185 protein-coding genes and 3 tRNA genes (1 of these 188 cut by a window edge) are annotated in these 202007 nt (G+C 65.3%); 84 read left to right on the top strand and 104 right to left on the bottom strand.

From position 1 onward, the window contains the following. The first annotated feature begins 304 nt into the window (after positions 1-304). Positions 305-1216 carry a toll/interleukin-1 receptor domain-containing protein gene (locus tag AWB66_RS04670; RefSeq protein WP_087629095.1) on the top strand — a complete coding sequence of 304 codons (912 nt, stop codon included), beginning with the start codon at positions 305-307 and terminating at the stop codon, positions 1214-1216. A 90-nt stretch (positions 1217-1306) separates the two neighbouring features. Here the strand turns inward: AWB66_RS04670 and AWB66_RS04665 are convergent, their stop codons facing one another. From AWB66_RS04665 to pepN, 5 genes are all read right to left on the bottom strand, one after another. Continuing rightward, positions 1307-1912, bottom strand: coding sequence for a HEPN domain-containing protein (locus tag AWB66_RS04665; RefSeq protein ID WP_087629094.1), 606 nt, complete (start codon positions 1910-1912; stop codon positions 1307-1309). Between the two features lie 72 nt (positions 1913-1984). Next, positions 1985-3376 carry a tyrosine-type recombinase/integrase gene (locus AWB66_RS04660; RefSeq protein WP_159462873.1) on the bottom strand — a complete coding sequence of 464 codons (1392 nt, stop codon included), beginning with the start codon at positions 3374-3376 and terminating at the stop codon, positions 1985-1987. 119 nt (positions 3377-3495) lie between these two features. Continuing rightward, positions 3496-3571, bottom strand: a tRNA-Thr gene (locus AWB66_RS04655). 52 nt (positions 3572-3623) lie between these two features. Next, a complete protein-coding gene (locus AWB66_RS04650; RefSeq protein WP_087629092.1) occupies positions 3624-4640 on the bottom strand; it encodes a class 1 fructose-bisphosphatase in 1017 nt (338 codons plus the stop codon). A gap of 152 nt (positions 4641-4792) precedes the next feature. Further along, positions 4793-7537 carry an aminopeptidase N gene (gene pepN / locus AWB66_RS04645; RefSeq protein WP_087629091.1) on the bottom strand — a complete coding sequence of 915 codons (2745 nt, stop codon included), beginning with the start codon at positions 7535-7537 and terminating at the stop codon, positions 4793-4795. A 226-nt stretch (positions 7538-7763) separates the two neighbouring features. Between pepN and AWB66_RS04640 the strand changes: the two genes are divergently transcribed. From AWB66_RS04640 to aepY, 7 genes are all read left to right on the top strand, one after another. Further along, positions 7764-8489 carry a DUF4136 domain-containing protein gene (locus AWB66_RS04640; RefSeq protein WP_087629090.1) on the top strand — a complete coding sequence of 242 codons (726 nt, stop codon included), beginning with the start codon at positions 7764-7766 and terminating at the stop codon, positions 8487-8489. Positions 8490-8680: 191 nt separating this feature from the next. Continuing rightward, entirely contained in the window at positions 8681-9388 is a 708-nt protein-coding gene (locus AWB66_RS04635; protein ID WP_087629089.1) for a CDP-alcohol phosphatidyltransferase family protein, read from the top strand. After that, entirely contained in the window at positions 9385-10209 is an 825-nt protein-coding gene (locus AWB66_RS04630) for a HalD/BesD family halogenase (RefSeq protein WP_087629088.1), read from the top strand. The genes AWB66_RS04635 and AWB66_RS04630 overlap by 4 nt, the downstream gene beginning before the upstream one ends. Next, complete coding sequence (locus AWB66_RS04625; RefSeq protein ID WP_087629087.1) at positions 10206-11210, top strand: flippase-like domain-containing protein; 1005 nt, start codon at positions 10206-10208, stop codon at positions 11208-11210. The genes AWB66_RS04630 and AWB66_RS04625 overlap by 4 nt, the downstream gene beginning before the upstream one ends. A gap of 24 nt (positions 11211-11234) precedes the next feature. Then, positions 11235-12005 (top strand): phosphocholine cytidylyltransferase family protein, encoded by a 771-nt coding sequence (locus tag AWB66_RS04620; RefSeq protein WP_087629086.1) that lies wholly within the window; start codon positions 11235-11237, stop codon positions 12003-12005. Then, the gene (aepX, locus tag AWB66_RS04615) at positions 12002-13720 is read left to right on the top strand and encodes a phosphoenolpyruvate mutase (RefSeq protein WP_087629085.1); all 1719 of its coding nucleotides are present in this window, start codon (positions 12002-12004) and stop codon (positions 13718-13720) included. Before AWB66_RS04620 ends, aepX begins: the two co-directional genes overlap by 4 nt. Continuing rightward, positions 13713-14876 carry a phosphonopyruvate decarboxylase gene (aepY, locus tag AWB66_RS04610; protein ID WP_087629084.1) on the top strand — a complete coding sequence of 388 codons (1164 nt, stop codon included), beginning with the start codon at positions 13713-13715 and terminating at the stop codon, positions 14874-14876. Before aepX ends, aepY begins: the two co-directional genes overlap by 8 nt. On the opposite strand, the gene AWB66_RS04605 is transcribed toward aepY, so the two are convergent. The 10 genes from AWB66_RS04605 to hemN form a co-directional block, all read right to left on the bottom strand. Continuing rightward, positions 14873-15313, bottom strand: a complete 441-nt coding sequence (locus AWB66_RS04605) for a hypothetical protein (protein WP_087629083.1) — start codon at positions 15311-15313, stop codon at positions 14873-14875. The genes aepY and AWB66_RS04605 overlap by 4 nt on opposite strands. A 131-nt stretch (positions 15314-15444) precedes the next feature. Next, entirely contained in the window at positions 15445-16773 is a 1329-nt protein-coding gene (gene guaD / locus AWB66_RS04600) for a guanine deaminase (RefSeq protein ID WP_087629082.1), read from the bottom strand. Between the two features lie 35 nt (positions 16774-16808). Continuing rightward, the gene (locus AWB66_RS04595) at positions 16809-18179 is read right to left on the bottom strand and encodes an NCS2 family permease (RefSeq protein WP_087629118.1); all 1371 of its coding nucleotides are present in this window, start codon (positions 18177-18179) and stop codon (positions 16809-16811) included. A 10-nt stretch (positions 18180-18189) separates the two neighbouring features. Then, positions 18190-19218, bottom strand: coding sequence for an adenosine deaminase (locus tag AWB66_RS04590; RefSeq protein ID WP_087629081.1), 1029 nt, complete (start codon positions 19216-19218; stop codon positions 18190-18192). Positions 19219-19257: 39 nt separating this feature from the next. Continuing rightward, on the bottom strand, positions 19258-20268 hold the full coding sequence (gene xdhC / locus AWB66_RS04585) for a xanthine dehydrogenase accessory protein XdhC (protein WP_087629080.1): 1011 nt from the start codon (positions 20266-20268) through the stop codon (positions 19258-19260). A gap of 31 nt (positions 20269-20299) precedes the next feature. Next, a complete protein-coding gene (gene xdhB, locus AWB66_RS04580; protein WP_087629079.1) occupies positions 20300-22690 on the bottom strand; it encodes a xanthine dehydrogenase molybdopterin binding subunit in 2391 nt (796 codons plus the stop codon). Next, the gene (xdhA, locus tag AWB66_RS04575; protein WP_200818924.1) at positions 22687-24192 is read right to left on the bottom strand and encodes a xanthine dehydrogenase small subunit; all 1506 of its coding nucleotides are present in this window, start codon (positions 24190-24192) and stop codon (positions 22687-22689) included. The genes xdhB and xdhA overlap by 4 nt, the downstream gene beginning before the upstream one ends. 292 nt (positions 24193-24484) lie before the next feature. Further along, on the bottom strand, positions 24485-25003 hold the full coding sequence (locus tag AWB66_RS04570) for a disulfide bond formation protein B (RefSeq protein ID WP_087629117.1): 519 nt from the start codon (positions 25001-25003) through the stop codon (positions 24485-24487). A 109-nt stretch (positions 25004-25112) separates the two neighbouring features. Next, positions 25113-26492 carry an amidase gene (locus AWB66_RS04565; protein WP_087629077.1) on the bottom strand — a complete coding sequence of 460 codons (1380 nt, stop codon included), beginning with the start codon at positions 26490-26492 and terminating at the stop codon, positions 25113-25115. Between the two features lie 151 nt (positions 26493-26643). Next, on the bottom strand, positions 26644-28065 hold the full coding sequence (hemN, locus tag AWB66_RS04560) for an oxygen-independent coproporphyrinogen III oxidase (protein ID WP_087629076.1): 1422 nt from the start codon (positions 28063-28065) through the stop codon (positions 26644-26646). Positions 28066-28184: 119 nt separating this feature from the next. Here hemN and AWB66_RS04555 point away from each other — a divergent pair, with 119 nt between their 5' ends. The 3 genes from AWB66_RS04555 to AWB66_RS04545 all read left to right on the top strand — a co-directional run bounded on the left by AWB66_RS04555 (position 28185) and on the right by AWB66_RS04545 (position 30034). Then, complete coding sequence (locus AWB66_RS04555; protein ID WP_087629075.1) at positions 28185-28487, top strand: YkgJ family cysteine cluster protein; 303 nt, start codon at positions 28185-28187, stop codon at positions 28485-28487. 66 nt (positions 28488-28553) lie between these two features. Beyond that, on the top strand, positions 28554-29141 hold the full coding sequence (locus AWB66_RS04550) for a DUF1439 domain-containing protein (protein ID WP_087629074.1): 588 nt from the start codon (positions 28554-28556) through the stop codon (positions 29139-29141). A 59-nt stretch (positions 29142-29200) separates the two neighbouring features. Beyond that, entirely contained in the window at positions 29201-30034 is an 834-nt protein-coding gene (locus AWB66_RS04545) for an undecaprenyl-diphosphate phosphatase (protein WP_087629073.1), read from the top strand. Positions 30035-30109: 75 nt separating this feature from the next. Here AWB66_RS04545 and trmB read toward each other — a convergent pair whose 3' ends face one another. From trmB to AWB66_RS04520, 5 genes are all read right to left on the bottom strand, one after another. Then, a complete protein-coding gene (gene trmB, locus AWB66_RS04540; RefSeq protein WP_087629072.1) occupies positions 30110-30853 on the bottom strand; it encodes a tRNA (guanosine(46)-N7)-methyltransferase TrmB in 744 nt (247 codons plus the stop codon). Between the two features lie 105 nt (positions 30854-30958). Next, positions 30959-31033 (bottom strand) — tRNA-Gly (locus tag AWB66_RS04535). 60 nt (positions 31034-31093) lie between these two features. Continuing rightward, positions 31094-31654 (bottom strand): YggT family protein, encoded by a 561-nt coding sequence (locus AWB66_RS04530; protein ID WP_087629071.1) that lies wholly within the window; start codon positions 31652-31654, stop codon positions 31094-31096. A 103-nt stretch (positions 31655-31757) separates the two neighbouring features. Continuing rightward, on the bottom strand, positions 31758-32078 hold the full coding sequence (locus tag AWB66_RS04525) for an EthD family reductase (protein ID WP_087629070.1): 321 nt from the start codon (positions 32076-32078) through the stop codon (positions 31758-31760). Between the two features lie 201 nt (positions 32079-32279). Continuing rightward, on the bottom strand, positions 32280-33224 hold the full coding sequence (locus tag AWB66_RS04520) for a Rossmann-like and DUF2520 domain-containing protein (protein WP_087629069.1): 945 nt from the start codon (positions 33222-33224) through the stop codon (positions 32280-32282). Between the two features lie 247 nt (positions 33225-33471). Here AWB66_RS04520 and AWB66_RS33965 point away from each other — a divergent pair, with 247 nt between their 5' ends. The 3 genes from AWB66_RS33965 (at position 33472) to AWB66_RS04510 (ending at position 35470) form a co-directional block, all read left to right on the top strand. Then, positions 33472-33633: a hypothetical protein gene (locus AWB66_RS33965; protein ID WP_165829948.1), complete on the top strand. Its 162-nt coding sequence runs from the start codon at positions 33472-33474 to the stop codon at positions 33631-33633. A gap of 374 nt (positions 33634-34007) precedes the next feature. Further along, a complete protein-coding gene (locus AWB66_RS04515) occupies positions 34008-34322 on the top strand; it encodes a hypothetical protein (protein WP_087629068.1) in 315 nt (104 codons plus the stop codon). A 182-nt stretch (positions 34323-34504) separates the two neighbouring features. Next, positions 34505-35470: a threo-3-hydroxy-L-aspartate ammonia-lyase gene (locus AWB66_RS04510; RefSeq protein ID WP_087629067.1), complete on the top strand. Its 966-nt coding sequence runs from the start codon at positions 34505-34507 to the stop codon at positions 35468-35470. 13 nt (positions 35471-35483) lie between these two features. On the opposite strand, the gene AWB66_RS04505 is transcribed toward AWB66_RS04510, so the two are convergent. Genes AWB66_RS04505 through AWB66_RS04495 form a run of 3 tightly spaced genes read right to left on the bottom strand, consistent with a single transcriptional unit; the run spans position 35484 to position 38775 of the window. Further along, positions 35484-36152: a LysE family translocator gene (locus AWB66_RS04505; protein WP_087629066.1), complete on the bottom strand. Its 669-nt coding sequence runs from the start codon at positions 36150-36152 to the stop codon at positions 35484-35486. 20 nt (positions 36153-36172) lie between these two features. Further along, complete coding sequence (locus tag AWB66_RS04500) at positions 36173-37177, bottom strand: asparaginase (RefSeq protein WP_087629065.1); 1005 nt, start codon at positions 37175-37177, stop codon at positions 36173-36175. Beyond that, positions 37174-38775, bottom strand: a complete 1602-nt coding sequence (locus tag AWB66_RS04495) for a UbiD family decarboxylase (protein ID WP_087629064.1) — start codon at positions 38773-38775, stop codon at positions 37174-37176. Before AWB66_RS04495 ends, AWB66_RS04500 begins: the two co-directional genes overlap by 4 nt. A gap of 553 nt (positions 38776-39328) precedes the next feature. On the opposite strand from AWB66_RS04495, the gene AWB66_RS04490 reads away from it, so the two are divergent. Then, positions 39329-40537, top strand: coding sequence for a lytic transglycosylase domain-containing protein (locus AWB66_RS04490; protein ID WP_087629063.1), 1209 nt, complete (start codon positions 39329-39331; stop codon positions 40535-40537). Between the two features lie 76 nt (positions 40538-40613). Here AWB66_RS04490 and AWB66_RS04485 read toward each other — a convergent pair whose 3' ends face one another. From AWB66_RS04485 to AWB66_RS04450, 8 genes are all read right to left on the bottom strand, one after another. After that, positions 40614-41807: a pyridoxal phosphate-dependent aminotransferase gene (locus tag AWB66_RS04485; protein ID WP_087629062.1), complete on the bottom strand. Its 1194-nt coding sequence runs from the start codon at positions 41805-41807 to the stop codon at positions 40614-40616. 60 nt (positions 41808-41867) lie between these two features. Further along, on the bottom strand, positions 41868-42302 hold the full coding sequence (gene nusB / locus AWB66_RS04480; protein WP_087629061.1) for a transcription antitermination factor NusB: 435 nt from the start codon (positions 42300-42302) through the stop codon (positions 41868-41870). After that, complete coding sequence (gene ribH, locus AWB66_RS04475) at positions 42299-42802, bottom strand: 6,7-dimethyl-8-ribityllumazine synthase (protein WP_087629060.1); 504 nt, start codon at positions 42800-42802, stop codon at positions 42299-42301. Before ribH ends, nusB begins: the two co-directional genes overlap by 4 nt. A 47-nt stretch (positions 42803-42849) precedes the next feature. After that, the gene (ribBA, locus tag AWB66_RS04470; RefSeq protein ID WP_087629059.1) at positions 42850-44007 is read right to left on the bottom strand and encodes a bifunctional 3,4-dihydroxy-2-butanone-4-phosphate synthase/GTP cyclohydrolase II; all 1158 of its coding nucleotides are present in this window, start codon (positions 44005-44007) and stop codon (positions 42850-42852) included. A gap of 149 nt (positions 44008-44156) precedes the next feature. Further along, complete coding sequence (locus tag AWB66_RS04465) at positions 44157-44786, bottom strand: riboflavin synthase (RefSeq protein WP_087629058.1); 630 nt, start codon at positions 44784-44786, stop codon at positions 44157-44159. A 23-nt stretch (positions 44787-44809) separates the two neighbouring features. Beyond that, positions 44810-45922 carry a bifunctional diaminohydroxyphosphoribosylaminopyrimidine deaminase/5-amino-6-(5-phosphoribosylamino)uracil reductase RibD gene (ribD, locus tag AWB66_RS04460; protein ID WP_087629057.1) on the bottom strand — a complete coding sequence of 371 codons (1113 nt, stop codon included), beginning with the start codon at positions 45920-45922 and terminating at the stop codon, positions 44810-44812. A gap of 19 nt (positions 45923-45941) precedes the next feature. Beyond that, complete coding sequence (hemL, locus tag AWB66_RS04455; protein WP_087629056.1) at positions 45942-47225, bottom strand: glutamate-1-semialdehyde 2,1-aminomutase; 1284 nt, start codon at positions 47223-47225, stop codon at positions 45942-45944. A 110-nt stretch (positions 47226-47335) separates the two neighbouring features. Then, complete coding sequence (locus AWB66_RS04450) at positions 47336-47851, bottom strand: hypothetical protein (protein WP_087629055.1); 516 nt, start codon at positions 47849-47851, stop codon at positions 47336-47338. Positions 47852-48024: 173 nt separating this feature from the next. Between AWB66_RS04450 and AWB66_RS04445 the strand changes: the two genes are divergently transcribed. Continuing rightward, a complete protein-coding gene (locus AWB66_RS04445) occupies positions 48025-49239 on the top strand; it encodes a Bcr/CflA family multidrug efflux MFS transporter (RefSeq protein WP_087629054.1) in 1215 nt (404 codons plus the stop codon). Between the two features lie 9 nt (positions 49240-49248). Here the strand turns inward: AWB66_RS04445 and AWB66_RS04440 are convergent, their stop codons facing one another. The 5 genes from AWB66_RS04440 to AWB66_RS04420 all read right to left on the bottom strand — a co-directional run bounded on the left by AWB66_RS04440 (position 49249) and on the right by AWB66_RS04420 (position 55913). Beyond that, complete coding sequence (locus AWB66_RS04440; RefSeq protein ID WP_087629053.1) at positions 49249-51363, bottom strand: prolyl oligopeptidase family serine peptidase; 2115 nt, start codon at positions 51361-51363, stop codon at positions 49249-49251. Positions 51364-51504: 141 nt separating this feature from the next. Beyond that, on the bottom strand, positions 51505-52623 hold the full coding sequence (locus AWB66_RS04435; RefSeq protein WP_087629052.1) for an ABC transporter ATP-binding protein: 1119 nt from the start codon (positions 52621-52623) through the stop codon (positions 51505-51507). 79 nt (positions 52624-52702) lie between these two features. Further along, positions 52703-53548 (bottom strand): carbohydrate ABC transporter permease, encoded by an 846-nt coding sequence (locus AWB66_RS04430; RefSeq protein ID WP_087629051.1) that lies wholly within the window; start codon positions 53546-53548, stop codon positions 52703-52705. Position 53549: 1 nt separating this feature from the next. Then, positions 53550-54401, bottom strand: a complete 852-nt coding sequence (locus tag AWB66_RS04425) for a carbohydrate ABC transporter permease (protein WP_087629116.1) — start codon at positions 54399-54401, stop codon at positions 53550-53552. Positions 54402-54662: 261 nt separating this feature from the next. After that, positions 54663-55913: an ABC transporter substrate-binding protein gene (locus tag AWB66_RS04420; protein WP_087629050.1), complete on the bottom strand. Its 1251-nt coding sequence runs from the start codon at positions 55911-55913 to the stop codon at positions 54663-54665. A 535-nt stretch (positions 55914-56448) separates the two neighbouring features. Here AWB66_RS04420 and zwf point away from each other — a divergent pair. The 3 genes from zwf (at position 56449) to AWB66_RS04405 (ending at position 60753) form a co-directional block, all read left to right on the top strand. Further along, positions 56449-57918, top strand: coding sequence for a glucose-6-phosphate dehydrogenase (gene zwf, locus AWB66_RS04415; protein WP_087629049.1), 1470 nt, complete (start codon positions 56449-56451; stop codon positions 57916-57918). 230 nt (positions 57919-58148) lie between these two features. Further along, positions 58149-58850: a 6-phosphogluconolactonase gene (gene pgl / locus AWB66_RS04410; RefSeq protein WP_087629048.1), complete on the top strand. Its 702-nt coding sequence runs from the start codon at positions 58149-58151 to the stop codon at positions 58848-58850. Further along, complete coding sequence (locus tag AWB66_RS04405) at positions 58831-60753, top strand: bifunctional transcriptional regulator/glucokinase (RefSeq protein WP_087629047.1); 1923 nt, start codon at positions 58831-58833, stop codon at positions 60751-60753. Before pgl ends, AWB66_RS04405 begins: the two co-directional genes overlap by 20 nt. A 62-nt stretch (positions 60754-60815) precedes the next feature. Here the strand turns inward: AWB66_RS04405 and AWB66_RS04400 are convergent, their stop codons facing one another. From AWB66_RS04400 to AWB66_RS04380, 5 genes are all read right to left on the bottom strand, one after another. Continuing rightward, on the bottom strand, positions 60816-61808 hold the full coding sequence (locus AWB66_RS04400) for an alpha/beta hydrolase (protein WP_087629046.1): 993 nt from the start codon (positions 61806-61808) through the stop codon (positions 60816-60818). A 273-nt stretch (positions 61809-62081) separates the two neighbouring features. Beyond that, complete coding sequence (locus AWB66_RS04395; RefSeq protein ID WP_087629115.1) at positions 62082-63257, bottom strand: porin; 1176 nt, start codon at positions 63255-63257, stop codon at positions 62082-62084. 568 nt (positions 63258-63825) lie between these two features. Next, a complete protein-coding gene (locus AWB66_RS04390; protein ID WP_087629045.1) occupies positions 63826-64605 on the bottom strand; it encodes an ABC transporter ATP-binding protein in 780 nt (259 codons plus the stop codon). A gap of 16 nt (positions 64606-64621) precedes the next feature. Continuing rightward, complete coding sequence (locus tag AWB66_RS04385; RefSeq protein ID WP_087629044.1) at positions 64622-65335, bottom strand: ABC transporter permease; 714 nt, start codon at positions 65333-65335, stop codon at positions 64622-64624. 15 nt (positions 65336-65350) lie between these two features. After that, positions 65351-66037 (bottom strand): ABC transporter permease, encoded by a 687-nt coding sequence (locus AWB66_RS04380; RefSeq protein WP_087629043.1) that lies wholly within the window; start codon positions 66035-66037, stop codon positions 65351-65353. A gap of 413 nt (positions 66038-66450) precedes the next feature. Here AWB66_RS04380 and AWB66_RS04375 point away from each other — a divergent pair, with 413 nt between their 5' ends. Continuing rightward, positions 66451-67149 carry a pirin family protein gene (locus tag AWB66_RS04375; protein WP_087629042.1) on the top strand — a complete coding sequence of 233 codons (699 nt, stop codon included), beginning with the start codon at positions 66451-66453 and terminating at the stop codon, positions 67147-67149. Positions 67150-67235: 86 nt separating this feature from the next. Here AWB66_RS04375 and AWB66_RS04370 read toward each other — a convergent pair whose 3' ends face one another. Continuing rightward, a complete protein-coding gene (locus AWB66_RS04370) occupies positions 67236-67826 on the bottom strand; it encodes a Spy/CpxP family protein refolding chaperone (RefSeq protein ID WP_087629041.1) in 591 nt (196 codons plus the stop codon). Between the two features lie 233 nt (positions 67827-68059). Between AWB66_RS04370 and AWB66_RS04365 the strand changes: the two genes are divergently transcribed. Continuing rightward, positions 68060-68782: a response regulator gene (locus tag AWB66_RS04365; RefSeq protein WP_087629040.1), complete on the top strand. Its 723-nt coding sequence runs from the start codon at positions 68060-68062 to the stop codon at positions 68780-68782. Continuing rightward, the gene (locus tag AWB66_RS04360) at positions 68766-70133 is read left to right on the top strand and encodes an ATP-binding protein (protein WP_087629039.1); all 1368 of its coding nucleotides are present in this window, start codon (positions 68766-68768) and stop codon (positions 70131-70133) included. Before AWB66_RS04365 ends, AWB66_RS04360 begins: the two co-directional genes overlap by 17 nt. A gap of 28 nt (positions 70134-70161) precedes the next feature. Here AWB66_RS04360 and AWB66_RS04355 read toward each other — a convergent pair whose 3' ends face one another. Both AWB66_RS04355 and AWB66_RS04350 read right to left on the bottom strand, forming a co-directional pair. Then, positions 70162-70425, bottom strand: coding sequence for a double-stranded DNA-specific endonuclease (locus AWB66_RS04355; protein ID WP_087629038.1), 264 nt, complete (start codon positions 70423-70425; stop codon positions 70162-70164). A gap of 129 nt (positions 70426-70554) precedes the next feature. Continuing rightward, positions 70555-72240: a sensor domain-containing diguanylate cyclase gene (locus AWB66_RS04350; RefSeq protein WP_087629037.1), complete on the bottom strand. Its 1686-nt coding sequence runs from the start codon at positions 72238-72240 to the stop codon at positions 70555-70557. Positions 72241-72877: 637 nt separating this feature from the next. Between AWB66_RS04350 and AWB66_RS04345 the strand changes: the two genes are divergently transcribed. Then, positions 72878-74629: an ABC transporter permease gene (locus AWB66_RS04345; RefSeq protein WP_087629036.1), complete on the top strand. Its 1752-nt coding sequence runs from the start codon at positions 72878-72880 to the stop codon at positions 74627-74629. A gap of 30 nt (positions 74630-74659) precedes the next feature. Continuing rightward, a complete protein-coding gene (locus AWB66_RS04340; RefSeq protein ID WP_087629114.1) occupies positions 74660-76003 on the top strand; it encodes an ABC transporter ATP-binding protein in 1344 nt (447 codons plus the stop codon). A 65-nt stretch (positions 76004-76068) separates the two neighbouring features. Here AWB66_RS04340 and AWB66_RS04335 read toward each other — a convergent pair whose 3' ends face one another. The 3 genes from AWB66_RS04335 to AWB66_RS04325 all read right to left on the bottom strand — a co-directional run bounded on the left by AWB66_RS04335 (position 76069) and on the right by AWB66_RS04325 (position 78459). Then, complete coding sequence (locus AWB66_RS04335) at positions 76069-76578, bottom strand: hypothetical protein (protein ID WP_087629035.1); 510 nt, start codon at positions 76576-76578, stop codon at positions 76069-76071. Beyond that, positions 76575-77129, bottom strand: a complete 555-nt coding sequence (locus AWB66_RS04330; protein ID WP_087629034.1) for a hypothetical protein — start codon at positions 77127-77129, stop codon at positions 76575-76577. Before AWB66_RS04330 ends, AWB66_RS04335 begins: the two co-directional genes overlap by 4 nt. Positions 77130-77391: 262 nt before the next feature. Then, on the bottom strand, positions 77392-78459 hold the full coding sequence (locus AWB66_RS04325) for a sigma-54 interaction domain-containing protein (RefSeq protein ID WP_087629033.1): 1068 nt from the start codon (positions 78457-78459) through the stop codon (positions 77392-77394). Between the two features lie 586 nt (positions 78460-79045). Between AWB66_RS04325 and AWB66_RS04320 the strand changes: the two genes are divergently transcribed. From AWB66_RS04320 to AWB66_RS04310, 3 genes are all read left to right on the top strand, one after another. Further along, entirely contained in the window at positions 79046-79390 is a 345-nt protein-coding gene (locus tag AWB66_RS04320) for a hypothetical protein (RefSeq protein WP_087629032.1), read from the top strand. 48 nt (positions 79391-79438) lie between these two features. Next, positions 79439-79756: an ElaB/YgaM/YqjD family protein gene (locus AWB66_RS04315; RefSeq protein WP_087629031.1), complete on the top strand. Its 318-nt coding sequence runs from the start codon at positions 79439-79441 to the stop codon at positions 79754-79756. Between the two features lie 75 nt (positions 79757-79831). Continuing rightward, entirely contained in the window at positions 79832-80071 is a 240-nt protein-coding gene (locus AWB66_RS04310; protein WP_087629030.1) for a hypothetical protein, read from the top strand. A 55-nt stretch (positions 80072-80126) separates the two neighbouring features. On the opposite strand, the gene AWB66_RS32795 is transcribed toward AWB66_RS04310, so the two are convergent. Continuing rightward, a complete protein-coding gene (locus tag AWB66_RS32795) occupies positions 80127-80387 on the bottom strand; it encodes a hypothetical protein (RefSeq protein ID WP_125469657.1) in 261 nt (86 codons plus the stop codon). Between AWB66_RS32795 and AWB66_RS04305 the strand changes: the two genes are divergently transcribed. From AWB66_RS04305 to AWB66_RS04280, 6 genes are all read left to right on the top strand, one after another. Further along, entirely contained in the window at positions 80379-81782 is a 1404-nt protein-coding gene (locus AWB66_RS04305) for a sigma-54-dependent transcriptional regulator (protein WP_087629029.1), read from the top strand. The genes AWB66_RS32795 and AWB66_RS04305 overlap by 9 nt on opposite strands. 253 nt (positions 81783-82035) lie before the next feature. Continuing rightward, positions 82036-82242, top strand: a complete 207-nt coding sequence (locus AWB66_RS04300) for a hypothetical protein (protein ID WP_087629028.1) — start codon at positions 82036-82038, stop codon at positions 82240-82242. A 252-nt stretch (positions 82243-82494) separates the two neighbouring features. Further along, entirely contained in the window at positions 82495-82731 is a 237-nt protein-coding gene (locus AWB66_RS04295; RefSeq protein ID WP_087629027.1) for a hypothetical protein, read from the top strand. 190 nt (positions 82732-82921) lie between these two features. Beyond that, positions 82922-84403, top strand: coding sequence for an alpha,alpha-trehalose-phosphate synthase (UDP-forming) (gene otsA / locus AWB66_RS04290; RefSeq protein ID WP_235020981.1), 1482 nt, complete (start codon positions 82922-82924; stop codon positions 84401-84403). 122 nt (positions 84404-84525) lie between these two features. Further along, complete coding sequence (locus AWB66_RS04285; protein ID WP_087629026.1) at positions 84526-84876, top strand: chemotaxis protein; 351 nt, start codon at positions 84526-84528, stop codon at positions 84874-84876. Between the two features lie 120 nt (positions 84877-84996). Then, positions 84997-85908: a YihY/virulence factor BrkB family protein gene (locus AWB66_RS04280; protein ID WP_087629025.1), complete on the top strand. Its 912-nt coding sequence runs from the start codon at positions 84997-84999 to the stop codon at positions 85906-85908. 60 nt (positions 85909-85968) lie between these two features. On the opposite strand, the gene AWB66_RS04275 is transcribed toward AWB66_RS04280, so the two are convergent. Beyond that, the gene (locus tag AWB66_RS04275) at positions 85969-87456 is read right to left on the bottom strand and encodes an RNA polymerase factor sigma-54 (RefSeq protein ID WP_087629024.1); all 1488 of its coding nucleotides are present in this window, start codon (positions 87454-87456) and stop codon (positions 85969-85971) included. 490 nt (positions 87457-87946) lie between these two features. Here AWB66_RS04275 and AWB66_RS04270 point away from each other — a divergent pair, with 490 nt between their 5' ends. Then, positions 87947-88282, top strand: coding sequence for a BON domain-containing protein (locus AWB66_RS04270; RefSeq protein WP_087629023.1), 336 nt, complete (start codon positions 87947-87949; stop codon positions 88280-88282). Between the two features lie 176 nt (positions 88283-88458). Continuing rightward, positions 88459-88734 (top strand): hypothetical protein, encoded by a 276-nt coding sequence (locus AWB66_RS04265; RefSeq protein ID WP_087629113.1) that lies wholly within the window; start codon positions 88459-88461, stop codon positions 88732-88734. Between the two features lie 185 nt (positions 88735-88919). Here AWB66_RS04265 and AWB66_RS04260 read toward each other — a convergent pair whose 3' ends face one another. Continuing rightward, the gene (locus tag AWB66_RS04260; RefSeq protein ID WP_062634643.1) at positions 88920-89372 is read right to left on the bottom strand and encodes a PA2169 family four-helix-bundle protein; all 453 of its coding nucleotides are present in this window, start codon (positions 89370-89372) and stop codon (positions 88920-88922) included. Positions 89373-89600: 228 nt separating this feature from the next. On the opposite strand from AWB66_RS04260, the gene AWB66_RS04255 reads away from it, so the two are divergent. Then, entirely contained in the window at positions 89601-89870 is a 270-nt protein-coding gene (locus AWB66_RS04255) for a hypothetical protein (RefSeq protein WP_087629022.1), read from the top strand. A gap of 45 nt (positions 89871-89915) precedes the next feature. On the opposite strand, the gene AWB66_RS04250 is transcribed toward AWB66_RS04255, so the two are convergent. The 6 genes from AWB66_RS04250 to AWB66_RS04225 all read right to left on the bottom strand — a co-directional run bounded on the left by AWB66_RS04250 (position 89916) and on the right by AWB66_RS04225 (position 94164). Next, positions 89916-90500 (bottom strand): hypothetical protein, encoded by a 585-nt coding sequence (locus tag AWB66_RS04250; protein WP_087629021.1) that lies wholly within the window; start codon positions 90498-90500, stop codon positions 89916-89918. Positions 90501-90543: 43 nt separating this feature from the next. Further along, on the bottom strand, positions 90544-90831 hold the full coding sequence (locus AWB66_RS04245) for a DUF1488 family protein (protein WP_087629020.1): 288 nt from the start codon (positions 90829-90831) through the stop codon (positions 90544-90546). 47 nt (positions 90832-90878) lie between these two features. Next, entirely contained in the window at positions 90879-91412 is a 534-nt protein-coding gene (locus tag AWB66_RS04240; RefSeq protein WP_087629112.1) for a DUF4142 domain-containing protein, read from the bottom strand. Positions 91413-91501: 89 nt separating this feature from the next. After that, positions 91502-92056 carry a type 1 glutamine amidotransferase domain-containing protein gene (locus AWB66_RS04235; protein WP_087629019.1) on the bottom strand — a complete coding sequence of 185 codons (555 nt, stop codon included), beginning with the start codon at positions 92054-92056 and terminating at the stop codon, positions 91502-91504. 144 nt (positions 92057-92200) lie between these two features. After that, positions 92201-93568 (bottom strand): MFS transporter, encoded by a 1368-nt coding sequence (locus AWB66_RS04230; protein ID WP_087629018.1) that lies wholly within the window; start codon positions 93566-93568, stop codon positions 92201-92203. A gap of 92 nt (positions 93569-93660) precedes the next feature. Next, the gene (locus AWB66_RS04225) at positions 93661-94164 is read right to left on the bottom strand and encodes a YbhB/YbcL family Raf kinase inhibitor-like protein (protein WP_087629017.1); all 504 of its coding nucleotides are present in this window, start codon (positions 94162-94164) and stop codon (positions 93661-93663) included. 359 nt (positions 94165-94523) lie between these two features. Here AWB66_RS04225 and AWB66_RS04220 point away from each other — a divergent pair, with 359 nt between their 5' ends. Further along, the gene (locus AWB66_RS04220) at positions 94524-95990 is read left to right on the top strand and encodes a sensor domain-containing diguanylate cyclase (protein ID WP_087629016.1); all 1467 of its coding nucleotides are present in this window, start codon (positions 94524-94526) and stop codon (positions 95988-95990) included. A 15-nt stretch (positions 95991-96005) separates the two neighbouring features. Here AWB66_RS04220 and AWB66_RS04215 read toward each other — a convergent pair whose 3' ends face one another. Next, positions 96006-96425, bottom strand: a complete 420-nt coding sequence (locus AWB66_RS04215; RefSeq protein WP_235020980.1) for a hypothetical protein — start codon at positions 96423-96425, stop codon at positions 96006-96008. A gap of 164 nt (positions 96426-96589) precedes the next feature. On the opposite strand from AWB66_RS04215, the gene AWB66_RS04210 reads away from it, so the two are divergent. The 3 genes from AWB66_RS04210 (at position 96590) to AWB66_RS04200 (ending at position 99686) form a co-directional block, all read left to right on the top strand. Next, the gene (locus AWB66_RS04210; protein WP_087629015.1) at positions 96590-97270 is read left to right on the top strand and encodes a TetR/AcrR family transcriptional regulator; all 681 of its coding nucleotides are present in this window, start codon (positions 96590-96592) and stop codon (positions 97268-97270) included. Between the two features lie 281 nt (positions 97271-97551). Next, a complete protein-coding gene (locus AWB66_RS04205) occupies positions 97552-99444 on the top strand; it encodes a bifunctional sugar phosphate isomerase/epimerase/4-hydroxyphenylpyruvate dioxygenase family protein (RefSeq protein WP_087629110.1) in 1893 nt (630 codons plus the stop codon). Positions 99445-99482: 38 nt separating this feature from the next. Further along, positions 99483-99686: a hypothetical protein gene (locus tag AWB66_RS04200; protein ID WP_087629014.1), complete on the top strand. Its 204-nt coding sequence runs from the start codon at positions 99483-99485 to the stop codon at positions 99684-99686. Between the two features lie 22 nt (positions 99687-99708). Here AWB66_RS04200 and AWB66_RS04195 read toward each other — a convergent pair whose 3' ends face one another. After that, complete coding sequence (locus AWB66_RS04195) at positions 99709-100041, bottom strand: hypothetical protein (RefSeq protein ID WP_235020979.1); 333 nt, start codon at positions 100039-100041, stop codon at positions 99709-99711. 211 nt (positions 100042-100252) lie between these two features. Here AWB66_RS04195 and AWB66_RS04190 point away from each other — a divergent pair. The 3 genes from AWB66_RS04190 (at position 100253) to AWB66_RS04180 (ending at position 102019) form a co-directional block, all read left to right on the top strand. Beyond that, a tRNA-Arg gene (locus AWB66_RS04190) sits at positions 100253-100327 on the top strand. 128 nt (positions 100328-100455) lie between these two features. Continuing rightward, positions 100456-101256, top strand: coding sequence for a bestrophin-like domain (locus AWB66_RS04185; RefSeq protein WP_087629013.1), 801 nt, complete (start codon positions 100456-100458; stop codon positions 101254-101256). 10 nt (positions 101257-101266) lie between these two features. Next, positions 101267-102019, top strand: a complete 753-nt coding sequence (locus AWB66_RS04180; protein WP_327353628.1) for a class I SAM-dependent methyltransferase — start codon at positions 101267-101269, stop codon at positions 102017-102019. Between the two features lie 10 nt (positions 102020-102029). Here AWB66_RS04180 and AWB66_RS04175 read toward each other — a convergent pair whose 3' ends face one another. Further along, the gene (locus tag AWB66_RS04175; protein ID WP_062634664.1) at positions 102030-102212 is read right to left on the bottom strand and encodes a rubredoxin; all 183 of its coding nucleotides are present in this window, start codon (positions 102210-102212) and stop codon (positions 102030-102032) included. A gap of 267 nt (positions 102213-102479) precedes the next feature. On the opposite strand from AWB66_RS04175, the gene AWB66_RS04170 reads away from it, so the two are divergent. The 5 genes from AWB66_RS04170 (at position 102480) to AWB66_RS04150 (ending at position 110223) form a co-directional block, all read left to right on the top strand. Beyond that, on the top strand, positions 102480-102872 hold the full coding sequence (locus AWB66_RS04170; protein ID WP_407642265.1) for a DUF4399 domain-containing protein: 393 nt from the start codon (positions 102480-102482) through the stop codon (positions 102870-102872). A gap of 156 nt (positions 102873-103028) precedes the next feature. After that, positions 103029-104963, top strand: coding sequence for an ATP-binding cassette domain-containing protein (locus tag AWB66_RS04165; protein ID WP_087629011.1), 1935 nt, complete (start codon positions 103029-103031; stop codon positions 104961-104963). 225 nt (positions 104964-105188) lie between these two features. Beyond that, positions 105189-107189: a DNA topoisomerase IV subunit B gene (locus AWB66_RS04160; protein ID WP_087629010.1), complete on the top strand. Its 2001-nt coding sequence runs from the start codon at positions 105189-105191 to the stop codon at positions 107187-107189. A 118-nt stretch (positions 107190-107307) separates the two neighbouring features. Next, on the top strand, positions 107308-109629 hold the full coding sequence (parC, locus tag AWB66_RS04155) for a DNA topoisomerase IV subunit A (protein WP_087629009.1): 2322 nt from the start codon (positions 107308-107310) through the stop codon (positions 109627-109629). Between the two features lie 135 nt (positions 109630-109764). Next, positions 109765-110223 (top strand): CopD family protein, encoded by a 459-nt coding sequence (locus AWB66_RS04150; protein ID WP_087629008.1) that lies wholly within the window; start codon positions 109765-109767, stop codon positions 110221-110223. Between the two features lie 3 nt (positions 110224-110226). Here AWB66_RS04150 and AWB66_RS04145 read toward each other — a convergent pair whose 3' ends face one another. Then, a complete protein-coding gene (locus AWB66_RS04145) occupies positions 110227-111195 on the bottom strand; it encodes a LysR family transcriptional regulator (RefSeq protein ID WP_087629007.1) in 969 nt (322 codons plus the stop codon). A gap of 64 nt (positions 111196-111259) precedes the next feature. Between AWB66_RS04145 and AWB66_RS04140 the strand changes: the two genes are divergently transcribed. From AWB66_RS04140 to AWB66_RS04130, 3 genes are read left to right on the top strand one after another with little or no spacing between them, the layout of a single operon-like run. Further along, positions 111260-112642, top strand: coding sequence for an MFS transporter (locus AWB66_RS04140; protein WP_087629006.1), 1383 nt, complete (start codon positions 111260-111262; stop codon positions 112640-112642). A 23-nt stretch (positions 112643-112665) separates the two neighbouring features. Then, positions 112666-113922: a Zn-dependent hydrolase gene (locus tag AWB66_RS04135; protein WP_087629005.1), complete on the top strand. Its 1257-nt coding sequence runs from the start codon at positions 112666-112668 to the stop codon at positions 113920-113922. A 19-nt stretch (positions 113923-113941) separates the two neighbouring features. Continuing rightward, on the top strand, positions 113942-114976 hold the full coding sequence (locus tag AWB66_RS04130; protein WP_087629004.1) for a histone deacetylase family protein: 1035 nt from the start codon (positions 113942-113944) through the stop codon (positions 114974-114976). A 62-nt stretch (positions 114977-115038) separates the two neighbouring features. Here AWB66_RS04130 and AWB66_RS04125 read toward each other — a convergent pair whose 3' ends face one another. From AWB66_RS04125 to AWB66_RS04100, 6 genes are all read right to left on the bottom strand, one after another. Then, positions 115039-117477 carry an EAL domain-containing protein gene (locus tag AWB66_RS04125; protein ID WP_087629003.1) on the bottom strand — a complete coding sequence of 813 codons (2439 nt, stop codon included), beginning with the start codon at positions 117475-117477 and terminating at the stop codon, positions 115039-115041. Between the two features lie 449 nt (positions 117478-117926). After that, a complete protein-coding gene (locus tag AWB66_RS04120; protein WP_087629002.1) occupies positions 117927-118823 on the bottom strand; it encodes a PhzF family phenazine biosynthesis protein in 897 nt (298 codons plus the stop codon). Positions 118824-118924: 101 nt separating this feature from the next. Next, on the bottom strand, positions 118925-119389 hold the full coding sequence (locus AWB66_RS04115; protein WP_087629001.1) for a RidA family protein: 465 nt from the start codon (positions 119387-119389) through the stop codon (positions 118925-118927). Positions 119390-119411: 22 nt separating this feature from the next. Beyond that, on the bottom strand, positions 119412-120608 hold the full coding sequence (locus AWB66_RS04110) for an aminotransferase-like domain-containing protein (protein WP_087629000.1): 1197 nt from the start codon (positions 120606-120608) through the stop codon (positions 119412-119414). A gap of 126 nt (positions 120609-120734) precedes the next feature. Then, positions 120735-121700, bottom strand: coding sequence for a DMT family transporter (locus tag AWB66_RS04105; RefSeq protein ID WP_087628999.1), 966 nt, complete (start codon positions 121698-121700; stop codon positions 120735-120737). Positions 121701-121752: 52 nt separating this feature from the next. Next, a complete protein-coding gene (locus AWB66_RS04100) occupies positions 121753-122655 on the bottom strand; it encodes a VOC family protein (protein ID WP_087628998.1) in 903 nt (300 codons plus the stop codon). 203 nt (positions 122656-122858) lie between these two features. Between AWB66_RS04100 and AWB66_RS04095 the strand changes: the two genes are divergently transcribed. After that, positions 122859-124307, top strand: coding sequence for an aminotransferase-like domain-containing protein (locus AWB66_RS04095; protein WP_087628997.1), 1449 nt, complete (start codon positions 122859-122861; stop codon positions 124305-124307). 17 nt (positions 124308-124324) lie between these two features. Here the strand turns inward: AWB66_RS04095 and AWB66_RS04090 are convergent, their stop codons facing one another. After that, positions 124325-124960: a Rhs element Vgr protein gene (locus AWB66_RS04090; protein ID WP_235020977.1), complete on the bottom strand. Its 636-nt coding sequence runs from the start codon at positions 124958-124960 to the stop codon at positions 124325-124327. A 158-nt stretch (positions 124961-125118) separates the two neighbouring features. On the opposite strand from AWB66_RS04090, the gene htpG reads away from it, so the two are divergent. Next, positions 125119-127023 (top strand): molecular chaperone HtpG, encoded by a 1905-nt coding sequence (gene htpG, locus AWB66_RS04085; RefSeq protein ID WP_087628995.1) that lies wholly within the window; start codon positions 125119-125121, stop codon positions 127021-127023. A 58-nt stretch (positions 127024-127081) separates the two neighbouring features. Here the strand turns inward: htpG and AWB66_RS04080 are convergent, their stop codons facing one another. Beyond that, positions 127082-127342, bottom strand: coding sequence for a hypothetical protein (locus tag AWB66_RS04080; RefSeq protein WP_087628994.1), 261 nt, complete (start codon positions 127340-127342; stop codon positions 127082-127084). A 149-nt stretch (positions 127343-127491) separates the two neighbouring features. On the opposite strand from AWB66_RS04080, the gene AWB66_RS04075 reads away from it, so the two are divergent. The 6 genes from AWB66_RS04075 (at position 127492) to AWB66_RS04050 (ending at position 132804) form a co-directional block, all read left to right on the top strand. Continuing rightward, positions 127492-128136 (top strand): chorismate--pyruvate lyase family protein, encoded by a 645-nt coding sequence (locus AWB66_RS04075; protein ID WP_087628993.1) that lies wholly within the window; start codon positions 127492-127494, stop codon positions 128134-128136. After that, positions 128136-128612: a DNA-deoxyinosine glycosylase gene (locus AWB66_RS04070; RefSeq protein ID WP_200818923.1), complete on the top strand. Its 477-nt coding sequence runs from the start codon at positions 128136-128138 to the stop codon at positions 128610-128612. Before AWB66_RS04075 ends, AWB66_RS04070 begins: the two co-directional genes overlap by 1 nt. Beyond that, a complete protein-coding gene (locus AWB66_RS04065) occupies positions 128609-129523 on the top strand; it encodes a class I SAM-dependent methyltransferase (protein ID WP_087628991.1) in 915 nt (304 codons plus the stop codon). Before AWB66_RS04070 ends, AWB66_RS04065 begins: the two co-directional genes overlap by 4 nt. A 268-nt stretch (positions 129524-129791) precedes the next feature. Beyond that, positions 129792-130037, top strand: a complete 246-nt coding sequence (locus AWB66_RS04060; protein WP_087628990.1) for a DUF3311 domain-containing protein — start codon at positions 129792-129794, stop codon at positions 130035-130037. Then, positions 130037-131587: a monocarboxylate uptake permease MctP gene (gene mctP / locus AWB66_RS04055; RefSeq protein WP_087629108.1), complete on the top strand. Its 1551-nt coding sequence runs from the start codon at positions 130037-130039 to the stop codon at positions 131585-131587. The genes AWB66_RS04060 and mctP overlap by 1 nt, the downstream gene beginning before the upstream one ends. Positions 131588-131700: 113 nt before the next feature. Further along, positions 131701-132804 carry an FUSC family protein gene (locus AWB66_RS04050; protein WP_087628989.1) on the top strand — a complete coding sequence of 368 codons (1104 nt, stop codon included), beginning with the start codon at positions 131701-131703 and terminating at the stop codon, positions 132802-132804. Between the two features lie 112 nt (positions 132805-132916). On the opposite strand, the gene tal is transcribed toward AWB66_RS04050, so the two are convergent. The 5 genes from tal to AWB66_RS04025 form a co-directional block, all read right to left on the bottom strand. Further along, positions 132917-133870: a transaldolase gene (tal, locus tag AWB66_RS04045; RefSeq protein ID WP_087628988.1), complete on the bottom strand. Its 954-nt coding sequence runs from the start codon at positions 133868-133870 to the stop codon at positions 132917-132919. A gap of 315 nt (positions 133871-134185) precedes the next feature. After that, positions 134186-135391, bottom strand: a complete 1206-nt coding sequence (locus tag AWB66_RS04040) for a benzoate/H(+) symporter BenE family transporter (protein ID WP_087628987.1) — start codon at positions 135389-135391, stop codon at positions 134186-134188. A gap of 71 nt (positions 135392-135462) precedes the next feature. Beyond that, a complete protein-coding gene (locus AWB66_RS04035; protein WP_087628986.1) occupies positions 135463-136638 on the bottom strand; it encodes a vWA domain-containing protein in 1176 nt (391 codons plus the stop codon). Between the two features lie 17 nt (positions 136639-136655). Next, positions 136656-137243: a GNAT family N-acetyltransferase gene (locus AWB66_RS04030; protein ID WP_087628985.1), complete on the bottom strand. Its 588-nt coding sequence runs from the start codon at positions 137241-137243 to the stop codon at positions 136656-136658. A 36-nt stretch (positions 137244-137279) separates the two neighbouring features. Continuing rightward, entirely contained in the window at positions 137280-138122 is an 843-nt protein-coding gene (locus AWB66_RS04025; RefSeq protein WP_087628984.1) for an AAA family ATPase, read from the bottom strand. 333 nt (positions 138123-138455) lie between these two features. Between AWB66_RS04025 and AWB66_RS04020 the strand changes: the two genes are divergently transcribed. Further along, entirely contained in the window at positions 138456-138821 is a 366-nt protein-coding gene (locus AWB66_RS04020; RefSeq protein ID WP_087628983.1) for a c-type cytochrome, read from the top strand. A gap of 58 nt (positions 138822-138879) precedes the next feature. After that, the gene (locus tag AWB66_RS04015; RefSeq protein WP_087628982.1) at positions 138880-139257 is read left to right on the top strand and encodes a c-type cytochrome; all 378 of its coding nucleotides are present in this window, start codon (positions 138880-138882) and stop codon (positions 139255-139257) included. 77 nt (positions 139258-139334) lie between these two features. On the opposite strand, the gene AWB66_RS04010 is transcribed toward AWB66_RS04015, so the two are convergent. From AWB66_RS04010 to rsxB, 3 genes are read right to left on the bottom strand one after another with little or no spacing between them, the layout of a single operon-like run. Continuing rightward, positions 139335-139766, bottom strand: a complete 432-nt coding sequence (locus tag AWB66_RS04010) for a DUF1841 family protein (RefSeq protein ID WP_087628981.1) — start codon at positions 139764-139766, stop codon at positions 139335-139337. Positions 139767-139823: 57 nt separating this feature from the next. Continuing rightward, positions 139824-140468: an endonuclease III gene (gene nth / locus AWB66_RS04005; protein ID WP_087628980.1), complete on the bottom strand. Its 645-nt coding sequence runs from the start codon at positions 140466-140468 to the stop codon at positions 139824-139826. An 11-nt stretch (positions 140469-140479) separates the two neighbouring features. Then, a complete protein-coding gene (gene rsxB, locus AWB66_RS04000; RefSeq protein WP_087628979.1) occupies positions 140480-141355 on the bottom strand; it encodes an electron transport complex subunit RsxB in 876 nt (291 codons plus the stop codon). A 333-nt stretch (positions 141356-141688) separates the two neighbouring features. On the opposite strand from rsxB, the gene AWB66_RS03995 reads away from it, so the two are divergent. Further along, positions 141689-142321, top strand: a complete 633-nt coding sequence (locus AWB66_RS03995; protein ID WP_087628978.1) for a TetR/AcrR family transcriptional regulator — start codon at positions 141689-141691, stop codon at positions 142319-142321. Positions 142322-142396: 75 nt separating this feature from the next. On the opposite strand, the gene AWB66_RS03990 is transcribed toward AWB66_RS03995, so the two are convergent. The 3 genes from AWB66_RS03990 to AWB66_RS32790 form a co-directional block, all read right to left on the bottom strand. Further along, positions 142397-143668 (bottom strand): polyhydroxyalkanoate depolymerase, encoded by a 1272-nt coding sequence (locus AWB66_RS03990; RefSeq protein WP_087628977.1) that lies wholly within the window; start codon positions 143666-143668, stop codon positions 142397-142399. Positions 143669-143967: 299 nt separating this feature from the next. Next, positions 143968-145842 carry a glycoside hydrolase family 15 protein gene (locus AWB66_RS03985; RefSeq protein ID WP_087628976.1) on the bottom strand — a complete coding sequence of 625 codons (1875 nt, stop codon included), beginning with the start codon at positions 145840-145842 and terminating at the stop codon, positions 143968-143970. Continuing rightward, on the bottom strand, positions 145826-146155 hold the full coding sequence (locus AWB66_RS32790) for a hypothetical protein (protein WP_125469656.1): 330 nt from the start codon (positions 146153-146155) through the stop codon (positions 145826-145828). The genes AWB66_RS03985 and AWB66_RS32790 overlap by 17 nt, the downstream gene beginning before the upstream one ends. A gap of 135 nt (positions 146156-146290) precedes the next feature. On the opposite strand from AWB66_RS32790, the gene AWB66_RS03980 reads away from it, so the two are divergent. Continuing rightward, positions 146291-146539 carry a hypothetical protein gene (locus AWB66_RS03980; RefSeq protein ID WP_087629107.1) on the top strand — a complete coding sequence of 83 codons (249 nt, stop codon included), beginning with the start codon at positions 146291-146293 and terminating at the stop codon, positions 146537-146539. 229 nt (positions 146540-146768) lie between these two features. Here AWB66_RS03980 and AWB66_RS03975 read toward each other — a convergent pair whose 3' ends face one another. Next, positions 146769-146921, bottom strand: a complete 153-nt coding sequence (locus tag AWB66_RS03975; protein ID WP_087135003.1) for a DUF3096 domain-containing protein — start codon at positions 146919-146921, stop codon at positions 146769-146771. A gap of 184 nt (positions 146922-147105) precedes the next feature. Here AWB66_RS03975 and AWB66_RS03970 point away from each other — a divergent pair, with 184 nt between their 5' ends. The 3 genes from AWB66_RS03970 to AWB66_RS03960 all read left to right on the top strand — a co-directional run bounded on the left by AWB66_RS03970 (position 147106) and on the right by AWB66_RS03960 (position 150263). Next, complete coding sequence (locus AWB66_RS03970; RefSeq protein ID WP_087628975.1) at positions 147106-148413, top strand: lactonase family protein; 1308 nt, start codon at positions 147106-147108, stop codon at positions 148411-148413. 157 nt (positions 148414-148570) lie between these two features. Next, positions 148571-149137, top strand: coding sequence for an antimicrobial peptide resistance and lipid A acylation PagP (locus tag AWB66_RS03965; protein ID WP_087629106.1), 567 nt, complete (start codon positions 148571-148573; stop codon positions 149135-149137). 37 nt (positions 149138-149174) lie between these two features. Further along, positions 149175-150263, top strand: a complete 1089-nt coding sequence (locus tag AWB66_RS03960; RefSeq protein WP_235020976.1) for a transporter — start codon at positions 149175-149177, stop codon at positions 150261-150263. A gap of 13 nt (positions 150264-150276) precedes the next feature. Here the strand turns inward: AWB66_RS03960 and AWB66_RS03955 are convergent, their stop codons facing one another. Together AWB66_RS03955 and AWB66_RS03950 are read right to left on the bottom strand one after the other, a co-directional pair. Beyond that, positions 150277-153549 carry a DNA translocase FtsK gene (locus AWB66_RS03955; protein ID WP_087628974.1) on the bottom strand — a complete coding sequence of 1091 codons (3273 nt, stop codon included), beginning with the start codon at positions 153547-153549 and terminating at the stop codon, positions 150277-150279. 136 nt (positions 153550-153685) lie between these two features. Next, positions 153686-154249, bottom strand: a complete 564-nt coding sequence (locus AWB66_RS03950; protein WP_087629104.1) for an META domain-containing protein — start codon at positions 154247-154249, stop codon at positions 153686-153688. Positions 154250-154462: 213 nt separating this feature from the next. On the opposite strand from AWB66_RS03950, the gene purT reads away from it, so the two are divergent. The 6 genes from purT (at position 154463) to AWB66_RS03925 (ending at position 161602) form a co-directional block, all read left to right on the top strand. After that, positions 154463-155713, top strand: a complete 1251-nt coding sequence (gene purT / locus AWB66_RS03945; protein WP_087628973.1) for a formate-dependent phosphoribosylglycinamide formyltransferase — start codon at positions 154463-154465, stop codon at positions 155711-155713. 52 nt (positions 155714-155765) lie between these two features. After that, positions 155766-155936 carry a DUF6726 family protein gene (locus AWB66_RS33960; RefSeq protein WP_200818922.1) on the top strand — a complete coding sequence of 57 codons (171 nt, stop codon included), beginning with the start codon at positions 155766-155768 and terminating at the stop codon, positions 155934-155936. 17 nt (positions 155937-155953) lie between these two features. After that, positions 155954-156310, top strand: coding sequence for an MliC family protein (locus AWB66_RS03940; RefSeq protein ID WP_087628972.1), 357 nt, complete (start codon positions 155954-155956; stop codon positions 156308-156310). Positions 156311-156530: 220 nt separating this feature from the next. Next, positions 156531-158183: an acetolactate synthase large subunit gene (locus AWB66_RS03935; RefSeq protein WP_087628971.1), complete on the top strand. Its 1653-nt coding sequence runs from the start codon at positions 156531-156533 to the stop codon at positions 158181-158183. A gap of 12 nt (positions 158184-158195) precedes the next feature. After that, positions 158196-159641, top strand: coding sequence for an aldehyde dehydrogenase family protein (locus AWB66_RS03930; protein WP_087628970.1), 1446 nt, complete (start codon positions 158196-158198; stop codon positions 159639-159641). Positions 159642-160090: 449 nt separating this feature from the next. After that, positions 160091-161602 (top strand): DEAD/DEAH box helicase, encoded by a 1512-nt coding sequence (locus AWB66_RS03925; RefSeq protein WP_087628969.1) that lies wholly within the window; start codon positions 160091-160093, stop codon positions 161600-161602. A gap of 58 nt (positions 161603-161660) precedes the next feature. On the opposite strand, the gene gluQRS is transcribed toward AWB66_RS03925, so the two are convergent. Together gluQRS and AWB66_RS03915 are read right to left on the bottom strand one after the other, a co-directional pair. Next, a complete protein-coding gene (gluQRS, locus tag AWB66_RS03920) occupies positions 161661-162539 on the bottom strand; it encodes a tRNA glutamyl-Q(34) synthetase GluQRS (protein ID WP_087628968.1) in 879 nt (292 codons plus the stop codon). After that, the gene (locus AWB66_RS03915; protein ID WP_087628967.1) at positions 162536-163402 is read right to left on the bottom strand and encodes a sulfurtransferase; all 867 of its coding nucleotides are present in this window, start codon (positions 163400-163402) and stop codon (positions 162536-162538) included. Before AWB66_RS03915 ends, gluQRS begins: the two co-directional genes overlap by 4 nt. A 207-nt stretch (positions 163403-163609) precedes the next feature. On the opposite strand from AWB66_RS03915, the gene dnaE reads away from it, so the two are divergent. Beyond that, positions 163610-167155 (top strand): DNA polymerase III subunit alpha, encoded by a 3546-nt coding sequence (gene dnaE, locus AWB66_RS03910; protein WP_200818926.1) that lies wholly within the window; start codon positions 163610-163612, stop codon positions 167153-167155. Between the two features lie 12 nt (positions 167156-167167). Here dnaE and AWB66_RS03905 read toward each other — a convergent pair whose 3' ends face one another. Beyond that, a complete protein-coding gene (locus AWB66_RS03905; protein ID WP_087628965.1) occupies positions 167168-167929 on the bottom strand; it encodes a glycosyltransferase family 2 protein in 762 nt (253 codons plus the stop codon). Positions 167930-168164: 235 nt separating this feature from the next. Here AWB66_RS03905 and msbA point away from each other — a divergent pair, with 235 nt between their 5' ends. From msbA to AWB66_RS03880, 6 genes are all read left to right on the top strand, one after another. After that, positions 168165-169949, top strand: coding sequence for a lipid A export permease/ATP-binding protein MsbA (gene msbA, locus AWB66_RS03900; protein WP_087628964.1), 1785 nt, complete (start codon positions 168165-168167; stop codon positions 169947-169949). Between the two features lie 67 nt (positions 169950-170016). Next, positions 170017-170985 (top strand): lipopolysaccharide heptosyltransferase I, encoded by a 969-nt coding sequence (gene waaC / locus AWB66_RS03895; RefSeq protein WP_087628963.1) that lies wholly within the window; start codon positions 170017-170019, stop codon positions 170983-170985. After that, a complete protein-coding gene (locus tag AWB66_RS34235) occupies positions 170982-171251 on the top strand; it encodes a hypothetical protein (protein ID WP_235020975.1) in 270 nt (89 codons plus the stop codon). The genes waaC and AWB66_RS34235 overlap by 4 nt, the downstream gene beginning before the upstream one ends. Before the next feature lie 139 nt (positions 171252-171390). Continuing rightward, positions 171391-171588 (top strand): glycosyltransferase, encoded by a 198-nt coding sequence (locus AWB66_RS34230; RefSeq protein ID WP_235020974.1) that lies wholly within the window; start codon positions 171391-171393, stop codon positions 171586-171588. A gap of 55 nt (positions 171589-171643) precedes the next feature. Then, positions 171644-172684 carry a glycosyltransferase family 4 protein gene (locus tag AWB66_RS03885; RefSeq protein ID WP_087628962.1) on the top strand — a complete coding sequence of 347 codons (1041 nt, stop codon included), beginning with the start codon at positions 171644-171646 and terminating at the stop codon, positions 172682-172684. A 134-nt stretch (positions 172685-172818) separates the two neighbouring features. Continuing rightward, positions 172819-174060, top strand: coding sequence for an O-antigen ligase family protein (locus tag AWB66_RS03880; protein WP_235020973.1), 1242 nt, complete (start codon positions 172819-172821; stop codon positions 174058-174060). Positions 174061-174079: 19 nt separating this feature from the next. On the opposite strand, the gene rng is transcribed toward AWB66_RS03880, so the two are convergent. The 9 genes from rng to upp form a co-directional block, all read right to left on the bottom strand. Next, on the bottom strand, positions 174080-175549 hold the full coding sequence (gene rng, locus AWB66_RS03875; RefSeq protein ID WP_087628960.1) for a ribonuclease G: 1470 nt from the start codon (positions 175547-175549) through the stop codon (positions 174080-174082). A gap of 7 nt (positions 175550-175556) precedes the next feature. Continuing rightward, positions 175557-176171 carry a Maf family protein gene (locus tag AWB66_RS03870; RefSeq protein ID WP_087628959.1) on the bottom strand — a complete coding sequence of 205 codons (615 nt, stop codon included), beginning with the start codon at positions 176169-176171 and terminating at the stop codon, positions 175557-175559. Between the two features lie 54 nt (positions 176172-176225). Beyond that, entirely contained in the window at positions 176226-176696 is a 471-nt protein-coding gene (gene rlmH / locus AWB66_RS03865) for a 23S rRNA (pseudouridine(1915)-N(3))-methyltransferase RlmH (RefSeq protein WP_087628958.1), read from the bottom strand. Positions 176697-176728: 32 nt separating this feature from the next. Further along, positions 176729-177172 carry a ribosome silencing factor gene (rsfS, locus tag AWB66_RS03860; protein ID WP_087628957.1) on the bottom strand — a complete coding sequence of 148 codons (444 nt, stop codon included), beginning with the start codon at positions 177170-177172 and terminating at the stop codon, positions 176729-176731. Between the two features lie 2 nt (positions 177173-177174). After that, a complete protein-coding gene (locus AWB66_RS03855; protein ID WP_087628956.1) occupies positions 177175-177936 on the bottom strand; it encodes a nicotinate-nucleotide adenylyltransferase in 762 nt (253 codons plus the stop codon). Beyond that, a complete protein-coding gene (gene hemF, locus AWB66_RS03850) occupies positions 177927-178850 on the bottom strand; it encodes an oxygen-dependent coproporphyrinogen oxidase (protein WP_087628955.1) in 924 nt (307 codons plus the stop codon). The genes AWB66_RS03855 and hemF overlap by 10 nt, the downstream gene beginning before the upstream one ends. Before the next feature lie 115 nt (positions 178851-178965). Then, on the bottom strand, positions 178966-180255 hold the full coding sequence (purD, locus tag AWB66_RS03845) for a phosphoribosylamine--glycine ligase (protein WP_087629103.1): 1290 nt from the start codon (positions 180253-180255) through the stop codon (positions 178966-178968). 266 nt (positions 180256-180521) lie between these two features. Then, positions 180522-181250: a YebC/PmpR family DNA-binding transcriptional regulator gene (locus tag AWB66_RS03840; RefSeq protein ID WP_087628954.1), complete on the bottom strand. Its 729-nt coding sequence runs from the start codon at positions 181248-181250 to the stop codon at positions 180522-180524. 407 nt (positions 181251-181657) lie between these two features. Then, a complete protein-coding gene (gene upp, locus AWB66_RS03835; protein WP_087628953.1) occupies positions 181658-182311 on the bottom strand; it encodes a uracil phosphoribosyltransferase in 654 nt (217 codons plus the stop codon). 408 nt (positions 182312-182719) lie between these two features. On the opposite strand from upp, the gene AWB66_RS03830 reads away from it, so the two are divergent. From AWB66_RS03830 to kdpE, 5 genes are all read left to right on the top strand, one after another. Beyond that, entirely contained in the window at positions 182720-183499 is a 780-nt protein-coding gene (locus AWB66_RS03830; RefSeq protein WP_087628952.1) for an SDR family oxidoreductase, read from the top strand. A gap of 49 nt (positions 183500-183548) precedes the next feature. After that, positions 183549-183941, top strand: a complete 393-nt coding sequence (locus AWB66_RS03825) for a methylglyoxal synthase (protein WP_087628951.1) — start codon at positions 183549-183551, stop codon at positions 183939-183941. Positions 183942-183963: 22 nt separating this feature from the next. Then, positions 183964-184938, top strand: a complete 975-nt coding sequence (locus AWB66_RS03820; protein ID WP_087628950.1) for a quinone oxidoreductase family protein — start codon at positions 183964-183966, stop codon at positions 184936-184938. A 120-nt stretch (positions 184939-185058) separates the two neighbouring features. Then, positions 185059-187863: a DUF4118 domain-containing protein gene (locus AWB66_RS03815; protein ID WP_087628949.1), complete on the top strand. Its 2805-nt coding sequence runs from the start codon at positions 185059-185061 to the stop codon at positions 187861-187863. Then, positions 187860-188558, top strand: a complete 699-nt coding sequence (gene kdpE / locus AWB66_RS03810; protein ID WP_087628948.1) for a two-component system response regulator KdpE — start codon at positions 187860-187862, stop codon at positions 188556-188558. The genes AWB66_RS03815 and kdpE overlap by 4 nt, the downstream gene beginning before the upstream one ends. A 47-nt stretch (positions 188559-188605) precedes the next feature. Here the strand turns inward: kdpE and AWB66_RS03805 are convergent, their stop codons facing one another. The 10 genes from AWB66_RS03805 to AWB66_RS03760 form a co-directional block, all read right to left on the bottom strand. Next, entirely contained in the window at positions 188606-188899 is a 294-nt protein-coding gene (locus tag AWB66_RS03805; RefSeq protein WP_087628947.1) for a hypothetical protein, read from the bottom strand. After that, positions 188896-189819, bottom strand: a complete 924-nt coding sequence (locus tag AWB66_RS03800; protein WP_087628946.1) for a hypothetical protein — start codon at positions 189817-189819, stop codon at positions 188896-188898. The genes AWB66_RS03805 and AWB66_RS03800 overlap by 4 nt, the downstream gene beginning before the upstream one ends. A 170-nt stretch (positions 189820-189989) precedes the next feature. Next, a complete protein-coding gene (locus AWB66_RS03795; protein WP_087628945.1) occupies positions 189990-190658 on the bottom strand; it encodes an SDR family oxidoreductase in 669 nt (222 codons plus the stop codon). A gap of 84 nt (positions 190659-190742) precedes the next feature. After that, positions 190743-194048: an efflux RND transporter permease subunit gene (locus AWB66_RS03790; RefSeq protein ID WP_087628944.1), complete on the bottom strand. Its 3306-nt coding sequence runs from the start codon at positions 194046-194048 to the stop codon at positions 190743-190745. Between the two features lie 4 nt (positions 194049-194052). Then, positions 194053-197181, bottom strand: a complete 3129-nt coding sequence (locus AWB66_RS03785) for an MdtB/MuxB family multidrug efflux RND transporter permease subunit (RefSeq protein WP_087628943.1) — start codon at positions 197179-197181, stop codon at positions 194053-194055. A gap of 19 nt (positions 197182-197200) precedes the next feature. Further along, positions 197201-198571 carry an MdtA/MuxA family multidrug efflux RND transporter periplasmic adaptor subunit gene (locus tag AWB66_RS03780; protein WP_087628942.1) on the bottom strand — a complete coding sequence of 457 codons (1371 nt, stop codon included), beginning with the start codon at positions 198569-198571 and terminating at the stop codon, positions 197201-197203. A 354-nt stretch (positions 198572-198925) separates the two neighbouring features. Next, positions 198926-199756: an IclR family transcriptional regulator gene (locus tag AWB66_RS03775; protein ID WP_087628941.1), complete on the bottom strand. Its 831-nt coding sequence runs from the start codon at positions 199754-199756 to the stop codon at positions 198926-198928. A gap of 432 nt (positions 199757-200188) precedes the next feature. Continuing rightward, on the bottom strand, positions 200189-200989 hold the full coding sequence (locus tag AWB66_RS03770) for an ATP-binding cassette domain-containing protein (protein WP_087628940.1): 801 nt from the start codon (positions 200987-200989) through the stop codon (positions 200189-200191). Further along, complete coding sequence (locus AWB66_RS03765) at positions 200989-201909, bottom strand: ABC transporter permease (protein ID WP_407642264.1); 921 nt, start codon at positions 201907-201909, stop codon at positions 200989-200991. The genes AWB66_RS03770 and AWB66_RS03765 overlap by 1 nt, the downstream gene beginning before the upstream one ends. Positions 201910-201995: 86 nt before the next feature. Then, positions 201996-202007: the 3' portion of a sugar ABC transporter substrate-binding protein gene (locus AWB66_RS03760; protein ID WP_407642263.1), read on the bottom strand. Its footprint extends 1020 nt past the window's final position; only the last 12 of its 1032 coding nucleotides appear in the window; its start codon lies beyond the right edge, outside the window; its stop codon occupies positions 201996-201998.

Raw genomic sequence — 202007 nt, 5'->3', positions numbered from 1 at the left:
TCCGCTGACCCGCATTGCTGACACACATCACGCGCTCTCCACCTTACTCCGAGGGGCGTCGTTCGTGGATCGCATACGTTCGATCTTGTGGCCCATGGGTACCTGAAAGACCTGTCAGCAGCACTTTGTGCAGGGTTTTGACTTCAGGCCCAACGATGCACCGTGCCAGTTCTTTCGCACGATTCTCGATTGATTGAGAGGAACTGCCAAGGTAATATGAATGTGCGATTTGACTGCGCTCTTATTATGATGAGAAACGATAACTATTGCGGCTCGTTTACTGTGGTGCCGCCCAAACCTTGCCATGGCCACGATTAGACAGTATTTTGAAACCGATTTTGATTATTGCCTCCGGGTGAAAGTGAAATACGACTTTGCCGGCGAATCATTTGAGGGGGCTGTTCTATACGACGCGAGCGCAAAGTCCGCCTTTGTTGCTTTTTATTTTCCTGGCACTGTACGCACTTGCGAATACTTTCTCGAATTTCTCTCATCGCTCAACTACGGGCAAACCGGCCTCAATCTCGATGGTGGAATAATTCTCCCTAGCGCCAAACAGTTTCCAGGCCAACTTCAAGTGAAGAACGTCGACCCTTTTTCGATACACTATCGCTTGTTTGGCGATCCATCCTGGAGAGACCTGTTTTCAATACATACGAATAAGCGAGTGTTCTTATACTCCGAGGCCAACTTGTCCCAATCCAATATTGAAAAGCTGCAAGCTGAATCAAACACCATAGCCCATGACTTACAGTTCCGCTCTAGCGAGTACGCTTCCGGTCGTAGCCAGTTTGAGAAACCGCACGCATTCATCAGCCACGACTCACGAGACAAAGAGTCAATTGCAAGACCAATTGCTTTGAACCTGCAAAGAAAGTTGTGCCCCGTTTGGTACGACGAATTTTCGCTCAAGCTTGGTGAAAACTTGCGGCAGAGCATTGAAAAAGGTTTAAAGGAGTGCAAGAAGTGCATTCTGATCTTGAGCCCGCAATTCTTCGCCAATAGCGGATGGGGAAAGAAGGAGTTCGAATCCATCTTCACTCGGGAGATTCTTGAAGAGACGCAACTCGTACTACCTATTTGGTGCGGCGTCACGAAGCATCAGGTTTATGAATACAGTCCGAGTCTCTTAAACGTCAAGGGAGTTGATTGGAATTCCTTGGGGGAGGATGAAGTGTGCAGGCAGATTTATCTCGCCGTCACCTCCTCACCATAATCCATTAGGAACCAAGGAGACAACCAACGAGGAACTTAACGACCGGTTGATTCAACTCGGGAGGTTCAGTCGCTGCTTTGGAGATTGGCTTCAAGGGATTGCATGAGGATGTAGAGCGGCGGCATTGCGCCAGCGTTCGACAATGGCAGGAAGCGGGCGGCCGGTCAGCAATCGCATCGCCGCTGCGTTTCCGTGCAACATCCATTTACCGTCAGGCATATTAGACACGCCAAGGTGAGCCATGTACAGGTGCGGGAAAACGCCGATGCTCCACTTGCGGTCACCAGCAAGCGGCGCTTGGTCGGCAAGGTGCATATAAAGGCGGTCTACGTTGTGTAACTCGGCCGTCGCGCGTGGCATGGGGTCCGCAGCGGAGTCGGGATACCGACCGTCATAACAAGCTTGCAAAAGCTGGATGGTTGGCTCGAAGCCATCGAGCGAGATTGCCGGATACTTTTCGATAAGGCGGGCGCAGAAGGCGGCAAGGTTATGGCCCTGCCCCTTCTTTGGCTTGAACGTAGGATCGGCCGTCAACAGGAACGCTTTGATAAGCTTCTCGACTGCCTGTTCGGCCATGACGAAGCCGGGGAACAGGCCATGGAGTAGACAACAGCGGGCAGCGCCGTAGTCCTCAGCGGACTGTTTGAAAAAGTAGCCCGCCATGCGGTGGATGCCGTGCGGCTCAAACTCAGTCATGTGGTAGCCCTTGGTCTAGGTTGTATTTGCATCCCGCTCCGAATGTCAGCGGACCGCATCTGATTGACCGCCTTAGCGAGCAACATTCGTAGCCTTCACCAACCACCCCGCCAACTGATCGAGAGGGTAACCTCTGCCGTAACGTGCGCCCATTCCCGGGGTCTGGTGACCAATGATCTGGTCTGCAGCCTCCGAGGGACACCCAGTGGCCCGGAGTAGGTCTCTCATCGTATGCCGCATGGAATGGTTACCGAGCTTCGTTCCTTGTAGACCCTCGCGACCTCGTATCCACTTGGTTAAGGAAGCAGAGACCGTATCGGCCTTGTTACCCTCAGCGGTGGTGTAGTGAGGGAAGAGGAAAGGGGAGCCTTCGGAAAGCCTATGAGCTTCCTTCAGAGCGACCATCGCCCGAGGAGTAATGGGAACCTTGCGGACACTACTTTTGTCGTTCTTCAGGGTACGCCAAGGGTGCTCTTTGATGTCGATGTAGGCGACCGCAGCATGGGAGTGGACGTCAGTAGTGGCGAGGCCGACCACCTCAGCCAGCCGTGCCCCTGTCTCTGCGATGATAGTTACGATGCAGCGAAGTTGGTCCCACCCCTTATCGGAAACCCTTTGGTCTATGGCACGGTGTAACGCTCGTAGTTGGTCGACCGTGAAGGATTCGCGCTCCCGTACGTCCTTTCCTTTGCCCCTTATCTCTACCTTGGCGAAGACGTTACCAATACCCAGAGAGTTTTCGAGGATGGCACGAGTGAAGGCAGCTTTCAGGGTGTTTAGGTAGCGGGTGACCGTACCAGTGCTGACCTTGCGCCCTTGTTCGTTATGTCGACCATCGAGGAGGTACTGGACAAATTCATTGACCTCTGATCGTTCGATCTTCCCAAGGTCTCGATCTTTCCCGAGGTAACCCCTCAGATACCCGAAGGCCAGCTTGGCTGTCTTTTCGGTCGAAGGACGGGCTTGGACGTACTGGTCGAGACAATCCTGCAGGGTGAATTCTTTGCGGTTCTGGAGTATCTGGAGGACGGCCCGGTGGACTGGAGAGAGATGCCGGTCTAGTTGGTTACCGTGCTGAATGGTCTCGTCTTCCCTGACGGACTGGGGCAGATGGTCGTCCAGGTGGTCATGGAGCGCCCACAGAGCGCCTTCCTCGGTTTCCTGAGGGGCCTTGGGGTCTATCCCGGCTTGCTGCAGTAGTTGCCGAGCCTGACGCAAAACGCCTTCCCTTGTCGGGTTTCGTAACTGTTCCCACTCCTCGTTGGTCTGCTGAAGGAGCTTGGTTATCTTCGGAGCAGCAACCCGAGGGTCTGAGGTCTGGAGGGAGACCACGTAGTGAGCTTTGCCAGCCAGAGGGGAACCAGAGGCAGCGAGGAGGGCTTTGATGTCGTCAGGGATGCGACGGTAAAAGAACAGTAGGGAGCTACCCGGCTTCTTCCGACTGTAGGCGAGCTTGACTGACATGATGGGGGAGATACGTAGCAGAGGCATCGTAGGACCGCGTGTAGTACCTATTGTAGTATCCACACACGGCCTTGCAACGCTTGCCAGTCAAGCCAGAGAAGGCTTTGAGAGGTGTCTAGTGGTGCCGGAAAGAGGAATCGAACCCCCGACCTTCGCATTACGAATGCGCTGCTCTACCGTCTGAGCTATTCCGGCATCAGAGAAACGAGATTATAGAGACTCTTTTCCGGTTTTGGCAATACCCCGATCAGATTTTCTTTTCGAGATGATATCGGGTTACCCGATCCACTTCGCTTTTCGATCCGAGGAACACCGGCACGCGTTCATGCAGGCTCTGCGGCTGGATGTCGAGGATGCGCTTTTCGCCGTTCGTCGCCGCTCCGCCCGCCTGTTCGACGATGAACGCCATCGGATTCGCCTCGTACATCAGGCGCAGTTTGCCCGGCCGATCCGGCGTGCGCTTGTCAGCGGGATACATGAAGATGCCGCCGCGGTTCAGGATCCGATGCACGTCGGCGACCATCGACGCAATCCAGCGCATGTTGAAATCGTCCTTGCGCGGACCATCCTTGCCTTGATTCAGTTCGTCGATGTACTGCTGCACCGGCGGATACCAGTGACGGCTGTTCGACGCATTGATCGCGTATTCGCGCGTTTCGACCGGAATCCGCATGTCGCTTTGCGTGAGCACCCACGAGCCCAGTTCGCGATCGAGCGTGAAGCAGTTCACGCCATTGCCCGTCGTCAGCACCAGCACCGTTTGCGGACCGTACACCGCGTAACCCGCCGCGACCTGCGCGGAGCCGGGCTGCAGGAACGCCTGTTCCGTCGGTTCGGTGTCGTCGGGACAGCGCAGCACGGAGAAGATCGTGCCGATCGACACGTTGACGTCGATGTTCGACGAGCCGTCGAGCGGGTCGAACGTCAGCAGATAATTGCCCTTCGGATAGCGGTTCGGAATCGGGAAGATCTTTTCCATCTCCTCCGATGCCATCGCGGCCAGGTTGCCGCCCCACTCGTTGGCGTCGAGCAGAATCTCGTTCGAGAGAATGTCGAGCTTCTTCTGGACTTCGCCCTGCACGTTTTCGCTGCCGGCGCTGCCGAGCGCATCGCCCAGCGCACCCTTGCTCACCTGATAGCTGATCTGCTTGCAGGCCCGCGCGACGACTTCGATCAGAAGACGCAGATCGGCGGGAAGATTCTGGTGTTCGCGCTGCTGCTCGATCAGATACTTGGTCAGCGTAGTGCGACGAGATATGGACATGCTTGGCTCCACGAGCGTTTGACGAATTCCCCGATTCTACCCGCTCGGGACTTCAGCCCCGTGTCACGGAGGAAACGTCCGCGCCGACGCCATGCGCGCCGCTTCACCGCCTGCACAAACCGGCAGTTCGCGCAAGCGCGTGAAGCGCCGGATCAGGCGAGCGCCTTTTCCACGATCTCCCGCACGTCGCGCGACTTCACTTTCGACGCGACCTCGGTCAATGCGCCGTGCATCTTCTCGCGCAACGCCGGCGTGAAGCGGCGCCACAGTTCGAGCCCGCGAGCGAGGCGAGCCGCGACCTGCGGATTGAGCGAATCGAGCGCGATGATCTGTTCCGCCCAGAACGCGTAGCCGGAGCCGTCGGCGGCGTGGAACTGAGCCGGATTGCCGCTGCAGAAGCTGAAAATCAGCGATCGCGCGCGGTTCGGATTCTTCAGCGTGAACGCCGGATGCTGCATCAGCTTGCGCACGATCTCGATCACCTTGCGGTTCGGGCCGCCGCGCTGGGTCGCCTGCAGCGCAAACCATTTGTCGATCACGAGGGCCTCGTCGTCGAAGCGCTGGTAGAAATCGGCGAGCGAGGCGTCGGCGGCCGACGCCTCGCCGTTCGGCGACGCGCTCGCCATCAGAAGCGCCGAGAGCGCCGCGGAGCGGTCCGTCATGTTGTCCGCGCCGTCGTATTGGGCGCGTGCGAGGCGCACCGCGTCGGTGGGATCGTCGAGCTGGCCGAGGTAGGCGAGGGCGAGGTTCTTGAGGCCGCGCTTGCCGGCGTCTTCCGGTGTCGGACGGTATTCGCCCGGTGTGCGGTTCGCTTCGTAGATCGCGAGCCACTTGTCGCGCAGGGCCGTCGCGAGCCGGCGGCTGACGAATACGCGCGCCGTGTGGACCGCCGCAGGATCGGAGACGGGCATCTGCTCGGCGAGATAGCTTTCCGACGGCAGCATCAGCGCCAGTTCGCGAAACGCGGGCGACAGCGACGGGTCGTCGAGCACCTGTTCGAAGGCCGCGACGACCTGATCGTCCAACGTAAGCGTCTCGCCCTTGGCGGCACGGGCGGCGAGCGCGAGCAATTCGCGCGTCGCGAGCCGCTGGCCGGCTTCCCAGCGGTTGAAGGGATCGCTGTCGTTCGCGAGCAGGAAGGCCAGTTGCTCGTTCGTGTAGTCGTATTCGACGATCACCGGCGCTGAAAAATTGCGCAGCAGCGACGGCAACGGCTTCTCGGCGACGTCGACGAACGTAAAGGACTGTTCGCGCTCGGTCAGTTCCAGCACGCGCGTCGTGCCTTGCGGCTCTTTTTCGCCGTCGAGCCGGAGCGGCAGGTCGGAACCCTTGCCGCCGATCAGTCCGATCGCGAACGGAATCAGGAGCGGCCCCTGTTGCGTAGCGCGCGCCGCTTCGGACGCCTCGCCGTAACCTTGCGCGAGTGTCACGGTGTAGCGCTTCGCGGCGGCGTCGTAGGCGGTGCGCACGGTCACGCGCGGCGTGCCCGCCTGGCTGTACCAGCGCTCGTATTGCGCGAGATCGCGGTTGTTCGCGTCGGCCATGGCGTGGCGGAAGTCGTCGCAGGTCACGGCCTGGCCGTCGTGCCGCTCGAAATACAGGTCCATCCCGCGCCGGAAGCCATCGCGTCCGAAAAGCGTCTGATACATCCGCACGACTTCCGATCCTTTCTCATAGACGGTCATCGTGTAGAAATTGTTGATCTCGACGTAACTTTCCGGCCGGACCGGATGCGCCATCGGGCCGGCATCCTCGGCGAACTGCATCTGGCGCAGCACGCGCACGTCCTCGATGCGTCGCGTCGCGCGCGCCGCTTCGCTCGCGGCGCCGGGCGAGTCGCCAGCGGCCATGTCGGCGGAGAATTCCTGGTCGCGGAAAACCGTCAGGCCTTCTTTCAGGCTCAGCTGGAACCAGTCGCGGCAGGTGACGCGGTTGCCCGTCCAGTTATGGAAATATTCGTGGCCGACCACCGATTCGATGTTGAAAAAGTCGGTATCCGTTGCGGTTTCGGGGTTCGCCAACACGTATTTCGTGTTGAAGATGTTGAGCCCCTTGTTCTCCATCGCGCCCATGTTGAAGTCGCTCACCGCGACGATCATGAAACGGTCGAGGTCCAGTTCCAGGCCGAAGCGCTGCTCGTCCCAACGGATCGAATGGATCAGCGAATCCATGGCGTGACGCGTCTTGTCGAGATCGTGCGGCTCGACCCACACTTGCAGCAGCTTGTCCTTGCCCGAACCGCTCGTGATCCGCTCCTCGAGCGCGACCAGCTTGCCCGCGACGAGCGCGAACAGATAGCTCGGCTTCTTGAACGGGTCTTCCCATTTCGCGAAGTGGCGGCCGTCGGGCAGGTCGCCTTCCTCGATCAGGTTGCCGTTCGAGAGCAGCACGGGATACGCCGCCTTGTCCGCGCGCAGCGTCACCGTGTAGGTGGACATCACGTCCGGCCGGTCGAGGAAGTATGTGATGCGGCGAAAGCCTTCCGCCTCGCACTGCGTGAAGAAGTTGCCGCTCGATACGTAAAGTCCCGACAGCGTGGTGTTCGCGGCCGGATTGCAGATATTTTCGATTTCGAGCGCGAATTCGTCGGGAATAGAGCCGATCGACAGTTCGTTATCACCAGTGCGAACGTCTTCGTGCGGGCGGCCGTCCACCGACGCGCGCACGAATTCGAGCTGCTCGCCCGTCAGGACGAGGCGCGGCGCGGGATGGCCGCCCGCGAGCGCCTCCGCGTTGCGGCGCACGCGCAGCGTGCTCTTGACGAGCGTGCGCTCGGGCACGAGGTCGAACTCGAGCGCGACGGAATCGATGAGGAACGCAGGCGGCGCGTAGTCTGCGCGGCGTATCACGGCAGGGGCGGTCGCGGATGCAGTCGCGGATTCGGTCGAATGGGACATGGCGGCTCTGTAAAAGTGGATGGCGGCGCCTGTTGGCGACTTTGGTTCGGACCATTGTACAAAGCCTCGGCCAATCATGGGTCCGGCCGGGGATCGGCCGAACGGCCAACGAAGAACTTTCGGGGACGGAGCGTGGTCTGTATCTTCAGCAGAACGCTCGGCGGCGTGCGGGACGTCGCAACACTTCCTATAACTAAAGAACGCGGACATCGAAATGAGGACGACCATGAGGTTCGATCGCTGGACGAGTGTCGTTCGCGCCGCGCTGGCGCTTTGCGCGCTCTGCCTCGCCGGCTGCACGACCTATGTCCAGACGCAGGTCACGGCCTTCTCGGACTGGACGGGCAGCGACACAACCCGTACCTATGCGTTCGCGCGCTCGCCCGAGCAGCAGAACAGCATCGAGCAGTCGACGTACGAAGCCCAGGTAGCCAGCGAGCTGTCGAAGTATTCGTTCCGTGCCGTGCCCGAGGCGAGCGCGCGCTACAAGGTGGAACTCGCCTATTCGATCCGCGGCGACCTCATGACGGTGCGCCAGCCCGTCTATTACGATCCGTGGCCGATGTACGGCCCTTACGGGCGGCCGTATTGGGGACCGTGGGGAGGCTGGGGACCTTACGGGCCGTGGGGGCCGGGCCCGGCGAGCTACGTCGATCAAATCTATCCGATCTACGTGCACGCGTTGCAGATCCGCATGACCGATCGCGCGAGCGGACGCGAGGTCTATAAGGTGACGGCGATGAACTCGGGCGGCGAAGCGTCGCTGATTCGCGCGATGCCTTATCTGATCCAGAGCGCGCTCGCCGATTTCCCGCTCGGCAACGGCACCGTGCGCACAGTGAGGATTCCGATCGACGGAAGCGGCGGCGCGACGAACGAAGCCGTGGCCGGCGACAACGAACGCACGGTCGCGCCCGGCAGCGGTGCGCCCGCGCCGAAAGCGGTCGAGTAAGGGCGCGAGCGAGCGTGCAAGCGTCCTAGCCGTAATTTTTGCCGCCGAGCAAGGACGCGGCGCCGTCTAACTGCCATAATCCCAGCCTCCATTCGAAGCCCGGCGCGAGCGCTTCCGGCACGTGGCGAAGCGCGTCCACCATGCCCTTTGCGAATATGCACGCCCGCCGGAATCGGGATATATTCGCGTTCATGACAAAATCAAGTCCGACCCAGCCCCGAGCCGTCCCGGCGCCCGCTACATGGGACGCGCGGCTTGCCCGCCGCCTAGTCACTCCGCTCGTCGGCACCCCGGTTACACCGAACCATCTCACCACGCTGCGTCTTCTGATCGGCGTGGCCGGAGCCTATTACCTGTCGCTCGGCCAGTTCTGGCTCTGCACGCTCGGCGCACTGCTGATCGCGCTGTCCAATTTCGTCGACCACACCGATGGCGAACTCGCGCGCATCAGCGGACAGTCGAGCAAGATCGGTCATTTCTACGATCTCGCCTGCGACGCGCTCGTGACCGTGCTGCTCTTCCTCGGCCTCGGTTTCTACGTCGGCGTGCATCATCCGTCGATGATCGTGCCGGCGCAATGGCTCGGCGGCATCGCGGGCATTGCCGTCGCGCTGATCTTCTATTTGCGCATGCGCATCGAGTCGATGGTCGGCAAGGACGGCACGAAACAGGCGTCGATGGCCGGCTTCGAAACCGAAGACGTGCTTTATCTTCTTCCCCTCATCACCGTCGTGAACGGCATGACGCCGTTCCTGATCGCCGCTTCGATCGGCGCGCCGCTCTTCGCCGCGTGGGTCGCAGTCGATCATCAGCGCGTGATGCGTCGGGCGGCCCTTCGCACGAAGGGCGCGGCGCACGCGAAGGACACCGACGGCAAGGACTTTCAGACAGCACGATGAATCAGGCAGCCAATCCGCCGACGCCAACCCTGGATCGAAGCGCCGCGCGCACGCCCGTGGCACGAGTCGCGATACCCTCCGCGCGTGAAATCGATGCGACGCTCGATGCGCGCCTGCGTGAACTTCAAACCGCGCAACTGCACGACTCCTTCGACAAGCAGGGCAGCTTTCTCTATCTGGAAGACTTCCTGCCGCGCGATTACACCGAGCGGCTGATCGACGCCGTCCACGCCTTGACGCCGGCCGTGAACCGCAATTACCTTCCGGGCCACAAGCAGGGCGGCAGCGTCAGCCGCCACGCCATCGACCGGCTCGCGCCGTTCATCGCCGATCTGTACCGCTCCGAAGCGCTCATCAAGTGGCTGGAAACGATCAGCGGCGACAAGCTGCAAGTCTCGCCCGCCGACGATCCGCACGCCTACGCGCTCTACTTCTACACGCGCCCGGGCGACCATATCGGCTGGCACTACGACACGTCCTATTACGAAGGGCGCCGCTACACGATGCTGCTCGGCGTAATCGACGATTCGTCCTGCCGGCTCGACTACGAACTGCACACGCGCAATCCCGAAATGCCCGACGAACCGGGCTCCGTGCAATATCCGCCGGGCGCGCTCGTCTTCTTCGACGGCGACAAGCTGCGTCATCGCATCACGCCGCTTAGCGCGAACGAAATGCGCGTCTCGCTCACGTTCGAATACGTGACGAATCCGCACATGCGGCCGTGGCAGCGCTTCATCTCGAACATGAAGGATTCGATCGCCTATTTCGGCTTCGGGCAGGTCTTTCGCCGCAAAGCCGGCAAGAACGGAAGCGCATGAGCCGCGCCGGCACCGTCCTGCTGTCGATCGGCGTGGTGTTGTTCATCGCGCTGATCGGCTGGCAAGGGTTCGGCTCGGTGGCGTCGACGCTCGCGGCGGCCGGCTGGGGCCTCGTCGCGGTGGCGGCGTTTCACCTTCTGCCGGTCGTGCTCGACGCGGGCGCGATCAGCGTCCTGTTCGGCCAGCGCGATCGCGACGTGACATTGCGCGACGCCGTACTCGCGCGCTGGAGCGGCGAGTCGGTCAACAGCTTGATGCCCGCCGGACAGATCGGCGGCCCGATGCTGATGGTCCGCTATCTCGCGCAGCGCGGCATGCGCGCGCGCGATGCCGCCGCCGTCATCACCGTCAGCACGACGATGCAGACCCTCGCGCAACTGCTGTTCGCGCTGGTCGGCGTCGCGCTCCTCGGCAGCGGGTCGGGCACGGGCGTGCGCAATGCCGTGCTGATCGTGATCGTCGTGATCGGCGCGATGATCTTCGGCTTTTATCTCGCGCAGCGGCGCGGTCTCTTCGGCCGCGCGATGCGTTTTGCGTCCTCGGTCGCCGCGCGCTTCTCCGCGAAGCGCGACTGGTCGTCGCTCGTCACGCGTGCCGAAGCGGTGGATGCCGCCGTCCACGAGATGTATCGCGAGCGCGGCAAGGTCGCGGCGAGCTTTGCGCTGAGCTTCCTCGGCTGGATCGTCGGCACAGGGGAAGTGTGGCTCGCGTTGCGTCTCATCGGCCATCCGGTCGACTGGACCGACGCGCTGATCCTCGAAAGCCTCGGCCAGGCGATCCGCGGCGCGGCCTTCGCGATTCCCGGTTCGCTCGGCGTGCAGGAGGGCGGCTACCTTTTGCTCGCGCGGCTCGTCGGCCTGCCGCCGGAAGCAGCGCTCGCGCTCTCGCTCGCGAAACGCGCGCGCGAGTTGCTGCTCGGCGTGCCGGGCATCGTCTATCTGCATTTCGTTGAAAAGGGCTGGCAGCGTCGGCGTCTTGCGCGCGTGCCGGAGATCGACTGAATCATCCTCGAAAGGATAAGAACAATGCGCGCAATTATTCTTGCGGCCGGGATGGGCTTGCGCCTCGTCCAGCCGGAGGGTCAGCAAAAGCCGAAATGCCTGTTGCGTTTCGGCGATGTGTCGCTGCTCGAACGCCATCTGCAATTGCTGAAGGCGGCGGGCGTTGGCGAAATCGTGTTCGTGCTCGGTTTCAAGCATGAGATGGTCGAGGCCGAACTGGATTCGATCGACTGGAAGCCTTCGACCGAAGTCGTCGTGAACAGCGAGTTTTCGCTCGGCAGCGTGCTGTCCGTGCACACCGCGGCCGAAGCGCTCACGCGCGGCGGCGACGTGCTCCTGATGGACGCTGACGTGCTCTACGACGAACGCGTGCTCGATCCGCTCGTGGCGAACCCGCAGGCGCACATCAACCGCTTGCTGATCGACCGCGACTTCGAAGCGGGCGACGAGCCCGTGAAGCTGTGCATCGACAACGGCGTGCCCGTCGAACTGCGCAAGCAGGTCGTGGCGGGCCTCAAGTTCGACACGATCGGCGAATCGGTCGGCTTCTTCCGTTTCGACGAGCGCGCGGCGCGGCGTCTTGCGGAAATCGTCGCGGATTACGTGGCGACCGGCCGCGCGAACCTGCCGCACGAAGAAGCGGTGCGCGACCTGCTGCAGGAACGCAGTCAGACCTTCGACATTGCCGACGTGACCGGCGCGCCGTGGATCGAAATCGACTTCCAGAACGACGTGAAGCGCGCAGCCGACGAAGTGTTGCCGCAATTGAATCAGCTAGCCGGAGTATTGCGATGAACGCACCAGGACACCTTCCCGCCGGATTCTCGCGCACGATGCGCCTGCGCGAGATGTTGCAAAGCAATCGCCTCGAATTCATGATGGAGGCGCACAACGGCTTGTCGGCGCGCATCGTGAAGGAAGCGGGCTTCAAGGCGATCTGGGGCTCGGGCCTCGCGATCTCCGCGCAATTCGGCGTGCGCGACAACAACGAAGCGAGCTGGACGCAGGTCGTCGACATGCTCGAATTCATGGCCGACGCGAGCGACCTGCCGATCCTGCTCGACGGCGACACCGGCTACGGCAACTTCAACAACGTGCGTCGGCTCGTGAGGAAACTGGAGCAGCGCGGGATCGCGGGCGTCTGCATCGAGGACAAGCAGTTCCCGAAGACCAATAGCTTCATCAACGGCGAAGCGCAGCCGCTCGCCGACATCGACGAATTCTGCGGCAAGATCAAGGCTGGCAAGGATTCGCAGAGCGATCCGAATTTTTCGATCGTCGCGCGCGTCGAGGCGCTGATCGCGGGCTGGGGCATGGAAGAGGCGCTGCGTCGCGCGGAAGCCTATCGCCAGGCGGGCGCCGACGCGATCCTGATCCACAGCAAGCTCTCGAAGCCCGACGAAATCCTCACCTTCGCGCGCGAATGGGCGGGCCGCGGGCCGCTCGTCATCGTGCCGACGAAGTACTACAGCACGCCGACCGACGCCTTCCGGCAAGCGGGCATCAGCACCGTGATCTGGGCGAATCACCTTATTCGCGGCGCGACCTCGGCGATGCAGGCGATCGCGAAGGAGATCCACGAAAGCGAGACGCTCGTGAACGTGGAAGACCGCATCGCGGCGGTCAACGAAATCTTCCGTCTGCAAGACGCCGACGAATATTCGGCGGCCGAGAGCGTGTATCTGTCGGCGTCGAGTACGGCGCGAAGCGCGGTCGTGCTCGCGGCGAGCCGCGGCGCGGGGCTCGAAGCCGTCACCGCCGACCGTCCGAAGGTCATGCTGCCGGTCGCGGGCAAGCCGCTCCTGCGCCATCTCGTCGAGGCGTTCAAGAAGGAAGGCATCAACGACATCACCGTGGTCGGCGGCTACCGCGCGGACGCGATCGATACGTCGGGCATCCGGCTCGTCGTCAACGAAGCGCACGACAAGACGGGCGAACTCGCGTCGCTCGCCTGCGCCGCCGCATCGAACAAAAGCGCGCTGACGGGCGACACCGTGATCTCCTACGGGGATTTGCTGTTTCGCAGCTACATCCTGCGCGATCTCGTGGAATCGGACAGCGACTTCTGCGTCGTGGTCGATTCGTCGCAGTCGCCGCAGGCAGGCGCATCCGCTACGGACTTCGCGTATTGCTCCACCGCCGACGACCGCGCGCTCTTCGGCCAGAAAGTGTGGCTCGAAAGCGTGACGAGCGCGGCAGGCGAAGCGCGCGGCACGGGCGTGCCGCAAGGCCGGTGGATGGGCCTGTTGAACGTGCGCGGCGAAGCACGGGAGCGTCTGCTTGCGACGCTCGCCCGGCTCCAGCAACGCGACGACTTCGGCAAGCTCGACATGGCCGCCTTGCTCAACGCGCTCGTCGAAGCGGGCGAAAAGATCGAAGTGCAGTACGTGCACGGGCACTGGCGCGGCGTCAACGATCTCGACGATTTCCGCCGCGCGGGCGACTTCGCGCACGCGCAGTCGCCGTACGGTACGGGCGGCGCGGCACCGGCGGAGGGCGCGCGTGATTGAGGCTGCCCAGTTCGTCGAAGCGGCGCGTGAGCGCGGCTTCGACTGGTATGCCGGCGTGCCGTGTTCGTTTCTCACGCCGTTCATCAACTACGTGCTGCAGGACGAGACGCTGCACTACGTGTCGGCGGCGAACGAGGGCGATGCCGTCGCGCTGATCGCGGGCGTCGCGCTCGGCGCGTCGGGCGAACATAAGGGCCGGCGCGGCATCGCGATGATGCAGAACTCCGGTCTCGGCAACGCGGTGAGTCCGCTGACGTCGCTCACCTGGACGTTTCGTCTGCCGCAATTGCTGATCGTGACGTGGCGCGGCCAGCCGGGCGTCGCCGACGAGCCGCAGCACGCGCTGATGGGCCCTGTCACGCCGGCCATGCTCGACACGATGGAGATTGCCTGGGAGCTGTTCCCGACAGAAGCCGACGCGATCGGTCCGGCGCTCGAGCGCGCGACGGCGCACATGGACCGCACGGGTCGTCCTTACGCGCTCGTGATGCAGAAGGGCAGCGTCGCGCCGTATGCGTTGAAAAAGACCGGCCTCGCGGGCGTGCATGAACGTGCGGAGCGTGCGCAAGTCGGGCGCTTCGAAGGCGAGCGCGTCACGCGTCATGACGCCTTGCAGCGCGTGATCGCGCAGACGCCGCTCGACTCCACCGTCGTGCTCGCGTCGACGGGCTTTTGCGGGCGCGAACTCTACGCCATCGACGATCGCGAGAACCAGTTGTATCTCGTCGGCTCGATGGGGTGCGTCACGCCGATCGCGCTCGGCCTGGCGCTGTCGCGGCCGGACCTGCGCGTGGTCGCGCTCGACGGCGACGGCGCCGCGCTCATGCGCATGGGCGTCTTCGCGACGCTCGGCGCATACGGTCCCGCGAACCTTGTTCATCTGCTGCTGGACAACGGCGCGCACGAATCGACGGGCGGGCAGGCGACGGTATCGCGCGGCGTCGATTTCGCGTCGATCGCCTCGGCGTGCGGCTACGCGCTCGCGCTCGACGGCGACGACATCGGCGTGATCGACCGTCTATTCGAAGCGAAGGACGTCGACGGTGTGCGGTTCGCGCGGCTCTCGATCAAGACCGGGACGCCCGGCGACCTGCCGCGCCCGTCGATCTCGCCGGAAGACGTGCGCGCGCGGCTGCAGGCGCATCTTTCGCGCTAGTCCTGCTTGCAGAAGATCGCGGTGATGAAGGGCGCGACGTGATGCACCACGGCGTCGCTGCCCGCCGCGCGCACTTTTGCTTCCACGGCGCTGTCGAGTCCGACCACGACCGCGCCATACGCCGAGTCCGCAATGGGCTCGCCGGTTCCCTGCGTGAAGATCGGATCGTCCTTCTGATAGCCGAGCACCGCATAGACGCGAAAGTCGTACGCGCTCAGTTCGGTGCCCTTCGCCGGTCGAAACGCATTGACCGAGTTCTTTTCGACGCGCATCGGTTTTTCTTCGATCAGATGCTGTTGCAGTAGCGGCGCGATGAACGCATGCGCGTTCGATTTGCAGTCGAGCTGGGCGTCGAGGGCAAGCGCGTGCGAGAGCGCGGGCAAGGTGGCGATGAGCGTCGACGCTAGCAGGCGAACGGATCGTGCGGGTTGCTTCATGACGCGCGGAGGCTGGCGGAAAACTCGACTTTAGCGGTAAGCTGAAAAGCGTGCTGAAGTGATGGTCTCAACGAAAAACGCCCTGTTGCCAGGGCGTTTTTCCATTCTCCGCGACGCGAGGTTCAGGCTGCTTACGCCGCAAGCTCCAGCGCGGAAGCCCGTCGCGCATCGCGCCGATGCACGCAATTCCCGGCCGCATACGTTTCGAACACCGCGCGATCGTCGCCGAGCAAGGCGAACGCGAACAGCAACTCTTCGAGCGACTCCGCGCGCGACGTGCGGCGCGCGAGCAGCGGCGTGCCGGCCGGATCGAGCACCGCGAAGTCCGCCTCGCTGCCCGGCGCGAGCGTACCGATACGGTCGTCGAGATCGAGCACCTTCGCCGCGCCCGTCGTCGAGAGCCAGAACATGCGCGTCGCGGTGAGGTGATGGCCCGTGAGGCGCGCGACCTTGTGCGCTTCGTTCATCGTCTGCAGCATCGAGAACGACGTGCCGCCGCCGACGTCCGTCGCGAGCGCAACCGGCATGTTCGCCGCGCCCGCCTTGTCGAAGTCGAAAAGGCCGCTGCCGAGAAACAGATTCGACGTCGGGCAGTGCGACGCCACCGCGCCCGTTTCGGCCATGCGCTGGCGGTCGGCGTCGTCGAGATAGATGCAATGGCCGTACACCGCGCGACGCCGCAAGAGGCTGTAGTGATCGTAGATGTCGAGATAGCTGCGGTGGCCCGGAAAAAGGCTTTCGACCCACTTGATCTCGTCGGTATTCTCCGCGACGTGACTCTGGATGAACACATCCTCGTGCGCGCGCGCGAGCACGCCGCATGCTTCGAGCTGCGCCTCGGTCGAGGTCGGCGCGAAGCGCGGCGTCAGCGCGTACTGCTGGCGTCCGCGGTTGTGCCAGCGCGCGATCAGCTCGGCGCTGTCGTCGTAGCCGGATTGCGCCGTGTCGCGCAGGAACTCGGGGCAGTTGCGGTCCATCAGCACCTTGCCCGCGACCATGCGCAGGTTGCGCGACTCGCTCTCGGCGAAGAACGCGTCGGCGGATTCCTTGTGCACCGTGCAGTAGACGAGCGCGGTCGTCGTGCCGCACGAGAGCAGTTCGTCGAGGAAGAAGCGCGCCGTCTGCCGCGCGTGCGCCGGATCGGCGAACGCGCGCTCGGTCGGGAACGTGTACGTGTTGAGCCACGGCAGAAGACCCGGCGCCGGCGACGCGATCATGTCCGTCTGCGGATAGTGGATGTGCGAATCGATAAAGCCCGGCACGATCAGCTTGTCGCGCATCGTCTTCACGGTCGCATCGGCTGAAAGGCGCGTCTTCAACGCCGAATAGGCGCCTGCCGCGACCACGCGGCCGTCCTCGACGATCAGGAGGCCGTCTTCATCGAAGACCGCGCCGTCGGCGGCGTGCGCGGGGTCGTCGCGGAAGGTCAGAAGCTGGGCGCGGTAGGCGGTTTGAGTCATGGTGCAACGTCTCCGGATACTGTATGTAGTCGTGGTTAAAGCTGGGTCAGAAGCAAGAGCGAGAGCGCGGCGACGACCCACATCGCCGGCTTGATGGCCTTCATCTGGCCGGTGAACGCCTTGATCACGACGAACGCGAGAAAGCCGTACGCGATGCCGTCGGTGATCGAATAGGTCAGCGGAATCAGGATCATCGCGAGGAACGCGGGGATCGCTTCGTCGAAACGATGCCATTCGATCTGCTTGATCGACTCCATCATGAACACGCCGACCAGCACGAGCGCGGGCGCGGTCGCGATGGCGGGCACGAGCGAGAGCAGCGGCGAGAGAAACAGGAACGGCAGGAAGCACAGGCCCGCGACGACCGCGACGAGCCCCGTGCGCCCGCCCGCCGAAATGCCCGCCGCCGATTCGATGTAAGCGTTCGCCGGACTCGTGCCGAGCGGCGCGGACACGAGCGCGGAGAAGGCATCGACCATCATCGACTGACGGATGTTGCGCGGATTGCCGTCCTTATCGAACAGCTTGCCGGCTTCGGAGATCGCCATGAAAGTGGAGAGCGCGTCGAAGAACGACGTGAACAGCATCACGAAGATGAACGGCCAGTAGATCACCTTCAGCGAGCCGATCAGATCGAGCTGGCCGATGCCCGAGAAGTCCGGCGCGGAGAAGAGGCCGTTCCAGTTGACGAGCGTCTTTGTCGCGATCGCGGCGGGCCAGTACGCGGTGCCGTCGCCCCAGAAGCGGCCGATCGGGATCGCGATGATCGTCGTGAACACGATGCCGAGCATCAGCGCGCCGGTCACGCGCCGCGCAACGAGAATGGTCGTGACGGCAAGACCGATCAGGAATGTGACGACGACCGGATTGAGCGTCGCCGAATGCACGACGGTGACCGGATCGCCGACGACGAACTTCGCGTTCACGAGCCCGATCAGGCTGATGAACAAGCCGATACCGCACGACACCGCATGGCGCAGGTTCGCGGGAATTGCATCGACGACGAGCTTGCGCGCGTTGAACGCCGCGAGCACGGCGAAGATCACGCCGGACCAGAACACGCAGCCGAGCGCGGTCTGCCACGGCATCTTGCCGCCGTGGACCATCACGAACGCGAAGAGCGCGTTCATGCCCATGCCCGGCGCGACGAGCACCGGATTGCGCGCATAGAGACCCATCGCGCAGCTGCCGAGAAAGCTGATGATGACGGTCGCCGTGAGCGCTGCGGGGAAGGGCACGCCCGCCTGCGAAAGAATGCCCGGATTGACGACGATGATGTACATCGCCGTGAGAAACGTCGTGATGCCCGCGACGACTTCGGTCTTCACGCGCGAGCCCGCCGCGCGAATGCCGAAGAAGCGTTCGAGCGTGGTGGTGTCGCGTTCGATTGGTGCTGTGGTTTCCATCTTCATTTTCTTATGCGGCGGCTTGCCAGTATGCGTCGAGTTTGGCGACCATCGCGTCGCGTTCTTGCGGCGTCACGAAGGACGCTTCCAGGCTGTTCTTGAGCAGCGTGTAGACCTCGTCGTCCGAGAGCTTCAGCGCATCGACGATCGCGAAGTAATTGGCGTTCACGTAGCCGCCGAAATACGCGGGATCGTCGGAATTCACCATCACGGCGACGCCGCGGTCGAGCAGGTCCTTCAGCGTGTGCTTCGTCATGTCGTCGAAGACGCAGAGCTTCAGGTTCGAGAGCGGACACACCGTCAGCGCGATGCGCGCATCGGCGAGACGCGCGACCAACGCCGGGTCTTCGATGCTGCGCACGCCGTGATCCACGCGATCCACCTTCAGTAAATCGAGCGCTTCGTAGACGTAAGCGGGCGGCCCTTCCTCGCCCGCGTGCGCGACGAGTTTCAGACCCTTCTCGCGCGCCTTCGCGAACACACGCTCGAACTTCGAAGGCGGATGGCCTTGCTCCGACGAATCGAGCCCGACGCCGATCAGGCGATGCTTGTACTGATCGAAGAGCGGCAACGCGGAGTCGAACGTGGCGAGCGCGTCTTCTTCGGAAAGATGGCGCAGGAAGCAGAGAATCAGCTTGCTCGTCATGCCGCGCTTCTCGCCGTCGGCAAGCGCGCGCTCGATGCCCGCGACCACCGTTTGGATCGGCACGCCGCGCTCGGTGTGCGTCTGCGGATCGAAGAAGATTTCGGCATGCGCGACGTGATCGGCGAGCGCGCGCTCGACGTAGGCCATCGTCATGTCGTAGAAGTCCTGCTCGTGAAGCAGCACGCTCGCGCCTGCGTAGTAGATGTCGAGGAACGATTGCAGGTCGGTGAACGCGTAGGCCGCGCGCAGCGCATCGATCGAGTCGTAGGCGAGCTTCACGCCGTTTCTCTGCGCGAGTTGGAAGATCAGCTCGGGTTCGAGCGAACCTTCGATGTGAATGTGCAATTCGGCCTTGGGCGCGCGTGCGATCTTGTCGGCGAGTGTGGGGTTCATGCGTGTTTTCTTGGGCTTTGGAGTGAGGCTAAAAGGGTGTTACGCCATCTGCTGCGATGACGCATGGGTATGGGCTTCGACCGCCTGCAGCAGTTGGGCTGCCGCTGCAACGGCGATCACTTCCGGCGCCTTGTCGACGATGCCGGACACGCCGATCGGGCACACCATGCGCGCGATGCGCACAGGATCGATCCCGCGCGACGCGAGCCGGTGCTCGAACTGCTTGCGTTTCGTATGCGAGCCGATCATGCCGAAGAACGCGAAGTCGCCCCGTTGCAGGATGCGTTCGGCAAGCAGCAGATCGAGCGGATGGTTGTGCGTCATCACGATGAAGTACGTGTTCGGCGGCGCGGCGTCGACGGCAGAATCGGGCGCGTCGTTCGGCTCGATCGTCACGTTGTCCGGCACGAACTGCGGCGCGGGAAACGCGGCGTCGCGCTCGTCGACCCAGGTCACGTGGCACGGCAGCGTCGCGAGCACGCGCGTGAGCGCCACGCCGACATGGCCCGCGCCGAACAGCACGACTTCGAATTCGCGCGGTGCGATGGTCTCGGTGAGGAGCGCGCCGCTGTCGTCGAAGCCGGCGCCGTCCCACAAGAGACAGTCCGCGCCCGCGACGCCCGGCTCGGGGTCCGAGATCATCACGGCGTCGGGCGCGGCACTGAACGACACGCTGCGCACGGTCGACAAGCCCTGCGCCGTGCGCTTCGCGAGCGAGGTGACCCAGCCGAGATCGGAGACATCGAGCCGCTCGAACGCGAGCACGACGGCGCCGCCGCAACACTGCCCGAGGCTCGGTCCAAGCGCGAAGCGTTCGAGGCGGCGCATGCGCGGGCTGCGCATGCCGTCCTTCAGCACTTGCCGCGCGGTCTCGATCGCTTTCCATTCGAGATGGCCGCCGCCGATCGTGTAGCGCGCGTCCTCGCGCGTGACGATCATCTTCGTGCCGGGCTCGCGCGGCGCCGAGCCTTCGACGCGCGCGACCGTCACGAGCACGAGCGCGTCGCCGTGCGCGAGCAGTTGTTGCAGGTCGTGCAGCCATGCTTGCATCGATCGGGCTCCTGGAAATGGGCGAAAGGCGTTAGTTTACCGGCGCTGCCTGCGCGGCGTGCGCAGCGGGTGCTTCCGTCGAACGCGCGCGGCAATCGTCGATCGCGTCCAGGATCGCTTCGGGCGTCGCGGGCGCGCGCAGCTTCGGGGCGTCGGCGGAACCGGGCGCCACCGACGCGATCGCCGCGCGGATCGCGAGCAGCACCGAAAACGACAGCAACAGCGGCGGCTCGCCGACCGCCTTCGAGCGGAACACGGTCGGCTCGGCGTTGTCGTTGCGATAGAGCGCGACGTTGAAGGCCGCGGGCGTGTCGCTGACAGCGGGGATCTTGTAAGTGGACGGCGCGTGCGTCATCAGGCGACCGTCGCGGTTCCACCAGAGTTCTTCGGTCGTGAGCCAGCCCATGCCCTGAATGAAGCCGCCTTCGATCTGACCGATATCGATCGCCGGATTGATCGACTGCCCGGCGTCGTGCAGCAGATCGGCGCGCAGGAGTTTCCATTCGCCCGTGAGCGTATCGACGACCACTTCCGACACCGCCGCGCCATACGCGAAGTAGTAGAACGGATGGCCTTGCAGCGTCTTCGCGTCCCAATGGACCTTGGGCGTCGCGTAGAAGCCGTCGGACCAGAGCTGCACGCGCGCGAGATACGCGGCTGCGACCAACTGGCTGAAGGGCATCTCGCCGCCGTTCGAATCGACGACGCCGTTGTGAAAGCGCACGTCTTCCGCGCGTCCGCCGAGTTGCTTGGCGGCGAGGTCGGCGAGGCGCGCGCGGATCGTCAGCGCGGCGGCTTCGGCGGCCTTTCCGTTCAGATCGCTGCCCGTGGATGCCGCCGTCGCCGACGTGTTCGCGATCTTCGAGGTGTCGGTCGCGCTTACGCGCACGTGCGAGAGCGCGACGCCGAGCGCGTTCGCCACGACCTGCGCGACCTTCGTGTTGAGTCCCTGGCCCATTTCGGTGCCGCCGTGATTCACGAGCACCGAGCCGTCCTTGTAGACATGCACGAGCGCGCCGGCCTGGTTCAGGAACGGCACGTTGAACGAGATGCCGAACTTGACCGGCGTGTACGCGATGCCGCGCCTGAGCACCGGGCTCGTCGCGTTGAATGCGTCGATCGTGGCGCGCCGCGCGAGATAGTCGCTCGATGCGATCAGTTCGTCGGTGAGCGGCGCGATCACGTTGTCTTCGACTCTCTGGCCGTAGGGCGTTGTATCGCGCTCGCCGATGCCGTAGAAGTTCGCACGCCGCACGTCGAGCGGGTCGCGCTTTAGCCGGTGCGCGACTTCGTCGAGCAGCACTTCCATCACGAGCGCGCCCTGCGGTCCGCCGAAGCCGCGAAACGCCGTGTTCGACTGCGTGTTCGTGCGGCAGGCCATCGCCACGATGTCGACGTCGCCGAGAAAGTACGCGTTGTCGAAGTGGCAGACGGCGCGCGTCGCCACCGCGCCCGACAAGTCCGCCGAATAGCCGGCGCGCAACGCGATCTCGACGCGCGCGCCCGCGAGGCGGCCTTCGTCGTCGAAGCCGGCTTCGTAGGTGTAGACCGCGTCGTGGCGCTTGCCGGTAATCATGAAGTCGTCGTCGCGATCGGCGCGCAGCTTGACCGCCCGATGCAGCTTGTGCGCCGCGAGCGCCGCGACGCATGCGAACACCGCCGACTGCGATTCCTTGCCGCCAAAGCCGCCGCCCATGCGCCGGCATTCGCATTGCACGCTGTGCGCCGGCCAGCCGAGCATGTGCGCGACGACTTGCTGCATCTCGCTCGGATGCTGCGTCGAACTGTGGACGAGCATGCCGTCGAGTTCCTTCGGAATCGCATACGCGACCTGGCCTTCGAGATAGAACTGCTCCTGCCCGCCGACTTCGAACTCGCCCGCGATGCGGTGCTTCGCCGCCGCGATTGTCGCGTCAGGATCGCCGCGCCGCAGATGCAACGGCGGCAGCACGAACTGCTTCTTTTCCTTCGCCTCGCGCGGCGTGAGCACGGCGTCGAGCAACTCGTAGCGCACGACGTCCTCGCTTTTTGCGAGCGCCGCCGCGCGCCGCGCGAGATCGTGCGTCTCGGCGATCACCGCGAACACCGGCTGGCCGAGATAGAGCACCTCGCTCGCGGCCAGGATCGGGTCGTCGTGCAGCACCGGGCCGCAATTGTTCTCGCCGGGAATGTCGGCCGCCGTCAGCACCGCGACGACGCCCGGCGCCCGTCGCACCGCGTCGAGATCGAGCGCGACGATGCGCGCATGCGCGTGTCGCGACAGCCCGAGCGCCGCGTGCAGCGTGCCGCGCACTTCGGGAATGTCGTCGATGTAGGTTGCTTCGCCGCTCACGTGCAGCGTCGCGGATTCGTGCGGCAGACCGACGCCGATCGCCGGCGCCGCAAGCGTGCCGGCTGCGGGCGGTTCGCTCAGCTTGTTCATGGCAACTCCGTAAGGGAGCCGTTCTCCCGTGCTTCGAACGCGAACGCGTTCACGTCGAAGAGGGCGAGCGGGGCGTCGCCGCGCGTTTCCAGATAGAAGCGCCACAGCACGTTGCGCGCGACCTTGCTGCGATATGCGCTCGACGCGCGCATGTCGGTGAGCGGCTGGAAGTCGGCGTCGAGCGCGGCCATCGCTTCGCGCACGGACGCTTCGCCCCATTCGCGGTCGATCAGCGCGGCTTCGGCGGCTGGCGCGCGTTTGGGCGTCGCCGCCATGCCGCCGAACGCGATGCGCGCGCCTGTCACGCGCGAGCCCGAGAGCCTGACGGCGAACGCGGCGCAGACGGCGGAAATGTCCTGGTCGTAGCGCTTCGAGACTTTGTAAGTGCGAAAACGCAGATCCGCCGACGGCCGCGGCACGCGGATCGCCGCGACGAATTCGCCGGCGGCGAGCGCGGTCTTCTGGTAGCCGAGATAGAACGCATCGAGCGGCAGCGTGCGGGTTTTATCGGCGTGTTGCAGGACGACTTGCGCATCGAGCGCGATCAGCGCGGGCATCGAATCGCCGATCGGCGAGCCGTTCGCGACATTGCCGCCGAGCGTGCCCGCATTGCGGATCGGCAGCGAGGCGAAGCGCGTCCAGAGTTCGGCGAGTTCCGGGTAGTCGGCGGCGAGCGCGGCGTAGGCGTCTTCGAGCGATGCCGCCGCGCCGATCGTCAGGGATTGCGCGTCGTGCGCGATCGTCTTCAGTTCGTCGACGTTGCCGATGAAGAGGACGTCGCCGAGATCGCGGAACTGCTTCGTGACCCACAGCCCGAGGTCCGTGCTGCCCGCGAGAATGCGCGCGTTCGGATGCGCCGCGCGCAGGCGGGCGAATTCGGCGAGCGTCGCCGGGGCGTGGAACGTGGCGCCCAACGCGCCGTACTTGAAACCTTCCGTGCGACGGATGCCTTGCAGCGACGCCTTCAGCGCTTCGCGATCGAACGCCGCGCGCGGATAGTCGAACATTTTCTGCGCGGCGTCGACGATCGGCCGGTAGCCCGTGCATCGGCAGAGATTGCCGGACAGCGCCGTGTTGATTTCATCGCGCGTCGGCAGGCCGGCATCCGCTGGCTGGTTCTCGTAGAGCGCCCACATCGACATCACGAAGCCCGGCGTGCAAAAGCCGCACTGCGAGCCGTGACAATCGACCATCGCCTGTTGCACGGGGTGCAGCCCGCCATCGGCGGCGCGCAGGTCTTCGACGGTGAAGAGCGCGCGGCCGTCGAGGGTCGGCAGGAACTGGATGCACGCGTTGACGGCCTTTAGCGCGACCTGGCCGCGTGCATCGAGTTCGCCGACGACGACCGTGCACGCGCCGCAATCGCCTTCGGCGCAGCCTTCCTTCGTGCCGGTGCACTGCTGCGTCTCGCGCAGATGCTGAAGCACCGTGCGCGTGACGGGCGCATCGCCGACCTCGCGGACGACGCCATGCTGCAGAAATCGGATGGTTTGCGTTGTCATCAGGGAATCCAGGACATTGCGGATCAGGCGCGCGTTACGCGTTCCGGGCTCGCACATGAGCCGGACTGAGCGCACGTAGATCGCCATCCATACCCGAAGGTAACACCGCAATATCCCAAAAATATTGCGGCTCGCATATCAAGATTATGCGGATGCGCTGATAGGGGAAAGGGGCGAAGCGAAAAGACGCCCGTGGAGGGCGGAGCGGAAAGGACGCCGGTGCGCGCCCGCCGCTGCGGTCGCAGCGGCGCGTGCGGGCGTGGAGCAGGCCGCCGCGTGCGCGGCCCGGACATCACATCGTCGACGCCCGCAGTCTGCGCTTGCTCCGCAGGCTCGTCACGACGGCGAGAAAAATGACCGCGAACGCCACGAGCGACCATTGCGGCAGCGACAGTCCCAAAATGGGCGGATAAGGCGTTTCGCACAGCCCCGCCACCTTGAACACCTGCGGCAGCCAGCGCGCGGGCGGCAGGCTGTCGACGACCGGCTGCAGCGTGTCGAACCCGCAACTGAACCCGGGCCGCGCCTGCACGTAGACGTGCCGGGCCGCCGCCACGATGCCGCCGAGCGCGGAAAGCGCGACGAGCGACTCCAGCAGCGCGACGCCGCGCCAGCCGTTCAATCCCGCGCCGAGAAACGCGAACACGGCGATCAGCACGAAGAAATAGCGCTGGATGATGCAGAGCGGACAGGGGTCCTCGCCGTGATAGAACTGCAGGTAGAGCGCCCCGCCGACGAGCGCGACGCAGACGAAACCGAGCAGCACCAGAAGCCGGCGTTCGCGACGCAGGACGCGGTCTTCTTCGTGCATCGTGAAATGGTGTAGAGAGTTGTTCATGTATTGCAACGATTCGAGGATAAAGCACTACAGAGTGCGCGCGGATGATGAGGATTCTAGCGCGAACCTCATCCCGAAAAAGTCAGCGGGTCGGGGCGAGCACCGCTTCGACGGCGCGTCCGATCGACAGCAGCGCGTCGTCGTTCATCGGCGCGCCCGAGAGCATCAGGCCGACCGGCGCCTCGCCGCGCGGATGGCACGGCAGAGAAAGCCCGCAGGTGTCGAGAAAATTGAACGCGCTCGGATTGCGCAGGATGAGCGCGTTGGTCTTGCCGAAGGCGTCGTCGTCGTGTTCGAGATCGGCGATGCGCGGTGGCACCACCGGCACCGTCGGGCAGAGAATCGCATCGAAACGCTGCCAGAGCGTCGTGCGCGCCGCCTCGATCATCGCGGCGCGCGCGTGCAGCAGGTCGATGTAGTCGGCGGCGCTCGCGGGCTGCCCCTTCAGGATGCGCACGAGCACGCGCGGATCGTAGGCGGCGGCGTGATCGGCGAGGAGCGGCCGGTGCCACGCGTACGCCTCGATCGGCGCGAAGCCGAAACGGTTGATCTCCGGCAGGCGGTCGAGCGGCGCGAAGCGCACGTCCTCGACGAGCGCACCCGCCGCCGACAGATGCTTGATCGCGGTCGATACCGCGCTCGCGACCGTTTCGTCGACGCCGTCCGTCACATAGTTCGTCAGCACGCCGAGGCGCACGCCGTCTAGCGGACGCGTCGCGGGCACCTCGGGTTCGCGGCCGGCGAGAATCCGGTCGACGAGCGCGCAGCACGCCACCGACGTGCCGATCGGCCCGAACGAATCGAGCGTGCTGGAGAGCGGCACGCCGCCTTGCGTCGGGATGCGGCTCGCGGTCGGCTTGAAGCCGGTCAGTCCGCAGAGCGCCGACGGAATGCGGATCGAGCCGCCGGTGTCGGTGCCGAGCGCGATTGCCGCCATGCCGTCGGCGACCGATGCTCCCGCGCCCGACGACGATCCGCCCGCGATGCGTTCGTCGCCTTTCACGTCGGCGCGCCACGGCGAGCGCGGCGTGCCGTAGTGCGGGTTGAGGCCGAGCCCGGAGAACGCGAATTCGCTCATGTTCGTGCGCCCGACGATCACCGCGCCGGCGCGGCGCAGACGGGCGACCGTGAGCGCGTCGGCCTTCGCGGGCGGCGCGTCGGCGAGCACGCGCGAGCCGGCGCGCGTCACCTGGCCTTCGATGTCGAACAGATCCTTCACCGACACCGGAATGCCCGCGAGCGGCGAGAGCACGGTGCCAGCGCGGCGCAGCGCGTCGTGGGCGTCGGCGGCGGCGCGGGCGGCGTCGGCATCGACCTGCAGGAACACGGTGGAACCCTGGCCGGACGTGTCTTCGATGCGCTCCAGCGCACGTTCGACGAGCGCGCGGCTCGTCGTGCGCTGGATGCGCAGGTCGGCGGCCAGCTGGGCGAGCGGGGGAAACTGGACGGAAGTGGTCGGCATGGTGTCGGAGTGGTGAGCGCTCGGCGCGGGCTGCACGCGCCGACCGGCGGCTTGCGATGCGGGCGACACGACCGCTCGCCCGGAGTGGCTGTCATTCTATGCCACCGCAGTAATAAATACTGCATGCGCCCGCGATCGACGCCGCGCCCGCTCAGATCGTCCGCGAGAAGCGTTCGAGCGTCGACTGCCCGAGGTAGCGGTCGAACAGCATCGCGACGTTGCGCACCAGCATGCGTCCGGCGGGCAGCACGCGGATCGCGTCGGCGTCGATGGCGACCAGGCCGTCGCGCTCCATTGGCGCGAGCCGCGCCAGTTCGTCGGCGAAGGTGCTCGCGAAGTCGATGCCGTGCGCGGCTTCGAGCGCATCGAAGTGCAGTTCTGACCGGCACATCACCTGCGCGATGATGTCGCGGCGCAGGCGGTCGTCGGCGGAGAGGCGCACGCCGCGGGCGATCGCGAGACGCCCGCTGTCGATCGCCTCGGCGTAAGCCGGGAGATCGCGCGCGTTCTGCGCGTACACGTCGCCGACCTTGCCGATCGACGACACCCCGAAGCCGATCAGGTCGCAATCCGCGCGCGTGCTGTAGCCCTGGAAATTGCGATGCAGCGTGCCGGCCTTTTGCGCCAGCGCGAGTTCGTCGTTAGGCAGCGCGAAATGGTCCATGCCGATGTAGACGTAGCCCGCGGCCGTCAGTGTCCGGATCACGCGTTCGAGGATCGCGAGCCGCGCGGCGGGCGAGGGCAGCGCGGCTTCGTCGATCTGGCGCTGCATCTTGAAAAGAGATGGCATGTGCGCGTAGCCGAACACCGAGAGCCGGTCGGGCGCGAGTTCGACGATCGCGTCGAGCGTGCGGCTGAAGCTCTCGACGCTTTGATGCGGCAGGCCGTAGATCAGGTCGACGCTCACCGACTTGAAGCCTGCGTCGCGCGCCGCGGCGAGCATGGTCTCGGTCATCTCGCGCGGCTGGATGCGGTTGATCGCGTGCTGGACGCGCGGATCAAAGTCCTGCACGCCGAGCGAGAGCCGGTTGAAGCCGAGTTCGCGCAGGAGGCGGATGGTGCGCGGCGATGCCTCGCGCGGATCGATTTCGATCGAGTATTCGGCTTTGTCGTCGGGCAGCAGGTTGAAGTGCTCGCGGGTCGCTTCCATCAACTCGGCCATCTCGTCGTGCGACAGGAACGTCGGCGTGCCGCCGCCCCAGTGCAGTTGCGAGACCGGGCGCGTCGTATCGAAAAGCTCGGCCTGCAGCGCGAGTTCGCGTTTCAACCGGTCGAGATATGGGCGCGCATGCGCGCGGTTCTTCGTCGCGACCTTGTTGCAGCCGCAGTAGAAGCAGACCGTGTCGCAAAACGGGATGTGGAAATAGAGCGATAGGTCGCCCGAGCCTTGCGCGGCCGCGCGCCGGTAATGGGCCGGATCGAACGATTCGGTGAACTGGACGGCGGTCGGGTAAGACGTGTAGCGCGGACCGTTCGCGCTGTATTTGTCGAGGAGATCGGGACGGAAAAGGGTGTCGGCGTGAGGGGTGCTGGCGTGAAGGGTGTTGGCGTGAAGGGTGTTGGCGTGAGTCATCGCGGGGCCTTGGACGGATCCGTCGAGTTTATCGAGACAGCGGCGCGCGTCCTTGCGTGATATCGCCGCAGCGGTGCCGTGGGACAATAGCCGGTTGCCGTATCGTCTTCGGAACCGTCATGTCTGAACCCGCCACCCGAGCGCCCCACGCCTGCCGCGAAGGCTGCGGCGCGTGCTGCATCGCGCCTTCCATTTCCAGCCCGATTCCGGGCATGCCCGGCGGCAAGCCGGCCGGCGTGCGCTGCGTCCAGCTCGGCGACGACCTGCGCTGTATGATCTTCGGCGATCCGCGCAGGCCGGCCTGCTGCGCGGGCCTGAAGCCCTCGTCGCAGATGTGCGGCGACGCTTTCGATCCTCGCGACGCGCGCGCATACGCGCTCGCCTGGCTCACGCAACTCGAAGTCGAAACGCAACCGGATTGAGCGGGCGCGGTCGAAGACGCGTTGCGCGTTGCATTGCTCAAGATCATCGTTTCTGGAGGATTTCGCATGACTCAAACCGTCGCGCCGACGCGGCGCCGGTTGCTGTTCGCGGCGCTCGCGAGCGCCGTCACGCTTGGCTGGGCGCCGCTCGTCCACGCGGCGTCGATTTTTCCGTTCATCCCCGATCACTACACGTTCACGCAGCAGCAGGTGCAGGAAGCGGTTGCCCGCAAGTTCCCGCTGCAACGCACGGCCTCGCAGATTTTCGATGTCGTACTGAGCAATCCGCTCGTCGGCCTCGCGCCGGATCGCAATCGCGTGACCGTGCGGCTCGACGCGCGTCTTTCGACGCCGTTCATGCCGAATCCCGTGAACGGCGTGTTCACGCTGTCGAGCCAGCTCGCCTACGACGCCGCGAGCCATTCAGTGATCCTGATGTCTCCGACCGTCGACGACGCGCAGGTCACGGGCCAGGCCGCGCAGTACAGGCAGCAGATCAACGCGGCGGGCGCGCTCATCGCGACGCAACTGCTCGACCGCTACCCGATCTACACGTTCAAACCCGAGCAACTGCAGTTCGCCGGCGTGAATTATGAACCCGGTACAATCACGGTCCTTACAAACGGTATACGTGTGCAGATTCTCGAGAAGTAAGCTGAAACCTGCGCCCGCATTCCGTGATTAGCGACCAATAAAAGCGGAAGGGCAGACGGATGGACTGGATTCTGATGTGCAAGGCGCTGATTCTGGGCGTCGTGGAGGGCTTGACCGAATTTCTGCCGGTATCAAGCACAGGGCATCTGATCGTCGCCGGCAGCTTGCTGAACTACACCAATGCACAGTCGAAAGTATTCGACGTCGTGATCCAGTTCGGCGCAATCCTTGCCATTTGCTGGGAATATCGCCGCAAGATCGGCACCATAATCAGCGGATTGCCGACGCGGCCCGACGCGCGGCGTCTCGCCGTGAACGTCGTCATCGCCACAATCCCGGCCATCGTGCTCGGCCTGCTCTTCGAGAAAGCGATCAAGTCGGTGCTGTTTTCGCCGGTGCCGGTGTCGGTGGCGTTGATCGTCGGCGGGATCGTGATCTTGTGGGCCGAGGCGCGCCAGCGTGATCGGGGCGTCGCGCCGACTGTGACCTCGGTCGACGATCTTTCCTACGCCGACGCTCTCAAGGTCGGTCTCGCGCAATGTTTCGCGCTGATCCCGGGCACGTCGCGCTCAGGGGCGACAATTATCGGCGGCATGCTGTTCGGCCTCGAACGGCGCGTGGCGACCGAATTTTCCTTCTTTCTTGCGATCCCGATCATCTTCGGCGCGACGCTCTACGAGCTGGCGAAATATTGGCGCACGTTGTCGGTGAACGATCTGGGGTTGTTCGCTGTGGGGCTCGTTGCGGCGTTCGCCAGTGCGTTCGTCTGCGTGCGCTGGTTGCTGCGCTATGTCGCGACGCACGATTTCACCGCGTTTGCGTGGTATCGGATCGGGTTTGGGCTGTTGATTCTGATCGTGGGGTATAGCGGGGGGTTGAGTTGGGCGGAGTGAGTTTTCTGGTTTTGTTGCCCAGAACAAAAAAAACGCCACGGCATGCCGTGGCGTTTTCGCCTCTGCCCGCCCCGATCACCGCCGTTTGAACACCAGATCCCACACACCGTGCCCGAGCTTGATGCCACGCCGCTCGAATTTCGTCACGGGACGATAGTCGGGACGAGGCGCATACCCATCCGCGGTATTCTCAAGCGCCGTTTCTGCCGCCAACACTTCCAGCATCTGCTCGGCATAGTTCTGCCAATCAGTCGCGAGATGGATATACCCGCCCGGCTTCAGGCGCGAGACGAGGTGCGCGACGAACTTCGGCTGGATCAGGCGGCGCTTGTGATGGCGCGCCTTGTGCCACGGATCGGGGAAATAGATGTGCACGCCGTCGAGGCTCTCCGGCGCGATCATGTGTTCGAGCACTTCCACGGCGTCGTGCTGGACGATGCGGATATTCGTGAGTCCTTCCTCGCCGATCAGCTTCAGAAGCGCGCCGACGCCCGGCTCGTGCACTTCGACGCCGAGAAAGTCGTCGCCGGCACGCGTGGCCGCGATTTCCGCCGTCGTCGCGCCCATGCCGAAGCCGATCTCCAGCACGCGCGGCGCACGCCGGCCGAAGACGGCGTCCCAGTCGAGCGTGTCGGCCGCGTAGGGGATGACGAAACGCGGTCCGAACTCGTCGAGCGCGCGGCGCTGGCCCGTCGAGACGCGGCCGGCGCGCGTCACGAAACTGCGGATGCGGCGGTGGCGCAGCGGATTGGTGTCGTCGGCGGGAGATGCGTCTTGAGCGCCTTCATCGGCGGCTTCATCGCGGGGATCGTGCGTCATCGTAGGGTAATGGGCTTGATAAAGGCGCTGGCAGGGGAACGCGCAGCGCCGAAAACCAAAAAGCCGCCTTCGATAAGTCGAAGAGGCGGCTTTTTGTTCGATGTCTGGAGCGGGCGATGGGAATCGAACCCACGTCTGTAGCTTGGGAAGCTACGGTAATGGCCATTATACGACGCCCGCGTGAGCCCGATATTGTAAGCGCAAGGCGTCGAAACACGCAATTGGCGCGGCCAGCCAGGCTCAGATGCCGAACAGCGTCATCGAAACGGCTACCCGCGTGACCACCATCAGCAGCACCTGAACGATCACGAACAGCAAAATCGGCGAAAGGTCGATGCCGCCCAGACGCGGCAGGATGCGCCGCAGCGGATCGAGGAACGGCGCGGTGATCTGGTAGAGCAGCGGCATCGCGGGCGACTGCGGATTGAGCCACGAGAGGAGCGCCATCAGGATCGTCATCCAGATGATCAGGTTCAGCGCCCACTTGACGACGGTCAGCACGGCGACGAGCAGCAGCATCGGCGCCATCAGCATCGGGTCGACGCCCGCGAGCACGACCATCAACACCACATACACGAGCGACGCGATGAACGCCGCAAGAATGCTCGCCCAGTCGATCTTGCCGCCCGGCAGGATCTTGCGCAGCGGCAGCACGATCCAGTTGGTCGCCTGCATCACGGCATTGGACACCGGGTTGTAGGGCGGCATGCGGACGACCTGCATCCAGGCGCGCAGCAGCAGCGCCGCGCCGAACAGCGTGAAAACGGTATTGAGCAGAAAACGGGCGATATCGCCGAACATCTCGGGTCCTTTTTTATGCGTGCGCAGTGTGAGGCTGCGTCGGGTTCACGGGTTACGGATTGACAGCGGAACTGAACGAACGAGAAAAGCCGCCGATGTCGCTTCAACGGCTCACGCGGATTTCGCTGATCGAAAGCGTGGGGCCGGGGCCGTCGGAATAGTTCGCCAGATCGGCCTGAAGTTCGCGGGCGACGGGCGCAAGCGCCGTGCGAAACGCCTCGACCGAGTCGAACAGCACATGCCCGACGACCGCGTGCGGCGGCGCCGATCCGGGCGCCGCGCCGGAAATACCGACATCGACCGACCAGCCCTTCACCGCATCGCCGAGACGCGCGGCCGCGAGCGGCATGTGCTGGTTGCAGTAATAGTCCACGTCGAAACGGCCGTTCTCGCGATACGGATACAGGAAACTGACCTTGATCATTGTCGATTCTCTTGGCTGTTTGTCATGGCAGCGCCGATCCGGCTCGCCGGCGGCCTGCCTGACATCGTCCGCCCGGGTGCCGCTTTTTTCATGCACGGCGGCCCGGCTCCCCGCCCACCGTCCATGCACGGTGGGGCGCCGGTCGTCACCTTATCATGGCTTCAGCGCCGCTTGCGCGTGTTGTCTAACGGATTGAAAGCGTCACTGCGCGACGCCCTGATGGGGCCGCACGTTCGCCGCCGTCCGCGACGCATCGAGGATCCTTTCGACCGACCGTTCCATCGCCGCGAGCGCATTCGGCGATGGCGGAACCGGACGCCGCCGCGCCAGTTCGATCGCGCGTCGCGTCATCAGCGCGTAGAGCGTCGCGTGGTCGCCGCCTAGGCCGTCGAGGAGCGCCAGCTGTTTCTCGACGATACCCGCGTCGCCGCGCGACACCGGTCCCGCGAGCGCGCCGGCCAGGCCTTTCTCGCGCGCGGTCTCGATCGTGCCGGCGAGCATCGGCAGGACGGCGCGCAGCGCGTCGTCTTCGGAAAACCCTAATTGTTGCCAAAGTGAGACGGTCTCGGAAAGCGCGGCGAGCGCAAAGCTGGCAGCATAGTGAGCAGCGGCGTGGTACAGCATGCGGCCGCCGGGCGGGATCGAAAGCGGATGGCAACCGAGCGCACGGGCAAGCCCGTTAAGGGCTTCAAGGAGTTCAGACGGCGCTTCGATCGTCACCGAGCAGCCCTGGATGCGCGTCAGGTCGCCGTCGACGCCGCCGAACAGATACAACGGATGAAAGCCGCCGATGTCGCCGCCCCGGGCGCGAACCGGCGCAAGAACATCGACTGGCGTGGCGCCGCTGCAATGCACGACGGCGCGCGCGCCGTCCCCGGATGGTTCGATGCGCAGTGCGTTCGCCGCCGCACCGATTTCGTCATCGGGAACTGTCAAAAAGACGATATCGGCGCGCGCCGCGACCGCTTGTGGATCTTCGGCGACGAGGCAACCGGGCAACTGGTCCGCGAGCGCGCGGGCGGAGCCCAGCGAACGGCTCGCGATGGCCGTAACGGGATAGCCCGCGCGCGACCAGGCACGCGAGACGCAGCGTGCGAGCCGCCCGGCGCCGACGAATCCGAGTCGTGGCGTCGCTGAATATGGCATGTTTCGTGCTCCTTGTCTGAGGAATGAGAATGAAGCATGAGGCATAAGACAGAACGAGGCGCCCCCGGGCGCCGTGATGAAGGGTATCGCGCCGAAAGTACCGCGCGAATGCCCTGCGCAACGAGCGCTCGCCACGTGGCTTGCAGCGCTCGGCCGGCAGCACGATTAGAACGAAAGACCGGTTTTTCTGTGCGATGAGTTGCTGGTTCCCCTTTGTGGTTGTCATTCGCTACGTTCGGAGGTCGCCATGAGCATTTTTGCTTACCGGAAGCATCTGCGGTTTCTCAGTCAGGCCCAACGCCGCCGCTGGTGGGATCAGAAGAAGCGCCTCACGCCGCGGGTCGTGATCGGCGCCGCGTATGTGCCACCCAACGTGACGCGTGAATTCGCGTATGTGAAGGTGGGCTGAAAAGCTCGGCCAACGGAAAATCGAGCGTCGATACGACACGCAGCGCAGCTGCATCTGGCCGGGCATCCCGGCCGAAAAGCCCCGCCGGACGTTGCGTCCCGCGGGGCTTTTTAACTCATTTGTAAATAAAAATTACCGTGCCTTTCGATGTCCGTGCGCGCGACCTCGCGGTTGACCGTCAGTCGATCGTCATCTGCGTGTGCCTGCGCGGTCGTGGCGCCATGCGTCGATTCTTACGCCCGCCGGGCGCTGTAAGACGAATTGCAATTTGCTACAAATGGAAGCAACGCCTTTCACGATTTTTCGCTAAATTCGATTCATACCGTCGCGAAGTCTCGGACATGTGTACCGAAGAGCGGCGAGGAGAAGAGAAAGTGAGAAAAATCGTTCCATTCATCGTAGCTGCTTCGCTCGGCGCCGGGTTCGTCGGCGCGGCGCAAGCGCATGTGTCGGTTGGCATCGGCATCGGGGTGCCGGCTTATCCGGCTTATCCGGTTTATGCCGCTCCGGGGCCCGTCTATCTGGCGCCCCCGCCGCCGCCGGTCGTCTATCAGCCGCCTGTGGTTTATGCGCCGCCGCCCGTCGTGGTCGGCGGGTATTACGGGCAGCCTTACTGGAACCGCGGCTATTACGGTCACGGTTACTACGGCCGCGGTTATTACGGTCATGGCCGCGGACACTGGCACTAAGCGCTAGTCTCATCCCTGTGACGACGAACGGCGCAACGCCGGCATCACGCCGGGTTGCGCCGTTTCGCATTTAACATGCGACGAGGCCGCAGCTCGAACAGGCTTAAGGGACGGCAGCGTCTCTCCGTGGCACATTGGAAACTGGGAGAATGACAGTTCCTCAACTCACGCCACTGCCTCCGATGTCCACTCTTTCCGCCCCGACTTACGCCGATGTCGTCGATGCCGCCGGGCGCATCGCCGGCGCGGCCCATCGCACGCCTGTCCTGACTTCGCGCACCGCCGACGAGCGCGCGGGCGCGTCGCTCTTCTTCAAGTGCGAAAACTTCCAGCGCATGGGCGCGTTCAAGTTTCGCGGCGCTTATAACGCCATCTCGCATTTCGACGAGCGCCAGCGCGCGGGCGGCGTGCTGACCTATTCATCGGGCAATCATGCACAGGCAATCGCGTTGTCGGCGAAGCTCGCCGGCATCCGCGCGACCATCGTCATGCCGGAAGACGCGCCCGCCGCCAAGATGGCCGCGACGCGCGGCTACGGCGGCGAAGTGATCACCTACGACCGCTACACGCAGAATCGCGAGGAAATCGGCCGCACGCTCGCCGAGGAGCGCGGCATGACGCTGATTCCGCCTTATGACCATCCGCACGTGATCGCGGGGCAGGGCACGTCGGCGAAGGAACTGATCGAGGAGACAGGCCCGCTCGACTACCTGTTCGTGTGTCTCGGCGGCGGCGGGCTGATCGGCGGCTGCGCGCTCGCGGCGGCGGCGCTGAGCCCGTCGTGCAAGGTGATCGGCGTCGAACCCGAGGCGGGCAACGACGCGCAGCAGTCGCTCGCGCGCGGCGAAATCGTGCATATCGACGTGCCGCGCACGATCGCCGATGGCGCCGCGTCCACGCATGTCGGCGAGTACAACTTCGAGATCATCCGGCGGCACGTCGACCAGATCGTGACCGTCAGCGACACTCAGCTGATCGACACGATGCGCTTCTTTGCCGAGCGCATGAAGATGGTTGTCGAGCCGACCGGGTGCCTCGCGGCCGCGGCCGTCCTGAACAAGGTGATTCCGGTGGAAGGTAAGCGCGTCGGCGTGCTGGTGAGCGGCGGCAACGTCGATCTCGCGCGTTTCGCGCAGTTCGTCGGCTGATCGTGCGCGCGGCTCAGGAAGCCGCGTGGACGATCAGGTCGCGATAACCGTTGACGATCACGCTATACGAGAAATACGCGAACAGCAGCGCCGAGAATACGTGGCACGCACGCAGGAGCGTCGTGCCGGCGCGCTTGCGGCCGTGGCTCGCGAGCACGCAGATGAAGACGGTCCAGCCGAGGCCGCCGACGAAGAAGCCCGTGAGAAAAACCGATGCGCTCACCGGACTCGTCGCGCCGGCCTTCGCGATCAACGCGCCGCCCACGGCCGCGAACCACAAGATCGCGCTCGGCGACGACACCGCGAGCAACGCGCCGCGCAGGAAACTCTTCAGATGACTCTGGCGCGGCGTGACGGGATCGGCCTTGCCTTCGACGGGCGGCGCCGATGCCGGATAAAGCGCCTCGCGCGCCATCTTCCAGGTGAGAAAGAGCAGCACGATCGCGCCGCCGATCCACACGACCCAGCGCACCGCGCTGAATTGCAGCAGCGCCGACATGCCCGCGAGCGCGAGCGCCGCATAGAACAGGTCGCCCGCGCAGGTGCCGAGTCCGAGCACGAAGCCCGGCTTGAATCCGTGCGACAGCACGAGCGAAATGATGGCGACGTTCGCGATCCCGATATCGAGACACAGCGACAGCGACAGAAAAAACCCGTCCGACAACAACGACCACGAATGCATCCTGCGTACTTCCCTTCTTGTCAGTGTTGTTCGAGCCGCAGCGATACGTCGAGCCGGCTGGTCACGATGCCCATCGTGTTGCGCATCGGCGGATGACGGAAGGCGTCGAGGCGGCGACGCTCGTCTTCGGCGCCGACGCCGAGTTGCGCGAGCACCTCGGCGACGATCGCGTAAAGCGCCGTCATGTTGCCGTCTTCCACCTTCACCGCGATGCCGAGCGCGCCTTGCGGCCGCCGCACGCCGATCGCATAGCTCGCGTCCGCGCCGAGCTTGCCGACGAGCGCGCCGCCGAACGCCTGCATCAGCAGCGTGCAGAAGCGCCCTTCGCCCGCGACGAGTTCGGGATAGGCCGTCATCGCGCGATAGATGCGCGCGAGCGGCGCGCCGTCCGTGGTGTCCGGCTTCGCATCGGCGAGCTTCATGTAGAGACGCGCGAGACGATCGAGCGGGAAGGCGGGCGTCGGCAGATTGCAGCCGTCGATGGCCCATTGCACTTGGTCGTCGGCGAGATCGAGCACGCGCGCGACCGTGTGCTTCACGCGCACCTGCAACGGATGCTCGGCCAGGTGATAGTCGGCGATGGGCGCGTCGATTGCCCGCGCGCCCGCGAGCATGCCCGCGTGCTTGCCCGAGCAGTTGCTGCACACGGGCGTTGGCGTGAAGTCGCGGCGGATCCAGTTGCGGTAGACCGCGTCCGAGATCGGCGGATGGCCGCCGCAGCGCAGGTCCGCTTCGCTCGCGTGCGCCTTGCCGAGCATCGCGCGCGCTCGTTCGATATGCCGCTCCTCGCTGCTGTGCGACGCGCACATCAGCGCGAGGTCGGCGTCGTCGAAGGCGAAGCGTTCGAGCGCACCGGTTTCCAGCACCGCGAGCGCCTGCGCCGGTTTCGCCGCCGAGCGCGCGAGCGTCATCCGATGCGGATCGCCGAACGAATACAGCAGTCGGCCTTCGGCATCGACGACCGCGACCTGCGCGTCGTGCGTGTTTTCGATCGCGTCGCCGCGATACACGGTGGCTGCTTTCATGGGCGCTTCCCGAGTCCGATTTCATCCCACAAGGTATCGACGCGCCGTTTCACCGCTTCGTCCATCTGAATCGGCCGGCCCCATTCGCGGTTCGTCTCGCCGGGCCATTTGTTGGTCGCGTCGAGCCCCATCTTCGAGCCGAGCCCCGCCACCGGCGAAGCGAAATCGAGATAGTCGATCGGCGTATTGTCGACGAGCACGGTATCGCGCGTCGGATCGATGCGCGTCGTGATTGCCCAGATGACTTCCTTCCAGTCGCGGATGTTCACGTCGTCGTCCACCACGACGATGAACTTCGTGTACATGAACTGGCGCAGGAAGCTCCAGACACCGAACATCACGCGCTTCGCGTGTCCCGGATAGCTCTTTTTGATCTGCACGATCGCCATCCGGTAGCTGCATCCTTCCGGCGGCAGATAGAAGTCGGTGATCTCGGCGAACTGCTTCTGCAACAGCGGCACGAACACTTCGTTCAGCGCGACACCGAGCACGGCGGGTTCGTCGGGCGGCTTGCCGGTGTAGGTGGAGTGGTAGATCGCGTCGCGGCGCATCGTGATCTTCTCGACGGTGAAGACGGGAAACCACTCCTGCTCGTTGTAATAGCCGGTGTGATCGCCATACGGGCCTTCGAGCGCGTGTTCGTATTTCGCCGACGCACCCTTCGACGGCCGCGGCGGCGCGCCTGCCGGTGCCGCGTCGGGTGCGCTTTCTTGCGGATAAATGAAGCCTTCGAGCACGATTTCCGCACGCGCGGGCACCTGAAGCGTGTCGACGCCCGGCGTCAGGCACTTCGCGAGTTCGGTTCGCGCGCCGCGCAGCAAACCGGCGAACTGATATTCCGACAGCGTGTCCGGCACCGGCGTCACCGCGCCGAGGATCGTGGCCGGATCGGCGCCGAGCACGACGGCCACCGGGTACGGCTTGCCCGGATTGGCGAGCGCGAATTCGCGAAAGTCGAGCGCGCCGCCGCGATGCGCGAGCCAGCGCATGATGAGCTTGTTGCGCCCGATCAGTTGTTGCCGGTAGATGCCGAGGTTCTGGCGCGTTTTGTTCGGCCCGCGCGTGACGGTGAGCCCCCACGTGACGAGCGGACCGGCATCGCCTGGCCAGCAGGTCTGGATGGGCAGCCTCGCCAGATCGACCTCGTCGCCTTCCCACACGATTTCCTGGCAAGGCGGCGAACTCACGGTTTTCGGCGCCATGTCCCACACGGCCTTCGCGAGCGACAGCAGCTTGCCGGCGTCCTTGAGTCCCTTCGGCGGCTCGGGTTCTTTCAGCGCCGAGAGCAGCCGCCCGACATCGCGCAACGATTCGAGCGCGGCGGTGTCGGAGAGCAGGCTCGGATCGCCGCCCGTTGCCGCGTCCGTTTCGATGCCCATGCCGAGCGCGACGCGCCGCGGCGTGCCGAACAGATTAGCGAGCACGGGAACCGTGTGACCGGTCGGCGATTCGAAGAGCAGGGCGGGGCCGCCCGAGCGCAAGACGCGGTCGGACAGTTCGGTCATTTCCAGCACGGGGGAAACAGGCTGCCTGATACGGCGCAGTTCGCCGAGGCCTTCGAGGCGGGCGGTGAAGTCGCGCAGGTCTTTATATTTCATCGAGGATCGGGGAGGAGTGCGCTGCGCGCGAATCGATTGTCGATTTTACCTGCGATGCTGTAAGTGCGTTTGCGGACATTCAGTAATTTCCTACGGAAATGCTCGCAAAAACGGTTGTCTGACCTACTAAACGCCGTTCATTATAACTGTAAGTAATTGAAACAGCCGTCTATAGCATTGACGGATCATGTAACCCTGCCTAGAATCGCTCAACATCACAAGTTGCCTTTGCAACTTTTTACCTTTCCTCAGAACTTTTTTGAGGTGCAAGGAATCGGCGACACCCAAAAGGCGTGTTGCGATTCGTAGCTGATTGTTCTTGCCGGCGCTCTTCTTCGCCGGTTTTTCGCGTGGAAGCCTTCTGCGCCCCGGCATGCGGTTCGTGCCGTTCGCACCCGGAAACGAAATGTTCCGGACCGGCTTCCCAGACGGCGCATGCCGTTTTCCCGATGCCGCTCCTGCTTGCCAAGAGGCGAGCGGTGTCTGATTTGCGCTTTTGAATGCCGTTCTATTGGTATTAATCAGCGGAAATCAATGCAACATGGGAGCACCAATGAACGCTTGGTTGTCGTGGCGTCCCGACACACGCATCGCGCAGAGACTGCGCGTCGCCGTGCGTCGCGGGACCCGCATGAGTCACTATCTATTCAGTCTGGTCGGTTGCGCGGCCGTGTTGACCGCGCTCGCCCTCTGGCTCCTTCCCTCGTGGCGCGGAACCTTCGCGGCACGGATCATGCCGATGGTGTCCGCCGCCGTGCAGGCCGGCCCGGCGCGTTTGCTCGCGGGCCAGCCGCTGCCGCCGTTCGCGGGCGGACGACGTCCCGAACTGGAAGCCGCCCAAGCCGCCCGAGTGGCGCAAGCCGCACAGGCTCAGGCGCTGCCGTCGTCGCTTGCCATGGCTTCGCCGTCAATGGCCGCCGCGCCTTCGCTCGGCGCCGCAGTAACGGACGACGACAGCACCCGCCAGCTCACGGGCGGCATCAGCCTCGCCGTGTCGCCGAACGGGCTCGATCCGCGCACCTTGCCGAGCGTCGCGATGCTCGCGAACGCGATCCCGGCGCAGCGCGTCGTCGCCGATGCGCGCGATGATCGCGTGCTGATCTCGACGCGCGAGCAAAAGCTCGTCGCAACCTTCATCGCGCGGCGGTATCGCGTGGCGCAGGAGCCGGTCAGCGAGCTCGTGCGCGCGGCGTTCGATACCGGTCGCGAAGTCGGTCTCGATCCGCTCCTGCTGCTGTCGGTGATGGCGATCGAATCCGGCTTCAATCCGTATGCGGAAAGCGGCGTCGGCGCGCAGGGCCTGATGCAGGTGATGTCGAAGGTCCACTCCGACAAGTTCGAATATTTCGGCGGCTCGAACGCGGCGCTCGACCCGCTCGCGAACATCAAGGTCGGCGCGCTGGTGTTGAAGGACTGCATCGCGCGCGGCGGCTCGGTGGCGGGCGGCTTGCGCTACTACGTCGGCTCGACAACGCAGGACGACGGCGGCTACGGCGCCAAGGTGCTGGCCGAGCGTACGCGTCTGCGCGATGTCGCGCGCGGCCGCAGTGTGCCGATCAACGCGCCGCAGGCGCCGGCGCAGAAGCAGGTGCTGGCTTCAGCGTCGACTTCGCCTTCGACCGACGCGAACAAGCGCGTGCACGCGACGCTCGACGGCGCGAAGCCGATCACGGCGCCGAAGTCGGACGCGTCGTCGCACGATCAGGACGACGCCGACAGCGATGCGCCGAAGCATGTGGCATCGGCGGAGTTCGGCGCTTGAGTTGAAGAGAACGTTGGCTGGAATGCAAAAAGGCACCGCGAGGTGCCTTTTCTCTTTTCCGGAGACGATAAACGCTTCAGTGCCTGAACAGCTTCGCCAGTCGCTCGACCGCTTCTTCGAGCTTCGAATACGCCGTCGCATAGGAAAGCCGCAGATACTGGTTCGGCGCGTGAAAGCCGAAGTCCGCGCCCGGTACGAGCACGACGCCCGCGTCGTGCAGCATCGAGCGGGTGAGGGCGTCACTGTCGCCGGCGGCCGGGTGCGCGACGCCGCGCGTGTCGGCGTAGACGTAGAACGCGCCGTCCGGCACGACCGGCACGCCGAAGCCGAGCGAACCCAGCGCGGGCACGATGAAGTCGCGGCGGCGCTTGAATTCCAGGCGCCGCGCTTCGTAGATCGCGAGCGTTTCCGGTTCGAAGCACGCGAGCGCAGCATATTGCGCGAGCGCCGACGGGCAGATGAAGAGATTCTGCGAGAGCTTTTCCATGGCGCCGATCATCGTGGTCGGCACGACGAGCCAGCCGAGCCGCCAGCCGGTCATGCTGAAGTATTTCGAAAAGCTGTTGACGGTGACGACGTCGTCGCCGAACGAAAGCGCGGACACCGGCTTCGCGTCGTAGCTCAAGCCCTGATAGATCTCGTCGACGATCGTAAAGCCGCCCTTCGCGCGCACCGACTCGACGATGCGCCGCAGTTCCGCAGGCTCGATCGACGTGCCGGTCGGGTTCGACGGCGACGCGAGCAGCACACCGCGCGTGCGCTCGCCCCAGTGTGCATCGACGTGTTCGGCGGTCAGCTGGAAGCGCTCGGCCGGACCGCTCGGGATGAGGACGGGCTTGCCATCGGCGGCCGCGACGAAATGGCGGTTGCACGGATAGCACGGGTCGGGCATCAGCACTTCGTCGCCGTGATCGACGAGCGCCATGCACGCGAGCAAAAGCGCCGCCGACGCGCCCGCCGTCACCACGATCCGCGCCGGGTCGATGTCGAGCCCGAACGCATCGCGATAATGCCGCGCGATCGCCTCACGCAGCGGCGCGATGCCGAGCGCGTTCGTATACTGCGTGACGCCGCGCGCGAGCGCATCGGAAGCGGCGCGGATCACCGGTTCGGGTGCCGTGAAATCCGGCTCGCCGATGCCCATGTGGATGATGTCGCGCCCGAGGCTTTCCAGCACCTGCGCTTCCTTCATCAGTTCCATCACGTAGAACGGCTCGATCGCGTCGACGCGCGCGGCCAGCCGAACGAGCGGTTCGGAAAGGGTATTCATCTTCGGAGATCCAGTCGGGACGGGCGGCGCGCGGTTGTCTTCATGCGCCGCCCTTTGCGTTCAGCCGCGGCCGCGGCCCTGCGCTTCGGCCGGGCGCAGTTGCACGGCGAGCTTGTCGAGTACGCCGTTCACGTACTTGTAGCCGTCGGAGCCGCCGAACGTCTTCGTCAGTTCGACCGCCTCGTTGATGACCACGCGATACGGAATGTCGACGTGATGCTTGAATTCGAACGCGGCGACGAGCAGCACCGCGCGCTCCACCGGCGAAAGCTGCTCGACCGGCCGGTCGAGGCACGGCTGCAATTGCGCCGACAACGCGTCGGCTTCCTTGATCACGCCGTGCAGGATCGCGTCGAGGTGATCGTGATCGGCCTTGTCGAAGCCTTGCGCGTTGCGCAACTGCGCGTCGATCTCGCCGGCGGGCGCACCCGACAGCAGCCACTGGTAAAGCCCTTGCGTCGCGAGTTCACGCGAGCGGCGTCGAGCGCTCTTCATGCGCGGTCCTCGTCTTCTTCGTCTTCGTCGTCGCCGCCGAGCTGTTCCAGCGCGATCGACAGGTTCGCCATTTCCACCGCGACGCGTGCCGCGTCACGGCCTTTTTCCGTCATGCGCGCGACGGCCTGCTCGTCGTTCTCGGTCGTGAGGACGGCGTTCGCGACCGGCGTGCCGAAATCGAGCGCGATGCGCGAAATGCCCGCGCCGCTTTCGTTCGACACGAGTTCGAAGTGATACGTCTCGCCGCGCACGACGGCGCCGAGCGCGATCAGCGCGTCGAACTGGCCGGATTCCGCGAGCTTTTGCAGCGCGAGCGGAATTTCGAGCGCGCCCGGCACGGTGACGAGCAGCACGTCCTGACCGATCACGCCGAGACGCTCCAGCTCTTCGATGCACGCGTCGGCGAGGCCGTTGCACACCGGTTCGTTGAAGCGCGACTGCACGATGCCGATGCGCAGGCCGTCACCGTCGAGGTTCGGCTGATATTGTCCGATTTCCATTGATTGATTCCGTTCTTTGAGTGTGTGGTGGTTGTGCCGCGGACGTCTCAGGCCGAGCGCAGGTGAGTAACACCGGCATCGGACGGCGTGGCGGGGCAGCCCGGCATCGGAATGAAGCCGGTCACTTCGAGCCCGTAGCCGGACATGCTGCCGAGCTTGCGCGGATTCGACAGCACCTGCATCTTCCCGACGCCCAGTTCGCGCAGGATTTGCGCGCCGATGCCGTAGGTCTTGAAATCGACCGGGCGGCGCTTTAACTGATCCGCTTTGTCCTTGCGGTCGAACGCCTGGAACACGTCGATCAGATGCTCCTTCGAGTCGTGACAGTTCAGGAGCACGATCGCGCCCAGATCGCGCGTGGCGATTTCCTTCATCGCGGCGTCGAGCGTCCAGGAGTGCGTGGACGAATCGATTTCCAGCAAGTCGAGCACCGAGAGCGGTTCGTGCACGCGCACCGGCGTTTCACGGTCCGGCGTCGGCATGCCGCGCACGAGCGCGATATGCGGCGAACCGCTCGGCTGGTCGCGATACAGCACCGCACGGAAGGCACCGTGAGCCGTCTGCATCGTGCGCTCGGCAACGCGCTCGACGATCGATTCGGTGCGGCTGCGATAGTGGATCAGATCGGCGATCGTGCCGATCTTCAGACCGTGCTGCGCGGCGAACTCGATCAGGTCGGGCAGACGCGCCATTTCGCCGTCGTCCTTGATGATTTCGCAGATCACCGCGGCCGGCGTGAGGCCGGCGAGCGCGGTGAAGTCGCAGCCCGCTTCCGTGTGCCCGGCGCGCATGAGCACGCCGCCCGGCTGCGCCTGGATCGGAAACACGTGGCCCGGCTGGACGATGTGCTCGGCGCGCGCGTCGTGCGCGACGGCGGCGGCGATCGTGCGGGCGCGGTCGCTGGCGGAAATGCCGGTGGTCACGCCTTCGGCGGCCTCGATGCTGACCGTGAACGCCGTGCCGTACTGCGTGCCGTTGCGATGGGTCATCGGCGGCAGGTTCAGCAGGCGGCAGCGTTCCTGCGTGAGCGTGAGGCAGATCAGGCCGCGGCCGTAGCGCGCCATGAAATTGATCGCCTCGGGCGTGACGAATTCGGCGGCGATGACGAGGTCGCCCTCGTTCTCGCGGTCTTCTTCGTCGACGAGGATCACCATACGGCCGGCTTTCAGTTCAGCGATGATCTCGAGGGTAGAGGCGAGCGACATGGTGACGTCCGATGCGGGAAAGGCCGTATTTTACGCCACCGCCGATGGACGGGCGGCAATGGATTTGCAAGGCGTGTGCTGCGGGCGTATGTCTTCTGGACGAATGGCGCGTCGAACGATGCCGGCCGAAACTGAAAGCCTTGCAAGGCTCAAGCGGGGCCGGCCGTCCCCGACACGCTCAGGATGCGCTCCACATACCGCGCGATCAGATCGATCTCCAGGTTCACCTTCGATCCCGCCGCGAGCGCGTTGAGCGTCGTCACTTCGACGGTGTGCGGGATCAGGTTGATCGAGAACTCGCAGCCGTCCGGGCGATCCGTCACCGAGTTGACCGTCAGGCTCACCCCGTTCACGGTGACCGAACCCTTGTAAGCCAGGTACTTGCCGATGTCGCGCGAAGCGAGCACGCGCAGTTCGTGCGATTCGCCGACGCGCTCGAAACGCGTGACTTCGCCGAGCCCGTCGACGTGGCCCGATACCAGATGTCCGCCCAGCCGGTCGTGCGCGCGCAGCGCCTTCTCCAGATTGACGTCGCCGGGGGCGCCGAGACCCGCCGTCTTGTTCAGGCTTTCGCGCGAGACGTCGACGTCGAACGAATCCGCCGACTTCTCGATCACCGTCATGCACGCGCCCTGGATCGCGATGCTGTCGCCGAGCTCGACGTCCGCGAGATCGAGCCCGCCCGCGGCGACCGTCAGCCGCACGCCGGCTTCGGGTTCCGTGCCGAGCGGCGTGATCTTTTCGATGCGGCCGACCGCCGCGACAATTCCGGTGAACATCGAGCTTCCTCGCGTATGTCGATTCAGAGTGAGGCGTGCGCTTCGACGAAGCGCGCCAGGATGCGCAGATCGTCGCCGAGACGATCGATGCGATGAAATTTCAGATGCGGCCGCGCGTCGAGCGTGGAGGGCGGCGCGAAATCGAACATGCCGGGCGCGTTGCCGAGCAGGCTCGGCGCGAGATAGACGAGCAGTTCGTCGACGCAGCCTTCGCGCAGCAGCGAGCCGTTGAGCTTGTGCCCCGCCTCGACATGCAGTTCGTTGATGCCGCGATCGGCGAGCACGGTCAGCATGGCGGGCAAATCGACCTTGCCATGCTCGTTCGTCAGTTCGACGAGATCGGCGCCACGCTCGCGCAGCAAGGCCGCGCGCGACGGCTCGGTGTCGTGGCCGTGAAACACCCAGAGCGGCGCGCCTTCCAGAATCTTCGCGGTGAGCGGCACGTCGAGCCGGCTGTCGATCAGAACGCGCTGCGGCTGGCGCGGCGTATCGACGGCGCGCACGGTCAGTTGCGGATCGTCTTCGCGCACCGTGCCGATGCCGGTCAGGATCGCACAGGCGCGCGCACGCCACGCGTGGCCGTCGGCGCGCGCGTCTTCGCCCGTGATCCACTGGCTCTCGCCCGAGGGCAGGCCGGTGCGCCCGTCGAGCGTCGCCGCGACTTTCATGCGAACCCACGGCCGGCGGCGCGTCATGCGTGAGACGAACCCGATGTTCATCTCATACGCTTCGTTCGACAACAGCCCGCAGCGCACGTCGATGCCCGCGTCGCGCAGCATCGTGAGGCCGCGTCCGGAGACGGAAGGATTCGGGTCCTCCATCGCGGCGATCACTTTCTCGACGTGCGCGTCGACGAGCGCCTGCGCGCATGGCGGCGTGCGGCCGAAGTGGCTGCACGGCTCCAGCGTGACGTAAGCGGTCGCGCCGCGCGGGTCGTTGCCGCGCGCGCGGGCGTCCTTCAGCGCGCGGACTTCGGCGTGATCCTGGCCGGCCGGCTGCGTGAAGCCCGTGCCGATCACCTCGCCGTTCTTGACCAGCACGCAGCCGACGCGCGGGTTCGGCGTCGTCGTGTACATGCCGCGCGCGGCGAGCGCCAGCGCGCGTTCCATGTAAGTGAAATCGGTTTGGGAGAACATCGTCCGGGCGGCCTTCGCGTCAGGCCGCGAGCGCGGCGAACACGCGGCGCGCGGCGTCGAGCGTCGCGTCGATCACGGCGTCGTCGTGGGCGCTGGAGACGAAGCCCGCTTCATAGGCCGACGGCGCGAAATACACGCCTTCGTCGAGCATCGCGTGGAAGAACGCGTTGAAGCGCTTCGTGTCGCCTTGCGTGACTTCGGCGAAGCTCGCCGGCACCGTTTCCGCGAAGTAGAGGCCGAACATGCCGCCGAGCGCATCGGCTGCGAACGGCACTTTCGCTTCGCGCGCGGCGGCGGTGAGGCCGTCGGTCAGGCGCTGCGTTTGCTTTGCCAGCTGCGCGTGGAAGCCCGGTTTCTGGATCAACTGCAGCGTCTTGAGGCCGGCGGCGACCGCGATCGGATTGCCGGACAGCGTGCCCGCCTGATAGACGCCGCCCGTCGGCGCGAGATGCGCCATGATGTCGCGACGTCCGCCGAACGCGGCCGCCGGCATGCCGCCGCCGATCACCTTGCCGAGGCACGTCAGATCCGGCTTGATGCCGTACAACTCCTGCGCGCCGCCGAGGGCCACGCGAAAACCGCACATCACTTCGTCGAAGATCAGGACCGCGCCGTATTCGTTGCAGCGCGCCGAGAGCGCCTGCAGGAATTCGGGCGTCGCGCGCACGAGGTTCATGTTGCCCGCGACCGGCTCGACGATCACCGACGCGATTTCATTGCCGAACGCGGCGAACGCCTCGTTGAGTTGCTCGACGTTGTTGTATTCGAGGACGGTCGTGTGCTTCGCGATGTCGGCCGGCACGCCCGCCGAGGTCGGATTGCCGAACGTGAGGAGCCCCGAGCCCGCCTTGACGAGCAGGCTGTCCGCGTGGCCGTGATAGCAGCCTTCGAACTTGACGATGCGGCTTCGGCCCGTGAAGCCGCGCGCGAGACGCAGCGCGCTCATCGTGGCCTCGGTGCCGCTCGACACCATGCGCACCTGTTCGATCGACGGCACCAGCTTGCAGATTTCCTCGGCGATCTCGATTTCGGCTTCGGTCGGCGCGCCGAACGAGAAACCGTTGCCGAGCACGCGCTGGACGGCGTCCAGCACTTCCGGATGGACGTGGCCGAGGATCATCGGGCCCCACGAGCCGATGTAGTCGATATAGCGCTGGCCGTCGGCGTCCCAGAAATACGGGCCCTGTGCGCGCTCGATGAAACGCGGCGTTCCGCCGACCGAGCGGAACGCCCGCACCGGCGAATTGACGCCGCCGGGGATGGTCTGCTGGGCGCGATCGAAGAGAGCTTGATTCTTGGACATGGATGAAGGCCTGCGCTGAAAGTGAATGCTGAAGCCTGTGAGCCGGGCACGACGCGAGCTGTCGCGAATGCGGTCGGCGAAGGGCCGGATGGCGGGCTCGACGGCGGAAATCAGGATGAAATTGTACCGGAGTCGTCCGGATCGGGCGGGGACGACCGCGCCGTCGCGACCGAAGACGGCGGCCGCGAGCGTCGGCCCGTGCGCTCCGTCCAGCGCTTTTCGAGCGCGCCTTCGGCCATCGGCTTGATGACCGTGCCCGAACTCTGTGCGTCCCACGTCTGCACGGAGAACGGATGGGCGCGCAACTCGTCGCGCGTGACAACCACGCGCTCGTGCGCATCGACGAGAAAGTCGTACACGAAGTCGATACACAGCCGGTAGCCGCGCTTCGTCGACGCGTCGGGCACTTCGTAAGGCGCGCGCGTCACGTAGCCCGACGCGAACACGCCCTTCGGCTCCGCGGCGACGCGATGCACGAACACGCGGTCGCCCGGCAAGAGGCTGCGCGACGTTCCGCAGCCCCACGCGTCGGTCACGGCTTCGCCCAGCGCGACGCGCCGCGCGAGCGCGGGCAACTCGGGCCAGGGCCATTTCTTGGGGCTCCAGATCAGCAGAAAGGCGGTCATGCGCGCGCGTCGTCGTGAAAGGGGAACGCAAAAGCTTACCGGATGACGGGGACGGAAAGCGCACAAGGCCTCGCGTACAATGGGCTTTCGCCGGCCGGCCCGCGTTGCGTCGCGTCCTCTGTCTGGACCGGCGGCGCCGGCTCGCTGTTCCGCCACATTCCCCGTCGATTTCCATGTCCCACACCACGCGGCGCCGTCCCGACGCGCGTCTGATCCTGTTGCTCGGCGCGCTCGCCGCGTGCGGCCCGTTGTCGATCGACATGTATCTGCCGAGCCTGCCCTCGCTCGCGGCCGCCTTCGGAACCAGCGCGGCCGCCGCGCAAAGCACGCTGACGAGCTTCATGGCCGGCTTCTCGGTCGGCATGCTGCTGTACGGGCCGCTCTCCGACGCATACGGCCGCCGGCCGGTCCTGCTCGGCGGCATCGCGCTCTACACGGTCGCGAGCATCGCGTGCGTGGCGGCGTTCTCCATCGATGCCCTGATTTTCGTGCGCTTCCTGCAGGCGCTCGGCGCGGGCGCGGCGTCGGTGCTCGCGCGCGCCATCGCCCGCGATGCGCACGAGCCCACCGACGCCGCGCGCGTCCTCTCGATGCTCTCCATCGTCACGTCGATCGGGCCGCTGCTCGCGCCGCTGATCGGCGGGCAGTTGCTGCTGCTCGGCGGCTGGCGTGTCGTCTTCGTCGCGCTGACGCTCTTCGGCGCCGTGTGCGCCGTGACCGCGTTCCTGCGCGTGCCGGAAACCTGGCCGCGCGAGAAGCGGGCGAGTTCGGCGGTCGGGCGCTCGTTCGCCGCCTACGGGCATCTGCTCGCCGATCCGGTCACCTGGGGCCACATGCTGTGCGGCGGCATGGCGTTCGCGTCGATGTTCGCGTACATCACCGCGACGCCGTTTGTCTATATCGACTACTTCCATGTCAAGCCGCAGCACTACGGGCTGCTGTTCGGACTGAACATCGTCGGGATCATCGCGGGCAACGTGCTCAATACGCGGCTCGTCGGCCGGCTCGGGTCGCTGAAGATGATTTCCGCCGCGGCGTTCGTCAGCGTGGTCGCGGCGCTCGCGGTCGCGCTCGTGTGCCTGACGGGGTGGGGCGGCCTATGGTCGATTGTCGTGTGTCTCTTCTTCGTGGTCGGCGTGGTGGGGCTTTTGTCCGCGAACTGCACGACCGATCTCATGCACCGCTACCCGCACAACGCGGGCGCGGCGGCGGCGCTCTTCGGCGCCGTGCAGCTCGCGCTCGGTGCGCTCGCGAGTCTCGCGGTCGGGCTCTTTCACGACGGCACGCCGAACGGCATGGGCATCGTGATCGGCGTCTCGGGTCTCCTCACTTTCGCCGGACGCACGCTCGTCCTGCGCTGGCATGGAAAGCCGGCGCGGACGATCTGACACGCGCCGTCAGGCCGACGCCGCTCCGATCGTCGACTTCAGGAAAGTGAACGCGGTCGCCTCGACGCGCGCGACGGCTTCCGGCTCGACGCCCGCGCCGTGACCGCCGTCGCGGTTCTCCAGATACCACACGCGCTCATGGCCCTGCGCCTGCATCCGCGCCGTCATCTTGCGGGCGTGGCCGGGATGCACGCGGTCGTCCGTCGTCGATGATGTGAAGAGCGCCGGCGGATAGTGCGCCTCGGCCTTCACATTCTGATACGGCGAATAGGTCAACAGGAAGCGCCGGTCAGCGTCGTCGTCGGGATCGCCGTATTCGTCGATCCACGATGCGCCCTGCAACAGCAGATGAAAACGCGACATGTCGAGGAGCGGCACTTCCGAGAGCACCGCGCCGAACAGTTCGGGCCGCTGGATCATGCATACGCCCGTGAGCAGCCCGCCGTTGCTTCCGCCGCGGATCGCGAGTTGCGCGGCGCTCGTCACGCCCGAGTCGATCAGCGCCTCGGCCACCGCGATGAAATCGTCGAAGGAGACCTGGCGCTTCTCGCGCTGCGCCGCCTGATGCCAGAGCGGCCCGAACTCGCCGCCGCCTCGGATGTTGGCGATCGCGAGCACGCCGCCTTCTTCGAGCCACGCCATGCCGGTGGTGGCGTCGTAGTGCGGATCGAGCGCGACTTCAAAGCCGCCATAGCCGTAGAGCAGGCACGGCGCCGCTTCGCCCGTGAGATTCCTGTCGCGGCCGATCAGCCAGTAGGGAATCTCGACGCCGTCGCGCGCGATCGCGTGACGGCGCACGGCGGTGAGCCCGCTTGCGTCGAATTGGGCGGGAAGCCGCGCGAGCAACGTCCACGGTTCGTCGCGGGCGAGATCGGCGTAGAAGAGCGACGGCGGCGTGAGAAAGTGCTCGACGTGGATGAGCACGGTGTCGTCGCGTTCGGAATCGATCGAATCGACATACGACTGGCTCGCGGCCGGCAACGCGAAATCGCGCTTTTGCCACGACGCGGCGTGATCCGCGGGCGGCTGCCACAGCGTGACGCGCGGCGCGCCGTCGTCCATCTGCGAGGCGATCAGCCAGTGCTTCGTGAAGTCGATATCGGCGAGCACGCTGCGTCCCGACGGCTCGAACAGCGTCGTGAAATCTCGTGCGCCCGCGAGAAACGCGTCGCGCCGGATCACGAGCAGCGAGCCGCTCGCGAAACGCGCGCGGCCCACGCGCCAGTCCTCGCGCGGCGTGACGAAGAACCAGCCGTTCCAATGCTCGATTTCCGCGTCGAGCGGCACGTCGTACTGGCGCCATTCGTTCGCCGTTTCGTCGAGCCAGAAATGCATCGTTTCGTAGAACGTCACCGCGCGCGACGCGAGATGCAGCTTTTCGAGCGCATCGTAGTCCGCGCCCGCCGACACATCGCGGCGCTTGCCTTCGAACACGACGGGCGCCTCGGCGAGCGGCGTGCCGCGCGACCAGCGGCGCGCCTCGCGCGGAAAACCGGAGGTGGTGAGCGCGGGCTTCTTGCTGTGCGCGCTGTCGTCCCAGCCGACGTACACGCTGTCGCGGTCGATCCACGAGATACCGTGCTTGCCGACGTCGGCCAACTCGAAGCCGCCTTCGACGAAGCTGCGCGATTCGACATCGAACTCGCGCACGATGCACGCGTCCGAGCCGCCCGGCGACAGGCTGACGAGCGCGCGATCCCAGGTGGGATAGAGCATGTCGAAGTCGTGGAGGGCCCAGCGGGTGTCGTCGTCGGTGCGGGTGTTGAGGTCGAGCGCATCGACGTCGAGCACCGTCTGCCAGTCCGGCTTACCGGCGAGCCACGCGCTCCACGGCGTGCGGCGCACGATGCCGAGCGGATGCTCGTCGTCCTGCCAGGTGTTGTAGCCCCAGTCGCCGTAGCGCGAGCAGGCGACGATGCGGTCCTTCGACGTGTACGCCTTCGCGAGCCGTTCGGTCAGCGCGTCGGCGGCGGGGGTGCTGCCGAACGCTTTGGTCGTGCGCGCGTTCTGCGCGCCGACCCAGGCGTCGACTGGCGGGCTGTCGAGCGCTTCGAGCGCGAGGAAGGGATCGGCGTCGTTGGACGGCGTGAAGACCAGCTCGGGATGCGAGGACAGAAAACTCATTTCGACGGAGAACCTTGTGAAGCGCCGCGCGGATGTGGGGCGGCAATCCGTCGATTATGCCCGGTGCGAGGAAACGCTCAAGGCAAGAAAAAGCCGCGTCGATGCGCGGCTTCGTGTGCGACGGATGAATCCCGGCAACCCTCAGGCCAGCCGCTCTTCCGTCTTCGGATCGAACAACACCGCCTTGGACACATCGAACAACAGCGTCGTGTTCGTGAGCGGCTGCGGGTTCGACGCCGGGTGCACGCGGCTCACGATGCGCTTGCCGTTCACCTGCGCGAACACGAGCGTGTCGGGCCCGGTTGGCTCGATCACATCCACGCGCACTTCCACCGGCTGCAGCCGCGCATCGTCGACATCGTGCGCGCTGCGCGCATCCGTGATGCGCTCCGGACGCAGCCCGAGCACGACTTCCTGCCCGACCTTGCCGCGCAGCTTCGCCGCGTCGAACGGCAGGTTCAGCACCTTGCGGCCGAGACCCGTATCGAGTTCCAGACCGACGCCCGCGCCCGCATCGACGAGCTTGCCCGCGATGAAGTTCATCGGCGGCGCGCCGATGAAGCCCGCGACGAACAGGTTCGACGGCGAATCGTAGATGTCCTGCGGCGCGCCGAACTGCTGCACGACGCCGTCCTTCATCACCGCGATGCGGTCGCCGAGCGTCATCGCTTCGATCTGGTCGTGCGTCACGTAGACGATCGTCGTGCCGAGGCGCTGATGCAGCAGCTTGATCTCCGAACGCATTTCGATGCGCAGCTTCGCGTCGAGGTTCGACAGCGGTTCGTCGAACAGGAACATCACCGGATCGCGGGCGAGCGCGCGGCCCATCGCGACGCGCTGGCGCTGGCCGCCCGAGAGCTGGCCCGGCTTGCGGTCGAGCAGATGCTGGATCTGCAGCGTGTCCGACACGCGGTCGACGATCTTCTTCTGCTCGTCCTTCGGCACCTTGCGTATGTTCAGGCCGAACGAGATGTTCTCGCGCACGCTCATCGAAGGGTAGAGCGCGTAGGACTGGAACACCATCGCGATGTCGCGGTCTTTCGGCGAGAGGTTGTTCACCGTCTGGCCGCCGATCATGATGTCGCCCCTCGTGACGGTTTCCAGACCGGCGATCATGTTGAGCAGCGTGGACTTGCCGCAGCCCGAGCCGCCGACGAGGATCAGGAACTGACCGTCCTCGATGTCGATGTTGACGCCCTTGAGAACCGGCACCCCGTTCGGGTAGGTCTTGTACACGTCACGGATGGAAAGGCTTGCCATTGTGAATCCTCTGTTGTCTCTTGCTGCTCGTTTGTCTTTGCCGCGGGCGCGCCACGAAAGGCGCCGCCCGCCTGAATAATCAGCCCTTCACCGCGCCCGCCGTCAGGCCGCGCACGAAATAGCGGCCGGCGATCATGTAGACGAGCAGGGTGGGAAGCGCCGCGATGATCGCGCCCGCCATGTCGACGTTGTATTCCTTCACGCCCGTCGACGTATTCACGAGGTTGTTCAGGGCGACGGTGATCGGCATCGAATCGACGCCGGAGAACACGATCCCGAACAGGAAGTCGTTCCAGATCTGCGTGAATTGCCAGATCAGGCAGACCATGAAGATCGGCAGCGACACGGGCAGCAAAATCTTCGTGAAGATCGTGAAGAAACCCGCGCCGTCGATGCGCGCCGCCTTCACCAGTTCAGCCGGAATGCTCACGTAGAAGTTGCGGAAGAACATCGTCGTGAACGCGATGCCGTACACGACGTGCACGAGCACGAGCCCCGTCACCGTGTTCGACAGGCCGAAGATGCCCTGCAAGCGCGCCATCGGCAGCAGGATGGCCTGGAACGGGATGAAGCAGCCGACCAGCATCATCGTGAAGAGCGCGTCCGCGCCGCGAAAGCGCCAGTGCGTGAGCACGTAGCCGTTGAACGCGCCGATGATCGACGAGAGCAGCACGGCCGGGATCACCATCTTCACCGAGTTCATGAAGAACGGCTGCATGCCGTCGCAGCGCACGCCGGTGCACGCTTCCTGCCACGCCTTCACCCACGGCGCGAAGGTCCAGTGCGTGGGCGGCGTGAGCAGGTTGCCGGTGCGCAACTGGTCGAGGTCCTTGAACGACGTCGACACCATCACGTAGATCGGGAACAGGAAGTAGAGCGCGAAGAGGATCAGCGCCGCGTAAATGACGGCGCGGCTTATCGTCATGTTAGGCATTGCGGGTGCTCCTCGATTCGAGATACATCAGCGGCACGAGCACCGCGACCACAGTCGCGAGCATCATCATCGACGACGCGGCGCCGACCCCGAGTTGCCCGCGGTTGAACGAAAACGTGTACATGAACATCGCCGGCAGCGAGGACGACGTGCCCGGACCGCCCGCCGTCAGCGCGACGACGAGGTCGAACGTCTTGATCGTGATGTGGCAGAGGATCAAAAGCACGGAGAAGAACACCGGCCGCATGCTCGGAATCACGATCTTGCGGTAGATGGTGGGCAGCCCCGCGCCGTCCATCTGCGCGGCCTTGAAGATTTCCGCGTCCACGCCGCGCAGGCCGGCGAGGAAGAGCGCCATCACGAAGCCGGTCGATTGCCACACCGCCGCGATCACGACGCAGAAGATCGCCTTGTCGGGATTGCCGAGCCAGTCGAACGAGAAGCTCGTCCAGCCCCAGTCGTGCAGCACTTTCTCGAGGCCGAGGCTCGGGTTCAGGATCCATTGCCACGCGGTGCCGGTCACGATGAACGAGAGCGCCATCGGATACAGGAAGATCGCGCGCAGCGCGCCCTCGTTGCGGATCCTCTGGTCGAGCAGGATGGCGAGGAAGAGGCCGAGGCCGACGCAGACCGCGATGAACGGAACGCCGAACCAGCCGAGGTTCGCGGCGGAAGTCCACCAGACGTCGTTGTCGAACAGCTGGCGATAGCGGTCGAGGCCGGAGAATTCATAGCGCGGCATCAGTCGCGAATTCGTGAGCGACAGATAACCGGTAATCATGATGAAGCCGTACACGAAGACGAGCGCGATCAGCACGCTCGGCGCGAGGACGAGCTTCGGAATCCATTTATCGGCAAGCGCCGCCGACGCGGACGCGCGGCGGGGCGGGTTTTGCGGGTTTTTGTCCGCGGTACCGCTGAGGGAGGCAGCCACAACTCGACTCCTGGAAAACGGGCCGGCGTTCTAGCCGTGAGCGCGGCCAAGCGGCCGCCACGCGGTGTCACGCCAGCACATGATGCGACGATTTTGTTGCTACTTTCAAAGCAGGCGCCACCGGTCGAAACCGCACGGCGCCCGCTCTGCGTTACGTCGAGACGCTCGCGATTACTTCGTCTTCGCTGCGTTCGCGAGCGCTTGCACCGCGCTCTTCGAATCCTGCGTCGAGTTCATGAACTTCGTCACGACGTCGGTGATCGCGCCAGCCGTGGCATCGCCCTGAGCCATGCCGTGCGCGAGCGACGGCACATAGCCGCCCGACTTGAGCGAGGTCTGTTCGTCCGAGTAAGCCTTCTTCGCGCAGTCGTCGAACTTGTCCATGTTCACGCCGAGACGCACCGGAATCGAACCCTTGTTCAGGCTGAACTGCTCCTGGAACTCCGGCGTCATGATGGTCTTGGCAAGCGCGAGCTGGCCCGGCGTCGGGGCCTTCTGGCCCTTCTGCTGGAAGAACACGAACGAGTCGACGTTGAACGTGAAGGACTTTTCCGTGCCCGGAACAGCCGCGCACACGTAGTCGCTGCCCGCCTTCTTGTTCGCGCCGGCGAATTCGCCCTTCGCCCAGTCGCCCATGAACTGCATGCCGGCCTTGCCGTTGATGACCATCGCGGTGGCGAGGTTCCAGTCGCGGCCGGTGCGGCCGTTATCGAAGTACGACTGGATCTTGCGGACCGTGTCGAACACCTGGACCATCTTGTCGGAGGTCAGCGTCTTCTGGTCGAGATCGACGATCGCCTTCTTGTAGAAGTCCGCGCCCTGCGACAGCACGACGTCTTCCCACAGCGTCAGGTCCTGCCACGGCTGGCCGCCCGCGGCCACCGCGACGATGCCCGCGGCCTTCATCTTGTCGGCGACCTGGAAGAACTCGGCCCAGGTGGTCGGCACCTTGCCGCCGGCCTTGTCGAGCGCGGCTTTGTTGATGTAGAGCCAGTTCACGCGGTGCACCGAGAAGGGCGCGGCGACGTAATGGCCGTCGGCGTGAACGATCTTGTCGATTTCGGGCGGCAGGTTCTTCTTCCAGTCGCCGGCGACCGAGTCGATCGGCACGAGCACGCCCTGTTCGGCCCATTCCTGGATCAGCGGGCCCTTGATCTGGGCCGCGGTCGGCGCGTTGCCCGAGATCACCTGCGTCTTCAGCGCGGTCATCGCGGCGGCGCCCGCACCGCCTGCGACGGCGAAGTCCTTCCACGTGTAGCCCTGCTTGGTCATGTCGTCCTTGAGCACGCCAATCGCCTTCGACTCACCGCCGGACGTCCACCAGTGCAGCACCGATACGGCTTCGGCCGCCTGCACCGACGCCGACGCGCCACACAAGAGACCAGCGGCGCAAAGCGCGCCCATGAGCTTACGGACTTTCATTGTTTATCTCCTCCGAAACACCTGAACAAAAAACGATTGGCCCCTGATTCAGCAGGAAGCGGTGGTGGGAAAAACGGGTGATACACGGGTGGCCGGGGTCCGGCGGTGTCGGCGGGACAGAGTGCAACGTGAGACGGCGCCATGCGCGCGACGCACGTGCGTAGCCGGCAGACCGAAACGCGGCCGAACGGCTCTCAAGAGATGAGTGGTTTGAATCGCAACGGTTGTCTCCTCTTTTGATTCTGCTTGAGCCCCGGGCCGCCGATGAACGCACGGCGCTCTGACGGCGCGAAGGCGCGAGGTGCCGGAAGCGGCGCGCGGCTGACGTTGCGCGAAAAGCGCCCAATCGACCGCTCCGCTAACATTCGAAACGCCACTCCGGGAAAACGCTCATCTTCTGATTGACATAAGCTTTTTGTTCCGGGATGACATTACCTCTTGATTTGAATTGTAGTTAAACTACAATTCAGTGTCAAAAATATTTTTATCGGACTACGGTCCCGAACAAAGTCCCTGAGCGGGAAGACGGAGACACATGCAAACCGACTCGAATTTCATCTTCGTGCTCTTCGGCGGAACGGGCGATCTCTCGATGCGCAAGATCCTGCCGGCGCTCTTCGAAGCGCACCGCGCGGGGATGCTCGCGCCGGCCGGCAAGATCCTCGCCGTCGCACGCGGCGTCGAAACGCGCGCGGCCTATCTCGAATGGGTCGAGGAGCATGTGAAGCCGCACGTCGCGAAAAACGGCGCGGGCAGCGTGGATGACGCGGTGTGGTCGGGCTTTCTCGCGCGCGTCGAGTACGTGCACATCGACCTCGGCAAGCCGGAAGACTTTCTGATCCTGCGCGACGCGGTCGCGGCGCACGACGGCATTCGCGTCTTCTATCTTGCGACGGGGCCGTCGCTCTTCGTGCCGATCTGCCGCGCGCTCGCCGATGTCGGCCTGAACCAGAACGCGCGCATCGTGCTCGAAAAGCCGCTCGGCTACGACCTGGAATCGTCGAATGCGATCAACGACGCGGTCGGCGAGATCTTCCAGGAAGAGCAGATCTACCGGATCGACCACTATCTCGGCAAGGAGCCGGTGCAGAACCTGCTCGCGCTGCGCTTCGGCAATGCGCTTTTCGAGCCGCTCTGGCGCCGCGAATGGGTGGAGAGCATCCAGATCACGATCGCGGAAGAGCTCGGCGTGGAAGCACGCGGCGATTTCTACGACAACACCGGCGCCTTGCGCGACATGGTGCAGAACCATTTGCTGCAACTGCTCTCCATCGTGACGATGGAGCCGCCGCACTCGATGGATTCCGACTCCGTGCGCGACGAAAAGCTGCGCGTGCTGCGCGCGCTGAAGCCGATCGATCCGCGCGACATCAGCCGGGTCGCGGTGCGCGGGCAGTATCACGCGGGCGTCATCAAGGGCGCCTCGGTGCCGGCCTACGCGACCGAAAAGGGCGTGCGTCCCGACAGCCGCACGGAAACGTTCGTCGCGCTGAAGGTGGAAATCGAGAACTGGCGCTGGGCGGGCGTGCCGTTCTTCCTGCGCACGGGCAAGCGGCTCGCGGACCGCGTCGCGGAGATCGTCGTGAATTTCCGGCCGGTGCCGCACTCGGCGCTCGGCGCGAACGCGTTGCGCGCGGGCGCGAACCGTCTCGTGATCCGCCTGCAGCCGAACGAGACCATTCGCCTTTACTGCCTCGCCAAGCAGCCGGGCGAAGGCATGAACCTCGCAAGCGTCCACCTCGACCTCGCGTTCGACCAGTTCTTCCGCGAAGGGCAGATGGAGGCCTACCAGCGCCTCTTGCTCGACGTGATCCGCGGGCGCCTCGCGCTCTTCGTGCGGCGCGACGAGCAGGAAGCCGCGTGGCGATGGGTCGAGCCGATCCTGAACGAGTGGGAAGTGTCGCCGAAGCCGCCGAAGCCTTACGCGGCGGGCACGTGGGGACCGGCGGCGTCGAGCGCGATGCTGGCGCAACACGGTACGTGCTGGCTGGAAGAAGAGAACTGACGGAGCACCAAAGCCGCGGGTTTTGAAACACGGTGAAGCTTGCGAATCGAGACGACAATAGCAACAGAGCGATGACGACGCGCTGACGGCAACACGACGACAGCGCACCGAAGACGGCAAATAGACGACGGCATGCGCCGACAAGCGCGCGAGACCCGAGCCGGGCCATGACCCGCCGCCGCACCACGCGGCGGGCTGATCAAACGAAAACAAAGCAGGATGGAGGAGCAGTGATCGAGCTTCACACTTTCGACGACCCGCGCGCCCAGTCGGACGCGCTGGCGAAAGCCGTGGGCGACGCGTTAACGGCGTCGCTGGCGGCTCGCGGTGCCGCGTCGGCCGACGCCGCTTATCACGCGACGCTCGCCGTGTCCGGCGGCACGAGCCCGCGTCCCTTTTTAGAGACGCTGTCGGGCGAACCGCTCGACTGGGCGCACATCGACGTGACGCTCGTCGACGACCGCTGGGTGCCGGAAACGGATGCCGCGAGCAACGCGCGCCTCGTGCGCGAGACGCTGTTGCAAAACGCGGCGAGCGCGGCGTATTTCTGGCCGCTCGTCGACACCTCGGATTCGCTCGAAACGCATATCGCCGACCTGAACGGCGACGCGCAGCGCCGCCTGCCCGATGTCGCCGTGCTCGGCATGGGCGAGGACGGCCACACGGCGTCGATCTTCGCGGACGCGCCGGAGTGGGACGTCGCGATCACCACCGCCGACCGCTTCGTCTCGGTTCACCCGGCCAGCGCGCCACACGCGCGCGTAAGCCTGTCGATGTCGGCGCTGAAGCACATCGGCCAGCTTTATCTGCTGATCGCGGGCCAGAAGAAGCTCGACGTGTTGAACGCGGCGCTCGCCGCACCACAAAAAAACGCCATCTCGACGTTGGTCAATGCTCAGGGAGTCAAGCTCGATGTCTACTGGTGTGCATAGCAAGGCCGCGCCGGCCGGCAGCCAGCATGCCGACGGACCGAGACTCCTCGCCGACGTGGGCGGCACCAACGCGCGCTTCGCGCTCGAAACGGCGCCGGGCGAAATCGGGCAGATCCGCGTGTACCCGGCCGCCGACTATCCGGGCATCGCGGAGGTCATGCAGCAGTATCTGAAGGACACCAAGGTCGGCCGCGTCAATCACGCGGCGGTCGCGATCGCGAATCCGGTCGACGGCGATCAGGTCGCGATGACCAACCACGACTGGAGCTTCTCGATCGAAGCGACGCGCCGCGCGCTCGGCTTCGATACACTGCTCGTCGTCAACGACTTCACCGCGCTCGCGATGGCGCTGCCCGGCCTGACCGACGCCCAGCGCGTGCAGGTCGGCGGTGGTTCGCGGCGGCAGAATAGCGTGATCGGCCTGCTTGGCCCGGGCACGGGCCTCGGCGTATCGGGGCTGATTCCCGCCGACGACCGCTGGATCGCGCTCGGCAGCGAGGGCGGCCACGCGAGCTTCGCGCCGTCGAATGAAGACGAAGACCTGGTGCTGCGCCATGCGCGTACCAAGTGGCCGCATGTGTCGTTCGAGCGCGTCGCGGCGGGGCCGGGGCTGGAACTGATCTACCGCGCGTTCGCGGAGCGCGACGGCATCGCGGTGGCGGAATCGGTGAACAGCGCCGACGTCACCAAGCGCGCCCACGACGGCGAGGCGCTCGCGCTCGCAGCGGTGAACTGCTTCTGCGGCATCCTCGGCACGTTCTCGGGGAATATCGCGGTGACGCTCGGTTCGCTCGGCGGCATCTATATCGGCGGCGGCGTCGTGCTCAAACTCGGCGAACTGTTCTACAAGTCGCCGTTTCGCGAGCGTTTCGAGGCGAAAGGGCGCTTCCAGCAGTATCTGTCGGGCGTGCCGACCTATGTCATCACCGCCGAATATCCTGCGTTCCTCGGCGTTTCCGCGATCCTTGCCGAGCAGTTGTCGAATCGCGCGAACAGCGGCTCGTCGGCGGTGTTCGAGCGCATCCGCCAGATGCGCGACGCGCTCACGCCCGCCGAGCGGCGCGTTGCCGATCTCGCGCTGAACCATCCGCGCTCGATCATCAACGATCCGATCATCGACATCGCGAGGAAGGCCGACGTCAGCCAGCCGACCGTGATCCGCTTTTGCCGCTCGCTCGGCTGCACGGGGCTCTCCGACTTCAAGCTGAAGCTCGCGACCGGGCTCACGGGCACGATTCCGGTGAGCCACAGCCAGGTGCATCTCGGCGACACGGCCACCGATTTCGGCGCGAAAGTGCTCGACAACACCGTCTCGGCGATCCTGCAGCTGCGCGAGCACCTGAATTTCGACAATGTCGAGCGCGCGATCGACATCCTGAACGGCGCGCGGCGCATCGAGTTCTACGGCCTTGGGAATTCGAACATCGTCGCGCAGGACGCGCACTACAAGTTCTTCCGCTTCGGCATTCCGACGATCGCTTACGGCGATCTCTACATGCAGGCGGCGTCCGCTGCGCTGCTCGGCCGTGGCGACGTGATCGTGGCGGTGTCGAAGTCGGGCCGCGCGCCGGAATTGCTGCGCGTGCTCGAAGTCGCGATGCAGCAGGGCGCGACGGTCGTGGCGATCACGTCGAGCAACACGCCGCTCGCCAAGCGCGCCACGGTGGCGCTCGAGACGGATCACATCGAGATTCGCGAATCGCAGTTGTCGATGATTTCGCGCATCCTGCATCTCGTCATCATCGACATTCTCGCGGTCGGCGTCGCGATCCGTCGCGCGGCGCCGAAGCCCGGCGCGAAGCTCAACGAGACGGTCGCAACGATGCGCGACGCAGACGACGACGAAACGGGCGCGGTCCTCGACTGGCTGAGCCACGGCGCGTCGGGCGCGGCGCGGGAGTAAGTCGTCCAGCCGTCGCGATGGGGCAAAAACAAAGGCCGCCGGTGAAAACCGGCGGCCTTTTGTCATGAAGCGACCCGCGCAGATGGCTCCTCCATCCGCTGGCGAGTGATCGATAACTCCTTCGCCTCGTCGGCCATCGGCCGGCCGGCCGGCGCCGGATCGAGCCCGAGGAACCGCAGCACGTGCGTCGCGACGAGCAGCCGATCGTTGTCGACGCAAATCAGGTGATAGCTGTTCTCCAGCACGACCAGTTCCGAACGCTTCACCGCGCCGCGCAAAAAATACGCCGACTTCAGGCTCGTCAGGTCGTCGTGGCGCGCGTGCATGACGAGCGTCTCGCAGGCGAGCGCGGCAGCGGCGCGCCTCGCGAGCCGTCTTAGCCGATCCACCTCGCGGATGCACGCAAGCGGCACCCAGCCATAGTGGAAGGCGTCGCCGCGCGCGAATTTCGCCTTCACGATCGAACGCAGTTCCGCGTTCTTGATACCGTACGGCTCGCTTTCATCGACGCGCACGCGCTTCGGCACGAACGGTAGCCAGTACGCCGCGTGACGCAGCACGCGATACCAGGGCGTCGCCCAGCCGTCGATGTAGATCGGCGGCGCCAGCGCGACGAGCCGCCCGCGCGCGTGGCCTTCCCGCGCGCAAAGGGCGAGTGCGAGCAGCGCGCCCATGCACATGCCGATCACATGGACGGTGTCGTAGTCGCGTGCGATCTCGCGATACGCCGTCGTGACCGCGTCGAGCCACGCTTCCGCGCGCACGCTCGCCAGGTCGTGCGGCGTGGTTCCGTGGCCGGGCAGGGTGATCGAATGCGGCTCGATGCCCGCGCGCCGCAGCGCCTTGTGGATCGACCCGAGGTCGAATTGCGTGCCGCCGAGACCGTGGATCAGAAGCGCGGCGGTGCGTCCGGCCTTTCCGCCGCGTCGAGCGCGGCATTCCGCGGCGCTCGCTTCGAGTTCTTCGGTTCGATCGACGGAAGTCGCCGAATGTCCGGCGGCGGAGGAATCGGCAAGTGCCCAGAACGAGCCGTGGAGTTGAGGGCGCTGGCGCATGAAAGCCTCGTCGTTGGTGGATCGGCGAGGCTAGATGGCGGGCGCACCCACGACTAGCGGAGAATTCCTAAATCAGAGGCGCAAAGCGGACGTTTCTGCATGGAGCACGGCGGCGCTGCATCCGAGCGCTCATTTCGCGCGAACGGCCCGCATTCGCACCTTTCGAAGCGCCAATAAAAAACGGTGCGATACCCTTTCGGGCACCGCACCGATACGCGCCTCTCGCAGCAGCGTGAAAACTCTCTTGAAGCCTTTTTCTGTCAGACCCGTCGATTAGAACGAGTGCTGGATACCTGCATACACGCCCGACTGGCTGTGGCCTGGCAACGGGTTGTCGGTCGCAGCCGACGTGCCGAAGTTGTTGGCGTTCAGGCCGTAGTTAGCCGACTTGCTGTTCTGCACCGTCGCCACCTGGATGTCGAGCAGCGTGCGCTTCGACAGGTTGTACGAGCCGCCGACCGTGTACAGCGTCGCATTGCCCGCGCCGTTGTTGGCGTTCGAGTGGTAGACAGCCGCAATCAGCGCCGCTGCCGGCGTTGCTTGCCACGTCACGCCGCCCCATTCGTGGTCGATCGTCGTCGGCTGGCCGGGCAGCACGTTCGTCATGCCCGAACTGCGAATTGCCTGATAGGCACCCTGGATCTTGAACTGGCCCAGGAACACGTTGAACGCCGCCGTGTATTCGCGCGAGTAGCCGTACACGCCGTTGCCGCCACCATTATTGGGATTGCCGCCGAGGGCGTTGCCACCGTTGAGCGGATCGTAGACGCCGCCGAGCGAGCCGTTCGCCGGGTTGCGGATTTCGTCGTACATGCCGCGGATCTGGAAGAGCGCGGACGTGTATGTCAGTTGCAGACCGCCTTCACGGCCTTGCGGCGTGCTGCCGTTACCGTTCCAGTTCGTCGCGTTCGACAGCGCGTACTGGCCGTACACGTCAAAGCCGTACCACTTCGGCGACTGGTACGAAATGTTATTGCTCGATTGCGGCCAGTTGCGGCCACGCACCAGCGACGCCGACGACCAGTTCGACTGACCGAACGGATCGAAGTCCCACACGCCGTTGGCGATGAAGAGTTCGCGGCCCAACAGCAGCGTACCGAAGCTGTTGTTGGCGATACCGACCGTCGCCCAGCGATTGAAGATGCCGTTATTGCCCGGGCCCTGACCCGTCATGGTGTTGAAGCTGCCTTCCAACTGGAACACGGCCTTGTAGCCGCCGCCCAGGTCTTCGACGCCCTTCAAGCCCCAGAGACTCGTGCCCCAGTCGCCGCTTTCAGCGCGGAAACGGTGCGTGCTGCCGGTGGCCTGACCGGCCGCGCCGACGCCTTGCGGCACGCCGGTCATGTATTCGAGTCCCGCGTCCAGGCGACCATACAGCGTCACGCTGCTCTGAGCGTGGGCCGCAACGCCGAACGTCAGCAGCGATGCCGCGAGCAAAGCTTTTTTCATCATCTCCTCCAACCCTGTCAAAAAAGGAACCCAAGTGCTGCCGTGTGGCGCGATGCGGGAGCATCGAACCGGAAATCGTTTTCAGAGGGACACGCGGGCAGGTGCGCCCTGGTTGATCCGCGCGCTGGCCTGGACGCGGACGCGACTGCCGACCGTTGGGTTCGGTGTCTCCTCAGTTCTTTTTGAAGTAAAACTACTTTTTGTGAACTTCGTTTTGGTACTTTGATTACTAATTTATCAAAATACGTTTTGGGCGCCAAAGAAATTTGCGGTTTCCCACCCATGTGTCTCGAAAATGCAATGCCGGTGTGCCTGCGAAGCCACGTCCGATCGGTCGAAATCCGTCCAAAGCCTTACCGCGTAAGGCCTTTATGAAACTGAAAGCTTTAGGTCAAGGAATGACTCTATTGACTGGCGTCCGATAGGGGGCTAGGCCGTGAAAGTGCTCTCCAGCGGGGCTTCAGGGCCGCGCGCGGACATGAAAAAAGCGCCTTTCGGCGCTTTTTTCTCGGGTCTGCCAACGCGCATGGCGGCGCGTGCGACTACAGGAACTACAGAATTAGCGGCATCACTTGAGACTGCCGGACAGGAACTGCCTGAGCCGTTCGCTTTTAGGCGCGCCGAACACCTCCTGCGGATGACCTTCTTCCTCGATGCGCCCCTGGTGCAGGAACACGACATGGTTCGACACGTTGCGCGCGAACGCCATCTCGTGCGTGACGACGATCATCGTGCGGCCTTCCTCAGCGAGCGTCTGCATCACCTTCAGCACTTCGCCGACGAGTTCCGGGTCGAGCGCCGAGGTCGGTTCGTCGAAGAGCATGACGTCCGGATGCATCGCGAGGGCGCGGGCGATCGCGACGCGCTGCTGCTGCCCGCCCGACAAGTGCGACGGATACTGCTTTTCCACGCGCGGCGCGAGTCCGACCTTCTCCAGGTAGGTGCGCGCGCGCTCCTCGGCTTCCTTCTTCGGTAGCCCGAGCACGTTGACGGGCGCCTCCATCACGTTCTCCAGCACGTTCATGTGCGACCACAGGTTGAAGTGCTGGAACACCATCGAGAGCTTCGAGCGCACTTCGCGCAACTGCTTCTGGTCGGCGACCTTCAGCGCGCCGGTCTTGTCCTTCAGCGTGCGCACTTCGACGCCATCCACGAAGATGCGCCCCCGGTTGGGCTGCTCGAGGAAATTGATACAGCGCAGCATCGTGCTCTTGCCCGAACCGGACGAGCCGATGATGCTGATCACGTCGCCGGCTTTCGCCTTCAGCGACACGCCCTTGAGCACTTCGTTTTCGCCGTACTGCTTGTGGAGGTCGTCGACGAAGAGCTTTTGCTTCTGTTCATTCATGTGCGGTCCTTGCGGCTTATTTACCCTGCGGCCGCAGGTACGCGAGCCAGCGATGCTCGGCGCGGCGGAACAGCCACACGAGCGCGAACGAGATGACGAGATAGAGGAGCGCGGCGATGCCGAACGCCTCGAACGACTTGTACGTCGCGGAATTGACGTCGCGGGCGATTTTCAGGATGTCGGGCACGGTGGCGGTGAAGGCGACCGTCGTCGCGTGCAGCATCAGGATCACTTCGTTGCTGTAATACGGCAGGGCGCGCCTGAGCGCCGACGGCAGGATCACGCGCCGGTAAAGCGTGAACGACGACATCCCGTACGCGCGCGCCGCCTCGATTTCGCCGTAGGGCGTCGCCTTGATCGCGCCGGCGAAGATTTCGGTGGTGTACGCGCAGGTGTTGAGCGTGAACGCCAGCAGCGTGCAGTTCATGCCGTTGCGGAAGAATTCGTTGAGCAGCATGTGGTCGCGCACGACCTGCAGGCTGTAGAGCCCGGTATAGCAGAGCAGCAGCTGCACATAGAGCGGCGTGCCGCGAAACACATAGGTATACAGCCACACGCCGCGCGAGAGCAGCTTGTTCTTCGAGACGCGCGCGACCGCCAGCGGAATCGACAGACAAAAACCGAGCGCGATCGATACGACGAGGAGCCACATCGTGATGGCGAGGCCGGTGATGCGGTAGCCGTCGGTGAAGAGATAGTTCTTCCAGTATTCCTGGATGATTTCGAGCATGAGGTCCGCCGCTTTTTATAGGTCTGCCTTGCGCACGCCGATCGAGTAACGGCGTTCCAGCCAGATCAGCACGAGATTCGACACGGTCGTGATCACGAGGTAGATCGCGCCCGCGAGCAGCGTGAAGAAGAAGAACCGCAGCGTGCCCTTGCCGGCGTCCTGCGCGGCTTTCACGACATCGGCGAGGCCGATGATCGAGACGAGCGCCGTCGCCTTGACCATCACCTGCCAGTTGTTGCCGATGCCGGGCAGCGCGAAACGCATCATCTGCGGGAACATGATGCGCGAGAAGGTCTGCCACGGCGTCATGCCGTAGGCCGCGCCCGCTTCGAGCTGGCCGCGCGGCACGGAAAGAAACGCGCCGCGGAAGGTTTCGGTGAAATACGCGCCGTAGATGAAGCCGAGCACGAGAATGCCGGCGAGGAACGGGTCGATGTCGATCTGATCCCAGCCGAGCAGGTCGGTGAGATTGTTCAGCCAGATCTGGATGCTGTAGAAGAGCAGCAGCATCAGCACGAGGTCGGGCACGCCGCGGATCAGCGTCGTGTACAGCGTGCCGATTCCCGACGAGATGCGGTTCCTCGACAGTTTCGCCGCCGCGCCGATCAATCCGATCACGAAAGCGAACGCGAGCGACAGCACCGCCAGTTTGACGGTCTGCCAGGTGCCCGAGAGAATCAGCGGCCCGTAGCCTTGAAGCATGGTGATTCCTTGATGACGTGCGGTTGGTCCGCGGTTTTTCGCATGGCTGAAGGCCGCTTCGGCCGTCTTGCAGCGATCGTTCGGCGCCGTGGTCGAGTCGCGTGCGCCAGCTCGGCCGCAGCCTGCGAGCGTCGGTATTCTAGGCGTCCAAAATTGGGGTACGGCGTTTTTGCACCGCGCCACGGCACGCCAGCGGCCTTCCCGACCCACGTCGCGCCTCGTGCGCCGGTCCGCAAAAAGAGCGCCCGCGACGAAAAGCGCAGCATTTTACCCGAAGCCGCCCGCCGCGCGAGCGAAGCCGGATTCGGCCGATTACCCGCATTTTCAGGACGGTGTAGTGCCGCCGCGCCCGTTGTTCGGCGGCTGGCCCGCCCTTACATTGGATGCATCGCAAAACCAACCGGAGAAACGGGATGTTCGAGATTCGTCGCGGCAATGAACGGGGTCATGCCAACCACGGCTGGCTCGATTCGTATCACACGTTTTCCTTCGCGGATTACTACGATCCGGAACACATGCATTTCGGCGCGCTGCGCGTGATCAACGAGGATCGCGTCGCGGGCGGCAAGGGCTTCGGCACGCACGGCCATCGCGACATGGAGATCATCAGCTACGTGCTGGAAGGCGCGCTCGCGCACCGCGACAGCATGGGCAACGGCTCCACGATCCGCCCGGGCGACGTACAGCGCATGAGCGCGGGCACCGGCGTGCGTCACAGCGAATTCAACGGCTCGCACGACGAGACCGCGCACTTCCTGCAAATCTGGATCATCCCGGATGCGCCGGGCGGCGCGCCGGGCTACGAGGAAAAGCGCTTCGACGACGCCGAGAAACGCGGACGCCTGCGCGTGATCGCATCGCCTTCCGGGCGCGACGGCGCGGTGACGCTCGGTGCGGACGCCGAGATCCACGCGGGTCTTTTCGACGGCGGCGAACGCGCCGAGTTCGACGTGCCTGCCGGGCGGCGCGTGTATGTGCACGTGGCGCGCGGGGCGGTGTCGGTGAACGGCGAAAAGCTGCAAGCCGGCGATGCGGCGCGCATCGAGGACGTGTCGAAGGTCACGCTCGAGGACGGCGAGAAGGCCGAAGTGCTGCTGTTCGATCTGGCCTGACGCGTACGGTAAGGCCAACGGAAGAAGCCGCGGGAACGAGTCTGAACTCGATCCCGCGGCTTTTTCATGCGCGGAAGATTCGCGCGTTACGGCTTGGTGGTGGCCGCCGCGCCGCTCGCCGCGCCTTCGCCCGGCGCGCCGCGATGCTTGCCCCAGCGCTCATGCATCCTTTCCTGATGCTCGTGCATCTTCGCGAAGTGCTGCTTGAGCGCCGAGCTGACGGTCGTCTTCTGCTGGTCGTTCAGTGCGTTGTAGAAGTTGAGCCACGCGGTGGCCGTCTGCTCGCGCAACTGCGCGTTCTGCTCGTCGATCTTCTGATGCGCGGCGTGCATCGCGTTCAGGTCGAGAATAGGCTGCTGCGCCATCGACTTGAACTGGTCGCGCATCTGCTTGTGGCTTTCGCGCATGGCCGTGTGGTTCTGCTTCATCGTGTCGAGCGCGTTCTGCCACAGCTTTTCCTGGTCGGCGTTAAGCTTCAGTTGGCCGTGCAGTTCGTTCAACTGCTTCTGCATGCGCATTTCCATGCGATGTCCGCCGGGACCGCCAGGACCACCCATCGCCATGCCGGGGCCGCCGGGCGGCGGCGCGTCGGGGGCGGGCGTGGCCGCATTGGCGGCGCCGATCGTCATGGCGAGCGCGGCGGCGGCGACAGCGAGGATTCGGGATTGCTTCAGCATCGTGGACTCCTTTTTTGATGATCGAGGCCGAGTCGGCGAAGCTTGAGTAGCGAAGTGAACAAGACTCACGCCTTCGGTGAGACACAGCGTAGAGTTTCCTCACAACGGCCGTGTTACGGCGAGCGTCGTGCTTGTTACGCCGGTTTACGAGCCGCTTTCGCCGTAACACCCGGTAACCCTTTGCGGCGCGTTCGCCGCCAATCTGCCCAAGGCCGCGCGTTAAACTTGCCTCCATGACTACTCAAATCCTTGTCGTCGATGACGACGCTGAACTGCGCGATCTCCTGCGCGACTATCTGGTCCGGCAGGGCATCGAAGTGTCCGTGCTGCACGACGCCGGCTCGCTCGAGCGGCGCATCGAGCGCGAACGCCCGGATCTCATCGTGCTCGACCTGATGATGCCGGGCGTAGACGGCCTGACCGCGCTCAGGAAACTGCGCGCGTCCGGCGACGACATCCCGGTCATCATGCTGACCGCGCGCGCCGACGACGTGGACCGCATCGTCGGGCTGGAACTCGGCGCGGACGACTACCTCGGCAAGCCGTTCAATCCGCGCGAACTGCTCGCGCGCGTGCAGGCGGTGCTCAGGCGCCGCCGCACGATTCCGTCGGCGGCGCCGGAGCAGCGCGAGCCGTTCTCGTTCGGGCGCTTCAGGCTCGACTTCCAGTCGCGCACGCTGCAACAGGACGACAAGCCGATCACGCTCTCGGGCAGCGAATTCGCGCTGTTGAAGATCTTCGTCAACAATCCGATGCGCACGCTCACCCGCGAACGCCTGCTCGAACTGCTGCACGGCCCGGAATACGACGGCACCGACCGCGGCATCGACGTGCAGGTGTGGCGTCTGCGGCGCATCCTGGAAACCGATCCGTCCGCGCCGCGCTTCATCCAGACCGTGCGCGGACGCGGCTACGTGTTCGTGCCCGACGGCGAGCAAAATGCGCCGGCCCATTGATTCGCTGTTCGGCCGGCTGGTCCTGCTAGTCATCGGCGTGCTGGTCTTGTCGCATGTAGCGTGGTTCGCGGTCATTCGCGTCGAGCGCGACAACAACCAGACGCGCTACGCGGTCGAAGAGGCCACGTTCCTCGTCGATGCCGTGCGCCAGCACATCGCCAATTCGCCGAACCAGCCGCTGCCGTCGCGCGTGCGAGTCGTCGCGTCGGACAGTCCCGACGTGCCGAAGCCGGCGCCCGCGTCGGGCGACCAGGACGTCCCGCCGCCGATGGGCCGCTTTCTCGAAGACCTGCGCGACCGTCTGCCGGACGGCACCGAGGTGCGTCTCGGCGAGCCGGGCGCGCCGCCGAGCATCTGGGTGAAGGGCATCAAGGACACGGACTGGATCGTCGTGCCGGTGCAGCCGCTGCGCCCGCCGCGCTCGCGCGACCGCATGCTCGTGTGGCTCGCGATCATCTTTTCGACCGCCGTGATGGCGGCGCTGCTTGCCGCGTGGCAGTTGCAGCAGCCGCTGCGCTCGCTCGCGCAGGCGGTCGCGCGCTTCGGGCGCGGCCAGCCGACGCCGCCCGTGCCCGAACGCGGCCCGCGCGAACTGCGGCAGCTCACGCACGGTTTCAACCAGATGGTGCGCGAGGTCTCGCAGACCGAAAACGACCGCGCCGTGATGCTGGCGGGCGTCGCGCACGATCTGAAGACGCCGCTTGCGCGTCTGCGGCTGCGCGCGGAGATGATGGAAGAGGCGAAGCTGCGCGACGGCGTAGTGCGCGACGTCGATTCGATGGCGCATATCGTCGACCAGTTTCTGGTGTTCGCGCACGACCGCGCGGACGGCAGCGAGCCGATCGAAGTGGATCAGCAATGCGAGAAGATCGCGCGCACCTATCGCGCGGTGGCGCCGGGCGCGCAGCCGGTTCAGACGCGGCTCGAAGCGGGTCCTGACTTCGTGTTGCCCGCCGCGACGCTCGACCGTGTCCTGTCGAATCTGCTCGACAACGCCCATGCCTACGGCGCGCCGCCCGTCGTGATCGAGACCTGGCGCGGGGCGAACGGCTGGAAATTGCGGGTGGCGGACCATGGCGGCGGCATCGCGCCGGACGATCTCATCAAGGCGAGCCGGCCGTTCGTGCGCCTCGATCCGGCGCGCGGCGGCAGCGGTCACAGCGGACTAGGGCTGGCGATCGTCGAGCGGTTGGCGCGGCGCGCGGGCGGCGAATGCGAGATCGGCAATTACGACAGCGGCAATCACGACAGCGGCGGTCTGCAGGTGTTGATGACGTTCCCGTTCGATGTCGCGACGCGTCCCGTCGCCGAGCGGCGGGTAGGCGCGCATCGCGAGGAGCGGGCCATCTGAACGGGTTGAGTCGAAACGCGCCGCACGCTCAGTCGAAGAGCGTTTCCAGCGCGGAGGCGGCTTCGCTGTCGACCGTGTTGTAGGTGACGGTGGACGCCTCGAAGATGTAATGCGTCGTGTACTTGCCGACCCGCGCGAGAATCTCTTCCTGAATGACTTCCGGCGCGACGTCGATCTTCAGGAACCAGGCGGTCGAGGAAAGCCGGGTCTGGAACGAGCCATACTCGGCGAGCAGGTGGTCGAATGCTTCAGCGTCCTGATCGCGGCAGACGATGACCAGATTTCCCTTCATGCAAAACCTCCGGAGGACAGCGGCGTCGGATATCGAACGTCGATGATACCTGCTGCGCGTCGAGCGCGTCGGAGGCGTCGGAGGCGGATTTCGGGCGCGATGAAGGGTTCTTTTCCGCCTGCGCGGCGCTCATTTGCCGGTGAGCGAGTTTTCCGGCCGACGCGCGGGCGGCATGGAATCGGCCGGGCGGACTTCGCTGCGGTCGCGGCCGCGCGACTTGGCTTCGTAGAGCGCGAGGTCCGCGCGGCTCAGGATCCATTCGGTGGCGTCGCCCTCGGCCAGTTCCGTGATGCCGATGCTCACCGAAAGCGCGGCTTCGTCGGGCAGATGCGCGCAATGCTCGTGGTGAAAGCGCTTTCTCAGGCGTTCGAGCACGGCCTGCGCGTCCGCGAGCGATGTCTGCGGCAGCAGCAGCCCGAATTCCTCGCCGCCCAGCCGCCCGATCGCATCGCTCGGACGAAGCTGCGCGCGGCACACTTCCACGAAATGTTCGAGCGCCCGGTCGCCGGAAGCGTGTCCGAAGCGGTCGTTGATCTGCTTGAAGTAGTCGAGATCGGCAATCGCCACCGACAGCGGCGTGCCCGCTGCACGCGCCAGCTCCACTTCGTGACGCAGCGTGTCGAGGAAATAGCGGCGGGAGAGGGCGCCCGTGAGCGCGTCGTGGCGCGCTTCCGCGGAAAGCAGCGTATTGGCGGCCTGCAACTGCTCGGCCAGATCGCGCGTCGCGCGGTGCAGGCGCCGCTCGCGCGAGTACGACGTCGCGATCACGATCGCGAGCGCGACGATCCCGAGCATCGTCAGGAACACGAGGATGCGGTCGCGGCTGTGATTGCGCGTGAGTTCCGGCCAGCTCGTGAGTGGATGCACGATATGCGCCGAGAGCCCTGAGTTCAGGCCCGTGCGTTCGTCGTAGAGGGCGGGCGTCGAACTGCCGTTCGCGGAATAGAACGAATTCGCAACCGCGCTCGGCAGCCACTTCTCGGTCGCGCGGATCTGCTCGCCGACGCGCGCGACATGCAGTTGTGGAAACGCTTCACGGCGATAGTGATCGACGCGTTCCTCGACCGTCATCTTCGTGACGGGCGCATCGGGCAGCGCTTCGTATTCGAGCCGGCCGTCGTGCGCCATCACGACGACGCCGTTCTCGTCCGTGACGAACGTACCCGCGCGCGACACCCAGTGCCGCAGCCGGTCGATGCTCACCTTCGCGATCAGCGCGCCGACCAGAAAGCCGTCGGCGTAGACGGGCGCCGCGATGAAGATGCCCGGCTCGCCCGACAGCCGTCCGACGCCGTACATCTCGACGAAGCCGCCGAGCAGCGCGCGCGCCACATAGCCGCGCTCGCTCATGTCGAAGCCGATGAAGCTGTTGTCGTCGGTGGCGTTGCTCGACGCGACGCACAGCCCCTGATCGTTGACGAGCCAGACCGAATCCAGCCCGGAAAAGCCCTGCGCGTCGTGCAGGAAGTTGTTGACCTTGGCGAGTTCGGGGCGCCCCATCCAGGCGGCGCGGCGCTCCGATTCCGTCGCGGGAGGCTTCGAGGCATAATGCCGCGACTCGACGAGCGCGTGCTGCATCAGGTCCATCTGGGCGAGCGTGGCGGGAATTGCGCGCGACATCGCGAGGTCGCTTGCGATGATCTGCGCCATGTTGTCGACGATCGATGCCGCCATCTGGCGCTCCGCGCGCACCGTGGCGGACATTTCTTGTTGTACCATTCGGTCCGACAGCGCGCCGGCCGCGACCCAGCACGCGCATGCGAGCAACGCGAGGGCGAGCGTCGCGGTCACACGGTGCAAGGTTGTCTTGTTCATCGATCCTCTAGTCGCGAAGGGCGCATCGGCCGGACAATTCTTCTTTTAGCAGACAAGCCACGATTGGACGATGTTTTTGTCCGCCTATCAAGCGTCTTGTCGGTCCGGGCGGAAGGAGAACGGCAAAAAAGCCCGGTTTACCGCTGCCGCAAGCCCGTTTCGACGATTCCGGCGCGCCGCGTGCCGACCGCTCGTGCGCGCAGGTCCGCTTGCGAACGAACGCACGCTGGAAGCGCAGGGACACGTTCCTCGCCGGGGGTTCGTCTTGTTCCGGCACGGGCCTCATTTTTGCCTTGCATGTGCCGATGAGCAACAGTCGCCGTGCCCGGGCGCCGCGGTTGTGCCTGTCACGAAGGTTGGTGTAGTGTCGATCGGTTTGAAACCAGCAAGACGCGCCGCCGGCTTTTCGGAATGGGACGCGACTAGTTTGCGGCACGAATAGCGCAAAAAGCGCAGAAGGGCGCAGAAGGGCGCGGAAGAGCGCGAAGGGCGCAAAGGGGCGAGACCCGCACTTGTCACTGCCGCGTTTCGCGCGAAGCGGCTTTTCATGGACGGGGCGGCAGGCGCCGCCCGAGCACTTGAGCAACATCCCGCGCCGCGCGCGGGCAGCAATACAAGCCTCACGGGGAGGGCCCTGATGGATTTTGGTTTCAATCTGAATCGCATGGCGAACGCGTCGGCGTGGCGGCTCCTGCCCAATCGCTGGGACTTCGTCGCGTTCCCGATGATCATCTGCATTATCGCGCTCGCGGCGGTCGGATTCCACGAGACGATGGCGCCGATCTCGACCCTGCAGAGTCAGGCGATTTCGCTCGATCCGTCGAACCTGCCGGAATATGCGCTGCGCACCACGCTGCGCATGCTGGCGGCGATGGTCGCCTCGCTCGTGTTCACGCTCGTCTACGGCACGCTCGCGGCGAAGAGCCGGCGCGCGTCGCTCGTGCTCGTGCCGGTGCTCGACATCCTCCAGTCGGTGCCGGTGCTCGGCTACATTTCGTTTACCGTCACCTTCTTCCTCGCACTGTTTCCGGGACGCGTGATCGGCGCCGAGTGCGCCGCGATCTTCGCGATCTTCACGAGCCAGGCGTGGAACATGACGTTCAGCTTCTATCAGTCGCTGCGCACGGTGCCGCGCGACCTCGACGAAGTCTCGCGCGGCTTTCATCTCACCAACTGGCAGCGCTTCTGGAAGCTCGAAGTGCCGTTCTCGATGCCGGGCCTCATCTGGAACATGATGATGTCGATGTCGGGCGGCTGGTTTTTCGTGGTCGCCTCCGAGGCGATCACGGTCGGCAATCGCACCATCGTGCTGCCGGGCATCGGCGCGTATCTCGCGACGGCCATCGGCGAGCGCAATCTGGGCGCAATCGGCTGGGTGATCCTGACGATGACCGTCGTGATCCTCGCCTACGACCAGCTGATGTTCCGGCCGCTTGTCGCGTGGGCCGACAAGTTCCGCATGGAGACGACAAGTTCGGGCAACGCGCCGGCGTCGTGGCTGCTCGACCTGATCCGCCGCACGCGGCTGATTCACCGGCTGCTCGTGCCGGCCGGCTGGCTGTTGGCGAAAGCCGCGCGCGTGCCGCTCAAGCTGCCTTCGCTTCAGGGCGTGCGTTTGTCGTTGCCAAAGGCCGCGTCCTCGACGCGCGCCGGCGACATCGCGTGGGCCGCGGTCGTGCTGCTGGTGACGGCGATCGCCGTGTGGAAGGTGACGGCCTTCGTGATGACGGGTGTCACGTGGCATGAAGTCGGGCGCGTGTTCGTGCTCGGGCTGATCACGCTGTTGCGCGTGGTCGTGCTGATCGCCATCGCTTCGGTGATCTGGGTGCCCGTGGGCGTGCTGATCGGGCTGCGTCCCGCGCTCGCGGAGAAGATCCAGCCGGTCGCGCAGTTCCTTGCGGCCTTTCCGGCGAATCTGCTGTTTCCGGTGTTCGTCGTCGTGATCGTGAAGTTCGGCCTGAACCCGGACATCTGGCTCTCGCCGCTGATCGTGCTCGGAACGCAGTGGTATATCCTCTTCAACGTGATCGCGGGGGCGACGTCCTATCCGAACGACTATCGGGAGGCCGCGGCCAACTTCCAGATCAAGGGCTGGCAGTGGTGGCGCCAGGCGATGCTGCCGGGCATCTTCCCGTACTACGTCACCGGCGCGATCACGGCGTCGGGCGGCGCGTGGAATGCGAGCATCGTCGCCGAAGCGGTTTCGTGGGGGCAGACGAAGCTCGTCGCGCATGGTCTCGGCGCCTATATCGCCGAGACGACCGCCGCCGGCGACTACCCGAAGATCATTCTCGGCATCGCCGTGATGTCGCTTTTTGTCACGCTGTTCAACCGACTGCTGTGGCGCCCGATGTACGCGTACGCCGAAGCGAAGCTCCGGCTGGATTGAGGACGAGTTCCGATGCAGAACGTGAAGAACATGCAAACGCCCGCACAGCACAACACCGCGACGTCCACGGCCGCGCCGGCGGGGCCGCGCCTCGGCAGCGAAATCCTGCGCGTCGACAACGTGAGCCGCGGCTTCAACAAGACGCAAGGCGAACTGCTCGTCCTCGAAGACGCGAACTTGTCGCTGCGCGAAGGCGAGATCGTCGGCCTGCTTGGGCGCTCGGGGTCGGGCAAGTCCACCTTGCTGCGGATCATCGCCGGGCTGATCGAACCGACGGCGGGCGAAGTCACCTACCTGAACGAGCCGTTGCGCGGGCCGGCGAAAGGCGTCGCGATGGTGTTCCAGACCTTCGCGCTGTTCCCGTGGCTTACCGTGTTGCAGAACGTGGAAGCGGGACTCGAAGCGCAAGGCGTGGGCGCGCGCGAGCGGCGCGAGCGCGCGCTCGCCGCGATCGACCTGATCGGCCTCGACGGCTTCGAGAACGCGTATCCGCGCGAGCTGTCGGGCGGCATGCGCCAGCGCGTGGGATTCGCGCGCGCGCTCGTCGTCGATCCCACTTTGCTCTTGATGGACGAGCCGTTTTCCGCGCTCGACGTGCTGACCGCCGAGAACCTGCGTACCGATCTGCTCGATTTGTGGACGCAAGGGCGCATGCCGATCAAGTCGGTGCTGATCGTCACGCACAACATCGAGGAGGCCGTGTTCATGTGCGACCGGATTCTCGTGCTGTCGTCGAATCCGGGGCGCGTGATGGCCGAGATCAAGGTGCCGTTCAAGCATCCGCGCAACCGGCTCGACCCGGCGTTCCGCCGGCTCGTCGACGACATCTACGCCAAGATGACCGCCCGCAAGCTCGGCGAGGCGACGAAGAAGGGGCTCGAACTCGGAAGCTGGCTGCCGAACGTGTCGACGAACCTGATGGCGGGTCTGATCGAAACGCTCGCCGCCGACCCGTACCACGGCCGCGCCGACATGCCGGAGATCGCGCGTTCGCTGCATCTGGAAGTGGACGACCTGTTTCCGGTTGCCGAAGTGCTGCAGCATCTCGGTTTCGCGGACGTGCGCGAGGGCGACATCTTCCTCACGCCGCCCGCGCGCGTGTTCGCGGAGTTCGGCACGCAGGAGCGCAAGATGATGTTCGCGGAGCATCTCTTGCGGCACATTCCGCTTGCCGCGCGAATCCGCAAGGTGCTGAACGAACGCCCGGGGCATCGCGCGCCGCGCGTGCGCTTCGAGCAGGAACTGGAGGACTTTCTCTCCGACAAGGCCGCCGAGGAGACGCTCGACGCGGTCATCACGTGGGGTCGCTATGGCGAGATTTTTTCGTATAACGACCAGACGGAGATGTTGAGTCTGGAAGACGTGGAGTCGTGATTCGCGGCTTCGTCGATCAAAAAGGCAGTTCATGTGAACTGCCTTTTTCTATGGGCGAACCGAATCTACTGCAAATTCCCCCACCGCTCCACGGCCGGTTCCGCCGACGCCCACTTCCAGCCGCCCGGGTCCTTGCAGGTCGTCGCGAGGAACCAGCTTTGCGGCGCACCGGCCTCGTCGCCATCGACCACTGAAAACGCGAACTCGCGGCACGTCGCGAGCGCGCTGTTGAACTCGCGCAGCACGCGCACGTCGCCGTGGCCGTTTTCGACCGGCAGCGTGTGCTTCATGTGCCACGGCCGCGTCTCGCCGATCGTCAGACCGCCCGCCGTCACCGCGATCGCTTCCTGCTGATCCTTGTGCAGCGACTTCATCACGCGCTTCACGGCTTCGTCGGTCGCGGCCTGCACGACAATGCCGACGCCGATGCCGACCGCCGGATTGCTCGTCACCACGCCAGTTGCAAGACCCGCCGCCGCTCCGCTCGCCGCGCCGATCGACGACGACGCGCAGCCGCTCACGAACGCGCAACTCGCGGCGGCGGCCGCGAATGCCAGGACGAGGCGCCCGGTCATTGCAGGGCGCCCCAGCGCGGCGTCGCGGGTTCAGCCGACGCCCACTTCCACTTGTTGCCGTCGCGGCAGACCGAGGCGACGTAGAAAGCGGTGTCGGCGGCACGGTTCTCGGTGGCGTCGCGATCGACGGAGAACACGATTTCCTTGCAGTCGAGCGTGCCGCTGCTGATCGTGCGGCTCACGGTGACGCGGCCTTTCTCGTCTTCCTCGATCGGCACCGAATGCACCGCCTTCCACGGCGCGACGGCGCCGACCGCGAGCGGCCCGGCCACGTTCGCGATGCTGTCCTGGGTATGGGTGTGAACGACGCGCTGCGAGTACTGCACGCCCGCGCGGGCCGCGGCGACGGCGCCCAGCCCGATACCGGTCGCGACCGCTGCGTTGTTGGTGATCGACCCTGCGATCGCGGCGCCCGCGATACCGGCCCCGGCGGTGGCGCCTTCGCTATAGAGCGAGTTGCAGCCTGTGAGTCCGGAGCACGCGATGGCGCCCGTGAGGATCGCGGCCAGCGCGACGGCGCTCGAACGGCGCCGTTGAACCGATGTCTGCATCTTGCTTTTTCCTTCGTCTGCCTGTCTTTATTCTTTCGATGTGGCGGCGCATCTGCCCCGGTCCCTCCGATAAAGCTCGGAACCCTAAGCAATCCGTTTGCCGGGGCATTTTGAAGCAAGCGATGAATAGCGCAAAAAGGAAAATTGCAAGAAATTGCAAATGGAGAAAGCGGCGTGCGCGGCTTCGCGCCAGTGCGTATGAAGAAAAACGGCCAGCGAGCGCTGGCCGTGGCATGTCGTCACACCGGGCGCGATGTGCCGGTCAGCTCTCGGTCGATGGCCCTTGCGTATCCGAATCGCCGCCTTCGTTCTCGTACGCGCCGAGCCGGTTGTACAGCGTCTTAAGGCTCACGCCGAGCGCCTTCGCCGCGCGTCGCTTGTCGCCGCCGCAGTGCTTGAGCGTGCCGAGGATGATCTGCTTCTGCGCATCGGCGAGCGGCGTGCCGACCCACACGTTCATCGCGTCGCCCTGGGTGACGGGCTTCTTCACGCGCGACGCAAGATGCGGATGCGCGATCTCGACCGTCTTCTCCGCGAGAATGAACGCGCGATACACGGTGTTCTTCAGCTCGCGCACGTTGCCCGGCCACGAGTACGTGCGCAGCATGTCGAGCGCGCGCTTGCTGAACGCCTTGTTCGTGCCTTCCTGCGCATTCATCTCCGAGAGGAAATGCTGCGCGAGAAATTCGCGATCCGACTCGCGTTCGCGCAAGGGCGGCGCGCGTAGCGGAAATACCGCGAGACGATACATCAGGTCTTCGCGCAAGCCGTTTTCCTTGACGGCGGCGACGGGATCGCGATTGGTCGCGGCGATCACGCGTACATCGGAATGAATCAGGTCGTTGCCGCCGACGCGAAAGAACGTGCCCGTCTCCAGCGCGCGCAGGAGCTTCACTTGCCGCACGGGCGACATCTCGGTGACTTCGTCGAGGAAGAGCGTGCCGCCGTTCGCATGCTCGAAATAGCCGATACGCCCCTGCACCGCGCCCGTAAAGCTGCCTTTCTCGTGGCCGAAGAGTTCGGCTTCGATCAGGTTGTCCGGAATCGCGCCGCAGTTCACGGCGATGAACGGGGCGTCGCGCCGCCCGCTGTGATCGTGGATCGTGCGCGCGATCAGTTCCTTGCCGGTGCCGGATTCGCCGATGATGAGCGCGGTGGCGTCGGTTGCGGCCACGCGTTCGATCTGCGAATACAACTCCAGCATCACCGGGGACGAGCCGTACAAAAGTCCATAAGACTTCAGGCCCGGCACTTCTCCCGCGCTGCGTTTTTTGTGCGTCGGCGTATCGCCCGGGGCGACGGCCGGCGGGTCCAGTTCGGTTGACGCCATGTGTCTTGTGTCCTGCAAATGTTGGTCGGGCTCTTGACGACGCACGATGGCCGGCATGGCAAGAGAAGCGTGCCGGCTGGCGTCCAAAGCGCTCTCGCGGAGCGTGGCAGATGGGGTCGTCGGAGACCTTCGCGGCGAGCCGGGGCCGCACTCTCCATCAGCCGGACGGCCGATGGACTGCGTGCTCAACCATGATTCCCCGTTGATTCCGCCTGCCGGCTGCATCCGCGGTTTTCGCGGTCCGGTGCCCGATGCCCGCGTTTTTCCATGCGGGCTGCATGCGGCAGCCATGGACGCGAAGGGCGCGCGACTTATCTCAATATCGCTATTTAACCATTCGCAGCGTCGTTGCGGCAATGAGCATCGGTCCACCCCTCTCAAAATTAGACAAACGAGACCCATACCGGAAGCTTCGCCGCAGGCGGCCGGAAGTTACACGGCGACGGCGTAATTGTTACCCATGCCGATCAGCGAACGATCGTCAGGAGGGCGCCCGAGCTCCGGAAAAGGCCCGAGTGGAAAGCTGGCACGAATGCTGCGGAGGATGGCTACCTGCAATCGAAGACGCCGTTTCCGGCAAATCGCCATGGAAGATTCCCTGAATTTCGACATTTCCGCACCCGCCCGCGAACGTGCGCCCAAGCGCGCCCGCACGGGCCGCGCGGGCCGGCCGAGCACGGCGAAAGTCGACCGGCCGGAACTCCAGACCGGCGAGCCGATCGACATCTATCACTGGGCGGCCGTCGCGCTCGTGACGTCGCTGATGTGCGCGGTGCTCGCGTACGCGGCCGGGACGCCGACGCTTTCGCGCGCGTCGAACGTGACGAGCATCGTGTTCGGTGCGATGGGAAGCGTGCTCCTCCTCGCCGGGATCGTGCGCGGATTGCGTTCGCGCCTGGGCGGCGCAGCGGTGGCCGAACAGCCGCAGTGAGCCAGCCGGCAAACCACGTCAACATCAACTACAGCGAGGGCCCCCGACATGAACCAGACGACTGTCCAGCTTGCCTTGGGCAAGCAAAAGATCATCGAAGACATCAAGGTGCTGCTGAACGACTCGGAAGAGTTGCTGCGCCTCTCGGCGTCGCTGCCGAGCGAGGGCGTCGAGGCGCTGCGCGCGCGTCTGCGCGACCACGTCGACACGGCGCGCGGCGCGCTGGAAGACGCGCAGGCGAATGCGCAATCGCGCTACCGCGCGGGCGTCGACTGCACGGAAAAATACGTCCGCGACAATCCGTGGCAATCGCTTGGTATTGCGGCCGGCATCGGATTTTTCTTTGGTATTCTGATTTCGCGCTGATTTCAGTTCCGCTCGACGCGGCTCGCAATACCGGATTTCTTTGATGCAGATTTCAAGCGATAAGGGAGAAACATAATGGCTCGACCAAAAATCGGAATCTTCAGTGCGCTCTTTGCCGTCGGGAGTGTGCTCGCGTGGAAATGGGTGCAGTCGCAGGACAGCGCAAAAAAGCGTGCGACACGCGACCTGAATCGCTGGGAAGACGAAGGCGGCAAGGTCGTGACGCCGTCCAGCGCGGCGCCGCTGGCCGGGCACACCAACGGCAGCGGCGTGATCGGCGGAACGCCTGAAGCGTGGCATTTCCCGCGCAGCTAATCCGCGCAATTCCCTTTTATGTCGGCTCAGGCGCACGTCCTCATGGGCGTGCGCTTTATCTTGATAAAGCCTTATAATCAAAGAACGTTCCGCCATTGGTTCGTTGTATGGCAATTTTTGCCAATTCAATGCGCATCGCCATTTGGTCGTGCGAACGATCGGCAAGTTTTTCATTTTCAGCGGGTTTCGGCGGGTAGTTTAAGGACGCCGATCCGCGCTCGGCCTGGCCGTCGCGACGACTGCCCAGAGAAGCCCGCGCCGCCCAAAGCGGTGCGTGACCTGACAACGCTTTAAACACTCCAGACGCATGCCACATGTATTGATTGTCGATGACGATCCCAGTACCCGCGAGGCACTAGCCGCGATCATCGGCGAAGACGGACTGACGACTGCCACGGCCGGCGACCTGCGCGAGGCGCGCATCCAGCTCGTGCGGCAGACGCCCGATGTCGTTTTCACCGACCTGAAGCTGCCGGACGGCTCCGGTGTCGACCTCTTCGAAGACCTCGATCCGCGTTCCGGCGTCGAGGTCATCGTGATCACCGGCCACGCGACGGTCGAATCGGCGGTGAGCGCGCTCAAGATGGGCGCGACCGATTACCTCGTCAAGCCGATCAACATGCAGCGCGTGAAGGCGATCCTGTCGCGCCTGCCGCGCCCCGGCGACCTGAAGGCGGAAATCGGCACGTTGCGCGGCGAACTGCGCCGCATGGGGCGTTTCGGCCTCATGCTCGGCAATTCGCCCGCGATGCAGACCGTCTACGACCAGGTCGGCCGCGTCGCGCCGACGGCCGCTTCCGTGCTGCTGATCGGCGAATCGGGTACGGGCAAGGAAGTCGCCGCGCAGACGCTGCATGAGCTGAGCTTGCGCCGCAAGCATTCGTTCATCGCGGTGAACTGCGGCGCGATTTCGCCGAACCTGATCGAATCCGAAATGTTCGGGCACGAGCGCGGGTCGTTCACCGGCGCGGATCGCCAGCACAAGGGCTATTTCGAGCGCGCGAACGGCGGCACGCTGTTCCTCGACGAAATCACCGAAATGCCGATCGAGCTTCAGGTGAAACTCCTGCGCGTGCTGGAAACCGGCATGTTCATGCGCGTCGGCACGACGAAGGAACTCGAAACCGACGTGCGCCTGATCGCCGCGACCAACCGTGATCCGGAGCAGGCGGTGCTCGAAGGCAAGTTGCGCCTCGACCTGTATCACCGGCTGAACGTGTTCCCGATCAACCTGCCACCGTTGCGCGAGCGCGGCAAGGACGTCGAATTGCTCGCGCAGGCGTTCCTCGACGAACTCAATTCGCGCTACAACACGAAGAAGACCTTTCCTTCGGCCGTACGCGAAATGCTGGCGTCGTACCCGTGGCCGGGCAACGTGCGCGAACTGAAGAACTACGTGCAGCGCGCGTACATCATGTCGGGCGCCGAATCGGACAGCACGGCCACGGTGCCGCTGCAGATTTCGCTCTCGAAGCCTTCGGCCGGAACCGCGGTGACGATCGCGTTCGGCACGTCGCTCGCGGAAGCCGACCGCCAGCTCATCCTCGCGACGCTCGAACAGTGCGGCGGCGTGAAGACGCGCGCGGCCGAGATCCTCGGCATCAGTCTGAAGACGCTCTATAACCGGCTCGTCGAGTACGGTGAGGACGCGAACAAGGCTGCGGTCGGCGAGGCGAGCGAACTCGGCGATGCAGGTTCGGGAAGCGCCTAGCGCGCTCAATCGGCAGACCAAAACCGCCCGCAGAACCGACGCCCGCGCATGCAGATGCGCGGGCGTTTTCTTTGGCAGTCCGGCGTTTCACCGCCGATAATGAGATGAGGACGCGACGTCGGCTGCGGTGCTTTCGGCAGCGCGGATGTTGAAGGGCATGCCCCTTGCTGTTGCAGTAGTCAGGCTCGCTCGATGGGCCATGATGCCCTCGACGCAACGAGTCCGACCATCACTACAACAACCAGGAGCCGCCATGTCCGATCCCGCTTTCGATCGCACGATTCACGCGCAGACGCCGCAGGTGCCCGACCCGCCCGTGACGCCGCCCGACGAGCCGACTCCGCCGCCGCAGGTCCCGCCCGATACGAATCCGGACCCGACGCGCGAGCCGCCGACGCCGCCGGTACAACCGATAGGCGATCCGCCGCCCGGACCGAACGAGGCGCCGCACGTTCGCTAAACATGGCGGCATCGCATTGAACGACGCGATAAACAGCGCGCGATAAACACGACGCATCGCCTGATATAACGGAAAAAAAGGGCGCATTCCCCTAAAAAGTGCAAGTGTTGAAGAAATTTCCAAGGATGCTGTAGGCATTACAACGAAAGACGTAACAATGACCGGCACGCGCGAGCGGCGCCGGTCGTTTTTTCGCCAGAACACGGGTCGCCGCCGACCCTTCCTACGACGGCCTTCGCCCTGGAGGCACCCATGAGGCACCCCGCACTCCGACGCTCCGCACGTCATTCGTCCAAGCGTGAAGCCCGCGCCGACGCCACCAAGGAAACGCCCGCGCCCGCGCCATCCACCGACGCGCCGCCGCACGATCCGGCCGGTCAGAACCGCCCCGCGCCTGACGCGCCGCCCGATGGCGAGCACAATCAGGGCGGCGTGCGCCGCGAAGGAATCGACTATCAGCGCGACCTCGGCTCGGAGCAGGACGCCTGATCGGGCGACCGTGTCCACGGCCGGACCGATGCAAATTTTTCTCCGCGACGCGGAATCGTCGCGTGTTTTCGTTCGTCGGTAACATCCAAATACAAATTTTATTTCGCCCATCTTAAAAATCGGCATGGGTTTTGCATACCTTCTTTCGCCAATTAGAGCATGCAACGACAACTGATGAGGTGACGCTGTAATGAGCAGATTGATCGTGGTATCGAATCGCGTCGCGCCGATCCAGGAAGGCAAGCCCGCCGCCGGCGGCTTGGCGATCGGAGTTCTGGACGCGCTCAAGGAGACAGGCGGCGTCTGGTTCGGGTGGAGCGGAGAAATCGTCGGCGAGGCGTCGGCGCCCGTGATCGAAAAGCGCGGCAACGTGACCTACGCGACGGTCGGGCTGACGCGCCGCGACTACGACCAGTACTACCGCGGCTTTTCCAACGCCACGCTGTGGCCGACGTTCCACTATCGCAACGACCTCTCGCGCTTCGACCGCGAGGAATATGCCGGGTACGCGCGCGTGAACGCGAGCCTCGCCGCAAAGCTCAAGGCGCTCATCGAGCCCGACGACATCATCTGGGTGCACGACTATCACCTGCTGCCGTTCGCGCAGGAATGCCGTGCGCTCGGCATCGCGAACCCGATCGGATTCTTCCTGCACATTCCGTTTCCCGTGCCCGAAGTGATGCGCACGGTGCCGCCGCACGAGGAACTGATCCAGGCGATGTGCAGCTACGACATCGTCGGGTTCCAGACGCAGGCCGATCAGCAGTCGTTCGTCGACTATATCGAGCGCGGCAAGTTCGGCCATGCGACCGACGACGGCATGGTGCAGGCCTTCGGCCGCATGCTGAAAGTGGGCGCGTATCCGATCGGCATATATCCGGACGCGATCGCCAAGGCCGCCGAGCAGTTCTCGAATCGGAAGCCCGTCAAGAGCCTGCGCGACGCCTTGCGCGGCCGCAAGCTCATCATGAGCGTCGACCGGCTCGATTATTCGAAAGGGCTCGCCGAGCGCTTTCAGGCGTTCGAGCGTCTCTTGCTGAACGCGCCCGGCTGGCATGGCCGCGTGTCGCTCGTGCAGATCGCCCCGCCGACGCGCTCCGACGTGCAGACCTACCAGCGTATCCGCCAGAACCTGGAAGGCGAGGCGGGGCGCATCAACGGCCGCTTCGCGCAGCTCGACTGGACGCCGATCCAGTATCTCAACCGCAAATACGACCGCAATCTGCTGATGGCGCTCTTCCGGCTGTCGCAGGTGGGCTACGTGACGCCGCTGCGCGACGGCATGAATCTGGTCGCGAAGGAATACGTGGCGTCGCAGGACCCGGCCGATCCGGGCGCGCTCGTGCTGTCGCAATTCGCGGGCGCCGCGGACCAGTTACCGGGCGCGCTGGTCGTCAATCCGTTCGACCTCTCGCAGATGTCCGAGGCGCTGGAGCGGGCGCTGTCGATGCCGCTCGCCGAGCGACAGGCGCGTCACGCCGACATGATGGCGCCGTTGCGCGAGAACAATCTCTCCGTGTGGCGCGACTCGTTCCTGAGCGATCTGAGGAGCGTCGCGACGGCCGCGTCGATGACGCAAAAGACCGTGAAGCAGGTCGCCGGCGTCAAACCCGAGTCGAAGTCCGGCGCGAACTCCGGCGTGAAAGCGCGTCCGGCGAAGGTTTCCGGCTGACTGTCGGCCTTCGTTGCAAAAAGCCCCGCGCCCGGCGATCCGGCGCGGGGCTTTTTCGTTCTTGAGGCGACCCGTGCGGCACGCCCCTTGCGATCCAGATGTCGGACGATCAACGGAGGTCAATGATGAGCGGAAGCACACTGAACCCGCCCGACGAGGGCGGCGTGGAAATCGGCAAGGGACACGGCACCGGTGCGCTCGGACCGAGCGATTCTTCCGACAGCGGCTCGGACGTGCAGGGCGAGAAGCGCTATCCGGGCGACATCGAAGACGAACTCGACGCGCACGCGCTCGGCCAGTCGCAGGCGGAGCTGGCAAGCGATACCGACCGCTACGGCACGGGCGAGGCGGCATCGGCGGATGGCGACAACAACCTCGAAACCGACGCCGACATCCTGCCCGACGAAGTGAAGGACGAAACGCGCGGCATCGGCGACGAAACCGCCGATCCGGAGGACGACGAGAACGTCTGATTCCGGGCGCGCGCGGAGCCGGGCGGCGTCGTTCCTCGCGGATCGACGCCGCTTTTTATTGAAGTGGCGTTAGGATCGGCGTTTCGAGTAAAGCCGCGCACATCGCGCCGACGCCCACGCATGAACGACGACACATCGCCGAAATCCTCACCCGTCGCAGTGGGCAGCACGTCGAAATGGCGGGGCTGGCTTGCGTGGGCCGTCGATCCGATCGTGCACTGGTCGCAGGACCACTGCCTGATGTTCTCGGCGTCGATCTCGTTCTTCGCCGCGTTTTCGCTCGCGCCGACGCTCGTCATCGTGATCGCGGTCGCGAGCATCTTCTTCGGCGCCGACGCCGTCCAGGGGCGCCTCTTCGACGAAATCAGCGGCGTCGTCGGCGCGGACGCGGCGCGCGCGCTCGAAGCGATCGTCGCGAACGCGTGGCACGCCGACATCGCCCGCAGCACGGCGCTGCTCTCGGGCGCGGGCGTGCTCGTCGGCGCATCGGCGACGTTTTCATCGCTGCACAGCGCGCTCAACGTCATCTGGCCGACGCCCGCCGTCAGCACGCGGGACAGCATCGTCGGGCTGCTGCGCGTGCGGGTGATGTCGTTCGGGCTCGTGGTCGGCGCCGGGCTGATGGTCGTCGCGCTGCTCGTGCTCGATGCGTCCGTCGAACTGGTCGGGCATCTCGTCTTCGGCGACGGCAGTCCGTTTCTCGTGCTCGCCGGCGCGACGCAGCGCGCCATTTCGCTCGCGATGCTGACACTCGCGTTCACGGTGCTGCTCAAGTTCCTGCCGACCGCGCGCATGAAGTGGCGCGACGCGCTCTTGGGGGCGGTCGCGGCGGCGCTGATGTTCGAAGGCGGCAAGCGGCTTTTTGCGTTCTACCTGAGCCACGCGGGGACGGCGAACATGTTCGGCGCGGCCGGATCGCTCGCGGTCATCCTGATGTGGCTGTATTACTCGGCGGCGGTGTTCCTGCTCGGCGCCGAACTGTCGGCGACGGCAGCGAGAAAGCGCACGCATCGCGAGGCGGGCTGGCGATAAAAATATGCCTTCGAGTGCGACCTCGAAGGCATATTCAGCATCACGCGATGAAGCGAACGATCACGCCTGCCGGCGCAACTCCGCGGGCGGCACCTTCATCAGATGCCGGTACTTCGCGACGGTCCGTCGCGCGACGATCACGCCCTGATCCGCGAGCATCTTCGCGAGGCTCACATCCGAGAGCGGATCGGCCGCGTTTTCCTTCGCGATCATTTCCTTCAGGAGCGCGCGCACGGCCGCGGCCGAGCACGTGCCGCCGCTCTCGGTGCTGAGTTCGCGCGGGAAGAAGTGCTTGAACTCGAAGATGCCGCGCGGCGTCGCCATGTACTTGTTGCCCGTCGCGCGCGAGATCGTCGATTCGTGCAGTTCCAGCTCGTCGGCGACATCGCGCAGCACGAGCGGCTTCAGCGCGATCTCGCCGTAATCGAAGAACGCCTTCTGATGCGACACGATGCATTCCGCGACGCGCTGAATCGTCGTGAAACGTTGCTGCGCATTGCGAATCAGCCAGCGCGCTTCCTGCAACTGCTGCGCGAGTGGCGAACGGCTCGCGCCCGCCGACTGCGCGAAGAGTTCCGCGTACATCCGGTGGATGCGCGCGCGCGGCAGCACCGCCGGATTGATCGTCACGACCCAGCTTTTCTTCACCTGACGCACGATCACGTCCGGGACCACGTAGTTGTCCTCGGCCTGGCCGTAGTTCTCGCCCGGCTTGGGATCGAGCTTGCGCACGAGCGCGCAGGCGATGCGCAGTTCGTCCGCGCTGCAGCCGATCTTCTTCTGCAGTTCGGCCTGCTCGCGCCGTGCAAGGCGCTCCAGGTGATGATTGACGATTTCGAGCGCGACCGAGCGCCCCGGCGTGTCGGACGGCATCGCTTCGAGTTGCAGCGACAGGCATTCCGACAGGTTGCGCGCACCGACGCCCGGCTTGTCGAGCGACTGGACGAGCTTGAGCGCGATCGTCAGCTCGTCTTCGGTGAGTTCGGGCTCGATATCGACGAGCGCCGCGAGTTCCGACAGGTCTTGCCGCAGATAGCCGTCGTCGTCGAGCGCTTCGATGATCAACTGGGCCGTCGCGCGATCGCGGTCGTTCAGCGGGTAAAGGCGCAGCGAATCGTGCAGCGTGTCGTGCAGAGACGGCTCGATGCGGACCCAGTCGGCCGGATCGGAGCCTTCGCCGTCGCCGCTCGTGCGCGACGCCGTCGTGCGGCCGAACGGGTCGGAAGAGAACTCGCTGCCCGCATCGTCGTGGGACGAGGAATCGCTGCTGTCGACCGAATCGGCTGCATTGTCGGCGGCCAGCGGCGCTTCGGCCGTTTCGCTCGACGCGGCGGGCGTCGTTTCGCTCATCGAACTGCCGTTGTCGTTGCTAAGAGCGTTGTCCTCGGTCTGCGACTCGTCGTATTCGAGGAACGGGTTGGTGTCGAGGGCATTGCGCAGTTCCTGCTGAAACTCGAGCGACGAAAGCTGCAGCAGGCGAACCGACTGTTGAAGACGCGGTGTGAGCGCAAGGCTTTGCTTGGTGCGAAGTTCTAGGGAAGGCGGCATTGCGTGGTAGTCCTCGTTTGTTCTTGAACAGAATCGGCTTTCGTGACGCCCTATTAAGCAACGGTCGTGCCATGTTGTGTCAAAGCCGTATGGCGCCGGGCTTTTGCGGTGCGTGCACGCGGATTGCGCGGGGCTTCGAGGGTCGCTTCCACGCAGTTTTTACACAGCGTCCGACAAAACCGCAGCGCATGGGCGAGTCGTCCGGGCAGGTACCCACATGTTGAAAAATGCACGGGGCGAAACTATCTCGGCTACCTGCAAAACCGCGTCGCGACAGGGAGTCGAGCGCTTTGCCCGCGGCCGCGCGCGGCGCGTTTCATGGGGCCCGGCACGCAAGTTGCGGTAGTCGTTGCACGATCGCGTCGCTACGGGGCGTGACGTACACGAAGTAACGACAGGCAGTGCCAATGAAACGGTCCCCCGCGCGCTCAAGCGGTAAGGCAGTCAGGGCGAGACCGTACTTTTAAAACTGAAAAGAAGGAGAGTTTCCATGAAAACGACCCAATTCCTGAAGGCAGCCGGCGGTATCGCAGCAGTTGTGTTTGCTCTCAACGCAACCGCTCAGACGACGGCAGCATCGGACTCGACGGGCACGTCCGTCGGCCAGAAGGTCGACGACAGCGCCGTCACCACCAAGGTCAAGGCTGAACTGCTCGGCGCGAAGAACGTCAAGTCGACGCATGTTCACGTCAAGACGGTGAAGGGCGTCGTTTCGCTGACGGGCACCGTGCCGTCGGCTGAGGACCGGACGGCGGCGGAAGACGTGGTCTCGAAGGTCTCGGGCGTGACCCACGTGAAGAACCATCTCAAGATCGCAGCCGAATAAGCGGGAAGGCCGCGGCGCCGGTTCCGGCCGGTGCCGCGGCTCGACGATGCAAGCGCCTTAAGCAGCAACGATGCACAACGATGTACGATCTCGAAGCACGTTGAACAGGGACGTCACTCATCGCGGTTCGCCACGGCATGTCGCCGATGCAACGGCCGCAATACAAGGAGATTCCGATGAAGAACACGAAGAAGTTTGCCTTGATCGGTGCGCTCGCGATGGCTTGCGCGGCGCCGGCGTTCGCGCAGAATGCGGGCGGCGCGGCGGGCGGCGGTCAGTCGAACGGCACGTCGGCGGGCGCCGATTCGATGAACATGGCATCGGGCGCGATGACGAAGCCATCGAAGGGCACGACGCTGCATCAGCAAAACAAGGCGCATAAGCTGAAGGGCGCGTCGGCTGCTGCGGCGGCATCGTCGCTCGGCACGAACGACAAGGGCCAGCCGCAGTAAGCTGCGCGAGTCTCCGACGGAACACCAAGCCCGGCCGCGCAAGCGGCCGGGCTTTTTTGCGTCATGCGCCCGCAGCCGATAAAAAGCCGCCGCTCGCGTCAGCGAGCGGCGGCCCTGAGAAACAATCAGCCGGACTACCGAGCGACCGTCGATGACGGCCGCTCAAGCCCATCTTCACCGGCGCATTACGACTTCGCAGCGGCGTACTGATCGCGCAGATCGCGGATGCGATCATGATTCTGGATGACGCCCTGATACTGGCGCTCCACGACTGCGCGCACGTCGGCCGGGAGATCCTTGTCGAGCGCATCGCGATAGTTCTTCTTCGCGACGTCCTCGCCGCGCTCGCATTCGGCGAGAATCGCGTGATCGTCGCGGCCCGTCACCGCCGACTTCACGTCGACCCAGCCGCGATGCAGCGCGCCTGCGACCGTGCCGCCGGTTTCGGGCTTGCCGCCCAGGCGCTGCACGACGTCCTGCAGTTCGCGCGCGCCACGCTGGCAGTCCTCCGCGCGATTCTGGAACAGGAGCTTCAGGCTCGGGTCACGCGTGTCTTCGGCTGCCTTGAGAAAGCCCTTTTCACCGTCCTTCGACGTTTCTACGAGATCATTGAGTACCGATACGATATTCGTGCTCATGTAATACCTCCTTGTTGATCGAAGTTTCCCGCAGTGAAATCCCCGTGCGGGATGCGGTCCCTTGGGCTAACGCATGCAGCGTGCCTGGTGCGGGGTTGTGCCGCCGACATCGCTTGCGCGCGATGCGTGCCGCGCGGCACGTCGCTTGCTTTTACCGTCGTTCGACGAAACATCCAACAGCGCGCGGCATCGACCGCGACGCGCATAACGACGACTTGGGAGAATCACATGAGCATCAACTATCGCGAGCTGCTCGTCTTCGTGGCGATCGTCACGGCGGCGCTCGTCATGCAGGTCCGACAACATACGATGGACGTGCGAGATTCGCCCGGCGAAGCGCAATCCACACGACCGGTCGAGCGCGAGACCTGCGATTCCGCCGACGAGCGCCACTCGACGCGCCTGCTGCGCGCAACCTGCGCCATGCCGCGTGAGGAACAGCCGGTCGACGAGCTGAGCACGATGCCCCGCGCGCGGCGCGATCCGCTTTTCGTCTAGCACCGCCGCACAAAAAACAAGGCCGCCCTCGGGCGGCCTTCGTCTTCATGCGCGTCGCTGCGCATACTCGCCGACAGGATGCGGCGGCTGCAACGGATCGAAGTCGCTCCAGCGGCCCTGCTTCCAGCGACCCGACGCGCGTTCGATGTCCATGCCGCCGGCCTCGCGCAGGATCGACGCCGCGTCGTCCTGCGACTCCGGCGACACATGCACGGCAACCAGCACGCCCGCGTGCCGCGCGTTTTCCTCGTTGGCCGTGGAGGTCGTCGACCCCGGCTTCGACTTGCGCGTATGGGACATCGCGCCCGCGAGCGAGCCGATATACGCGCCGACGCCCGCCGCCACCGCCGACACGAGCAACGGCGCCTTGAAGACCGCGAACACCGCCGCGCCGATGACCGCCCCGATCACCGCGCCGATCGTCACGCCGCGACCGGCGCCCTTCGGCGCGGCCTGTGCGCCCGCATCGGTGCCGACGTCGCCGCCGATCGGATGCCGGGCGTGCTGCCCGCTCGGATTGACGAAAAAGAGCGTGACGTCTTCCTCGACGAAGCCGCGAGCGAAAAGCCGTTGCGCGGCGGACTCGGCGGCCGGAAATGTCTGGAAACGGCCCGCGATGATGAGCGACATGGTGCCTCCGTTTTCGAGTGGGTCAGGTAGGAAAGCGGTGCGCCTACTTCGGCTCCATGCCGGCGACGCGAAAGAGGCCGCTGCGCAGCACGACCGGCTGTCCGCCGTTCTCGTCGAGCGCTTCGGCGCAGACTGCGCGGATGCGCGGCCGGCCCTGTTCGTAGGCGGGCATCAGGTCCTCCTCGCGCGCGGAGGCCGCGGCGAAATGGTCCTCCAGCGCCTCGGCGGAAATCGAGCAGACGACCGACTGGCCGTCGACGAGTGCGGTGAAGTTGATCACCAGGTCGACGCCGTCGAAAACGGGCGGATCTTCCGCGAAGGTGATGTGCATGGTCGAGTCCTCATAGGCCGGACGATGGGGAAAAGCGGGAAGGGCGCTCATGCGCGGGCCTTCGCGAGCTGCTGCGCCATCTGGTAGTGGTGCTCGATGATCGGCAGCGCCTTGGCCGCGGCGCCTTTCAATTGCGCGTCGTTGCCGTTTTCGCTTTCCTGCTTGAAGAGCTCGACGGCCTTCTGATGGCCGCCGACCGCCACCTTTTCAATATATGCCTTGTCGAAGTCGGCGCCTTGAAGATTTTGCAGGCTGCCGACCACCGACGAATCCGCGCTCGCCGGCGCGGTGATGCCGTGGCGCTTCGCGACGACGTCGAGATTGCGCGCGAGTTTGGTGTGGTCCGCGATCATGCGCTCGGCGAAGCGCTTGACCTGCGCATCGCTCGATTTCGAGAGCGCGAGCTTGCTCGCGGCGATTTCGGTGGCGCCGGCCGTGCCGGCGTCCTGCACGAACTGCTGATCGGTCGCCGACAGTTTCTCCGATGCCGCGCTTGCCGGTGCATTCTGCGCAGGGGCGAGCGGCACGAAGCCGGCGGCGAGGGCGAGCGCCGCGACGCTCTTTTTCACCCAGATGCGCATCGACGGCTGCGCCGTGGAAGGTGTTTCACGTCGGCGGTTGAAAGCGAAATGGTTCGGCATGCATCCTCCTGTTCCTGCGGTTCTCGCGCTCACGCGGCCTGTTTCCCCTTCGCGAGCGCGTCGATCAGCGCCTTGTTGAAGGCGGGCAGGTCGTCGGGCTTGCGGCTCGTGATCAGATTGCCGTCGATCTGCACTTCCTGGTCGACCCAGGTTCCGCCCGCATTGCGGATGTCGTCCTGCAGGCTCGGCCAGCTCGTCATCGTGCGGCCCGAGACGATGCCCGCCGAGATCGGCAGCCAGCCGCCGTGGCAGATCACCGCAATCGGCTTTTTCGCCTGATTGATGGCTTTGACGAAGCCCTGCGCCTGCGCGTCGAGACGGATCGCATCGCCGTTCACGACGCCGCCCGGCAGCACGAGCGCGTCGTAATCCGACGCCTTGACCTGATCGAACGTGGCATCGACCGCGACGCTGTCGCCTTTGTCGACGTGCTTGAATCCCTGGATCTGTCCCGGCTTTTGCGAGATCACGTGGACCTCGACGCCGGCTTCCTTCAGCGCGCGCTGCGGCTCGACGAGTTCGGCCTGTTCGAAGCCGTCGACCGCCAGAATCGCGACCTTGCAATCATTGAGTGAAGTAGCCATGAAAACACTCTCCTTATTGCTGGATAAGCCTGTGGGATGGGTTCCGGGTGTGCGGAACCCTCGACTCGACGGCAGCAAGGGGTGTGCCCAGCGGAGCGGGCAGTCGGCGCGGGGGAGCGTGGAGTGCGTGGGATGCGCGCGGGCTCAGACGGCTTCCGCGCGGCGTTTGCCTGCGAGCCGCATGAGGCTCACGATCGCGGCGGCGGCCGCGAACGCCGCCGCCGCGTACAGCGTGATGACCGCGCCGTGCTGCGGTGCGACGCCGAAGATCAGCGCGACGAGTGCGGCGCCGAGCGTCTGTCCGGAAAGGCGCGCCGTGCCGAGCATGCCGCTCGCGCCGCCGCTGCGGTGACGCGGCGCGGCAGACAGCATCTGCCTGTTGTTCGGCGACTGGAAGAGCCCGAAGCCGAGTCCGCAGACGGCCATCCGCCAGGCGATGTCGACGGGCGCCGGATGCATGCCGGTGGTCGCGAGCAGCACGAGACCGCCGGTCAGGATCGCGAGCCCGATGCCGCCGAGGATGCCCGCCGAGTAGCGATCCGCGAGCACGCCCGCGAGCGGCGCGACGAACACGATGACGAGCGGCCACGGCGTCATCAGGAAGCCGGTCTGGACCTGCGTCATGCCGAAACCGTCCTGCAGCAGGAACGGCAGCGAGACGAAAGCCAGCATCTGCGCGGCGAACGAGCAGAACGACGTCGCGACGGAGAGCGCGAACACCGGAATGCGCATCAGGTCGACGGGTAGAAGCGGCGCGCGCTGCGTCAACTGGCGGCGCACGAAGAAATAGCCGATCACGCCCGCCACCAGAAATTCGGCGATCACATACGGGCGATGCTCGCCGTGACCGAGGCCGTCGACGGCCGTGATCGCGAAGCCGAAGAAGAGCGCGTTCATCAGCGCACTCACGTAGTCGTACGGTTCGCGATGGCCCGGCGTGCGCGGCAGCGCGTGCGTGCAGATCGCGAGCGCGGCGAGTCCGATCGGCACGTTGATCGCGAAGAGCCACGGCCACGGCGCGACGGCGAGCACGCCCGACGCGACGGTCGGCCCGATCACCGAGGAAATCGCGACCACCGTCGCGTTGATGGAGACGCCGCGGCCGAGCTGGTCCGGCGGATAGATCATGCGCACGAGCGCCGTGTTGACGCTCATGATGCCGGCCGCGCCGAAGCCCTGGATCACGCGCGCGAAGGTCAGCGTCAGGAGCGAGTTCGACAGCGCGCAGCCGAACGACGCGAGCGTGAAGAGCGCGAGCCCGGTCATGTAGATGCGCCGGTAGCCGATGCGGTCGCCGAGCGAGGCGAGCGGCAAGAGCGAGATGGTGATCGTGAGCTGGTAGGCGTTGACGACCCAGATCGAATCGGCGGGCGCCGCGTTCAGCGTGCGGGCGATGGTCGGCAGCGCGACGTTGGCAATGGCGCCGTCGAGCACCGCGAGCGTGATGCCGAGTGCGATGACGAGGATCGCCCAGAAGCGTTGCGGATACGGCAGGCCTTGTTCTGCTTCCATCGATCGGGGAGTCGGGCGGCGTGGAGCGTGGATGAAGCGCGCGGCAAGCCTCGCGGGCCGCCGCGTGTCGCGGATCGCGCTAATTCATCGCGTCACTTCAGTTCGTACAGGCCCGTGTAGGTCGCCGAATCGATTTCGTTCAGATGCACCATGAAGCGCGCGACCGCGTTGGTCGCACCGGCGTCGAGCGCGAGGTTGCCCGCCTGCAAGGCGTGGATGCGGAAGATATAGCGATGCGTCTTGTCGCCGCGCGGCGGCGCTGCTCCGCCGAAGCCGACCGTGCCGTAGTCGTTCCTCAACTGCAGCGCGCCCGCGGGCAAGAGGCTGCCGTCCGCCTTGCCGGCATTGCGCGGCAGCGACCCGACATCGGCCGGAATATTGACGATCACCCAGTGCCAGAAGCCGCTGCCGGTGGGCGCGTCGGGATCGTAGACGGTGAGCGCGAAGCTCTGCGTGTCGGCGGGCGGGTCTTCCCACTGCAACGCGGGCGAGATGTTCTCGCCCGCTCCGCCGAAGGCTTGCTGATCGAATTCCTGCGACTTCGTCATGAAGCCGTTCGCGGGAAACTCGGCGGACCAGATGCGGAAATCAGCCATGAGAATCTTGCCTCCATTCAACAGGTTGAAATAAGCGGCGCATGGCGCCCGCCCGGATGTTTCGCGCCCTGCCGCAGCAAACATGCCCGCCGCGGCGCAACTGAAGCAAGGCCGCATAGGGGCAAAGGGCTCGTCGAGTGTAGCATCCGGCCCCGCTTAACGACGCGTCGCGCGACGCACGGCGGACCTGCGGCGGCCACGGAACCGGCGCTGAAAAATGGCGGGCTAGAATATTGAGACGAGCACGTTGAGATCAATACGTCGAGATAAATACGGAACCGGCGCGAGCCGGAACAACACCCATGCCTAATGACGAGCGGCGCGCCGCCCGCGCAGCCATCCAGCCGTCCGAGCGGCCCATGACCGGCGAGAGCGCCCCCGCCGACGACGCCGACATGTTCGATCTCGCGCCCGTGTCGCTCTGGCTCGAGGACTTCAGCGCCGTGCGCGAGCTGTTCGAAAGCTGGCGCGAGGCCGGCGTCACCGACCTGCGCGCGCACCTCGCCGAAGACCCGGCGCGCATCACCGCGTGTTCGTCGCGCATCCGCGTGATCAAGGTGAACCGGCGCACGCTCTCGCTCTTCGGCGCGAAGGACGTCGATCATCTCGTGCAGAACCTCGCGAGCGTGTTTCGCGACGACATGCTCGCGACGCACGTCGACGAGCTCGAACAATTGTGGGCGGGCGAGCCGCGGTTCGTGAGCCAGACGGTGAATTACGCGCTCGACGGCCGGCGGCTCGACGTGCTGCTCAAGGCGGTGATTCTGCCGGGACACGAGTCGCGCTGGGACCGCGTGCTGGTCACGATCGAGGACATCACCGAACTCGAAGACGTGCGGCGCCGTGCGGCCGAGAGCGAACGCTACGCGCGCGGGCTCTTCGAGCATTCGCCGGTGTCGCTGTGGGTGGAGGATTTCAGTTCCGTGAAGGCGCTGCTCGACGACGTACGCGAGCGCGGCATCGTCGATTTCCGGACGTTCACGAACGTGCACCCGGAGTTTGTCGAGCGTTGCATGCAGGAGATTCACGTGCTCGACGTGAACCAGCACACGCTCAGGATGTTCGCCGCGCCCGACAAGCCGACGCTCTTCGCGAACCTTCAGACCATCTTTCGCGACGACATGCAGCATCATTTCCGGGAACAGTTGATCGAGCTGTGGGATCACAAGCTGTTTCACCAGCGCGAAGTGATGAACTATTCGATCGACGGCGCCGAACTGCACGTGCACCTGCAGTTTTCGGTGTTTCCGGGCCACGAGCGCGACTGGGACCTCGTGCTCGTCGCGCTCACCGACATCACCGCGCGCAAGAAGGCGGAGGCGTACCTCGAATTCCTCGGCAAGCACGACGTGCTGACGAAGCTGAAGAACCGTTCGTTCTGCATCGACGAGATCAACCGGCTGGAGCGCAAGGGCCCGTTCCCGGTGACGGCGATCGCGGTCGACGTGAACGGACTGAAGAGCGTGAACGACCAGTTGGGCCACGCCGCCGGCGACGCACTGCTGCGCCGCGCGGGCGAGGTGCTCGGCAAGGCGCTTGAAAAGCCGTTCCAGGCGGCGCGTATCGGTGGCGACGAATTCGTCGTGCTGCTGCCGGGCACCGACGAGCGCGGCGGCGAGGCGGTCATGGACAGCATTCGCCAGCTCGTGGAGGTGAACAACCAGTTCTACTCCGGCATGCCGCTCAGTTTCGCGATGGGCGCGGCCACCGCGCAGGAGGGCGAGCGGCTGGAAGCGATGCTGCATCGCGCCGACACGGTCATGTACGCCGAAAAGCGCGCCCACTACGACAATCCGCTGAACGAACGGCGCGCCGAGCGGGACTAGCCGGGCGCGCGTTCGCTATTTGCCGTTCGTCACTTCGTCGATGCCGCGGTTGAGCGCCGGGCAGGCTTCGTGGATTTCTTTCGCGTATTCGGCGGGATCGGTCGACTTGAGGCGCGCGAAGCGATCGACGGCCGATTGCGCTTCCGTGTAGCCGAGCTTCCAGGCGCCGTCGAAGTCGGGCGCGGCGGCGAAGTTCTGCCGGGCCGCCGTCCTGAAGCGCTCGATTTTCGCGGCATCGATATGGCAGACGTCCGCGGCGCCGCGCGCGATATTGCCGCAGGTGCGCGCGCCTTCCATCGCGAGGCTCTCGGGCGAGGGCGCCTGCCGTTGCGCCTGGTGCTGCACGCGTTCATGCGCTTCTGCGCGGGCCGCGAGCGGCGCGGCGAAGGCGCTGGCGGCGACGATCGCGCCGGTCAGAACGGTCTTGAGCGTCATGCGATTCCTTGTGGTTTGCCGCGCGAATTATAGGCGAACGGCGGGGCGGGCGAGGGCGTCTCCATGGCGGGAAAGGGCGGCTGAAATCACGGCCGGACGTGCGTTTTCACCGTGCTAGAATCGTTTTCCACATGCCGCTTTCAGCTAAAAATTTGGCCAGAACAATGAAAAAAGCAAGTAAGGCCGCAACGCCCGGCAGTGCTGTGCCTTCGCCCGAGACGCGGCGCAAGTACGATCCGGAGGAGACCAAGCGCAATATCCTCGAAATCGCCAAGCAGGAGTTCTCGGCGATGGGGCTGGCAGGCGCGCGCGTCGACGCTATTGCCGAGCGCACCAACACCACCAAGCGGATGCTGTATTACTACTTCGGCAGCAAGGAAGGGTTGTACGAAGCCGTGCTGGAGCAGGTCTACGGCGACATCCGCGCGCTCGAGCAGGAACTGCAGCTGGGCGAGATGGAGCCCGAGGCGGCGCTGCGCCATTTTGTCGAATTCGCGTTCGATTACCACGACAAGCATCGCGATTTCGTGCGCCTCGTCACGATCGAAAACGTGCACGCGGCGAAGTACATCGAACAATCGAAAACCTTCAAGAACCGCAATTCCAGCGTCGTGCGCACGATCGAAGACCTGATCGCGCGCGGCGTCGCGGCAGGGCAATTCCGCGACGACGTCGATCCGATCGACCTGCATCTGATGATCAGTTCCTTCTGCTTTCACCGCGTCGCGAACCGGCATACCTGGGGCGCGGCGTTCGGGCGCGATCCTTCCGGGCCGCGCTCGCGCGTGCGGCATCGCGAGATGATCGTCGATGCGGTGTTGCGGTTCATGCGCCGCAACGGCTGAAACGAGCGCAGAAAACGGCGGCTTCGGCCGCCGTTCTGCTTTTTGCGCGCGTCGATGGAAAACGCTGCTGCGCTGCGACAGAAACGCGTGTCGGTGTTTGTCCGTATTTGTACGATCTAGTTAGTTTGTTATACCATCGCCGGGCAGGATCGAGCCTATCGAATGCGAACGCCGTGGCCGCTTCGCGCGTCCTGTGGGATTGGCCTACACTGGACGGGTCTTGCAGGCCTGCTCGTCACGCATTTCCACTGCATTACAAGGAGGCAGCGATGCTGCGTTCCATCCGGACTTCCATCGCGACGGTCTCGATCAGCGGCACGCTGGTCGAGAAGCTGAACGCGATCCGCGCGGCAGGTTTCGACGGCGTCGAGATCTTCGAGAACGATCTGCTTTATTTCGACGGCACGCCCGCCGACGTGCGGCGCATCTGCGCGGACCTGGGTCTGGCCATCTACCTGTTCCAGCCGTTTCGCGACTTCGAGGGCGTTTCGCCCGAGCGCCTCGCGCGCAATGTCGAGCGCGCGAAGCGCAAGTTCGAGCTGATGCACGCACTCGGCACGGACCGCATGCTGGCGTGCAGCAACGTGTCGCCGGAGACGATCGCCGACGATGCGCTGATCGCCGACCAGCTCGGCGTGCTCGCGCGCGCGGCCGAAGAGGCGGGCGTGATCGTCGGCTACGAGGCGCTCGCGTGGGGCCGGCACGTGAATTCGTACAAGCACGCGTGGCGGCTCGTCGATGCCGTGAATCATCCGAACCTGGGCCTCGTGCTCGACAGCTTTCACACGCTGTCGATCCGCGATTCCGTCGACGAAATCGCGTCGATTCCGGGCGAGAAGATCGCGTTCGTGCAGATCGCCGACGCGCCCGTGCTCGCGATGGACGTGCTCGAATGGAGCCGCCACTACCGCTGCTTCCCGGGCCAGGGCGCGTTCGACGTCGCGACCTTCACGGCGCGCGTGCTCGAAGCGGGCTATACGGGGCCGCTGTCGCTCGAAATCTTCAACGACGGCTTTCGCGCCGCGCCGACCAACGTCACCGCCGCCGACGGCCACCGGTCGCTCCGCTTTCTCGAAGAACAGACGCGCGCGGTGCTCGGCGACAAGGCACCGGACATCCTCTTCGATCCGCCCGCGCCGCCCGCGCACGTCGGCTTCCAGTTCCTCGAATTCGCCGTCGACGACGCAACGCGCGGCGAAGTCGCCGGCTGGCTCGGCAAGCTGGGATTTCGGCTCGCGGGCCGGCATCGCTCGAAGGATGTCACGCTGTATCGGCACGGGTCCGGCTCGATCGTGCTGAACGCCGAGATGGATTCGTTCGCGAGCGCGTTTTTCCAGCAGCACGGGTTGTCGCTGTGCGCATCGGCGTTTCGCGTCGACGACGCCAAATGCGCGTTCGAGCGCGCCGCGGCCTACGGCTACACGCCGTTTTCGGGGCGCGTCGGCCCGAACGAGCGCGTGCTGCCCGGCGTGCAGGCGCCCGATGGCAGCCTCGAATATTTCGTCGACGAAGCGCCCGGCGCGCCGACGCTGTGGGAATCGGATTTCATCCTGACCGACATCGACGGGCCGTATGAGGTCGGGCCGCTCGAACGCATCGATCACGTGTGTTTGTCGCTGCCGGCCGACGCGCTCGACACTTGGGTGCTGTTCTTTCGCACCGCGTTCGGCTTCGAGACCGAGCCCAGCGTGCTCGTGCCCGATCCCTACGGGCTCGTGCGCAGCCGCGCCGTGCGAAGCCGCGACGGTTCGGTGCGCATTGCGCTGAACGCGTCGGTGGACCGCTACACGGCGGTGGTGGAATCGCTCGCGACGTATCGTGGCTCCGGCCTTAACCACGTCGCGTTCAGCACGCCCGACATCTTCGATGCGATTCCGCGACTCGCCGCCGACGGCGTCCAGTTCCTGCGCATTCCGCGCAATTACTACGACGATCTGGCGGCGCGCTATTCGCTGCCCGACGAACAGATCGACGCCATGCGCGAGCACAATATCCTCTACGACCGCGACGAGCGCGGCGGCGAGTTCTTCCACGCTTATACGGAACAGCTCGATCAGCGGTTCTTCCTGGAGATCATCGAGCGGCGCGGCGGCTACGACGGCTACGGCGCGGCGAACGCGGCGGTTCGGCTCGCGGCGCACGCGCAGTTGCAGAAGGCGCGGCGCGGGGCCTGAGGCGTTTGAAGGCGGTTCCGGCGGCGGCATTCTGACCGATGATGAAAGCATGGCTGCAATCGGACGAGGAGGGCTCCATGCAGGACTTCTCCAACCTGCTGGTCGGGCTTGCCGGGCTGCTGGCCGTGGCGATCGTCGCATTTGCGCACGACTGGCGCGACGAACACCGCCGGTGCATGCTGATGCGGCCCGCGACGCACCTTCATTCCATGCGCGACGGGTGGATACGGCACCGGCGTTAGAGCGCTGGCTTGTCGACTGCGCTCAGGCGCTGCGTGGCTTCCTGACGCGGCCGGCATCGGCGATCGGCGCGGCCGCATTCGCCGCGCGCGAGCGTTCTTCGTCCCGTTGCCGCTCGGCGGTTTCGAAGGCGTCGATCCGCAGATAGAGGCGGTGGACCGTCTGGATCTGCGTGTGCGACAGGTGCGACGCGCGCGTGACCTCCGCGAGCCGCTCGCGCCAGTAGCCCGGCGGCAGGATCGGACCGCCGAAATCGCATTCGAGCGAGCGCGCCAGCACCAGTTCGAGGTGCGTGAGATCCTGGTCTGCCAACAGCGCCGAAAACGCGCCTTGAGGCCTGGTATCGGGGTGGTCCATCACTGTCTATCGGCGGCGATGGCGCGTGCTTGATCAGTACTTTCCCTTAAACCGATTGTTTTCTCGCAAGCCAGATGGCGCGTGACGGTGTTTGTTATACTCTGCGCTCGCTGGCGATGCCCCGTCGGAGCCAGCGCCGGCGCTTCGTTTAGGAAGAAGCATCGAAGCCGGATGCACACATTGATCCCGCGCCGCTCGCGCAACCGGATCGCTCCCCGTAGTTCAATGGATAGAACGAGTGCCTCCTAAGCGCTAGATGCAGGTTCGATTCCTGCCGGGGGGACCAGCAGTCCTCATCGCCTCGTCCCGCAGCCCCCTCTCTCCGCGAAACGCCCGTTACACGCACGCCTGCCCGCATCCCCGCCGATCATGCGACACTCCGCCCGTCGCCCTTCGATCCGTCCGTGAATCGCCATGACCGAAATCGAATCCGCCGCGCTCGTTTTCGTCCTGCTTCTCGCCAGCACCGCCGTCGGTGCCATCGTCCGGCCGCTCTTGCCCGAAGAGCACAAGGCGCAGGAGACCGTGCAACTCGTGCAGCTCGTCGTAGGCATGCTGGTGACGTTCGCGGCGCTGGTGCTCGGGCTGCTGACGGCATCGGCGAAATCCGTCTTCGATACGACCGACAACGACATCCGCACCTACGCCTCCTCGCTGATCCAGCTGGATCACGCGTTGCGCGAATACGGCCCGGACGCCGATGGCGCCCGCACGCTGCTGCGCAGCTACACCGCCGCCGCGATCGCGAGCACCTGGCCGAACGAGACGCCGCCGCCGGGCGACTATCCGAAAATCGCCGGCAGTGAGCCGCGCACCGACAATCTCGACAGCCCCACACTCGGCGCGATGCTCGAACGCGGTCAGTTGCTCGTGCGGCAGCTTGAACCGCGCGACTCGTTTCACGTCAAACTGGCCGCCGAGAATCTCGCGCGTTTCGAGCGCCTCATCACGCAGCGCTGGAAGCTGATCGAAGAGGCGCACGGCTCGATTTCGTATCCGTTCGACCGGATCCTGATCGGCTGGCTGATGATCATCTTCCTGTGTTTCGGGCTGATCGCGCCGCGCAATGCGCTTTCGCTCGTGACGATCACGCTCGGCGCGCTCTCGATCGCGCTCACCGTGCTCGTGATCTTCGACCTCGACACGCCGTTCTCCGGCCCGATCATGATCGCGAGCCAGCCAATGCGCGATGCGCTCGCGTACCTGAGCCGCTAGGCACACGCCGATGTCGCAGATGCTCTACACCGACCCGCGCCTCGTCGCCCTCTACGACGCGCTCAATCCCGCCGGCCCCGACACGGCGTTCTACCTTCAGCTCGCGCAAGGCGCTGCGCGCATCGCCGATCTCGGCTGCGGGACCGGGCTGCTCGCGTGCGCGCTCGCGCAGCAGGGACATCGCGTGACGGGCATCGATCCGTCGCCTGAAATGCTGCGGGTCGCGCGCAAACGATCGCACGCTGACGAAGTAACCTGGATCGAAGGCGATGCCAAGGCGCTCGCGTTCACCGGCCCGATGGATCTCGTACTGATGACGCGCCACGTCGCGCAGGTTTTCCTCGACGACGACGCGTTGCTCGAGACGCTCCGCGCCGCGCGCTACGCGTTGCGCAACGGCGGGCGGATCGCGTTCGACAGCCGCGATCCGGCGGCGCAGGCGTGGGAGCGATGGACGAAGGCGGAATCGGCGCGGCGCATCGACGTGGCGGGCGTCGGCGGCGTGGACGTCTGGCACGAGCGCGACGCCACGCCAGATCCGCAGGACGCGTCATCGGGCGGCCGCGTGCGTTTCGACACGCACTACCGGTTCGAATCGACGGGGGAAACGCTGGTCGCGGCGAGCGAACTGCGCTTTCGCGATCAGGACGAACTCGCGGACCTGCTGACGAAGGCCGGCTTCGGAACGGTTGAACGGTACGGCGACTGGGACCGCTCGGGCGTCAGCGCGGCAAGCCGCGAACTGATCGCGGTGGCCTCTTAAGCGGCGGAAATCAGAACTCGACGGCCGCGAAATCTTCCTTGCCCACGTCGCAGAGCGGGCAGCGCCAGCTGGCGGGAATATCGGCGAAGCGGGTCCCCGGCGCGATGCCTTCGTCCGGCAGGCCGTCTTCTTCGTTGTAGATCCAGCCGCAAATCAGGCAGACCCAGCTTTTGTATTCCAGAACTTCACTCACGACAGACTCTTTTGTTTCGTTTTGCGGATTGCAACGGGCGCCTGGACGGCGCGGCGAAAAATGCAGCCAGCCGGCATCTTACCGGAATCGTGAAAATGCTTCCCCGCAGGCGCCCGCGCCGCGCGCACCCGGCGTTCGACCCAATTTGCCCGATTGCAAGCCCGGTGTATGCTCGGTCGAACAGCGTCGCGATGCGCGCGTTGCGTCCGGCCGGCGAAAGGCGCGCTTCGGCCGCTTTCTTCCAAGGAGAAAATGATGTTGAAAAAAATGGTGGGGACCGTGCTCTCGGCAAGCTTCCTGTTCGCGCTGACGGCAGAAGCGCAGACGCCCGCGCGCGTCTATTTCATCGAACCGAAGGACGGCGCGAGCGTGTCGAGCCCGGTGCATGTGAAATTCGGCATCGAAGGGATGCAGGTCGCGCCCGCCGGCACGATGGGCGACAATTCCGGTCATCATCATCTCCTGATCGACGGCGGCCCGGTGCAGAAGGGCCTCGTGATCCCCGCCGACGACAAGTCGATCCACTTCGGCAAGGGCCAGACCGAAACCGACGTGAAACTGCCGCCCGGCGACCACACGCTGACGATGCAGTTCGCCGACGGCGCGCATCGCTCCTACGGCCCGGAAATGAGCCAGACGATCAAGGTGCACGTGAAGTAGCTTGCCTGCGTGCGTATCTCGAAAAACGCGGTTCCGGCCGCGTTTTTCACGTCCGGGGACGCCGGCGCCTTGTCCGAATGGCCGACGCCACGGGCCGCGACGGGTAACACCGGTACAATGGCCGCTTCCTGTTTTTGCACTTTTCCGGCTGCCCTCATGTCGCTTTATTCCATCTCCGACGCGCAACTCGCGTTCGGCCACGTCGCGCTGCTCGATCACGCGGATTTCTCGCTCGAAGCGGGGGAGCGCGTCGGACTGATCGGGCGCAACGGTGCGGGCAAGTCCTCGCTGCTCAAGATCGTCGCCGGCCTCACGAAGCCCGACGACGGCCTCGTCACGCGCCAGAGCGAACTCAGCACGGTCTACGTCCCGCAGGAACCCGAATTCGAGCTGGACGCGTCGGTGTTCGACGTCGTCGCGTCGGGCCTGACCGAAGCCCGCGCGCATCTCGACGAATACGACGAAGTCGCGCACAAGCTCGCCGACACGTCCGAAGGCGCCGAACACGATGCGCTGCTCGCGCGCATGAACGCACTGCAATCATCGCTGGATCTGCACGACGCCTGGAACTGGCGCACGCGCGTCGCGACGACGCTGGATCAGATCGGCCTCGACGGCGACGCGCGCGTCGGCGCGCTTTCCGGCGGCATGCGAAAGCGCGTCGCGCTGGCGCGGGCGCTCGTCGTGCAGCCGGACGTGCTGTTGCTCGACGAACCGACCAACCATCTCGACTTCGACGGCATCCGCTGGCTCGAAGACCTGCTCGTCACGCTGCGCACGGGCCTGCTCTTCATCACCCACGACCGCGCGTTTCTGGACCGGGTGGCGACGCGCATCGTCGAACTGGATCGCGGGCGGCTGCTTTCGTATCCGGGCAATTTCAGCGCGTATCAGACGAGAAAGGCGCAGCAGCTCGAAGTCGAGCAGGTGGAAGCCGCGAAGTTCGACAAGCTGCTCGCGCAGGAAGAAGTGTGGATTCGCAAGGGCGTGGAGGCGCGGCGCACACGCAGCGTCGGACGCATTGCGCGGCTCGTCGAGATGCGTAACGAGCGCGCCGAGCGGCGCAACGTGCAGGGCAACGTGAAGCTCGATGTCGGGCAGGGCGAGAAGTCGGGCAAGATCGTCGCGGAGTTGACCGATGTGACGAAGCGCTACGGCGAACGCACAATCGTCGACAATTTCACGGCCACCGTGATGCGCGGCGACAAGATCGGTCTCGTCGGTCCGAACGGCGCCGGCAAGACGACGCTGCTCAAGCTGATCCTGGGCGAAATCCAGCCGGACGCCGGCCGCGTGCGCATCGGCACGAACCTGCAGGTCGCGTACTTCGACCAGATGCGCGCGCAGCTCGATCTCGACAAGACGCTCGCGGACACCATCAGCCCGGGCAGCGAATGGGTCGAAGTGAACGGCGTGAAGAAGCACGTGATGAGCTATCTCGGCGACTTCCTGTTCGCGCCCGAACGCGCGCGCTCGCCGGTGCAGTCGCTCTCGGGCGGCGAGCGCAACCGTCTCTTGCTCGCGCGTCTTTTCGCGCGGCCGGCGAACGTGCTCGTACTCGACGAGCCGACCAACGACCTCGACATCCCCACGCTCGAACTGCTCGAAGAACTGCTGACCGATTACGACGGCACCGTGCTGCTCGTGAGCCACGACCGCGCGTTTCTGGACAACGTCGTGACGTCCGTGTTCGCGTCGGAGGGCGGCGGCAAGTGGCGCGAGTATGTCGGCGGCTTTTCCGACTGGCAGATCCAGCGCGAACGTTCGGAACAGATCGCGCAGGACGCCGCGCGCCAGAACGCGAAGGACACGCCGAAGGAAGACGCGCCGAAGGAAAGCGCCGCGGGCCGCAACGCGCAGCGCACCGTAAAGCTGTCGTTCAAGGAGCAGCGCGAACTGGACGCGCTGCCCGGGAAGATCGCCGCGCTGGAAGCGGAGCAGAAGGCGGTCGGCGCGCAACTCGAAGACGGCTCGATCTTCGCGAAGGACGCGAAGGAAGGCGCGCGGCTGAGCGAACGGCACGCGGCCATCGACGAGGAACTGCTCGCCGTGCTCGAACGCTGGGAAGAACTCGAAGCCAAGCGCAAATAAGGCCGCCGTCACCGCGCCGTCATTGCCGGCCATATCGAAAACAGTAAAATACGTCGCGTTTTCCGGATGCCCGCGTTTGACGGGCACCGCATTGCAGCGATTCTCCAGGCAGCCCGGCGCGTTCGGCCGGGCGAGCCCGATGTGTTCACGCATTCGCCGGTGCCCCGGCCGCCTTTCGCGCAGCGACGCCGGAAGGACCGACGGACACCGGACCAACGTTCAGTCATGTCCACGAAAAAACCCGACAGCGGCAAAAGCAGCGGATACAGCGAAGCATCGATCAAGGTGCTGAAGGGCCTCGAGCCGGTCAAGCAGCGGCCCGGCATGTACACGCGTACCGAAAACCCGCTGCACATCATTCAGGAAGTCATCGACAACGCCTCCGACGAAGCGCTCGGCGGCTACGGCAAGCAGATCACCGTCACGCTGCACACCGACAACTCGATCTCCGTCGAAGACGACGGCCGCGGCATTCCGTTCGGCCTGCATCCGGAAGAAGGCGTGCCGGTCGTCGAAATCGTGTTCACGCGCCTGCACGCGGGCGGCAAGTTCGACAAGGCCGCGGGCGGCGCCTACACGTTCTCGGGCGGCCTGCACGGCGTGGGCGTCTCGGTGACGAACGCGCTGTCGACGCGGCTCGATGTCACCGTCTGGCGCGACGGCAAGGTCGCCGAGATCGGCTTCTCGAACGGCGATGTCATCGCGCCGCTCACGACGCGTCCCGCCGAGCGCGGCGCCGCGAAGAAAACCGGCACGCGCGTGCATGCGTGGGCCAACCCGAAATACTTCGATTCGCCCAATCTGCCGACAGGCGAACTCCAGCGGCTCTTGCGCTCGAAGGCGGTGTTGCTGCCGGGCGTCGAAGTGGTGCTCGTCATCGAGAAAACCGGCGAACGGCAGGTCTGGAAATACGAAGACGGCCTGCGCGGTTACTTGCTCGAAGGCATGGGCGGCAGCGATCTTCTGATACCGCTCTTCGAAGGCGAGCGTTACGCCGAAAGCTCGCGCTCCAACGAGGAAACTTTCGCGGAAGGCGAAGGCGCGTCGTGGGTCGTCGCGTGGAGCGAGGAAGGGCCGCTGTTGCGCGAATCCTATGTCAACCTGATTCCGACGCCCGCCGGCGGCACGCACGAATCCGGCTTGCGGGACGGTCTCTTTCAGGCGGTGAAGAGCTTCGTCGAGTTGCACAACTTGCAGCCGAAGGGCGTGAAGCTGCTCGCCGAGGACGTGTTCGCGCGGGTGTCGTTCGTCTTGTCGGCGAAGGTGCTCGATCCGCAGTTTCAAGGGCAGATCAAGGAGCGGCTGAATAGCCGCGACGCGGTGAAGCTCGTGTCGTCGTTCACGCGGCCGGGGCTCGAACTGTGGCTGAACCAGCACGTCGAGTATGGCAAGAAGCTCGCCGAACTCGTGATCCGTCAGGCGCAGGCGCGCACGCGCGCGGGGCAGAAGGTCGAGAAGCGCAAGAGTTCGGGCGTGGCCGTGCTGCCAGGCAAGCTGACCGATTGCGAATCGACCGACATCGCGCGCAACGAGCTTTTTCTCGTCGAGGGCGATTCGGCGGGCGGTTCCGCGAAGATGGGCCGCGACAAGGAATTCCAGGCGATCCTGCCGTTGCGCGGCAAGGTGTTGAACACGTGGGAAACGGAGCGCGACCGGCTCTTCGCGAACAACGAAGTGCATGACATCGCGGTGGCGATCGGCGTCGATCCGCACGGCCCGGACGAGCAAATCGATCTGTCGAACCTGCGCTACGGCAAGATCTGCATCCTGTCGGACGCGGACGTCGACGGTGCGCACATTCAGGTTCTGCTGCTGACGCTCTTCTTCAAGCACTTCCCGCAACTGATCGAGCGCGGGCATGTGTGCGTCGCGCGTCCGCCGCTCTTTCGCGTCGATGCGCCCGCGCGCGGCAAGAAGCCCGCGCAGAAGCTCTACGCGCTCGACGAAGGCGAACTCGAAGCGATCCTCGACAAGCTGCGCAAGGACGGCGTGCGCGACACGCAATGGACGATCAGCCGGTTCAAGGGCCTGGGCGAAATGAGCGCTGAACAGCTCTGGGACACCACGATGAACCCCGACACGCGGCGGCTGTTGCCGGTCGGTCTCGGCGATCTCGGTTTCGACCTGACGGTGACGCGCATGACGATGCTGATGGGCAAGGGCGAAGCGGCATCGCGGCGCAGTTGGCTCGAAGAGAAGGGCAACGAGGTCGAAGCGGACATTTGATTGTGCTGGCGCTTTTTGGAACACCGTTTGATGTTGCTGCGCTTCCACAGAAGCACAAGCTCATCAAGCGGTGTTGGAAGCCCCTTTCGCAGACCAACGCAAAAATTACGGAAACCCGATGGGAATCACAGACGATCTCTTCGCCGAACAGGAAGCCGCGCCGGAAGGCGAGAAACTGACCCTCGGCGACTACGCGGAGCGCGCCTACCTCGACTACGCGGTGAGCGTGGTGAAGGGCCGCGCGCTGCCCGACGTGTCGGACGGGCAAAAGCCCGTGCAGCGCCGCATCCTGTTCGCGATGAACGAAATGGGCCTCGCCAACACGGCGAAGCCGGTGAAGTCGGCGCGCGTCGTCGGCGACGTGCTCGGCAAGTATCACCCGCACGGCGACCAGTCCGCGTACGACGCGCTCGTGCGCCTCGCGCAGGACTTCTCGATGCGCTATCCGCTGATCGACGGCCAGGGCAACTTCGGCTCGCGCGACGGCGACGGCGCGGCGGCGATGCGCTACACCGAAGCGCGCCTGACGCCGATCGCAAAACTGCTGCTCGACGAAATCGACCAGGGCACGGTCGATTTCATGCCCAACTACGACGGCTCGTTCGAAGAGCCGAAGCTCCTGCCCGCGCGCCTGCCGTTCCTGCTGCTCAACGGCGCGTCGGGAATCGCGGTCGGGCTGGCGACGGAGATTCCGTCGCATAACCTGCGCGAAGTCGCGTCGGCGGCGGTCGCGATGATCCGCGATCCGAAGATCGGCCACGGCGGCGTGATGGAGAAGATCCCCGGGCCGGACTTTCCGGGCGGCGGCCAGATCATCTCGTCGCAGGCGGAAATCTCGGCGGCGTATGAAACCGGGCGCGGCAGCCTGAAGGTGCGCGCACGCTGGAAAATCGAAGACCTCGCGCGCGGCCAGTGGCAGCTCGTCATCACCGAATTGCCGCCGAACACGTCGGGACAGAAGGTGCTCGAGGAAATCGAGGAACTGACCAACCCGAAGATCAAGCTCGGCAAGAAGGCGCTCACGCCCGACCAGTTGCAGACGAAGCAGACGCTCCTCGCGCTGCTCGACACCGTGCGCGACGAGTCCGGCAAGGACGCGCCCGTGCGGCTCGTGTTCGAGCCGAAGTCGAGCCGCATCGACCAGACCGAGTTCGTCCATTCGCTGCTCGCGCATACGAGCCTCGAATCGAACGCGGCGATCAATCTCGTGATGATCGGCGCCGACGGCCGGCCGCGCCAGAAGGGCATCGTCGAAATCCTGCACGAGTGGGTCGGGTTCCGCTTCACCACTGTCACGCGGCGCACGCAGCATCGCCTGGGCAAGGTCGACGACCGCATCCATATTCTCGAAGGGCGGATGATCGTCTTCCTGAATATCGATGAAGTGATCCGCATCATCCGCGAGGCCGACGAGCCGAAACAGGCGCTGATCGACCGCTTCGGGCTCTCGGAGCGTCAGGCCGACGACATCCTCGACATCCGTCTGAGGCAGCTCGCGCGGATGGAATCGATCAAGATCGAGCAGGAATTGAAGGAACTGCGCGCAGAGAAAGAGAAGCTCGAAGAACTGCTCAACAGCGACGCCGCGATGAAGCGCCTGCTCATCAAGGAAATCGAAGCCGATGCGAAGCAATACGGCGACGACCGCCGCACGCTGATCCAGCAGGAAAAGCGCGCGACGTTCGAAGCGCGCGTCGTCGACGAACCGGTGACGGTGGTCGTCTCGCAGCGCGGCTGGGTGCGCGCGCTGAAGGGTCACGGCCTCGATCCGGCGGGCTTCCAGTTCAAGGCCGGCGATAGCATCTACGCCGCGTTCCAGGCGCGCACGCCGGACATGCTGATCGCGTGGGGCAGCAACGGGCGCGTGTATTCGGTGCCCGTCGCGATGCTGCCGGGCGGGCGCGGCGACGGCGTGCCGGTCACTTCCCTCATCGAACTCGAATCGGGCTCGCATCTGCTGCATTACTACGCGGCGTCGGTAGACCAGCCGCTCCTGCTCGCGTCGAACAACGGCTTTGGCTTCATCGCGAAACTCGGCGACATGGTGAGCCGCGTGAAGGCGGGCAAGTCGTTCATGACCATCGACGACGGCGCCGCGCCCCTCGCGCCGATGCCGGTCGTGCCGAACGCGTCGCATGTGGCATGTCTGTCGTCGGGCGGGCGGCTGCTCGTCTTCGGCATGGACGAGATGAAGACGCTCTCGGGCGGCGGCCGCGGCGTCACGCTGATGGCGCTCGATCCGAAGGAAACGCTCAAGCAGGCGTTGGCAATCGACGCGAAGGGCGTGCTGCTGATCGGCACGGGACGCGGCGGCAAGGCGCGCGAGGAGAAGCTCGGCGGCGCGGCGCTGGAAGCGCATGTCGGCAAGCGTGCGCGCAAGGGCCGTGCGCCGGATTCGTCGCTGAAGGTGAGCGAGCTGCGGCCCGTCTTCGAAGGCTGATTGTCGTTCGCTCTGCCGCGCGCCCCGTTACGCAAAAGCGTAACGGGGCGTTTCTTTATCTCAAAATGCCGGAACTGGTTCGACGGCCTTCAGTCGAAAGCCCAAGCCGCATTCGACAACCCTTCCGGAAACACAATGACCAAAGCCATCGAAGTGGCGCTCTTTCTGCATCTGCTCGGCGTGGCCGTGTGGATTGGCGGAATGGTGTTCGCGAACTTCTGCCTGCGCCCCGCGCTCGGCGACCTCACGCCGCAATTGCGCCTGCCGTTGCTCGAAGGCGTCTTCGCGCGGTTCTTCAACTGGGTGGCGGCGTCGGTGCTCGTCATCCTGCTGACGGGCGGCTTCCTGCTGACGCAATACGGCGGCGCGCACGCGGCGTGGCCGCTGCATGCGATGGCCGGTCTCGGCATCGTGATGATGCTGATCTTCGGTCATATCCGCTTTGCTGTTTTTCCGCGCATTCGTCGCGCGGTGCAGGCGCAGAACTGGCCCGATGGCGCGCGTGCGGTCGGCACGGTGCGCCGGCTCGTCGTCATCAATCTCGTGCTCGGCGTCGTGACGGTCGGCACGGCGGTGCTGTCGCGCGGGTTCTGACCTTCAGCGCGGCGCGAGGCGATCCGGCAGCGAATAGCGCTGCATCGTCCTTTCCATCGCGTCGAGAAACGCCTGCTCCGCCGCGTTCATCTTGCGGGCGCGATGCCAGAGCAGGTGAATATCGACGTCGGCCAGTCCTTCTTCCGGCGGCAGCCGCCACAGACGCTGCTGCGCGATGTCGTCGCGCACGATGTGCTCCGGCAAACAGCCGATCCCGAATCCCGCGAAAATCAGCCGGCGCACTTCGTCGAGACTCGGCGACGCCGCCACGATCCTCCCCGTAAAGCCGCGCTGATCGCGAAACACGGTGAGCGGCGAGAGGCTGTCGCCGATCTGGTCGCTCGTGAACGACACGAAATTCTCCGCGAGCAGATCGTCCATCGTGAGGGCCTGCCGCCCGAACAAGCGGTGATGCCGCCCGCAGAAGATCGCATAGCGCTGACGCAGGAAACAGCGCTGCTCCAGCTTGTCCACCGGCGTGCGGCAGAGGCCGAGACCCGCCGTCGCGGTCTTCTGCAACAGCGACGAAATGATGTCGGACGAGCGCATGATCTCGATATGCAGATCGATGCGCGGATACGTTCGATGAAACTCCGCGAGAAACTCGTCGTACACGGCCGATTCGATCCGGCTTACCGTCAAGAGGCGAATGGAACCGGTGATGTCGTCGGTGCGGTCGTCGAGTTCGGTTTCGAGCCGCGACATGTGGCCGTAGATGTCGCTCGCGATCCGGTACACCTCTTCGCCCGCGCGAGTCGGCTCGAAATGTGGTCCGCGCCGCTGGATCAGGTTGCGCCCGAGCGTGTCTTCCAGGCGCTTCAATGCCTGGCTGACGGCGGGCTGCGTCACATGCAGCCGCGCGGCGGCGCGGCTCACGCTGCGCTCCTGCATGATGACGAGGAACGTGCGCAGCAGGTTCCAGTCGAGCCGGTCGTTCAGGAAGCGCGCGACGTCGGCGCGAAGCAGGGTCATGTTTGTCCTAGGTATAAGCCAAATTTATACGCAAGATAATAAGGCGAAATTTGACTAATGTTTTATGGCTGGCGATAAAACGTTCACTCCGCGCGGTCGCAACGCAGGCGCGGACCGGCCAACCAAGGAGACCCCGGTGATTGCAACCCAGCACACAACCCGCCAGCCGGTGCGCGCCGCCGCCGCGGCGTTCATCGGCACGATGATCGAGTGGTACGACTTCTACATCTACGCGACCGCCGCCGCGCTCGTGTTCGGCGAACTGTACTTTCCGTCGCACGATCCGTTCGTGAGCACGATGGCATCGTTCGCGACCTTCGCGGTCGGCTTCTTTGCGCGGCCGCTCGGCGGCATCGTATTCGGCCATCTCGGCGACAAGATCGGCCGCAAGAAAGCGCTAATGACCACGCTGATGATGATGGGCGTCGCGACGGTCTGCGTCGGGCTGCTGCCGAGCTACACGAAGGTCGGCCTGCTCGCGCCGGTGCTGCTCGTGCTGCTGCGCGTGGTGCAGGGCATCGCAGTGGGCGGCGAGTGGGGCGGCGCCGTGCTGATGGCGGGCGAACATGCGCCCGAAGGCCGCCGCACGTTCTTCGCGTCGTTCGCGCAGCTCGGCAGCCCGGCCGGGCTGATTCTTTCGCTCGTCGCGTTCCGCGCGGTGACGTCGATGGATCACGCCGACTTCATCGCGTGGGGCTGGCGCCTGCCGTTTCTCGTGAGCGCGGTGCTGCTCGTTGTCGGCATCTTTATCCGGATCGGCGTGAACGAGTCGCCGGAGTTCCAGCGGGAGAAGGACAAGAAGCGCACCGTCGAGCTGCCGATCGCCGAAGTGTTCCGTTCGTCGGGCGCGCTCGTGGCGCTGTGCATCGGCGCGAACACGATCGGCATCGCGGGCGTCTACTTCACCAACACGTTCATGATCTCGTACACGACGCAATACGTCGGCGTCACGAAATCGCTGATCCTCGACTGCCTCTTCGCGGTCGCGATCATCCAGTTCCTCACGCAGCCGCTCGCCGCGTATCTCGCCGAGAAGCTCGGCGGCGCGCGCTTTCTCAAGCTCGCGGCGCTTTGCGCGATGGTCTCGCCGTACCCGATGTTCACCCTCGTGCAGAGCGGCGACAAGCTGTCGATGATCGTTGGCATCGCGCTCGCGGTGATCTGCATGGCGAGCTTCTATTCGGTGATCGCGGGCTTCGTGTCCGGCGTCTTTCCGACCCGCGTGCGCTACTCCGCGATCTCGCTGTCGTACCAGGTGTGCGGCGCGATCGCGGGCGGCCTGACGCCGCTCGTCGGCACCTGGCTCGCGCACAAGTTCGTCGGACAGTGGTGGCCGCTCGCCGTGTTCTATACGTGTCTCGCGGGGCTGTCGCTCGTGTGCATCGTCGCGCTCGACGCGCTCAAGCACCGCCGCGCCGATGCGCTCGACGCCGTGCCGTCGCATTGAATCGCCAGGAGGAATTTGAAGCCATGTTGCAAGTCAACGGCCCGCGACTGTGGGCAAGCCTGATGGAGATGGCGCAGGTCGGCGCCACGGCGAAGGGCGGCGTGCGCCGCCTCGCGCTCACCGATGACGATAAGCGCGGCCGCGATCGCTTCGCGACGTGGTGCCGCGAGGCGGGCATGACGGTCGAAGTCGATGAAGTCGGCAACCTGTTCGCGCGGCGCGAAGGCGCGGATGCGTCGCTCGCGCCCGTCGTGATCGGCAGCCATCTCGACACGCAGCCCGAAGGCGGGCGCTTCGACGGCGTGTACGGCGTACTCGCCGCGCTCGAACTCGTGCGCACGTTCAACGATGCCGGCATCGTCACGGAAAAGCCGATCGAGATCGTGTCGTGGACCAACGAGGAAGGCGCGCGCTTCACGCCGGCGATGCTCGGCTCGGCGGTGTTCGTCGGCGCGACGCCGCTTGCCGCCGCGCTCGACACGCAGGACGCGGACGGCATCCGCCTGCGCGATGCGCTCGCGCACTGCGGCTACGCGGGCAAGCGCCGCGCGACGGGCCAGCCGGTCGATTCGTACTTCGAGGCGCATATCGAGCAGGGGCCGGTGCTGGAGAGCCACGGCAATCCGATCGGCGTGGTGACGGGCGGGCAGGCGATCCGCTGGCTCGACGTGAGCGTGGCCGGCGTCGCGGCGCATGCGGGCACGACGCCGATGCCCTATCGCAAGGACGCGTTGTTCGCGAGCGCCGCGATGGCGCTGCAACTCGAAGCGATCGCGGAGCGTTTTGCGCCGCTGGGCCTCGTCACGATCGGTCAGGTCGCGATTCCGAATTCGTCGCGCAATACGATTGCCGGACGCGTCGCGTTCACGGTCGATCTGCGTCATCCCGACGACAAGCAGATCGACGCGATGGAGCGCGACGTGCGCGAGGCGTTCGGCAAGATCGCGCAGGCGCGCGGCCTCGAAGTCATGATCGACACGTACTGGAAAAGTCCCGCGACGCCGTTCGACGCCGAGTGCGTCGCGCTCGTGCAGGACGCCGTGACGCAGCTCGGCTACGCGCACGAGCGGATCGTGAGCGGCGCCGGACACGACGCGATCCATCTCGCGCGCCACGTGCCGACGGCGATGGTGTTCATCCCGTGCGTCGGCGGCCTGTCGCACAACGAGGCCGAGGACGCGCTGCCCGAGGACGTCACCTGCGGCGCGAACGTGCTCGTGAACGCGGTGCTCGCGCGGGCCGTCGCGCACGCCCACGTACACGCACACGCACACGCATGATTCAACAGGAACGAACCCGATGCTGACTTACTTTCATCCCGAGCAACTGAAACACCATCCGCGCAGCTATCTGTCGCGCGGCCAGATGCGCACGCCGCAGGAAGTGCCGGAGCGCGCGCTCGCGCTCGTCGAGGCGGCGAAATCGCTTGGCTTCGACGTGCGCGAGCCGGCCGATTTCGGCACGGCGCCGCTTGCGGCCGTGCACGGCATGAACTATCTGCGCTTTCTCGAAGAGGCGCACGCCGAGTGGAAGAAGGTTCCGCAGGACTGGGGCGACGAAGTGATGTCGAACATCTACGTGCGCGAGGGCAATCCGCTGCGCGGCGTGCTGGCGCAGGCGGCGCGCTATCTCGCCGATGGCAGTTGCCCGGTCGGGCCGGATACCTACCGGTCCGCGTACTGGTCGGCGCAATGCGCGGCGGCGGGCGCGGCGGCCATCGCAGACGGCGCGCGCGAAGCGTACGCCGTGTGCCGGCCGCCGGGTCATCATGCGCGCGCCGAGGCGGCGGGCGGTTTCTGTTATCTGAACAACGCGGCGATCGCGGCTGAGGCGTTGCGCGGGCGGTTTGGCCGCGTCGCGATTCTCGATACCGACATGCACCACGGTCAGGGCGTGCAGGAGATTTTCTACGGACGCGACGACGTGCTGTACGTCTCCGTTCATGGCGACCCGACGAATTTCTATCCGGTCGTTGCGGGCTACGAGGACGAGCGCGGCGCGGGCGCGGGCGACGGCTACAACGTCAATCTGCCGATGCCGCACGGGTCGAGCGAGGCGGTGTTTTTCGAGCAGGTCGATGCCGCGTTGCGCGCGCTCGGGCGCTTTCAGCCGGACGCGCTTGTGCTGGCGCTGGGTTTCGACATCTACAAGGACGATCCGCAGGCGATGGTCGCGGTGACGACCGAAGGCTTCGGACGGCTGGGCCGCGCGCTCGGCGCGCTCGGATTGCCGACGCTCATCGTGCAGGAAGGCGGATACCACATCGAGAGTCTCGGCGATAACGCGCGAGCGTTCTTTGGCGGCTTCATGGAGCCGCGCGGCGCGGGCCGCTAAAGCGCGCGGGGCGAGCTCAGAAGTCGAACGATGTTCGACGACCGGCGCTATAGCGCCATCGATTACCGTCCGCCGCGCTCGTCGGTGAGCGCCGTCGGGAAAGGCTCGTTCCCATGCCCGGTGAGGCGCTTCGGCGCTTTTCCCTTCGGCCATCCGCACACGCCGAACCGGTCGAGCAGCGCCTGCACGCCGTCGGCGGGCACCGGGCGCGAAAACAGGAAGCCCTGCGCTTCGATCGGCCCGAGCGCCGCGAGCCACGCGATCTGCTCTTCCTTTTCCGTCCCTTCGACGACGACCTTCAATCCGAGCGAACGCGCCAGATTGATGATGGCCGAGACCATCACGCATACGCTGCGGTCCTCGGGAATCGCCTGGATGAAGGAGCGGTCGACCTTCAGCGTATCGACGGAAAAACGGTTCAGATACGACAGCGACGAATACCCCGTGCCGAAATCGTCCAGCGCGATCCGCACGCCGAGGCGCTTGAGCGCTGCGATCTTCTCCTGCACCAGTTCCGGATATTCCACCATCACCGTCTCGGTGATTTCGAGTTCGAGCTTGTCGGCGGGAATGCCGCTTTCGGTGATCGCGCGCTCCACCGTCTCCAGCAGGTCGCCGCGCCAGAACTGCACCGCCGAAATGTTCACGGCGAGCGACAGCCCCGTGTAACCGTCGCGCTGCCACTGGGCAAGCTGCATGCAGGCGGTGTGAATCACAAAATCGCCGACGGGCACGATCAGCCCCGTCGATTCCGCCACCGGAATGAACTCGTTGGCCGGAATCAGTCCGTGCTGCGGATGGTTCCAGCGCACGAGCGCCTCGAAGCCGGTGATGCAGCGCCGCGTGAGATCGATCTTCGGCTGATACGCGAGGAACAACTGCCGCTCGGTGAGCGCGACGCGCAGTTGCTGCTCCCACTTCATCAGGTGATCCGCGCGATGCGACAGGTGCGGCGAATAGAACTGATAGCAGTTGCGGCCCGCGTCCTTCGCGCTGTACATCGCGAGGTCGGCCTTCTTGAGCAGGTCGATCTCGCTCTCGTTCGACACCGAAAAGAGCGCAATGCCGATGCTCGCATGCAGCACGAATGCGCTGCCGCGCACGTCGAACGGCGTCGCGAACATCGCCGAGATCGCTTCGGCGAGTTCCACCGCGCGCCGCTCGACCTCGTCGCCCTTCACCACGACCACGAACTCGTCGCCGCCGATCCGCGACAGCCGGCCGTTCTCTCCGACCGTCTCCGCAAGCCGCGACGCCGTCATCTGCAACACGATGTCGCCGGCGTTGTGGCCGAGTGTGTCGTTCACCGTCTTGAAGTTGTCGAGGTCGATGAAGAGCAACGCGAGGCGCCCGAGATTGTCCGCCTGCGCGACGTCGTGGCGCAGCGCCTGCAAGGTCGAATAACGGTTGCGCAGGCCCGTCAGCAGATCGAATTCGACGAGATGCGTCATCTCGCGCTCGCGCCCGAGCAGCTTGCCGATAAGCCCGGTCGCCACGCCGAAGAACCCGAGCATCGCAAGCGAGATGAACGTCGCCATCAAAAGATAAACGTTGCGCGTGTGGTTGTAGTCGATGAACTCTTCCTTCTCCGACAAACCGACCAGCACGCCGAGCGGATAGCCGTCGATGTGCCGGTACGACACGATGCGCTTCACGTTGTCGATCGGATCGACGTAGATGCCCGACGCGTGGTCGGAGGTCGGGTACACGCCGCTCGCGGTGAAGTCGCCGCGGGCTCGTTCTGCGGCGCTCCTCGCGTCGTTCTTGCTCGCGACGGAGGTCCTCGTGCCGGTGCCCTCGGACGCGCCCGCGCCGGTGTTGCGCGCGAGCACCGAGCCGTTGTCGGAGACGACGGCGATCACGCCCTCGCGCCCGATCGAGGCGACGTTGTAGAAGTCGCTCGTGAAATAGGTCGGGTCTTCCGACACGACGACCACGCCCGCGAACGAGCCGTCCGGATGATTCAGGCGCCGGGTGATTTGCAGCGTCCAGAGGCCCGACACGCGGCCGCGCACCGGACGGCTGATGTAGAGCAGATCGTCGTTGGAATGCGCGTGGACCTTGAAGTGCTCGCGGTCGGAGAGGTCGATCGGCTTCGGATGCGGGTCGGCGGTGTTCGCGACGAGCGTGCCGTATTCGTCGATGAGCGACACCTGCACGAGCGTGTCGCTCTGGACGACGCCCTTTTCGACGGTCGAGATGAGGTTGAAGTTTTCCGGCGACTTCTCGTACTCGTACTTGACGAAGCGCGTCACCTGGTCGACCTGATGGATCGCCTTGATCGTGTGCTGTTCGAGCGCCGACGACAGGATCGCGGCGGAGGCCATCGACTCGTGCGTGGTGGCTTCGCGCTCGACCGCGAGCCGCGCGAAGATCACCGTCCACAAGAGGACGAGCACGAGTGTCCCGAGCACGGGGATGACGAAGAGCGCTCGCCGGCGGGGGGGCGGCAAACCGCTGTGCTGGCCGTCGCGTGACACTTTTGGCCGGGTTCGATTCATGTGCTCGCTGATATCCGTGGGCAATTCAGCGCGGCGTGCCTGACGCTCGACTGCGCTACTGGGTAAAGCCGATCAGGCCGGAGAAGAACCGGGCCAGCGACAGGAGTGTGCCCGATCGTGTGCGCCGACGCATGCGGAACGGCTGCCGGGGACGCTCTTTCGGGCAACGCGCCAGGCACGCTGCCCGAATCCTGCTGACATCCGACATCCATTGTTGCCCCACTGGACGGCCGCCACCGGCCGGCAAGCATACGTTTGCGCCCTGGCGCTCACGCACGCTCCCTCATTCCGGGATCGGCCAGACCGGCCGTTTGGCTGCCCCGTGCGTCTTGTCTATTAATCCGGTCACTGATTGTTCAGATATTACTTAAGCCTTCAAGATTAAGGAAGCACAGTCGCTGCGGGTATACACGTCCCCGAGCCGGACCAAAACAAGCACTGGCGGTGCATCAAAGGCGGAACGTCCCCTCGACGACCGTCACCGTATGACCGCCGATCCACGCGCGCGCATCGGCGCCATCGTGATCGTAATCGATGAAAATCCGGCCGTCGCGTCCGATTACGGTCCCTTGTCGAACTGTAAACGAGCGGCCCGGCTGCCGGTTCTGCGCGCTGAGCAGGCAGGCGAGCGCCGCATTCGCGCTGCCCGTGACGGGGTCTTCGGCGTTCTCGGCCCCGTACAGCAAGGCGCGCAGCTCGAACGTGGCGGCCGCGGCCGAGTCCTCTTGCGCACCGGCATGCGGACCATAGGCCGCGAGGCCGAGCGTCGCGGTATCGGCGACGAGGGCGGTCATGGCATCGCGATCCGGCGCGAGCGCGAGCACGTCGGCGGCGGTGTTCAGGCGCACGAGGAGCCACGGCACGCCATTGTCCACCGCGCACGACGGCGCATTGAAATCGATTACGCCTTGCCCGAGAGCCGCGTCGAGGCGTTGTAGCTGCGCATCGCCGAGCGGTTCGATGCGCGCGGGCGGCGCGGCGAACGCCCACGCGCCGGTGTCGCGTTCGACGATCGGCACCAGTCCGACGCCGCATTGCTGCACGAGCCGCCCCGGCTGCTTCGGCGTGTGGCCGCTTTCGAGCAGTGCGTGCGCGGTGCCGAGCGTCGGGTGCCCGGCGAACGGTAATTCCCTCGACGTCGTGAAGATGCGCACGCGATAGTCGGCGGCGGGGTCGGTGGGACGCAGCAGGAACGTCGTCTCGGAGAGATTGGTCCAGCGCGCGATCGCCTGCATCGCGTCGGTCGACAGATCGTCGGCATCGAAGACGACGGCAAGCGGATTGCCCTTGAAGGCCACGGACGTGAAGACGTCGACCTGTCGGAAACGGACCGTTCGTGCGGGCATGGGAAGTGAACCGTAAGAAGCGAGAAGGGAAAGCGCCGAAACGACGGCGCGCAAAAAAGCCCGGGACCTCGCGGTGCCGGGCTTCGGTCGACCTGCGCCGTTCAGGCCACTTCGGCGATCAGTTCGATCTCGACGCACGCGCCCATCGGAATCTGCGCGACGCCGAATGCCGAGCGCGCATGCTTGCCGCGCTCGCCGAAGACTTCGGCGATCAGTTCCGACGCGCCGTTCGTCACGACGTGCTGCTCGGTGAAGTCGGGCGTGGAGTTGACGAGGCTCATCACCTTGACGATGCGCTGCACGCGGTTCAGGTCGCCGACGTGCGCATGCAGGGTGGCGATCAGGTCGATCGCGACGGAGCGCGCGGCGGCACGGCCTTCCTCGGTGGCGAGCGTGTCGCCGAGCTTGCCGGTGTGGACCTTGCCGTCCTTCTTCGCGATATGGCCCGACAGATACACCGTGTTGCCGCTCTGCGCGCTCATCACGTAGGCTGCGGCGGGCGCGCCCGCGCTGGGCAGCTCGATGCCGAGTTCCTTCAGCTTGTCGTACACATTCGTTTCGGCCATCAAAGACTCCTGGTTCAGTTGATCAGAGGCGCGCGCGGATCAGCGCGCCGAGCTTCGCGACGCCTTCGTCGATCTTCGCCGGCGGCACGGTCACGAACGACAGCCGCAGCGTATTGTGCTCGGCCTCGTTCGCGAAGAACGGGCCGCCCGGCACGAACGCGACATGCTGCTCGATCGCCGCTTCGAGCAGCTTCATCGTGTCGATGTGCTTCGGCAGCGTCACCCACACGAACATGCCGCCCTCCGGCCGGTTCCATTCGACTCCGGCGGGCATGTGATGTTCCAGCGCCGCGAGCATCGCCGCGCACTGGTCGCGATAGAGCGCGCGGATCGTCGGCACGTGCTGGTCGAGGAAGCCGTCCTTCACGACTTCGTGGACGATGCGCTGCGTGAGGCTCGGCGTGTGCAGGTCGGTGGCCTGCTTCGCCTGCACCAGTTTGAAGTGCAGTTCCTCGGGCGCGATGATGTAGCCGACCCGCAGTCCCGGCGCCAGCACCTTCGAGAACGAGCCGAGATGCACGATGTGGTCCGGCGCCATCGAGAGCATCGTGGGCAGCGGGGCGCCCGCGTAGTCGAGCGCGCCGTAGGGATCGTCCTCGATGATCGGGAACGCGGCGCGCTGCGCGAACTCGGCAAGCGCCCGGCGCCGTTCGAGCGGCAGGCGTCGGCCGGTCGGGTTCTGGAAGTTCGGCTGGGCATACAACAGGCGCGCGCCCGCGGTCAGCGCGGCGTCGAGCCGCTCGGGGATCAGGCCGTGCTCGTCGGTCGGCACCTGCACGTAGTCCGGCTCGAAGAGCGAGAACGACTGCAACGCGCCGAGGTAGGTCGGCGTCTCGACGAGCACGCGGCTCGCCGGATCGATCAGCACCTTGCCGAGCAGATCGAGCGCCTGCTGCGACCCCGTCGTGATCAGCACCTGCGATGCGCGGATGTGCGCGCCGCCGACCGAATAGCGCGCCGCGACCCACTCGCGCAGCGGCATGAAGCCTTCGGTCGCGCTGTATTGCAGGGCGGCGGACGGCTGGTCGCGCAGGATGTGCTCCGATGCGCGGCGCATCTGCTCGACCGGGAAGGTCGCCGGCGAGGGCAGGCCGCCCGCGAACGAAATGACTTCGGGCCGCTCCGTGACTTTCAGGATCTCGCGGATCGCCGAGCTGGTCAGCTTGCGGGCGCGTTCGGAAAGTTGCCAGTGCGTGGCGCGAAGGTCGGCTTGATTCATGGGGTCCTCGGTCGTCTCGATTGCAGCGGGGCTGCGTTTTTTCAATGGGCCTGGTCGGCGGGATTCGGGGCGTTCAACTATGGGCGTCGCGGGCGGCGCCAGGGATCCGATTATCGCTCGCTCGTGTCATCTTGAGTTCGTCGTGCGCACCGTGGGGCGGGCGGAAGTCGCGCCCGGCGCCGTCGAGGACGGCCCGAGCGGCGGCGGCGCCGTGCGCACGGCAGCCTTGCGGCCGAGCACGACGGTCGCGATCACGGCGGCGGCGTAGATCCACGTCGACGCCTCGACGTGCTCGCCGAAGAAGAGCGCCGAGAACGCCATCGTGAAGAAGATTTGCAGGAGCTGAACCTGTCCGACGCGCGCGATGCCGCCCATCGCGAGCCCCGCGTACCACGCGAAGAAGCCGATGAACTGCGAGAACAGCGTGACGTAGCCGAACGCGAGCCAGGTGCGCCACGCGAGCGGTTCCGGATGCGCCGCCTGATGCGCCCACCAGAGCGCGCCGACCGGCAGCAGCAGAAACGGCGCCGACAGCACGAGCGCCCAGCAGATCACCTGCCAGCCGCCCATCTGGCGCGCGAGGCGCGCGCCTTCCGCATAGCCGAGCGCGCCGATGCCGACTGCGACGAGCATCAGCAGGTCGCCGGCCTGCACGCCGCCGCCGCCCGCTTGCAGCGCGAACGCGACGACGATCGCGCTGCCCGCAAGCGCGCTCGCCCAGAACGCTTTCGACGGCCGCTCGTGCGAGAGCCACGCCGCGTAAATCGCGACGCACAGCGGCTGCAATCCGTTGACGACCGCGCCGTGCGACGCCGGCACGGTCTTCATCGCCCAGGCGGAAAAAACCGGAAACGCGATGATCACGCCGAGCGAGACCACCGCGAGGCTCTTGACCTGCGGCCAGGTCGGCCGGCGTTCGCGGCGCCACACGAGGAGCGCTGCGGCCGGGATCGCGGCGACGAGCGCGCGGCCGAGGCCGTTCAGGAGCGGATGGACTTCCTGCACGACGATGCGCGTCATCGGCAGCGTCAGGCTGAAAATGATCACGCCGATCAGGCCGAGCAGCATGCCCTCGGTTTCGCGGGTCTTCATCGGGACGAATCTCCTGTTGTGTGGGGCGGCGGGATGAAGACCCGGCGACCGGTTATTCGGGTTGTCGCGAAAGTGCGTGTGCCGGGTCTTGCGCGGTGCCGGGCGCTTCGTCCGGCGCATGCGCCTCTCTTTCGTCGTCCGGCTTTTTGCTCTTCGCGCGCCGGCGCGATTTTTTTGCTTCGTCCGCTTCGGCCACGGCGCGCCGCGCCGCCTCGCGCGATTGCGCCGCTTCCGCCGATTCCGCTGATTCCCCGAGCGTCACGATCGAACCGTCCGGCAGTTCGAATTCCGCAACGATTCCCGGCGCGCCGGAAGTCGGCTCGATGCGCATCAGATGCGCCGCGCCGAGCCACGCGAGGTGTTCCGCGATTGCCTCGGCGCGCGGGTGGTGGCCCGTCAGCGAGCGCAGCGCGATGCCCGTCTCGGGCAACGCGGCGGACGGATGCTGGGTCGTGTCCCACTGGATCAGCGAGGGCACGACGCCGTCGCCCGCGCCTTGCCACGCGGGAAACGCGCCGTCGTCCGGCACGGTCAGGCTCCAGGTGCTCGCGCCGCGCGACATCGGCACGACGGGTGCGATGCGTTCCGGGTACTGCGCCTGCCAGCGCGCGAGCAGCCGCGGACGGTCGACGCGCACGGCCCAGTGCACGAGCTGCGGCCCGCTTTCGATGCGCGCCTGCATCGCCGGAGAGTCGAGCGCGAAAAGACGCGCGCGGGGCGCTTCGGCGGCCGGCGCGTCGGGGACGATCGCGATCACTTCCAGATACGCGCCGCCCCACAGGTTCAGGAGCCGGTTGTGAGTGCGCATCAGCGGATGCGCGCCGCCGCCGGCCGTCCCCACGCCGAACTTGCCGGCGATGAACCGTTCGCCCTCTTCAAGCGTGCGCGCGGCGACCACGAGGTGATCCAGCTTCAGGGTGCGTTGAAACGCGGGTGCGGGCGTGTGAACGGTCATGACGATTCAGGCAAGGGAAACCAGGGCCGACAGCATAACCGTTCGACTCTGCGCCGGTGGCCGCGCCATGTCGAGCACATTCCCGGAAGGACGAATGTAGCGTCTATCACCTGCACAGTAACGGTACAATCGGACCCATACTATTCGGTACAGTTTTTCGCCGAACCAACGCGCCGAATTAACGCGCCAAACCGGAGCCGCCGATGTCCGTGCCTCTCGACCTGATTCCCGCGCCGCACGATGCGCCGCAACTAACGCTCGTCGACCAGCTCGTCCAGTGGGGGCGGCGGCGCATCGACGAACGCGTGTTCCGCCCGGGCATGCGCATGCCGTCGATCCGCAAGCTCGCGCTCGACAAGGGCGTGTCGCGTTTTACCGTCGTCGAGGCGTACGAGCGGCTCGTCGCGCACGGTTATCTCGATTCGCGGCGCGGCTCCGGCTTCTATGTCCGCGACCGCGCGGCCGCGACGCCGGTCGCGAGCCCGCTCGCCAGCGCCGAGCGCGAGCCGGTACGGAGCACGATCGACGTCGTCTGGCTGTTGCGCAACATGCTCCAGACGTCGAGCCCGGTAAAGGGGCCGGGGCTCGGCTATCTGCCGACCCAGTGGCTCGACGGCGAGCTGATCACGAGCGCGCTGCGTTCGATGAGCCGCCAGAGCGGCGCGCAACTGCTCGGTTTCGGCACGCCGCAGGGTTTCCTGCCGCTGCGCCAGCAATTGCAGACGCGGCTCGCGGAACTGGAAATCGGCGCATCGACGCAGCAGATCGTGACGGTCTCCGGCATCACCCAGGCGATCGACCTGATCGCGCGCCTTTACGTGCAGCCGGGCGATACGGTGATCGTCGGCGATCCGGCGTGGTTCCAGATGTTCGGGCGCTTTGCGTCGCAGGGCGCGCGGCTCGTCGGGATGCCGTACACGCCCGACGGCCCCGATCTCGACGCGCTGGAGACGATGGTCCAGACCTGGCGTCCGAAGATGCTCGTCGTCAATTCGGTGCTGCAAAACCCGACGGGCACGTCGCTGACCGCGGCGCAGGCGTTCCGCATCCTGCAACTGGCCGAAGCCTACGATTTCATCGTCGTCGAGGACGACGTCTACGGCGACCTCGCGCCGCCCGGCTACTCCGCGACGCGCCTCGCGAGCCTCGATCAGTTGAAACGCGTGATCTTCCTCGGCAGCTTTTCGAAGACGCTCGCGGCGAACCTCCGCGTGGGTTACGTGGCGGCCTCGGCGGAGGTGGCGAAGGCGCTGGCCGACCAGAAGATGCTCGTCGGCATGACGAGCCCGGAACTGAACGAGCGCGTGCTCTACAAGGTGCTGACGGAGGGCCATTACCGGCGCCACGTCGAACGGCTGCGCGGGCGACTCGACGGCGTGCGCGAAAAGACCGCGCGAATGCTGGAATCGACCGGTTTCCGGCTCTTTTCGCAGCCGTTGGCGGGGATGTTCTTCTGGGCGGACACGGGCGTCGATTCCGAAGCGCTCGCGGCCGCGGGCCACGAAGCCGGTTTCCTGCTGACGCCCGGGAGCCTGTTTTCGCCGCATCAGTCGCCAACGACGTGGATGCGCTTCAACATCGCCAATTGCGGCGATCCGGCGCTGCCCGCGCTCTTCGCGAGTCATCTCGACAAGGCCGGACGGCGGGTTTAGGCGGCGCGCGCGTCGGATCAGGTCGTGCGGATCAGCGCGCTGCGCGGCAGATTTCGTCGGTTGGACGGATCGGCGATGAAGTCGGCGAGCACCGTCTCGAAGAGCGCGAGCGCCCCGGGATCGCTCCGGTACTTGTGCTCGTAGAGATGGCGCCGTCCTTCGACGCCCCGATGCGCGAGCGCGAAATAATCGGCGATCAGGTTGCCCTGCGCCTCCATGTTGTAATCGCGAAGGTGTCTGCCCGGCGCGAGCGTGTAGCCGTAGCGAAGGCCGATCCGCACCGCGCCGCGCAGCCTCACCCAGTAGCCCAGCTGATGCTGCCAGACGTGCGTCATCTCGTGGATGAACCACATCTGCGAGGCGAGGTCGGTCGAGAAATCGTCGCGGAAACAGGCTTTCGGAAAATACAGCTGGCCGTTCGGCGCCATCGCCGTGTGCGCGCTCTGCAGACCGAACGGCAGATAGCCCCTGTCGTGAACGCGGACGGTCGAATAGTCGATCGCATCGGCGAAGACGAGCCGCGCGATCGTGATCTCGCCCCGCGTCAGCGGGCGCGCGTCGCGCGGGCGGCCGAGCACGCGCAAGCAGGCGGCGCGCAGCGCGACGGACATTTTCACCGGCGGGCTCCAGTCGGGGTTATCGGCAAGGGTCATCGGCGGAATTGTTCCACACGGCGGGCGGTGAGGGAAAATACGCTTTCGGCTCTTGAAATTGCCTAGAGACGCCCTATCTGACGCCAATTCGCTCGTGGCGATGGCGCTTCCCGGCGCGGTCGCCGACATCATCGAAAACCCAACTAGAGGACCCGACCATGGCGCAAGAAACCATGAGCTTTCAGGCAGAAGTGAAGCAGCTTCTGCATCTGATGATCCATTCGCTGTACAGCAACAAGGAAATTTTCCTGCGCGAGCTGATTTCGAACGCGTCCGACGCCGCCGACAAGCTGCGCTTCGAGGCCATCGAAAACAGCGCGCTGTACGAAAACGACTCCGACCTGCGCATCCGCGTGTCCTACGACAAAACCGCGCGCACCGTCACCATCGACGACAACGGCATCGGCATGAGCCGCGACGAAGCGATCTCGCACCTCGGCACGATCGCGCGCTCGGGCACCAAGGAATTCTTCTCGAAGCTCTCCGGCGACCAGCAGAAGGACGCCGCGCTGATCGGCCAGTTCGGCGTGGGCTTCTACTCGGGTTTCATCGTCGCGGACAAGATCACGGTCGAAACGCGCCGCGCCGGATTGCCGGCGAGCGCGGGCGTGCGCTGGACGAGCGCGGGCGAGGGCGATTTCGAAGTCGAGGACATCGAGCGCGCGCAACGCGGCACGACCATCACGCTGCACCTGCGCGCCGATGAAGACGAGTTGTTGTCGACCCACAAGCTCAAGTCGATCATCCAGAAGTACTCGGACCACGTCGCGCTGCCGATCCTGATGAAGAAGGAAGAGTGGGACGCGGAAAAGGGCGAGATGGTCGAGAAGGACGAGGACGAGACCGTCAACCAGGCGAGCGCGCTCTGGACGCGCGGAAAGAACGACATCACCGAAGAGCAGTACACGCAGTTTTACCAGCACCTTTCGCACGATCACGACGATCCGCTCGCGTGGACGCATAACCGCGTCGAAGGCCGCAGCGAGTACACGCAACTGCTGTATGTGCCGAAGCACGCGCCGTTCGACCTCTGGAACCGCGATCACAAGAGCGGCCTGAAGCTCTACGTGAAGCGCGTGTTCATCATGGACGACGCCGAGCAACTGCTGCCGCAGTATCTGCGCTTCGTGAAGGGCGTGGTCGATTCGGCCGATCTGCCTTTGAACGTCTCGCGCGAAATCCTCCAGGAAAGCCGCGATGTGAAGGCGATCCGCGAAGGCGTGACCAAGCGCGTGTTGTCGATGCTGGAGGATCTGGCATCGTCGTCGGCGGAAGCCACCGAAGACGCCGAGAAGCAAAAGTACCCGACCTTCTGGAAGGAATTCGGCCAGGTGTTCAAGGAAGGCGTCGGCGAGGACTTCGGCAATCGCGAGCGTATCGCGAAGCTCGTGCGTTTCGCCTCGACGCACAACGACACCGACGAGCAGAACGTATCGCTCGCCGAGTACGTCGCGCGCATGAAGCCCGAGCAGACGAAGATCTACTACGTCACCGCCGACAGCTGGCAGGCCGCGAAGAACAGTCCGCATCTCGAAGTGTTCCGCAAGAAGGGCGTGGAAGTGCTGCTGCTGACGGAACGCGTCGATGAATGGATGCTCTCGTTCCTCAACGAATTCGACGGCAAGCCGTTGCAAAGCGTTGCGCGCGGCGATCTCGACCTCGGTGCGCTGAACGACGAGGAAAAGCAGCAGCAGGAAAAGGTCGGCGAGGAAATGAAGCCGCTCGTCGAGAAGATGAAGGAAGTGCTCGAAGGCAAGGCGAAGGACGTGCGCCTCACGTTCCGTCTTACCGATTCGCCGTCGTGCCTCGTCGCCGACGAAGGCGACATGAGCGGCTACCTGCAACGCATGCTGAAGGCGGCCGGCCAGCAGGCGCCGCAGATGCAGCCGATCCTCGAAGTGAACCCGGAGCATCCGCTGGTGAAGGGGCTGAACGCCGAGAACGCCAGTTTCGGCGACTGGTGTCACCTGCTCTTCGATCAGGCGTTGCTCGCGGAAGGCGGATCGCTGGAAGATCCGGCGAGCTTCGTGAAGCGCACGAACGCGTTGCTGCTGACGCGCTGAGCGGTTTCACTTCGTGATGCAAGGCGCGCTGCCGGCTGTTGCCGGCAGCGCGCTTTTTTTATTTCTTGAGCGTGCGTTCCTTGTTGGCCTGCGCGAGCACCGACGCGGCGAGCGTCTTCGTGTCTTTCGCATACTTGTCGCTGTGAAGCACTTCGCTTGCCTTGTGTTCCATTTCGGCGCTCGTCTGCTTGTTCGAGTGCGTCTGCGACAGGGCGGAGGCCGCGAGGCTCTTCGCGATCGCCGATGCCTTCGGATCGTTCAGCGTTTCCGCCGCGAGATGGGCGACCGGCTTCGACGTTTGTTTCTTGTTTTCCGACATTGCACTTCCTCTCAGAGTTAGGTGGCTCGCGTCAGCACAGGCCGCGAGTCCGGCCATATGTCCCATGACCGGCCCAGCAGTTTTCATCGCCGATATCCGCATTTCCACACGATTCGTCCTAACCCGATGACGGTTTTATAATCACCGCCATGCCGATTCCCCATGATCCCGCCGATGCCCACTGGCGCGTCGCACCGCGCGCCACCTTCACCCGCGATCAGAAAGACTGGGCGACGCGCGGTGGCTCGCTCACCGCGCATCTGCGCACGCTCGGGGCGGTGAGCGTGACGGTCGCGCGCGAAGCCGTCGACGTGCCGTTCGCCGACGAGTCTCGCGCACTGTGCATCGGAGCGCGCACGCCGTGCTGGGTGCGCGAAGTCGTGCTGAACGTGGACGGCGTGCCGTTCGTCGCCGCGCACAGCATCGTGCCGCTCGCCGAAAGCGCCGGCGTCTGGCAGGCGATGCGTTCCCTGCGCACCCGTCCGCTCGCGGAACTTCTCTACAGCGACAGCAGCGTCGCGCGTTCGGCGCTCGTGAGTCGCAGGGTGACTGCGCGGCATCCGCTGTACCGGCTCGCGCGCGGATTATTCGACGAAACCGCCGTGCACGCGCTTGTTGCGCGCCGCTCCGTGTTCGAGCGATATCGCGCGCCGCTCATGGTCACCGAATGCATGTTGCCGGCGCTGTGGTCGCGCTTGTCGTCTTCATTGCACGAATCGCATCGCGAACATTCGCGGCCGCTCGAACATCTGATTTCGCATGTGAGGCGTCCCGCGCGCCATGAGGCGAAGTGATGCTCCAGGGCTTCCCGCCGATCGCCGACGAAGCGACCCACACGCTGATTCTCGGCAGCTTTCCCGGCGTCGCGTCGCTCGCGGCGACGCAGTATTACGCGCATCCGCGCAACCAGTTCTGGCGGCTCGTCGGCGCGGTGACCGGCGAGGCGCTGCACGAACTTCCATACGATGAGCGCGTCGCGCGCCTATTGGCCCACGGCATCGGCCTGTGGGACGTGCTCGCCGCCTGCGAGCGCGAAGGCAGCCTCGATGCCGCGATCCGGCACGCGAACCCGAACGACTTCGCGTCGTTTCGCGTGCACGTGCCGCTTCTCAGGAAAGTCTGCTTCAACGGCAAGACCTCGGGCCGCTTCGAGCCGGTGATCCGCGCGGCGGGTTACGAGACGCTCGTGCTGCCGTCGTCGAGTCCGGCGAATGCTATTCTCTCGTTCGACCAAAAATTGCGCTTCTGGCGCGAGATCCTCACGACATGACGAAACTCATCAAGCGCGCGTCCGCCGAAGCGCGCGCGTTCAGCGGCAAAGATCGCGACGACAAGCATTCCAAACGCTCGAAGCGCGAACGCGAAGACGACCTCGACGACGCCCCGCGCATCGAAACGCCGCGCAAGCCGCGCTTTGCGCCCGTGACGTTCTCGGAAGAGGGCGGCGTGCGCTTCCTGCATTTCGGCACCGAATGGGTTCAGGGCGCGATGCGCCTGAAGAAGCCGAATCACATCGAACTCGAATACGCGCAGCAGATGATGTCGTGGCTGCTCTTCATCGAGACGCCGAAGCGCATCGTGCAACTCGGCCTCGGCGCCGCGGCGCTGACGAAGTTCTGCCACGCGTTTCTGAAGCGCGCGAAGGTCGAGGCGGTCGAACTGAATCCGGCGGTCGTGATCGCCGCGCGCACGATGTTCGAACTGCCCTCCGACGACGCGCGTCTCACCGTCAACGAACAGGACGCATGGGAGTTCGTGAACGATCGCGCGAATCACGGCACGATCGGCGCGCTGCAAATCGACATCTACGACGCGACCGCGCGCGGTCCCGTGCTCGACAGCGTGTCGTTCTATCGCGCCTGCCGCGCGTGCCTGACGCCGGAAGCGGGTGTCGCGACGATCAACCTGTTCGGCGACCATCCGAGCTTCGTGCGCAACATGAAGCGCCTGTCGGAGGCGTTCGACGGGCGCGTGATCGCGCTGCCCGAAGTCCACGACGGCAATCGCGTCGCGCTCGCGTTTTCGGGGCCCGCCCTCGACCTGCCATTCGCGGCGCTCGAAAAGCGGGCGAAGCTGATCGACAAGGAATTGAAGTTGCCCGCGCGCGAGTGGGTCCGGGCGCTCGCGATCAGCGAGCATGAGCGCACGGGCGAAAGCGCGCCGGAACGCTTCGTCATTTGAGCACCGAAGCCGCGCACCCAGGCGCGCCGCCGTCGCGCGCCTGATTACGGAACACTTTCACATCAGCGGAATCCCTCGGGTTCGCCCTGCTTGACCCTGTTTTAGGCGTCCATATACTCCTCGTGTTATTTTCGAGATGCTTTCCACGCGCTCCGTCTCTATCCGACGACCGGACGCGCGGCCAGCCCATTCAAAGAACAACGACCATCTTGCATGGGACCAGAGGAAGGCGCGCAAACGCCGACTCGGGTCGACAGAGGAGACCGTCATGGCTCACGAAGCTGCGACTGGCACGGGGCAACCCCGCAACAAACATTGGCTGTGGCTCCTGATCCTGCCGTGGATCGGAGTCGTCTGGGTGCCGTTCTACAACAAGCTCGAACCGATGCTCTGGGGCTTTCCGTTTTTCTACTGGTACCAGTTGCTGTGGGTACTGATCAGCGCGGTCATCACCGCCGTCGTCTATAAAAAGACCAAAGCCATCGGTACGAAGGGCAAGGGGACCGCGCGATGATGAATTCCACTGCAACTTTTGTCTTCGTGCTGTTTTTCGTCGGCGTGACGATTCTCGGCTTCATCGCCGCGCACTGGCGCAAAGGCGATCTCGCCCAGCTCGACGAATGGGGCCTCGGCGGCCGCCGCTTCGGCACGATCGTCACCTGGTTCCTGCTCGGCGGCGACCTCTATACCGCGTACACCTTCATTGCCGTGCCCGCGCTCGTGTTCGGCGCGGGCGCGACCGGCTTCTTCGCGCTGCCGTACACGATCCTGATCTATCCGTTCGCGTTCGTCGTGTTCCCGAAGCTCTGGAGCATCGCGAAGCGCCACGGCTACGTGACCGCCGCCGACTTCGTCCATGCCCGCTACAACAGCCGCATGCTCGCGCTCGCGGTCGCCGTGACGGGCATCGTCGCGACGATGCCGTACATCGCGCTGCAACTGGTCGGCATCGAAGTGGTGATCGGCGCGCTCGGCTTCGATACGAAGGGCTTCGTCGGCGATTTGCCGCTCATCATCGCGTTCGCGATTCTCGCGGCGTACACGTACACCTCGGGCCTGCGCGCGCCGGCGATGATCGCGGTCGTGAAGGACGTGCTGATCTACGTGACGATCATCGCGGCGATGATCGTGATTCCGGCGCAACTGGGCGGATTCGGGCACATCTTCGGCGTGGTCGAGCCGGCGAAGCTGCTGCTGAAGGCACCGGATGCCGCGAGCCTGAACGGCTACAGCGCCTATGCGACGCTCGCGGTCGGCTCGGCGCTCGCGCTCTTCCTGTACCCGCACTCGGTGACGGCGATTCTGTCGTCGAACTCGGGCAACACGATCCGCCGCAACATGGCGCTCTTGCCGGCGTACTCGCTGGTGCTGGGCCTCCTCGCGCTGCTCGGCTACATGGCGCTCGCGTCGGGCGTGCGCGACATGCCGGAATACGCGCCGTACTTCAAGGCCTACGGCTCGAACTTCGCGGTGCCGGCGCTCTTTTTGCACTACTTCCCGTCGTGGTTCGTCGGCGTGGCGTTCGCGGCGATCGGCATCGGCGCGCTGGTGCCCGCGGCGATCATGTCGATCGCGGCGGCGAACCTCTACACGCGCAACGTGCATCGCGAGTTCGTGAACCGCAGCATGACGCCAGAGCAGGAAACCAACGTCGCGAAGATGGTGTCGCTCTTGGTGAAGGTCGGCGCGGTCGTGTTCATTCTCGCGCTGCCGCTCACCTACGCGATCCAGCTGCAACTGCTCGGCGGGATCTGGATCATCCAGACGCTGCCCGCGCTCGTGCTCGGCCTCTATACGCGCGTGCTCGACCATCGCGGCCTGTTGCTCGGCTGGGCGGTCGGCATCGGCGTCGGAACGTGGATGGCGTTGTCGCTCAAGCTCGCCGGCTCGATCTATCCGATCCATCTCTTCGGCTACACCATCCCGGGCTATGCCGCGGTGTGGGCGCTGATCGCGAACCTGGTGGTGTCGATCGTCGTGAGCGTGCTGGTGCGCGTGATCGGCCTGAAGCGCTCGGACGACCGCACGCGGCCCGAGGATTATCTCGATGTCGTCGAAGGCTGACCGGCCGTCGCCACGCTGATCGATGTACAAAACGCCCGCAACGGAAGTTGCGGGCGTTTTGCTTTGGGCGGCCTTAGAATCGACGGCACACCAGGCCCGACCTCACCGACGCCATGCCCTCACTCGACACGCCCACGTCCCGCCGCAGTCGCGCAAGGCGCATGCTGCACGTGCTGGCGTCGCCTTATTTCCGCTACCGGCACGCGAAGCTGCTGCACGCGCTGCGCGTCTCGCTCGCGATGCTCGCGTCGATCGCGCTTACGTCGGGCATCGACATTCCGCATGGCGTGTGGGCGTCGGTGACGCTGCTCGTCGTGATCGGCGGGCTTCAGCATCACGGCAATATCCGCAAGAAAGCGGCCGAACGCGCGCTCGGCACGCTGCTCGGCGCGAGCTTCGGCCTCACGCTCATCATCGTGCAGAGCGTGTTGGGGTCGCTCATGCTGACCTTCCTGCTGATGTCGGCCATCGCGGGCGCGTGCGCGTATTACGCGATCGGCAAGGCGGGCTACGTCGCGCTCCTGACCGCGATCACGATGGTGATCGTCGCGGGCCACGGCGACCTGCCGATCGACGTCGGCCTGTGGCGCACGGCGAACGTGCTGATCGGCATCGTGATCGCGCTCGGTTTTTCGTTCGTGCTGCCGCTCTACGCGACGTACTCGTGGCGCTACCGGCTCGCGGACAACATGCGCGAGTGCGCGCGCCTCTACGCCGCGATCATCGAAGGCCGGCCGATCGACCCCGACGAACTGACGCAGCGCTTTCTCGTGATGAGCCGGCGCCTCGTGCAGTCGCGCTCGCTGATGGAGTCGGTGGCAAAGGAAATCGACGTGCCGGTCGCGGCGCTCGATGAAATCCAGCGCCTGCACCGGTCGATCCTCGCGGCGCTGGAAATGCTGGCGAGCTCGGGTCCGCTCGACGCGCACATGGCACCCGACGAGCAAGCCGCCTGCACGGCGGAAGAGCGCGCGGTACGGCAGACCTTGCTGCTGATGGCGCGAGCGCTGCGTTTCGGCCGCGTCGGGCTGCTGCACGCCGCCGCCTACACGCTGGACGTGAAACCCGGCATGGATGCCGCGCATACGGACCCGGACGCGCACGGCATGCACTGGCTCGCGATGCGGCTCGCGGAACAGGTGAACCGTCTGCGCCTGCGGCTGATCGAGATCGAGCGGCACTGGAATATCGAAGGCGCGCAGCCGTTTTTCCGCTGAGCGTCTGAGGCGGGCCACCGCGCGTTGCCGGTTCGCCAAACGGGCCCCGATGCGGCGATGCATCGGGGCCCGTTTGATGGACGGCAGCAGGGCGGGACGCCCCGCGAAAACCTTACTGCAGCGCCGCGATCACCTTTTCGAGCTTGATCGCATCGGCGGCGAAGTTGCGGATGCCTTCCGCGAGCTTTTCGGTCGCCATTGCGTCGTCGTTGAGGGCGAAGCGGAAGCTCGGTTCATCGACGGCGATCTTTTCGATCGGGTCGTTCTTCACCGCTTCCGGCGAGAGCTTGCGCTCGATCTTGTCGTTGCTCTCGGCGAGCTTCTTCAAGAGGTCGGGGCTGATCGTGAGCAGGTCGCAGCCGGCGAGTTCGGTGATCTGGCTGACCGTGCGGAAGCTCGCGCCCATCACTTCCGTGTTGTAGCCGAACTTCTTGTAGTACGCATAGATCTTGCGCACCGACTGCACGCCCGGATCGTTCGCGCCGCCGTTTTTCACCTCGTCCCATTCGGCGCCCGCCGACTTCTTGTACCAGTCGTAGATGCGGCCGACGAACGGCGAAATCAGCTTCGCGCCGGCGTCGGCGGCGGCGACTGCCTGCGCGGGGGCGAACAGCAGCGTCATGTTGCAGTTGATGCCTTCCTTTTGCAGTACTTCCGCCGCGCGCACGCCTTCCCAAGTGGAGGCGAGCTTGATCAGCACGCGCTCGCGCTTGATGCCGGCGTCTTCGTAGAGCTTGATGAGTTCGTGGCCCTTGTCGATCGACGCCTTCGTGTCGAACGAGAGGCGCGCATCGACTTCGGTCGACACGCGGCCCGGGATGATCTTGAGGATTTCCGTGCCGAACGCGATCAGCAGACGGTCGATGATCTGGCCGACCGGCTTGCCCGCGTGTTCCTTGACGGTCTTCTCGAGCAGCGGCTTGTAGTCGTCCTTCTGCACGGCCTTCAGGATCAGCGACGGGTTGGTCGTCGCGTCGCGCGGCTTGAACTGTTCGAGTTGCTGGAAGTCGCCCGTATCGGCGACGACGGTGGTGTATTGCTTGAGCTGGTCGAGAGCGGTAGTCATATCGGGTCGTCGGCGCTAGCGCCTTGTCAAAGTTGCGGATGCCCGCGCAGCGTGCGCGCGTTCAGCGTGTGTCCGCGTTGAACATCATCTGCGATGCCGCCCGCGCCCTGCGGGCCGGCGGCTCGCCCCTCGGTGTCCTTCTGTCACTTCACCTGTCACCTTTCGTCACTCATTCTAGACCCGCGCGCACCGTTCGCGCAGAGACCCTGCGGAGCACGCCCGTTCGACACGTCCTCGCAATAGGCGTTCAACGTGTGAGGATTTCGGGGCGGAACAGGATTTCGGAGCGTTCCGAGGGTGCGGCGCGCGGGAAAATCAGCGCCGCGCGTTCAGTACGACCTGCGTGACGACGCCCGCGACCAGTCCCCAGAACGCCGGACCGATCGAAGCCAGCGTCAGGCCCGAGGCCGTCACCATGAACGTGACGAGCGCCGCTTCCCGCTGTCGCGCGTCGTGCATCGCGTTGGCGAGGCCGCTCATGATCGAGCCGAAGAGCGCGAGCGCGGCCACCGAGACGACCAGCGCCTTCGGAAACGCCGCGAACAGCGCGGCGATCGTTGCGCCGAATAGGCCCGCGAGCAGATAGAAAATGCCGCACCAGACGGCCGCCATGTAGCGCCGGTCACGGTCCTCGTGGGCTTCGGGGCCGGTGCAGATCGCCGCCGTGATCGCCGCGAGATTCACGCCGTGCGAGCCGAACGGCGCGAGCACGAGCGACGCGAGGCCGGTCGTCGCGATCAGCGGGGCGGCGGGCGTCGAATAACCGTCGGCGCGCAGCACGGCGACGCCCGGCACGTTCTGCGACGCCATCGCGACGACGAAAAGCGGAATGCCGATGCTGATCGTGGCCCCGAGCGAAAAGGACGGCATCGTGAAGACGGGATGCGCGAGCGCGACGTGGAAACGGCTGAAATCGAGCAGTCCGAGCGCGCCCGCGACCGAGATGCCGGCGACGAGCGTCGCGGGAATCGCATAGCGCGGCGCGAGGCGTTTCGCGAGCAAGTAGGCGAAGAACATCGCGAGGACGAGCGCCGTCTGGAACTGCGCCGCGCGGAAAATCTCGATGCCGATCTCGAACAGGATGCCCGCGAGCAGCGCCGAGGCGATGCCGGCGGGAATTCTCCTCATCAGCGTGTCGAAGAGGCCGGAGAAGCCGGCGACCGTCAGCAGCACCGCGCAGACGACGAAGGCGCCGATCGCCTCGGAATACGTGACGTTCGGCAGCGACGTGACGAGCAGCGCCGCGCCGGGCGTCGACCATGCGATCACGATGGGCGCGCGAAACCGCAGCGACAGGCCGATCGTGCAGAGCGCCATGCCGATCGAAAGCGCCCAGATCCACGAGGAAATCTGGGCGTCGGTGAGATGCGCGGCGCGGCCCGCCTGGAACATCAGCACGAGCGAACTGGTGTAGCCCGTCATCATCGCGACGAAACCGGCGACGAACGCGGAAAGCGAACTATCGGAGAAAGGGCGCAGCGGTTGCGGCGCGAGGGCAGGGGCGTTCGGCGGCGGATTCATGCGTCGGGATCGATGCGAAGCGGCGAAAGCGCGATGTTACGCGTTCGCGGCGCGCGCCGGCAACGTCCGGTCTACTTCGACAGCGCCCGCATCGCGGCTTCGAGGCCGGCCATGGTGAGGCCGTACATCCGGTTGCCGAGGACCTGCCGGATCACGGAAATCGACTGGCGGTATTCCCAGAGCCGCTCCGGCTCGGGATTGAGCCACGCGTGACGCGGGAACTGGTCCGCGAGACGCCTCAGCCACACCGCGCCGGCTTCCGCGTTGTTGTATTCCACTGATCCGCCCGGCTGCAGCACTTCGTAGGGGCTCATCGTCGCGTCGCCGACGAAGATCAGCTTGTAGTCCGCCGTGAACTTGTGCAGCACGTCGAAGGTCGGCGTGCGCTCGCCGTGACGCCGACGGTTGTTCTTCCACAGGTAGTCGTAGACGCAGTTGTGGAAATAGAAGAACTCCAGATGCTTGAACTCGGCCTTCGCCGCCGAGAACAGTTCCTCGACGCGCTTGATGTGATCGTCCATCGAGCCGCCGACATCGAGCAGCATCAGCACCTTCACGTTGTTGTGCCGCTCGGGCACCATCTTGAGATCGAGCCAGCCGGCGTTCGCGGCGGTGCTGCGGATCGTGTCGGGCAGGTCGAGCTCCTCGGCCGCGCCCTCGCGCGCGAAACGGCGCAGGCGCCGGAGCGCGATCTTGATGTTGCGCGTGCCGATTTCGACCTGGTCGTCGTAATCGCGATACGCACGCTCGTCCCACACTTTCACCGCCGTGCGATTGCCCGACGTTTCCCCGCCGATGCGGATGCCTTCCGGGTTGTAGCCGCCGTGCCCGAACGGCGACGTGCCGCCCGTGCCGATCCACTTGCTGCCGCCTTCGTGACGCTCCTGTTGCTCCTCGAACAGCTCCTTCAGGCGCTCCATCAGCTTGTCGAGGCCGCCGAGCGCCTCGATTTTCTTCTTCTCCTCGGGCGTGAAGTCGCGCTCGAGACGCTTTTTCAGCCAGTCGAGCGGCACGTCGAACGCGGCTTCGTCGATCTTCGTCACGCCGTGGAAGTACGCGCCGAACGCCTGATCGAACTTGTCGAAGTACTTTTCGTCCTTCACGAGCGTCATGCGCGCGAGGAAATAGAACTCGTCGAGCGACGGCGCGATCACCTGCGCCTTCAGCGCTTCGAGCAGCGTCAGGTATTCCTTCACCGACACCGGCAGCTTCGCGCCGCGCAACGAGTAGAAGAAGTCGATCAGCATGGCGTGAACCTCGCGGGTTAGCCTTCGAGCCGGTACTTGAGGTGCGTGCGCACCGCAGGCCATTCCGACTGGATGATCGAGAACACGACCGTATCGCGAAACACGCCATCCTTGACCTGGTGATTGCGCAGGATGCCGTCCTGTTTCGCGCCGAGCCGCGCGATGGCGGCGCGTGACTGATGGTTCATGAAATGTGTCCGGAATTCCACGGCGATCGCGTTCAGCTTTTCGAACGCGTGCGTGAGCAGGAGCAGCTTGGCTTCGGTGTTGAGCGCCGTGCGCTGCACGCGTTTCGCGTACCACGTATGGCCGATTTCGAGCCGGCGGTTCGTTTCATCGACATTGAAATAGCGCGTCGAACCGACGACGTCGCCCGTCTTCGCGTCGATCACGGCGAACGGATGCGCGCCCTGCGTGTCGCGCATCGCGAGCGCGGCGTCGATCCACGCGCGCGTCCTCGCAGGCTCCGGCACGCTCGTGTACCACAGCTTCCACAGCTCGCCGTCGGCGGCAGCGGCGGCAAGCGCCTCTTCGTGCTCGACCGACATCGGAACGAGCTTGACGTGTTCTCCGGACAGCGTGACGGGTTCGATCCAGCGGCTCATGCGTTCAAACTCTCTCAGGAAGTAAAAGGAAGGCGCTCAGCGGTTATTGCGGTTCATGTACAGGAGCCGCTCGAAGAGATGCAGGTCCTGTTCGTTCTTCAGCAGCGCGCCATGCAGCGGCGGCACGACCTGCTTCTGGTCGGTCGAGCGCAGCGCGTCCGGCGGGATGTCCTCGGCAAGCAAAAGCTTGAGCCAGTCGAGCAGTTCGGAGGTCGACGGCTTCTTTTTCAGCCCCGACACGTTGCGCAATTCGAAGAAGCTCTGCATCGCGGCGGCGAGCAGGTCCTGCTTGATGCCCGGAAAATGCACCTCGACGATCTCCTTCATCGTCGTCGCTTCCGGGAACTTGATGTAGTGGAAGAAGCAGCGGCGCAGGAACGCGTCGGGCAATTCCTTTTCGTTGTTCGACGTGATGATGACGAGCGGCCGATGCAACGCCTTCACGAGCTGATGCGTCTCGTAGACGTAGAACTCCATGCGGTCGAGTTCGCGCAGAAGGTCGTTCGGGAATTCGATGTCGGCCTTGTCGATCTCGTCGATCAGCAGCACCGACTTCTCTTCGGCCTCGAACGCCTGCCACAGCACGCCCTTCACGATGTAATTGCGGATCTCCTTCACGCGCTCGTCGCCGAGTTGCGAGTCGCGCAGGCGCGAGACCGCATCGTATTCGTAGAGACCCTGCTGCGCTTTCGTCGTCGACTTGATGTGCCATTGCAGAAGCGGCATGCCGAGCGCGGCCGCCACTTCCTCGGCGAGCATCGTCTTGCCGGTTCCGGGCTCGCCCTTGATGAGCAGCGGGCGTTGAAGCGTCATCGCGGCGTTGACCGCGAGCTTGAGGTCGTCGGTGGCGACGTATTGCGATGAGCCTTCGAAACGCATGGCAAAGAGTCCGGTGGAAGAAAAAAACCCAGTATAAGTCAGATGGGGTGTTGCCATTGACAGCCGCCGCTTATCCTGTGAGCCGCCGTCCGGGACGCTCGCGGGCCGCTTTCGGTGCGTCGCCGCGGGCGGTGGCTCGAGCACGCGTGTACGCCCGTTCTGTGGACGGAGGATAGGTCGCGCGGTACAATTAGCGCGATTTTTTTGGTCTAGATCAAGGCCTGGAAACAAACAACAGTCCCGAGAAGGTTGTGATGAACTCGGCGTGGGTCGTGGGCCTCGGGTCGGACGGCGGGCGCGTCGAATTTCCCCTCATGCTAGGTTAGAGAAGCTATGAACAAATTCATCGGCAAATGTGCCGTGATCGCAGCGCTGTCGGGCCTCGCCGGCTTCGCGACCCAGGCATCGGCCGATGTCGTCGGCAACGCGAAGGCGGCCGAGGGCAAGGTGGCGATGTGCATCGGTTGCCACGGCATTCCGGGTTACCGCACGGCGTATCCCGAGGTCTACAACGTTCCGATGCTGGGCGGCCAGAACGCCAGGTACATCGAGAACGCGCTGCATGCGTACAAGAAGGGCGACCGCCACTTCGACACCATGCGCGCCATCGCCACGACGCTGACCGATCAGGACATCGCCGACATCGCCGCGTATTACGCCGCGCAAACCCCCTCTTCGAAGAACAATCCCGACAAGTGATCCGCGCACCTCAGGCGCCAGTCACTCGGCAATCCAATTTCGCGGGATAGGAGAATTCATGAAGCCATCCAAGGCACTTCAGGCAGTGTTCAAGGCAGCGTGCGCGGCGGCGCTCTTCGGCATTGCATCGATGAACGCGGCGCACGCCGCCGATGCAGCCAACGGCAAGGCGCTGTCCGACAGCCACAATTGCGCGGCCTGCCACGGCCCGAACCTCAATCAGCCGGTGAGCGGCGAATATCCGAAGCTCGCGGGCCAGCATGCGACCTATGTCTACTGGGCGCTGCGTCAGTACCAGATGGGCAACGGCAATCCGAACTTCGGCCGCAGCAACGCGATCATGGCCGCACAGGTACAGAACCTGTCGCAAAGCGACCTGAAAGACCTCGCGGCCTACATCGAATCGCTGAACGGCAGCCTCGTGCTGAAGAAGTAAGCGCGTCTTTCCCCGGCTGCAGACGACGACACCCCGCATCGCGGGGTGTCGTCGTTTACGGCGCCGGCGTGTGAACCTCAGTCGCGCGAAGCGCGCCGCTCGATCAGCGCGAGATAGGCGTCGGTGTCGGGCGGCGTGCCGGTGCGCTGCGCATCCCAGATGATCTGGCCGAGGCATTCCATGATCGCGTGCTGCGCGTCGTGCGTCGAGCCGACCCGCGCGACGAGTTTCTCGTGCGCGCGCCGGATGCCCGGCGGCTGGTCGATCGACAACTGTTCGCTGATCGCGAGATGCATCGACAGATGCAGGAACGGATTCGTCTGGCCGCGTTCGGGCGAATAGTCGGCTTGGCTCGCGTCGGGATCGGCGAGTTCCTGCTGGTATTCGGGATGCTCGACGATCCAGTCGGCGGCGATGCTTTCCAGCGGCGTCAGGATTTCGCCCGCGCGCTGCTTGCGCCAGGTCTCGGTGAAGAATTGACGGACTTCGTCGCGGCTGGGATTGAACATGCGGCAGGGGTTTTAAGGTTTCAGACCGCCATTTTAAGGCGCGTCGCTAGTCTTCGCTCAGAGCACCGGCGCGGGCGTCTTCGGACGGAATTCACACAGCGGCTCGATCGCGCAATGCCAGCATTCGGGCGTGCGCGCCTTGCAGACATAGCGGCCGTGCAGGATCAGCCAGTGATGGGCGTCGTGCAAATACTCCTTCGGCACGAACTTTTCGAGCGCCGTTTCGACCGCGCGCACGTCCTTGCCGGGCGCGAGTCCGGTGCGGTTCGCGACGCGGAAGATATGCGTGTCGACGGCGATCGTCGGATGGCCGAACGCCGTGTTCAGGATCACGTTGGCGGTCTTGCGGCCGACGCCCGGCAGCGATTCGAGCGCCTCGCGGTCGTCGGGCACCTCGCCGCCGTACTGGTCGATGAGAATGCGGCACGTCGCGATCACGTTCTTCGCCTTCGTGCGATAGAGGCCGATCGTGCGAATGTAGTCGGCGACGCCTTCCTCGCCGAGCGCGAGCACCTTCGCCGGCGTGTTCGCGACGGGAAACATCCGGCGCATCGCCTTGTTCACCGAGACGTCGGTGGCTTGCGCCGACAAGAGGACCGCGATCAGCAGTTCGAACGGCGAACTGTATTCCAGCTCGGTCGTCGGATGCGGGTTGAGACTCCTGAGCGTCTCGAAGATGGCACGGCGCTTGTTCGCGTTCATCGCACGCCCGGTCAGTGGTCGGATTCGTTCTTCTCGCTGACGCCGCCGAGACCGAGGCGCCGCCGGCGTTCTTCGGCGGCATCGATCTGCGCCTGCACGTCGGCGCTCACGCGCTCGGTATTCTTGGGCCCGGCGCCGAGCGTCGCGAGTTCTTCCTTCTTCTTGCGCGCCCGTTCGAGCGCGGCCTGGATGATCGCGCGTTTCTTGGCTTCGGGGTCGTCGGCGACGGCGGGCGCGGCGGCCGGCGCCGTCTGCGCATCGTCTGGCGCGTGCGATGCGGGGCGCTCGGCATGCCGTTGCGCCTGCCGAGCGGCGGCGCGAGCAACGGCTGCCTCGCGCTCGCGCGCCTGACGCGCGAGACGCCGGTCGTGACGCTCGCGCGCGGCGTCGGCCTGATCCTGCGTCCATGCATCCCAGCCCGTTGCATCGAGGGTGACGGGGATCATCGCGATGCAGTCGACAGGGCAGGGCGGCACGCACAGGTCGCAACCGGTACAGAGCGCCTCGATGACCGTGTGCATTTGCTTGGCCGCGCCGACGATCGCATCGACGGGACACGCCTGCATGCACAGCGTGCAACCGATGCACACGTTCTCGTCGATCACGGCAAGCGGCCGCGGCCGCTCGACGCCGTTCTCCGGGTTCAGCGCGATCACCGGCTTGCCGAGCAGGTGCGCGAGCCGCGCGACGCCTTCGATTCCGCCCGGCGGGCACTGGTTATAGTTCGCATCGCCCGCCGCAATGGCTTCGGCATACGGCCGGCACGCGGGATACCCGCACTTGGTGCATTGCGTCTGGGGCAGCAGATCCTCGATGCGGTCTGCGAGCGTCTCTCGGGCGGTTACGGTCACGTTCACGTTGGGGGCGGTCGCCAGGCGCACGCGCATGGGCGCATCTGGAACAAAAGGGCATCGACATGCATTGCCGCGATCGACGCGTATCGACTTGCATCGGCGCGCAAGCTTCGCGTTCGTGTTGACACTGCGGGGAGCGGCGCGGGCTCTTGCTCCCGCGCTCGGGCTAAAGGCGCCATTATCTACCAATTCCCTTTCAATCCCAATTGCCAATAGGCAATCGATGTGCGCATAATCGAAGCGCTTTTCCGATTGACCGCAGGACGGTGTTCCCCAATAACCTTGGCGCGCCCGTTCACGTCATGTCTCCCTCGACACGGGCCGCGTGACGCTATTCGGATAACGCGGCTCTCGAATCATGCCACCATGAATCAGCCGAAAATCAAAAGAGATCCTGAAGGCACCCGCCGCCGCATATTGCTGGCAGCCGCGGACGAGTTCGCAGCCGGAGGTCTGTTCGGCGCACGCGTCGATCAGATAGCCCGCCGCGCCGAAACCAACGAGCGGATGCTCTACTACTACTTCGGCAGCAAGGAGCAACTGTTCACGGCCGTGCTTGAGCACGCGTTCGGCGCGCTCATGGACACGGAGCGCACGCTCGACCTCGACGGCATCGCACCCGTCGAAGCGATGACGCGGCTCGCGCATTTCGTCTGGGATTACTATCGCGATCACCCGGAACTGCTGCGCCTGATCAACAACGAAAACCTGCACGAAGCGAGATATATCAAGGGGTCGACGCGCATCCGCGAATTGATCTCGCCGCTTGTCGCAACGCTCGCGGGCATTCTGGAACGCGGCGCAAAGGCCGGCTTGTTCAGGACCGACGTCGATCCGCTCAAGTTCTACGTGACGCTGTCAGGTCTCGGCTATTACATCGTGTCGAACCGCTTCACGCTCGAAGCGACTTTCGGCCTCGACTTCAGCCAGCAGGAACAGCGCGACGAAGTCGTGAAGATGAACACGGAGCTTTTGCTCGCGTACCTGATGCGGCGGTAAAGCGCTCGCGGGCTCAAAAAACAAACGCCGCGCTGGGGAACAGCGCGGCGTTTGTCTTATACAGGCTTCGCGCAATTACGCGAGAACCGGTTCGCGCTTCGGCGCCTTGTCGTGTTCGAGGATGAACTCGCGCAACTGCGGATACACCATCGTCCGCCAGCGGCGTCCCGAGAAAATGCCGTAGTGACCGGCTTTTTCGGCGGTGAAGTGCTTCTTGTTCTTCGCCGGAATGCCCGTGCACAGGTCGTGCGCCGCGCGCGTCTGGCCGCAACCGGAGATGTCGTCGAGTTCGCCTTCGATCGTGAAAAGCGCCGTCGTCTTGATGTCCTGCGGGCGCACCAGTTCGCCGTTCACATCCCACGTGCCTTCCGCCAGGCGGAATTCCTGGAACACGATGCGGATAGTTTCGAGGTAATACTCAGCGGCCATGTCGAGCACGGCGTTGTATTCGTCGTAGAAGCGGCGATGTTGCTCGGCATCGTCGTCGTCGCCGCGGATCAGGTTCTGATAGAAGTCCCAGTGCGCCGTCAGATGGCGCTCCGGATTCATCGCGACAAACCCGGCATGCTGCAGGAAACCCGGATAAACCTTGCGTCCGACCCCTGGATAATTTGCCGGTACCGTGTAAATCACGTTGTTCTCGAACCACTCGTAGGAGTGCTCGTTCGCCAGCGAATTCACGGACGTCGGGCTGCGGCGCGCGTCGATCGGACCGCCCATCATCGTCATTGTGCGCGGCGTGTCTTCGCCGCGCGACGCCATCAGCGAAATGGCGGCGAGCACCGGCACGGTCGGCTGGCACACCGAAATCACGTGCAGATCGTTCGCGCCGATATGTCGAATGAATTCCTGGATGTACTCGACGTAGTCGTCGAGATGGAACGCGCCGTCCTCGAACGGCACCATGCGCGCGTCGATCCAGTCGGTGATGTAGACCTTGTGATCCTGCAGGAGCGTCTTGACCGTGTCGCGCAGGAGCGTCGAGTGGTGGCCGGAGAGCGGCGCGCAGACGAGCACGACCGGCTCGTCCTTCATGCTTTTCACGGCCATGCTGTCGTCCGCGTAGCGCTTGAAGCGCAACAGGCGGCAAAACGGCTTCTCGACGACCGTCTGCTCGACGATCGGAATCTTGTGGCCGTCCTTCTCGATCTGATGGATCTCGAACTCGGGTTTCTCGTAGTCCTTGCCGAGCCGGTAGAGCAGCTCGTAGCCGGCGGCGAGGCGGCTGGAGCCCGGCACGTACGCTAGCGGACTGGCCGGATTGAGAAACGACTTCGACGCGGCTTGAGCCCATGCCGTCAGGGGATACAGCATGGCTCGCTGGAATTCGTGAAATTGATAGAGCATGTTTGCCCCGTGTAAAACCGGTGACGCCCGTGTTACCCGCTCATCGCGGTATGCGCCCGGCGATTAGCCTCTTACGGCAGTCAATGATGCAGCGGTAGCTTACGAACTACAGGTCCAACTCGACTCCTGGTTATCGGCAGTACGGCTCAAGACTTGCGAAGTCGGAAATATTGACTTCATTCGCGTCTTCAACTATACGCCCGGTCGGAACTTATTCCGCATTATCAACTAGGGCAGTGTCATTGTGCAATGCAACAAACCGTTGCACAACTGGCGATTTCCCGATCCTGTGATTAGTCTTACAACCTGCTTTCGAGCGACGCCGCCGATTCGCCGGCTTCGGCCGGATGATCGTGCTGGCCGGCTGGCTGACCGGTCGCGCGGGCGATCTCCTGCTCTTGGCGCATGAGATTCATGCCAGTGTGAACGAGCGCAACATGGGAAAACGCCTGTGGGAAATTGCCGACAAGGCGTTTCGCCACCGTGTCGTATTCCTCGGATAAAAGCCCCACGTCGTTCGACAGCCCGACGAGGCGCTCGAACATCGCGTGCGCTTCGTCGAAGCGGCCCTGCAGCGCCAGATTGTCGACCAGCCAGAAGCTACAAGCCAGAAACGTGCCTTCACCGGGCGGCAGGCCATCGTCGACTTCGGTCGTGTGGTAGCGCTTGACCAGTCCATCATGGGTGAGATCGGTTTCGATCGCGTGTACGGTGCCGATCACACGGGGATCATCCGGCGGCAGAAAGCTGAGCAGCGGAATCAGGAGCAGGCTCGCGTCGAGGGCGTCGCCGTGATAGGCCTGCACGAACGAGTTCATCGATGCGTTCCAGCTTTTCTCGCAGACATCCGCGTGAATCTGCGCCCGCAACGCGCGCCAGTGGTCGAGCGGGCCGGGCAGGTCGAACATTTCGGCCGACTTGATCGCGCGGTCGTACGCGACCCACGCCATCACCTTCGAGAACGTGAAGTGCTGGCTTCCGCCGCGCACTTCCCAGATGCCTTCGTCGGGTTGCTGCCAGACGGTTTCGAGGTGCTTGAGCATCGCGCACTGGATCGACCACGCGGTTTCGTCGCTCTGCAGGCCGCCGACGCGCGCGAGATGCAGCGCGTTCATCACTTCGCCGTAGACGTCGAGTTGCAACTGGTTGACCGCGCCGTTGCCGATGCGCACCGGCGCCGCGCCTTCGTAGCCCGGCAGCCAGTCGACGATCCATTCCGGCAGACGCCGCTCGCCCGCGATGCCGTACATGATCTGCACCTGCTCGGGTGAGCCCGCCATCACGCGGCCGAGCCACGCGCGCCACGCGCGCGCTTCGTCGTAATAGCCGCCGCGCATCATCGCAAGCAGCGTGATGGTCGCGTCGCGCAGCCAGCAATAGCGATAGTCCCAGTTGCGCGTGCCGCCGAGCTGCTCGGGCAGCGAAGTCGTCGGCGCGGCGACGATGCCGCCGGTCGGTTCATACGCGAGCGCCTTCAGCGTGATCAGCGAGCGGCGGATCGCGCCCGCCCATTTGCCTTTCAAGTCGCTTTGCGCGGACCACTCGCGCCAGTGGTTCTCGGTGCGCGCGAGTTGCGTGTGTGGATCGTGCGCGGGCGGCAGCCGCAGATGCGATTGCGAATAACAGAGCGAGAACGGCACGCGCTCGCCTTTCGCGACGGTAAAGCGCGCGACGGTCTTCATGTTCTCGCCGACGAGATCCACGGGCGTGCGCAGGACCGCGAGGTCCGGGCCGGCGATCGCCTTGATCCCGCTCTCATGCGTGAGGCGGCTCACCCACGGCACCGACGAACCGTAGTCGAAGCGCAGGACCAGTTCGGTTTTCATCGGCACGACGCCGCGCCGGCCGATCACGATCCGCACGAGTTCCGAATGCCCGTTTCTCGCCGGCATGAAATCGACGATCGTCACGGCGCCGTCCGGCGTTTCGAAATCGGTTTCGAGGATCAGCGTGTCGCCGCGATAACGGCGCCTGATGACGGGGTCGGGCGCATCGGGCGGCAGGTCCGGCGCGATCAGCCAGCGGCCGTGCTCAGGCGTGCCGAGGAGCGCGGCGAAGCAGGCGCCGGAATCAAAACGCGGCCAGCAGAGCCAGTCGACGGAACCGTTGCGGGAGATCAGGGCGGCCGTGTGGCCGTCGCCGACCATGGCGTAGTCTTCAATCGGTGAGGGCATGGCGATACGAGCTCTCTTCTTCTTGCGGCGATACGCAGACAAAGCGCGGCGCCACGAATTGTTCGACGCGCCGGCGAAGCGAGCCGACGCGCATGAAACGCCTTTCGAGCCGCATTCTGCCGCAATAGTTCGGAGTCGGCTGCAAACCCGCGCGAACCGTGCGTGACGAAGCGTCACGAATCTGACGCACAAGTGCTTGGAAAATAATTGGACAGCACTTTAGAATGAAGATTGGCAAGGACGTTTTGCGCGCGCGCTTTCTGCTCGCCTCCCGCACGCTTTTTAGCTTTTCGCGCGCTCCGGGCCGCTTCATATACCGCGTCACCTACCGCTTTTCATGCGCATGCCTTTTCGAAGCATCGAAAATTCCTGGCGGCGCATCGCTGGTCTTCAAATCGTCGTTTGGACAATCCGTCTTCAGCGTACCGTTTTCGAGGAACAGAAAGCCATGCTCAACCCGTCGAAATCCGACTGCATCGCGATACTTTCCGCAGCGAGCCGCGTCTCCGACGCCGACCCGCTGCTTCCGCTCGATTACACGAACCTGGGTCTTTCCCGCAACGCCATGCAAACGGCGGCGGCCTTTCTGACCGAGCGCGGGTGCTTCACGCGCTATACCTATGACGTCGGCGGCATTGCTGTCGGCTGCCTTTCGCTGCAGGGACGCCTGCGGCTCGATCAGCTCGCCAACGGCTGATCGCGGCGCCACCGAACGTTTCATCGCAGGACGACGCATGCAGAACCCGCGCGACGCCGAAAGGCGCCGCGCGGGTTCTGCTCGTCCGCGCTTTCGTCCGCGCTTTAGCTCTCGCCGCGCACGCCGGCGTCTTCCCGACATTCCCCCGACGCTTCCTTACACGCGGAACCCGGCCGCCGAATCGGCGTCAGAGCAGGGCGTGCGCGAGGGCGTGCGCGTCTCCGTGCGCTCAGAAATGCGACGCGCCGAGCCCGAACAAACCAATGAGGCCGATCACGATCAGGTAGATCGCGACGATGAAGTTGAGCAGCCGCGGCATGATCAGGATGAGAATGCCGGCGATGAGTGAAACGAGCGGGCCCAGGCTGACGTGAATGTTCATCGCGATTCCTTTGTTGGTATGACTGCTTTGGCTGAAGTAAGGTCGGGTTGGCGGGGTTGCTCGCAGAGGAACCCGCGCGGCTGATCGGTGATACGGTTGCGGCGTACCGCGGCGCTCGCCGACAGCGACAACATAACCTGAAAAATCTGAAAACAAGCCGCAAAACAAACGATCAGGAGGTCACATGTATTCCGTCCCGCCGTCGATCACCGTCGATAAACCGCGTACCAGGACCTCGCGCTCATCGGCTGGCATCGCAGTTAGGCCCGTTGCATGGGCAAAAGGTTTCGCGACGATCGTTTCGATTGTCGCAGCGCAGGCCTTTTCTGCTTCAGCCGCCCTGGCGCAGACGTCACCGGCTTCGTCCGCGAGCGCATCGGTCTCGGCCGACGGCGTCTACGATCTCCTGATCGGCACCTACACGGGCAGCGGCAAGAGCGAAGGCATCTACGTCTATCGGTTCGATACGAAGAGCGGCGAACTCACGCGCATCTCGTCGGCGCAGGCGGTGAACCCGTCGTATCTCGTCGTGAGCCGCGACCGGCGCTTCGTCTACGCGGTCAACGAACTGCCCGGCGACAACGGTCCGGCCTCGCAGCGCGGCAGCGTGAGCGCGTTTCGTTTCGACGCGCAAAGCGGCCAGCTCACGTTTCTCGACAAGGTCTCGGCGGACGGCAACGATCCCTGCTACCTCGCGATCTCGCCCGACGGGCAGTATCTGCTGACGGCCAACTACTCCGTCGCGGCGAATCCGGGCGGCAGCTTCGCCGTTTTCCCGCTGCAGGCGGACGGCCAGGTCGGCAAGTCGGTGCTGACGGTGCATCACGAAGGCGGCGGCCCGGTCAAAGGCCGGCAGGACAACTCGCACGTCCACTCGACGGTCTTTTCGCCCGACGGACGCTATCTCTTCGCGCAGGATCTCGGCGCCGACAAGGTCTATTCGTACCGCTACACGCCCGACGGCAGCCGCGGCCTGCTCGGCCCGACCGATACGCGCTACACGACGATTAAGCCCGGCGCCGGCCCGCGCCACCTGATCTTCGACGCGAGCGGCAAGCACGCCTACCTGACGACGGAGATGAACGCATCGGTCGTCGTCTTCGACTATCGCGACGGCAAGCTCACGCAGGTGCAAAGCCTGCCGATGACCGCGCCGGGCTTCAAGGGCAAGATCGGCGGCGGCGCGATCCACCTCTCGCCGGACGGGCGCTTTCTCTACGCGACCAATCGTGGCGACGCGAACGAACTCGTCGCGTTCGCCGTCGATCCGGCGAGCGGCCAGCTGAAGCTCACCGGACGCACGTCGACGCTCGGCAAGACGCCGCGCGAATTCACGATCGATCCGGGCGGGCGCTGGCTCATCGTCGGCAATCAGGAAAGCGACAGCGTCTATTTCTTCCGACGCGATCCGCAGACGGGCGAACTCGCGTCGGACCCGCAGCGCCTCGACATCGGTTCGCCGGTCGATTTCAAGCTGGTGTCGCCTTCGTAGAAGCCGGCGGAAAGCCGCCCGGCAATCATTCGGTAACGATGCGGCGCGGGATTTGCTGGCGAGTCGACGGGCAGGTGCACGATAACCCGCAACGATCGCCAACCAACGACCACGACCGGCGCGCAGCGTGTGGACGACGCCGGGCGCAACAAGAATGATGAGCAAGAGTCTCCTCGGCACGGCACTGGTCGTCGCGGCAACGGCGCAGGTGGAATTCGCGGGCACGGCGCACGCCGCGTGCGACTATTCGTGGAACTGGGTGGCGTCCGCGTGTCAGCGCGTGAGCCGAGTGGCGAACGAAGGCACCTGGGACGGCTATCTGACCGGCTACGGCTGGCATATCGACGGCTACGATGACCGCAGCCAGCTCAACGCGAAGTCGTGGGGCGGCGGCGCGGGCAAGCACTGGACCGACGCCCGCGGCAACGAGGATATTCTGTTTGCGATGGCGTTCCTGGATTCGCACGATCATGTCCAGCCCATCGGCGGGTTCGCCCGGCAGTGGTACACCAATCCGGTGGCGGGCGGTCTGTCGATCGGCGGCGGCTATTTCGTCGGCATCACCGCGCGCAACGACATCGCGCATTACGTGCCGATACCGATCGCGTTGCCGATCGCGTCGGTGCGCTACCGCAAGGCGTCGGTCATGGCGACGTTCATTCCGCGCGTTCCCGGTCTGAACGACGGCGACGTCGCGTTTTTCTGGGGGCGCTACGAGTTCTGATTCCCAGGGTTCCAGCAGTGTGAAAGGAAGTGAAACGTTGAACAGCATCAACTCCGATATCGACAGCAACAAGGCGCAATCCGCGCGTCAGGCAGACGCTCCGCCGGCGCGCGGCGGGCCGGTGCCCGCCGGGTTTATCAGCGCGTTTCGCTTTGCGGGCGCCGAGGCGATCCGCCTCTCGTGGGACGAAGCGCGCAAGGAAATCGCCGGCGACGGCCCGACCTGGCTGCACCTGAGCGCGAACGACGACACCGTCGAGAACTGGCTGACCGGCGTCACGTCGATGCCCGACGTCGCGCGAGAATTCTTGAACGGCGAGGACAAGCGGCCGCGCGTGCACATGGGGTCCAACTTCGTGTACGGCGTAGTGGCCGATGTGGAGCGCGCGGCGGTGTCGCCAGCGGGCAGCAGCGAAGCCGATCCGGCGGCGCGCGCGTCGCGGCGCGCGACGGGCGCGCTGCGCTTTTACGTCGACAGCCACCGGATGATCACGGTGCGCGCGCAGCCGCTGCAGTCCACGGACCGCCTGCGCCACGCGGTGCTCGAAGGCGCGCTCTTTCGCGATACCGTCGATCTCTTCGCGGGCCTGATCCGCGCGCTGAACCAGACCTTCGCGGACCGCATCGACGAACTGGGCGACCGCCTCGACGACGTGGAAGAGGGCGTGATCGACGGGACGCATCCGAATTCGCGCGTCGAACTGGGCGAGGTGCGGCGGCGGCTCGTCGAGGTGAAGCGCTTCATCGATCCGGAGCGCAACGCGCTCACGCAGCTCGTCACGCGGCGGCTCGACTGGGCCGAACCGCGCTCGATGGAGGCGCTGATCCAGGCGATCCAGGTGCTCAACGGCCTGGCCGCCGGGCTCGAAGGGCTCTATGAACGCGCAAAACTGCTGCAGGACGAAATCGCCGCCCAGCTTTCCGAGGAGATCAACGGCAAACTGCTGTGGCTCGCGGTGATGTCGGCGTTGCTGATGCCGGCGACGCTCATCTCGGGCATTTTCGGGATGAACGTCGCGGGGCTGCCCGGGACGCACGGACCGCATTCGTTCTGGGTCGTGATCGGCGTGATGGTGGTGTGCGCGGCCGGCACGCTGGGCTATCTGCGGAAGCTCCGCCTCTGGTGAGGCACGAGCGGTCCTATTCCGGCTGCGCCGGCGCGAGCACTTCGCGGTTGCCGTTGTTGCCCATCGGCGAGACGAGACCCGCCGCTTCCATCTGCTCGACGAGCCGCGCTGCGCGGTTATAGCCGATCCGCAACTGCCGCTGTACCGACGAAATCGACGCCCGCCGCGTGCGCAGCACGAACGACACGGCTTCGTCGTACAGCGGATCGGCTTCCGCATCGGGCGCATCGCCGAACAGGTCCTGCGAGCCGCCTTCCGCCGCCGGCCCCGACAAGATGCCTTCCTCGTATTCCGGCTCGCCGAACTGCTTCAGATATTCGACGACGCGATGCACTTCGTCGTCGGCCACGAACGCGCCGTGCACGCGTTGCGGATAGCCCGTGCCCGGCGGCAGGAACAGCATGTCGCCCGCGCCGAGGAGCGACTCGGCGCCCATCTGGTCGAGAATCGTGCGCGAATCGATCTTCGACGACACCTGGAACGCCACGCGCGTCGGAATGTTCGCCTTGATGAGGCCGGTGATCACGTCGACCGAAGGGCGCTGCGTCGCGAGAATCAAATGGATGCCGGCGGCGCGCGCCTTCTGCGCGAGCCGCGCGATCAGTTGCTCGATCTGTTTGCCGGCCACCATCATGAGATCGGCGAGCTCGTCGATGACGACGACGATCATCGGCAGCGTCGAGAGCGGCTCGGGCGCGTCGGGCGTGAGCGAGAACGGGTTCGTGAGCTTTTTGCCGGCGGCGTCGGCGTTGCGCACCTTCTGATTGAAGCCCTGCAGATTGCGCACGCCGACCGCCGACATCAGCCGGTAGCGCTTCTCCATCTCGCCGACGCACCAGTTGAGCGCGTTCGCCGCGAGCTTCATGTCGGTGACGACGGGCGCGAGCAGATGCGGAATGCCTTCGTAGACGGAAAGCTCCAGCATCTTCGGGTCGATCATGATGAGGCGCACGTCCTCGGGCTTCGACTTGTAGAGCAGCGACAGGATCATCGCGTTGACCGCCACCGATTTGCCCGAACCCGTCGTGCCCGCGACCAGCATGTGCGGCGCGCGCGCGAGATCGGTCACGACCGGGTTGCCGACGATGTCCTTGCCCATCGCGATCGTCAGGTTCGACTTGGAGTGGCGATAGACGTCGGCTTCGAGGATTTCCGACAGGCGGATCATCTGGCGCTTCGCGTTCGGCAATTCGAGACCCATGCAGGTCTTGCCGGGAATCGTTTCGACGACGCGGATCGAGGTGAGGCCGAGTCCGCGCGAGAGGTCCTTCATCAGCCCGACGATCTGGCTGCCGCGCACGCCGAGCGCGGGCTCGACTTCGAAGCGCGTGATGACCGGCCCCGCCGACGCGCCGACGACCGTCACCGGCACCTTGAATTCCTGCAGACGCTGTTCGATGAGTTGGCCGGTTTCCGACAGATGTTCCTCGGAGACCGGCTCGACTTCGTCGGAAGCGCGTTCGAGGAGGTCGAAGCCGGGCAGTTCGACCGCCGAAGCCGCCGGCGCGTGGAACTCGAATTCCGTCGGGTCGAAGCCGCGCACGGGCGGGCGCGCGTCCGGCGCCGGCGCGGCTGCGGGCTGCGCCGGCGGCGCGGCGCTCGCCGTGCCGGGGAAGCGCACGACGTTCGACGGCACCGGTTCTTCTTCGATTACAGGCGGCGGGGCAGGGCGGTCGATTTCGGGCGGCGGCGCTGCGAACGTCGCCGGGGGCGGCGCGGCGACTTGCGTGAATTCGGGCGTGTCGAACGTTTCCGGCGGAGTGTCGGGCACGTCTTCGGACGGAGCGGAGGCGCTGCGCAAAGGCGTTACTTCGGGCGCAGCAGCGGCTTCGGAAGGAGCGATTGCTGTCGACGGCATCGCAGCTTGCGGCGACGCGATTGCATCGGACGGATTTGCCGCCCGCGGTGTGGCAATTTCATCGGCGTCGGGCGTTGCGGCGACCGGCCGGTCCGCTTGGGTTTCTTTCGAAGCGAGCACATCGCGCATCGGGAAACTTTCGGTCGCGCGCGGCGACTGCGGCGACGCGACGTACATCGCATCATCGTCCGCTCGCGCCGGCACGGGGTTCGACTCGGCCGAATTCGCCCGCATCGCCTGCGATTCATGCCGACGCGCGAGGCTCGCGCCAGCGAGCGACGTCCACAGCGCGGCGTTCTCTTCGATCGAGCGCAGCGTCGCCTGAATGGTGGAAGGGGCCGGCGGCGGACCGGCGGGCTCGGCCGGACGCGAATACGCCGGCGGGCGCTGCGCCTGCTGTCGCGCACCCGACGGCGCTGTTGCGCTTCCCGGCGTCGATCCCGGCCGACTTCCGCCTGACGAGCGCGGCACTTGCGCGTGACGGTCCGTGCTTGCGGAAACCGTCGAGCGCGACGCCGCGCTGGTCGTCGCCGCGGCGGATCGCGTCGCGTTGTTCGCGCGACTGGAGGTGTGCGGCCAAGCGCCGGACATCGCCCGCGATGCAGCTTGATCCATCGGTACGCCGGACGCGGCGCGCGTCGGCACGCCTGCGTCGCTGCGCGAACGCGTCCGTGCGTCCAGACCCTCGCCAGGCCAGCCCGCAGGCGCAACTGGTTCGACGAAGTCGCGTCGCATCGTCGCCGCATCGGCTCGCGCGAACTTGCTCGCGAACGCATCGGCTGCCGGCGCGCGCGTCGCGGTGTTCGGCTTGGAATCGCCGCGACGAATCGCGGGCGGCCGCCACACGGTCGGCCGTGGATAGCGTCCGCCTTCGCGATTCGTGGCGGCGGGCAGTCCGAGCGTCGGCGTGTCGTGCGAGGCGAGGCCCGCAATGCCGCCCGCGCGATAGGTTTCCGCCGGCGCGCTTCGTTCGCGACCCGGCTTCGTGCGCGGCGCCCGTTCGCGCGGCCTGGGTTCGCGCGCCTCTTTCTCGCGCGGCGCGAACCACGCGGAATTCAACCCGAGCCCGAATGCGGCGTTCGCCCAGCCCATCGCCGAGCGCCACTGGAAATCGCAGAGCCAGGGCAGGCTCACGAACAGCGCGACGGCCGCGATCGCTCCCGTGCCGGGCGTGCCGGCCAACGCCGCGAGCGCGCCGGCGAGCGCGTGCCCGCAGCGATTGATGCCCGACGCCGCTTCGAACGAACCGAGGAGCGCCGCTTCGAGCGTCGCACTCGCAAGGATCACGCAGACGAAGCCGAGCCACAGCCGGATCGTGCCGGGGCCGCGCACGCCGCCGCCGGGGAGCATCGACTTGACGAGCCGCCACAAGAGAGGAAGAAACCAGACGACTGACCCGCCGAACCAGCCGAGGACTACCGTGTGCATGCTAGTAACCAACTATTGAGGGATGCGGCGAAGACCGGGCCGTCGAGTTTAACCGCTGACGCAAGCGAAGGAGGAGGCGCAGCGCCAACCGGCTGCGCGCCGGCCTGCGCGGCGCTGTCGAAGGCGATTCGCCGCGTCACTTCGAGCGGCTTGCAAAAGCGAGCACCTGCCCGTCGTCGAGCGTCAACAGGAGTTCCTTCGGCGGCTTCATCTGCACGCCCGATTTCGCGATGTGCGTGAGTCCGCTCAGATACGGCTGCTCGAGCGCCGCGCCCGCGCCCGACGCGCACGCCATGCGCGTGCCGGCGAGCGGCCCGAACGCGAGCTTGCCGTCCTTCACGTCGTAGCTGCCCATGTAGCGATTGCAGCCCGAGAAACCGCTCACGCGCCGCTTGCCGCCTTCCGTGGACAGATTCAGCGTGATCGGCTCGCCGTTGTCGCCGTGGGGAACCGTGCGCGGCTGGCCGGATGCATCGCTCCAGCGCGTGAGTTCCCATTGCGTGTCGTCGAGCAGTTGCGTGGCCGCGGGATTGTAGGGATCGGTCGGCGGCGCCGACGCATCCGGATGAGTCGGCAGCGCGCACGCTGCGAGCGTGGCGGTCAGCGCGAACGCGGCGCCGATCGAAGCGAAGCGCGCGGCGCTCCGCTCGTTCGAGCGAGCACGCGACGGGGAACGGGAAGGCTGCGGGGGAAGCTGCATGAGCATCGAGGGTCCTCAAGCTGGCGAAACCGTAAGGGTATCGCACTCGTCCTACGATTTGTCCAGCGGCGATGTGCAACACGATGTCGCCGCGTCGTGACGAGCGTCTGCGCCGCATGCCACGCGCCTGTCAATATGCCGACCGGACGAGGCTTCGTGCGCGAACGCGCGTGTTAACATCGCCGACTGTTCGGATCAAACCAGGAGCACCCCATGCAGAACGCCAGTCAGGGAGCGCGTCCCATCGAGACGGGCGCCGCGCGCCGCATCGGCACGCCGGGCTCGGCGAACGCCACGCGCGTGATGCTGCTCGGCGCGGGCGAGCTCGGCAAGGAAGTGATCATCGCGCTGCAGCGGCTCGGCGTGGAGACCATCGCCGTGGACCGTTACGCCGACGCGCCGGGCCATCAGGTCGCGCATCGCTCGCACGTGATCGACATGACCGACGGCGCCGCGTTGCGCGCGCTCGTCGAACAGGAAAAACCGCATCTGATCGTGCCCGAGATCGAGGCGATCGCGACCGACATGCTCGCCGAAATCGAAGCGGCGGGCCTCGCGGTCGTGATTCCGACCGCGCGCGCGACGCAGCTCACGATGAACCGCGAAGGCATCCGGCGTCTTGCCGCCGAAACGCTCGGCCTGCCCACTTCGCCTTATGCGTTCGCGCAATCGCTAGATGAGATGAAGGCCGCCATCGCGACAATCGGCTTTCCGTGCGTCGTGAAGCCGGTGATGTCGTCGTCGGGTAAGGGGCAGTCGGTGCTCCGAAGCGACGCCGACATCGAACCCGCCTGGACTTACGCGATGGCGGGCGGGCGCGTGAACCGCGGGCGGGTGATCGTCGAGGGCTTTATCGACTTCGACTACGAGATCACGCAACTGACCGTGCGCGCCGCGAACCCGCAAACGGGCGCGACCGAAACCTATTTTTGCGAACCGATCGGCCATTTGCAGGTCGCAGGAGATTACGTCGAATCGTGGCAGCCGCAGCCGATGAGCGCGACCGCGCTCGACCGTGCGCGCGACGTCTCGGCGAAAGTGACGGCGGCGCTCGGCGGGCGCGGTCTCTTCGGCGTGGAGCTGTTCGTGCGCGGCGACGATGTCTGGTTCTCCGAAGTGAGCCCGCGTCCGCACGATACCGGCCTTGTCACGCTCGCCACGCAGCGCTTCTCGGAATTCGACCTGCATGCGCGCGCGATTCTCGGTTTGCCGGTCGATACGTCGCTGCGCGCGCCGGGCGCGTCGGCGGTGATCTACGGCGGGCTCGACGAAGCGGCCATCGCGTTCGAAGGCGTCGCGGAGGCGCTCGCGGTGCCGGATTCGGACCTGCGTCTCTTCGGCAAGCCGGAAAGTTTCAAAAAGCGCCGTATGGGCGTGGCAGTGGCGACGGGGCGCGACATCGACGAGGCGCGCGAACGGGCGAAGCTCGCGGCATCGAAGGTGCGGCCTGTTTCAACGAAATGATGTCTGGCGGATCGGCGCGCTTTGCGCAGAACGCCGCGCAAGGAGTGGCTGGATGAAATCGAGTTTGCTGGCGGCGCTTTGCGCGGCCTGTTTGGGATTGAGCGGTTGCGGTCTCGCGGCGGCGCCGTGCCGGGTCACCTCGGCGGTGATCAAGGTCGTGCCGTTGGTCGGACACGTCGCGGCGTTACCGACCGATGCGTGCGCGGAAGTCATCGATCCATGATCGAACGAGGATCAACGATGAAAACCATTCTGGCGGCGTTCGCGGCATCGGCGCTCGCGCATGCCGCATGGGCGATGCCGCTGACCGTGCCGCAGGTGCAGGAAGCCTCGTCGCAGACCGTCAAATACGATTGCGATGGCGACAAGACCCTGTCGGTCCGTTACGTCAACACGAAGAACAATCAGAGCTTCGCGCTCTTGACGGTCGACGGGCGCAAGCTGCTGTTCGTCAACGTGATGTCGGGTTCCGGCGCGCGCTATGTCGCGGAACAGTACACCTGGTGGAGCAAGGGACAGGAAGGCAATCTCTACACCGGCATGGGCGAAGCCAACGCGCCGCCCGTCATCGGCAACTGCAAGGCACGCGGCAAATAAGCGCCGCGCGCGGGTCCAGAAGACAGAAGACAAAAAACCGTTCCGAAGCGATTCGGAACGGTTTTTTTATGCGCCGCGAGGACGCGCGATTCGCCGACGCTCCCTGCACGCGTCATGCATCCGGAGTAATGTTCCAGACGCAACGTCGACACGCGGCCCGACGCGCGCCGCGCCATGCCTGACCCGACCTGACCTGACCGTCAACCAGCCGAGACCGTCCATGAAAGCATCGGATCTGTTCGTGAAAGCCCTCGAAGCCGAGCAAGTCGAATACGTGTTCGGCATTCCCGGCGAGGAAAATCTCGATCTGCTCGAATCGCTGCGGCGCTCGAAAATCCGGCTCGTCCTCACGCGCCACGAGCAGGCCGCCGGCTTCATGGCCGCCACCTACGGGCGCCTCACCGGCAAGACCGGCGTCTGTCTCGCGACGCTCGGCCCCGGCGCGACCAATTTCGTGACCGCCGCCGCCTATGCGCAGCTCGGCGGCATGCCGATGCTGATGATCACCGGTCAGAAGCCGATCAAGTCGAGCAAGCAGGGCAGCTTCCAGATCGTCGACGTCGTGCGCATGATGGAGCCGCTCACCAAGTACACGCGCTCGATGGTGTCGATCGGCAATATTCCGGCGTCGGTGCGCGAGGCGTTCCGGCGCGCCGAGGAGGAGCGCCCGGGCGCGGTGCATCTGGAGCTGCCGGAAGACGTCGCGCACGAAGATGGCGACGGCAAGCCGATTCCGAAGAGTTTCAGCCGGCGGCCGGTGGCGGAGGAGAAGGCCGTCGCGCGCGCCGTCGAGGCGATCACGGGCGCGCGCCATCCGCTTCTGATGATCGGCGCGGGCGGCAACCGCAAGACGACGTGCACGATGTTGCGCGAATTCGTCGACCAGATCGGCATTCCGTTTTTCACGACGCAGATGGGCAAGGGCGTGATCGACGAGTCGCATCCGATGTGGCTCGGCAACGCGACCTTGTCCGACGGCGATTTCGTGCACCGTGCGATCGATCACGCCGATTGCATCATCAACGTCGGCCACGACGTGATCGAGAAGCCGCCCTTTTTCATGCGCAGCGGCGAGGCGGGCGAGAAGACCGTGATTCATGTGAATTTTCTCGGCGCGCAGGTCGATCCGGTGTATTTCCCGCAGATCGAGGTCGTCGGCGACATCGCGAACGCGGTCTGGCAGATGAAGGAAGCGTTGCGCGAGCGCCAGGAACACTGGGATTTCGCGCGCTTCAAGGAGATCAAGCAGCACTTCGAGGAGCAGCTCGCGAAGGGCCAGAACGACCCGCGCTTTCCGCTTTATCCGGTGCGCGTCGTGAAGGACGTGTACGACACGACACCCGTCGACGGCATCCTCTGCCTCGATAACGGCATGTACAAAATCTGGTTCGCGCGCTACTACCGCGCGCACCAGCCGAACTCGCTGTTGCTCGACAACGCGCTGGCATCGATGGGAGCGGGCCTGCCGTCTGCTATCGCCACGAAGATCGTCCATCCGGACCGCAAGGTGATGGCCGTGTGCGGCGACGGCGGCTTCATGATGAATTCGCAGGAACTGGAGACGGCCGTGCGGCTGAAACTCGACCTCGTCGTCTTGATCCTGCGCGACGACGCGTTCGGCATGATCCGCTGGAAGCAGGAGAACATGAATTTTCCGGATTACGGGATGACGCTGAAAAACCCCGATTTCGTCGACTACGCCGAGAGTTACGGCGCGAAGGGGCACCGGGTCGAATCGGCCGAGGCGTTCGCGCCGCTCTTGCGCGCGTGCTACGCGAGCCCGGGCGTGCATGTGATCGACGTGCCCATCGACTATTCGGACAACGAGCGCGTGCTCAACCGCGAGATCAAGCGGCTCGCGGCGCAGCTTTGAAGGAGCGATGCCATGTTGCAGGAGACTTATCCCTACTACCTCGCGAACGAGCCGGTCGCGGCGAACACCGATCTGGAAGTGATCGACAAGTTCAGCGGCGAAGTCGCGACGCGCGTCGCGATGGCGGACGCGAAGGCGATCGACGCGGCCATCGGCCACGCGGTCAACGCCCAGGCCGCGCTGCGCGCGTTCGCGCCGTTCAAGCGCCAGGCGGTGCTCGAACATTGCGTGAAGCACTTTCGCGAACGTTACGACGAACTCGCGATGGCGCTGTGCATCGAGGCGGGCAAGCCGATCAACGATTCGAAAGGCGAGGTGACGCGCCTCATCGACACGTTCAAGGTGGCGGCCGAGGAGTCCGTGCGCATCGACGGCGGGATGATCAACCTGGAGATTTCCCCGCGCGCGGCGGGCTATCACGGCTACTACAAGCGCGTGCCGATCGGGCCGTGCTCGTTCATCTCGCCGTTCAATTTTCCGCTCAACCTGACCGCGCACAAGGTCGCGCCCGCGATCGCGGCGGGCTGTCCGTTCGTGCTGAAGCCGGCGAGCCGGACGCCGGTCGGCGCGCTCATCATGGCCGAGATCCTCGCCGAGACCGATTTGCCGAAGGGCGCGTTTTCCGTGCTGCCCGCGCATCGCGACGGCGCCGATCTCTTCACCACCGACGAGCGCTTTCGCCTGCTTTCGTTCACCGGGTCGCCCGCCGTCGGCTGGGAGCTGAAGAAGAAAGCGGGCAAGAAGAAGGTGATCCTCGAACTGGGCGGCAACGCGGCGGCGATCGTCGACGGCGATCAGGCCGGCCGGCTCGACTACGTCGTCGACCGGCTCGCGTTCGGCGCGTTCTATCAGTCGGGGCAGAGCTGCATCGGCGTGCAGCGGATTCTCGCGCACGAAAGCCTGTACGACGCGCTGCGCGAAAAGCTGATCGCGAAAACGAAGTCGCTCGGGATGGGCGATCCGAAGGACGAAAACACCTTTGTCGGGCCGATGATCTCGGAATCGGAGGCGAAGCGCCTCGCTGGCTGGATGGATGCGGCCGTGAAGAACGGCGCGGCGATCATCGCGGGCGGCAAGGTCGAGGGCGCGATGTTCGAGGCGACGTTGCTCGAAAACGTGAAGCGCGATCAGGATTTGTACCGAAAGGAAGCGTTCGGGCCGGTCGCCATCCTGGAAAAATTCACCGATTTCGAGGAAGCGCTGGCGACCGTCAACGACAGCGATTTCGGCCTGCAGGCGGGCGTCTTCACCGACAGCCTCGCACACACGAACCGCGCGTGGGACGCGCTGGAAGTGGGCGGCGTGGTGATCAACGACGTGCCGTCGTTTCGCCTCGACAACATGCCCTACGGCGGCGTGAAGGACTCCGGGCTCGGGCGCGAGGGCGTCAGGTACGCGATCGAGGACATGACCGAACTGCGGCTCCTGGTCGTGAAGGATGTGCCGCAGCGGGACTGAATCGCGGCCGGGCCCCGCGTGCCGGCCCGTAGGAAAAGCCCGGGCGGAAGGCGCGCCCGCCGCGGACGGAGTGCTACAATGTGCGGTTTTCGGCGCTCGGATTTGCTGCCGGACCCGGGCCGGGCCGATGTGCCACGAGTCGCTGCCACCAATCGCGGCTACGAAGCTCGCGATCACGCGCATCCTAAGAAGCCCGTCGTGCAAACCGGGCAGCAGCGCCGGGCAGCAGCGCGTGCCGGAGCGCAGTGCGGGGCACGAACGACGTCCGCGGCGCGTGTTGCGTATGCATCCAGCCCGAGCATCCCCGGCGCCAGAGCGCGAAATCCGCGCCGGAGCGTTCCAGCGCCCTTTGCCGCGCGCCGAACCGCCGCGCAGCCACAGATTTCACGCATATTCACCGCTTCACGCGCCGCCTCCGGCGCATTTTTAGCGAAAGCCAGATAGTCACCATGTCCGATTCCGTCGTCACGAACACGTCCGCCGCCGCGCCCGAAGCCTCCGGAAAGCCGGAGAGCGCCACGGCGCCCACGTTCGACCAGTTCGGTCTCGCCGCCGACATCCTGAAGGCGGTGACCGAGTCCGGCTACACGACGCCCACGCCGATCCAGGCGCAGGCGATCCCCGTGGTGCTCGCCGGGCGCGACGTGATGGGCGCGGCCCAGACCGGCACCGGCAAGACCGCGAGCTTCTCGCTGCCGATCATCCAGCGCCTTTTGCCGCAGGCGAACACGAGCGCATCGCCCGCGCGCCATCCGGTGCGTGCGCTGATCCTCACGCCGACGCGCGAACTCGCCGACCAGGTCGCCGCGAACGTGCAGGCCTATTCGAAGCACACGCCGCTGCGCAGCACCGTCGTGTTCGGCGGCGTCGACATGAATCCGCAGACCGAGGCGTTGCGACGCGGCGTCGAAGTGCTGATCGCGACACCGGGGCGGCTCCTCGACCACGTCCAGCAAAAGACGCTCAATCTCGGCCAGGTGCAGATGCTCGTCCTCGACGAAGCGGACCGCATGCTCGACATGGGCTTCCTGCCGGACCTGCAGCGCATCCTGAACCTGCTGCCGAAGGAGCGTCAGACGCTGCTCTTCTCCGCCACGTTCTCCGGTGAAATCAAGAAACTCGCGGCCACGTACCTGCGCAATCCGCAGACGATCGAAGTGGCGCGCAGCAATTCGACCGCCACGAACGTGCGCCAGATCGTGTTCGACGTGCACGAAAGCGACAAGTCGAGCGCGGTGGCGCAACTCATCCGCGAGCGCAGCCTCAAGCAGGTGCTCGTGTTCTGCAACAGCAAGATCGGCGCGAGCCGGCTGGCGCGCGTGCTGGAGCGCGACGGCATCATCGCGACGGCGATTCACGGCGACCGCACCCAGGGCGAGCGCATGCAGGCGCTCGACGCGTTCAAGCGCGGTGAAATCGAGGCGCTCGTCGCCACCGATGTTGCGGCGCGCGGGCTCGACATCGTCGAGTTGCCGGCCGTGATCAACTTCGACTTGCCGTTCAACGCCGAGGACTACGTGCACCGCATCGGCCGCACGGGGCGCGCGGGCGCGTCGGGCGACGCGCTGTCGCTGTGCAGCGCGAACGAGAAGAAGCAGCTCGCCGACATCGAAAAGCTGATCAAGCGTCCGCTCGAAGTGGAAACGCTGACGGTCACGACGCCGGCGCGTCGCGAGGGCGGACGCCGCGAACGCGACGAGCGGCCGGTCCGTGCCGAGCGCGGCGAACATCGGCATGCACGCGAAGAATCGGGTGGCCGCCGGCGCGCGACGTCGTTCGAGCGCTCGCACGCGCGGCAGCAGCCGGTCGACGAATTCTTCCTGAAGCCGTACGAGCCGTCGCCGGCATCGGTGAAGCGTCATGACGAGGCGGTCGAGCACGAACGCAAGACCGCGCCGAAGCAGCCGCTGGCCGCGTTGCTGGGCGGACTGGGCATGCCGAGGAAGACGACTTCTTCGTGATTCGTGGCGGTTCTGCGTGGGAAAAGCGGCAGCGCGTTAAGCGAAGCCGCTTTTTTTATTACGGCGGTCCGAAGCGCTTTGCCCACTCGGCGGTTGCGGCGGAATAGAACGCGTCGAGCGAACCGGGCGGCGGCATTTCGATGCCGAGATGCCGTGCCGCCGCCGCGAGTGTCGCGACCGGGTCGTCGAGATTCAGCGCCATCGCGCCCGTCTGCTTGCTGAGCTTTTCACCGTCCGCGTTCGTGACGACGGGCACATGCAGATAGTCTGGCGTCGTCACGTGGAGACACTGCTGAAGATAAATCTGCCGCGCGGTGGAGTCGAGCAGATCGGCGCCGCGCACGATGTGCGTGATACGCGCGTCGTCATCGTCGACGACGACCGCCAGTTGATACGCCCACTGTCCGTCCGCGCGCTTCAACACGAAATCGCCGACTTCGGTCGCCAGATCCTGCGACTGCACACCCTGCCATCGATCGACGAAACTCACGCGCGCGGCGTCGCCGTCGGGGACGCGCAAACGCCACGCGCGCGGCGCGCGCCCGTGCAGGCCGTCGCGGCAGGTGCCGGGATAGGCGAGTGTCGCGTGGCGCGCATGCGCGTTCAAAAGCGAATCGGCGATTTCACGGCGCGTACAGCCGCACGGATAAACGAAGCCGGCCGCCCGCAGGCGTTCGAAGGCCGCTTCGTAGGCCGGAAAGCGCCGGCTTTGCCAGACGGGCGGCTCATCCGAATGCATGCCAAGACGCGCGAGCGTCGCGAGGATGTCGTCGTCGGCGCCGGGCACGGTGCGCGGACCGTCGACGTCCTCGATCCGCACGATCCATGCGCCGCGATGCGCACGCGCATCCAGAAAACTCGCCAGCGCGGCGACCAGCGAGCCGATGTGCAGCGGCCCGGTCGGCGAGGGCGCGAAGCGGCCGCGATAGGCGCTCACGCCGCCTTCGGTTCCCTGCGGGCTTCCGGATGGCAGGCGGGACATGTCTTGCCGGGCACGTAATAGGGCGACTTCTGCTCCTCGACGCTCACCACCGCGCGGCAGCCGAAGCATTGCGACATGGCGGTCGGTTCGAGTTTCGGGTTGAGCGCGGTGCGGTAGTCGAACACGAAGCATTCGCCGTTGTAATGCGCGCCGCCGACTTCCTCGAAATACTTCAGGATGCCGCCTTCGAGCTGGTAGACGTGGTCGATGCCGACTTCCTTCATGTGGATCGCGGCTTTCTCGCAGCGAATGCCGCCCGTGCAGAACGAGACGACCGTCTTGCCGTCCAGATCGGCGCGATTTTGCTCGATCACGTCCGGAAATTCGCTGAATTTCGTGATGCGGTAATCGAGCGCGTTGTCGAACGTGCCGACGTCGACTTCGAACGCATTGCGCGTGTCCAGCATCACGACAGGGCGGCCTTCGTCGTCATGACCGCGGTCGAGCCAGATTTTGAGCGTCGGCGCATCGACGAACGGTGCGCGGCCCAGTTCCGGCTTGATCGCCGGCTTGTTCATCGTGATGATTTCGCGCTTGAGCTTCACCAGCATGCGGCGAAACGGCTGTTTCGCGGAAAGGCTTTCCTTGAACTGCAGGTGGGCGAACTTGCCTTCGAAGAGCGCATCGTTGCGCATGTAGTCGATGAATGCGCGCACGTTCTCGATTTCGCCCGCGACAAACAGGTTGATGCCCTCCGGCGCCAGCAGGATCGTCCCCTTCAGGCCGAGCGCGTTGCAGCGTTCGGTGACGAGCGGGCGCCACGCGGCGGTGTCGTCGATGGTGACGAATTGGTAGCTGGAGAGATTGAGGATATTCATGTTCAGGTTGCTTGATGACAGGGCGCCGCCGGAAAGGTCAGGCAGATCGCGAAACCCGTATTATCCCGCATTCGGCGCGGCCGCCCGGATCGGCCGATCGGCCAGTCTGACGCAGATCATCGCGCGCTCTTTTCGAGACAAATCGCGACCTTGTCCGGTCGGCCAACGCGGGCGCGGGCGAGAATTTCGCGAAGAGGCGCATGTACAATATCGCCCATGTCAGATCCTCGCTTCGTTCATCTCCGCGTCCACTCCGAGTTCTCGATTGCCGATGGCATCGTGCGTCTGGACGACGTCGTCAAAGCCGCTGCCGAAGACGGCCAGGGCGCGCTCGCGCTCACCGATCTCGGCAACGCGTTCGGTCTCGTGCGCTTTTACAAGGAGGCGCGCGGCAAAGGGGTCAAACCCATCGCCGGGTGCGACGTCTGGATCACGAATCCCGCCGACCGCGACAAGCCGTCCCGATTGCTGCTGCTCGTCAGGAACAACGTCGGTTATCTCAACCTGTGCGAACTGTTGAGCCGCGCGTGGCTGACCAACCAGTATCGCGGCCGCGCGGAAGTCGAATTCGAATGGCTCGAAGGCGGGCTCGCCGAGGGCCTGCTCGCGATCTCCGGCGCGCAGCAGGGCGACGTCGGCATGGCGTTCGCCGCGGGCAACGACCAGGCCGCGGAGCGCAACGCCCAACGCTGGGCGGCGCTCTTTCCGAATGCGTTCTATATCGAGTTGCAACGCGCCGGGCAGCCGGGCGCCGAAACGTATATCCAGCAGGCGGTTGCGCTCGCGGCGAAGCTGAAGTTGCCGGTCGTCGCGACGCATCCGCTGCAATACATGACCCCCGACGATTTCACCGCGCACGAAGCGCGCGTGTGCATTTCGGAAGGCGACATTCTCGCGAATCCGCGCCGCCAGAAACGCTTCACGACCGACCAGTACTTCCGCACGCAGGACGAGATGTGCGCGCTCTTCGCGGACATTCCGTCGGCGCTCGCGAACACGGTCGAGATCGCCAAGCGCTGCAACCTGACGCTCGAACTCGGCAAGCCGAAGCTGCCGCTCTTTCCGACGCCCGACGGCATGTCGCTCGACGACTACCTCGTGCAGTTGTCGAAGGACGGGCTGGAAGTGCGCCTCGCGCAGCTTTATCCCGATGAAGCCGAGCGCGAGAAGCAGCGCGAAACGTATTACACGCGGCTCGATTTCGAGTGCGGCACGATCATCAAGATGGGCTTTCCGGGCTACTTCCTGATCGTCGCGGACTTCATCATGTGGGCGAAGAACAACGGCGTGCCGGTCGGTCCGGGGCGCGGTTCGGGCGCGGGCTCGCTCGTCGCCTACGCGCTCGGCATCACCGATCTGGACCCGCTGCGCTACAACCTGCTGTTCGAGCGCTTCCTGAATCCGGAACGCGTGTCGATGCCCGACTTCGACATCGACTTCTGTCAGGAAGGCCGCGACCGCGTCATCCAGTACGTGAAGCAGAAATACGGCGCGGACGCCGTCTCGCAGATCGCGACCTTCGGCACGATGGCGGCGAAGGCGGCGGTGCGCGACATCGGCCGCGTGCTGGATCTCGGCTACATGTTCACGGACGGTATCGCGAAGCTGATCCCGTTCAAGCCGGGCAAGCACGTCACCATCGCCGACGCGATGAAGGAAGAGCCCGCGTTGCAAGAGCGCTTCGACAACGAAGACGAAGTGCATCAGTTGCTCGAACTCGCGCAGCGCGTGGAAGGACTGACGCGCAACGTCGGCATGCACGCGGGCGGCGTGCTGATCGCGCCCGGCAAGCTGACGGATTTTTGCCCGCTCTATACGCAGGGCGAGGACGGCGGCGTCGTCAGCCAGTACGACAAAGACGACGTGGAAGCGGTCGGGCTGGTGAAGTTCGACTTTCTGGGCCTGACCACGCTCACCATTCTCGATTGGGCCGAGCGTTATATCCGCCGGCTCGATCCGTCGAAGGAAAACTGGAATCTCGCGCAGGTTCCGCTGGACGATCCGGCGTCGTTCTCCATTCTCAAGAAAGCGAACACCGTCGCCGTGTTCCAGCTGGAAAGCCGCGGCATGCAGGGCATGCTGAAGGACGCGCAGCCGGACCGCTTCGAGGACATCATCGCGCTCGTCGCGCTGTATCGTCCGGGCCCGATGGACCTGATCCCGAGCTTCTGCGCGCGCAAGCACGGGCGCGAGATCGTCGAGTATCCCGATCCGCGCGTCGAATCTGTCCTGAAAGAGACCTACGGCATCATGGTCTACCAGGAACAGGTGATGCAGATGGCGCAGATCATCGGCGGCTATTCGCTCGGTGGCGCGGACTTGCTGCGCCGCGCGATGGGCAAGAAGAAAGCCGAAGAAATGGCGGAGCATCGCGAACTGTTCCGGCAGGGCGCAGCGAAGAATGGCCTGAGTGCAGGAAAAGCCGACGAAATCTTCGATTTGATGGAGAAGTTCGCGGGCTACGGCTTCAACAAGTCGCACGCGGCGGCCTACGCGCTCCTCGCGTACTACACGGCGTGGCTCAAGGCGCATCATCCGGCGGAATTCATGGCGGCCAACATGTCGCTCGCCATGGACGACACCGACAAGGTCAAGATCCTCTTCGAGGACTGCCTCTCGAACGGCATGTCGGTGTTGCCGCCGAACATCAACGAATCGGCGTATCGCTTCGAGCCGGTCGCGGAGCCCGACGGCAAGCGCTCGAAGACGATCCGCTACGGCCTCGGCGCCGTGAAGGGCAGCGGCCAGAATGCGATCGAGGAAATCCTGCGCGCCCGCGCGGACGGCGCGTTCACCGATCTCTTCGATTTCTGCGACCGCATCGACCGGCGCGTCGTGAACCGCCGCACGGTGGAAGCGCTGATCCGCGCGGGCGCGTTCGATGCGCTGCACGAGAATCGCGCGCAACTGATCGCGTCGGTGCCGCTCGCGATGGAAGCCGCCGACCAGGCCGCCGCCAACGCGATGCAGGCCGGTCTCTTCGACATGGGCGACGCGCCGCAACAAGGCCACGAACTCGTCGACGAGCCGATGTGGCCGGACAAGAAGCGCCTGCAGGAAGAGAAGACGGCGCTCGGCTTCTATCTGTCCGGGCACTTGTTCGACGCCTACAAGGGCGAAGTGCGCCGCTTCGTGCGGCAGAAAATCGGCGAACTGAAGGAAGGGCGCGACAAGCTCGTCGCGGGCGTCATCACGACGATGCGCACGCAGATGACCCAGCGCGGCAAGATGCTGATCGTCAATCTCGACGACGGCTCGGGCCAGTGCGAAGTCACCGTCTTCAACGAGCAGTTCGAGGCGAACAAGGCGCTCTTCAAGGAAGACGAATTGCTCGTCGTGCAGGGCCAGGCGCGCAACGACGCGTTCACGGGCGGCATCCGCTTCACGGTCGAGTCCGCGATGGATCTCGAACGCGCGAGGAGCCGCTACGCTCAAGGCGTCAAGGTCGAGATGAATGGCAACGCCGATGCGCTGCGTCTGAAGCGCGTGCTGGAAGCGCATTGCGCCGGGCCCGAGCAGCAGGCGAGCGCGCCCGTGCCGGCGCCTTCGCGCGGCCCGCGAGGCGAGGGCGGCCGGCCGCAGCGCCAGCCGGTGCACATTCCGAACGGGCTGAACGTGAGCATCGTGTATCGCAGCGAGCACGCCGAAGGCGAAGTGCGTCTCGGCGATGCCTGGCGCGTCAAGCCCACCGACGACCTCATCACGGCGTTGCGCGGCGAATTCGCCGGCAGTTCGATCGAGATCGTCTATTGACCGGGCGGTGCGTCAGCGGAACGCGTTCAGATGCGCGAGCTTCAGGAACCGGTAGTAGACGGTCTGCCCGTTGAACACCGCGATCATGAAACCCGAGCGGCCGTCGAGAAACCCGCGTCGCAGGAAGTACGTCCGCAGGAATGCCCATAGCCCGCGCGTCACCGCGATGCCGAAGCTGCCGCGCTTGCCCGCCGCGTGGCGTTGCAGCGCGCCGGCGGTCGAATAGGCGTCGAGCTTGCGCAGCACGGTCTCGAAGTCTTCGTAGGAATAGTGCATCAGCCTGCCTTCAAGCCGCGCGAGCGGCGCCGCCGTCGAAAGCACGAGCCGCTCGTGCACGAGGTCGTCGGAGAAGCGCGCCGTGCCGCGCCTGAACAGGCGCGGAATCCAGTCGGGATACCAGCCGCTGTGCCGGATCCACTCGCCGCAAAAGCTCGACAGCCGGTCGACCGCGTAGACGTCGGCGCGCGGGTCGGCGATCGCGGCGCGGATCGACGCCGCCAGTTCCGGCGACACGACTTCGTCGGCGTCGATGGAGAGCACCCAGTCGGTCGCGAGCGCGTCGAGCGCGCGGTTCTTCTGCGGGCCGAAACCCGGCCATTCGCGCTCGACGATCACGCGCGCCCGATGCGCTTCGGCGATGCCGGCGGTCGCATCGGTGCTGCCGCCGTCGATCACGACGATATCGTCCGCGAAGGAGACGGCCGCGAGGCATTGGGCGAGCCGCGCCGCCGCGTTGTAGGTGATGATGGCGATGCCGAGTGTCGGTTGGGTCATGTTGCCGTTCGAGCGTGCGCTGCCACGTTGAGCGCGTGCCGTATTCTAAGTCGACCGCGCCGCCCGCCGCAGCGCGCTCGCGCCGCGAGAAACTTGACGCCTCGTTAATGAGATGACGATACGTGACGGATTACAATAGCGGATTGGCGCGCACCGTGCCTGGGCGCTGCTGCACGGGCCGCCTGCATGGGCCATCATGTGCACGCTGCGCACATCGCACCGACAGAGGATTGATTTGACCCAGCAACAGACACTGAGCAAAACCATCGGCGGTGGCACGACCACATCGCCCACGGCCGTGATGAGGCGCCTCTGGCCTTACATCCGGCCGCTCATGGGCACCGTGATCCTCGGTCTGGTCGCGATGGGTTTCGTCGCGGCGAGCGAGGCCGGCATTCCGATGCTGCTCAAGCCGCTGCTCGATCACGGCTTCGGCACGAAGGGCAGCGACAAGGCCATATGGATCGTGCCGGCCGCGGTCGTCGGGCTGTCGCTCGTGCGCGGCGTGGCGCAATACGCGTCGGGCTACCTGCTGTCGTACGTCTCGAACAAGATCCTGCTGCAACTGCGGCTCAAGATGTTCGAGCGCATGATCCACACGAGCGCGGGCTTCTTCCAGCGCGAAACCGCCAGCACGGTCATCAACGCGATCGTCTTCGAGGTCAACCAGATCCTGCAGGTGCTCTCGAGCGTCGTCGTTACGCTGGTGCGCGATTCGCTCACGGTCGTGTTCCTGCTCGGCTATCTTTTCATCCTGAACTGGCGCCTCACGCTGATCGTCGCGGTGATCCTGCCGGGCATCGGCTGGCTCGTCTCCAAGATCAACCGGCGCTTGCGGCGCCTGAACCGCGAGCATCAGCTGCTCACGAACGAGCTGTCGTACATCGTCGAGGAGACGGTCGGCGGCTACAAGGTCGTCAAGGTTCACAACGGCGAACCGTATGAAATGGGCCGTTTCAACGAGATGAGCAACCGCCTGCGCGGCTATTCAATGCGCATGCAGGTGTCGGGCGGGCTCGCGCAGCCGCTCACGCAGTTCCTCGCGTCGATCGCGCTCGCCATCGTCATCACGATCGCGGTCGTGCAGTCGGCAAGCGACCAGACCACCGTCGGCGGCTTCGTCGCGTTCGTCACGTCGATGCTGCTCGTCATCTCGCCGCTCAAGCATCTGATCGACATCAATCAGCCGCTGCAACGCGGCATGACGGCGGCCGAGCTGATCTTCGGCCTGATCGACGAGCCCGCCGAGCCGGAAGGCGGCGGCCGCCCGCTCGCGCGCGCCCAGGGAAACGTCGAGTTTCGTAACGTGTCGTTCAGCTACGGTTCGCCCGAGCGGCCGACGCTCGACCGCGTGTCGTTCAAGGTGGCGCCGGGCGAGATGGTCGCGCTCGCGGGCCCGTCGGGCAGCGGCAAGACCACGCTTGTCAATCTGCTGCCGCGTTTTTTCGATCCGGCAGAAGGCGAGGTGCTCGTCGATGGCGTGCCGCTTCCCGAGTACCGCCTGGCCGACCTGCGCTCGCAGATGGCGATGGTGAGCCAGGACGTCGTGCTCTTCAACGACACGATCGCCGCCAACGTCGCCTATGGCACGACGCCCGATCGCGGGCGCGTGCAGAAGGCACTCGCCGCGGCGAATCTCGCGGACGTGGTGAGCGCGATGCCCGACGGCATCGATACGCTGATCGGCGGCAACGGCATGCGCCTGTCGGGCGGCCAGCGCCAGCGGCTCGCGATTGCGCGCGCCATCTACAAGGACGCGCCGATCCTGATCCTCGACGAAGCGACCTCCGCGCTCGACTCCGAGTCGGAACGGCACGTGCAGGCCGCGCTGGAAACGCTGATGAAGGGCCGCACGACGCTCGTCATCGCGCACCGGCTTTCGACCATCGAGCGCGCCGACCGCATCCTCGTGATGGAGGCGGGACGGATCGCCGAGCAGGGCAGCCATGCCGAACTGCTTCGTCAGGACGGTCTCTACGCGCACCTGCATCGCATCCAGTACCAGCAGCAGGCCGCGTGAGCCTCGTCGTCCTTTTCATGCTTTCCTTGATCAACCCGGCGGATACCGCTCGAAACGTGCTTGCAGAATGAAGCGAATCTTGGTCGTGAAGGTCACCTCGCTCGGTGACGTGATTCAGGCGCAGGCGGTGGTGGGAGACCTGCATCGCGCGTTTCCGGGCGTGCAGATCGACTGGGCCGTCGACGACGCCTTCGCCGACATTCCGCGCTGGAATCCGGGCGTCGCCCGCGTGTTGTGCGCGCCGCTCAGGCGCTTCAAGAAGATGCGCAGCCTGAGCGATTTGTCGGCGATCGCATCGTCGATTTCCGACCTGCGGCGGGAGAAGTACGATGCGGTGCTCGACCTGCACGGCGTCTACAAGAGCGCGATCATCTCGTTTCTCACGCGCTCCAAGCGCCGTTTCGGGTATTCGCGGGTGAATCTCGGCGAACGCGGCGCGGCGTTCGCGTACACGCACCGGTTCGCGCCGCGCCACGACGCCAATGCGTGGGACGGCATGCGGCGCGCACTCAGCGAAACCTTTGGTTACGCGATTGAGCCCGTGCCGCCCACCGTTTTCTCGATTCCGAAGCCCAAGGCGGCACCCGACGCCGCGAAGGACACGCCGTTCGCACTGCTGTTTCACGCGACGTCGAAGGAAGAGAAGAAGTGGCCGGCCGCAAACTGGATCGCGGTGGGCCGCTCGCTCGTCGAGCGCGGCATCACGCCGCTTCTGCCGTGGGGTTCGGACGCGGAGCGGCGCGAAGGCGAGGCCATCGCCGAGGGCGTCCCCGGCGCGCGCGTGCTGCCGAAGCTGACGATCGAGGAGATGGCGCAGCACATCGATCTGGCGGCCCTCGTCGTGGGAACCGACACGGGTCTCGTGCATCTCGCCACGGCGCTGCGCAAGCCGACCGTGATGATCTTCACCGCGACCTCACGACCACATTTCGGCGTGCAGATTCCGGGCGTGTGCGTGTCGATCGGGGACGAGGGCCGCGCGCCGACCGTCGACGAGGTGCTGGACGCGATTGCTTCAGTGGAGCGTCGGCCGTGAAAATCCTGTTCACGAATTTTCACTGCGGCCGCAGTCGCGATACCTATATCGCAACCATCGCCCGCGCGCTCGTGAAGCGGCACCGGATTTTCGTCGCGGCGCCTGGATCGAACAGGCTGTTCGACCATGCGAGCGCGTTGCGCGACGTGGCGAGCCTGGCGATGGAGTTTTCCACGAAGCTGAAGGTTCTGGCGCGCATGCGCGCGGCTGGGCGGGCGCTGCTTGATCCCGGCTCGAACGAACGCGGTTCGACGTCATTCACGTGAACGGATCGCCGGATCATCGCCTGCTGTTGCTTGTCATGCTGTTCTGGAAGGGGCCGCGGTCGCGCATCGTGCAGCGGCAGACTATTGACACGCTCGGCATGCGCGCTATGCGGGTCTGCCGGAGAACGTCGACGACGGCGTGGACGGCTGGATCGTCGAGCCGCGCGACGTCGGCCAGATGACCGCCGTCGTGCAGAAAATCCTCGAAGGCCGCGCAATGCTGCCGGACATCGGGGCGCGGGCGCGCGAGCGGGCCGTGCGCGAGTTTTCGAGCGAGCTTTTCATCGAGCAGACCGAAGCGGTGTATCGGCGCACGGCATCGGGCCGGGCTGGCTGACCGCGGCGCCGTCCCGGCCGTGCACGCCAGCGAAGCTTTTTTTACAGCTAGTGAGATGTCCAACCCAGTGTCGAATCCCGTCATTCACATCGTCAACGGATTTCTCAACCCGCACGGCGGCAGCGAACAGGAAGCGCTTTATCTCGGACGCCTCCTGGCCGAACGAGCCGACGTCAGGCTGTGGGCATCGTCGTCGCGATGTTCGCCCGAGTTGGCGAGCCAATACGGAATCCGCAAGATCGGACCCGGTGCGGGCAATCGTCCGGATGGCGGTGTCTACGTGTTCGTGGGCGCGCACTGGCGCCGCCGGCTCTGGCCTTACCTGAGCAAGGCACCCGCGCGCCTCATCTACGTCTTCAACACGTTTCACCCGAAAATCCTCTCGCTGACGTCGGCGCATCCGCCCTTGCTGCGCTGGCCGAAGACGGAATACGTGTTCATCTCCGAGTTTCAGAAGCAACTGCTCGGCGTCGAGGGCGAGGTCCAGCCTTCGCCGATCGACATCCGGCTGTTCGCTCCGGCGCCCGGGCCGCGCACGTCGCGCACGTCGCTCGCGATCGGACGCCTGAGCCGCGATACCGCCGACAAGCACGATCCCGAGGATCTCGCCCTGTACCGGAGTTGGGCGCAAGAGGGGGCGGAGGTCCGCCTGCAGGGCGCGACCTGCCTGCGCGATGCATTCGATGCGGCCAGCGGCGCCGTCCCGAGCGTGCAGTTGCTGGCCGAAGGTGCGATGCCCGCGGTGGATTTTCTTCGCAGCCTGGATGTCTTCTACTACCGGACGGGCGCGCATGTCGAAACCTTCGGGCGCGTCGTGCTCGAGGCGATGGCGTGCGCGCTGCCCGTGGTGTGTCATCGGCGGGGCGGCTATGCGGAGTGGATCCGGCATGGCGAAAACGGCTTTCTGTTCGATTCGACCGACGAGGCCCGCGGGATCGTCAGACGCCTGATGGCCGATCCCTCGCTGCGCGCGTCCATCGGCGCGCGAGCCCGTGAAGCGGTCGAGTCGATGTATTCTAGCGAGGCCGTCGAGCGGCGCACGCGCTTCTATCTGAGCGGACCACGCGCGCAGGATGGCAGCGCGCCGGACCATTGAAACGAATGCGCGCTGGCGGCGGGCGACATCGAGGCAAAAAGGCAGCATCCGAAAAGAAGGCGGGGCGTTGAACCAATAATATGCAAGCGACAATACTTTCCCGGCTGCGCGGGTCCCGCACGAGTTCCTATCCGTTGATCCTCGCGAGATCGTTCGCTCTCTTGACGCTGTGGCTCGTGCCGATCTCGACGGCCGGCGTGAACCTCGGCTCCGCGCTCTTCACGCTGTGCGCGCTCGCCTCGCCCGAGGCGTGGCGGCGCGTGAGAACGATGCGCGCCGGATCGACCGTGAGCATCGCCGCGCTGATCCTGTTCGTCGCACTTGCGTTGAGCGTCGCCTACAGTTCGGCGCCCGCGCGCGAGGCAGTCGACTTCCTGCTGAAGTACCGCAAGCTGCTGTTCTTCCCGCTGCTTTTTCTGGTCTTCCAGAGCGACGACGACACGAACTGGGCCGCTGGCGCCATCTGGGGACTCTTTGCGACGCTCGTGCTCTCGATGGTGCTGACTTATACCAACGCCTTCGGATGGACGGCGTTCGGTCCGATGCATGGCGCGGAACCGGTGTCGAAGCCGTGGGTGTTCAAGGACCATATCTCCGGTGGCCTGATGATGGCCTTCTTGGTCTGCATGGCATTCGCGCTCGCGCGGGCGACAAAGAAGGGTGCCGTCCGGGTCCTGCTGTATGGCGTCGGCACGCTCGCGCTGATCAACGTGCTCTTCGTGCTGAAGGGCCGTACCGGACAGGTCGTCGCCATTGCTTACATGGCGATCTATGTCGTCGTTCAGGCGACGCGGCTGCGTCACTACCACGGTCCCACGCGTTGGGTCGCCGTGCTCGCGGGCGTCGCGGTTTGCGCAGCGCTGGTGTTCTTCGCGCTGCACGGGAAGGATTCGCGGCTGGGCGAAACAACCCAGGAAATCACGCAATACGAAACGCAGAACAAGAACACATCGATGGGCGTGCGCATCGAGTTCTATCGACGCAGCACGGAACTGCTGATGGAGAGACCGATCGCCGGATACGGCGCCGGGAGCGTGCGGACCCAGTTCGAGCGGCTCGTGAGCGCGAGCACCGGCGGCCGCGCGGCGATGGCCGGCAACCCGCACAACGAGTTTCTCCTGATGGGCGTGCAACTCGGACTGATCGGCGTGGCGCTGTTCGTCTGGCTGCTGGTGACGATCAGACGCGAGTGCCAGGGCCTGGCGGACCCTGAACGATCGATTGCGTACGGGTATCTGTTCGCGTTCGTGCTCGGATGCCTCGCGAACTCGCTGCTGCTCAATTTCACCGAGGGAAACCTGTTCGTGTTCCTGATCGGGATATTGATCTATGGCGCGCGGCGGCGGGTGGACGACAGAAGCGCCGCGCCGTCGTGATGCCGGCGGCGCGGGCGGGCTACATCAGCACGATGTCGTACTGTTCCTGACTCAGATTCGACTCCACCTGCAACGACACCGGCTTGCCGATGAAATCCATCAGCATCGCCAGATGCTGCGATTCCTCTTCGAGGAACAGGTCGATGACCTGCTGCGACGCCACCACCCGAAACTCGCGCGGATTGAACTGCCGCGACTCGCGCATGATCTCGCGCAGCACGTCGTAGCACACGGTGCGCGGCGTTTTCACCTGCCCCTTGCCGTCGCACACCGGACACGGCTCGCACAGCACATGGGCGAGCGATTCGCGCGTGCGCTTTCTCGTCATCTCGACGAGACCGAGTTGCGAAAACCCGTTGACCGTCACGCGCGTGCGGTCGCGCGAAAGCGCCTTCTTCAGTTCGCCCAGCACCTGATCGCGATGCTCGACATTCTCCATGTCGATGAAGTCGATGATGATGATGCCGCCGAGATTGCGCAGCCGCAGCTGGCGCGCGATCGTATGCGCCGCTTCGAGGTTCGTCTTGAAGATCGTGTCGTCGAAATTGCGCGCGCCGACATAGCCGCCCGTATTGACGTCGATGGTCGTCATCGCTTCCGTCTGGTCGATCATCAGATAGCCGCCCGACTTCAGATCGACGCGCCGCGATAGCGCCCGCTGGATCTCCGCCTCGATGTTGTACAGGTCGAACAAAGGCCGCTCGCCCGTGTAGTGGTGCAGGCGCGACGCCACCGCGGGCGTGAACTCCGCGGCAAAATCGGCGAGCATCTGATAGGTCTCGCGCGAATCCACCTGGATGCGCGTGGTCTCGTCGTTGACGAAATCGCGCAGCACGCGTTGCGCAAGATTCAGGTCCTGATACAGCAGCGTCGTGGGCGGCACGCGCTGCGCCTGAGCGACGATCGTCGTCCACGTCTTTCGCAGATACGCGACATCGGCGGCCAGTTCTTCGCTCGTCGCGTCTTCGGCGATGGTCCGCACGATATAGCCGCCTTTTTCATCGGCGGGCAGGACGGCCGTGAGCCGCGCGCGCACGGCCTCGCGTTCCGCCTCGCTTTCGATCTTCTGCGAAATCCCGATATGCGGTTCCTGCGGCAGATAGACGAGCGTGCGCCCGGCGATGCTCACCTGCGTCGAGAGCCGCGCGCCCTTCGTGCCGATCGGGTCCTTCACGACCTGCACCATCAGCGCCTGTCCTTCGAACACGATCTTCTCGATCGGCGTGTGCGGCGCCGCCGAATGCGACACGCCCGGAATGCGCGGATGCCAGATGTCGGCGACATGAAGGAACGCGGCGCGCTCCAGGCCAATGTCGATGAACGCGGACTGCATGCCCGGCAGCACGCGCACGACGCGCCCGAGATAAACGTTGCCGACGCGCCCGCGTGAAAGCGTGCGTTCGACGTGAAGCTCCTGCACGGCGACTTGCTGAACGAGTGCGACGCGGGTTTCCTGCGGTGTGACGTTGATCAGGATTTCTTCGTTCATGGCCTGTTTAGAAGTCGACGCGCGCCACGCGCAAGAGAGCTGCGGTTTCGAAAAGGGGCAGACCCATGATACCCGAATAGGACCCCTCGATCCGCTCGATGAACGCAGCCGCGCGTCCTTGAATGCCGTAGGCTCCGGCCTTGCCGAGCGGCTCGCCCGTCGCCGCGTAACGCTGCAATGCAGCACGATCGACGGCGGCCATGCGCACCTTCGAACGCGACAACGCGGGCGGCAACACGGTGCCTTCGGCATCCACGACGGCGAGCGCCGTCAGCACTTCGTGCTCGCGTCCCACGAGCCTTTCGAGCATCGCGACGGCTTCGTTCGCATCGGCGGGCTTGCCCATGATCGCGCCATCGACGGTGACGGTCGTATCGGCGACGAGGATCGGTGCGGCCGGATGATGCCCCGCCGTGCGGCGAGCATGCGCGGCTTCGGCCTTGAGCGTGGACACGCGCACGACATAGGCATCGGGTGCTTCGCCGGGAAGCTCGGCTTCGAGCGCTTCGGCGTCTTCGTCGGGACGCGGCAGCAGCAGTTCGAAACGCACGCCGAGCTGCTGCAGCAACTCTTGACGACGCGGGCTTTGGGAGGCGAGATAGATGAAGGAATGAAGCGGCATCGGAAGCGGATCTCTTAAGACGTGCCCAAGACCGCTTGCGAACGTGACAGGGCCTCAGGCGCGATGATAGGGATGATTCTGCGTGATGCTCCACGCGCGGTAAAGCTGTTCGGCGAGCAGAACGCGGACCATGCCGTGCGGCAGCGTGAGACTCGACACGCGCAGCAGCAGTTCCGCGCGCGCCTTCAGTTGGGGATCGAGCCCGTCCGCGCCGCCGATCACGAACGCGACGTCGCGCCCGTCCTGCTGCCAGCCGGGCAGCGCGCCCGCGAGTTGCATCGTGCTCCAGTCGCGGCCGCGTTCATCGAGCGCGACGAGACGCGCGTGCTTCGGCAACGCGGCTTCGATCCGCTGGCGCTCGGCGGCCATCACGCTCTCGGCGTTGCGGCCCGACGAGCGCTGTTCGGGCTTGATCTCGCGTAGCTCGATGCGCAGTTCCGGCGGCATGCGCTTCGCGTACTCGTCGAAGCCGGCGGCGATCCACTCGGGCATCTTGTGGCCGACCGCAAGGATATGCAGTTTCATGACGCGCCAACCGGTACGCTAACGCCCGCGCGTCAGCGGCGCGTCGTCTTGCGCGCGGGTTTGGCGGCGGGCGCGTCGTCCTCGTCTTCGTCGAGCGGCTCGCTCGCGCGCGCGCCGCCGAACGTGTTCGGATTCTGCAGCTTGACGCGCACCGGCTTGTCGCCCCAGACCTCTTCGAGGTTGTAGTACTGGCGCAGCGCCGGTTGCATGATGTGCACGACCGCGTCGCCGCAATCGACCAACACCCATTCGCCGATCTCTTCGCCTTCGGTCGAGATGACGTCGCCGCCTGCGTCCTTGACCTTCTCGCGCACGCTGTTGGCGAGCGCCTTGGTCTGCCGGTTCGAGGTGCCGCTCGCGACGACGACGCGGTCGAAGAGGGCGGTCAGGTGCGTCGTGTTGAACACCTTGATGTCGTGCGCCTTGACGTCTTCGAGACCGTCGATGATCGCGCGCTGAAGTTTTTGAATTTCCATGGTTACCGTTGGTACAGGTGATGTTGAACAATATAGTCCCAGACGGCGGGCGGGACCTGGCTTCGCAGGTCCGTCCGGTTTGCCGCCGGGACTTCGGTTGTGTTGTGGTTATGGGTGGCTTTGGTTTCGCGAAAATACTCGCGGATCGCGGTCGCCGATACATCGACCGCCAGCGACTGATCGATCAGCAGATGGCCGTGCGGCGTCGCGCGCAGCGTTTGCGGCGCGGCGCCGCGTGCCGCGACTTCGGCCGCGACGGCATCGGGCAGCACCGAGAGGTCGAAACCCGGCCGCGTTTCCACGCAGACGTGAGCGAAGTCGAAGAGGCGCTTCCAGTCGTGCCAGGAATTCAGGCGCACGAGCTGGTCCGCGCCGACGAGCAGCGCGAGCGACGCCTCACCGCCTTCGCGCTCGCGCCAGCGCGCGAGCGTGTCGACGGTGTAGGTCGGGCCGTCGTGCTCGATTTCATCGGTGGCGACCTTTACCTCGACGCCTGCGAGGCGCATCGACCCGGCGGCCGCGCGTGTCATCGCGAGGCGGTGCTGCGGTGCCGAGACGCCTTCCTTCTGCCACGGCTGGCCGGCGGGCAGGAACACGAGCTCGGTCAGTTGCAGCAAGTCGACGAAACGCGCCGCCAGCGCGAGGTGTCCGTCGTGGATCGGGTCGAACGTGCCGCCGAGAAGGCCGACGCGCCGGGCGCAGAGCGGGTTCGAATTCAGTATTCGGTCCTTGTTCCGGTGAGTGGCAGGCGCGCTCAGACCCATTCGCGCGGCACGAGGAAATCGGTGTACAGCCGCGCTTCGGGCGTGCCCGGCTCAGGCTTCCAGTCGTAGCGCCAGTTCGCGACGGGCGGCATCGACATCAAAATCGATTCCGTGCGGCCGCCGCTTTGCAGCCCGAAATGCGTGCCGCGGTCGAAGACCAGATTGAACTCGACGTAGCGGCCGCGCCGGTACGCCTGGAACGCGCGCTCGGCCTCAGTGTACGGCGTGTCGCGGCGCCGCTCGATGATCGGCAGGTACGCCGTAAGGAACGCGTCGCCGACGCTTCGCATCATCGCGAACGAGCGCTCGAAACCGGGCTCCGCGAAATCGTCGAAGAAAATCCCGCCGATGCCCCGCCGTTCGTCGCGATGCTTCAGATAGAAATACTCGTCGCACCACGTCTTGAAGCGCGGATACAGCTCGGCGCCGAACGGCGCGAGCGCGCCGCGGCACACGCGATGGAAATGGCGCGCGTCGTCCTCGTAGCCGTAGCAGGGCGTGAGATCCATGCCGCCGCCGAACCAGAAGAGCGGCGCCTCGCCTTCCTTCGTCGCCATCAGGAGTCGCACGTTCATGTGCACGGTCGGGCAGTGCGGATTCTCCGGATGCATCACGAGCGACACGCCGAGCGCCTCGAAGCCGCGTCCGGCGAGTTGCGGACGCGCCGCACTTGCCGACGGCGGCAGCGCGTCACCCGCGACATCCGAAAAGCCGATGCCGCCGCGCTCGAAAAACTGCCCGCCTTCGAGAATCCGCGTGCAGCCGCCGCCGCGCAGGCGCTCGTCGGGGCCGCGCTGCCAGCGGTCGGTCGCGAACGGGACGCCGTCGAAGGCGCCGAGCGTCTCGGCGATCTGCGTTTGCAGGCCGGTGAGATAGGTGCGCACAGCTTGTACGTCGAAAGTCGTGTCGGTCATCGTTGCTGCGTTATGCCATGCGTTGGACGCCAGTTATCAAGCGTCCCCTTAAAAAACGCGCTGCCGGACGCGAAGGTCCGGCAGCGCGGGTCATGCCTTGAGCGAGCGGACCGCTTCAGCCGTGACGGTCGTTCTGCTTGCGGTTGACCGCGCGATAGCCGATGTCGCGGCGATACTGCATGCCGTCGAACGAAATCTGGTTGACTGTATCGTAGACCACGGATTGCGCGCCGCGAACCGAATCCGACAATCCGACGACGCACAGCACCCGTCCGCCCGACGTCGTGAGCTTGCCGTCGGCAAGCGTCGTGCCGGCGTGGAAGGTCACGGCGGTGTCGGTTTCGGCCGGAATGTCGCTGATGCGGTCGCCCCGGCGCGGCGTCTCAGGATAGTTGTGCGCGGCCAGCACCACGCCGAGCGCCGTGCGGCGGTCCCATTCGAGCACCGCGGAATCGAGCGTCCCGGCGATCGCGAGTTCGACCACTTTCGAGAAATCGCCCTTCAGGCGCGCCATGATCGGCTGCGTTTCCGGGTCGCCCATGCGGCAGTTGAATTCGAGCGTCTTCGGGTTGCCTTGCGCGTCGATCATGAGGCCGGCGTACAGAAAACCCGTGTAGCGGATGCCTTCGCCTTCCATGCCGCGCACCGTCGGCAGGATGATTTCGCGCATCACGCGCGCGTGCAGTTGCGGCGTGACGATCGGCGCGGGCGAGTACGCGCCCATCCCGCCGGTGTTCGGGCCGCGGTCGCCGTCGAGCAAGCGCTTGTGGTCCTGGCTGGAGGCCAGCGCCAGCACGTGCTTGCCGTCGACCATCACGATGAAGCTCGCTTCCTCGCCTTCCAGGAATTCTTCGATCACCACGCGCGCGCCCGCGTCGCCGAGCTTGTTGTCGGCGAGCATCGAATCGACGGCCGCGTGCGCCTCGTCGAGCGTCGTCGCGACGACCACGCCCTTGCCGGCCGCGAGCCCGTCCGCCTTGATGACGATCGGCGCGCCTTTCGCGTCGAGGTACGCGTGCGCGGCGGCGGCGTCGGTGAAGGTTTCGTACTCGGCGGTCGGGATCTGGTGGCGTTTCATGAACGCCTTCGCGAAGTCTTTCGAGCTTTCGAGTTGCGCCGCTTCCTTCGTCGGCCCGAAGATCTTGAGCCCGCGCGAGCGGAACAGGTTGACGATGCCGGCCGCAAGCGGCGCTTCGGGACCGACGACCGTCAGCGAGACGTTTTCGCGCTCGACGAAATCGGCGAGCGCGGCGGGATCGGTGATGTCGATGTTGCGCAGACGCTCGTCCTGCGCGGTGCCGCCGTTGCCGGGCGCCACGTAGACGATCTGGACGCGCGGCGACTGCGCGAGCTTCCACGCGAGAGCATGTTCACGACCGCCGGAACCGACGACGAGTAACTTCATTTGATTCCCCGAATACGTATAAAACCAGTGGCGGCGCAAACCGGGCGCCGCTCGACGTGCGAAACGCGAGAAATGCACGAAACGCGCGCGTCGACAAATGCGGGCCGGTCTAGCGGCCCCGCGTTCGTGCCCGGCAGGCAATTGGGAAGGCGGATCGCGCGGGCGTCTGCGGCGTCACGCACCTTCCGGCAGCAAATCGTTCGATGGCGCGCTTCGCCTGAATCAAGCGAAACCCGTTCCACGCGCGCGCCGCGCGGCGAACGGCCTTACTCTTCGTTGATCGCGGCGTTTGTATAGACTTCCTGCACGTCGTCGAGATTTTCGAGCGCATCGAGCAGTTTTTGCATTTTTGCCGCGTCGTCGCCGGTGAATTCGACTTCGGTCTGCGGCTTCATCGTGACTTCGGCGAGTTCCGCCTTGAAGCCCGCGCCTTCGAGCGCCGCCTTCACCTTCGGGAAGTCGTTCGCGGGGCAGATGACCTCGATGCTGCCGTCTTCGTTCGTCACGACGTCGTCGGCGCCGGCTTCTAGCGCCGCGTCCATCAGCTTGTCTTCCGGCGTGCCGGGCGCGAACAGGAACTGGCCGACGTGATCGAACATGAACGACACCGAGCCGTCCGTGCCCATGTTGCCGCCGTGCTTCGAGAACGCGTGGCGCACTTCCGCGACGGTGCGGGTGCGGTTGTCCGTCATCGTGTCGACGATGATGGCCGCGCCGCCGATGCCGTAGCCTTCGTAGCGGATTTCCTCGTAGTTCGCGCCGTCGACGCCGCCCGTGCCGCGCTGGATCGCGCGGTTGATGTTGTCCTTCGGCATGTTGGCGTCGTACGCCTTGTCGACGGCGAGCCGCAGGCGCGGGTTCGTGTCGGCGTCGCCGCCGCCCATGCGGGCCGCGACCTGGATTTCCTTGATGAGGCGCGTCCAGACCTTGCCGCGCTTGGCATCGGCCGCCGCTTTCTTATGCTTGATGTTGGCCCATTTCGAATGACCCGCCATTACCTTTCTCCGTCCGCGCGCATGGGCGTTGAGCCGCGCGCCTGTGTTTCAGTGTGTTCGCCCGGCTTGCAAGCGTGTCCGGCCTGGGCGACGGGCGACCGATGCGTGTTCCGGTCGCGCCTTTGCCGGTCGTTCAGACGACGTATCCGGCGTCTCGTGCAGGGGTGTTCGCCCGGAAAAGCCGGCTGCGCGGTGCTTCCGGCGGCTTGATCGCCGTCCGGGCGGCAAACCGGGGCCGTGAACCGGGCAGACAGGAATTTTATCATGGCGCCTGCGGCCGGCAGACGCCGCGCGGCGGGAAAACGCGCGCGTGGCAAGCGGAATACGCCGAAAAACGGGGGATTTCCGCGGGGCGCGGCGAAAAGCACGGCGAAAACCGCCCCGCGAAACGACGGGGCGCCGAGCGGTCAGTTTCTCGTGCCGAAGAGCCGGTCGCCGGCGTCGCCGAGGCCCGGCACGATATAAGCATGGTCGTTCAGGTGCGAATCCAGCGACGCGACATACAGCTTCACGTCCGGATGCGCATCGGAGAACACCTTCACGCCTTCGGGCGCGGCCACGAGCGCGACGAACACGATGTTCTCGCCCTGCACCTTGCGGCGCTTCATCACGTCGACGGCGTGAACCGCCGAATAACCCGTCGCGACCATCGGATCGCATAGGATGAACACGCGCTCCTCCAGATCGGGCGGCAGGCGCACGAGATATTCGACCGGGCGGTGGTCGTCGTCGCGATAGACGCCGATATGGCCGACCCGCGCCGACGGCACGAGATCGAGCAGCCCGTCCGACATGCCGATGCCCGCGCGCAGCACCGGCACGATCGCGAGCTTCTTGCCGGCGATCACGGGCGCATCGATGTCGACGAGCGGGGTCGCGACGCGCTTGGTCGTGAGCGGCAGGTTGCGGGTGATCTCATAGCCCATCAGCAGCGTGATTTCGCGCAGCAGCTCGCGAAAGGTGCGCGTCGACGTGTCCTTGTCCCGCATGTGCGTCAGCTTGTGCTGGATCAGCGGGTGGTCGAGGATGAAGAGATTGGGGAAACGGCTGTCCTGGGTCATGGGAGTCGCGCGAAGGGCGCATGGAGTGTTGTTCGGCCGACGGCTCGCGCCGGGTCGCGCGCGAGGGCCCGTCGCCGCGACACGGCTCGGGCAGCCTGACGCGCCGGGCTCAGACGATCCCGCCAGTTTACCGAAAACGCATCGTTCATAAGGAAGATTCGGAAGATTCGAAGGCGCGGACGGCGCGAAGCGAGCCGCCGACGTCCGCGCCCCGATTCTTCTATCATTGCGCGAACGGACCGTCATGCCGACAGGGTTCACGCCGGCGCGGTGCGGCAGCGACGGATCGTCATCGGCGAATCGAACGCGAATCGAACGCGGATTGAACGAGAACCGCCAACTTTCTTACATGAGACCCGAGCGGGGCGCAGGTCGGCAGCGCCCGTTGGGCCCGACAAAGGAGCAACGATGGATATGGGAATCGCAGGGCGCACGGCCCTGGTTTGTGCGGCCAGCAAGGGACTCGGGCGCGGTTGCGCCGAGGCGCTCGCGGCCGAGGGTGTCAACCTCGTGATCGTCGCGCGCACGCAGGCGACGCTCGACGCCACCGCCGCCGACATCCGCGCCAAATACGGCGTCGACGTGAAGGCGCTCGCGTGCGATATCACCACGCCCGAAGGCCATGCCGCGGCGCTCGCCGCGTGCCCCGCGCCGGACATCCTCGTGAACAACGCGGGCGGCCCGCCGCCGGGCGACTTCCGCGACTTCACCCGCGACGACTGGATCAAGGCGCTCGACGCGAACATGCTCACGCCGATCGAGCTCATCAAGGCGACCCTCGACGGCATGATCGATCGCGGCTTCGGGCGCATCGTCAATATCACGAGTTCGTCGGTAAAGGCGCCGATCGACGTGCTTGGTCTCTCGAACGGCGCGCGCTCCGGGCTGACGGGTTTCGTCGCGGGCGTCGCGCGCAAGATCGCGGCGACCGGCGTCACGATCAACAACCTGCTGCCGGGCACGTTCGACACGGATCGCATCGCGGAGACGCTCGCGGCGCAGGCGAAGGCGCAGAACATCTCGCTCGACGAAGCGCGTGCGCGCCGGGCGAAGGCGCTGCCGGCGGGACGTTTCGGCACGCCCGACGAGTTCGGCCGCGCCTGCGCGTTCCTGTGCAGCGCGCACGCGGGCTATATCACGGGACAGAACTGGCTCATCGACGGCGGCGCCTACCCAGGCACGTTCTAGCCGTCGCTTCTCATCACCATAACCATCGACAACGACAGGAGCCACATCAATGAGCACACGCGTCGCGCTGATCGCGCACGACATGAAAAAGGACGACATCGTCGCGCTGGCGGGCGAATACGTCGATACGCTCGCGCAATGCCGGCTCGTCGCGACGGGCACGACCGGCACGCGGATCGCGGCGGCGCACGGCCTCGACGTCGAGAAGAAGCTCTCCGGACCGCATGGCGGCGACCTGCAGATCGGCGCGGAACTGGCGGAAGGGCGTGTCGATGTCGTGATCTTCCTGCGCGACCCGATGACGCCGCAGCCGCACGAGCCGGACATCAACGCGCTGGTGCGCGCCTGCGACGTGCACAACGTCCCGTGTGCGACGAACATCGCGACCGCGCGCATGATTCTCGACGAACTGCGCCTGCGCCTGGCACGCGCGGCGTCCTGAGCGACCGACTAAGGAGACTCGCATGACCAAAGCAATCCGATTCGACAAGACCGGCGGCCCGGAAGTGATGAAGTGGGTCGACGTGACCGTCGGCGAGCCGGGCAAGGGCGAAATCCGCGTGAAGCATCATGCGGTGGGCCTGAATTTCATCGACGTGTATTTCCGCAACGGTCTCTATCCGATGCCGCTGCCGGGCGGGCTCGGCATGGAGGCGGCAGGCGAGGTGACGGCGGTGGGCGAAGGCGTCACGCGGTTCAAGCCGGGCGACCGCGTCGCCTACGCCTCGCGGCCGCCGGGCGCGTATGCCGAGGAGCGCGTGATGTCGGCGGACTACGTCGTCGCGCTGCCCGATGCGATCGGCTTCGAGGAGGCCGCGTCGATCATGTTGCAAGGCCTCACTGCGCAATATCTGCTGCGGCGCACCTACCGCGTGAAGGCCGGCGACACGGTGCTGATCCACGCGGCGGCGGGTGGCGTCGGCATGCTCGCGTGCCAGTGGGCCAAGGCGCTCGGCGCGACGGTGATCGGCACGGTCGGCTCGGACGAGAAGGCGGAACTCGCGAAGGCACACGGCTGCGACTATCCGATCGTCTACACGCGCGATAACTTCACGAAGCGCGTACGCGAGATCACCAACGGCGCGGGCGTGCCGGTGGTGTACGACTCGATCGGCAAGGACACGTACACGGCGTCGCTCGACTGTCTCGCGCCGCTCGGGCTTTTCGTGAGCTTCGGCAATTCGTCGGGACCGCTGCCGCCGATCGATTCGTCGGAATTCGCCGGGCGCGGCTCGCTCTATTTCACGCGGCCGACGCTCTTCAGCTATATCGCGAAGCGCAGCGATCTCGACGGGATGGCCGCCGAACTGTTCGATGTCGTCGGATCGGGCAAGGTGAAGACGAACGTGCGGCAGCGCTATGCGCTGAAGGACGCGGCGCGGGCGCACGAGGATCTCGAAGCGCGCAAGACGACGGGGTCGACGATATTGCTGCCTTGAGCGGACCCGCGGACGTTCCAGCCGACCAGACACGCCCGGGCGGCACATCGGCCATTACTTCGAAAGCCGACAGTTCGGCGGCATACTGGAGAGCCGCCCGACACCCGTGACCGACCCGCCATGAGCCGCCCCGACCCCGACCAACTGCTCGACAAGCTCCAGCGCGACGAGCAACAGCGCCAGCGCGGGCGCCTGAAGATTTTCTTCGGCGCGTCGGCGGGCGTCGGCAAGACATACGCGATGCTGCAGGCCGCGCGCCGACGCCGCGACGAAGGCGACGACGTCGTGGTCGGCTTCGTCGAGACGCATGGCCGTGAAGAGACGCAGGCGCTCCTCGACGGGCTCGACATCCTGCCGCGCGCGTCGTTCGACTATCGCGACCGCACGCTGACCGAATTCGATCTCGATGCGGCGCTCGCGCGTCGCCCGCGACTGATCCTCGTCGACGAACTCGCTCATTCGAACGTGCCCGGCGCGCGGCACCTGAAGCGCTGGCAGGACGTCCAGGAACTGATCGACGCGGGCATCGACGTTTATACGACCGTCAACGTCCAGCATCTCGACAGCCTGAACGATGTGGTCGGGCAGATCACCGGCATCCGTGTCTCCGAGACGGTGCCCGACCGCGTGTTCGACCGCGCCGACGAAGTGACGCTCGTCGACCTGCCGCCCGAAGAACTGCTCGAGCGCCTCGGCCAGGGCAAGGTCTACCTGCCGCAGCAAGCCGAGCGGGCAGTGCGCAACTTCTTTCGCAAAGGCAACCTGATCGCGCTGCGCGAGCTGGCGCTCAGGCGCACGGCGGATCGCGTCGATGCGCAGATGCGCGAGTATCGCGCCGACCGCTCGATCGAACGCATCTGGCAGGCGCGCGAGCGGCTGCTCGTGTGTATCGGTCCGGGCGACGCGGCGCCGGGCGTCGTGCGTGCCGCCGCGCGTCTCGCCGCAAGCCTGAGAGCCGACTGGATCGCGGTCTACGTCGAAACGCCGCGTCTGCAACGGCTCCCTGACGCCCGCCGCGAACGCACGATGCAGGCGCTCAGGCTTGCCACCGAATTCGGCGCGGAAACGGTGACGCTCGCGGGCACGGACGCCGTCGCGACGCTGATCGGCTATGCGCAGACGCGCAATGTGTCGAAGCTGGTGGCGGGCGCGTCGTCGCGGCGCGGCGTCGCGCGTTGGGTCCGCAGGCCGTTCGGCGAGCGGCTCGCCGAACGGGCGGGCGACCTCGATCTCACGCTGATACGCGCGCGCGAAGGCGCGGGCCGCGCGTTCGCCGAGCCGCCCGATGCCGGCGCACGCGCGTGGCGCAACGCGCTTTCGATGCCGCGCGAGCATCCTTCGAAGCCCCGTGCCTACGCGATCGCCGCCGCGATCGGCGCGGCCATCACGCTCGTCGCGAGCGCGGTGAGCGAACGCATCGATCTGGCGAATCTCGTGATGCTGTATCTGCTGGGCGTCGTGTTCGCGGCGGTGCGGCTCGGGCGGGGGCCGAGCGTCGTGTTGTCGTTTCTCTCCGTCGCCGCGTTCGATTTTTTCTTCGTGCCGCCGCGCATGTCGCTCTCCGTGTCGGACACGCAGTATCTGCTGACCTTCGGCGGCATGCTGCTGACGTCGCTCGTGATCAGCCATCTGACGTCGAGCCTGAAGCGCGAGGCGCGCATCGCCGAGAAGCGCGAGCGGCGCACGAGCGCGATGTACGCGATGGCGGGCGAACTGGGCGCGGCGCTCGCGACCGAGCAGATCGTCGGGATCGGCATGCGGCACGTGAGCGAAGTGTTCCGCGCGGAGGTCGCGATCCTGCTGCCCGACAGCGCCGATCAGGTGCGCCAGAAAATCGACGCGTCCGACAGCGCGTCGCAGGCGCGCTTGCTCGATGCCGGCTCGCTCGATGCCGATGTCGCGCAGTGGGTCTACGACCAGCAAAAGCCCGCCGGGCGCGGCACCGGCACGCTGCCGGCCGCGGCCGCGCTCTACTTGCCGCTGAAGGCGCCGATGCGCACGCGCGGCGTGCTCGCGGTGCTCACGCGCGAGCCCGGCGAACTCGACGTGCCCGAGCAAAAGCGCATGCTCGACACCTTCGCCGCGCAGATCGCGCTCGCGCTCGAACGCGTGCACTACGTCGACATCGCGCGCGATGCGCTCGTCAGCATGGAGTCCGAGCGTCTGCGAAATTCGCTGCTGTCGGCGGTGTCGCACGACTTGCGCACGCCGCTCACCGCGATCGTCGGCTTTGCGTCGATGCTCGCGCAAGCCGACGGCGACGCGCGGTCCGCGGCGAACGCCGAACTGATCGAAGGCATTCAGGACGAGACGCTGCGCATGACGAGCATCGTCACGAACCTGCTCGACATGGCGCGTTTGCAGGCGGGCGGCCTGCGCCTGAACCGGCAGTGGTCGCTCTTGGAGGAGACCGTGGGCGCGGCGTTGCGCGCGTGTCGGCGCATGCTCGCGGGGCGAGCCGTCGACGTGCGTCTTCCCGCCGACCTGCCGCTTTTGCAACTCGATGCCGTGCTGATGGAGCGGCTCTTCTCGAACCTGCTCGAGAACGCGGCGAAGTACACGAGCGTCGATGCGCGGCTCGCGATCGGCGCCGCGCGCATCGAAACGGACGGCAAGCCGTTCGTGCGCGTCGTCGTCGACGACAGCGGCCCGGGCTTGCCGCCCCGGCTCGCGGATCGCATCTTCGAGAAGTTCACGCGCGGCGAAAAGGAATCGGCCAAACCGGGCATCGGGCTCGGACTCTCGATTTGCCGCGCGATCGTCGAAGCGCACGGCGGTACAATCGGCGCGGCCAATCGCATCGACGCCGCAGGGCGGACAGAGGGCGCGCGCTTCTGGTTCACGCTGCCCGTCGATGCACCGCCGCCCGCGCCGGGCATCGAGGACGAGGAGCATGACATCGCCCGCAGCGACGTTAAACCATGAGTGAGCCGACCGTTACCGTCGTCCTGATCGAAGATGAAAAGCAGATCCGGCGCTTCGTGCGCGCGTCGCTGGAAGCAGAGGGCATCGCGGTGCACGAGGCGCCGACCGGCAAAGAGGGGCTGATCGAAGCCGCGACGAGGAAGCCCGATCTCGTGATCGTCGATCTGGGATTGCCCGACACCGATGGCATCGACGTGATTCGCGAGTTGCGCGGCTGGACCGACTTGCCGGTGATCGTGCTTTCGGCGCGCACGCAGGAGGAAGAGAAGGTCGCGGCACTGGACGCCGGCGCGGACGACTACCTGACCAAGCCGTTCGGCGTGTCGGAGTTGATGGCGCGCATCCGGGCGCATCTGCGGCGGCGCAACCGGGCGGCGGCGAACGAATCGCCGCGGGTTTCGTTCGGAGCGGTGGTGGTGGATCTCGCGCTGCGGCAGGTCACGCGCGATGGCGCGCCCGTGCATCTGACGCCGATCGAGTATCGCCTGCTCTCGACGCTCGTGCGGCATGCGGGCCGCGTGCTCACGCATCGACAGTTGCTCAAGGAAGTGTGGGGACCGTCGCATGTCGATAGTCATCACTACCTGCGCATCTATATGGCGCATCTCAGGCAGAAGCTGGAGCGCGATGCCGCGCAGCCGGAACATATCGTGACGGAGACGGGGGTGGGGTATCGGCTGGTCAATGCGGGGTAGCGGTGGGACGTGTCTGCCAACGCGCCGCGCACGCCATCCACGCCAGGTTACGAATCGAACGGTGATTTCTTGCCGCCCGCGGTCAGGTCCATGAGGGTTTGCCCCTTGCCGTTCGTGACCAGTGCGAGCGGACGCAGTTCGGGATATTGCGATACCAGTGACATCAGCACGGAACCGCCGACACGGCGCGCCAGTTCGTCATCGAGCGGTGCGTCCGGGCCAACCGGGAATTGAATGAACGGCCGCAACCGATTTCGATCGATTGCATCTTCGGACAACCAGGACTGCTCGACCTGCCGGGTGGCCGGGTCATAGCGCGTGATCAGGTATTGCGTTTTCATGGGTAGCCTCGACATGTTTGGTAATTCATAAACGCGTGCTGCCGACAAAGCGCATAGGTGCGAGGGTCGCTATACAGTGCGCCTAGAAAATTGCATTGCTCAAGCTCGAATTCGTATTGCGCGAAACACTCCGCTTCCTGCCCTCCACCGACGCCACGAGCCGCTATCTGATTCACTGCGTCGGACAGTGTGATATCGCCCAATTCGAACGGTTGCGCATCGCCGAGCGGCGTAGGTGTCGAGCCTTCGCCGGTGTCGCTGAAGATATCGACGTCCCGTGGTTCGCCATCGCCGCCTTCTGCGTCGTTGTCTTGTCCCCAACTTGAAAGCTCGGGCAGACCATACTTGCTGATCCAACCGGCTCTGGCGAATACCGGCAGTGTACCGAGCGGATCGACGAGAACCGCAGCGTGCATGAACTTCCGGTTGATGCCGTCGTTCTTCGACTCGATCTCTTCCCACGGCGTCTCGGTGGCCTGCAACTCCGCAAACTGTGCCGCGTAGCGTTCCTGCACGCTCGCGTAGCGTGGCGGATCGTAGTCTTCGACGCCCCAGAACGACGTCGCGGCAGCATTGCTCGGCGTGCATGCAATGCCGCCGTCGCTGTATGCCTGCCTTTCGGCAATCACAACGACGCTGCCGCCGTGCACCATGTTCATGAGTGTCTGCACGACGTCGCGATCAGTGCCGCTCCTGGCGAGCCGGTCATGCCAGTGGAAGTTTTCTCTGAGGAAGGTCCGTACGCGCTTGACGAGTTGGGCATCCGTGGCCCACACATCGGCATATGCCGATGCCGTGAATCTCTTGCCCGCTTGGACCGTTGTCTTTCGCTTCTCTTCGGACTCGAACGACATGTAAGGCTCGCCGCTTCGATACAGCATGTAGCGGTGCCATGCGTCCGTTTTCAGTTCTGTCGGCATTGACATTCCGCCCGGTGAATTTTGTTTCGCGGGTACAGAACGCCTGCTATCGGAGTGACATCACGAGCGCGTTCGGTATCGGTTCGACTAACTTTTCGACGATACCGAACTTTTAATCGGGAGAATGTAAAACATCTACGCGAGCCGGCTTCGACCAGCGCGCATCCATATCAAACCGTGTTGAACGACACGCCCCGAACGCCAGTCAGCTCGTCGAGCACATCGCCGATAGGTAAATCCCCTCCGACGAAGCCGATGACGCGACCTTCCACTCCGCGCGTCACGCATGCCACGGCCACGCGCGCCACATCCTCGCGCGACACCGCCGCCGCGCCCGCCGATGGTTCCGATGCAAGCGCGATCGTCCCGCGGGCGGCTTCGTCCGATAAAGGCCCCGGGCGCAGGATCACATACGGCACGCCGCGCTTTTGCACGTACTCGTCGCTTTCGCGCTTCATCCTCGAATAGTGCCTGAGCGCGAGCGGATTCTCCGCCGGGCAGTAAGCCGAAATCGCGCTGATCACCACGAGCTGCTGCACGCGCCGACGTTTCGCGTAATCCGCGGTGCGCTCGACGGCGTCGCGGTCGATCGACCGCTCCTCGTTCACGCCCTCCGTTTCCGCCGACCCCGCCGCATAGATCACGTGCGTGACGTCGTCGAATGCGTGGGAGAAGTCTTCCGTCAGATCGCCGAGCACGATCTGGGCGCCCAGCGCGACGAATTCCGATTTGTGCGCCGACTTGCGCAGCATCGCCTTGAACGCAATGGCTTCAGCGTGCAACTGCCGCGCGATGTGGCGGCCCGTGCGGCCATGCGCGCCAATCAGCAGGACTTTCATCGGAATCGCTCCTCGTCGAATGAAGGGCAGGTCCTAAACGTAAGCGATTTTTGCGAATCCTGCCATCGGTGACGGTACGGGCGCCTACTCGGTCGCGCCCGCCGGCCGCGTCCCGTCGCGCTTTCGCGCACGGCGCGCTTCCCCGCGCACGCGAAAACGGTCCATGTAGAGATAGACGACGGGCGTCGTGTAGAGCGTGAGCATCTGGCTCACGATCAGGCCGCCGACGATCGCGATGCCGAGCGGCGCGCGCATCTCCGAGCCTTCGCCCGTGCCGAACGCGAGCGGCAGCGCGCCGAGCAGCGCGGCGGCCGTCGTCATCATGATCGGACGAAAACGCAGCAGGCACGCCTGTTCGATCGCGCCGCGCGAACTCGTCGCGCCGTGCCGCGCGGCCTCGATCGCGAAGTCGACCATCATGATCGCGTTCTTCTTCACGATGCCGATCAGCAAGATCACCGCGATCAGCGCGATGATGCTGAACTCGGTCTTGAAGAGCAGCAGCGCGAGCAGCGCGCCGATGCCGGCGGAAGGCAGCGTCGAGAGAATCGTGATCGGATGGATGTAGCTCTCGTACAGGATGCCGAGCACGATGTAGACCGCCGCGAGCGCGGCGAGAATCAGGAGCGGCTGGTCGTTCATCGACTGCTGAAACGCCTGCGCCGTGCCCTGAAAACTGCCGTGGATCGTGGCCGGCATGCCGATCTCCGCCATCGCCTGATAGATCGACGCGGTCGCCTCGGACAGCGACTTGCCGGGCGACAGGTTGAACGAGATTGTCGAGGCGACGAACTGGCTCTGGTGATTTACCGAAAGCGGCGTGTTGCCCGGCCCGAACTTCGCGATGGCCGAAAGCGGGATCATCGTTTCCTTCGACGTCGACACCGCCGCGCCCGAGGACGACCCCGACTTGCCGCTCGACGCGATCGCGTTGGTCGCCGAGTTGCGCACGGAGGCGAGCGAGAGTTGCGTCGCGGTATCGGTTGCGCCGCCGGTCGCCGCGCTGGACGTCGCGGAGGCGATGGACGTGGTGGTCGAATTGGTCGATGCGGCGCCGCTCGCGGTGCCCCCCGACGTGCTGATGTACAACTGCTTGAGCATCTCCGGGTCCTGCCAGTACTTCGGCGCGAGTTCCATCACGACGTGATACTGCGAGAGCGCGTTGTAGATCGTCGAAACCTGGCGCTGGCCGAACGCGTCGTAGAGCGTGTTGTCGATCTGCGCGGGCTTGATGTTGAAGCGCGCGGCCGTGGCGCGGTCGAACGTCACCATTGCTTCAAGGCCGCCTTGCTGCTGGTCGGAGTTGACGTCGGCGAGACCGGGGAGCTTTTGCAGCGCCTCGGTCAGAAGCGGCGTCCATTTGTAAAGATCGGCGGTGCTGTCGGAGAGCAGGGTGAACTGATATTGCGCGTTCGACTGCCGGCCGCCGACACGAATATCCTGCACCGCCTGCAAGAACGTGCGCGCGCCCGCGACATCCGCGAGCGGCTTCCTCAGGCGCTGGATCACCTGGTCCGCCGACACCTTGCGCACGCTCTTCGGTTTGAGCGAAATGAACATGAAGCCCGAATTGGCCTGCCGGCCGCCCGTGAAGCCCGCGACGCTGTCGACGGCCGGATCGGCCTCGACGATATGCATCATCTCGGAGAATTTGCCCTTCATCGCCTGGAAGGACGTGCTCTGGTCCGCCTGAATGCCGCCGACGATCCGCCCCGTGTCCTGCTGCGGGAAAAAGCCCTTCGGCACGATGATGTAGAGATAGACGTTCAGGCCAATGGTGGCGAGCAGCACGCAGAGAATCAGCCGCGGATGCGCGAGCGCCCAGCCGAGCGTGCGCGCGTAGCCGCGCTGCATGCGGTCGAACTGGCGTTCCAGCCAGCGCGCGACGCGGCCTTCTTCCTTCCTTTCGTGCGGCTCGCGCAAGAGACGCGAGCACATCATCGGCGTGACGGTCAGCGAGACGACGAGCGACACGCCGATCGCAAGCGACAGCGTGAGCGCGAACTCGCGAAAGAGCCGCCCGACGATGCCGCCCATCAGGAGGATCGGCAGGAACACGGCGACGAGCGACACGCTGATCGACAGCACCGTGAAGCCCACTTCGCGCGCGCCCAGTATCGCGGCCTTCATGCGCGGCACGCCGTTCTCGATGTGCCGCTGGATGTTTTCGAGCACGACAATCGCGTCGTCGACGACGAAGCCGGTCGCGATGGTCAGCGCCATCAGCGAGAGGTTGTCGAGCGAGAAGCCGAGCAAGTACATCGCCGCGAAGGTGCCGATGATCGAGATCGGCACGGCGACGCTCGGAATGAGCGTCGCGCGCCAGTTGCGCAGGAACAGGAACACGACCATCACGACGAGCGCCACCGCGACAACGAGCGTGAGTTCGGTGTCGTGCAGCGACGCGCGGATCGTGGTCGAACGGTCGGCGGTCGGCGTGATCTCGACGTCGGCGGGAAGCGCCGCCTGCAATTGCGGCAGCATCGACTTCACGCGGTCGATGGTTTCGATGATGTTCGCGCCCGGCTGCCGGTAGAGAATCACGAGCACCGCGCGCTTGTTGTTGATGAGGCCGAGGTTGCGCAGGTCCTCGACCGAATCGACGACTTCGCCCACGTCCGAGAGCTTCACCGCCGAGCCGTTGCGGTACGCGACCACCAGATCGCGATACTGCGAGGCCTTGCTCGCCTGGTCGTTCGTGTAGAGCTGGAAGCGGTTGCCCTTGAACTCGATCGCGCCCTTCGGGCTGTTCGCGTTCGCCGATGCGAGCGCCGCGCGCACGTCTTCCAGCCCGATGCCGTAGTGAAAGAGCGCGCCCGGTTCCAGTTCGACGCGCACGGCCGGATTCGCCGAGCCGCTCACATCGACTTCGCCGACGCCCGGCACGGTCGAAAGCGTCTGCTGCAAGACGGTCGCGGCGGAATCGTAGAGCGAGCCGGCGGTGCGCGTCGGCGACGAGAGCGCGAGCACGAGGATCGGCGCGTCGGCGGGATTGACCTTGTGATACGTCGGATTGCTTTTCAGCGACGCCGGCAAATCGGCGCGCGCCGCGTTGATCGCGGCCTGCACGTCGCGCGCGGCGCCATCGATGTCGCGGTTCAGGCCGAATTGCAGCGTGATGCGCGTGCTGCCGACCGAACTCATCGACGTCATTTCGGTCACGTCGGCAATCGATCCGAGATGGCGTTCCAGCGGACTCGCCACGCTGGTCGCCACCGTCTCCGGACTCGCGCCCGGCAGGCTCGCCTGCACGGAGATGGTCGGGAAGTCGACTTGCGGCAACGGCGCCACCGGCAACTTGGCGAACGCGAACATGCCGGCGAGCGCGACGCCGATCGCGAGCAAGGTTGTCGCGACGGGCCGGTCGATGAAGGGGCGCGAGAGGTTCATCGCGTCACTCCGCTTCGCTGACCGGGCGCGGCGGCCGGGGTGGCGTACCGCGATTGAACCGCGCGCGCAGCCTGCGGCCGAGCGAATCGAAGCCGAGGTAGATCACGGGCGTCGTGAAGAGCGTGAGCAATTGCGACACGATCAGCCCGCCGACGATCGCGATGCCGAGCGGATGACGCAGTTCGGACCCGGCGCCCCAGCCGATCATCAGCGGCAAGGCGCCGAGGAGCGCCGCCAGCGTGGTCATCAGGATCGGGCGGAAGCGCAACAGGCACGCCTGGAAGATCGCGTCGCGCGGCGACTTGCCTTCCTCGCGCTCGGCTTCGAGCGCGAAGTCGATCATCATGATCGCGTTCTTCTTCACGATGCCGATCAACAGCACGATGCCGATGATCCCGATGATGTCCAGATCGTGCCCGGTGATCATCAGCGAAAGCAGCGCGCCGACGCCCGCGGAGGGCAGCGTCGAGAGGATCGTGATCGGATGGATGAAGCTCTCGTACAGCACGCCGAGCACGATATACATCGTGACGATGGCGGCTAGGATCAGGAACAGTTCGTTCGACAGCGATGCCTGGAACGCGAGCGCCGCGCCCTGATAGCGGATCTGGAAAGACGGCGGCAAACCGATCTCCGCCTTCGCCGCTTCGATCGCCTTGACGGCGGCGCCGAGCGACGCGCCGGGCGCGAGGTTGAAGGAAACGGTCGTCGCCGGGAACTGGCCGAGGTGCGTGACGAGCAGCGGCGCGGCGCGCTCGTGGAACTTCGCGATGGCCGAGAGCGGCACTTGTCCGCCCGACGCGGTGGAGGAGGGCAAATAGATGCCGCTCAACGTCTCGCTGTAGTGCGCATCGGTTGGCTCGGCTTCCAGAATCACGCGATACTGGTTCGACTGCGTGAAGATCGTCGAGATGATGCGCTGGCCGAACGCGTCGTAGAGCGCGTTGTCGACGGTGGCGGGCGTGATGCCGAAGCGCGCGGCCGTCGCCCGGTCGATCTCCACGTACACCGACTGGCCGTTCTCCTGCAAGTCCGTCGCGACATCGGCGAGTTCCGGCGAATGCTGCAGACGCTCGACGAGCTTCGGCACCCATTGCGCGAATTCCGTCGCGTTCGGGTCGGTCAGCATGAACTGGTATTGCGTCGGGCTGACGGTGGAGTCGATCGTCAGGTCCTGCACCGGCTGCATGTAGAGCCGGATGCCGGGAATGTTCGCGACGTCGTTCTGCAGCGTGCGGATGACGTCGCTCGACGTGTTGCTGCGGTCGTCGCGCGGCTTCAGGTTGATGAGCATCCGGCCGCTGTTCAGCGTGATGTTCGTGCCGTCCACGCCGATGAACGACGTCAGGCTCTCCACATCCGGATTCTTCAGCACCTGCGCGGCGAGCGCCTGCTGTTGCTCGGCCACCGCCTGATACGACGCCGCCTGCGGCGCCTGCGTGATCGCCTGGATCACGCCCGTGTCCTGCGTGGGAAAGAAGCCCTTCGGGATCACGATATAGAGGAGCGCCGTGAACACGAGCGTGAGGAAGGCGACGAAAAGCGTCGCGCGCTGGCGGTCGAGCACCCACGTGAGCGCGACGGCGTAGCGCCCGATCACGTAGTCGATGAACTGGTGCGCGCGCGCCTCGAAGCGCTTGCTTTCCTTCGGCGGCGTGTGGCGCAACAGCTTCGCGCACAGCATCGGCACGAGCGTGAGCGAGACGATTGCCGAGATCACGATGGTGACGGCGAGCGTGATCGCGAACTCATGGAACAGCCGCCCGACGACATCGCCCATGAAGAGCAGCGGAATCAGCACGGCGATGAGCGAAACGGTGAGCGAAATGATCGTAAAGCCGATCTGCCGCGAACCCTTGAGCGCCGCTTCGAGCGGCGGATCGCCTTCCTCGACGTAGCGCGCGATGTTCTCGATCATCACGATGGCGTCGTCGACGACGAAACCGGTCGCGATGGTCAACGCCATCAGCGAGAGGTTGTCGAGCGAGAAGCCGCACAAATACATGATCGCGAGCGTGCCGACGAGCGAGAGCGGCACCGAGAGACTCGGAATCAGCGTCGCCCAGACGTTCGCGAGGAAGAGATAGATGACGAGCACGACCAGCACGACCGAGAGCGCGAGTTCGAACTGCACGTCGCGCACGGAGGCGCGGATCGTCGTGGTGCGGTCGGTGACGATGCGCACGTCGAGCGCGGCCGGCAGCGACGCCTGCAACTGCGGCAGCAGCTTCTTGATGCCGTCGACCACCTGGATGACGTTCGCGCCCGGCTGGCGCTGCACGTTCAGGATGATCGCGGGCGTGGAATCGACCCACGCGCCGAGCTTCGTGTTCTCCGGCCCTTCGACGATCGTCGCGACGTCGGTCAGCATCACCGGCCGCCCGTTCTTGTACGCGACCACCGCGCTCTGATACGCCTTCGCGTCGGTCAACTGGTCGTTCGCGTTGATCGTGTACGCGCGGCTCGGGCCGTCGAAATTGCCCTTCGGCGTGTTGACGTTCAGGTTGGAAATCGTGGTGCGCAGGTCGTCGATGTTCAGGCCGTAGGAGGCGAGCGCGCGTGTGTTCGCCTGAATCCGCACGGCGGGGCGGTTGCCGCCGCTCACCGACACGAGGCCGACGCCCGCCACCTGCGAGATCTTCTGCGCGAGGCGCGTGTCGGCGAGATCCTGCACTTGCGTGAGCGGGAGCGTCTTCGAGCTGATCGCGAGCGTGAGGATCGGGGCGTCGGCGGGGTTCACCTTCGCGTAGATCGGCGGCGCGGGCAGATCGGACGGCAGCAGGTTGCCCGCCGCGTTGATCGCGGCCTGCACTTCCTGCTCGGCGATGTCGAGCGGCAGGTCGAGGCTGAATTGCAGCGTGATGACCGACGCGCCCGCCGAACTCTGCGACGACATCTGGTTCAGGCTCGCCATCTGCCCGAACTGCTTTTCGAGCGGCGCGGTGACCGACGACGTCATCACGTCCGGCGACGCGCCCGGGTAGAAGGTCTGGACCTGGATGGTCGGGTAATCGACGGCGGGCAGGGCGGAGAGCGGCAAAAAGCGCAACGCGACCAGGCCGACCAGCATGATCGCCGCCATCAGGAGCGCCGTGCCGACCGGGCGCAGGATGAATAGACGTGATGGGTTCATGCTTTACGTCGTCCGGCGGTCATTGCGGCTGCTGCTGGCGATGACGCCCGCCGTGATGCGCGCCCGAAGCGCCGGACGCCGCGCTGGCGGCCGTCGCCGCCGATGCGCCGGAAGCGGCCGAAGCACCCGAAGCACCCAGAGCACCCTTCGCCTTGTCGGCGGGAATCGTGATCTTCGCGCCTTCCTTCAGGCGGTCCGAACCGTCGATCACCACGCGCTCGCCGACCTGCAGGCCGCTCTTGATGCTGGTGCGCTCGCCGTCGACCGGACCGGTTTTCACCGTGCGCACGGTCACCGTGTTGTCCGGCTTCACCACGTAGACGAACGCGCCCGACGAACCGTTGAGCACCGCCGAAGTCGGCACGATGGTCGCGTTCCTGATCACGTCGACGAGCAGTTTGGTGTTCACGAACTGGTTCGGGAACAGCATGTTCTCCTTGTTCGGGAAGGTCGCGCGCAACTTGACGGTGCCGGTCGTGGTGTCGATCTGGTTGTCGACCGTTTCGAGATAACCGGCTTCGAGCGCGGTCGTGTTGGCGCGGTCGTAGGCGGTCACGGACATCTTCGCGCCCGCGCGCATCGGCTTCATGATCGCCAGCAGGTTGTCTTCCGAGGTCGTGAAGATGACGCTGATCGGCTGCAACTGGGTGATCACGACGACACCGTTGGTGTCGCCGGTCGTCACGTAGTTGCCCGGATCGACCTGCCGCAAACCGACGCGCCCCGACACCGGGGCCGTGATGCGCGCGTAGGTGAGATCGAGCTTGTAGGTATCGACGTTCGCCTGATCCGACTTCACCGCGCCTTCGTACTGCTTGACGAGCGAGGCCTGCGTGTCCACCTGCTGCTTGGCGATGGAATCCTGCGACAGCAGCGTCTGATAGCGCTGCAAGTCGAGCCGCGCGGTCTGCAAGAGCGCCTGGTCTTTCGCGAGCGTGCCCTGCGCGTTGCGCAGCGAGATTTCATAGGGACGCGGGTCGATCTGCGCGAGCAGGTCGCCCTTCTTGACCATCTGGCCTTCCTGGAACGCGACGTCCATCAGCGTGCCGTTCAGTTGCGTCTTGACCGTGACGTTCGCAAGCGGCGTCACCGTGCCGAGCGAATTGATGACGACGGGCATTTCCCCTTGCACGACCGTCGCCACGTGCACCGGCTGCGGCTGGTTGGCGAGCCCCGTGCCGCCACGCCGGCCGCCCGCCGGCGAGCCGGCCTGCTGCGCATTCGACGCGTCGTTGCGGCTCCACGGATGCCACCACGCGATCGCCCCGGCGATGATCAGGAGTGCCACGACGAGCCACCCGAAACGGCGGCGCCGGGCGGGACGGACAGCGGTGGGAGAGATCGGGGAGTCGGTCTGCGGGGGCGTCGGAGAGTTTTTCTGGTCGTCCATCGTTCGGTGGCTTGGCGTAATTCGGTGACTGGCGTTGAAGCGAAATTCGATGCCCGGTGCGTGCTGGATTATTCGCGCGCCGGTCTGCGGGAGGGGCGGCTCGGGCTCGCGGACGCAAGGCGCCGGCGAGCCTCGGGCGAGCCAATCGTGGTGAACCCCGGATGCGCCCGGGACGGTTCTCTGGAAAGCTTTGAAAGCAGGGCCCGGTGCGCGCGAAGCATGATGCTACGTCCCGCGCTTCGTAACAGTCCAGCTATCTTTCTTTCTGTTGATTACGAGTGTTACATCGCGTGCGGGAGCGGCGCGGGCCGGCCACGGCGCGTTGCAGCCGGCGGGCGAGACGGCCGGCGTTGCCTAGTCGCCGATCTGCGCGGTCGGCGCGCCGCCGATCTCGTCGACGATCTTCGCGATGCAGTCGAGCAGCGCCGGCGCGACGCTTTCGATCAGCGTCTCGCGCGGACACTGGTGCGCGGCGCCGCCGCAATTGACCGCGTAGCGCTGGTCGGACGGCCCGGTGAAGCCGGCCGCGACGGCGTTCAGGCCGTGATGCCATTCGCCCGTCGAGATCGCGAAACCGAGACGCCGCATGTCGTCGAGTCCGGACTGCAAGCCGCCCGCGACGGCCGGCCAGTCGTCGCCGGAAGCGGTCTGCACGCTCGCGATCAGCGTCTGCCGCTCGGACTGCGGCAGCACCGCCAGATATGCGCGGCCGACGGCGGTCCGGCACAGGTCCATGCGACCGCCCACGTCGAGCCGCGAGACGAGAACGGCGGAGCGCGGCCGGATCGCGTCGATCACGACCATCTCCAGCCGGTCGCGCACCGCGAGATGCACGCTCAGGCCCGTCAGTTCGGCGAGGTCGATCAGGAAAGGACGCGCGCGGGCGCGGATGTCGAAGTTGCGCAGAAAACCGTTGCTCAGTTCCAGCACCGACGCCGTCAGCACGAAGCGCTCGCTGTCCGGCAGACGGAACAGGAGCCCGGCGCTGACGAGCGTCGCGGTGATGCGCGAGACGGTCGGCTTCGGGATGCCGGTCAGTTCGGTCAGTTCGCGATTGCTGACGGGCGCGTCGGCAGCGGCGATCCGGCGCAGGACGTCCAGTCCGCGAGCGAGTGCGGTGACCTCTTCGCCGTCCTTTTCCCTCGGCTTTTCCCGACCGACCGGTCGATTCTCACTCTTGTTCATCGTTTTTTCAAAACATCGTTTCGTTTCTATTCAGCAACCTTGGATGCCGCGCGAACTCTTCGTCAATCTTTGCAGCGCATGCAATGCTCGTCCAAAGGTGCACGCAATGCGACACTTTTCCATTCTCCGCGTTAGGCGCGCGCAAGTTGGGCAGATGCCCATGGCACGAAATTTTGCTTGACTTAGGCAGCATAACCAGAAAAAATGGAACCCAATTTCGAAAGTGCGTTGGGCGCTCATGAGCGACCGGCAGTTTCGAAAAAGGGCTCTCAGGTTCTAGCACGGCCCTCGGAATGGCTAGAACTTTTAAGGCGCTGCGGCAACGCAGCGCCTTTTTTTTGTCCGCAAGGTTTGCGCGACGTCCGGACTCAGCCGTCAATAGTCAAATCCTATCATCCGCTCGTGCCCGGACGCGGCGAACGGCACGGAGTCTCAACGCGCGAGCGTGTCGCGCATCGCACGGTATTCGCGCCGCACGATATCCATCAGCTCCGCCACCGACGTGTTCGCGCTGCGTTGCTCGTACGTCACGCGGCCCCGTTGCATCAGCATGATGCGGTCCGCGATGTCGAGCGTCTGCGCATAGTTGTGCATGATCATGATGATGGACAGCCCGCCTTTTTCCTTCAGACGCATGACCAGGTCGATGATCAGGGCGGCTTCGCGCGCGCCCATCGCCGCGAGCGGTTCGTCGAGCAGAAGGATCTTCGCGTTCGAATACACCGCGCGCGCGACGGCAATCGCCTGGCGCTGTCCGCCCGAGAGCCGCTCCACCGGCAGATCCACCGAAGGCACGTGCACGCCGATATCGTCGAGACACTGCGCGGCGCGCGCGCGCATCGTCTTGTGATCGAGCAGGCGGAACGGTCCGCGCCGGACGATCTCGCGGTTCAGGAACATGTTGTGGTAGATGCTGAGGGAATTCGCGAGCGCGAGGTCCTGATACACGCATTCGATACCGAGCGCGCGCGCATGGTCGACCGAGCGCAGCAGCACTTCTTCGCCGTGGACGTGGAGCGCGCCGCTCGTCTGCTGGTGAAAGCCCGTGAGGATCTTGACGAGCGTCGATTTGCCCGCGCCGTTGTCGCCGAGGATGCCGAGTATCTCGCCGCGGCCGAGCGTGAGCGAGACGCCGTCGAGCGCCGTCACCGCGCCGAAGCGTTTGACGAGCTGGTCGCCGCGCAACGCCGGGGCGCCGGCGGTCGTTGGCGAGGCGGCTTGCGATGCCTCCATCACGGGCCTCCCTTGCGACGGATGCGTCCGATATGAATGTTGAAGATCATCGCGGCGAGAATCGCGGCGCCGAGAATGATGTTGAAGGTGAACGCGTTGATGCCGATGAGCGTGAAGCCGTCGTTGAGAATGCCGAGCACCGCGGCGCCGAGGAGCCCGCCCACGATCGTGCCGGAGCCGCCCGTGAGCGGTGTCCCGCCGATCACCGCCGCCGCGACAGCCAGGAACATGATCTGGTTGCCGCCCGCCTGCGGGTCGATCGACGTGATGCGGAAGCCTTCGAGGATGCCGGTGAAACCCGCGAGCACGGCGGCGAGAACGAAGTTGCCGAGGCGCAGCCGGTTCACGTGGATGCCGGCCTCGCTCGCGCCGAGCGGATTCGCGCCCGCCGCCTGCGTATGCAGGCCCCAGCGGGTGTGACGCAACAGCGTGTGCATGACGGCCGCGATCACGACGGTCCAGATGATCTCGCTATAGCCCCACGCGCCCATGAACTCGGCGAAGGTGGGAGAGCCCGGCGTCGCCGCCGGCGTGCCGCGCGACAACGTGAGCGTGATCCCGTTGATGAGAAAGAGCGTGCCGAGCGTCGTCACGAAAGAGGGCAGCCGCAGCCACACGGTCACGGCGCCGTTCACGAAACCGATCACGGCGGCGGCCGCGAGACCCGCGCTCACCGCGAGCCACATCGGCGCGCCCGCGTCGTTCGCGAACACCATCATGAACGGCGCGAACGCGAACACCATGCCAGCCGACAGATCGATGTCGCCGCCGATCATCAGCATGATCTCGCCGAACGCGATGATCGCCACCGGCGCGATGAACTGCGACAGATTGACGAGACTCGCGTTCGTGAGCAGGAAGTCGTGATTGGCGAACTCAAAATAGGCCGCGAGCAGCACGGCCACGAGCAGGATGCGCAACTCGGCGGCCCACTGGGCCGTCCATGCGCCGCGCGGCCGCGGCGGCGCGGGCGTGTCCGCCTTGCGGGGTTCGTTCGCCACGTCCGTCACGACTTGAT

Origin of the sequence: Caballeronia telluris, from assembly GCF_001544495.1 — a bacterium.
Lineage (GTDB): Bacteria > Pseudomonadota > Gammaproteobacteria > Burkholderiales > Burkholderiaceae > Caballeronia > Caballeronia telluris.
The sequence above is the reverse complement of the archived record's forward strand: the minus strand, read 5'-3'. Positions and strand labels throughout refer to the sequence as shown.

Excerpts from the sequence above, each read along its gene's own strand:
- AWB66_RS04530 (WP_087629071.1), bottom strand. The coding sequence starts at position 31,654 with ATGTTCGGCGATATCGCCCGTTTTCTGCTCAATACCGTTTTCACGCTG.
- AWB66_RS04270 (WP_087629023.1), top strand. The coding sequence starts at position 87,947 with ATGAAAACGACCCAATTCCTGAAGGCAGCCGGCGGTATCGCAGCAGTT.
- AWB66_RS04500 (WP_087629065.1), bottom strand. The coding sequence starts at position 37,177 with ATGAAAGCAGCCACCGTGTATCGCGGCGACGCGATCGAAAACACGCAC.
- AWB66_RS04050 (WP_087628989.1), top strand. The coding sequence starts at position 131,701 with ATGCCCTCACTCGACACGCCCACGTCCCGCCGCAGTCGCGCAAGGCGC.
- AWB66_RS04330 (WP_087629034.1), bottom strand. The coding sequence starts at position 77,129 with ATGCAGACATCGGTTCAACGGCGCCGTTCGAGCGCCGTCGCGCTGGCC.
- AWB66_RS04440 (WP_087629053.1), bottom strand. The coding sequence starts at position 51,363 with ATGAGTTTTCTGTCCTCGCATCCCGAGCTGGTCTTCACGCCGTCCAAC.
- AWB66_RS04325 (WP_087629033.1), bottom strand. The coding sequence starts at position 78,459 with ATGGCGTCAACCGAACTGGACCCGCCGGCCGTCGCCCCGGGCGATACG.
- AWB66_RS04265 (WP_087629113.1), top strand. The coding sequence starts at position 88,459 with ATGAAGAACACGAAGAAGTTTGCCTTGATCGGTGCGCTCGCGATGGCT.
- AWB66_RS04340 (WP_087629114.1), top strand. The coding sequence starts at position 74,660 with ATGCAAACGCCCGCACAGCACAACACCGCGACGTCCACGGCCGCGCCG.
- AWB66_RS04185 (WP_087629013.1), top strand. The coding sequence starts at position 100,456 with ATGACCGAAATCGAATCCGCCGCGCTCGTTTTCGTCCTGCTTCTCGCC.
- AWB66_RS04060 (WP_087628990.1), top strand. The coding sequence starts at position 129,792 with ATGGCTCACGAAGCTGCGACTGGCACGGGGCAACCCCGCAACAAACAT.
- AWB66_RS03955 (WP_087628974.1), bottom strand. The coding sequence starts at position 153,549 with ATGCACACGGTAGTCCTCGGCTGGTTCGGCGGGTCAGTCGTCTGGTTT.
- AWB66_RS04360 (WP_087629039.1), top strand. The coding sequence starts at position 68,766 with ATGCGCCGGCCCATTGATTCGCTGTTCGGCCGGCTGGTCCTGCTAGTC.
- waaC (WP_087628963.1), top strand. The coding sequence starts at position 170,017 with ATGAAGCGAATCTTGGTCGTGAAGGTCACCTCGCTCGGTGACGTGATT.
- AWB66_RS04525 (WP_087629070.1), bottom strand. The coding sequence starts at position 32,078 with ATGATCAAGGTCAGTTTCCTGTATCCGTATCGCGAGAACGGCCGTTTC.
- AWB66_RS03915 (WP_087628967.1), bottom strand. The coding sequence starts at position 163,402 with ATGAATATCCTCAATCTCTCCAGCTACCAATTCGTCACCATCGACGAC.
- AWB66_RS04030 (WP_087628985.1), bottom strand. The coding sequence starts at position 137,243 with ATGAGCCGCTGGATCGAACCCGTCACGCTGTCCGGAGAACACGTCAAG.
- aepX (WP_087629085.1), top strand. The coding sequence starts at position 12,002 with ATGAACGCACCAGGACACCTTCCCGCCGGATTCTCGCGCACGATGCGC.
- AWB66_RS04235 (WP_087629019.1), bottom strand. The coding sequence starts at position 92,056 with ATGGCTACTTCACTCAATGATTGCAAGGTCGCGATTCTGGCGGTCGAC.
- ribH (WP_087629060.1), bottom strand. The coding sequence starts at position 42,802 with ATGGAAATCGGACAATATCAGCCGAACCTCGACGGTGACGGCCTGCGC.
- parC (WP_087629009.1), top strand. The coding sequence starts at position 107,308 with ATGGGAATCACAGACGATCTCTTCGCCGAACAGGAAGCCGCGCCGGAA.
- AWB66_RS04350 (WP_087629037.1), bottom strand. The coding sequence starts at position 72,240 with ATGAACAAGACAACCTTGCACCGTGTGACCGCGACGCTCGCCCTCGCG.
- AWB66_RS04305 (WP_087629029.1), top strand. The coding sequence starts at position 80,379 with ATGCCACATGTATTGATTGTCGATGACGATCCCAGTACCCGCGAGGCA.
- guaD (WP_087629082.1), bottom strand. The coding sequence starts at position 16,773 with ATGACTCAAACCGCCTACCGCGCCCAGCTTCTGACCTTCCGCGACGAC.
- AWB66_RS04315 (WP_087629031.1), top strand. The coding sequence starts at position 79,439 with ATGAACCAGACGACTGTCCAGCTTGCCTTGGGCAAGCAAAAGATCATC.
- AWB66_RS04135 (WP_087629005.1), top strand. The coding sequence starts at position 112,666 with ATGTTGCAAGTCAACGGCCCGCGACTGTGGGCAAGCCTGATGGAGATG.
- xdhC (WP_087629080.1), bottom strand. The coding sequence starts at position 20,268 with ATGCAAGCATGGCTGCACGACCTGCAACAACTGCTCGCGCACGGCGAC.
- pepN (WP_087629091.1), bottom strand. The coding sequence starts at position 7,537 with ATGTCCCATTCGACCGAATCCGCGACTGCATCCGCGACCGCCCCTGCC.
- AWB66_RS04550 (WP_087629074.1), top strand. The coding sequence starts at position 28,554 with ATGACTCAAACCGTCGCGCCGACGCGGCGCCGGTTGCTGTTCGCGGCG.
- AWB66_RS03795 (WP_087628945.1), bottom strand. The coding sequence starts at position 190,658 with ATGAAAGTCCTGCTGATTGGCGCGCATGGCCGCACGGGCCGCCACATC.
- AWB66_RS04105 (WP_087628999.1), bottom strand. The coding sequence starts at position 121,700 with ATGAAGACCCGCGAAACCGAGGGCATGCTGCTCGGCCTGATCGGCGTG.
- xdhB (WP_087629079.1), bottom strand. The coding sequence starts at position 22,690 with ATGAACAAGCTGAGCGAACCGCCCGCAGCCGGCACGCTTGCGGCGCCG.
- AWB66_RS04140 (WP_087629006.1), top strand. The coding sequence starts at position 111,260 with ATGGCTGGCGATAAAACGTTCACTCCGCGCGGTCGCAACGCAGGCGCG.
- AWB66_RS04635 (WP_087629089.1), top strand. The coding sequence starts at position 8,681 with ATGACAAAATCAAGTCCGACCCAGCCCCGAGCCGTCCCGGCGCCCGCT.
- AWB66_RS04625 (WP_087629087.1), top strand. The coding sequence starts at position 10,206 with ATGAGCCGCGCCGGCACCGTCCTGCTGTCGATCGGCGTGGTGTTGTTC.
- AWB66_RS32795 (WP_125469657.1), bottom strand. The coding sequence starts at position 80,387 with ATGTGGCATGCGTCTGGAGTGTTTAAAGCGTTGTCAGGTCACGCACCG.
- AWB66_RS04260 (WP_062634643.1), bottom strand. The coding sequence starts at position 89,372 with ATGAGCACGAATATCGTATCGGTACTCAATGATCTCGTAGAAACGTCG.
- AWB66_RS04405 (WP_087629047.1), top strand. The coding sequence starts at position 58,831 with ATGTCTACTGGTGTGCATAGCAAGGCCGCGCCGGCCGGCAGCCAGCAT.
- AWB66_RS04210 (WP_087629015.1), top strand. The coding sequence starts at position 96,590 with ATGAAAAAAGCAAGTAAGGCCGCAACGCCCGGCAGTGCTGTGCCTTCG.
- AWB66_RS03840 (WP_087628954.1), bottom strand. The coding sequence starts at position 181,250 with ATGGCGGGTCATTCGAAATGGGCCAACATCAAGCATAAGAAAGCGGCG.
- nusB (WP_087629061.1), bottom strand. The coding sequence starts at position 42,302 with ATGAAGAGCGCTCGACGCCGCTCGCGTGAACTCGCGACGCAAGGGCTT.
- AWB66_RS04345 (WP_087629036.1), top strand. The coding sequence starts at position 72,878 with ATGGATTTTGGTTTCAATCTGAATCGCATGGCGAACGCGTCGGCGTGG.
- AWB66_RS03885 (WP_087628962.1), top strand. The coding sequence starts at position 171,644 with ATGTCCAACCCAGTGTCGAATCCCGTCATTCACATCGTCAACGGATTT.
- AWB66_RS04195 (WP_235020979.1), bottom strand. The coding sequence starts at position 100,041 with ATGGACCACCCCGATACCAGGCCTCAAGGCGCGTTTTCGGCGCTGTTG.
- AWB66_RS04435 (WP_087629052.1), bottom strand. The coding sequence starts at position 52,623 with ATGGCAAGCCTTTCCATCCGTGACGTGTACAAGACCTACCCGAACGGG.
- AWB66_RS04375 (WP_087629042.1), top strand. The coding sequence starts at position 66,451 with ATGTTCGAGATTCGTCGCGGCAATGAACGGGGTCATGCCAACCACGGC.
- xdhA (WP_200818924.1), bottom strand. The coding sequence starts at position 24,192 with ATGACAACGCAAACCATCCGATTTCTGCAGCATGGCGTCGTCCGCGAG.
- AWB66_RS03790 (WP_087628944.1), bottom strand. The coding sequence starts at position 194,048 with ATGAACCTCTCGCGCCCCTTCATCGACCGGCCCGTCGCGACAACCTTG.
- AWB66_RS03970 (WP_087628975.1), top strand. The coding sequence starts at position 147,106 with ATGTATTCCGTCCCGCCGTCGATCACCGTCGATAAACCGCGTACCAGG.
- AWB66_RS04300 (WP_087629028.1), top strand. The coding sequence starts at position 82,036 with ATGTCCGATCCCGCTTTCGATCGCACGATTCACGCGCAGACGCCGCAG.
- AWB66_RS04020 (WP_087628983.1), top strand. The coding sequence starts at position 138,456 with ATGAACAAATTCATCGGCAAATGTGCCGTGATCGCAGCGCTGTCGGGC.
- AWB66_RS04100 (WP_087628998.1), bottom strand. The coding sequence starts at position 122,655 with ATGACCGTTCACACGCCCGCACCCGCGTTTCAACGCACCCTGAAGCTG.
- AWB66_RS03980 (WP_087629107.1), top strand. The coding sequence starts at position 146,291 with ATGCTCAACCCGTCGAAATCCGACTGCATCGCGATACTTTCCGCAGCG.
- AWB66_RS04495 (WP_087629064.1), bottom strand. The coding sequence starts at position 38,775 with ATGAAATATAAAGACCTGCGCGACTTCACCGCCCGCCTCGAAGGCCTC.
- AWB66_RS04075 (WP_087628993.1), top strand. The coding sequence starts at position 127,492 with ATGCCGATTCCCCATGATCCCGCCGATGCCCACTGGCGCGTCGCACCG.
- ribBA (WP_087629059.1), bottom strand. The coding sequence starts at position 44,007 with ATGTCGCTCGCCTCTACCCTCGAGATCATCGCTGAACTGAAAGCCGGC.
- AWB66_RS03930 (WP_087628970.1), top strand. The coding sequence starts at position 158,196 with ATGTTGCAGGAGACTTATCCCTACTACCTCGCGAACGAGCCGGTCGCG.
- AWB66_RS04220 (WP_087629016.1), top strand. The coding sequence starts at position 94,524 with ATGACCGGCGAGAGCGCCCCCGCCGACGACGCCGACATGTTCGATCTC.
- AWB66_RS04090 (WP_235020977.1), bottom strand. The coding sequence starts at position 124,960 with ATGACCCTTGCCGATAACCCCGACTGGAGCCCGCCGGTGAAAATGTCC.
- AWB66_RS04395 (WP_087629115.1), bottom strand. The coding sequence starts at position 63,257 with ATGAAAAAAGCTTTGCTCGCGGCATCGCTGCTGACGTTCGGCGTTGCG.
- AWB66_RS04380 (WP_087629043.1), bottom strand. The coding sequence starts at position 66,037 with ATGCTTCAAGGCTACGGGCCGCTGATTCTCTCGGGCACCTGGCAGACC.
- rsfS (WP_087628957.1), bottom strand. The coding sequence starts at position 177,172 with ATGGAAATTCAAAAACTTCAGCGCGCGATCATCGACGGTCTCGAAGAC.
- AWB66_RS03870 (WP_087628959.1), bottom strand. The coding sequence starts at position 176,171 with ATGCCGCTTCATTCCTTCATCTATCTCGCCTCCCAAAGCCCGCGTCGT.
- AWB66_RS03855 (WP_087628956.1), bottom strand. The coding sequence starts at position 177,936 with ATGGGTCTGAGCGCGCCTGCCACTCACCGGAACAAGGACCGAATACTG.
- AWB66_RS04620 (WP_087629086.1), top strand. The coding sequence starts at position 11,235 with ATGCGCGCAATTATTCTTGCGGCCGGGATGGGCTTGCGCCTCGTCCAG.
- AWB66_RS04310 (WP_087629030.1), top strand. The coding sequence starts at position 79,832 with ATGGCTCGACCAAAAATCGGAATCTTCAGTGCGCTCTTTGCCGTCGGG.
- AWB66_RS04035 (WP_087628986.1), bottom strand. The coding sequence starts at position 136,638 with ATGCTGATCGACTTCTTCTACTCGTTGCGCGGCGCGAAGCTGCCGGTG.
- AWB66_RS04215 (WP_235020980.1), bottom strand. The coding sequence starts at position 96,425 with ATGACGCTCAAGACCGTTCTGACCGGCGCGATCGTCGCCGCCAGCGCC.
- tal (WP_087628988.1), bottom strand. The coding sequence starts at position 133,870 with ATGACTACCGCTCTCGACCAGCTCAAGCAATACACCACCGTCGTCGCC.
- AWB66_RS04595 (WP_087629118.1), bottom strand. The coding sequence starts at position 18,179 with ATGGAAACCACAGCACCAATCGAACGCGACACCACCACGCTCGAACGC.
- AWB66_RS04180 (WP_327353628.1), top strand. The coding sequence starts at position 101,267 with ATGTCGCAGATGCTCTACACCGACCCGCGCCTCGTCGCCCTCTACGAC.
- AWB66_RS04490 (WP_087629063.1), top strand. The coding sequence starts at position 39,329 with ATGAACGCTTGGTTGTCGTGGCGTCCCGACACACGCATCGCGCAGAGA.
- AWB66_RS04605 (WP_087629083.1), bottom strand. The coding sequence starts at position 15,313 with ATGAAGCAACCCGCACGATCCGTTCGCCTGCTAGCGTCGACGCTCATC.
- AWB66_RS04150 (WP_087629008.1), top strand. The coding sequence starts at position 109,765 with ATGACCAAAGCCATCGAAGTGGCGCTCTTTCTGCATCTGCTCGGCGTG.
- AWB66_RS04095 (WP_087628997.1), top strand. The coding sequence starts at position 122,859 with ATGTCCGTGCCTCTCGACCTGATTCCCGCGCCGCACGATGCGCCGCAA.
- rng (WP_087628960.1), bottom strand. The coding sequence starts at position 175,549 with ATGAACGAAGAAATCCTGATCAACGTCACACCGCAGGAAACCCGCGTC.
- AWB66_RS04255 (WP_087629022.1), top strand. The coding sequence starts at position 89,601 with ATGAGCATCAACTATCGCGAGCTGCTCGTCTTCGTGGCGATCGTCACG.
- AWB66_RS03775 (WP_087628941.1), bottom strand. The coding sequence starts at position 199,756 with ATGAACAAGAGTGAGAATCGACCGGTCGGTCGGGAAAAGCCGAGGGAA.
- AWB66_RS03785 (WP_087628943.1), bottom strand. The coding sequence starts at position 197,181 with ATGAACCCATCACGTCTATTCATCCTGCGCCCGGTCGGCACGGCGCTC.
- AWB66_RS04545 (WP_087629073.1), top strand. The coding sequence starts at position 29,201 with ATGGACTGGATTCTGATGTGCAAGGCGCTGATTCTGGGCGTCGTGGAG.
- AWB66_RS04070 (WP_200818923.1), top strand. The coding sequence starts at position 128,136 with ATGCTCCAGGGCTTCCCGCCGATCGCCGACGAAGCGACCCACACGCTG.
- AWB66_RS04505 (WP_087629066.1), bottom strand. The coding sequence starts at position 36,152 with ATGCATTCGTGGTCGTTGTTGTCGGACGGGTTTTTTCTGTCGCTGTCG.
- AWB66_RS04080 (WP_087628994.1), bottom strand. The coding sequence starts at position 127,342 with ATGTCGGAAAACAAGAAACAAACGTCGAAGCCGGTCGCCCATCTCGCG.
- AWB66_RS04570 (WP_087629117.1), bottom strand. The coding sequence starts at position 25,003 with ATGCACGAAGAAGACCGCGTCCTGCGTCGCGAACGCCGGCTTCTGGTG.
- AWB66_RS04520 (WP_087629069.1), bottom strand. The coding sequence starts at position 33,224 with ATGCCATATTCAGCGACGCCACGACTCGGATTCGTCGGCGCCGGGCGG.
- AWB66_RS04275 (WP_087629024.1), bottom strand. The coding sequence starts at position 87,456 with ATGCCGCCTTCCCTAGAACTTCGCACCAAGCAAAGCCTTGCGCTCACA.
- zwf (WP_087629049.1), top strand. The coding sequence starts at position 56,449 with ATGCAAACCGACTCGAATTTCATCTTCGTGCTCTTCGGCGGAACGGGC.
- AWB66_RS04335 (WP_087629035.1), bottom strand. The coding sequence starts at position 76,578 with ATGACCGGGCGCCTCGTCCTGGCATTCGCGGCCGCCGCCGCGAGTTGC.
- AWB66_RS04170 (WP_407642265.1), top strand. The coding sequence starts at position 102,480 with ATGGTGGGGACCGTGCTCTCGGCAAGCTTCCTGTTCGCGCTGACGGCA.
- AWB66_RS04465 (WP_087629058.1), bottom strand. The coding sequence starts at position 44,786 with ATGTTCACCGGAATTGTCGCGGCGGTCGGCCGCATCGAAAAGATCACG.
- AWB66_RS04010 (WP_087628981.1), bottom strand. The coding sequence starts at position 139,766 with ATGTTCAATCCCAGCCGCGACGAAGTCCGTCAATTCTTCACCGAGACC.
- AWB66_RS04015 (WP_087628982.1), top strand. The coding sequence starts at position 138,880 with ATGAAGCCATCCAAGGCACTTCAGGCAGTGTTCAAGGCAGCGTGCGCG.
- AWB66_RS03825 (WP_087628951.1), top strand. The coding sequence starts at position 183,549 with ATGAGCACACGCGTCGCGCTGATCGCGCACGACATGAAAAAGGACGAC.
- otsA (WP_235020981.1), top strand. The coding sequence starts at position 82,922 with ATGAGCAGATTGATCGTGGTATCGAATCGCGTCGCGCCGATCCAGGAA.
- AWB66_RS33965 (WP_165829948.1), top strand. The coding sequence starts at position 33,472 with ATGAGCATTTTTGCTTACCGGAAGCATCTGCGGTTTCTCAGTCAGGCC.
- AWB66_RS03935 (WP_087628971.1), top strand. The coding sequence starts at position 156,531 with ATGAAAGCATCGGATCTGTTCGTGAAAGCCCTCGAAGCCGAGCAAGTC.
- AWB66_RS03830 (WP_087628952.1), top strand. The coding sequence starts at position 182,720 with ATGGATATGGGAATCGCAGGGCGCACGGCCCTGGTTTGTGCGGCCAGC.
- ribD (WP_087629057.1), bottom strand. The coding sequence starts at position 45,922 with ATGTTCTCCCAAACCGATTTCACTTACATGGAACGCGCGCTGGCGCTC.
- AWB66_RS04450 (WP_087629055.1), bottom strand. The coding sequence starts at position 47,851 with ATGACCGCCTTTCTGCTGATCTGGAGCCCCAAGAAATGGCCCTGGCCC.
- AWB66_RS04400 (WP_087629046.1), bottom strand. The coding sequence starts at position 61,808 with ATGCGCCAGCGCCCTCAACTCCACGGCTCGTTCTGGGCACTTGCCGAT.
- AWB66_RS03770 (WP_087628940.1), bottom strand. The coding sequence starts at position 200,989 with ATGGAGGCATCGCAAGCCGCCTCGCCAACGACCGCCGGCGCCCCGGCG.
- AWB66_RS03985 (WP_087628976.1), bottom strand. The coding sequence starts at position 145,842 with ATGCCCTCACCGATTGAAGACTACGCCATGGTCGGCGACGGCCACACG.
- AWB66_RS04660 (WP_159462873.1), bottom strand. The coding sequence starts at position 3,376 with ATGTCAGTCAAGCTCGCCTACAGTCGGAAGAAGCCGGGTAGCTCCCTA.
- AWB66_RS04510 (WP_087629067.1), top strand. The coding sequence starts at position 34,505 with ATGTCCACTCTTTCCGCCCCGACTTACGCCGATGTCGTCGATGCCGCC.
- AWB66_RS03990 (WP_087628977.1), bottom strand. The coding sequence starts at position 143,668 with ATGCTCTATCAATTTCACGAATTCCAGCGAGCCATGCTGTATCCCCTG.
- AWB66_RS04230 (WP_087629018.1), bottom strand. The coding sequence starts at position 93,568 with ATGGAAGCAGAACAAGGCCTGCCGTATCCGCAACGCTTCTGGGCGATC.
- AWB66_RS03965 (WP_087629106.1), top strand. The coding sequence starts at position 148,571 with ATGAGCAAGAGTCTCCTCGGCACGGCACTGGTCGTCGCGGCAACGGCG.
- purD (WP_087629103.1), bottom strand. The coding sequence starts at position 180,255 with ATGAAGTTACTCGTCGTCGGTTCCGGCGGTCGTGAACATGCTCTCGCG.
- AWB66_RS04165 (WP_087629011.1), top strand. The coding sequence starts at position 103,029 with ATGTCGCTTTATTCCATCTCCGACGCGCAACTCGCGTTCGGCCACGTC.
- AWB66_RS04650 (WP_087629092.1), bottom strand. The coding sequence starts at position 4,640 with ATGTCCATATCTCGTCGCACTACGCTGACCAAGTATCTGATCGAGCAG.
- rsxB (WP_087628979.1), bottom strand. The coding sequence starts at position 141,355 with ATGCGCGTGCGCCTGGCGACCGCCCCCAACGTGAACGTGACCGTAACC.
- hemN (WP_087629076.1), bottom strand. The coding sequence starts at position 28,065 with ATGACTCACGCCAACACCCTTCACGCCAACACCCTTCACGCCAGCACC.
- AWB66_RS04225 (WP_087629017.1), bottom strand. The coding sequence starts at position 94,164 with ATGGCTGATTTCCGCATCTGGTCCGCCGAGTTTCCCGCGAACGGCTTC.
- AWB66_RS04280 (WP_087629025.1), top strand. The coding sequence starts at position 84,997 with ATGAACGACGACACATCGCCGAAATCCTCACCCGTCGCAGTGGGCAGC.
- AWB66_RS03815 (WP_087628949.1), top strand. The coding sequence starts at position 185,059 with ATGAGCCGCCCCGACCCCGACCAACTGCTCGACAAGCTCCAGCGCGAC.
- AWB66_RS03800 (WP_087628946.1), bottom strand. The coding sequence starts at position 189,819 with ATGCCGACAGAACTGAAAACGGACGCATGGCACCGCTACATGCTGTAT.
- AWB66_RS04120 (WP_087629002.1), bottom strand. The coding sequence starts at position 118,823 with ATGCCCGCACGAACGGTCCGTTTCCGACAGGTCGACGTCTTCACGTCC.
- AWB66_RS04430 (WP_087629051.1), bottom strand. The coding sequence starts at position 53,548 with ATGACGATAAGCCGCGCCGTCATTTACGCGGCGCTGATCCTCTTCGCG.
- AWB66_RS04125 (WP_087629003.1), bottom strand. The coding sequence starts at position 117,477 with ATGAATCGAACCCGGCCAAAAGTGTCACGCGACGGCCAGCACAGCGGT.
- AWB66_RS04420 (WP_087629050.1), bottom strand. The coding sequence starts at position 55,913 with ATGAAAGTCCGTAAGCTCATGGGCGCGCTTTGCGCCGCTGGTCTCTTG.
- AWB66_RS03925 (WP_087628969.1), top strand. The coding sequence starts at position 160,091 with ATGTCCGATTCCGTCGTCACGAACACGTCCGCCGCCGCGCCCGAAGCC.
- rlmH (WP_087628958.1), bottom strand. The coding sequence starts at position 176,696 with ATGAAACTGCATATCCTTGCGGTCGGCCACAAGATGCCCGAGTGGATC.
- hemL (WP_087629056.1), bottom strand. The coding sequence starts at position 47,225 with ATGTCCAAGAATCAAGCTCTCTTCGATCGCGCCCAGCAGACCATCCCC.
- AWB66_RS04670 (WP_087629095.1), top strand. The coding sequence starts at position 305 with ATGGCCACGATTAGACAGTATTTTGAAACCGATTTTGATTATTGCCTC.
- upp (WP_087628953.1), bottom strand. The coding sequence starts at position 182,311 with ATGACCCAGGACAGCCGTTTCCCCAATCTCTTCATCCTCGACCACCCG.
- AWB66_RS04145 (WP_087629007.1), bottom strand. The coding sequence starts at position 111,195 with ATGACCCTGCTTCGCGCCGACGTCGCGCGCTTCCTGAACGACCGGCTC.
- AWB66_RS04640 (WP_087629090.1), top strand. The coding sequence starts at position 7,764 with ATGAGGTTCGATCGCTGGACGAGTGTCGTTCGCGCCGCGCTGGCGCTT.
- AWB66_RS04110 (WP_087629000.1), bottom strand. The coding sequence starts at position 120,608 with ATGAATCAAGCCGACCTTCGCGCCACGCACTGGCAACTTTCCGAACGC.
- AWB66_RS03995 (WP_087628978.1), top strand. The coding sequence starts at position 141,689 with ATGAATCAGCCGAAAATCAAAAGAGATCCTGAAGGCACCCGCCGCCGC.
- AWB66_RS04355 (WP_087629038.1), bottom strand. The coding sequence starts at position 70,425 with ATGAAGGGAAATCTGGTCATCGTCTGCCGCGATCAGGACGCTGAAGCA.
- AWB66_RS04040 (WP_087628987.1), bottom strand. The coding sequence starts at position 135,391 with ATGAATCCGCCGCCGAACGCCCCTGCCCTCGCGCCGCAACCGCTGCGC.
- hemF (WP_087628955.1), bottom strand. The coding sequence starts at position 178,850 with ATGACCGACACGACTTTCGACGTACAAGCTGTGCGCACCTATCTCACC.
- AWB66_RS04320 (WP_087629032.1), top strand. The coding sequence starts at position 79,046 with ATGGAAGATTCCCTGAATTTCGACATTTCCGCACCCGCCCGCGAACGT.
- AWB66_RS04065 (WP_087628991.1), top strand. The coding sequence starts at position 128,609 with ATGACGAAACTCATCAAGCGCGCGTCCGCCGAAGCGCGCGCGTTCAGC.
- AWB66_RS32790 (WP_125469656.1), bottom strand. The coding sequence starts at position 146,155 with ATGAAGCGGCCCGGAGCGCGCGAAAAGCTAAAAAGCGTGCGGGAGGCG.
- AWB66_RS04365 (WP_087629040.1), top strand. The coding sequence starts at position 68,060 with ATGACTACTCAAATCCTTGTCGTCGATGACGACGCTGAACTGCGCGAT.
- AWB66_RS04555 (WP_087629075.1), top strand. The coding sequence starts at position 28,185 with ATGTCTGAACCCGCCACCCGAGCGCCCCACGCCTGCCGCGAAGGCTGC.
- AWB66_RS03905 (WP_087628965.1), bottom strand. The coding sequence starts at position 167,929 with ATGACCCAACCGACACTCGGCATCGCCATCATCACCTACAACGCGGCG.
- AWB66_RS04445 (WP_087629054.1), top strand. The coding sequence starts at position 48,025 with ATGTCCCACACCACGCGGCGCCGTCCCGACGCGCGTCTGATCCTGTTG.
- AWB66_RS03780 (WP_087628942.1), bottom strand. The coding sequence starts at position 198,571 with ATGGACGACCAGAAAAACTCTCCGACGCCCCCGCAGACCGACTCCCCG.
- AWB66_RS04665 (WP_087629094.1), bottom strand. The coding sequence starts at position 1,912 with ATGACTGAGTTTGAGCCGCACGGCATCCACCGCATGGCGGGCTACTTT.
- AWB66_RS04245 (WP_087629020.1), bottom strand. The coding sequence starts at position 90,831 with ATGCACATCACCTTCGCGGAAGATCCGCCCGTTTTCGACGGCGTCGAC.
- AWB66_RS04115 (WP_087629001.1), bottom strand. The coding sequence starts at position 119,389 with ATGGCCGAAACGAATGTGTACGACAAGCTGAAGGAACTCGGCATCGAG.
- AWB66_RS04590 (WP_087629081.1), bottom strand. The coding sequence starts at position 19,218 with ATGAACCCCACACTCGCCGACAAGATCGCACGCGCGCCCAAGGCCGAA.
- purT (WP_087628973.1), top strand. The coding sequence starts at position 154,463 with ATGCAGAACGCCAGTCAGGGAGCGCGTCCCATCGAGACGGGCGCCGCG.
- AWB66_RS04240 (WP_087629112.1), bottom strand. The coding sequence starts at position 91,412 with ATGCGCATCTGGGTGAAAAAGAGCGTCGCGGCGCTCGCCCTCGCCGCC.
- AWB66_RS04130 (WP_087629004.1), top strand. The coding sequence starts at position 113,942 with ATGCTGACTTACTTTCATCCCGAGCAACTGAAACACCATCCGCGCAGC.
- AWB66_RS04390 (WP_087629045.1), bottom strand. The coding sequence starts at position 64,605 with ATGAATGAACAGAAGCAAAAGCTCTTCGTCGACGACCTCCACAAGCAG.
- AWB66_RS03820 (WP_087628950.1), top strand. The coding sequence starts at position 183,964 with ATGACCAAAGCAATCCGATTCGACAAGACCGGCGGCCCGGAAGTGATG.
- AWB66_RS04385 (WP_087629044.1), bottom strand. The coding sequence starts at position 65,335 with ATGCTCGAAATCATCCAGGAATACTGGAAGAACTATCTCTTCACCGAC.
- AWB66_RS03975 (WP_087135003.1), bottom strand. The coding sequence starts at position 146,921 with ATGAACATTCACGTCAGCCTGGGCCCGCTCGTTTCACTCATCGCCGGC.
- AWB66_RS03805 (WP_087628947.1), bottom strand. The coding sequence starts at position 188,899 with ATGAAAACGCAATACCTGATCACGCGCTATGACCCGGCCACCCGGCAG.
- AWB66_RS03940 (WP_087628972.1), top strand. The coding sequence starts at position 155,954 with ATGAAAACCATTCTGGCGGCGTTCGCGGCATCGGCGCTCGCGCATGCC.
- AWB66_RS04630 (WP_087629088.1), top strand. The coding sequence starts at position 9,385 with ATGAATCAGGCAGCCAATCCGCCGACGCCAACCCTGGATCGAAGCGCC.
- AWB66_RS04250 (WP_087629021.1), bottom strand. The coding sequence starts at position 90,500 with ATGTCGCTCATCATCGCGGGCCGTTTCCAGACATTTCCGGCCGCCGAG.
- kdpE (WP_087628948.1), top strand. The coding sequence starts at position 187,860 with ATGAGTGAGCCGACCGTTACCGTCGTCCTGATCGAAGATGAAAAGCAG.
- trmB (WP_087629072.1), bottom strand. The coding sequence starts at position 30,853 with ATGACGCACGATCCCCGCGATGAAGCCGCCGATGAAGGCGCTCAAGAC.
- AWB66_RS04565 (WP_087629077.1), bottom strand. The coding sequence starts at position 26,492 with ATGCCGACCACTTCCGTCCAGTTTCCCCCGCTCGCCCAGCTGGCCGCC.
- AWB66_RS04295 (WP_087629027.1), top strand. The coding sequence starts at position 82,495 with ATGAGGCACCCCGCACTCCGACGCTCCGCACGTCATTCGTCCAAGCGT.
- AWB66_RS04370 (WP_087629041.1), bottom strand. The coding sequence starts at position 67,826 with ATGCTGAAGCAATCCCGAATCCTCGCTGTCGCCGCCGCCGCGCTCGCC.
- AWB66_RS03950 (WP_087629104.1), bottom strand. The coding sequence starts at position 154,249 with ATGCAGCTTCCCCCGCAGCCTTCCCGTTCCCCGTCGCGTGCTCGCTCG.
- htpG (WP_087628995.1), top strand. The coding sequence starts at position 125,119 with ATGGCGCAAGAAACCATGAGCTTTCAGGCAGAAGTGAAGCAGCTTCTG.
- mctP (WP_087629108.1), top strand. The coding sequence starts at position 130,037 with ATGAATTCCACTGCAACTTTTGTCTTCGTGCTGTTTTTCGTCGGCGTG.
- AWB66_RS04025 (WP_087628984.1), bottom strand. The coding sequence starts at position 138,122 with ATGCGTTTCGAAGGCTCATCGCAATACGTCGCCACCGACGACCTCAAG.
- AWB66_RS04200 (WP_087629014.1), top strand. The coding sequence starts at position 99,483 with ATGATGAAAGCATGGCTGCAATCGGACGAGGAGGGCTCCATGCAGGAC.
- AWB66_RS04485 (WP_087629062.1), bottom strand. The coding sequence starts at position 41,807 with ATGAATACCCTTTCCGAACCGCTCGTTCGGCTGGCCGCGCGCGTCGAC.
- AWB66_RS33960 (WP_200818922.1), top strand. The coding sequence starts at position 155,766 with ATGAAATCGAGTTTGCTGGCGGCGCTTTGCGCGGCCTGTTTGGGATTG.
- nth (WP_087628980.1), bottom strand. The coding sequence starts at position 140,468 with ATGAACGCGAACAAGCGCCGTGCCATCTTCGAGACGCTCAGGAGTCTC.
- AWB66_RS04160 (WP_087629010.1), top strand. The coding sequence starts at position 105,189 with ATGTCCACGAAAAAACCCGACAGCGGCAAAAGCAGCGGATACAGCGAA.
- AWB66_RS04285 (WP_087629026.1), top strand. The coding sequence starts at position 84,526 with ATGATGAGCGGAAGCACACTGAACCCGCCCGACGAGGGCGGCGTGGAA.